The organism is Sphingobacterium sp. UBA865 (assembly GCF_002295765.1).
Taxonomy (GTDB): Bacteria; Bacteroidota; Bacteroidia; order Sphingobacteriales; family Sphingobacteriaceae; genus Sphingobacterium; species Sphingobacterium multivorum.
In genome coordinates this window covers 1-228,881 of sequence record NZ_DBGB01000020.1, presented here as the reverse complement: position 1 = coordinate 228,881, position 228,881 = coordinate 1, and the positions used below count along the sequence as shown (strand labels likewise).

At 39.5% G+C, this 228,881-nt stretch carries 202 protein-coding genes and 1 riboswitch; of the genes, 146 read left to right on the top strand and 56 right to left on the bottom strand.

The window, feature by feature from the left end:
* Nucleotides 1-415 precede the first annotated feature (415 nt).
* Together B2O97_RS11780 and B2O97_RS11775 are read right to left on the bottom strand one after the other, a co-directional pair.
* The gene (locus B2O97_RS11780; RefSeq protein ID WP_286767439.1) at nt 416-1,075 is read right to left on the bottom strand and encodes an HAD family hydrolase; all 660 of its coding nucleotides are present in this window, start codon (nt 1,073-1,075) and stop codon (nt 416-418) included.
* 64 nt (nt 1,076-1,139) lie between these two features.
* On the bottom strand, nt 1,140-2,744 hold the full coding sequence (locus B2O97_RS11775; protein WP_286767438.1) for a DNA/RNA non-specific endonuclease: 1,605 nt from the start codon (nt 2,742-2,744) through the stop codon (nt 1,140-1,142).
* A 491-nt stretch (nt 2,745-3,235) separates the two neighbouring features.
* On the opposite strand from B2O97_RS11775, the gene B2O97_RS11770 reads away from it, so the two are divergent.
* The 13 genes from B2O97_RS11770 to B2O97_RS11710 all read left to right on the top strand — a co-directional run bounded on the left by B2O97_RS11770 (nt 3,236) and on the right by B2O97_RS11710 (nt 18,314).
* A complete protein-coding gene (locus B2O97_RS11770; RefSeq protein ID WP_286767437.1) occupies nt 3,236-3,940 on the top strand; it encodes a hypothetical protein in 705 nt (234 codons plus the stop codon).
* A gap of 90 nt (nt 3,941-4,030) precedes the next feature.
* Entirely contained in the window at nt 4,031-6,001 is a 1,971-nt protein-coding gene (locus tag B2O97_RS11765) for a hypothetical protein (RefSeq protein ID WP_286767436.1), read from the top strand.
* 227 nt (nt 6,002-6,228) lie between these two features.
* Nucleotides 6,229-8,178, top strand: a complete 1,950-nt coding sequence (locus tag B2O97_RS11760; protein WP_286767435.1) for a polysaccharide biosynthesis protein — start codon at nt 6,229-6,231, stop codon at nt 8,176-8,178.
* A 73-nt stretch (nt 8,179-8,251) separates the two neighbouring features.
* Nucleotides 8,252-9,037 carry a polysaccharide biosynthesis/export family protein gene (locus tag B2O97_RS11755; protein WP_286767434.1) on the top strand — a complete coding sequence of 262 codons (786 nt, stop codon included), beginning with the start codon at nt 8,252-8,254 and terminating at the stop codon, nt 9,035-9,037.
* Nucleotides 9,038-9,055: 18 nt separating this feature from the next.
* On the top strand, nt 9,056-11,458 hold the full coding sequence (locus B2O97_RS11750; protein ID WP_286767433.1) for a GumC family protein: 2,403 nt from the start codon (nt 9,056-9,058) through the stop codon (nt 11,456-11,458).
* A 320-nt stretch (nt 11,459-11,778) separates the two neighbouring features.
* Entirely contained in the window at nt 11,779-12,576 is a 798-nt protein-coding gene (locus B2O97_RS11745) for a tyrosine-protein phosphatase (RefSeq protein ID WP_286767432.1), read from the top strand.
* A gap of 163 nt (nt 12,577-12,739) precedes the next feature.
* Nucleotides 12,740-14,323: a DUF3843 family protein gene (locus B2O97_RS11740; protein ID WP_286754717.1), complete on the top strand. Its 1,584-nt coding sequence runs from the start codon at nt 12,740-12,742 to the stop codon at nt 14,321-14,323.
* Between the two features lie 70 nt (nt 14,324-14,393).
* Complete coding sequence (locus tag B2O97_RS11735) at nt 14,394-14,558, top strand: hypothetical protein (RefSeq protein ID WP_286767431.1); 165 nt, start codon at nt 14,394-14,396, stop codon at nt 14,556-14,558.
* A gap of 29 nt (nt 14,559-14,587) precedes the next feature.
* Nucleotides 14,588-14,944 carry a hypothetical protein gene (locus B2O97_RS11730; protein ID WP_286767430.1) on the top strand — a complete coding sequence of 119 codons (357 nt, stop codon included), beginning with the start codon at nt 14,588-14,590 and terminating at the stop codon, nt 14,942-14,944.
* Nucleotides 14,907-15,104, top strand: a complete 198-nt coding sequence (locus B2O97_RS11725) for a hypothetical protein (protein WP_286767429.1) — start codon at nt 14,907-14,909, stop codon at nt 15,102-15,104. The genes B2O97_RS11730 and B2O97_RS11725 overlap by 38 nt, the downstream gene beginning before the upstream one ends.
* A gap of 24 nt (nt 15,105-15,128) precedes the next feature.
* A complete protein-coding gene (locus B2O97_RS11720) occupies nt 15,129-15,293 on the top strand; it encodes a hypothetical protein (protein WP_286767428.1) in 165 nt (54 codons plus the stop codon).
* Between the two features lie 94 nt (nt 15,294-15,387).
* Nucleotides 15,388-15,621 carry a SusD/RagB family nutrient-binding outer membrane lipoprotein gene (locus tag B2O97_RS11715; RefSeq protein ID WP_286767427.1) on the top strand — a complete coding sequence of 78 codons (234 nt, stop codon included), beginning with the start codon at nt 15,388-15,390 and terminating at the stop codon, nt 15,619-15,621.
* 215 nt (nt 15,622-15,836) lie between these two features.
* The gene (locus B2O97_RS11710) at nt 15,837-18,314 is read left to right on the top strand and encodes a phosphocholine-specific phospholipase C (protein ID WP_286767426.1); all 2,478 of its coding nucleotides are present in this window, start codon (nt 15,837-15,839) and stop codon (nt 18,312-18,314) included.
* 274 nt (nt 18,315-18,588) lie between these two features.
* Here B2O97_RS11710 and B2O97_RS11705 read toward each other — a convergent pair whose 3' ends face one another.
* Nucleotides 18,589-20,016: an arylsulfatase gene (locus tag B2O97_RS11705; protein WP_286767425.1), complete on the bottom strand. Its 1,428-nt coding sequence runs from the start codon at nt 20,014-20,016 to the stop codon at nt 18,589-18,591.
* Nucleotides 20,017-20,421: 405 nt separating this feature from the next.
* Between B2O97_RS11705 and B2O97_RS11700 the strand changes: the two genes are divergently transcribed.
* The 23 genes from B2O97_RS11700 (at nt 20,422) to B2O97_RS11590 (ending at nt 59,565) form a co-directional block, all read left to right on the top strand.
* Entirely contained in the window at nt 20,422-21,408 is a 987-nt protein-coding gene (locus tag B2O97_RS11700; protein ID WP_286767424.1) for a LacI family DNA-binding transcriptional regulator, read from the top strand.
* 146 nt (nt 21,409-21,554) lie between these two features.
* Complete coding sequence (locus B2O97_RS11695; protein WP_286767423.1) at nt 21,555-23,903, top strand: GH92 family glycosyl hydrolase; 2,349 nt, start codon at nt 21,555-21,557, stop codon at nt 23,901-23,903.
* Nucleotides 23,904-23,913: 10 nt separating this feature from the next.
* On the top strand, nt 23,914-24,636 hold the full coding sequence (locus B2O97_RS11690; protein WP_286767422.1) for a basic secretory protein-like protein: 723 nt from the start codon (nt 23,914-23,916) through the stop codon (nt 24,634-24,636).
* A gap of 10 nt (nt 24,637-24,646) precedes the next feature.
* A complete protein-coding gene (locus B2O97_RS11685; RefSeq protein ID WP_112374003.1) occupies nt 24,647-26,941 on the top strand; it encodes a GH92 family glycosyl hydrolase in 2,295 nt (764 codons plus the stop codon).
* A gap of 88 nt (nt 26,942-27,029) precedes the next feature.
* The gene (locus tag B2O97_RS11680) at nt 27,030-28,352 is read left to right on the top strand and encodes a sensor histidine kinase (RefSeq protein ID WP_286767421.1); all 1,323 of its coding nucleotides are present in this window, start codon (nt 27,030-27,032) and stop codon (nt 28,350-28,352) included.
* Nucleotides 28,353-29,054, top strand: a complete 702-nt coding sequence (locus B2O97_RS11675) for a response regulator transcription factor (RefSeq protein WP_070561748.1) — start codon at nt 28,353-28,355, stop codon at nt 29,052-29,054.
* Nucleotides 29,055-29,212: 158 nt separating this feature from the next.
* Nucleotides 29,213-32,467 carry a SusC/RagA family TonB-linked outer membrane protein gene (locus B2O97_RS11670; protein ID WP_070561746.1) on the top strand — a complete coding sequence of 1,085 codons (3,255 nt, stop codon included), beginning with the start codon at nt 29,213-29,215 and terminating at the stop codon, nt 32,465-32,467.
* Between the two features lie 19 nt (nt 32,468-32,486).
* Nucleotides 32,487-34,409: a RagB/SusD family nutrient uptake outer membrane protein gene (locus B2O97_RS11665; RefSeq protein WP_286767420.1), complete on the top strand. Its 1,923-nt coding sequence runs from the start codon at nt 32,487-32,489 to the stop codon at nt 34,407-34,409.
* Between the two features lie 165 nt (nt 34,410-34,574).
* A complete protein-coding gene (locus tag B2O97_RS11660) occupies nt 34,575-36,866 on the top strand; it encodes a GH92 family glycosyl hydrolase (protein WP_115046905.1) in 2,292 nt (763 codons plus the stop codon).
* A 6-nt stretch (nt 36,867-36,872) separates the two neighbouring features.
* Nucleotides 36,873-37,805, top strand: coding sequence for an endonuclease/exonuclease/phosphatase family protein (locus B2O97_RS11655; protein WP_201303454.1), 933 nt, complete (start codon nt 36,873-36,875; stop codon nt 37,803-37,805).
* Between the two features lie 145 nt (nt 37,806-37,950).
* The gene (locus tag B2O97_RS11650) at nt 37,951-38,313 is read left to right on the top strand and encodes a hypothetical protein (protein ID WP_070561742.1); all 363 of its coding nucleotides are present in this window, start codon (nt 37,951-37,953) and stop codon (nt 38,311-38,313) included.
* 184 nt (nt 38,314-38,497) lie between these two features.
* A complete protein-coding gene (locus B2O97_RS11645) occupies nt 38,498-39,604 on the top strand; it encodes an efflux RND transporter periplasmic adaptor subunit (RefSeq protein WP_115046907.1) in 1,107 nt (368 codons plus the stop codon).
* A 13-nt stretch (nt 39,605-39,617) separates the two neighbouring features.
* Nucleotides 39,618-44,168 (top strand): efflux RND transporter permease subunit, encoded by a 4,551-nt coding sequence (locus B2O97_RS11640; protein WP_115046909.1) that lies wholly within the window; start codon nt 39,618-39,620, stop codon nt 44,166-44,168.
* Nucleotides 44,169-44,332: 164 nt separating this feature from the next.
* A complete protein-coding gene (locus B2O97_RS11635) occupies nt 44,333-45,961 on the top strand; it encodes a DUF6377 domain-containing protein (protein WP_070561736.1) in 1,629 nt (542 codons plus the stop codon).
* Between the two features lie 256 nt (nt 45,962-46,217).
* The gene (locus B2O97_RS11630) at nt 46,218-49,196 is read left to right on the top strand and encodes a SusC/RagA family TonB-linked outer membrane protein (RefSeq protein WP_286767419.1); all 2,979 of its coding nucleotides are present in this window, start codon (nt 46,218-46,220) and stop codon (nt 49,194-49,196) included.
* Nucleotides 49,197-49,207: 11 nt separating this feature from the next.
* Nucleotides 49,208-50,725, top strand: a complete 1,518-nt coding sequence (locus B2O97_RS11625) for a RagB/SusD family nutrient uptake outer membrane protein (RefSeq protein WP_286754751.1) — start codon at nt 49,208-49,210, stop codon at nt 50,723-50,725.
* Nucleotides 50,726-50,803: 78 nt separating this feature from the next.
* Nucleotides 50,804-52,276 carry a glycoside hydrolase family 30 protein gene (locus tag B2O97_RS11620; protein WP_172462320.1) on the top strand — a complete coding sequence of 491 codons (1,473 nt, stop codon included), beginning with the start codon at nt 50,804-50,806 and terminating at the stop codon, nt 52,274-52,276.
* Between the two features lie 57 nt (nt 52,277-52,333).
* Nucleotides 52,334-53,674, top strand: coding sequence for a DUF5125 domain-containing protein (locus B2O97_RS11615; RefSeq protein WP_286767418.1), 1,341 nt, complete (start codon nt 52,334-52,336; stop codon nt 53,672-53,674).
* Between the two features lie 191 nt (nt 53,675-53,865).
* Complete coding sequence (locus tag B2O97_RS11610; RefSeq protein ID WP_075990767.1) at nt 53,866-54,243, top strand: hypothetical protein; 378 nt, start codon at nt 53,866-53,868, stop codon at nt 54,241-54,243.
* Nucleotides 54,244-54,627: 384 nt separating this feature from the next.
* Nucleotides 54,628-55,533: a hypothetical protein gene (locus B2O97_RS11605; protein WP_286767417.1), complete on the top strand. Its 906-nt coding sequence runs from the start codon at nt 54,628-54,630 to the stop codon at nt 55,531-55,533.
* A 5-nt stretch (nt 55,534-55,538) separates the two neighbouring features.
* Entirely contained in the window at nt 55,539-57,527 is a 1,989-nt protein-coding gene (locus B2O97_RS11600) for a TonB-dependent receptor plug domain-containing protein (protein WP_286767416.1), read from the top strand.
* A 23-nt stretch (nt 57,528-57,550) separates the two neighbouring features.
* A complete protein-coding gene (locus B2O97_RS11595) occupies nt 57,551-58,399 on the top strand; it encodes an MbnP family protein (protein ID WP_070561724.1) in 849 nt (282 codons plus the stop codon).
* Nucleotides 58,400-58,542: 143 nt separating this feature from the next.
* Nucleotides 58,543-59,565: a cytochrome-c peroxidase gene (locus tag B2O97_RS11590; protein ID WP_286767415.1), complete on the top strand. Its 1,023-nt coding sequence runs from the start codon at nt 58,543-58,545 to the stop codon at nt 59,563-59,565.
* Nucleotides 59,566-59,572: 7 nt separating this feature from the next.
* On the opposite strand, the gene folP is transcribed toward B2O97_RS11590, so the two are convergent.
* Genes folP through B2O97_RS11570 form a run of 4 tightly spaced genes read right to left on the bottom strand, consistent with a single transcriptional unit; the run spans nt 59,573 to nt 62,350 of the window.
* Nucleotides 59,573-60,415, bottom strand: a complete 843-nt coding sequence (gene folP / locus B2O97_RS11585; protein ID WP_286767414.1) for a dihydropteroate synthase — start codon at nt 60,413-60,415, stop codon at nt 59,573-59,575.
* A gap of 32 nt (nt 60,416-60,447) precedes the next feature.
* Nucleotides 60,448-60,927 (bottom strand): DUF4920 domain-containing protein, encoded by a 480-nt coding sequence (locus tag B2O97_RS11580; RefSeq protein ID WP_286709470.1) that lies wholly within the window; start codon nt 60,925-60,927, stop codon nt 60,448-60,450.
* 1 nt (nt 60,928) lies between these two features.
* A complete protein-coding gene (locus B2O97_RS11575) occupies nt 60,929-61,507 on the bottom strand; it encodes an L-threonylcarbamoyladenylate synthase (protein WP_070561718.1) in 579 nt (192 codons plus the stop codon).
* Between the two features lie 24 nt (nt 61,508-61,531).
* Nucleotides 61,532-62,350 carry a 2,3,4,5-tetrahydropyridine-2,6-dicarboxylate N-succinyltransferase gene (locus tag B2O97_RS11570; RefSeq protein ID WP_070561716.1) on the bottom strand — a complete coding sequence of 273 codons (819 nt, stop codon included), beginning with the start codon at nt 62,348-62,350 and terminating at the stop codon, nt 61,532-61,534.
* Between the two features lie 177 nt (nt 62,351-62,527).
* Between B2O97_RS11570 and B2O97_RS11565 the strand changes: the two genes are divergently transcribed.
* A complete protein-coding gene (locus tag B2O97_RS11565; RefSeq protein WP_070561714.1) occupies nt 62,528-62,938 on the top strand; it encodes an RNA-binding S4 domain-containing protein in 411 nt (136 codons plus the stop codon).
* On the top strand, nt 62,931-63,980 hold the full coding sequence (locus B2O97_RS11560) for an isoaspartyl peptidase/L-asparaginase family protein (RefSeq protein WP_083295785.1): 1,050 nt from the start codon (nt 62,931-62,933) through the stop codon (nt 63,978-63,980). The genes B2O97_RS11565 and B2O97_RS11560 overlap by 8 nt, the downstream gene beginning before the upstream one ends.
* A 118-nt stretch (nt 63,981-64,098) precedes the next feature.
* Here the strand turns inward: B2O97_RS11560 and ytxJ are convergent, their stop codons facing one another.
* The 5 genes from ytxJ to B2O97_RS11535 all read right to left on the bottom strand — a co-directional run bounded on the left by ytxJ (nt 64,099) and on the right by B2O97_RS11535 (nt 68,719).
* Complete coding sequence (gene ytxJ, locus B2O97_RS11555) at nt 64,099-64,437, bottom strand: bacillithiol system redox-active protein YtxJ (RefSeq protein WP_286767413.1); 339 nt, start codon at nt 64,435-64,437, stop codon at nt 64,099-64,101.
* 1 nt (nt 64,438) lies between these two features.
* Nucleotides 64,439-65,179, bottom strand: coding sequence for a hypothetical protein (locus tag B2O97_RS11550; RefSeq protein ID WP_286767412.1), 741 nt, complete (start codon nt 65,177-65,179; stop codon nt 64,439-64,441).
* Nucleotides 65,180-65,466: 287 nt separating this feature from the next.
* Nucleotides 65,467-65,955, bottom strand: coding sequence for a 6,7-dimethyl-8-ribityllumazine synthase (gene ribH, locus B2O97_RS11545; protein ID WP_070561710.1), 489 nt, complete (start codon nt 65,953-65,955; stop codon nt 65,467-65,469).
* A gap of 88 nt (nt 65,956-66,043) precedes the next feature.
* Nucleotides 66,044-66,715, bottom strand: coding sequence for a tetratricopeptide repeat protein (locus B2O97_RS11540; RefSeq protein ID WP_046674761.1), 672 nt, complete (start codon nt 66,713-66,715; stop codon nt 66,044-66,046).
* 78 nt (nt 66,716-66,793) lie between these two features.
* Nucleotides 66,794-68,719, bottom strand: coding sequence for a polysaccharide biosynthesis protein (locus B2O97_RS11535; RefSeq protein WP_070561708.1), 1,926 nt, complete (start codon nt 68,717-68,719; stop codon nt 66,794-66,796).
* A 134-nt stretch (nt 68,720-68,853) separates the two neighbouring features.
* On the opposite strand from B2O97_RS11535, the gene B2O97_RS11530 reads away from it, so the two are divergent.
* Both B2O97_RS11530 and B2O97_RS11525 read left to right on the top strand, forming a co-directional pair.
* Entirely contained in the window at nt 68,854-70,065 is a 1,212-nt protein-coding gene (locus B2O97_RS11530) for an alanine dehydrogenase (RefSeq protein WP_286767411.1), read from the top strand.
* 112 nt (nt 70,066-70,177) lie between these two features.
* Nucleotides 70,178-71,029 carry an alpha/beta hydrolase gene (locus tag B2O97_RS11525; protein ID WP_070561704.1) on the top strand — a complete coding sequence of 284 codons (852 nt, stop codon included), beginning with the start codon at nt 70,178-70,180 and terminating at the stop codon, nt 71,027-71,029.
* A gap of 9 nt (nt 71,030-71,038) precedes the next feature.
* Here the strand turns inward: B2O97_RS11525 and B2O97_RS11520 are convergent, their stop codons facing one another.
* Genes B2O97_RS11520 through B2O97_RS11510 form a run of 3 tightly spaced genes read right to left on the bottom strand, consistent with a single transcriptional unit; the run spans nt 71,039 to nt 74,086 of the window.
* The gene (locus B2O97_RS11520; protein WP_070561701.1) at nt 71,039-72,085 is read right to left on the bottom strand and encodes an ABC transporter ATP-binding protein; all 1,047 of its coding nucleotides are present in this window, start codon (nt 72,083-72,085) and stop codon (nt 71,039-71,041) included.
* 24 nt (nt 72,086-72,109) lie between these two features.
* Complete coding sequence (gene tsaE / locus B2O97_RS11515) at nt 72,110-72,520, bottom strand: tRNA (adenosine(37)-N6)-threonylcarbamoyltransferase complex ATPase subunit type 1 TsaE (protein WP_070561699.1); 411 nt, start codon at nt 72,518-72,520, stop codon at nt 72,110-72,112.
* 12 nt (nt 72,521-72,532) lie between these two features.
* Nucleotides 72,533-74,086, bottom strand: a complete 1,554-nt coding sequence (locus B2O97_RS11510; RefSeq protein ID WP_286767410.1) for a PglZ domain-containing protein — start codon at nt 74,084-74,086, stop codon at nt 72,533-72,535.
* Between the two features lie 218 nt (nt 74,087-74,304).
* Here B2O97_RS11510 and B2O97_RS11505 point away from each other — a divergent pair, with 218 nt between their 5' ends.
* From B2O97_RS11505 to B2O97_RS11465, 9 genes are all read left to right on the top strand, one after another.
* A complete protein-coding gene (locus B2O97_RS11505; protein ID WP_070561694.1) occupies nt 74,305-75,555 on the top strand; it encodes an HD domain-containing protein in 1,251 nt (416 codons plus the stop codon).
* Nucleotides 75,556-75,588: 33 nt separating this feature from the next.
* Nucleotides 75,589-76,629, top strand: coding sequence for a UDP-3-O-(3-hydroxymyristoyl)glucosamine N-acyltransferase (lpxD, locus tag B2O97_RS11500; protein ID WP_046674769.1), 1,041 nt, complete (start codon nt 75,589-75,591; stop codon nt 76,627-76,629).
* Between the two features lie 138 nt (nt 76,630-76,767).
* Nucleotides 76,768-78,168, top strand: a complete 1,401-nt coding sequence (locus B2O97_RS11495) for a bifunctional UDP-3-O-[3-hydroxymyristoyl] N-acetylglucosamine deacetylase/3-hydroxyacyl-ACP dehydratase (RefSeq protein ID WP_175441947.1) — start codon at nt 76,768-76,770, stop codon at nt 78,166-78,168.
* A 10-nt stretch (nt 78,169-78,178) separates the two neighbouring features.
* Nucleotides 78,179-78,967 carry an acyl-ACP--UDP-N-acetylglucosamine O-acyltransferase gene (gene lpxA / locus B2O97_RS11490; RefSeq protein ID WP_070561692.1) on the top strand — a complete coding sequence of 263 codons (789 nt, stop codon included), beginning with the start codon at nt 78,179-78,181 and terminating at the stop codon, nt 78,965-78,967.
* Nucleotides 78,968-78,984: 17 nt separating this feature from the next.
* Complete coding sequence (locus B2O97_RS11485) at nt 78,985-79,614, top strand: ABC transporter ATP-binding protein (RefSeq protein WP_312194204.1); 630 nt, start codon at nt 78,985-78,987, stop codon at nt 79,612-79,614.
* A gap of 258 nt (nt 79,615-79,872) precedes the next feature.
* Entirely contained in the window at nt 79,873-80,433 is a 561-nt protein-coding gene (efp, locus tag B2O97_RS11480; RefSeq protein ID WP_046674772.1) for an elongation factor P, read from the top strand.
* Nucleotides 80,434-80,690: 257 nt separating this feature from the next.
* Nucleotides 80,691-81,272, top strand: a complete 582-nt coding sequence (locus tag B2O97_RS11475; protein WP_286767409.1) for a 5-formyltetrahydrofolate cyclo-ligase — start codon at nt 80,691-80,693, stop codon at nt 81,270-81,272.
* Between the two features lie 149 nt (nt 81,273-81,421).
* Nucleotides 81,422-83,092, top strand: a complete 1,671-nt coding sequence (locus B2O97_RS11470) for a helix-turn-helix transcriptional regulator (protein ID WP_286767408.1) — start codon at nt 81,422-81,424, stop codon at nt 83,090-83,092.
* Between the two features lie 314 nt (nt 83,093-83,406).
* Nucleotides 83,407-84,144, top strand: coding sequence for a hypothetical protein (locus B2O97_RS11465; protein ID WP_286767407.1), 738 nt, complete (start codon nt 83,407-83,409; stop codon nt 84,142-84,144).
* Between the two features lie 134 nt (nt 84,145-84,278).
* Here B2O97_RS11465 and galE read toward each other — a convergent pair whose 3' ends face one another.
* Nucleotides 84,279-85,310 carry a UDP-glucose 4-epimerase GalE gene (gene galE / locus B2O97_RS11460; protein WP_046674775.1) on the bottom strand — a complete coding sequence of 344 codons (1,032 nt, stop codon included), beginning with the start codon at nt 85,308-85,310 and terminating at the stop codon, nt 84,279-84,281.
* Entirely contained in the window at nt 85,310-86,302 is a 993-nt protein-coding gene (locus B2O97_RS11455; RefSeq protein WP_286767406.1) for a UDP-glucuronic acid decarboxylase family protein, read from the bottom strand. Before B2O97_RS11455 ends, galE begins: the two co-directional genes overlap by 1 nt.
* A 65-nt stretch (nt 86,303-86,367) precedes the next feature.
* Between B2O97_RS11455 and B2O97_RS11450 the strand changes: the two genes are divergently transcribed.
* On the top strand, nt 86,368-87,612 hold the full coding sequence (locus B2O97_RS11450; RefSeq protein ID WP_112373973.1) for a 3-deoxy-D-manno-octulosonic acid transferase: 1,245 nt from the start codon (nt 86,368-86,370) through the stop codon (nt 87,610-87,612).
* A 74-nt stretch (nt 87,613-87,686) separates the two neighbouring features.
* Here the strand turns inward: B2O97_RS11450 and B2O97_RS11445 are convergent, their stop codons facing one another.
* From B2O97_RS11445 to B2O97_RS11435, 3 genes are all read right to left on the bottom strand, one after another.
* Entirely contained in the window at nt 87,687-89,135 is a 1,449-nt protein-coding gene (locus B2O97_RS11445; RefSeq protein ID WP_286767405.1) for a glyceraldehyde-3-phosphate dehydrogenase, read from the bottom strand.
* Between the two features lie 137 nt (nt 89,136-89,272).
* Nucleotides 89,273-90,400 carry a radical SAM family heme chaperone HemW gene (gene hemW / locus B2O97_RS11440; RefSeq protein WP_083295784.1) on the bottom strand — a complete coding sequence of 376 codons (1,128 nt, stop codon included), beginning with the start codon at nt 90,398-90,400 and terminating at the stop codon, nt 89,273-89,275.
* A 118-nt stretch (nt 90,401-90,518) separates the two neighbouring features.
* Nucleotides 90,519-90,734 carry a hypothetical protein gene (locus B2O97_RS11435; protein ID WP_112373971.1) on the bottom strand — a complete coding sequence of 72 codons (216 nt, stop codon included), beginning with the start codon at nt 90,732-90,734 and terminating at the stop codon, nt 90,519-90,521.
* 109 nt (nt 90,735-90,843) lie between these two features.
* On the opposite strand from B2O97_RS11435, the gene B2O97_RS11430 reads away from it, so the two are divergent.
* Nucleotides 90,844-91,983: a glycoside hydrolase family protein gene (locus tag B2O97_RS11430; protein WP_204990924.1), complete on the top strand. Its 1,140-nt coding sequence runs from the start codon at nt 90,844-90,846 to the stop codon at nt 91,981-91,983.
* A gap of 104 nt (nt 91,984-92,087) precedes the next feature.
* On the opposite strand, the gene B2O97_RS11425 is transcribed toward B2O97_RS11430, so the two are convergent.
* Nucleotides 92,088-93,965, bottom strand: coding sequence for a M1 family metallopeptidase (locus B2O97_RS11425; protein WP_112373970.1), 1,878 nt, complete (start codon nt 93,963-93,965; stop codon nt 92,088-92,090).
* Between the two features lie 159 nt (nt 93,966-94,124).
* On the opposite strand from B2O97_RS11425, the gene B2O97_RS11420 reads away from it, so the two are divergent.
* Complete coding sequence (locus B2O97_RS11420) at nt 94,125-94,982, top strand: hypothetical protein (protein ID WP_112373969.1); 858 nt, start codon at nt 94,125-94,127, stop codon at nt 94,980-94,982.
* A gap of 123 nt (nt 94,983-95,105) precedes the next feature.
* Here the strand turns inward: B2O97_RS11420 and B2O97_RS11415 are convergent, their stop codons facing one another.
* The 6 genes from B2O97_RS11415 to B2O97_RS11390 all read right to left on the bottom strand — a co-directional run bounded on the left by B2O97_RS11415 (nt 95,106) and on the right by B2O97_RS11390 (nt 100,305).
* Entirely contained in the window at nt 95,106-96,503 is a 1,398-nt protein-coding gene (locus B2O97_RS11415) for an MBL fold metallo-hydrolase (RefSeq protein ID WP_112373968.1), read from the bottom strand.
* A gap of 11 nt (nt 96,504-96,514) precedes the next feature.
* On the bottom strand, nt 96,515-97,330 hold the full coding sequence (locus B2O97_RS11410) for a sulfite exporter TauE/SafE family protein (protein WP_112373967.1): 816 nt from the start codon (nt 97,328-97,330) through the stop codon (nt 96,515-96,517).
* 83 nt (nt 97,331-97,413) lie between these two features.
* A complete protein-coding gene (locus B2O97_RS11405; protein ID WP_070561666.1) occupies nt 97,414-97,827 on the bottom strand; it encodes a DUF6691 family protein in 414 nt (137 codons plus the stop codon).
* A complete protein-coding gene (locus B2O97_RS11400; RefSeq protein ID WP_197084072.1) occupies nt 97,828-98,388 on the bottom strand; it encodes a YeeE/YedE family protein in 561 nt (186 codons plus the stop codon).
* Between the two features lie 83 nt (nt 98,389-98,471).
* Nucleotides 98,472-98,912 carry a hypothetical protein gene (locus tag B2O97_RS11395; protein WP_053003767.1) on the bottom strand — a complete coding sequence of 147 codons (441 nt, stop codon included), beginning with the start codon at nt 98,910-98,912 and terminating at the stop codon, nt 98,472-98,474.
* The gene (locus tag B2O97_RS11390) at nt 98,902-100,305 is read right to left on the bottom strand and encodes a WG repeat-containing protein (RefSeq protein ID WP_146753010.1); all 1,404 of its coding nucleotides are present in this window, start codon (nt 100,303-100,305) and stop codon (nt 98,902-98,904) included. Before B2O97_RS11390 ends, B2O97_RS11395 begins: the two co-directional genes overlap by 11 nt.
* Before the next feature lie 403 nt (nt 100,306-100,708).
* Here B2O97_RS11390 and B2O97_RS11385 point away from each other — a divergent pair, with 403 nt between their 5' ends.
* The 26 genes from B2O97_RS11385 (at nt 100,709) to groL (ending at nt 125,097) form a co-directional block, all read left to right on the top strand.
* Nucleotides 100,709-101,389, top strand: a complete 681-nt coding sequence (locus tag B2O97_RS11385) for a response regulator transcription factor (protein WP_070561662.1) — start codon at nt 100,709-100,711, stop codon at nt 101,387-101,389.
* On the top strand, nt 101,379-102,761 hold the full coding sequence (locus tag B2O97_RS11380; protein WP_070561660.1) for a sensor histidine kinase: 1,383 nt from the start codon (nt 101,379-101,381) through the stop codon (nt 102,759-102,761). Before B2O97_RS11385 ends, B2O97_RS11380 begins: the two co-directional genes overlap by 11 nt.
* A 157-nt stretch (nt 102,762-102,918) precedes the next feature.
* Nucleotides 102,919-104,109 carry a porin gene (locus tag B2O97_RS11375; protein ID WP_070561658.1) on the top strand — a complete coding sequence of 397 codons (1,191 nt, stop codon included), beginning with the start codon at nt 102,919-102,921 and terminating at the stop codon, nt 104,107-104,109.
* A gap of 37 nt (nt 104,110-104,146) precedes the next feature.
* The gene (gene ureA / locus B2O97_RS11370) at nt 104,147-104,449 is read left to right on the top strand and encodes an urease subunit gamma (protein ID WP_046674789.1); all 303 of its coding nucleotides are present in this window, start codon (nt 104,147-104,149) and stop codon (nt 104,447-104,449) included.
* 15 nt (nt 104,450-104,464) lie between these two features.
* Nucleotides 104,465-104,836, top strand: coding sequence for an urease subunit beta (gene ureB, locus B2O97_RS11365; RefSeq protein WP_070561656.1), 372 nt, complete (start codon nt 104,465-104,467; stop codon nt 104,834-104,836).
* Nucleotides 104,837-104,838: 2 nt separating this feature from the next.
* Nucleotides 104,839-106,689, top strand: coding sequence for an urease subunit alpha (gene ureC / locus B2O97_RS11360; RefSeq protein ID WP_046674791.1), 1,851 nt, complete (start codon nt 104,839-104,841; stop codon nt 106,687-106,689).
* 10 nt (nt 106,690-106,699) lie between these two features.
* Nucleotides 106,700-107,194 (top strand): urease accessory protein UreE, encoded by a 495-nt coding sequence (locus tag B2O97_RS11355; protein ID WP_112373965.1) that lies wholly within the window; start codon nt 106,700-106,702, stop codon nt 107,192-107,194.
* Between the two features lie 23 nt (nt 107,195-107,217).
* Complete coding sequence (locus B2O97_RS11350; protein ID WP_070561653.1) at nt 107,218-107,904, top strand: urease accessory protein UreF; 687 nt, start codon at nt 107,218-107,220, stop codon at nt 107,902-107,904.
* A gap of 16 nt (nt 107,905-107,920) precedes the next feature.
* Nucleotides 107,921-108,541: an urease accessory protein UreG gene (gene ureG / locus B2O97_RS11345; protein ID WP_046674969.1), complete on the top strand. Its 621-nt coding sequence runs from the start codon at nt 107,921-107,923 to the stop codon at nt 108,539-108,541.
* A 12-nt stretch (nt 108,542-108,553) separates the two neighbouring features.
* Nucleotides 108,554-109,495: an urease accessory protein UreD gene (locus B2O97_RS11340; RefSeq protein ID WP_112373964.1), complete on the top strand. Its 942-nt coding sequence runs from the start codon at nt 108,554-108,556 to the stop codon at nt 109,493-109,495.
* Nucleotides 109,488-109,970 carry a hypothetical protein gene (locus tag B2O97_RS11335; protein WP_053003768.1) on the top strand — a complete coding sequence of 161 codons (483 nt, stop codon included), beginning with the start codon at nt 109,488-109,490 and terminating at the stop codon, nt 109,968-109,970. The genes B2O97_RS11340 and B2O97_RS11335 overlap by 8 nt, the downstream gene beginning before the upstream one ends.
* Before the next feature lie 42 nt (nt 109,971-110,012).
* Entirely contained in the window at nt 110,013-111,062 is a 1,050-nt protein-coding gene (gene mutY / locus B2O97_RS11330) for an A/G-specific adenine glycosylase (RefSeq protein ID WP_286767404.1), read from the top strand.
* A gap of 19 nt (nt 111,063-111,081) precedes the next feature.
* Nucleotides 111,082-111,540: a single-stranded DNA-binding protein gene (locus tag B2O97_RS11325; protein WP_046674796.1), complete on the top strand. Its 459-nt coding sequence runs from the start codon at nt 111,082-111,084 to the stop codon at nt 111,538-111,540.
* 236 nt (nt 111,541-111,776) lie between these two features.
* On the top strand, nt 111,777-112,817 hold the full coding sequence (pheS, locus tag B2O97_RS11320; RefSeq protein WP_046674797.1) for a phenylalanine--tRNA ligase subunit alpha: 1,041 nt from the start codon (nt 111,777-111,779) through the stop codon (nt 112,815-112,817).
* Between the two features lie 125 nt (nt 112,818-112,942).
* Nucleotides 112,943-113,518, top strand: coding sequence for a TetR/AcrR family transcriptional regulator (locus tag B2O97_RS11315; protein WP_046674798.1), 576 nt, complete (start codon nt 112,943-112,945; stop codon nt 113,516-113,518).
* Nucleotides 113,519-113,942: 424 nt separating this feature from the next.
* The gene (gene rlmD / locus B2O97_RS11310; RefSeq protein ID WP_070561796.1) at nt 113,943-115,352 is read left to right on the top strand and encodes a 23S rRNA (uracil(1939)-C(5))-methyltransferase RlmD; all 1,410 of its coding nucleotides are present in this window, start codon (nt 113,943-113,945) and stop codon (nt 115,350-115,352) included.
* A gap of 11 nt (nt 115,353-115,363) precedes the next feature.
* The gene (locus B2O97_RS11305; RefSeq protein ID WP_112373963.1) at nt 115,364-115,762 is read left to right on the top strand and encodes a hypothetical protein; all 399 of its coding nucleotides are present in this window, start codon (nt 115,364-115,366) and stop codon (nt 115,760-115,762) included.
* 205 nt (nt 115,763-115,967) lie between these two features.
* Complete coding sequence (locus B2O97_RS11300; RefSeq protein ID WP_070561645.1) at nt 115,968-116,720, top strand: hypothetical protein; 753 nt, start codon at nt 115,968-115,970, stop codon at nt 116,718-116,720.
* Between the two features lie 211 nt (nt 116,721-116,931).
* Nucleotides 116,932-117,621, top strand: coding sequence for an OmpA family protein (locus B2O97_RS11295; protein ID WP_172462318.1), 690 nt, complete (start codon nt 116,932-116,934; stop codon nt 117,619-117,621).
* A gap of 314 nt (nt 117,622-117,935) precedes the next feature.
* Nucleotides 117,936-119,372, top strand: a complete 1,437-nt coding sequence (miaB, locus tag B2O97_RS11290) for a tRNA (N6-isopentenyl adenosine(37)-C2)-methylthiotransferase MiaB (RefSeq protein ID WP_115046985.1) — start codon at nt 117,936-117,938, stop codon at nt 119,370-119,372.
* A 36-nt stretch (nt 119,373-119,408) separates the two neighbouring features.
* Complete coding sequence (locus B2O97_RS11285) at nt 119,409-120,683, top strand: sigma-54 interaction domain-containing protein (protein ID WP_070561639.1); 1,275 nt, start codon at nt 119,409-119,411, stop codon at nt 120,681-120,683.
* 9 nt (nt 120,684-120,692) lie between these two features.
* Nucleotides 120,693-121,208, top strand: a complete 516-nt coding sequence (locus B2O97_RS11280) for an LptE family protein (protein ID WP_070561637.1) — start codon at nt 120,693-120,695, stop codon at nt 121,206-121,208.
* A gap of 13 nt (nt 121,209-121,221) precedes the next feature.
* Complete coding sequence (locus B2O97_RS11275) at nt 121,222-122,292, top strand: hypothetical protein (protein ID WP_070561635.1); 1,071 nt, start codon at nt 121,222-121,224, stop codon at nt 122,290-122,292.
* A gap of 12 nt (nt 122,293-122,304) precedes the next feature.
* A complete protein-coding gene (secG, locus tag B2O97_RS11270; protein ID WP_070561633.1) occupies nt 122,305-122,718 on the top strand; it encodes a preprotein translocase subunit SecG in 414 nt (137 codons plus the stop codon).
* Between the two features lie 302 nt (nt 122,719-123,020).
* On the top strand, nt 123,021-123,296 hold the full coding sequence (locus tag B2O97_RS11265; protein WP_028070710.1) for a co-chaperone GroES: 276 nt from the start codon (nt 123,021-123,023) through the stop codon (nt 123,294-123,296).
* A gap of 163 nt (nt 123,297-123,459) precedes the next feature.
* On the top strand, nt 123,460-125,097 hold the full coding sequence (groL, locus tag B2O97_RS11260; RefSeq protein ID WP_070561631.1) for a chaperonin GroEL: 1,638 nt from the start codon (nt 123,460-123,462) through the stop codon (nt 125,095-125,097).
* A 69-nt stretch (nt 125,098-125,166) separates the two neighbouring features.
* Here groL and ggt read toward each other — a convergent pair whose 3' ends face one another.
* From ggt to B2O97_RS11240, 4 genes are all read right to left on the bottom strand, one after another.
* Nucleotides 125,167-126,867 carry a gamma-glutamyltransferase gene (gene ggt, locus B2O97_RS11255; protein WP_070561629.1) on the bottom strand — a complete coding sequence of 567 codons (1,701 nt, stop codon included), beginning with the start codon at nt 126,865-126,867 and terminating at the stop codon, nt 125,167-125,169.
* Between the two features lie 60 nt (nt 126,868-126,927).
* Nucleotides 126,928-127,254 carry a nucleotide pyrophosphohydrolase gene (locus B2O97_RS11250; protein WP_070561627.1) on the bottom strand — a complete coding sequence of 109 codons (327 nt, stop codon included), beginning with the start codon at nt 127,252-127,254 and terminating at the stop codon, nt 126,928-126,930.
* An 18-nt stretch (nt 127,255-127,272) separates the two neighbouring features.
* Nucleotides 127,273-127,731, bottom strand: a complete 459-nt coding sequence (dtd, locus tag B2O97_RS11245; protein WP_070561625.1) for a D-aminoacyl-tRNA deacylase — start codon at nt 127,729-127,731, stop codon at nt 127,273-127,275.
* 209 nt (nt 127,732-127,940) lie between these two features.
* The gene (locus B2O97_RS11240; RefSeq protein WP_112373960.1) at nt 127,941-130,376 is read right to left on the bottom strand and encodes a TonB-dependent receptor; all 2,436 of its coding nucleotides are present in this window, start codon (nt 130,374-130,376) and stop codon (nt 127,941-127,943) included.
* Between the two features lie 408 nt (nt 130,377-130,784).
* Between B2O97_RS11240 and B2O97_RS11235 the strand changes: the two genes are divergently transcribed.
* The 3 genes from B2O97_RS11235 to B2O97_RS11225 all read left to right on the top strand — a co-directional run bounded on the left by B2O97_RS11235 (nt 130,785) and on the right by B2O97_RS11225 (nt 133,874).
* Complete coding sequence (locus B2O97_RS11235) at nt 130,785-131,960, top strand: amidohydrolase family protein (protein WP_070561620.1); 1,176 nt, start codon at nt 130,785-130,787, stop codon at nt 131,958-131,960.
* A 118-nt stretch (nt 131,961-132,078) separates the two neighbouring features.
* Entirely contained in the window at nt 132,079-132,360 is a 282-nt protein-coding gene (locus B2O97_RS11230; protein WP_112373959.1) for an acylphosphatase, read from the top strand.
* 44 nt (nt 132,361-132,404) lie between these two features.
* Nucleotides 132,405-133,874, top strand: coding sequence for a lipopolysaccharide biosynthesis protein (locus B2O97_RS11225; protein ID WP_286754847.1), 1,470 nt, complete (start codon nt 132,405-132,407; stop codon nt 133,872-133,874).
* Nucleotides 133,875-133,941: 67 nt separating this feature from the next.
* Here B2O97_RS11225 and dusB read toward each other — a convergent pair whose 3' ends face one another.
* The 6 genes from dusB to trmD form a co-directional block, all read right to left on the bottom strand.
* A complete protein-coding gene (gene dusB, locus B2O97_RS11220; protein WP_070561616.1) occupies nt 133,942-134,937 on the bottom strand; it encodes a tRNA dihydrouridine synthase DusB in 996 nt (331 codons plus the stop codon).
* A 185-nt stretch (nt 134,938-135,122) separates the two neighbouring features.
* Nucleotides 135,123-135,905 (bottom strand): indole-3-glycerol phosphate synthase TrpC, encoded by a 783-nt coding sequence (gene trpC / locus B2O97_RS11215; RefSeq protein ID WP_112373958.1) that lies wholly within the window; start codon nt 135,903-135,905, stop codon nt 135,123-135,125.
* Between the two features lie 11 nt (nt 135,906-135,916).
* On the bottom strand, nt 135,917-136,492 hold the full coding sequence (locus B2O97_RS11210) for an anthranilate synthase component II (RefSeq protein ID WP_112373957.1): 576 nt from the start codon (nt 136,490-136,492) through the stop codon (nt 135,917-135,919).
* The gene (locus tag B2O97_RS11205) at nt 136,479-136,772 is read right to left on the bottom strand and encodes a chorismate mutase (RefSeq protein WP_070561610.1); all 294 of its coding nucleotides are present in this window, start codon (nt 136,770-136,772) and stop codon (nt 136,479-136,481) included. Before B2O97_RS11205 ends, B2O97_RS11210 begins: the two co-directional genes overlap by 14 nt.
* A complete protein-coding gene (locus B2O97_RS11200) occupies nt 136,769-138,172 on the bottom strand; it encodes an anthranilate synthase component I family protein (RefSeq protein WP_070561608.1) in 1,404 nt (467 codons plus the stop codon). The genes B2O97_RS11205 and B2O97_RS11200 overlap by 4 nt, the downstream gene beginning before the upstream one ends.
* Nucleotides 138,173-138,430: 258 nt before the next feature.
* Nucleotides 138,431-139,108 carry a tRNA (guanosine(37)-N1)-methyltransferase TrmD gene (gene trmD / locus B2O97_RS11195; protein WP_070561607.1) on the bottom strand — a complete coding sequence of 226 codons (678 nt, stop codon included), beginning with the start codon at nt 139,106-139,108 and terminating at the stop codon, nt 138,431-138,433.
* An 84-nt stretch (nt 139,109-139,192) separates the two neighbouring features.
* Between trmD and B2O97_RS11190 the strand changes: the two genes are divergently transcribed.
* Nucleotides 139,193-140,824: an ABC-F family ATP-binding cassette domain-containing protein gene (locus tag B2O97_RS11190; RefSeq protein ID WP_046674822.1), complete on the top strand. Its 1,632-nt coding sequence runs from the start codon at nt 139,193-139,195 to the stop codon at nt 140,822-140,824.
* 40 nt (nt 140,825-140,864) lie between these two features.
* On the opposite strand, the gene B2O97_RS11185 is transcribed toward B2O97_RS11190, so the two are convergent.
* Nucleotides 140,865-141,044, bottom strand: coding sequence for a hypothetical protein (locus tag B2O97_RS11185; RefSeq protein ID WP_070561606.1), 180 nt, complete (start codon nt 141,042-141,044; stop codon nt 140,865-140,867).
* A 180-nt stretch (nt 141,045-141,224) separates the two neighbouring features.
* Here B2O97_RS11185 and B2O97_RS11180 point away from each other — a divergent pair, with 180 nt between their 5' ends.
* From B2O97_RS11180 to B2O97_RS11140, 9 genes are all read left to right on the top strand, one after another.
* On the top strand, nt 141,225-142,736 hold the full coding sequence (locus B2O97_RS11180) for a gluconokinase (protein WP_286767403.1): 1,512 nt from the start codon (nt 141,225-141,227) through the stop codon (nt 142,734-142,736).
* Nucleotides 142,737-142,752: 16 nt separating this feature from the next.
* Nucleotides 142,753-144,075 carry a gluconate:H+ symporter gene (locus B2O97_RS11175; protein ID WP_286767402.1) on the top strand — a complete coding sequence of 441 codons (1,323 nt, stop codon included), beginning with the start codon at nt 142,753-142,755 and terminating at the stop codon, nt 144,073-144,075.
* A 288-nt stretch (nt 144,076-144,363) separates the two neighbouring features.
* Nucleotides 144,364-145,848, top strand: coding sequence for a TPM domain-containing protein (locus B2O97_RS11170; protein ID WP_286767401.1), 1,485 nt, complete (start codon nt 144,364-144,366; stop codon nt 145,846-145,848).
* 179 nt (nt 145,849-146,027) lie between these two features.
* Nucleotides 146,028-146,612, top strand: a complete 585-nt coding sequence (locus B2O97_RS11165) for a CDP-alcohol phosphatidyltransferase family protein (RefSeq protein WP_286767400.1) — start codon at nt 146,028-146,030, stop codon at nt 146,610-146,612.
* Nucleotides 146,605-147,435 carry a phosphatidate cytidylyltransferase gene (locus B2O97_RS11160; RefSeq protein ID WP_286767399.1) on the top strand — a complete coding sequence of 277 codons (831 nt, stop codon included), beginning with the start codon at nt 146,605-146,607 and terminating at the stop codon, nt 147,433-147,435. The genes B2O97_RS11165 and B2O97_RS11160 overlap by 8 nt, the downstream gene beginning before the upstream one ends.
* Nucleotides 147,436-147,485: 50 nt before the next feature.
* Nucleotides 147,486-148,517: a patatin-like phospholipase family protein gene (locus B2O97_RS11155; RefSeq protein WP_286767398.1), complete on the top strand. Its 1,032-nt coding sequence runs from the start codon at nt 147,486-147,488 to the stop codon at nt 148,515-148,517.
* Nucleotides 148,518-148,521: 4 nt separating this feature from the next.
* On the top strand, nt 148,522-149,277 hold the full coding sequence (locus tag B2O97_RS11150; protein ID WP_115047003.1) for an SDR family NAD(P)-dependent oxidoreductase: 756 nt from the start codon (nt 148,522-148,524) through the stop codon (nt 149,275-149,277).
* Entirely contained in the window at nt 149,259-150,695 is a 1,437-nt protein-coding gene (locus B2O97_RS11145; protein WP_286709456.1) for a phosphatase PAP2 family protein, read from the top strand. Before B2O97_RS11150 ends, B2O97_RS11145 begins: the two co-directional genes overlap by 19 nt.
* Nucleotides 150,696-150,759: 64 nt before the next feature.
* Entirely contained in the window at nt 150,760-152,463 is a 1,704-nt protein-coding gene (locus B2O97_RS11140; protein WP_070561591.1) for a bifunctional alpha/beta hydrolase/class I SAM-dependent methyltransferase, read from the top strand.
* A gap of 104 nt (nt 152,464-152,567) precedes the next feature.
* On the opposite strand, the gene B2O97_RS11135 is transcribed toward B2O97_RS11140, so the two are convergent.
* From B2O97_RS11135 to B2O97_RS11110, 6 genes are all read right to left on the bottom strand, one after another.
* Nucleotides 152,568-157,412, bottom strand: coding sequence for a DNA repair ATPase (locus B2O97_RS11135; protein ID WP_286767397.1), 4,845 nt, complete (start codon nt 157,410-157,412; stop codon nt 152,568-152,570).
* Nucleotides 157,413-157,509: 97 nt separating this feature from the next.
* On the bottom strand, nt 157,510-159,627 hold the full coding sequence (locus tag B2O97_RS11130; RefSeq protein ID WP_286767396.1) for a flotillin family protein: 2,118 nt from the start codon (nt 159,625-159,627) through the stop codon (nt 157,510-157,512).
* Nucleotides 159,628-159,746: 119 nt separating this feature from the next.
* Nucleotides 159,747-160,472 (bottom strand): OB-fold-containig protein, encoded by a 726-nt coding sequence (locus tag B2O97_RS11125; protein WP_046674834.1) that lies wholly within the window; start codon nt 160,470-160,472, stop codon nt 159,747-159,749.
* An 11-nt stretch (nt 160,473-160,483) separates the two neighbouring features.
* The gene (locus tag B2O97_RS11120) at nt 160,484-160,681 is read right to left on the bottom strand and encodes a DUF4177 domain-containing protein (RefSeq protein ID WP_083295781.1); all 198 of its coding nucleotides are present in this window, start codon (nt 160,679-160,681) and stop codon (nt 160,484-160,486) included.
* Nucleotides 160,665-161,372, bottom strand: a complete 708-nt coding sequence (locus tag B2O97_RS11115) for a PspA/IM30 family protein (protein WP_070561586.1) — start codon at nt 161,370-161,372, stop codon at nt 160,665-160,667. The genes B2O97_RS11120 and B2O97_RS11115 overlap by 17 nt, the downstream gene beginning before the upstream one ends.
* Nucleotides 161,373-161,376: 4 nt before the next feature.
* Nucleotides 161,377-161,766, bottom strand: coding sequence for a YbjN domain-containing protein (locus B2O97_RS11110; RefSeq protein WP_046674974.1), 390 nt, complete (start codon nt 161,764-161,766; stop codon nt 161,377-161,379).
* Nucleotides 161,767-161,856: 90 nt separating this feature from the next.
* Here B2O97_RS11110 and B2O97_RS11105 point away from each other — a divergent pair, with 90 nt between their 5' ends.
* The gene (locus tag B2O97_RS11105) at nt 161,857-162,516 is read left to right on the top strand and encodes a helix-turn-helix domain-containing protein (protein WP_286767395.1); all 660 of its coding nucleotides are present in this window, start codon (nt 161,857-161,859) and stop codon (nt 162,514-162,516) included.
* A gap of 432 nt (nt 162,517-162,948) precedes the next feature.
* Entirely contained in the window at nt 162,949-163,356 is a 408-nt protein-coding gene (locus B2O97_RS11100) for a hypothetical protein (protein ID WP_115047011.1), read from the top strand.
* A gap of 52 nt (nt 163,357-163,408) precedes the next feature.
* Here B2O97_RS11100 and B2O97_RS11095 read toward each other — a convergent pair whose 3' ends face one another.
* Complete coding sequence (locus tag B2O97_RS11095) at nt 163,409-163,804, bottom strand: single-stranded DNA-binding protein (protein WP_070561582.1); 396 nt, start codon at nt 163,802-163,804, stop codon at nt 163,409-163,411.
* A 174-nt stretch (nt 163,805-163,978) separates the two neighbouring features.
* Between B2O97_RS11095 and B2O97_RS11090 the strand changes: the two genes are divergently transcribed.
* Nucleotides 163,979-164,344, top strand: coding sequence for a hypothetical protein (locus B2O97_RS11090; RefSeq protein ID WP_286754801.1), 366 nt, complete (start codon nt 163,979-163,981; stop codon nt 164,342-164,344).
* 257 nt (nt 164,345-164,601) lie between these two features.
* On the opposite strand, the gene B2O97_RS11085 is transcribed toward B2O97_RS11090, so the two are convergent.
* A complete protein-coding gene (locus tag B2O97_RS11085; RefSeq protein ID WP_286767394.1) occupies nt 164,602-164,970 on the bottom strand; it encodes a helix-turn-helix domain-containing protein in 369 nt (122 codons plus the stop codon).
* Nucleotides 164,971-165,390: 420 nt separating this feature from the next.
* On the opposite strand from B2O97_RS11085, the gene B2O97_RS11080 reads away from it, so the two are divergent.
* Nucleotides 165,391-165,921 carry a hypothetical protein gene (locus B2O97_RS11080; protein WP_112374064.1) on the top strand — a complete coding sequence of 177 codons (531 nt, stop codon included), beginning with the start codon at nt 165,391-165,393 and terminating at the stop codon, nt 165,919-165,921.
* Between the two features lie 99 nt (nt 165,922-166,020).
* Here the strand turns inward: B2O97_RS11080 and metE are convergent, their stop codons facing one another.
* From metE to B2O97_RS11065, 3 genes are all read right to left on the bottom strand, one after another.
* Nucleotides 166,021-168,333, bottom strand: coding sequence for a 5-methyltetrahydropteroyltriglutamate--homocysteine S-methyltransferase (gene metE / locus B2O97_RS11075; RefSeq protein WP_312440700.1), 2,313 nt, complete (start codon nt 168,331-168,333; stop codon nt 166,021-166,023).
* Nucleotides 168,334-168,411: 78 nt separating this feature from the next.
* A riboswitch (SAM riboswitch) is annotated at nt 168,412-168,515 on the bottom strand.
* Nucleotides 168,516-168,699: 184 nt separating this feature from the next.
* Nucleotides 168,700-169,389 carry a response regulator transcription factor gene (locus B2O97_RS11070; RefSeq protein ID WP_172840643.1) on the bottom strand — a complete coding sequence of 230 codons (690 nt, stop codon included), beginning with the start codon at nt 169,387-169,389 and terminating at the stop codon, nt 168,700-168,702.
* 102 nt (nt 169,390-169,491) lie between these two features.
* A complete protein-coding gene (locus B2O97_RS11065) occupies nt 169,492-171,324 on the bottom strand; it encodes a sensor histidine kinase (protein ID WP_115047017.1) in 1,833 nt (610 codons plus the stop codon).
* A 374-nt stretch (nt 171,325-171,698) separates the two neighbouring features.
* On the opposite strand from B2O97_RS11065, the gene B2O97_RS11060 reads away from it, so the two are divergent.
* Nucleotides 171,699-172,028 carry a hypothetical protein gene (locus tag B2O97_RS11060; protein WP_286767393.1) on the top strand — a complete coding sequence of 110 codons (330 nt, stop codon included), beginning with the start codon at nt 171,699-171,701 and terminating at the stop codon, nt 172,026-172,028.
* A gap of 46 nt (nt 172,029-172,074) precedes the next feature.
* Here the strand turns inward: B2O97_RS11060 and pyk are convergent, their stop codons facing one another.
* Nucleotides 172,075-173,502 (bottom strand): pyruvate kinase, encoded by a 1,428-nt coding sequence (gene pyk, locus B2O97_RS11055; protein WP_070561569.1) that lies wholly within the window; start codon nt 173,500-173,502, stop codon nt 172,075-172,077.
* Nucleotides 173,503-173,636: 134 nt separating this feature from the next.
* Nucleotides 173,637-174,131 (bottom strand): IPExxxVDY family protein, encoded by a 495-nt coding sequence (locus B2O97_RS11050; RefSeq protein ID WP_236560104.1) that lies wholly within the window; start codon nt 174,129-174,131, stop codon nt 173,637-173,639.
* A 287-nt stretch (nt 174,132-174,418) separates the two neighbouring features.
* Between B2O97_RS11050 and B2O97_RS11045 the strand changes: the two genes are divergently transcribed.
* From B2O97_RS11045 to B2O97_RS11010, 8 genes are all read left to right on the top strand, one after another.
* The gene (locus B2O97_RS11045) at nt 174,419-174,655 is read left to right on the top strand and encodes an acyl carrier protein (protein ID WP_028070665.1); all 237 of its coding nucleotides are present in this window, start codon (nt 174,419-174,421) and stop codon (nt 174,653-174,655) included.
* A gap of 27 nt (nt 174,656-174,682) precedes the next feature.
* On the top strand, nt 174,683-175,936 hold the full coding sequence (fabF, locus tag B2O97_RS11040) for a beta-ketoacyl-ACP synthase II (protein WP_046674847.1): 1,254 nt from the start codon (nt 174,683-174,685) through the stop codon (nt 175,934-175,936).
* A gap of 84 nt (nt 175,937-176,020) precedes the next feature.
* Nucleotides 176,021-176,761, top strand: a complete 741-nt coding sequence (rnc, locus tag B2O97_RS11035) for a ribonuclease III (protein ID WP_046674848.1) — start codon at nt 176,021-176,023, stop codon at nt 176,759-176,761.
* A gap of 24 nt (nt 176,762-176,785) precedes the next feature.
* Entirely contained in the window at nt 176,786-178,168 is a 1,383-nt protein-coding gene (gene hisS, locus B2O97_RS11030; RefSeq protein WP_070561565.1) for a histidine--tRNA ligase, read from the top strand.
* Nucleotides 178,169-178,411: 243 nt separating this feature from the next.
* Complete coding sequence (gene pdhA, locus B2O97_RS11025; RefSeq protein WP_046674850.1) at nt 178,412-179,407, top strand: pyruvate dehydrogenase (acetyl-transferring) E1 component subunit alpha; 996 nt, start codon at nt 178,412-178,414, stop codon at nt 179,405-179,407.
* A 29-nt stretch (nt 179,408-179,436) separates the two neighbouring features.
* Complete coding sequence (locus tag B2O97_RS11020) at nt 179,437-181,068, top strand: pyruvate dehydrogenase complex dihydrolipoamide acetyltransferase (RefSeq protein WP_115047021.1); 1,632 nt, start codon at nt 179,437-179,439, stop codon at nt 181,066-181,068.
* Nucleotides 181,069-181,450: 382 nt separating this feature from the next.
* Nucleotides 181,451-182,641: a serine hydrolase domain-containing protein gene (locus B2O97_RS11015; protein WP_070561562.1), complete on the top strand. Its 1,191-nt coding sequence runs from the start codon at nt 181,451-181,453 to the stop codon at nt 182,639-182,641.
* Nucleotides 182,642-182,769: 128 nt separating this feature from the next.
* Nucleotides 182,770-183,129 carry a CoA-binding protein gene (locus B2O97_RS11010; RefSeq protein WP_070561561.1) on the top strand — a complete coding sequence of 120 codons (360 nt, stop codon included), beginning with the start codon at nt 182,770-182,772 and terminating at the stop codon, nt 183,127-183,129.
* Here the strand turns inward: B2O97_RS11010 and B2O97_RS11005 are convergent.
* The 3 genes from B2O97_RS11005 to B2O97_RS10995 all read right to left on the bottom strand — a co-directional run bounded on the left by B2O97_RS11005 (nt 183,126) and on the right by B2O97_RS10995 (nt 189,210).
* The gene (locus tag B2O97_RS11005) at nt 183,126-184,376 is read right to left on the bottom strand and encodes an ROK family transcriptional regulator (protein WP_046674854.1); all 1,251 of its coding nucleotides are present in this window, start codon (nt 184,374-184,376) and stop codon (nt 183,126-183,128) included. The two genes, B2O97_RS11010 and B2O97_RS11005, sit on opposite strands and share 4 nt — an antisense overlap.
* A 151-nt stretch (nt 184,377-184,527) precedes the next feature.
* A complete protein-coding gene (locus B2O97_RS11000; protein ID WP_286767392.1) occupies nt 184,528-187,929 on the bottom strand; it encodes a DUF1080 domain-containing protein in 3,402 nt (1,133 codons plus the stop codon).
* A gap of 12 nt (nt 187,930-187,941) precedes the next feature.
* Entirely contained in the window at nt 187,942-189,210 is a 1,269-nt protein-coding gene (locus B2O97_RS10995; RefSeq protein WP_046674856.1) for a Gfo/Idh/MocA family oxidoreductase, read from the bottom strand.
* Nucleotides 189,211-189,593: 383 nt separating this feature from the next.
* Between B2O97_RS10995 and B2O97_RS10990 the strand changes: the two genes are divergently transcribed.
* Together B2O97_RS10990 and B2O97_RS10985 are read left to right on the top strand one after the other, a co-directional pair.
* Nucleotides 189,594-191,738 carry a glycosyl hydrolase family 95 catalytic domain-containing protein gene (locus B2O97_RS10990; RefSeq protein WP_286767391.1) on the top strand — a complete coding sequence of 715 codons (2,145 nt, stop codon included), beginning with the start codon at nt 189,594-189,596 and terminating at the stop codon, nt 191,736-191,738.
* 151 nt (nt 191,739-191,889) lie between these two features.
* Nucleotides 191,890-193,137 carry a glycoside hydrolase family 88 protein gene (locus B2O97_RS10985; RefSeq protein ID WP_286709450.1) on the top strand — a complete coding sequence of 416 codons (1,248 nt, stop codon included), beginning with the start codon at nt 191,890-191,892 and terminating at the stop codon, nt 193,135-193,137.
* 126 nt (nt 193,138-193,263) lie between these two features.
* Here the strand turns inward: B2O97_RS10985 and B2O97_RS10980 are convergent, their stop codons facing one another.
* Complete coding sequence (locus B2O97_RS10980) at nt 193,264-197,145, bottom strand: hybrid sensor histidine kinase/response regulator transcription factor (protein WP_286767390.1); 3,882 nt, start codon at nt 197,143-197,145, stop codon at nt 193,264-193,266.
* A gap of 137 nt (nt 197,146-197,282) precedes the next feature.
* Between B2O97_RS10980 and B2O97_RS10975 the strand changes: the two genes are divergently transcribed.
* The 6 genes from B2O97_RS10975 (at nt 197,283) to B2O97_RS10950 (ending at nt 207,745) form a co-directional block, all read left to right on the top strand.
* Nucleotides 197,283-200,624 carry a SusC/RagA family TonB-linked outer membrane protein gene (locus B2O97_RS10975; protein ID WP_286767389.1) on the top strand — a complete coding sequence of 1,114 codons (3,342 nt, stop codon included), beginning with the start codon at nt 197,283-197,285 and terminating at the stop codon, nt 200,622-200,624.
* A 109-nt stretch (nt 200,625-200,733) separates the two neighbouring features.
* On the top strand, nt 200,734-202,626 hold the full coding sequence (locus B2O97_RS10970; RefSeq protein ID WP_286767388.1) for a RagB/SusD family nutrient uptake outer membrane protein: 1,893 nt from the start codon (nt 200,734-200,736) through the stop codon (nt 202,624-202,626).
* 186 nt (nt 202,627-202,812) lie between these two features.
* Nucleotides 202,813-204,078 (top strand): DUF2264 domain-containing protein, encoded by a 1,266-nt coding sequence (locus tag B2O97_RS10965; protein ID WP_112373927.1) that lies wholly within the window; start codon nt 202,813-202,815, stop codon nt 204,076-204,078.
* Between the two features lie 41 nt (nt 204,079-204,119).
* Nucleotides 204,120-205,394 carry a glycoside hydrolase family 88 protein gene (locus tag B2O97_RS10960; RefSeq protein ID WP_286767387.1) on the top strand — a complete coding sequence of 425 codons (1,275 nt, stop codon included), beginning with the start codon at nt 204,120-204,122 and terminating at the stop codon, nt 205,392-205,394.
* Nucleotides 205,395-205,985: 591 nt separating this feature from the next.
* Complete coding sequence (locus B2O97_RS10955; RefSeq protein WP_286767386.1) at nt 205,986-206,450, top strand: hypothetical protein; 465 nt, start codon at nt 205,986-205,988, stop codon at nt 206,448-206,450.
* A gap of 341 nt (nt 206,451-206,791) precedes the next feature.
* Nucleotides 206,792-207,745, top strand: coding sequence for a helix-turn-helix transcriptional regulator (locus B2O97_RS10950; RefSeq protein WP_286767385.1), 954 nt, complete (start codon nt 206,792-206,794; stop codon nt 207,743-207,745).
* Nucleotides 207,746-207,894: 149 nt separating this feature from the next.
* Here the strand turns inward: B2O97_RS10950 and B2O97_RS10945 are convergent, their stop codons facing one another.
* A complete protein-coding gene (locus B2O97_RS10945; protein WP_115047041.1) occupies nt 207,895-208,365 on the bottom strand; it encodes a DinB family protein in 471 nt (156 codons plus the stop codon).
* 334 nt (nt 208,366-208,699) lie between these two features.
* Here B2O97_RS10945 and rplC point away from each other — a divergent pair, with 334 nt between their 5' ends.
* From rplC to B2O97_RS10775, 34 genes are all read left to right on the top strand, one after another.
* Nucleotides 208,700-209,317 (top strand): 50S ribosomal protein L3, encoded by a 618-nt coding sequence (gene rplC / locus B2O97_RS10940; RefSeq protein WP_104385215.1) that lies wholly within the window; start codon nt 208,700-208,702, stop codon nt 209,315-209,317.
* Nucleotides 209,318-209,322: 5 nt separating this feature from the next.
* Entirely contained in the window at nt 209,323-209,952 is a 630-nt protein-coding gene (rplD, locus tag B2O97_RS10935) for a 50S ribosomal protein L4 (protein WP_046674865.1), read from the top strand.
* Between the two features lies 1 nt (nt 209,953).
* On the top strand, nt 209,954-210,244 hold the full coding sequence (rplW, locus tag B2O97_RS10930; protein WP_046674866.1) for a 50S ribosomal protein L23: 291 nt from the start codon (nt 209,954-209,956) through the stop codon (nt 210,242-210,244).
* Between the two features lie 6 nt (nt 210,245-210,250).
* Nucleotides 210,251-211,078: a 50S ribosomal protein L2 gene (gene rplB / locus B2O97_RS10925; protein WP_046674867.1), complete on the top strand. Its 828-nt coding sequence runs from the start codon at nt 210,251-210,253 to the stop codon at nt 211,076-211,078.
* The gene (rpsS, locus tag B2O97_RS10920) at nt 211,078-211,344 is read left to right on the top strand and encodes a 30S ribosomal protein S19 (protein WP_002997495.1); all 267 of its coding nucleotides are present in this window, start codon (nt 211,078-211,080) and stop codon (nt 211,342-211,344) included. The genes rplB and rpsS overlap by 1 nt, the downstream gene beginning before the upstream one ends.
* 6 nt (nt 211,345-211,350) lie before the next feature.
* Nucleotides 211,351-211,785, top strand: coding sequence for a 50S ribosomal protein L22 (gene rplV / locus B2O97_RS10915; RefSeq protein ID WP_046674868.1), 435 nt, complete (start codon nt 211,351-211,353; stop codon nt 211,783-211,785).
* 11 nt (nt 211,786-211,796) lie between these two features.
* On the top strand, nt 211,797-212,591 hold the full coding sequence (rpsC, locus tag B2O97_RS10910) for a 30S ribosomal protein S3 (RefSeq protein ID WP_046674869.1): 795 nt from the start codon (nt 211,797-211,799) through the stop codon (nt 212,589-212,591).
* 59 nt (nt 212,592-212,650) lie between these two features.
* A complete protein-coding gene (gene rplP, locus B2O97_RS10905) occupies nt 212,651-213,073 on the top strand; it encodes a 50S ribosomal protein L16 (protein WP_046674870.1) in 423 nt (140 codons plus the stop codon).
* Nucleotides 213,074-213,165: 92 nt separating this feature from the next.
* Entirely contained in the window at nt 213,166-213,384 is a 219-nt protein-coding gene (rpmC, locus tag B2O97_RS10900; RefSeq protein ID WP_046674871.1) for a 50S ribosomal protein L29, read from the top strand.
* Between the two features lie 14 nt (nt 213,385-213,398).
* Nucleotides 213,399-213,653 (top strand): 30S ribosomal protein S17, encoded by a 255-nt coding sequence (gene rpsQ / locus B2O97_RS10895; RefSeq protein ID WP_046674872.1) that lies wholly within the window; start codon nt 213,399-213,401, stop codon nt 213,651-213,653.
* Nucleotide 213,654: 1 nt separating this feature from the next.
* The gene (gene rplN, locus B2O97_RS10890) at nt 213,655-214,023 is read left to right on the top strand and encodes a 50S ribosomal protein L14 (RefSeq protein ID WP_046674873.1); all 369 of its coding nucleotides are present in this window, start codon (nt 213,655-213,657) and stop codon (nt 214,021-214,023) included.
* A gap of 2 nt (nt 214,024-214,025) precedes the next feature.
* A complete protein-coding gene (gene rplX, locus B2O97_RS10885) occupies nt 214,026-214,370 on the top strand; it encodes a 50S ribosomal protein L24 (protein WP_070570406.1) in 345 nt (114 codons plus the stop codon).
* Nucleotides 214,370-214,939, top strand: a complete 570-nt coding sequence (gene rplE, locus B2O97_RS10880) for a 50S ribosomal protein L5 (RefSeq protein WP_046674875.1) — start codon at nt 214,370-214,372, stop codon at nt 214,937-214,939. Before rplX ends, rplE begins: the two co-directional genes overlap by 1 nt.
* On the top strand, nt 214,932-215,201 hold the full coding sequence (gene rpsN / locus B2O97_RS10875; RefSeq protein WP_028071569.1) for a 30S ribosomal protein S14: 270 nt from the start codon (nt 214,932-214,934) through the stop codon (nt 215,199-215,201). Before rplE ends, rpsN begins: the two co-directional genes overlap by 8 nt.
* Nucleotides 215,202-215,337: 136 nt before the next feature.
* A complete protein-coding gene (gene rpsH, locus B2O97_RS10870) occupies nt 215,338-215,739 on the top strand; it encodes a 30S ribosomal protein S8 (protein ID WP_223584601.1) in 402 nt (133 codons plus the stop codon).
* Between the two features lie 21 nt (nt 215,740-215,760).
* A complete protein-coding gene (gene rplF, locus B2O97_RS10865; RefSeq protein WP_088160090.1) occupies nt 215,761-216,315 on the top strand; it encodes a 50S ribosomal protein L6 in 555 nt (184 codons plus the stop codon).
* Complete coding sequence (rplR, locus tag B2O97_RS10860; RefSeq protein WP_172462327.1) at nt 216,312-216,674, top strand: 50S ribosomal protein L18; 363 nt, start codon at nt 216,312-216,314, stop codon at nt 216,672-216,674. The genes rplF and rplR overlap by 4 nt, the downstream gene beginning before the upstream one ends.
* A gap of 12 nt (nt 216,675-216,686) precedes the next feature.
* Nucleotides 216,687-217,205, top strand: coding sequence for a 30S ribosomal protein S5 (rpsE, locus tag B2O97_RS10855; RefSeq protein WP_112373920.1), 519 nt, complete (start codon nt 216,687-216,689; stop codon nt 217,203-217,205).
* Nucleotides 217,206-217,210: 5 nt separating this feature from the next.
* On the top strand, nt 217,211-217,390 hold the full coding sequence (gene rpmD / locus B2O97_RS10850; RefSeq protein ID WP_046674880.1) for a 50S ribosomal protein L30: 180 nt from the start codon (nt 217,211-217,213) through the stop codon (nt 217,388-217,390).
* Between the two features lie 119 nt (nt 217,391-217,509).
* Entirely contained in the window at nt 217,510-217,956 is a 447-nt protein-coding gene (rplO, locus tag B2O97_RS10845; RefSeq protein WP_046674881.1) for a 50S ribosomal protein L15, read from the top strand.
* 3 nt (nt 217,957-217,959) lie between these two features.
* Nucleotides 217,960-219,297: a preprotein translocase subunit SecY gene (gene secY, locus B2O97_RS10840; protein ID WP_046674882.1), complete on the top strand. Its 1,338-nt coding sequence runs from the start codon at nt 217,960-217,962 to the stop codon at nt 219,295-219,297.
* Between the two features lie 9 nt (nt 219,298-219,306).
* The gene (gene map, locus B2O97_RS10835) at nt 219,307-220,089 is read left to right on the top strand and encodes a type I methionyl aminopeptidase (RefSeq protein ID WP_046674883.1); all 783 of its coding nucleotides are present in this window, start codon (nt 219,307-219,309) and stop codon (nt 220,087-220,089) included.
* 74 nt (nt 220,090-220,163) lie between these two features.
* Complete coding sequence (gene infA, locus B2O97_RS10830) at nt 220,164-220,382, top strand: translation initiation factor IF-1 (RefSeq protein ID WP_002997456.1); 219 nt, start codon at nt 220,164-220,166, stop codon at nt 220,380-220,382.
* Between the two features lie 45 nt (nt 220,383-220,427).
* The gene (gene ykgO / locus B2O97_RS10825; RefSeq protein ID WP_013665024.1) at nt 220,428-220,544 is read left to right on the top strand and encodes a type B 50S ribosomal protein L36; all 117 of its coding nucleotides are present in this window, start codon (nt 220,428-220,430) and stop codon (nt 220,542-220,544) included.
* Between the two features lie 30 nt (nt 220,545-220,574).
* Nucleotides 220,575-220,952, top strand: a complete 378-nt coding sequence (rpsM, locus tag B2O97_RS10820; protein WP_286767384.1) for a 30S ribosomal protein S13 — start codon at nt 220,575-220,577, stop codon at nt 220,950-220,952.
* Between the two features lie 10 nt (nt 220,953-220,962).
* Complete coding sequence (gene rpsK / locus B2O97_RS10815) at nt 220,963-221,352, top strand: 30S ribosomal protein S11 (protein ID WP_046674885.1); 390 nt, start codon at nt 220,963-220,965, stop codon at nt 221,350-221,352.
* Nucleotides 221,353-221,412: 60 nt separating this feature from the next.
* Nucleotides 221,413-222,021 carry a 30S ribosomal protein S4 gene (gene rpsD, locus B2O97_RS10810; RefSeq protein ID WP_046674886.1) on the top strand — a complete coding sequence of 203 codons (609 nt, stop codon included), beginning with the start codon at nt 221,413-221,415 and terminating at the stop codon, nt 222,019-222,021.
* A 96-nt stretch (nt 222,022-222,117) separates the two neighbouring features.
* Nucleotides 222,118-223,110 (top strand): DNA-directed RNA polymerase subunit alpha, encoded by a 993-nt coding sequence (locus B2O97_RS10805; RefSeq protein WP_046674887.1) that lies wholly within the window; start codon nt 222,118-222,120, stop codon nt 223,108-223,110.
* Between the two features lie 108 nt (nt 223,111-223,218).
* Complete coding sequence (rplQ, locus tag B2O97_RS10800; RefSeq protein WP_070570394.1) at nt 223,219-223,722, top strand: 50S ribosomal protein L17; 504 nt, start codon at nt 223,219-223,221, stop codon at nt 223,720-223,722.
* Nucleotides 223,723-223,879: 157 nt separating this feature from the next.
* Nucleotides 223,880-225,025 (top strand): aspartate aminotransferase family protein, encoded by a 1,146-nt coding sequence (locus B2O97_RS10795; protein WP_115047043.1) that lies wholly within the window; start codon nt 223,880-223,882, stop codon nt 225,023-225,025.
* Nucleotides 225,026-225,163: 138 nt separating this feature from the next.
* A complete protein-coding gene (locus B2O97_RS10790; protein WP_286767383.1) occupies nt 225,164-226,126 on the top strand; it encodes an acetylornithine carbamoyltransferase in 963 nt (320 codons plus the stop codon).
* A 51-nt stretch (nt 226,127-226,177) separates the two neighbouring features.
* Nucleotides 226,178-226,975 carry an acetylglutamate kinase gene (argB, locus tag B2O97_RS10785; RefSeq protein ID WP_115047047.1) on the top strand — a complete coding sequence of 266 codons (798 nt, stop codon included), beginning with the start codon at nt 226,178-226,180 and terminating at the stop codon, nt 226,973-226,975.
* A 27-nt stretch (nt 226,976-227,002) separates the two neighbouring features.
* The gene (proC, locus tag B2O97_RS10780; protein WP_286754814.1) at nt 227,003-227,809 is read left to right on the top strand and encodes a pyrroline-5-carboxylate reductase; all 807 of its coding nucleotides are present in this window, start codon (nt 227,003-227,005) and stop codon (nt 227,807-227,809) included.
* The gene (locus B2O97_RS10775; RefSeq protein WP_286767382.1) at nt 227,799-228,863 is read left to right on the top strand and encodes a M20 family metallo-hydrolase; all 1,065 of its coding nucleotides are present in this window, start codon (nt 227,799-227,801) and stop codon (nt 228,861-228,863) included. The genes proC and B2O97_RS10775 overlap by 11 nt, the downstream gene beginning before the upstream one ends.
* The last annotated feature ends 18 nt before the right edge of the window (nt 228,864-228,881 follow it).

Genomic DNA, 228,881 nt, shown 5'->3' with positions numbered 1-228,881 from the left:
CAGTCAAGGGCTTCTTTCGTTTGGATACTTCCGTACTTCCCCTGGCCTCATTGTGCCTTAGCAGTGTGAAGCATCTTTATACAAGCTGCAAGATGAGTACTGGATAACCGGATCGTGGCATGATCAGAACATTTGAAAACGCTGCTGTACCTCCTTTACTTCCTCTGATCCCTTAGCACTATCTCTGCTGAAGTGGACATCCTCCTCTATGTATGTATACATACACATGAAGCTTGGTCATCCAAAAGGACAGCGTGAGCAACTAATGGATGCAAAAATGTAGGCTCAGGACACTATAGGAAATTTCCCTGATTTCATCGGATCGCCAATAGCAATGGTACCGAATCAACGACATTAGGATGGATCTAATAAAAACGGCACTTAAATCGCTATCGGTTAAAGTGCCGTTTTTCTGTTATATCAGTGTTGTTGCTGTAATATTGAGGAGCTCGCTTGGGGTATGGATAATGTATTTTGCCCCGTGTTGTCTCAATTCGTCTTCATCGCGAAAGCCCCAGGTAACACCGATTGCTGTTACCCCGGCATTATTGGCCGTATCCATATCGACCGATGAATCACCGACATACAGGCAATTTTGTTTGTTGACACCTAATGTCTCGAGGCTATCTAGGACGATTGCGGGATCGGGTTTGGCTGGATGACCAGCGCGATGGCCGAGGACAAGGTCAAATGGAATATCGGGGAAGTATTGTTGCATCAGTGGGATGACTGCCTCGTGGTATTTATTGGACGCTACGGAGATTAGGTAACCTAAGGACTTCAGTTCTTGAAGCAGCGATACAATTCCCGGGTAAGGACGTGTATGCGATACAGGTTTTTGTTCATAATAGCTTTTAAAAGCTCCAAGTAAGACTGTAATCGTCTCTGCCATTCGTGCTTCTTCGGGCAATGCCCTTTCGATGAGTTTCTGTACGCCATTGCCTACAAATTTCTTATAAGCAACGAGTGGATGCGTTGGATATCCATGCTGTTCAAGAATAGCATTGCAGCTGTCCCCCAGGTCTTGTAATGTATCTAGCAGTGTTCCGTCCAGATCAAATATGATAAGTTTCATTTGATAAATCTAGTAAAAATTGCGCTTGAACCATGGTAGAATAGTGAGATTAAATGGAGTTTAATTATTTCCAAATGGAGGTATTTATATTTCCTTTCTGTGTATCATTTAGATCTGGGAAAAAAGTGAACCCAGTTATTTTTTCCAGTTCGCTTACGGTTAACCTATAATTTTCGAACGTGCTTCCTGAAGGTGGAATGACATTGTCAATCTTAAAACCAATGGTATAATATTCGTTTCCTTTTTTCATTGCCAAGGCTTTAAAATAGTATTTTGGTTTGGCAATATCTTTTCCATCGTTGTCCTGCGCAAAATCGAGGCTGTTTTCGGTGCTGGTCTTAGGTATTGCGCCAGTTACGACATACATCGTGTCACACTGTGCAGTCCAGGTTCTCACTTTCGTTTCCAGGTTTGCCCAAATACCTTGGTTAAGTCGTGAAACCTGTGCTGTCATATTGGTAAAATAAAATGTTGTTTTATTTTGAGCAATATTGAGATTTCTGTCTGCACTTGGCAATTGGTGCCCTCTGTCGTACCCTGTTGGCTGAAATCCCTTAAATAGATTGGGTTGAAATGCTGTTGATACGGCAGGATCGTAACCCCAGGCATCCGTACGATTGCCTGACCCTAGCACACTGTTGTATAAGGGGTATGCAACCCAATATGCCATTTTTAGCTTTTTGTCATATAGCATCGCATAATTTCTGCTGTCGCTTGCGTCGGGCATAAAATGTTGTATAAATACCTCATCACTACTGAGATTGCTCATTTTGGGTATTTCCAGATAAGCTTGTGATTCACCAATCCCGCCGCTCGGTTTTCCATTGTCAATGTTGATATCAAAGCTATATTGGCTTCCGGCTATTAAATTTTTTAAATTCCGATTTTGGGGTATTGTCCAGGTAAAGGTATCGCCATTAGTGGCAATAAACTTAATGGCCTTTCCTGTGATATCTTCGCCAGGAAGTAGCATAAATTCTATATGGGCGGTTTTATTGGTATTTAGTGATACCTTTTTTTGCACATCCTTTTTTTCGGTTGAATTAACAGTCAATTTTCCTGTTGTCAAATCGAATCCTCCCTGGATGCTTATAGCTGGCATTTTTACGATAATCTGATTGGCTTCCAATGCGGCTGTATTGGTTATGGATAGCTTAATGTTGACTTTGCTCAGTTGTCGTACAAAAATAAGTGGTACTGTATTGTTGTTTTTACCGATGTTTTTGGCATTGTTTGCATACATCAGGTCTAAGGCTGCCGGGTTGGACTGGTCACTTATATTGATGGGATATTGAAAGTCTGCCAGTGATTTGTAAGGATAATAGGCGATAAAGTCCACGTTTTCATTCGGTAGGAAAACCGGGCTGTTACTTTGAAAAACCGAACCGTTAAAAGTGAAGGGGTAATTTTTGACCTGGTCGATAAGCGAAATTGCTGCCAAAGGTTGGTCGGCTATGTACATATATACACCGATTTGGTCATTTTTATTCCAGAAACTCTCTGTCGTTTGTGTGTTGATTTGACCGACAATAGTAGGGGTAAATTGCACCGCTGCTCGGTCAATTCTAGTTTCCGTTTTCTGACAGGAGTTAAAAGTAAGCAATGCAATTATAATGTAGGCTATCCGGAATATATTTTGATCCGGTATCGCTTTGGTCTTGTTCGTCATATGAATAGCTAGTGTATATTGATAAAGTGATGGCAAAAATAGTTAAGTTCACTAGAAGTTACAGCGATCTTTTTAGTAATCCCGGTTATAAGGTTTGTATTGGATTGATCTTTAGATAGATATTTTAGGCACCATTTCGGTTTTTATAGTATCTCACTTGTAGTATATTTAAAGATCTCAAACAGTTGTTAAGACAATAATATAGGTAATTGATAAAATATTTAACAGTATGTGTTCCATACTTGTTTAAAAATCATTTGTTTTCGGTTGCTGTTGTGCTATTATGTGTAGTACTAGGGTAACGCTTTTAATTCCTTTTGGAAAAAATTAATACGAAGGTGTTGATTTTCTTCATTTTTCCCTGAAATCAGGTAGTAAAATATATTCTCGTTTCTAATAAATTTGTCAATAGGAAAAAAATAGCACAATGTTTGCTGTTCATGTCAAAACATATATTGATTTGACAAATTATTAATCGTTACGAGGTTGTAATGGAAGAAGTATTTAAAGTAAAAGGAAAATTGAATAGATTTTATGTGATTATCTGTGCTGTTGTCATGGTATTGACGGCATCGAGCTGCTTTGATTTTGTTGAGCAGATCGACTTAAAATCAGACGGTTCCGGACATATTGCCGCCACATTAAATTTGAGTAAAAGTAAAACCAAGGTGTCTTCTTTAATGAAAATGAAAAGTATTAAAGGCATCCGTATACCTTATCAAGCGGACATGGAGAAAGAGATTCGATCTGCTGTTCAGTTACTAAAACAAACTAAAGGAATTTCTACTGTACAGTACAGCACAGATTTTACCAATTATATCGTTAATATCTCCTGTGATTTCAGCCAGATAGAATCCTTGAACGCCTTTTCGGATATATTGGCAAATCGGTTTAAAACGAAGATATCGAATTCAAACCGCTATTATTATAACGCACAAAGCCATGTATTTGAACGCAAATTTGTGGCTTCTGCTGACTGGAAAGCAAAATTTAATCAGCTGGGAAGCGATAATACAACTCAGTTTGCGGACGCATTCTATACGCAGATTGTACGTTTTGAAAAACCGGTTGTATCTCAGGCAAACAGTCTTGCAAAGGTTGCCGGAAATAAGAAAGGGGTTTTGCTAAAACTACCATTTATGGATTTGGTCTATGGTAAATCGAGCTTGGCAAATAAAATCACATTAACAAAATAACCTATAACATTGGTGAAACCGGGACTTCATTTAGTTGCTGAAAGCGCTTCTATAGAGCAGGTTCGGTGTAGCTGAAAAATTATTTATACGATGAAATCAAAATTTATACTGCTAGGATTAGCATGTTTGTCTTTTGGGACAACTGTAAAGGCGCAGGACTTGATCAAACAAATCCCCGAGGATGCAGAAATGATTGCAGCTTTCCATATGAAAGACATTGTGCAGAAAGCAAATGCAAATAAACTGAACGAGTTACTCCAGAAGACTGGTTTTTTTGAGAAATCGGGAATTTCAGCGAACAATGATATTAAAAATTTGGGGGTAGACCTATCCCAGACAGCCTATTTTTATACCAGGAAAACCGATAGTATCAGTTTTACGGAATTTATATTTTCCTTGAATAACAAGGGGCAATTTGAGAAACTGCTCCATGAGGCGGGTGAACCCAAGGCATTTGCAAATGGCTATACGAGCATAGGCCTCAAGGCGGGGAGTATGTTGGTATACAACGATCGGATCGCTCGATTTGTTTCGGCAACGACAAATACCACCTTTTTGGACAATGATTCAATTGCTAGTCGTTATGGAATCAAAAAGGTAGACTACGTCGCGCGTCCAGCTGATGACGAAGATGCTTGGGCAGATACAACTGTAGCCGTAATGGACTCTGCTGCCGTAGTCTGGGATGCGGATGAAAATCTAGCGGTGCCAGTATCCCCGCCGGTTGCTATAGCTGCAGAACCTGATACGATAATAGGTGCTACAGAAGTACTGCCACCTGTTGCTGATATTGCGATGGATGAAGTGGCAGAAATGCATGATCCAAGTTACTACGATTCGCTTTATACGGCTTATGAAGATCAAAATCGGAAAAACGATTGGATTCGTAACGGCTTACGTGATAAATGGTTATTGAACGAGGTTACCCGTTTGGTTTCAGGGAGTTATAAGTCTTTGTCAATTGCAGATCAGGAGAAGGTTTTAAAGAATCTCGGGCTCATTCGATTATATGTTCCTCGTGTAGAGGATCTGTACCGTGGTCTTATGCCTTACACCACCTCTCTTCCTTATTATTATATGGGAATCAAACTGGATAAATTCAAGACGGGTTATCAAGACGGGGTATTGGAGTTAGTACAAGAGGGCAATGTGCTGAAATTAAAGGGATCTGTAGGTTTAGATAAGGACCTTGCTGAGATGACCAAAAGAATGTATGCGCGAAAGCCTAATTCGAAGTTCAGTAAATATTTAACGGATAAAACACTAGGGTTTTTTAATGTGAATATTAATTCGGAGGCTTATCTGAGAGAGATGCCTGCCTATATGGCAAAATATTATAGCGGTTTATTGGGGCCTCAACAGGACCTTGTCGAATGGGGACTGATGGCTCTTGAAATAGCGCTCGATGAAAAGGCCATTGCCCAGGTGATGCCAGGAGACCACTTGGTCGTCGTAAATGGTCTTCGGAAGTTCAAAAAAGATTATATCGATTACACCTATGACGATGATTATAATGCAACCGAAGTGAAAAAGACGAAGGAAGAAACACTTCCGGTGTTTATTTGGATGTTCACATCGAAAGATCAACGGTTGATAAAAAAAGGCTTAGAAATGGCAGTTTCAAAGCAAGTTGGACAGGTTCATGATGGTATTTATGCGTTTTCAAAACAGAAAGCCAAAGATTTTCCAATGTATGTTCTTTTGAAAGAAGATCTGGTCATGGTCAGTAATGATTCCTTGTCATTAAATGATATCCGTCAGAATAAGATGAATGCTCCCGTAAATAAAGATTTTGCAAAACTAATGAAGCAAAATAAGATGTCTGCAGCCATTGATCTACAAAAGCTACCTGCTATGTTAAAGGAAATGGGCGTAACACCGGGAAGACAATGGGAAGCAACGGTGGCGCAGCTCAATCAATATGGTAGTACTGCAGTTACTTCCAAGGGTGTAGTGGGCACCCGTGCTGAGGTTGAAATGTCGTCACGACTGCCGCAGACGAGCGACGGTGCGATCAGCTACTTACTGGATCAAATTATGGATGAATTAAATAAAAAGTAGTGCTACAATAGTGAGTTATTTATTTTGTGATAAAAATGTGTTATGAAAAGATAAGGGATCTATGAAATCTTATAAATAGTCATGAAGTGTATTTTTTAGTATACATCAAATTCTAAATTTGATGTATATTTGTTCGTTTTATGAAAAGTGCTTTCGGTCCCAGAAAAATAATGATAATTTTCTTTTTTGGTTTGTTTTTTGATAATCCTGAAACGTTTTTGTAACCCATGAAATATTTGGTTTTTATGAATTTCTCATATTTAAGAAGAAGGCTTCGCAAAGAAAATCCACGATGGGTTGTATTATTATTTGATTTGGGTATAGTTTTGTTTTGCTATGTCTTTTCAAACTTTATTGTTAATAGCTTTAAAGGAAGTCTAGATGTACTTGATATGGTGTGGAAAGCTCCTATTGTATTGATCATCTATCTGAGCTGTTTTGTGATCATGCAAACATACAAAGGGATTGTAAGGCAAACTGGACTAAGTGATGCAATTAAGATATTTAAAACATCTTGGCTTGCGTTTATGATTCTAGCGATATTAAGTGCGATTGTGCGCTTGTCATCAGGAGAAGATCACAATGTATTGGGGTTTCTTAGGGTATCTTATGGTGTTCTTTTAATGCATACTTTTTTTACAATGGTTTCTTTGGTGGCTTCTAGGGTTTTCTATCGTACAATTTATGAAAGTTTATTTCTGAGGAATAGAAAAATGAAACAAGTGCTGATTTTTGGCGCCTCAAGACCGGGATTGGTTGCTTTCTCTCTATTGAAAGAGGATCAGAGGACAAAATATCAAGTTGTAGCATTTGTCGAAGATAAAGTTTCTCGTGTAGGCAAGCGTATCGGGGGACTTCGTATCATGGATATTTCTGCCATCACTATGGATTTTGTTCGGGCAAATGATATCTCGGATGTTGTTATAGCCGTTGAAAACGACGATCCCGAAAGATTAGCAAAAATAACTGATGCATTTCAACAGTTGAAAATAGAACTGAAAATTATGCCTCCAGCTCATTTGTTGTTAAATTCTGGTATCAAAAGAGAAATTAGGCCACTTAAAGTAGAAGATTTATTAGGTAGGAAAAATATAAAATTGAACAATCCCGAAATAATAGCAGAGACTGAAAATAAAGTAATCCTGATAACTGGTGCTGCAGGATCTATCGGAGGGGAACTTTCTCGTCAAATTGCAAAACAAAAATATAAAAAATTAATTTTATTAGACCAGGCTGAATCCCCACTATATGATTTGCAGCAATCATTAAACCTGAATAATTCTGATAAAGTAAAGTGTGTTGTTGGCGATGTTAGGGATATTGTATTTTTAGATCATTTATTTAATCAGTATAATTTTGATATCGTTTTTCACGCTGCTGCTTACAAACATGTTCCTCTAATGGAAGATAACCCTTATGAAGCTATTTGGACAAATGTTGTTGGCTCTAAGAATCTTGCAGACCTTGCCTTAAAGTATTATGCCAAAAAATTTGTTATGATTTCTACTGATAAGGCGATAAATCCTACAAATGTGATGGGAGCAACGAAGAGAGCTGCTGAGATTTATGTCAGCAGTTGTTATGGTAAGGGTAATACATCGTTTGTTATTACACGGTTTGGAAATGTATTAGGCTCAAATGGTTCAGTTATTCCTTTGTTTGAGAAGCAAATGTCTGAAGGAGGTCCACTTACCCTTACGCATCCTGATATTACACGTTATTTTATGACTATTCCGGAGGCATGTCAATTAGTTCAGGAAGCTGCCGTTATGGGCCAAGGCGGGGAGATTTTTGTTTTTGATATGGGTAGCTCTGTCAAAATTATGGATTTGGCAAAACGGATGATTCGTTTAAAAGGATATCGGTATCCTGATGATATTGATATCAAAATAGTGGGACTTAGACCTGGTGAAAAAATCTTTGAAGAGCTGTTAGCAAATGGTGAAAATACCTTGGAAACTCACCATCCTAAAATTATGATTGCAAAAATTAATCATGAAAACCTAGCATTTAAATGTGAAAAATTGAAAGAACTTGTTACTATGACCTCATTGCAAAAAGTGGACGCAATGTCCTTGGTAAAAGTTTTAAAAGAGATTGTTCCAGAATTTAAATCCCAAAATTCAGATTTTAGTGTATTGGATTTTGATAATGATGGGGTTCAAGTAGCAACCTAATTGTAATCTAGAGATGATTATCTAATAAAAAAATGATATTTTTACCACGAATTATACAAATAATACTTCATTCATGCATACTTATTTTAAGTTTAAACATTATTTTCAAATATTATTGCTAACAAGCATAATTTTAGGGCTAACATCCTGTGGCTCTCGAAAGAGTATAATATACCTGCAATCCGACTCGACAAATATTGTTAATGATTACGAAAAATACATTCCACGCATACAACCTAATGATATTTTATCAATAGCTGTTTCTGCTGCTGATTTGAAAGCTGCTATGCCATTTAATCAAGTTAGCCCCTATCAAATGAATAGTGCTACTAGTACCGATTTGGCAATGAAGCCAACTTACACTGTCGACCAAATGGGGATGATTGATTTCCCTGTAATAGGTAAGATTCGTTTGGAGGGTTTGACAAGAATGGAAGCGATGGATAAATTGCGGGGAGAATTAAAGAAATATATTGTTGATCCAGGTGTTAATATGTCATTCAATAATTTCAAAGTAACGGTGATTGGGGAAGTGGCTCGTCCGGGCTCATTTCCATTACAAAATGAGCGTATAACATTGCTTGAGGCCTTAGGTATGGCGGGAGATATGACAATGAAAGGGGTAAGAAATAACGTCTTGGTCATACGAGAGGTAAATGGACAAAAAACGGTTAATCGGGTGGATCTTTCTAAACAAGATGCTTTAAATTCCCCTTTTTATTATTTAGCACAAAATGATGTTGTGTATGTTGAACCAAATAAATCTCAAATTCGAAATGCTAATTATGGTCAGAATACGAATGTGTTGATCTCAGTAGTTGGTTTGATTATCACTGTTATTTCTGTTATTGTACGTTAAAAATTTACAAATTTTATTATGCCTGATAATTTATCTCAATTGAATTCTGATTCACAAGAAGACCAGCAAATAAATATAAAAGCCCTTTTTGAACAATATTTTTACTATTGGAAATGGTTTGTTTTGTCTATTTCAATCGTATTATTTAGTGCATTTCTTTATCTTAAATTTGCAACGAAGCAATATAAAGTAGATGCTAAAATACTTCTGCCAAATGAAAATGAAGGTAAAGGGGAGTTGGCTGGCCTAGCGGATCTCGCATCTATCACAGGTAGTGCTGGTAATACGGCTAAAGTAATGGATCAGATTGATGTTCTTAAATCTAGAAGATTGGCTGGAAAAGTTGTCGATACGCTAAATTTGAACATTTCTTATTCTGAAGGTAGATTTAAGAAAGAAATGTTAGCACAACAAGAATCCCCAATTCGCCTCTTTTTGGTAAATTCAAATATATCTTACCAAGATACAATAAAAGGACGATTTCGTGTGGATATACTCTCTTCCACAAAAGTAATTCTCGAAGATGAATTGGGAAAGAATACAAAAGAGATTCTTCTTGGAACAAAAGTTAAGTCGAGTTTAGGTGAGATTATTCTTTTGCCTCAAACTCCAATTATTCAGTCTTTTATTAATAAAAGTATAAACATTACAGTTCTTCCTAGGTTGAATGCATTAGAGAATCTAGTGAAAGAGATAAATGTGACTCCCAATCAAGAAAAGCAATCCTATATTATTAATTTTTCAACTACTTCTGCCTCGGTCCTCCAGGCTTCTAAAATTATTAATGAATTAATTAATCAATATAATTTAGATCTTACTCAAGATAAAGATAAACTTACTAAGGCTACGTCTAAATTTATTAACGAGCGACTCGATAAAATTTCCGGGGACTTGTCTCATGTCGATAGTAAAGCTGAAAGTTTTAAAGAAGGGAATCGTCTAATTGATGTTGAATCTGAAGCGAAGCTTTTTCTTGAAAATGCTTCAGAATCAGATAAGAAAGTTGTGGAACAGCGGACTCAGCTTCAGTTGGTTGATTATATGAAGCAATATGTGCAATCCAACAATACCGAACTTTTGCCTACAAATATCGGCCTTCAGGATCTTTCAATTGAAAAGACAATTGTTGAGTATAATAAGATGGTATTAGAAAGAGATGATTTATTGAAGTCTTCTACTATTGATAATCCTGTCATTAAAAATATCAATGATAATATTAGAGTCTTGAATAACAATGTGATAAAGTCATTAAATAATTACCGAAACGTTACACAATTAGCCCTAAATTCTGCCCAAGCTAAGAAATCGGAGTTACAAGGTAAATTGAGTAATCTTCCCAAACAAGAACGTGGATTTAAAGATATTTCAAGAGAGCAGCAGATTGTCGAATCTCTTTATCTTTTTTTATTACAAAAAAGAGAAGAGAATGAGATCAAGGCCGCCGCAACACCGGACAATTTAAAGATTATTGATGAAGCCTTTGGCTCGAATATTCCAGTATCTCCTAAGAAAAGTATTGTGTTGTTAGGAGCTTTAATTGTTGGGGTGATCTTGCCATTTGGTATATTATATTTAAAGTTTTTATTGGATAACAAAATTCAGTCTAGGAAGGATATTGAAGATCTTATAAAAGCTCCTATATTAGGAGAGATTCCTACAAGTGAGCATCCTATCATCCAGGAGAATGATCGTTCTTCATTAGCTGAGGCTTTTCGGATACTCCGTACAAATATGTCCTTCATGTTGGGACCTAATAAAAATGATTCGAAAGTTATTTTTATTACTTCAACAACTTCTGGAGAAGGGAAGTCGTTTGTGTCAACTAATCTAGCGAAAATTCTTGCCATGTCTGCGAAAAAGGTACTTCTGATCGGTGCAGATATCCGAAGTCCTAAAGTTTTGGATTATTTGGGACTTGCACACCTTCAACACACGAATATAGGTATCACGCAGTATATGATTAATCCCGACATGGATCTTGATAATATCGTGATAAAAAAACCTGGGAATTACAATTTTGATATTATTTATTCGGGTTATGTCGCTCCTAATCCAGCGGAACTTTTAATGAACGGTCATTTTGACGACGTTATTGAATACGGACGTAGAAATTATGACTATGTTTTGGTGGATACAGCTCCCGTGAGCTTAGTGACTGATACTGTATTAATTGCCCATAATGCCGACTTAACTATTTATGTGTCACGAGCAAATTATCTCGATAAAAGATTGTTACAAGTGCCTAAAGAGCTTTATCAACAAAGTAAATTGAAAAATATGGCTTTTGTAATTAATGATGTCGATTTTGCCAGAGGCTATGGCTATGGCTATGGCTACGGTTATGGTTATGGTGAGAGAGATGATAAGAGTAGTAGAAGATTCAACTTTCTTCAAAATTTATTTAAATCTGCTAAAAAGTAGCTAGTTACCAATATTATATCAATTATTAAAAGGCATCAATATTTAATGTTGGTGCTTTTTTGTTGGTACTCTTTTTGCTGTATGAATTTTGAGTTTTTTTGAAAAGCAGTTTCAAACCATTTCTGCATAAAATGTAAATAAAAGGTTATAGTGTAATATTTTGAGCTTTTATAAAAATTAGTTACAACTATTAAATTAGTTTTTTCTATAGAAAGGAATTGGTTTTTTAAATAAATTATGTTTAACTGTAGCGTTTTGTTTATGTTTTCCGTTATATTTGTAGTTTCTATTAAACTACTTTAAAATTATTTGATTAGTATATGGGGATATTGTCAAAATTGTTTGCGGGCAATAAAAAGGATTCTAAGATAAAGGTTGTAGGAAAATTGGCCTTTCTAGAGGTCGATATGCATAACCATATTTTACCAGGAATTGATGATGGAAGTCAATCTGTTGATCAGTCGATAGAGTTAATTAAAGGCTTAAACAGAATGGGATTTGATAAATTTATCTGTACGCCGCATATAATAGAAGGTGTTCATCCTAACACTTTGAGTACAATCGAAAAATCAAAGGATTTGTTGGTCAAAGAATTGAAAAAGATACCAAATTCTCCAGAGATATTTCATGCTGCTGAACATATGGTAGATGATGGGATTGAGAAATTAATCGGTTCAAATGAGTTGTGTGTAATGCCGGGCGGTTATGTGCTTATTGAAATGTCATATCTTCAAGAGTCTAGAGCGTTATTTAAAACTATCCTTGATATTCAGAATTTGGGATATAAACCAATTTTAGCTCACCCGGAGCGTTATAACTATTATCATTATAATTTTAATATGTATAAGCAGATTAAGGACGCAGGATGTATGCTACAATTAAATTTATTATCGATAAGTCGTTATTATGGTGTTGAAGTTAAGTCTGCTGCATTAACCATGATCAAATCAGGTATGTATGATTTTGTCGGAACAGATACTCATCACCAACGCCATCTAGCTGCATTGGAAGAAGTCGTTGCAAAATATCCTGTTAGAGATTTACTTAAAACTTGTAATATAATTAACTCGTCGCTTCAAGATCACTTAACACTTGATAGTGTGAACGTTGCTGGTTAGTAGTTTTGAAGTTATTATCCCTAAAATAATTAGTCTAGTTCGTCTTAATATATTTTGTTGTTAAGAAAACTGGCGAATAGGTGAATCCTATTTCTGGTATCTTGTATTTTGCCCGCATGGATATTTCGAAAATTTGGCTACTTTTGGTTTTAGCATTTTTCATATGAGAGGAAACAGAATTTTTATTCAAGATTGGATAGCACACCATACTTATCAAAAAACAAACGAAATAGATAGTTATTACTTACGCGTTGCAAATGAAATCAATGATAGTTTATCGACACTATGGTTTGAGGAGCAAGAGACAAATGATCTCATCCATACCGATGCTTTAAAGACATTGAGTATCTATCTAACGTGTTACTTAGAAGACGTTATTGCGAAAACAGGAATTTTTGCTGCTTTTAGAACGATCCATACAGAACTATACAATCAACTTTTGCCTTTTTATAATGATAATGACCTGACGGATTATTATGCTGAGGATATTAATAGCGAAGATATTGCTGTATTGACCTGGTTGTTTTTCAGTGAACGCAACCCACATTTATTTATTGATCCCCGTGGTCGTTTGATCCAATTGGTTACAGATTTGGCCTATTCGATCTTGGAAGAACATTATGAAGTTGCTCCTGAAAATGAAAAGTTAAAACTAGAATATGTTTTGGACGAAGGAGCGAACTATTTTGAAGTCCGTAATTTTATTGAAAAGCTTGTCGCTACAAATTACCTGACAGCGGGTGAATATAACACCAATCTTAATCATTTGATGCAAGTTGCGGAAATAGGGCGATATCAGCACGATCAAAATCAGTTGCAACAGATGATCTATCGGGTTCGAGACAACCATTTCAATAATTATAGACTACATGTGTTTGCGTTGAAGGCATCTGAGTTTGTAGCTGAGGTGGTTGGCAAAGAACATGCGCTATATGATATTGTCAAGACATTAGGTAATCGCATTAATAGCTTTTTCGAATTCGTTAAAACGGATGAGCTTTATGTACATGTAAAACATATCGGAACAAAAACTGCATTTAAAATCTTTAAGGACTCTATACAGCAATTTGTTGAACCAACAGAACCCCTATCTTTCTATATGGAAATTGTGCCTTGGAAAGATGCCTGGAACCTGTCGGGAATTATGACTGTTGTGAATGCCGATGAAGTGAATTTTGATTTACCTGAGCAATATGAGATGACCTATCGCATTGAAGCCTTAAATGGTAAGGATAAGAGCTTGAAGAAAACGGAAAAGCAGCTGAAAGATATGGGTAAATTGTTCCAGTCGGAGCATAAGGCTGCAGTGGCGTTTATGGAAGGAAAGGAAGTGAAGGAATTTGCAACGGATTTCTTTAAGAAATATCAGCAAAAATACCCGAGTAAAGAAGAGTCTCCACTTCCAGAATCAAATTTGGACCTTACAGAAGATGCTAAAGTCACCGTGTTTTTTAATCCGAAAACGGGTTTAGAAGTTTTTGGCGGTATAGCGGAATTTTTCCCATTAAAGAATAACGACTTCGCGGAGAAAGATGGTGAAATTGAGGTGCCTTATGCACGCTACTTTTTGAATCTTTTGGTCGAAGATTTTTTCCCAAGTGAGTTGCCTAAGTACTATGTTAATCTATTCAAGGCGGAAGTGGACAAACAGTTCTTTTTTCCGGTGAACGATGAGGTCCTTGATTTCTTTCTCCGTTTCTATAAACGAGGAACTTACTTCTTGGGACCATTTCCATTATTAAAATAACTCGTGTATCGACTGTAGAAATACAGAAATACATAAAAGTTCCATTGCCTACCTGCAATGGAACTTTTTTATGCATCTAAGTCAGGCTATCCTTTGCTGTATAAGATGGTGTGGTCCTTTAGATAATATCGAAGATATGAATGTGCTGAAGGGAGCAACCGCAGCGGAATTGTACGGTAGTATGGGGGCTGGTGTGGCCATTATGATTACGACAAAAAAGGGACTTGCGGAATAAGGAACGGAGATCTCAGTCATAGCAATAACATGTTTTTTTCGGGTTATCTAGCTTTGCCCGAAGTACAACATGGATACCCGTTAGGTGAAAGGGGAAAGTTTAATAATGATGACTATGTGGGGGGGGATAAACCGGATATTGGGCGTTCAGCCAAGCAATGGAATCCACTGACAAAACAACTGGAAGAGATGGAATTGCTTTCCCTTGGCAAGGACAGTTTTAAGAATTTTCTTGAGCGGGGATTTATATCCAATAACTCCGTTCGTTTTACCAACCAGGGTGAACATGGAAGTATTAGAACATCGATAAATCATATTTATAAAAAAGGACAGTATCCAAACCAAAAAGATGAATATGACAAACATGTCTGTCGCTGGGCAGACTAAGATTAGCGAAAAAGTTGATATAGAAACACGCCTTGCCTATAATCGTCGTTCAGCAAGAAGTAATTTTGGCGCAGGATATAATGATCAGGGGTATATTTCCAATATTCTCGTGTGGACTGGGCCTGAGTATAATTTACAGGATTACAAAGATTATTGGTAGATTAACGACCAATCTCAAAATTGAATGTATAAAGCCTGGTATGACAATCCGTATTTGACGGCTTATGAGAAGGTTACCCCTGAGCTGATTAATAAGATGAACGCTGCCTTGACCTTGAATTATAAGGTTTCTGATTGGGGGAAACTTAACCATATCGGGGTCGTCAGGCTTTACTTCGCGTTTGATTAATACGCATGAGGAGAAAATGACCAGATGTCATGGAATTACATTGGGTACAGCTGCTATAAAAAAGGAAAATTTCCAATGGGATATTATTTTAAATATGTCGCAAAACTTGGCATTCTTCCACAAGCTTGATCCCGTTTATTCTGCAGATGCATTATACGTTAAAAAGGGTATTCTTGATGAATTAGAAAAAGCAGATCAGCTCTTTGCAAGCGGAGCAAAATTTGCGGGTGATCCCTTGTATGGCGGAGACTTAACAAAATGGAGAAAACTCGTCAACAGGTTACCCAAAATGGAAAATCAACCCCGCATTCAGTTTAAATGCGGATGATCTAACCAAAATACCTGTTCGTTGGCGCTATCCAGCCAGTGAGTACACTTATAACGGACAAAATTTGGATGAAGCGCTCGCCCGCCAATATGGGGGGAAGGATGAGATCAATCGTTTGCGGGGATTTTTGTTAAAAACGTTACATTAAAAACGACAGCGAATGGATATATTCGCTTTAGACCATTGAATTTAGCAGAGAGATAACAAATTTATTTATGGATAGCAGAAGAGATTTTATTAAGAAGGCTTCGTTGTTAGCTGGTGTTTTTGGCTTACAGAGTGCTATGCCAGATGCCATACAGCGCGCATTGGCGATTGAACCTATAACAGGAAGTACCTTTTTAGATGCCGAACATATTGTCTTATTAATGCAAGAGAATCGTTCTTTTGATCATAGTTTTGGAACACTTCGTGGGGTTCGGGGATTCAATGATCCACGGGCGATTAAATTGCCTAGCGGTAATCCCGTATGGTTGCAGTCGTCGGCTGCAGGTAAGACCTATTCGCCGTTTCGACTGGATATCAAAAACTCCAATGCTGCGTGGACCGGAAATTTACCACATTCCTGGGAAAACCAGATGGCAGCCCGTAATGAGGGAAAACACGATAATTGGATCGAAGCAAAACGGCCAGGAGGAAAGGTTCTGAAAGAGATTCCGCTAACAATGGGTTATTATACACGCGAAGATATCCCTTTTTATTATGCATTGGCTGATGCCTTTACGATCTGCGATCAGCACTTCTGTTCGTCTATCACAGGTACAACAACCAATAGGCATTTCTTCTGGACTGGAACCTGTGTGCCACATAAAGGGGCGAAGCCATTGGTGCGGAATTCCGATATCTATTTTAACCGTTGGGCACATTGGAAGACTTTTCCTGAACGCCTGGAAGAAACGGGGATCTCCTGGAAAGTCTACCAAAATGAGGTCAGCATAGAAAGTGGCTTAGAGGGTGAGGATCTGTTGGGAAATTTCACGGACAACAATTTGGAATGGTTTGCGCAATATCATATTGAATTCAAGAAAAGCCATCTTGATTTTATGCGGAAACGTGTCGCGGAATTACCGGCGGAGATTCAAGAACTTGAGAAAGCATTAGCTAATAATAGCTCCGAGAGTGTCCAGAAAACACAGAATAAACTCAAGCAGAAGCAGGAACAGCTGAATCGCTACCAAAAACATTTGGCACGCCTTACGGAGCATGCTTTTCATCAGCTTCCTGAAGAGCAGCGTGCTTTGCATGAACGTGCGTTTCAAACGAATGAGGGGGACTCCTTCTATCGGGAGACAAGCGTTGTGACACATGAGGGTGAAAAAATTACCGTTCCTAAGGGCGATGTACTCCACCAATTTAGACATGATGTGAAGTCAGGGAAACTGCCAGCAGTGTCGTGGCTTGTAGCACCACAAAGCTTTTCAGATCATCCGAGTGCACCTATGTATGGCGCTTGGTATGTATCGGAGCTATTGAATATTTTGACAGAAAATCCGGAAATCTGGAAGAAGACCATTTTTATTCTGAACTATGATGAGAATGATGGTTACTTTGATCATATTCCTCCTTTTGTAGCACCTAACCCCGCAGACAGCCGTTCTGGAAAAACTTCGCCGGAATTAGATTATAGTGGTGAATATGTGAGTTTAGCACAGGAGCTTGCCGATGGTGAAGAAAAAGATAATGCAACGGAAGGTCCAGTGGGGCTTGGTTACCGCGTCCCTTTGATTGTGGCTTCCCCTTGGTCAAAAGGCGGCTGGGTCAATTCGGAGATCTGTGATATCACGTCGACGATTCAATTTATGGAGCATTTTTTCGAGAAAAAGTTGGGTAAGCAGGTAAAAGAGGAAAATATAAGCTCTTGGCGTCGAGCTATTACAGGTGACTTGACATCGATATTTCGGAAAGCTGAGGGATCGAATGCTGTTGATTTGCCTTTCCTTGATCGGAATCAGCAGATCTATGCGATTGATCAGGCCAAATCGAAACCACTACCCAATAATTTTCACGTTTGGTCGAAAGAGGATGCCGCAGCATTACGGTCTAAGGGGCATTCCACTTTACTGGCGAGACAGGAGAAAGGTCAAAAAAATTCTTGCGCGTTAGCCTATGAGCTCTATGCTAAAGAGTCATTTGCTAAAGAAGACAACCGAATTCATTTAACATTAGAAGCGGGCAATAAGGTGTTTGGTGATAAATCGCTCAGTAGCCCTTTTAATGTCTATAGTGGACCAAGTTATAAAGAAGGGGTTAAATTTTGGCCTTTTGCAGTTGTTGCTGGTCAGAATCTGAGCTTTGACTGGAATCTGGCTGACTTTAAAGATGGGCATTACGATCTAACCGTATATGGCCCAAATGGGTTTATGCGGGGATTTAAAGGACATGAGGAACCATTGACTGTTCGTGCAACTTATGAAATCGGGAGGAAAGGGCACTTAACGGGTAATCTTGTTTTGGAGATTCAAAATCATGGTAAAAAATCATTCCGTCTACATGCGGAGGATAATGCTTATAGTACATGGAAGAAATCCATTGTACTTGCTGCCGGGAAATCTACGAAGTGGATTGTGGAATCTCATAAAATCCATGGGTGGTATGATATAAAGGTACATGCTGAGAATACCAAATTTGTGCGCCAGTTTGCAGGACGTGTGGAAACGGGCAATCATTCGAAAACTGATCCACAATTGGGATAATAATCCGTTCCTACATAATTGACCAAAGGGTATATAATTAATATATTACTGACTAGGGTGAGAAATCCCAGTTTTTATTTTGACTGGGATCTTTTTGCATAGGTATGAGCATCCACTTGGGGTAGTCAGTAAACTTAGTGAAAAAAATATGATTTCTTTTTACAGGAAAGATAATCTCTATTTTTTAACGTTCTTCCTATATTCTCAAGGATTTTAATAGCTTTTTGGGGGAATATAATTCAGTTAGCTACCCCCCAAATCGTTGTTTTATTTTTTATGGCTGAGTTATATTTGTCAATGGGAAAATACCACTTTCGACATGCGCTTTTTCAATCAGCTGGCGTAATTCTTTTACTTTCTTTGGATTTTCCTGGGCAACATTGTGTTGTTCTTTGGGATCTCGTTTGAGGTTATATAGTTCGGCTGTAGATTGGCTACTTTTGACTTTTTGTAAGATAAGTTTCCAGTCTCCCTGACGCAAGGCTTGACGTCCCCCATCTTCATGAAATTCCCAGTACAGGTATTGGTGCTGTTTTTGTTGCTTGTTTTTACCTAGTAGCGTTGGCACAAATGAAATACCGTCTGTATAATGCGGTTTGTTTGCTCCGGCAAGCTCAACCATCGTAGGCATAATATCCCAAAAGGCGCCTAGGTAGTTTGAAGTTTTCCCTTCGGCAACTTTACCATGCCAGTACACAATGAAAGGGGTCTTGATGCCACCTTCATAGAGGTCGCGTTTGTTGCCACGCAACCCACCGGAGCTATTGAAAAAATTGGGGTCAGCTCCGCCTTCCTTGTGCGATCCGTTGTCGCTCGTAAAAATGATAATTGTATTGTCCAATAGCTTGTTTTCACGTAGCCGATCAACAATTTGACCGACATAAGCATCCATACGGCTTACCATACTCGCATACATCGCATGTGGTTTTTCAACCGAAGTGTAACCGGGAACAGTTGCTTGTGGTCCATAGTCATTTCCTTTATGCGGTTTTTCATCAAACCGGTCTGCATATAATTGGTAATATTTGTCATCCGGACCTGATAATTCGGCGTGTGGAAGAACGGTAGGTACATACAGGAAAAAAGGTTTCTCCTTATTTTCATCGATAAATTCCAGGGTCTTTTCTTGGATTAATGCTGGTGCATACTGCCTTTTGGCCATTAAACCATTGCCATGGAGTTCTATCCTTTCCTTATTATGCCAGAGGTGAGTGGGGTAGTAACGATGGGATTGACGTTGACAGTTATAGCCATAAAATTCATCGAATCCTTTTTGATCGGGCGCCCCTGTTGTATTGACCATTCCAAGGCCCCATTTTCCAAATGCACCGGTTGTATATCCTGCCTGTTGTAGAAGCATAGCGAAAGTTTGTACAGAGTCGGCTAGCGGTTGTTGTCCTTCGGGTTCAATTTCTTTGTTACCGCGTACATCGGTGTGGCCAGTGTGCTGTCCTGTCATTAAAGATGATCGCGACGGAGCGCACACAGATGTCCCAGCGTAGAAGTTGTCAAATTTCATTCCTTTGGCAGCCAATGAATCAATATGCTTCGTTTCAATTTTTTGCTGACCGTATACACCAAGGTCTCCATAACCAAGATCATCTGCCATAATAAGTACAATATTCGGTCTTTGGTCCTTCTTTTGAGCTATGGCAAGAGAGGCTAGAGCCAAAAGAAGAGACAAGATAAAAGATGTTTTCATTTGCATTCAGTTATTTCTTCAAATTAATTTTTTCTTAGCTAAGACTGCCCACTAGTTTATTTAGTAGTGAAACTTCATCCATTAAAACAGTCAGATGGTCCTAATTTAGTTTTATTGGTTATGCATCGTATGCTTTTTTAGTACTTCTATTTTTGAGAAGTATATTATTCTAATTATTTAAAAAAGAATGAGGGTTAAATTTACTCAAAAATAGCTTTTGATCGTACTAGTTCGCATTGGTTGAGCGATAATAGCGGTAATGAAAGAGCCTTAATTTGATAATATGTTACTTTTTACTGTCTACGCATACGATTGTGTAATAATTTATTGTGTGCTATCAATTGTAATCTCCGATATGTTCATATTTATTTTCTAATTTCACCCTAATTTTATGAAAATGCTCTTATGGCCAAATCAATTAAAGAAATAGCACAAGAACTCAATGTGTCTAAATCAACTGTTTCATTAGTCATTAATCACAAAGCCGAGCGAGCACGCATTAGCAAGGAATTGGAAAACCGTGTACTTGCATACGTTGAAAAAGTAGGCTATAAGCCCAATGCTCTCGCTAAGAGTTTAGCTACGGGGCGGTCAAATACCATCGGTCTAATTGTAGAAAATATTGGAGATTCTTTTTTTGGTCCATTTGCATTGTATGTAGAGGAATTGTTCCGAAAGAAAAATTATCACGTCCTCTACAGTAGTACGCTTGGCGATTCGCAAAATGCACGCGATATCATTGATTCGATGTTGGAAAAGAAAGTAGAGGGTATTATTTTGGCTCCGACCGTAGATTTGGAAGAATACCAACGCAAAATATTGGAGCATAAAGTTCCATTGGTCGTTTTTGATAGGAATACTCCAGCAGTTGAAACCCATTATGTGCATATTGACAATGAAGTTAGTGGGAAGAATGCATGTGACCATTTGAAATCTATAGGTTGCAGAAATTTTGGGCTGGTAACCATCGATTCGGATCAACCACAAATGTTGGCGCGAAAATGTGCCTATTTAGATTTTTGTGACACATACGGAATGGAGCCTCGCATACTGCAATTACCTTATCAGCATCTGAAGCAGAAAGGTTCACGTACGTTGAAAAATTGGGCAGCTAAGCAGGTTGGATTAGACGGTCTCTTTTTTACAACAAATTACCTTTGTATTCTTGGCTTGAAGGCCTTGCGGTCAGCGGATGAAAATAACTATGATTTTCCGATGTTTTCTTTTGATGACCATGAGTTGTTTGATCTTTTAAACCCTAAAATCTCCTGTATACAACAACCATTGGAACCTCTGGCTAAGACTTGTGTGAAAGTTTTGTTAAAGGAAATAGATCAAGGAATATCCACACCAAAAGAATATATTATCTCAACAAAATTGATCCGGCGCTAAAATGGGGCAATAAAAGGATGTGTAGAAATTGATTGTAAAAATAATAAGACCTGCTTCTCAATGCCAGGTGTTTGTTTTGATTTAATATTCTTTTTTATATCTTTACTAATACGTTTTAGTAGAAATGTTTTTATATATCCTAAATAATGAAAAAATCTATAAGTGTTTTTCTGGGTTCGTTATTGTCTTTTGGTTTGTTTTGCGCAAAACCGGTTTTGGCTCAGAAATTTAGAGGACAGCAAATGGAAGCTGTCGATCTTGTTAATCCATTAATGGGTACGGAATCCAAATTTGAATTGTCCAATGGTAATACCTATCCCTCAATAGCGCGACCTTGGGGAATGAATATGTGGACACCACAAACAGGGAAAAATGGCGACGGATGGCAGTATCAATATACCGCTGATAAGATTCGTGGATTAAAACAGACTCACCAGCCATCACCCTGGATGAATGATTACGGTGTTTTTTCTATCATGCCCGTAACGGGAAAGCCTGTATTTGATCAAGATGAGCGTGCGAGTTGGTTTTCGCATAAAGCGGAGATTGTAAAACCGTATTATTATTCGGTTTATCTAGCAGATCACGATGTGACTGCAGAGATGACACCAACAGAACGCGCAGCTATGTTTAGGATCTCGTTTAATAAAACAGATGATGCGTATATTGTTTTGGATGCTTATGAAAAGGGGTCTGAAGTTCAGATTATTCCAGAAAAAAATATGATAATTGGCTATTCTTCGAAATATGCACGTGGCCCACTACCTGCTAATTTCAAGAATTATTTTGTTTTAGTTTTTGATCAACCTTTTGCAAGTGTCGCTACTTGGGAAGGCAAAGAGAAGAAGGATGGGCAACTTCAGATCAAAGGTGATCACACTGGTGCAATCGTAGGGTTTAAGGTAAAAGACAAATCGAAACCAGTACAGGTGAGCGTAGCATCTTCCTTTATTAGTGCCGAACAAGCCTTATTAAACTTAAATGAGTTAAGTAATAAGTCTTTCGATCAAGTAAAAGAAGATGGACGTCAGATCTGGAACTCTACCTTAGGAAAAATTAAAGTAGAAGGCGATGATATCGATCAGTTGCGTACATTTTATTCGACGATGTATCGGACCTTATTTTTCCCAAACAAGTTATATGAAATTGATGCGCAAGGAAAGGCTGTACATTACAGTCCATATAATGGAAAAACACTTCCTGGTTATTTATTTGGAGGAACAGGTTTTTGGGATACTTTCAGAGCGTTGTATCCATTCTTAAACTTTATGTACCCTTCCATTAATAAGGAAATGCAGGAAGGTCTTCTCAATGCCTATTTGGAAGGAGGTTTCCTACCTGAATGGAGCAGTCCTGGATATGCCGATATTATGGTGGGCAATAATTCCGCTTCGGTGGTTTCGGATGCTTATATGAAGGGATTACGCGGTTATGATATCAATAAGTTATACGAAGCTTTACAACACGGTGCTAATAACGAAGGACCAATGAGTGCTGTTGGAAGGAAGGGCGTTGACTATTACAATAGCTTGGGGTACGTGCCATATGATGTTAAAATCAATGAAAATGCAGCACGAACATTAGAATATGCCTATGACGATTTCACGATCTACCAATTGGCAAAAGCGTTGAACCGCCCGAAGGCTGAAATTGATTTGTATGCTAAGCGTGCGCAGAACTATAAGAATTTATTTGATCCATCGACCAATCTTATGCGTGGAAAGAATAAAGATGGGAAATTCCAAACTCCTTTTAATCCATTAAAATGGGGTGACGCATTCACCGAAGGAAATAGCTGGCATTATTCGTGGAGCGTATTTCACGATGTTCAGGGGCTGATCGACCTAATGGGAGGAGAAAAGACATTTGTGAGCATGTTAGATTCGGTGTTTGTCCAGTCTCCAGATTTCGACGATAGCTATTATGGCGGTATTATCCATGAAATACGCGAAATGCAAGTTGCGAATATGGGGCAATATGCACATGGTAATCAGCCAATTCAGCATATGCCATATTTGTACAATTACGCTGGCCAACCTTGGAAAACACAATATTGGGTGCGTCAAGTGATGGATCGCATGTATAAGCCTACACCTGATGGCTATTGTGGTGACGAAGATAATGGTCAAACTTCTGCATGGTATGTTTTTTCTGCGCTGGGATTCTATCCTGTTTGTCCAGCAACGGATGAATATGTACTCGGAGCACCGTTATTTAAAAAAGCGACCTTAACATTTGAAAATGGTAAGACCTTGACCATAGATGCTCCAAAGAATTCTACTGAAAATGTATATGTAAATACATTGCAAATGAACGGTAAGGACTATGGTAAGAACTGGTTAAGTCACAAAGCATTGCATGAAGGTGGGACACTTAATTTTGACATGGCGGCAAAGCCTAATTATACGAGGGGAGCGTCCAAAAATTCAGCGCCTTATTCAATGACAACAGATTTGCAAACAAATATCAAGTTGAAATCGAACAAAAAGAAATAATCATTGGGTTATGATAAACTTAAAAAACTTAAAAATCGTTGTTACTGTATTTGGCTTGGCATACTCTTGTTCCCTTTTTGCGCAGGACAACTGGAAACATACCGAAAATGACCGCAAGGTTGCTGTGAATATTGATAGTATCAGTAAAGGTGGTTATACCCTGATTTGGATTAATAAAGACAAAGATTTTAGTGCTTCTTTAAAAGAAAGGCTGGTAGCGGCATATTTTACCAACTATCCTAAACTAGCCAAGAAATATAATAAAAAGACTATAAAAAAGGTCTCTTTTGTTATTGATCCGGACTATAAAGGTGTGGCAGCGACAGCGGGTGGGATTGTCCGTTATAGTCCAGCCTGGTTTGCCAAAAATCCAGGGGATATTGACGTGGTTACCCATGAGGTAATGCATATTGTTCAAGCATACCCCGATGGGGCGGGCCCGTGGTGGATTACGGAAGGGATAGCTGATTTTGTCCGATTTGATGATGGCATAGATAATGCGGGGGCAAACTGGAAGCTGCCAGAATATAACGAAAAGCAGAAATACAGCGATTCTTATCGTATTACAGCGCGCTTTTTGTACTGGATCAATCTACATGTAAAGAAGGATTTTGTCAAAAAATTGGATGCAGCGATGCGTAGCAAAAGCTATAGTGATGCTTTTTGGAAAGCGGAGACGGGTAAAACTATTGATGAGCTATGGGCCGATTATAGCCAAAATCCCACACTATAATTCATAAGCGATGAATATCAGAAGTTTAGTCTTTTTGGGATTAATTAGTGTCCCATATCTATTAAAGGCACAAGAAACTAAATTAGTTCAGTATGTCAAACCACTCATCGGAACGGCGAAAATGGGACATACTTTTCCGGGGGCGACAGTTCCATTCGGTGCTGTACAATTAAGCCCTGATACGGATACATTATCTTACGCCGTCAATGGACGGTATAACGGCGATGTTTATAAATATTGTGCCGGTTATCAGTATGATGATCCGACGATTGTCGGGTTTAGTCATACGCATTTTAGTGGCACTGGTCACTCCGATCTTGGTGACATACAGATCATGCCGACACAAGGAAAAGTTCAATTGAATCCGGGTACAGCTGATCGACCACAAGATGGTTATCGATCTTCCTATTCGCATGCCAATGAACGAGCTGAGGCCAATTATTACAGTGTTCTACTGGATAAACATCAGATTAAGGCTGAATTAACGACTACAACACGTGTAGGGCTCCACCGTTATACATTCAAAGAGTCTGACGCTTCACATCTTATCGTAGATCTAACTGCTGGGATTTATAATTATGATGGCAAGAATGTTTGGACCGTTGTCAAGGTATTGAACGATTCAACACTGGTAGGCTACCGTCAAACAAACGGTTGGTCGAGAACGCGCACCGTATACTTTGCAATAAAGACCTCAAAAGCTTTTAAGAATTATGGCGCCAAGTATGAAGATGGAAAATCTGTGTATAATGGTTTCTGGCGTAAGTTTGATCAACAAAATAATTTCCCCGACCTTGCAGCGCACAATATTAAGCTACACTTGGATTTTGATACAAAAGCACAAGAATCCATCCTTCTGAAAGTAGCTTTAAGTCCAGTAAGCATGAAGAATGCATTGGCCAATATGGAGGCTGAGGCTCCAGACTGGAATTTTGATGGCTACGTTAAGAAAGGCCAAGAAGCTTGGGAAAAGGAGCTGCATAAGATAGAAGCTGAAATGTTGAACAAGGAAGACCTGGTCAATTTTTATACAGCCATGTACCATGCAAGCTTAATGCCGACAGTCTATATGGATACGAATGGTGAATATAAAGGCTTGGATCAGGAGGTGCACCGCGCCAAAGGTTTTACGAATTATACTTCATTTTCGCTGTGGGATACTTATCGGGCTTTTCATCCGCTGTTGAATTTAATTAACCCTTCTCGTAATGCTGATATTGTAGCATCCATGATGGCTCATTATGACCAGAGTGTATTGAAGATGTTGCCGATTTGGTCGCATTATGCGAATGATAATTGGTGCATGAGCGGCTATCATTCGGTGTCTGTTATTGTTGATGCAATACTTAAGGGCGTTTACAAAGGCGATGCAGGAGCCGCACTAGCGGCTTGCGTACAAACGGCAAATACACGTCAGTATGAGGGAATCGGCGCTTACATTGATAAGGGGTATGTTCCTGCAGATGTATCGGGAACATCTGTTTCTAATACATTGGAATATGCGTATGACGATTGGTGCATAGCGCAATTGGCGAAAAAATTGGGAAAAGAGGATATTTACACGACTTTTTCCAAAAGAGCTGAAAGCTGGAAATCACTCTATGATTCCTCCATTGGATTTATGCGTCCCAAGAATTCTGCGGGTAAATTTCAGGAGAAATTTGATGTTTTGGATACACATGGACAAGGATTTATTGAAGGAAATTCATGGAATTACAGCCTGTATGTACCGCATCAACCTACTGAAATGATGGCATTAATGGGAGGCAAAAAACGTTTAGAGTCTTATTTGGATTCCCTGTTTACCATGGAATTACCGGATAAATATTTTGAACATACGGAGGATATTACCCGCGATGGCATTATCGGAAATTACGTGCATGGAAATGAGCCTTCACATCATGTGGCATACTTGTACAATATAACCAATAGTCCCTGGAAAACCCAGGCCCGCGTCAGACAGATCATACGGAATCAGTATCACAATGGCCATGCGGGTTTAGGGGGAAATGATGACTGTGGACAAATGTCTGCTTGGTATTTATTTACTGCATTGGGTTTTTATCCAGTGGCACCTGGGGAAGATAGTTATTGGATTGGTAGTCCTTTGGTAAAATCGGCAAAGGTTAACCTTGAAAATGGACGCAGTCTTTCCATAGTTGCCCGTAACCAGTCTGAAAAGAATGTTTACGTTAAATCCGTTTCTTTAAATGGGCGGAAATTGGCTGATTTTCTATTACCCTATAGTAGCATTATAAATGGTGGTGAATTAATCTTCGAGATGAGTAATAAACCAAACAAATAAAAGCCTGCTCACAAAGATGAGACGATCAGGTGTGTACAAATGGATAGCTATCTGTTGCTTAGTTTTGTTTCTGATATTACAGTATCTCATGATCGCACGATCATATGAGATTAAAAGAAGCGAACTATTTCAGAAAGAAAAAAAGGCAATTAAGGTTGTTTACGATAAGTATATCTCGAACGATAAGATATTTCCGGGCGGGCAGAAACTTATCGATTCAACCTTAATGCCTCATTTAGTTCGTCTGAAAGCTTATTACCAAGACGATAGTAATGCTTTCAATGATCTGAAAGATAGTATCGCAAAGACCTTGATAATGAGGCTTCGAAATCATCCTGCGATGGATAGCCTATTCCAGGTCATCAGATCCGAAGTCAATTTGGGTGAAGGCTTTGGTTATGCCATTGTGTTGAGAGATATTTCGGTGACTTTTGATGCGAAGACCTTTATACCAATCCTGGACTTTGGCAAAGATCAACATATTCCTATTGGAGGGGAATTTCGGTTTATTGACAAAGACAATATCGTATCGTCGATTGCAATAACCGCAAATAGTAAGATGTCGAACCGTGTGGCTTTTACGTTGTATGTTGGGAATATTGATACAAATTTTTCTGTATTAAAAGCCATTTTACCATTATTATTACTATCGGGCTGCTGTATAATTGGTATTGTTTGGTTGTATTTGATGACATATAGTAGCTGGATAAAGCAAAAAAGAATGGCAGAAATGGCTTCCGACTTTATTAACAATGTCACACATGAGTTCAATACACCATTGACAACCATACGAATTGGTTTAACCAATTTGGCGGTAAAAGTTTCGAAAGATGATAAGTTAAAAATGTCAACAACTTTGGACACCTTGATGCGTCAGATAAACCGTTTGGATCGATTAGTTAACAAAGCGATTGATTTGAGTGTGTTTAATCAAGAAGAGGTGAGTCTAGAGGAACACTTTTTGGTAGAACTTATGGATCAATTAGAACAAGATCTTGCGATTTTAGTATCAGAAAGTGCGACGATTCAAATCTTAGTGGATCAAAACGTTAAAGAGGCTAGGGTGCTTGTCAACCCATTTATGTTTGTTACCGCGGTAAACAATTTGGTCGATAATGGCCTGAAGTATAATAAAGAGCGAATAAAGCATATTCATATTCGTTTGAGTATTGGCGCTAGAGATACGGTGGTGATGACTGTACAAGACAATGGAATAGGTATTTCACATAACCAATTGCCGTATATTTTCACGAAGGGATATCGGGGTAAACAAGAAGCTTCTTCAAATGGGCTGGGCCTGGGGCTTTTTTTCGTAAAGGAAGTCATGCGGATTCATCGATGGAAAATTGACGTTAAATCAGATACCCAACCTGGAACAATATTTTCTATTTCAATACCAATAATAAAATAGATGATACCAAAATATGGACATATATTGCTGATTGAAGATGATCTTGATTTAGCGACAATGCTCATAGATTATCTGTCAAATTTCGGATTTGATGTTAGTCATGCAATGTCTGCTGAAGAGGGAATATCTTATTATAAGATTAATAAATATGATATCCTTGTAGTAGATATACAACTTCCCAACTGGGATGGGTTTCAATTCGTTGAATATATTTCTCAGTTAAATAAAAACCAGTTTGTGCTTTTTCTTACAGCAAGACTGTCTAAACCAGATCGATTAAAGGGCCTCCGTCTAGGGGGCAATGATTACATAACAAAACCGTTTGATGTTGAAGAATTGTCTCTGAAACTTCAAAATTATATGGTTAAGCAGCCTGTTGTTTGTCAATTACAACTCAATATTGGTGACATTAAACTTGACCGTAATTTACTTGCAATAGAATTTAATGATAAATCTCGGCAGGTTGTATCACCACGTGAATTTGAACTTTGGACTTTCTTAGCAAGCAAACCGAATATTGTTTTGAAAAGAGAAGAGATCTTACTTGCTCTTTGGGGAGATAACGATTATTTTTTGGGACGAAGTCTTGATGTTTTTATATGCAAGATTAGAAAAATGCTGAAAAGATCGCGGTATGTTGCTATTAAAACTGTTTATAAGGTGGGATTTATTTTAGAGGTCGATTTCAATAATTGTCATTAACAATCGATTAACAACTTTCTCTTTTCTTTCTTTTTAATTTTACTAAAACGAATTAGTTTATCAGCTTAAGGTTGATTTCTTTGGAGATGTTCATTCCAAAGGAATAACTAATTGATGACCAATTTTTGTATTAGTAAACCAATCATTAATTATTATTTATGAAAAGAAAGGTAATTCCATTATTTTTTACGCTTTCGGTGTGTAGCACGTTCAATTTGTGGACCGAATTGAAAGCTGCGTCTATCCACTTCAGTTTCCAACAAGAGGGTATTATTGTAGAGGGAACAGTTTTAAACAGTTCGACAGGGAAAGTTTTGCAAGGTGTCACCATTGTGGTTAAGGCGAGTGGCAAATCAACGAAAACAGATGCATCAGGTCGATATCGAATAGAAATTCCCTATAAGGATGCGGTATTGACCTTCTCGTATATTGGTTTTCAGCCTCAACAAATTGTGGCGGGCGGAAGGTCAACGTTACAGGTTAGCCTAGTAGAAGATGTAAAAGCACTAGAGGATGTTGTGGTTGTTGGATACACAACACAGAAGAAAAGAAATGTTGTTGGCGCCGTCGCAACGATTACGACTAAGGATCTTGTACAGAGTCCTGCAGCAAATATTAATAACATGCTTGCAGGAAGATTACCAGGACTGGTTGTCAACCAATATGCTGGAGGAGAGCCAGGAGTAGATCGTTCAGAATTGTTTATTCGTGGTAAGTCAACTTATGGTAATCAATCCCCCATTGTAATTGTGGATGGAATTGAACGCGATATGAGCTATTTGGCTCCAGACGAAATTGAGACTGTTTCCATTTTGAAGGATGCAGCAGCTACGGCACCCTACGGAATTCGTGGAGCGAATGGGGTTATCGTTGTTACTACAAAACGAGGACAATCCGCCGATAAAGCAACCGTAGACTTCAAAGCGTCGTATGGCCTAAATACGCCCGCACAATTGCCTATGCTTTTGGGATCTGCAGATTACGCGACTCTCTACAATGAAGCGTTAATGAATGATGCGAAGCGGTCTGGTGGAAATATCGATAACTTGAAATTATTTAGTCAGGATGCTATAGACAATTTTCGAAGGGCAAAGGGTGATAATTCGGACGGGTTAGGTTATAACTGGGACTATTTCGATTATATTTTTAGAACTGCACCTCAGCACGAATATAATCTATCAATAAGGGGTGGTAATGATATTGCGAAATATTTTGTGATGGGCGGTTATATGGGACAAGATAATAATTATGACCATGTTGACTTATCTAAATATAATGTCTCTCCTAAATTTCAGCGCTATAATTTTAGGTCCAATATTGATGTCAACATTACTAAAAACTTGTGGGTAAAACTCAATTTAGGTGCTCGTATTACCAATCGAACTTCACCTGGAACTTCCGCAAGTAGATTGATGACTCTAGCAATGACACAGCCCCCGTATTTACCCATCATTCTCGAACCCAATAGCCAACCTTCTACACAGGGATATCTGCTGAATAATCCCTCGGGCTTGTTGTTTGGTAATCAAATTTACCGATTTAATGTTCTTGGGGAGTTGACTAGGTCAGGATATCATACAGAAAAAAACACCTATTTGGAAGGAAGTTTCGCTGCCGGCTGGAATATGGATTTTATTACCAAGGGACTTTCTGTTGACGGAATATTTTCCTATGATGCTAGAGAGCAACAATGGGTCAGACGCGAGCTGGGTACCTATAGTGAAGGATATAGGGTATATCCCAATTATGCGACTTTTCAGCCTACAGATGGTATCGATCTTTTTATGAATCCGCAATACTATGAGGGTACTTATAAAAATGGGAACAAATATAGGGTAGATCAAACTGTTGGAAATTCATTTACACAAAGTAGTCCTTTTAATAGAACTTTCATTCAAGGAAAAATAAACTATAACCGTCTATTTAAAGATAAACACAATGTTACTGGAATGTTGCTTTTCAATCGCTCGAGCCAGTCTGTCTATGATGCGGCGAATTCAAGAGCCAGTGTTGATATCCGTTATCAAGGTATGACAGGACAGTTTACCTATAATTATCTAGAAAAATATTTGGCGGAATTTAACTTTGGTTACAATGGATCCGAAAATTTTATAGAGGGAAAACGTTATGGATTTTTCCCGGCTGGAGCATTGGGTTGGGTGGTTAGCAAGGAGAAATTTATGTCGAATACCAAAGACTGGCTTAGCTTTTTAAAGCTGAGGGCCTCGATGGGGCTTGTGGGTAATGATAAAATGCCAGGTGACGCTCGATTCGGATATCTCGCATTTTTTCAGGGAGGAGATGGTTATAGTTTTGGGGAACAGAATTTTAACAATGGACTAAGTGGCCTTCGTGAAGGACGCCTGGCAAACGAAAATATAACATGGGAGAAATCTAGAAAAACCAATATCGGTCTTGATATGGGCTTTTTAAAGAATAAGATGAACTTTAGTATTGATGTTTTTGAAGATTATCGTTATGATATTATTACTGAACTGGGGGCGGATGACATTGGTTTTCCTGGCGTAGTTGGTAAAGGCTCTCCGCTGATCAATATTGGAAAGGTCCGCAACCGTGGTATTGATATTGAGATGAGTTATTCAGATATGATTGGGGATAATTTCAGATTTTCTCTAAAACCTAATTTCACCTTTTCTAGAAATAAGTTGATCTACCGACAAGAGGTGCCACGACAATATGAATACAGACAAGCAACGGGGAAACGACTTTATGAAAATTTTGTCTATGTTTTCGATCACTTCGTTAGAGATCAGGCCGAGGCGGACAAATTAAATCAGAGTAATTTTCAACCTTGGGGAACAGTAGGACCTGGCGACGTCGTATATAAGGATTTGAATGGTGATGGTAAAATTACAGATTTAGGGGATCGCACAGTGATGGGAAATCCTAGGAGCCCGGAGATTCAATTTGGTTTACCAATATCGCTGCAATACAAGGGTTTTGATTTTAGTCTTTTGTTTCAAGGAGCGTTAAATTCTTCAATTTTATTGAAAGATGCGGCTGTGTGGGATTTCCCGACTTTTGATCAAGATAAACTCGGCTCCGTTCGACCAATTCATATGGGACGTTGGACACCGGAAACGGCCGAAACTGCTACTTACCCCGCTCTACATATTGGCAATTCCGAGAATAATAAAAATAGTAACAGTAGTTTGTTTTTATATGATGCTAAATATTTAAGGCTCAAAAATATAGAGATTGGTTATAATTTACCGAAAGATCTTATTAAAAAAATTGGTTTGAACCAATTACGCGTTTATGCGCAAGGGATGAACCTATTTACCTGGTCAGGTTTAAAGGATTTAAGTATAGATCCTGAAATGGGAAATACGAGCGGTTATTGGTACCCGATTCTAAAAGTCTACAACTTTGGAATAAATCTTAATTTCTAACCTTATGAATGTATTGAAGATGAAAAAAATACTTTTTTTTATGGCAGGTGTGGTTGCTTTTATGATCGCAAGTTGCAACAAATATTTGGACAAATTACCCGACGATCAGATCCGGGAAGATGAGGTTTTTACTCGTTATGAAAAAGTAAATCAGCTCGTTACGGATGTGTATGCTAAAGCGAAGGGTGTCAATCAGCCTATCTCGTGGTTCTATCATTTTTCGAGTGCCGCGATAACCGATGAGGCTGAAGGCTCTACAGTAGAGGGAAATATTACAAATAGATATAATACAGGTGATTGGAATATCAATGAACTACCCGGAGACAATGGGCAATTCTGGAATAGTATGTTTGACGGGATCCGCAGAACAAACGTTATTTTGGAAGGAATTAAAAAATATAGTACACCAGATGATATCCTAGAACCAGGTTCACTGCCTATGCGCGTGGGTGAGGTCTACTTTTTAAGAGCTTACTTTCATTTAATGGCTGTTCGTATATATGGTGAGATACCTTACATAGATCATGTTGTTACGGCAACAGAGAACATGAATTTCGAGCGTGAGTCAGTTCATAAAGTTATTGACAAAATTGTAGCTGATGCAACAACAGCATATAATGCTGTCCCGGAAAAATGGGAGGGGCAGAATTTTGGACGTATCGATAAAGGGGCATGTCTTGGGCTGATAGCAGAAGCACGGTGGATGGCCGCTACACCACTTTGGAATGGAGCTGCCGCAAAAGGTTATAATGGGACACGTAAGTTTGAGTCCGAATACGCTACATATGATCCTCAGCGTTGGGTGAAAGCTAAAGAGGCTGCTAAGGCAGTTCTTGAAAGTAAGGTTGCAGGTGGAAAACGTTATAGTCTTTACCAGAAATACTCAAATACCGATTTTGGAGATAGTGGTGGTCAAAACACGAGTAACTCAACAGTTTATACACGCTTATGGCAGATGTTTTATGATATGGAGGCGTTCAAAAATGAGTATGTTTTGTTTTTTACGCGCTATAAGGGTGAAGGGTGGTTTGGTGATGTATATCCGCCAAGCCGCGGTGGTGGAGCTCGTCAGATGCCCGTTCAAGAACAAGTAGATGAGTATGAGTACTTGTCGCCAGATGGCTTTGGTTACCCGATTTATAGTACCAAGGCTAAACAGGACGGGTATGATGACGCAAATCCTTATACTTCAGTAAAAAGGGATCCACGTTTTTATCGCGACATTATATTTCATGGTGCAGCATTCCGCGGCGGTAACAATAATCCATCCCAGACAAATATTGCGAGTGGTGCCGATCAGATCGGAGCGAATAATGCAACGCGCACGGGATATTATCTGAGGAAATTTTTGCAGGAAGCCTGGAATAAGAATGGCAGTGTTATCATTAGTGCGCCTCCAGTTTGGCGTTTGCCAGACTTTATTTACATTTATGCTGAGGCGGTTAACGAAGTTGATGGACCAACACAAGAGATCTATGATTTAATTAATCAGGTAAGATCTAGATCCTTTATGGCACCAATGCCTATGACAACGCTTGCTGATAAAAATTTGATGCGTGGGTACATTTACCGTGAAAGAAGGGTCGAATTCTTCTATGAGAATAAGAGAGCTTTTGATAGTCGCCTATATCTAGAGCCCAGTAGCTCGGTGGAGAAAACTAAATACCAGACCTTTACTGCATCAGGTAGTACAAATAATGAACGAAGTATAAACTACTGGAAGAATAATAATACAGCTTATCCGAAACTTCAAAATATGATTAATGGTATGAGAGCTGTTGAAGATGTAAATGGTAAAATCCAAATCGGTGATAAACGTTATAAAATGGAACGTTTCTTTGTTGAAAGTAGAGTTTTTACTGCTCCAACTCATTACTTATTTCCTATTTTAAACTCAGAGATCCAAAAATCGCCCTCATTAGGGCAGAACCCTGGGTGGTAGTATTAGTGTGATATAAAAACCGCAATCATTTGATTGCGGTTTTTTTTGTAACCATCTTGTGAAAAAGACCTGGGTAATCTGCTATATTTAAATTTCTTACCTATATTTACTAATACGTTTTAGCTTTTTTGCTAATAATTTTAAGCTTAACCAAACGCTTCATTTATGTTTAATATTAAAAAACTAACAGGTAGTATTCTTTTTCTATTCGCGACGCATGCTGGAATGGCGCAACAAACCTCACCTGTTGATTTCGTTAACCCGTTGATCGGTACAGAATCGAAGTATGAATTGTCTAATGGCAATACTTATCCTGCGATCGCTCGGCCTTGGGGTATGAATTTTTGGACCCCGCAGACTGGAAATATGGGCGATGGTTGGGTATATACTTACACGGCTGATAAAATTAAAGGATTTAAGCAAACGCACCAGCCAAGCCCTTGGAACAATGATTATGGTCAGTTTTCAATCATGCCAATAACAGGCACACCGCTATTTGATCAGGAAAAGCGGGCAAGCTGGTTTTCACATAAAGCGGAAATTGCAAAACCTTATTATTATAGCGTCTACCTTGCGGATCACGATGTGACAACAGAATTGTCTCCATCACAACGGGCAGCAATCTTTCAGTTCACCTTCCCCAAAACAGACAGTGCTTATGTTATTATTGATGCATTTGATAAGGGGTCTTATATTAAAGTAATTCCGCAGGAAAATAAGATTATCGGGTATTCAACAAAAAATAGCGGTGGTGTTCCGGAGAATTTCAAGAATTACTTCGTCATTACTTTCGATAGACCATTCTCCTACAAAGCTGCTGTTAAAAGCGGAGCGATAAGTAAAGATGAATTGGAAATTCAGGACAATCACGCCGGAGCAGTTGTGGGCTTCTCTTCCTTGAAAAGAGGGGAGAAGGTCACAGCCCGTATTGCTTCTTCCTTTATAAGTTTTGAGCAGGCAGAACTTAATTTAAAAGAAGTGAAGTCCAAAACATTTCAACAGGTTGTTGACGAAGGTAAAGCACAGTGGAACGAAATCCTCGGACGTGTACAGGTTGAAGACCATAATATTGACCGGTTACGTACATTTTATTCCAGCCTCTATCGTTCAACACTTTTTCCAAGGGATTTTTCTGAAATTGATGGAACAGGCAAGCGTATGCATTATAGCCCCTACAATGGGCAGGTCCTGCCTGGCGAAATGTTTACAGATACAGGTTTTTGGGACACATTCAGAAGTTTGTTTCCGCTGTTGAATTTATTATATCCATCCATGAACGATCGCATGCAAGAAGGTTTGGTCAATGCTTATAAGGAGAGTGGTTACCTTCCGGAGTGGGCTTCGCCAGGACATCGTGCATCGATGATTGGAAACAATTCCGCTTCTATTGTCGCAGATGCCTTGATCACTGATCGGAAAGGCTATGATAAAGACCTATTATGGGAAGCGCTCAAGCATGGGGCCAATAGTGCCTATCCGAAACACTCTTCGACGGGACGCTTCGGTTATGAATATTACAATAAATTGGGCTATATACCTGCTGATGTAAAAGTAGACCAAAATGTAGCACGTTCATTGGAATATGCATACAATGACTGGTGTATTTATGAATTTGGCAAAGCATTGGGCAAACCGGAAGCTGAAACAGCTATTTATGCAACACGCGCGATGAACTATAAAAATCTGTTTGACCCAAGTACAAAACTTATGCGTGGGAAAAAAGCAGACGGATCGTTCGTCTCAGATTTTGATCCAAGTGCCTGGTCAAGAGAATATACGGAGGGAAATGCTTGGCATTGGAGTTTTTGTGTGTTCCATGACCCTCAAGGTTTAATTAATTTGATGGGTGGTAATAAATCATTTGTGTCCATGTTGGATACGGTGTTTGTTATTCCGAGTTATGAGGGTATGAAAAGTCGCGGAATGATCCACGAAATGCGTGAAATGCAGGTGATGAATATGGGACAGTATGCGCATGGAAATCAGCCTATCCAACATATGCCTTATCTGTATAATTATGCTGCAGAGCCCTGGAAAGCACAATATTGGGTACGCAAAATAATGGATAAACTTTATTTGCCTACACCAGATGGCTATTGTGGTGATGAAGATAACGGGCAGACTTCAGCCTGGTATGTCTTCTCTTCGCTGGGATTTTATCCAGTTTCTCCTGCCTCGGGCGAATATGTGATTGGTTCACCACAATTCGATAAGGTGACACTAAATTTCGAAAATGGGAAAAAAGTGAATATCCAAGCTAAACAACAGGGAGCAAATCAGGTCTACGTAGATCAACTAACTTGGAATGGAAAGCCTTATAATCATAATTATATCCGTTATAAAGATTTATTGCAGGGTGCCAAACTTGATTTCAAAATGAGCGAAGAACCGAATAAAAATAGAGGTACAAAAAAAGAAGATGCTCCATATTCCTTTAGTAACGAAAAAATAAAATAATATATTATGAAGCAATTACGTATTATATCGCTAAGTCTTATTTTTGTAATCAATTTATTTGTTTTAAATGCCTTTTCACAAAATTCAATAGGTCTTACAATAGGAAGCTACAACATCCGTTATGACAATGACGGAGATCGTAAAAATGGTAACGGTTGGGATCAGCGATTTCCAGTAATCACTTCTTTAATTGATTTTGTGGATTACGATGTTTTTGGAGCACAGGAGGTATTGGTAAATCAATTGGTAGATTTGAAAAAACGTCTTACTGATTATGATTATGTTGGTGTTGGTCGGGATGACGGTAAAGTTGCGGGAGAGTTTGCGCCTATATTTTTCAAAAAGAAGAAATTTAAGAAATTAAAAAGTGGCGTCTTCTGGCTTTCTGAGACGTCAGATCGCCCTTCAAAAGGTTGGGATGCTGCCTTACCTCGTATTTGTACTTGGGTGCAGTTGCAGGAAATTAATTCTGGGAAGAAATTTTGGTACTTTAATTTGCATATGGATCATGTTGGTGTCAAAGCCCGGGAAAAAAGTAGTCGGTTGGTTGTCAAAAAAATGAAAGAGTTTGTAAAAGGGGAACTAGCTATATTGACCGGTGATTTCAATGTCGATCAAAATAATGAAATTTATAACATCCTACAAGAATCCGATTTTATAGAAGATAGTTTTGAGCTTGCTCCGACTAAATTTACATGGAACGGTACATTTAATGCTTTCGATAATAATCTTTGGACAGACAGCCGTATAGATCATGTATTCGTAACTCCTCGGATTAAAGTAAAGCATTATGCTGTTTTAACAGAATCTTATCGTAGTGCTAAAGAAAATAGTGAAGAGGTTAAAAAGGGGGATTTCCCTAAAGAACTTTCTTTTAAACAGTACGAGACAAGATTACCATCGGATCATTTTCCATTAGTGGTGAAAATCAAATTGTAACATTTGAAATTTATCGACTTTAATCTAATAAACTAGAGATATTTAAGGACATGACAGCTAATTTTTTAGGCTGTCATGGTTTTTTTACATGAATAAAATAATCTTAGCTATTTAAAGTCATACCTTTGTGATTCGAAATTTCGATATGTTAGGCAAAATATTTCATTTTTTAACACTCTTTGCATACCTTAATCTGTTGACCTATGAGTCTTTCTCCTCGGCAACTGGACAGGTGTTGCATGCAGGTGAGACCATTGTGGAGTATTTTTTGGATGACGTATTGGATTTGGAACCCATTCATTCTTCCCAAGAAGAAAAAGTACTATTGCAAGATGATTATCGTATATTTTCGCTCAATAGTCAAGTACTACCAATTTTTATTTTTGTTTTTGGAATCGTCTTTACGGCATTATGTTTTGCAAAAGATGATGAACATCCTTTTTACCGATCTAAAACCCTATGCTTACCAGGGTATTATCGCTTCCTATCCCGTTTTAGGCCATTCTAGTTACGCTCCTCTAATTTTCTAGCGGAGGCTGCAACAATTTAGTTTTATTTCTATATATGGTATGGAAGGCTTTGGGCCGCTCTTTACGCTATAGAATTGCTGTAGCTCCCATCTAACACATTCTCCTAACGACTGATTTTAAAATACCGTAGGAGGGTTTAACATTTTACATTTTTTATCGTTTATGAAGAAATTACTTTTACTGTGCCTTTTCGTGGGTATGGTTGGGATGCTGGCTTCATGCCATTCATCCAACGCTAACGCTGATTCGAAAGAAGAACTCAAAAATATACCAGTAGTACCTTTAATGGTAATGGATACGACTGTTTATCAGGAGTATATTGCGGATGTTCAAGCCTTAAAAAACGTCGAAATTCGTTCCAAATTGAATGGCTTTTTGGATAAAATTTATGTAGACGAGGGGGCTTGGGTAAAGAAAGGCCAAATGCTGTTTAAGTATAATAATGAGGAATATCGTTCGGAATTAGCCAAGGCCAAAGCACAGTATGATAATGCCATTGCGGAGGCACAAAAGATCAAGCTGGAAATGGAACGAACTCAAAAATTGGTTGACAAGAATATTGTGAGCTCTTCCGAATATAATTTATTGAAAATTCAATTAAAAGCGGCCAATTCTAAAATCGAAGAAGCCCGAGCTTTGGTAAATCAGGCACAGACAAGATTGGACTATACTGTTATACAGGCTCCTTTTGACGGTCGTATAGACCGTATCTTATTGAGAGAAGGCTCTTTATTGACCGAGGGTAGCTTAATTACGACGATCTCCGATTTAAGTAAAGTGAACGTTTATTTTGATATTTCTGAAAGGGAGTATCTGACACTTATGCGTGATAAGTTGGACGGTAAGGAGACGCAAAAATCGGTCAAGTTAATTTTGGCTAATGGTGAACTGTATCCACACGAGGGAATTGCCCATTTGGTAGAAAGTGAATTTGAAGCCAATACTGGATCCATTGCCCTTCGGGTTCAATTTCCCAATGCCGAGCATATCCTAAAGCATGGTGCAACAGGTAAGATTGCAGTGCCAATGCAGACAGGGCAACATACCTTTGTACACCAAAAATCAGTATTTGAAATTCAGGACAAAACATACGTTTATACTGTACAGGCAGATAGTACCGTAAAAATGACACCTTTTACAGCGGGCCCACGTGTGGGGCATTATTACATTGTGGATGGAGGTTTAGATCCCAACGCCAAGATTGTCTATGAGGGAGTACAGGGACTGCGGAGTGGAATGAAGATTAATCCAAAAATGAGGAAACTGTAGGGGAGGATAAATTATGTTTGAAACATTTATAAAACGACCCATATTGTCGTTGGTTATTTCGGTGTTTATTACACTTTTAGGGTTGTTGGCCTTATTTACATTGCCCATCACGCAATTTCCGGACATTGTACCACCTTCGGTCGTCGTCAATGCCAATTATACAGGTGCCAATGCTGAGGTGAGTACAAATGCTGTCGCTATTCCTTTGGAAAAAGCAATCAACGGTGTAGCTGGGATGACTTACATGAATTCAGTGTCTACCAATAACGGCAGCACGGTTATTCAAATCTTTTTTGAAGTTGGTACAGATCCAGATATTGCGGCTGTAAACGTACAGAATAGGGTAACAACGGTATTGGATGAACTCCCTGAAGAGGTCATCAAAGCAGGGGTAACCACCGAAAAAGAGGTCAACTCCATGCTGATGTATCTGAATGTTTTTACCGATGATGAAACTGCGGATGAAAGATTCATTTACAATTTCGCAGATATCAACATTCTAAAGGAACTGAAACGGATCGAAGGCGTCGGTCTCGCTCAGATTATGGGAATGCGGGATTACGCTATGCGTGTTTGGGTTAAACCTGATCGTATGGCAGCGTATAATATTTCCACCGAAGATGTGGTGGCAGCATTGCGAAAGCAGAATATTGAGGCTGCACCGGGGCAAACAGGGATTAGCTCGGATAAGATGCGCAATATGCAACAATATGTGTTACGTTATCCTGGTAAATTCACCGAAATAGAGGAATATGCTAATATTCCTATTCGGGCGAATTCCAATGGTTCCATTATCCGTATTAAAGACGTTGCAGATGTCGAATTTGGCTCGTTGGACTATGAAATGGTTTCCAAAACCGATGGTCGGCCTTCAGCTTCCATTATGTTGAAGCAATTACCAGGGTCAAATGCACAGGAGGTTATTCAACGTGTGAAAGATCGCATGGCAGAATTGAAACAGACACAATTTCCAAGCGGAATGACCTATACAATGGGCTATGACGTATCACGTTTCTTAGATGCTTCGATTTCTTCCGTTATCAAGACCTTACTGGAAGCCTTTCTTTTGGTTTTTATTGTTGTATTTATCTTTTTACAGGATTTTAGGGCGACTATTATTCCTATTTTGGCTGTCCCGGTCTGTTTAATTGGGGCTTTATTTTTTATGCAGATGCTCGGTTTCTCGATCAACTTACTGACCTTATTTGCACTGGTACTGGCAATAGGTATTGTGGTCGATAATGGTATTGTGGTCGTCGAAGCTGTATACGCAAAGATGGAAGAAGAACATTTGCAGCCTATGGAAGCTACATTGGAAGCAATGAAAGAAGTCGGTGGCGCTGTTGTGGCTATTACACTTGTCATGTCTGCGGTATTTGTTCCGGTTGCCTTTCTATCGGGGCCAGTAGGGATTTTTTATCGTCAATTTTCATTGACGCTCGCGGCTGCCATTGTTATTTCAGGTATCAACGCGTTGACATTGACACCCGCTTTATGTGCGCTTTTCTTGAAATCGCCTCACGATCGCAAACCATCGAATAATTGGCTCGATCGTTTCTTTAAAAAATTCAACGCAGTTTATGATAAGACAGCCTTTGGTTACAAGGGGATTTTGGTAAAAACAAGTGCACGGCGCGGATTGACCTTGCTTTTACTTGGCGTTTTCTTTGTCGCCACCTGGGGAAGTAGCGCGATCTTACCTTCGGGCTTTATTCCAACCGAGGATCAGGGAATGATTTATGTCGCTGTAACCACACCTCCTGGAGCAACGGTGGACCGTACCGAACGTGTTTTGGATAAAATTGACTCTGTATCACGTCAGCTTGATATTGTGGAAACCGTTTCTACATTATCGGGATATAGTATTATTACCGAAGTGTCCGGCGCTTCCTACGGGATGGGGATGATCAATCTGAAGCCCTGGAAAGAGCGAGATCAGACAGTAGATGATGTCATTAAAGATTTACGCGAGAGAACCAAGGACTTTGCCGATGCGGAAATTGATTTCTTTCCTCCACCAACAGTTCCAGGCTTTGGTAACTCATCAGGTTTTGAACTACGTCTATTGGACCGTAGTGGTAATGAAGATCTCAATAAGACGGCCGAAGTGCTGCAGAAGTTTATGGACGATATGGAAAAAAGTGATGTTCTTCAGGATATCAACTCCAGTTTTGATGTGAACTTTCCACAGTATATGCTGAAGGTGGACTACGATATGGCTGCAAAAAAAGGAATATCGGTGGAGAATGCCATGAATACGCTGCAGACCTTAATGGGAAGTCTTTATGCGACAAATTTCATCCGTTACGGACAGATGTATAAGGTCATGGTACAGGCTGGTCCCGAATATCGCCAAAGACCAGAAGATGTATTACGTTTATATGTGAAGAATGAGACGGGTGAGATGGTACCATACAATGCCTTTATTTCGATGGAAAGAATTTATGGTCCTGAACAAATTACCCGTTACAATATGTTTAGTTCGGCCATGATTACAGGACAATCCTCAGCAGGCTTTAGTTCTGGACAAGCGATCGAAGAAGTGGAAAAAATAGCGTCATCTCTTCCTCAAGGTTATAGTATCGAATGGTCTGGTATGACTCGGGAACAGAAAATCTCTGGAAATCAGGCTTTGTATATTTTCGCACTTTGTCTTCTGTTTGTTTATCTGTTGTTATGTGCACAGTACGAAAGCTTCTTATTGCCGTTACCAGTTCTGCTCTGTCTTCCGGCGGGGATCTTTGGTGCTTTCATTTTCTTGAAGGTCTTTGGATTGGAAAACAATATCTACGCGCAGGTCGCATTGGTCATGCTGATTGGTTTGTTAGGTAAAAATGCGATTCTGATTGTGGAATATGCCAATTTGAAATATAAGCAAGGAATGGATATCGTGACAGCTTCGATCGAAGGAGCAGTTGCCCGCTTACGCCCGATATTAATGACTTCCTTTGCTTTTATTGCAGGTTTGATACCCTTGATGATGGCCAGTGGAGCGGGAGCATTGGGTAATCGAAGTATCGGTACTGCTGCTGTGGGTGGAATGCTCATTGGAACCATACTGGGGGTAATTGTCATCCCAGGCTTAGTGATCTTATTTTCAAAAAAAGAGAATAAGAAACAAGTTGTGAAACAAGCCTCTTTGGTTATTGCCGCACTTATTTTATTTGGAAGTTGTTCGGTTCCCAAAAAAGCTCTCCAACCGGAGAAAGTAAACGTACCGAATTCCTTTTCTAAACATCTTTCGCCAGATAGTTTAAATGTGGGAAGCCGGCCTTGGAAGGAAATTTTTAAAGATTCGCAGTTGGTTTCCTTAATTGATTCGGCGTTGCAGAACAATTTGGATATTCGTCAATCCATCCTACGTTTGGAATCTGCGCAAGCTTATTTTAAGCAACGGAAAGCCGCTTTAGGTCCTAGGGTCGAGGCCACAGTAGAAGGAGGAATACGGAAGTATGGCCACTATACTGAGTCAGGGATCGGTAATTACGATTCAAATTTCTCGGAGAATTTGAAAAATGATGAAAAATTACCCGAACCATTTATCCCAGATTATTTTATCGGACTTCGTTCATCTTGGGAGATTGATCTTTGGGGAAAGTTAAAGAGCCAAAAACAAGCTGCTTATTTTAGCTTCCTAGCAGAGCAGGAGGGAAAGCGTCTCTTGGAAACGGAATTAGTCTCTAATATTGCAACAGCTTATTATGAACTAATTGCTTTGGATCAAAAGATAAAAGTATATAATCGGAATATTGAATTGCATAAGAATGCACTGGAAGTTGTTGAAGTAAAAAAAGATGCTGGTTATGCGACTGAGCTTTCTGTACAACAGTTTAAAGCGCTTTTGGCCAATTCTAAAGCTGCTAAAGAACAATTGATCCAAGAGATAGCACTTTGGGAACACCATATAAACGGTTTATTAGGACGTTTTTATCAACCTATTGTACGAAGTACATATGCTGAAAATGCGGATTTATATCATGCAATGCATTTTGGTACACCGGATGATCTTGTCAACCAACGTCCCGATATCAAGGCTGCTTATTTGAAAGTGATTGCCTCTTCGAATAATCAGGAAGCATCACGTTTGGCTTTTCTGCCTTCTGTAGCAATAAGTCCATTTATCGGATTGCAGAGCTTTAGCTTTAACAAGTTATTTAATTTGGATAAATCTATTGCTTATAACTTATTTGGCGGTATTACGCTTCCGATATTTAACCAAAGGCAACTGAAAACGCAGTACGAGATTGCAAAAGCGGACTATGGGATTGCTTTTTTGGATTATGAAAAAATGGTTCTGAATGCTTATAATGAGGTTTCTAATGTGATTATGACGCAAGAGGCAATAGGCAGACGACGTGGTTTTGTCGATGAGCATGTTCAAGCATTAAAGCTCTCTATCGAGGCCGCACAGGAACTATTTATTGCTGGACGGGTGACCTCTTTGGACGTCGTTACAGCCCAGAAGGAGTCGCTGGAAGCCCAAATCGGAAAAGTAGAATTGGAGAAAGAAAACACGTTAAACCAGATTCTACTATACAAAGCCTTGGGAGGAGGTTGGCAATAGGTTGCCATACATTAAAAAGAAAACTATTTTTCATGCGATAAAGAATTAACTTGTTAATTCTTGGACCCTTAACTGGGTCGGGGGAAGAGGCCGTCGGGAGACGTCCTCTTTTTTGTTGTTATTTTTATGTAGTTTAGTCTACACGATGTTGAACCGAGTTTATTATGTTGCAGCGCATTTTTCTTTTTATTCTTTTTGCTCATTTTAGTCTTTACCTATCTGCGCAAGTAGATTCCGATAGTACCCGGGTTTTGCAACGATTGGAATATTTGATGGAAAATCAGAAAATTTACATCAAGAACCGTGAAGATAAATTGGAGAAATTAAAACAGGAGGCCAAAGCATTAGAAAGTAATCCTGTTCAATTTTTGAAGAAGAACTACGAAATCTTTGAAAATTATAAGAAGTTTGATTCTGACGCAGCACTTACTTATATTTTACTGTGTCAAAAGCTCGCTCCACCGAATAATGACTCCTTACAGGCGGTTATTCATCTCGATTTGGCCTGGGTGTATTCCACCATTGGACGGTATATAGAAGCTTCACAATTGTTAAAGCAAGTTGAGCCCGCTCATCTTGGCCGGGATCTCTTGGCGAAATATTACGATACCTACAGCTCCTTTTATAGTCATTACGGTCAGAGCAATAATCGATCGGAATATTACCAGGCAAGTGAAAAGTATCGTGATTCTCTGTTAACTGTACTACCAAAGTCTTCCTTGGAGTATCGTACAACCATTGCTATAAAAACACTTTTTAATGGTAATCGTGAGGATGCTAAAAAGCAATTGTTGGTCCTCTGGAATGAGAACAAAAAGGATATTGAGCAGCGCGCGCTGATAGCCTATTTTATGGGGCTCATTTACAAATATGAAAAGGATACAAAAAGTCAAATTTACTATCTTTCCATATCAGCCAGTGCAGATATTGAAATGGCTAATCGCGACAACGCATCTTTTCATGATCTGGCGCTAACGTATTACGACCAACAGGATTTCGATCGCGCTTTTCAGTTTATTGAAAAAGCCATAGACGATGCGATGTTATGTAAAGTGCGGTATCGCATTATTGAAGGTACCTCTTCTTATCCTATAATCAATGCCGCCTATCAGCAGAAAATCAGTAGCCAAAATCGGCAACTGGTAGGCTTGGTCATTATCGTCAGTATTTTATTGATTGGTGTAATCATTGGACTTGTCATTATTTATAGACAAGTGCAACATTTGAGAAGGATACGATCGGAATTATCGGCTACAAACCAACAACTTCGATCATTGAATGATGAAATAAACCAGACTAACCTTAAATTATCTGAATCCAATCATATTAAAGAAGAATATATTGCGCAATTCTTTGATATGTGTTCGAGTTATATCGATAAAATGGAAGATATCAGAAAAGCACTGTTGAAAAAAGCGACGAATCAGCAGTGGGATGCCTTACGCGAACAGTTAAAGTCAACGCAAATGGAAGAAAGAGAGGTGCAGCAACTCTATGTTAATTTTGACCGTATCTTTTTAAATCTATATCCAACCTTTGTTGATGAATTCAATGCCTTACTTCAGGAGGACGAGAAAATCTATCCCAAAAAAACTGAATTGTTAAATACTGAACTTCGGATTTTCGCATTGATTCGATTAGGGATCGATGATTCTGTGAAGATTGCAAGTTTCCTTCGATATTCTCTTCGGACAGTTTATAATTATAGAACAAAAGTGCGTAATAAGGCTGCGGGAAACCGCGATGCTTTTGAAGCTGCTGTGTGTCAGATTGCGGTGATCGACCGGGCCTAAAATGTAGGGTAATACCCGAAAATTGGCTGTTTTAAAGACGATTGTACGCTCCTGTAGGTACTTTTTAATGCTGTATTTAATTTGTAATAATCTTTATGTTAGCTGTTTGCATTTTTTTTCTGGTACTTTTTCAGTACTAGCTCTTTTTTCTCCGTCTTGGTGATCTTAGTTTTGTTTTGAGCAATGAAGCAGGGGAAACTCATTGCCATTTTGGAATAACCAAAAGATTAAACAATAACCAATTTTTTTATTTCATATGATTTACTTTACACGAAAAGTTGCCTTTTCAATGGGGCTAGCTTTCTTGTTTACTTTGGTGAATTTGGTATTTGCCCAAGACCGAGTTCAAGTCAGTGGACGTATCTTGGATGCTCAAGATCAGAAACCACTCTCTGGAGTAACCATTACACAAAAAGGAAGTAATAATGCAGTCTCCAGTAATGCAGATGGGCGTTTTCAAATTTCTGCTAGCATCGGCAGTATACTCCAATTTACCTTTGTTGGCTACGACAGCAAAGAATTGCCTGCCAACAGTACCATGGTCGTCCAATTGAATTCATCAACCAATATGCTGGAGGATGTCATTGTAATCGGTTATGGTAGCGTCAAAAGAAAAGATGTCACGACTGCAATCTCTTCTGTTTCCACGAAAGACCTTGAAAAGAGGCCCGTCACCAATTTTGGACAAGCCATTCAAGGTAAGGCTGCCGGCGTCACTGTTATTCAGCCGAGTGGCCAGCCAGGTGCAGCACCTCAGATACAAATTCGGGGGATAACGTCTTTTAATAGCAATACGACTCCCTTATATGTTGTTGATGGAGTTCCTGTGGAAGATATTAAGTTCTTGTCTCCCAATGATATCACGGACATTCAAATTCTAAAGGACGCCTCATCGGCAGCGATCTACGGCTCGCGTGGTTCGAACGGTGTCATCTTGGTTACGACAAAATCAGGAAAAGCCGGCGAGGCAATAATTACGCTTGGAACACAGTGGACAGCCAATGTTGTCAATAACACTGTCAACGTTTTAAATACCAGTCAATACAAAGACTTACAGGATGAAATAGGTATGATAAATCTGCCAGAGGGATTGTTGGATCAAACGGATTGGTTCAAAGAAACCTACAAGACAGGTATTCAACAAAATCATCAAATATCCATCTCGGATGGTAATGAGAAGCTTCGTTACTATTTAGGTGGAGGGTACTTGAACGAAAAAGGAACATTACAAGGATCCTTTTTTAGACGATATAATTTTCGTGCTAATATTGATAACCAAGTTCGAAAATGGCTAAAGGTGAATGCGAATATCAATTATTCCGATAACAATGATAATGGAATTACCTCCGGATTGGGTTCTAACCGTGGTGGAGTAGTTACATCTGTAATCACAACACCTACTTACGCCCCTGTATGGGATCCAACAAATCCAGATCGATTCTATAATAATTTTTATGGGATCAACAACATTACAAGTCCATTGGAAAACTTAGCCCGGACAAGGAATAACAATAACCGCGAAAACCGTCTTGTTGCCACAGGAAGTGCATTGATTTCCTTTATGCCTAACTTAACATGGAAAACTTCGTTTTCATTAGATCGAAGATCCGGGGTGATGACCACTTTTTTGGATCCTTGGACGACAGCGTGGGGAAGAAATCAATTCGGGGAAGCTTCAGATATTCGTAATACAAATACCGTGTTAACGTGGGACAATTTCTTGACATACACGAAGAACTTCGGAAAGCATAATTTGGAAGTAATGGGCGGTTCGTCATGGACGGATTCTAAGTACTCCAGAAGCTATATCTATGGTTCAAACTATGCTAATGGAATCATTGAGACACTTAATGCTGCAAATAAGATCTCTTGGGATAGAACAGGATCTACAGCATCCAATTGGGGGATTATGTCCTATTTCGCACGCGCAATGTACAATTATGATGGCAAGTATTTATTGACCGCAAATATGCGTGCCGATGGTTCTTCCAAGCTAAGTCCAGAACGACGTTGGGGCTATTTTCCATCGGTATCGGCTGCTTGGAGAATCTCTGCTGAAGATTTTATGAAAGATGTAACCTGGATAAACGACTTAAAAATCCGGGGGGGATGGGGACAGACAGGTAATCAATACGGATTAGGCGATTATGCTTACCTGCAATTGAGCGGTATCCAACGTCAACAATGGTTTGTTGAGGGAAAAGACAATGCTGTACCAAATATCAATAAACCCACAATCTTAAGAGCGAAAGATTTAACTTGGGAAACGACAAGCACAACCAGTATCGGTTTTGATATCACGATGTTGAATAATCGACTCAGCATCAGCGCAGATTACTACAACAAGGATACCAAGAATCTTTTAATGAATGCGAGCTTGCCTGCAGGACAGCAAGCAACTACAATCCAAAGAAATGGTGGAAGGTTGAATAATCATGGTTTTGAATTTGCGGTAAATTCGAAAAATCTGACCGGAAACTTGACTTGGAATACAGATTTTAATATCTCTTTCAACAGAAATAAGCTTCAGCAGCTCGACTTACAACAGGTGTATTATGATGTCAAAACGAACGATTATGTCAATGATTTTGTGGTGAAAAATGAGCCCGGAAGATCGCTTGCAGGATTCTTCGGTTATATTTCAGATGGCGTAAACCCTGAAACCGGTGAGCTCATGTATCGCGACCTGAACGGAGATGGCAAGATCTCGTCAAGCGACCGTACGTATATCGGCAATCCCCTGCCAAAGTTTGTGTATGGTATGACAAATAGTTTCTCTTGGAAAAATTTCGATCTAAGCATATTCATTCAGGGAACTTATGGAAACGACATCTTCAATGCCAGCCGTATGGAAACAGAGGGGATGTATGATGGTCGAAATCAAACGACAGTTGTATTGGATCGCTGGCGGGTACCGGGACAGATTACACATGTTCCTAAAGCTGGCTTTGACATGAAAAATTCAACCTATTTTGTTGAAGATGGTAGTTATTTGCGGATGAAAAATGTGTCCTTGGGCTATTCCATTTCTCCGGAGAGACTGAAGCGTATTGGTATCCATAAAATTCAGCCTTATCTATCTGTAAGCAATCTGTTTACCTTGACTAAGTATTCAGGTATGGATCCGGAAGTAAACCAATATTCGGGCGGATCCGATTCCAGAATCCAAGGTATAGATTGGGGTACCTATCCACAGAATCGTTCATTTGTTTTAGGTCTTAATATTGAGTTTTAATTGTCTGTATCATGAAAAAATATATAAGTAATGCTCTTTCTTTGCTAACCGGCTCTTTGTTTTTATTTTCTTGCTCTTTGAATCGTGATCCACTTTCAGATTATTCGGATGTGAGTCAAGGGAAGACCGAGACAGGAACGCAGATTGTTTTTAAGAATAGAGCTGAGGTTGAGACCTATTTGGCGGGGATTTATCAGCAAATGAAAGATCGGCAGGAACATTGGTATCTCGATCTGCTCCTAATCGGAGATTCCCATGCCGATAATTCCTATGCGGGAACGACGGGAGCGGAAGTTGTACCTTTCGAAAATAATTCTATTGAAGGGTCTAATTCGGTTGTTGACCGGGATTGGGGAAGATATCTGGAAGATGTTGGACGTGCAAATCGATTGATCATTTACGTTGATAGTGTTGCTGATAAATCGTTGAGCGATACGGATATTAGAACGTATAAGGCACAAGCTAAACTATTCAGAGCATTGGCGATGTTTGATATGGTCCGTATATTCGGATCTATCCCTGTCATTACCACAATTGCACCCGATATTACTGGTGACAATGTCAATGAAGTTTATCCGCAATATTTTCCAAAACAAGCCACAGAAGAAGAAGCCTATAAGCAGATCGAAAAAGACTTGATGGACGGATTGGCTGATGCACCAGCCAACAATAATGGGAATAAGACTTTATTTACCAAATCCGTCGCACGAGCGATGCTGGCAAAGATCTATGCCGAAAAACCAATTCGCGATTACGCTAAAGTTATCCAATATGTTGACGCATTGACTGCGGATGGATTTGATCTGAATACCAATTACTCAGATCTATATGCAATGAATGCAAGCAACACAGATCTTGCACAGCGGAATACGAAAGAATCGATTTTGGAAGCACAGTTTACTTCGGGTGGAGGTAATTGGGCGACTTGGATGTTTGGAAGGGATTTGTCCAATTATGATAATAACTTCACATGGGCCAAATGGATAACCCCATCTCGGGATTTGATTCAAGCGTATACGAATGAAGGGGACCAGGTTCGTTTGGGGCAATCTATTGTTTATTATTCCACTACTTGGAGCAACTATTATCCGTCAAACCATTATCCATTCATGTTTAAATTACGTTCTGCATTTAATAGTATTGTCAAGCTTCGTTACGCAGACCTTTTATTGTTAAAAGCGGAAGCATTAATTCAGCAGGGATCAGATCTATCTGGAGCGGCAGACATTATTGACAAAATTCGCACCCGTGCTAAATTGCCTAAAATATCCGCTGCCGTACGTTCAAATAAGGATGCTTTATTAGACGCTTATTTGAAAGAACGTCGTCTTGAATTGGCCTTCGAAGGACAACGATGGTTTGATCTCGTGCGCTTAGATAAGGTGGAATCTGTCATGAATGCTGTTTATGCTAAAGATGCTGGAAGAAAGGCACAGGTGTATCCCTTCACGAAGAACTCTTACCGTTTACCGATTCCGCAACCAAAAATTGATCAGAATCCTAATCTAGTTCAGAATCCGGGGTATTAACTGATTTAACAACGGAAATCCTCATTTGATGGATGGCGAAAAATTTATTAACAGATGAAACGCAATAATAAAAAAACTATGATATATACATTCTTGTTGTCCTGTCTAGTGACGGCAACATCTTGTAACCGTGACAGCTATACACCTTCACAAGGTGATGAAATTAAAAAAAGTGGTGACGTTACCATTTATACGACGACAGGCAGTCGGTCTTTGGATTTTGGAAAACGCTTTGTTGATTTCAGTTCCAAATTTAACATGTCGCCTAATACAATTACGCTAGATCCAGCTAAGAAATTTCAGACAATGGACGGCTTCGGTGCAGCAGTTACAGGCTCTACCTGCTATAATCTGATGAAGATGAGTAAGGAAGATCGAACAAAATTTCTTACGGAGACTTTCTCAGATAAAGATGGAATGGGAATGAATTACATCCGTATTGCTATTGGATGTTCCGACTTCTCTTTGAGTGAATATACCTGCTGGGATAAGGAAGGAAAGGAAAATTTTGGACTACAGTCGGAAGAAACACAATATATCATTCCAGTGCTGAAAGAAATACTTGCCATCAATCCATCCATAAAAATCATGGGCTCTCCATGGACTCCACCGAAATGGATGAAAGTTAACAACTTAACTGATTTAAAGCCCTTTGATTCGTGGACCAGTGGTCAGTTAAATCCAAAGTATTATCAGGACTATGGTTGGTATTTTGTTCAATGGATCCAAGCAATGAAGAAAGAAGGCATTAATATTTATTCGATTACTGTTCAAAATGAACCGTTGAACAGAAAAAATTCCGCTTCGCTTTATATGTCATGGCAAGAGCAACAAGCTTTTGTCAAACAAGCTTTGGGCCCACAGTTAAAAGCGGCTAACTTATCAACAAAGATCTATGCATTTGATCATAATTATAACTATGATAACATTGCTGATCAGGCTGATTACCCTGTAAAGATCTATAACGATGCCGGAGCGGCTTCATTCTTCGCCGGAGCGGCGTACCATAATTATGGTGGGGATAAGGCTGAACTTATCGATATTCATAATCAACGCCCAGATAAGGAACTGGTATTTACGGAAACATCCATTGGGGAATGGAATGATGGACGCAATCTTGAAAAACGTTTGATGGAGGATATGCGTGAAGTTGCATTGGGCACCGTCAACAATTGGAGCAAGGGCGTCATTGTATGGAACCTGATGCTTGATACCGACAAAGGGCCAAATCGCGAAGGTGGCTGTCAGACATGTTATGGCGCCGTGGATATTAGTAAGGCAAATTATAAGAATATAACGCGCAATTCGCATTACTATATTGTTGGTCATCTTTCCTCGGTGGTCAAATCAGGGGCCACACGGATTGGGGCTTCTGGGTATACAGCGGAAGGGTTGGTTTATACTGCATTTCAAAATACAGACGGAACCTATGCTGTTGTTCTGTTAAACGAATCGGGCGATAGTCGTAAAATTACCTTGGCAGATGGTAAACATCATTTTAGTTATGATGTGCCAGCTAAGTCGGTTGTTTCTTACCGCTGGACCTATTAATTGGAGGATGATAGACCTTAAGCGCTATCACATGGATAGCGCATAAATTATGAACAAATGAAAAGATATCTCATCAATATACTATTTGGAACTGCTGCTATTACGGCAGTTAGTTCCTGTAAAAAGGATGAAAAATATACCTATCAAATAGGGGATCCTAAAATCGAATTGAAATCGCCTATCTCGACTGCAAATTTTGGGGATAGTCTCGAATTTCAGGTGCATGTGTCGGATAGTGAAGTTGCGCTGTCTACTGTTAAAGCACAATTGTATTTTACAGACGACAAGGTAACAGAAACCGTCATTCGTACCAAACAAAATGGAGATTATACTGGAAAAATTTATGTTCCGTTCCTGAAAGATATTCCCGATGGAAAAGCAACCCTTAAGTTTGTCTTACAGAATATTAGCCAAAAAATAACGGAACAATCTTTTGATATTAATCTGAGCAGACCCGACTTTCCATATTTAACTTTAGTCACAGCATCTAAGTCCTATCGCATGGAAAGGGTAGGGCGTAATCAATATGCGGCAAAAGAGAATTTTCCATTTTCGGTAAAGGGCTATATTCAAGCACCAAAAGTGGGCGCACAAGGCAATCTGATGAATTTTGGTTGGGTCAATAATGTTATAAACCTAGGGTCTACGGCTGAAATCCCATTTTCAAATTCAACTTCTGGAACCTATAGCATCGCATTTAATACCTCAACTTATCAAGCTTCACCGTTTATTATTGCTTATGCCATTAATGGAACGGTATTCAGTCGCCTTGATGATGAGCACTTTAAGGCAGAGTTGAATATGGTAAAAGGCGAGAAGGTGGTTATTGACGGAATAGAAGATCTGAAGAATTGGTGGATTGATCCGGACTATTTTACACAAGCTCCTGACGGATCAATCGCTTTCAACGGAATGAACGGTAAGTATCGCGTTACTGCGGACTTTACCTTAAAATATTTTGTGGTTGAAGCGATGACAGGTAATGATTTAGCAAAATTACAAGATGACGGAAGTGGGGCGGTTTGGATTATTGGTGAAGGAATCGGAAAACCTAAGGTATCCAGTAATCAGGTAGGCTGGAACACAGATAAAGCGCTTTGTCTGGTGCCGCTAGGCAACAAGAAATACCAGATAACTGTTAAGGCAGGAGAGTCTATAAATTCTGATAACATCAATTTCAAATTTTTCCATCAAAAGGGATGGGGCGGTGAATTTGGTGGCACAGACCTGACAACGACAAGTGATATCGTTTTTGTGGGGGATGGAAAGAATGGACGCGACTCAGGCAATCTTGGCATCAAAACCGGTAAAGTATTAGAGATCGGTAAAACCTATGTTTTTACATTGGATTTAACTGCAGGTAATAAGAAAGCTGTCTTGACGATTGCGACAAAATAATAAAGATTGATTTTTTCCAAGTCCCAGGTAGTTTGCTATCTGGGACTTTTTCTTTCGAATGGAATTTGTTTATTCCAAGTTTCATTTGTTATATTTGCCCAAACTCACACGGATTATCATGAGTTGGCCAGTTTACAAGATAATGAAGTAATCTTCCTGATGTAAGCTGCTATTGAGAATAAAATATTCGAATGAAAATCAGACTGTTTATATGGATTCTATTACCCTTGATGCTCCTACAGAGCTTCTCAACGGTATGGCTATGGACAGTCTTCGAGTTGAATCGAGATTATATCGCACGTTACGAATGTATCAATCGTTTTAACGATAATGCGCTTGCCTGTCGAGGCCAGTGTATTTTGATGAAGAAAATGCGCGAACATGAGGAAAAGGAACAAAAAAATCTTGAATTACGTATTATTGATGTTGTTTTTATAAATAATACGCAAGATTTTACGTTTAAAAACACGGCTCTTTATGAAGACACTGTGGAGCGCCTGCTTCCAGTATATAAAGAAGATTATTCCTATAATCCCATCTTTACAATATTTCACCCCCCTTTGGTTTAAATCCAGCTAGTAATTTATTTGAATAAGTAATCGATCGCTGATGATGGTTTACAGTGTAAGCTAGGGCTAGTATCGCTTTATAATTGCGTTGTGAAAATGCGTTTAGCGATGTCTTGTCAAAGTAATCAATCCTCCGATTAAACTACTTATTCAGTATTTATTTCAAAGAAACCAATATGGTTATTTGGACTACATTTCGATGTGGCTCTGAATCATTATAATGTTGATCGTGGTTAGTAATCTACTTAAAATCAACAGGATGATTTCATTTCGCTACAAAAATATATCCATTTGTCATATAGGATGCCAGCATGATTTATTTAAACCGGGCTTGCGAGTTCACGAAGTAAATCGGAAAGCTTCCTTATACATGAAATATTATAGATGAGAGATTTATTTATAAAAAAAGCGGGTTTTTATATCGCGATTATAGGTCTTCTTGTAGTCGGCTGTACCAAGGCAAAAACAGACTATGAGGCCGAACGGGGAAATACTGTTGAAGAGAATATGGAGTTTAAAGAGGTTACAAGCCTTATTTCTTCAGGGTACAATATTCATATTGAAGCCCCGGGCGGGGTATTGTACCGCGGTTATAATGATATCCGCGTGAAAATCAATAAGCAGCAAAATAATGAACCTGTAGCCGTTTCCGCAGTCAAATTGCTGCCCATCCAAACCAATATGCAAGGACTGAAAATTGTTTGTCCAAACCAGCCCGTAATGGACCATACGTTAGATGGAAACTACTTTTCGGGTTACAGTGTGTTTACAGATGAAAGTTCTGCAGCAGCAAACTGGAGTTTGGAAATCGATTTTAAAATTGGCGATCAGACTTTCTCTGCTGCACAGCATGTAACTGTAATGCCGCAGACCAATAAAAATCGTAATATAACCACCTTTACCGGGAAAGATGGCGAACACTATTTAATCGCCTTGATTGCTCCTTGGAAACCAAATGTTGCTGAAAATAAACTGGTCGCAGGTATTTATAGATTAGACACTGCGCAATTGTCTTATACAAGAGTCAACGGATACACCTTGCAGTTAGATCCGCGTATGCCAGAACCTTCGATGGGCAACCATTCTTCCCCCAATAATAAGGACTTGGTCCAACAGGCCAACGGATTGTACCAAGGTGTTGTCAATTACACCATGACAGGCAACTGGACGCTGAATTTTATTTTGGTCAACCAAAATGGAAGGGCAATAGCAGGGACTGAGGTGCCGAAGGATTTCACTCCGGGGGTAGAAGGGCGTAAAAGTGAGTTATACATCGACATTCTATTTTAGAGGCTATGAAGAAAATAAGTGTTATGCTCTTTATGTTGTCTTTGGGATGGAATGTACACGGACAAAACAATCCTATTACGCGCGATACCACGAGACGTCTAGCGGAGGTTACAGTCACCGCTGCTACTAAAAGGAGGATCGAAAACGATCTAAAGATGACAGTCTCCGTGGATGAATATTTGGCTTCTGCAAGTAATATCAGCTTCATCAAACGCGGTGCCTACGCTTGGGAACCCCTACTCAATAATATGAGTAGCGAGCGTTCGACAATTACGATCGACGGGATGCATGTCTTTGGTGCATGTACGGATAAAATGGATCCGATAACCTCTTATGTAGAAAGTAATAATCTTGCTGCCATCGATATTAAATCGGGGCAGGAGGGTAATCTGCATGGCGCTACGGTCGCGGGCAGTATAGATCTAAAAAGAAGGAATACCTCGTTTGGGCTGCAGAAAAAAATTGGCGGAGCCTATCAGACAGGTTTTGAATTCAATAATAAGCAGACGTTCAATCTTGGAAATTTATATTACTCAAGCGACAAATTTGTGGCAGATGGAAGTATTGCCTTCCGGAAGGCTGGAAATTATTATGATGGAAATGACGATGAAGTACGGCATTCGCAATATAATAAATTCAATGCGTCTTTGGGCTTGGCCTATAAAACAAGTCCGCTCTCTGCCGTTAGGGTGGATGCTATTTTTGATCGGGCAAAAGATGTGGGATTTCCTGCTTTACCAATGGACCTATCCTTATCCAGAGCGATCATCACTTCCGCTACATACAAACAGTTGTTTGAAGAGGGCTTGGTAAAAGTATGGGACACCAAAGTTTATTTTAATGCTGTTGAGCACTATATGGATGATACAACCCGTCCGGAGAATTTGGTCCATATGGATATGCCAGGCTGGAGTACGACCTACGGTCTTTTGTCTAAAATTAATCTGCAGAAAGATCGTTATTCTTCGGAAATACAGGTAAATGCTTACGATAATCTATCGATAGCTGAGATGCGCATGTACCCGCAGGATCGATCCAAACAGACCATGTTTGCCTATAGCTGGCCATGGGTGACCACACGATTCGCGAGTGTAGCCATTAATAACTCGTTAGATCTTTCTGATATCAGTAGACTTGTCTTTGGGGGGTCATTGGGTTTGAATTATAACTATTCGAAATACGTTGAATTCAACTGGATCTTTCATCCGGGTTCTCCACAGAAGAAAAATAGAATTCTGCCGAGCCTACATGCTAGCTATCAGTTAAATATTGGTCAGTTTGACTTTTCTCTAGGAACAGGGTTTGGGCATCGTGCTCCTTCTGTTTCGGAAGCGTATGGTTACTACATCTATAACAGTTTCGATCGTTATGACTATATCGGAAATCCAGATTTAAAAAATGAAGTTTCTTATGAAGCCAATGCCAGTGCCGGATTTAAGACCGGAAAGCTAAGTATTGGGGCCAAGGCCAATTATTTCTTTATACAAGACTACATTATTGGCCGGATTTTGAGTTTGGGTAGCCCCATGAACTATCAATCGGTAGGCGTGAAAGGCTATACCTCTTTAGATCATGCGACGTTGTTTAATCTGGCACTCAATGCGCAATATCAAATTTTGCCAGGTCTAGATTGGAAAGCTATACTTACCTATGCCAGAGGGCAAGACAATATGGGCGGAAACCTGCCCTTTATACGTCCCTTAAGTTATCAAACATCACTGCATTACAGATACAAAATGATCGGCGTGCAAACTTCAATGAACGGGGACTTTAGTCAAGTCAATTTTAGTCCTGAATACGGAGAGGACCAAACGGCATCCTATAAGATTTGGAATGTATCGGCAGATTATAACTTCAATATTGGGAAATTAAATGCCGCGTTTCAGGTTGGTGCGGAGAACCTTTTCAATGAATACTATAGTACCTATGCGGATTGGGGAAATATACCACGCATGGGTAGGAATATTTTTACATCCTTAAAAATCAATTTTTAAATACCTTAAAACTTAAAAATAAAATGAAAAACAATGCAATTAAACTCCTGATGATCTCTTTGGTTATGGTTTCTTGTAGCAAAAGTGAAGACGTCGCTAACAGTGTTAACTTACATTTCAACAATACATTTAAAAATACAACAATTGTGCTGGGTAGTGCAGATTCCCCAGCTGCCACGACAAATACATCCGCCAGCGGACAACTGTATCAGTTTTCTGAGCTAAAGTATGTAATTAGCAATATCAGACTTATTAAAGCCGACGGGTCTGAGATCCCTTATAATGTAAATGACCTGGATAAAGGGGCTACAGTAATTGATCAGGCGAAAGCAGCAACTTTAAATTATGTACTGAGTAATATACCTGTTGGCGAGTATAAACAGATCAAATTCGGTTTGGGGGTAAAACAGGAAATAAATACGCTGGATCAACTGAGATTCCCAGTTTTCTATGCAACAGCAGGAGCAAATGATACTAAAATGCATTGGGAATGGGGGACAGGTTACCGATTTACGAAATTGGAGGGCTTTTATGGTGTTGATCATAAAGAGTTGTCTATTCACACAGGAAGTACGGTCAACGGTACAAACGGCGATGAATCCACTTATAAACAGGGCGTAGATGCTTACCGGGACATTACGTTGAATTTACCTTCCATAGTTACTGTTGGAAAAAGTATACCACAGATTAACATCAGGGCAGATTTCGATAAACTCCTAAGCGGTAAAACGAATACCATCACATTGGGGGCCAATAATGCTACACCTAGTATTCATTCAGCAGTGGAAATGGTGAAGTTTGTTGATAATCTTGGCGGCAACGGAAGCAGCGATACAGCAGGGATGTTCACTGTTGAAGGTGTTTCTAACTAAATATGATGTAAATGGCTATGATCTGGAATGCGATTGTAGCCATTTATGGAAAACACATTAGGCATAAAAGCGAACGGATGCTTTCTGCATTAGACTCTTGTTTGCATTTTGAATATTCATCAACCCTTGATAAAATTAATAGGATGAAAAAAGTCATCTTAATCCTGACCATTATAGTGATTGCTTTATCCTGTAGTAGGGATGATATTGTTGGTTCTAAGCTGGAAGATAACCCTATAGTCACTTTCAATATTCCTGCGGATTTTCCGAGTCTAAATAATGCGTTTAAGAGCAATAAGCCAACAAAATATGGTGTTGAATTGGGGGAAAAGCTGTTTCATGAGAAAAGATTCAGTGGAAATAATACGATATCATGTGCCAGCTGCCATAACCCCGCATTGGCTTTTTCCGATGGAAAAATGCAGGCGGTAGGGATAGATGATCGTGTTGGATTTCGGAATACGCCGCCTTTGCAGAATTTGGCTTTTATGAAATTTTATAATTGGGATGGCAATATACTCGAACTGGAAAAGCAACCTTTAGTTCCAATTATCACGCATGAAGAGATGAACTCTTCTATCTTGGAGGTTATCGGCAAAATTAAAGGGGATTTTGACTACAAAGTATTGTTCAAGAAGGCTTTTGGCGATGAGAATATTACACCTGAACGAATTTATAAAAGCATTGGACAATATGAGTATACCCTAATTTCAGCCGACAGTAAATATGACAAGGTAAAACGAGGTGAAGGGGAGCAATTCACTATCGAGGAAGAACGGGGGTATCAGCTGTTTAAATTGAAATGTGAAAGCTGCCATGCATCAGAATTATTTACCGATCAGAGTTTTAGAAATGTCGGGTTTCCGTTAAACAAACATCCAGATGAGGCCGGGCGAGCACGTATCACAGGTATTGATACAGACTATATGGCTTTTCGGGTACCTTCTTTAAGAAATGCGGAGTATACAGCGCCTTATGGAAGTTTTGGGCAGTTCCCAACGTTGAAATCTGTGCTGGATTATTTCGACAAGGGTGTTTTGGATGCAGCTAACCTTGATCCGATTTTGAAAGAAAATGGAAAAAGAATTCCTATGACAGAAGAAGAAAAGGAAGCGATCATCGCTTTTATTAAAACATTAAGTGATCCGAAATTTGTAGGCAAATAATGCTGATTTACGAATAGAAGAGATCAACCAATTGCTTCGCTTCCTTTACATCATGTACGCGGAGAATTTGTACACCTCTTTCGAGAAGTAGCGTATTTAAAGCAGTGGTGCCGTTTAAAGCTTCCTGGGCAGTGATTCCGATTTTTTTATAAATCATGGATTTACGGGATATTCCGCCCAAAATTGGTAATTCAAAGTAATGAAGTTCATTGACACGATAGAGTAACTCATAGTTTTGTTCCACTGTCTTTGCAAAACCAAATCCCGGATCAAGAATAATATCTTTCACCCCCATACTTCTTAGCGTCGCAATGCGGTCACCTAAAAAGGTGGCTACGTCAGTTACAATATCATTGTAATCGGTTTTTTCCTGCATATTTTCGGGAATACCGCGCATATGCATGAGAATATACGGAACTTGATATTTTGCTACCGTGGCGAACATGTTATCGTCGAGTGTACCTCCCGAAACATCATTTATGATGTGCACTCCCGCATCGATTGCCGCAGCGGCAACGTCTGCCCTAAAGGTATCTATTGATAAAATTGCGTCAGGAAATGCAGTTTTAATCGCCCGAATAGCAGGAAGAGCTCGATCCATTTCCTCCTGTGATGAAATCAATGGAGCACCTGGACGTGAGGAATAGGCGCCAATATCAAGGATTTGAGCACCTTCAAGCAATAGCTTCTTGGCTTTCTCTACCGCAAGTTCGACGGTTGTATTGTCGCCACCATCATAAAATGAATCTGGAGTCACATTGAGTATCCCCATAATAATGGGCTTTTCGAAGCTCATCAAGGTACCATCGACCAGTATGGAATGACAGGGTGAAGGCTGGAATCTTTTCATCAGAACAATGCTAGGCGTGGTGAAAGAGGGTCTTATTTGACAACTAAAACACCGTCGGCAATAATGCTAATATCTTTTTTAGGTTGAGTAATCTGATCTATTTCAGCCTGTGATTTACCCAGATCCTTTGCCGCATGTTGTAACGACGCTACGGAAACTTCTTTTTTCTTCGCAATACCCTCGACAACAACCGTTTTACCGACAATGTCTGCTGGCATGAAGAAACCATAGTCCTTAAAACGAACGGTAATAGGTTCTTCACCTTCCCGTTGCAACGTCATGAAACAGCCTTTTTTCTTACATACCTCAACGACCTTACCGGCTACCTTTCCGTTGAATGCGTTCTTTTGCGTAAGTTCTTTTTCAAGCTTTGCTACTGAAATCGCATTGGACGCAGAGATTTCTTTCCCATATTTTACACCAGGTTTGGCGGCGGGAATATCCTTTTGCTGTGCCAAAGATATATTGGTAACAGCAAAGGCTAATGCAAAAAATAAAACGATCTTTTTCATGCTATTTTCTAATAAATTCAAATTTACCACTAGGGTCCAGCTTCATGACAGTAGATGATTTCCCATCTGTTGTTACGTTTCTGTCATAGGTAACAATATAGTCTACCCCATCCTTGATGGCATCCGATATTTCGTCAAAATCTTTTGCCGTTGGCTCACCACTGATATTTGCCGAAGTTGAAATGATCGGTTTGCGAAACCGTTGTAAAAGCTGTTCACAAAAAGGGTGTTTGACAATTCGAATGCCAATTGAACCGTCCTCAGCAATTGCATTGGGCGCAAGATTTTTGGCATTCGAATAGACAATTGTCAAGGGTTTTTCTGTATATTCAATAAGTTGATAAGCCACATCCGGGATTTCATTGACATAACTCGCTAATTGATTGTCGTTGTGTAAAAGGACGATCAGACTTTTGGATTTATCTCTTCCTTTTAGTTGGAAAACTTTCTCCACGGCTTCTGGATTGGTGGCATCACAGCCTATCCCCCAAATGGTGTCGGTGGGGTATAGAATTAATCCGCCGTTTTTTAACGTCTCCAAGGCCTTATTTAAATCCTCACGATCTACGAATGCACTCATCTTATCTTTATACTAGTTTTAACTTTATACAGCTACATTATGATCACGTAGTGCGTCATTTAATGAAGTCTTTTTGTCTGTAGACTCTTTACGTTGACCAATGATCAAAGCGCAAGGAACTTGGTATTCCCCCGCTGCAAATTTCTTGGTGTAAGAACCCGGAATAACAACAGAGCGGGCAGGTACATAACCTTTATATTCTACAGGTTCAGGTCCCGTAACGTCGATAATTTTTGTTGAGGCTGTCAATACAACATTGGCACCTAATACAGCCTCTTTTTCTACACGAATGCCTTCTACTACGATCGCTCTTGAACCGATAAAAACATTGTCCTCAATAATAACCGGGGCTGCTTGTACCGGCTCCAATACACCTCCAATTCCGACGCCGCCACTTAAGTGTACATGTTTCCCAATTTGCGCACAAGAGCCAACAGTTGCCCAGGTATCCACCATGGTACCTTCGTCTACATAAGCACCGATATTAACGTAAGAAGGCATCATAATCACTCCTTTAGCCAAATATGCACCTAAACGAGCGGAAGCTCCAGGTACAACACGTACACCTGTGTGCTTGTAGTCTGTTTTTAATTTCATTTTATCATGAAACACAAAAGGACCTGCAGTCATTTCGCGCATATCATTGATTGGAAAATATAAGATGACCGCTTTTTTTATCCAATCATTTACATGCCATCTTGTACCGATCATCTCAGCCACACGGATTTCACCGCTATCCAACTTCATGATAACAGCGCGGATCGCTTCTGTATATTCTTTATACTCCAATAATTGTCTATCTTCCCAAGCTTCCTCAATCAATTTTTTAAGTGGCTCTACCATATTATTTGTTTGCTTATTTGAATTAGTTTATTTTGATGTACAAACTTAGATAAAGTTGCAGTTAAAAGCAACTTTATCCATGGCTCCTTGTGCTTTAAGCATATATTTATAACGGAAATATGTTAATTTACCTGGAAGGGGCCCCGATAGTTTCTGAATATAATTATTTTTGTAAATATGGCTGGAACATCAGAAAAATTGAGAATTGATAAATATTTGTGGTCAATTCGCTTATTTAAGACAAGAACCTTGGCAACAGAGGCCTGTAAGGCTGGACGAGTAAAACTCAAAGGCCAAAATATAAAACCCTCTTATGAAGTTAAGATCGGAGATGTATACCATATCCAAAAGGGAATTGAAAAAAAAGTGGTGCAGGTGACAGGTCTTTTAGACCGTCGTGTTGACGCCAAGACTGCTGTTCAATTCTACGAAGATCAGACGCCTGTAGAAGAAACGGTAGGGTTTAAATCCGTATTTCATGCTCCTGTCCTAAAACGCGATCGCGGTACAGGGCGTCCTACGAAAAAAGACCGTCGTGAGATAGATGATTTACAATCTTCAGAATGGTGGGAGAAAGAAGATGAATAAGCTCAAGATAAGTGCTGTGATAATTGCGGGAGCCCTGTTGGCTATCTCCTGTAAGTCGTATAAAAAATCTGTAAACGTGACAGAGGGCGGATTTGTTTTGGCGATCCATGGTGGAGCGGGGACGATCTTGAAAAAGAATATGACAGATTCGATGGAACAAGCTTATCGGATTGTCTTAGAGCAAGCACTTCGTATAGGCTATCAAAAGTTGCAAGAAGGTAAATCCAGTTTGGATGCCGTCGAATCGGCTATCCATGTGATGGAAGACTCACCTTTGTTTAATGCAGGGAAAGGAGCGGTTTTTACACATGACGGACGAAACGAGCTGGATGCCTCGATCATGGATGGTAAATCCTTGGCTGCGGGCGCAGTTGCAGGAGTGACGACGATCAAAAATCCAATCTCAGCAGCAAAAGCGGTGATGGAACAGTCTGAGCACGTTATGATGGTGGGGAAAGGTGCCGAAGAATTTGCAAGAAAAGTGGGGCTAACCATCGTAGATCCTTCTTATTTTTGGACTAAAGCACGTTGGGATGCTTTGCAGAAAGTGAACAGGGAGGACAGTACGCAAACACAACTAGATCACGATCAAAAACAAAGCTCACGTTTAGGAATCATCAATAAGGATGCTAAATTTGGTACAGTTGGTTGTGTTGCTTTGGATAAAGCAGGTAACCTGGCCGCCGGTACATCTACAGGAGGGATGACAAACAAGAAGTTTGGACGTGTCGGAGATTCGCCAATTATTGGTGCTGGAACGTATGCGAACAATAATACCTGTGCTGTTTCCTGTACTGGATGGGGAGAATATTATATCCGCACCGTGGCTGCATATTCGGTGTCGGCTTTAATGGAATACAAAGGTGAGCATGTTGATAAGGCGAGCCGGCAAGTGATCGATCGGATTGGTGAAATGGGCGGAAATGGCGGCCTGATCGCACTGGATAAAAATGGACATGTTGCTATGCCTTTTAATACTGCCGGGATGTACCGGGGTACCGTGACCAAAGACGGTAAGATAACAGTAGAAATTTATAAATAGCCAATTCAGCTGTTTTCATCATCATAATATATCCCAAGGGATCAATATAACATATTAACCCCTTGGGATAAATTTTGTTAACTATTTTTTATTGAACAGCGATTACGGCCTATACTATTTAAATTGCCGTCAGGTATTGTTCAATCTCACCAAATTGGATATCGCCATGGGAAGCATCATATAGACTTTCTTTTCCTTCAACAATCAGTATCTGAGGGGATTGATGTGTTACATTCCAACGTTGGGCAATCTCATTTGATAATGGACGGTAGCGCAAAAGATCTAAAAGATAGATTGCATAATCATGGTCTGAAGTCGCAGACATACGCTCAAGACTGCGCTTAGCCATATTGCTGATACCACAAGTCGTGCTATGTTTAAAGATGGCTGCAACTTTATCAGATTGATAAAGCTCCTGTAACTGTTCCTCTGTATTTAATTCTATCCAGTTAATCATATTATAGTTCTGTAAATTTTTTCTGTTCTACTTGTACAAAAGACGAAATAGCGGAGAATATACAACTCTTTTGGTCATTGCTTGTCGAATTGAAGAAACTAGGTAAACGTATACCATCGCCAATCTCCTTATATTTGCTCACTTCATAAGTGTTTTTTTCGCCCTTATCTGTGTATTCGTAACGTACAATCTCACCGGTATTTTGATCAATGTAAAGCAAACCATCCATCTTTGAACCAAAGATAGTGCCTGACGAGCTGATAGTTGCTATCGTTAATTTTTGTCCAGCGCTGAAACTTTCCTTCTGACTTTTTAGCTGCACATTCTTCTGTCCGATCAAGGTGGGTAAAAGTAGTAGATTGAGATCCGAAAATAGCTGGTTTTTAATTGACTTTTTTAGCTCTGGCCCATCTCCAGCTATATTCCCTCCAATAAAGAGTTTATCGGCCCCTGGATTCTTAAAATTAAACAGATAGGTCACCTGATCTGTGGCGCTATAGCCGTCAAATCGACATGCTCCGGTGCTGCGATTGAACAAGAATTTTCGCTCTTCTTTTGACAATTGGTCGGAGATGGTATTTCCCTTTGCTGAGAATGCCAAATATTGCAAAGAATCCCATTTTTCCTGGCCACCAATACTTTGCCAAATCTGCTTGTTTAGACTATCGTCTTGCGCCACTAGATCCAGCTGACAGAATAACGTCAGCATAACGACCAAGAGTACATTCGATAATGTTTTCATAATCCTATTTTTTTAAGAAACAATCATCAAGTAAGCCGTATCAAAATTGATCGGGATAAACTTCATCATTGCGTCATTGTCTATAAAACTATCGATTGTTGTACATCTGATTTACAATACAATCAAAACAATTCAATAACAATTTATTCCAGTGAAAAAATAAAAATCGATTAATAAGATAACTGAATATGTTATTAATCGATTTGTATAAAATATAAGTAACTGAGTAATAAGCTGTGCTCAGTAATACTTTTCATCATTGAATGGTAGGCAAAATTAATACCAAACTAGAATTTTTTGGCAATATGAGCCATTTGTATTGCTGTAATAGCAGCTTCTTCACCTTTGTTGCCATGTTTTCCACCAGCACGATCCAATGCTTGCTGAAGGTTATCAGTAGTTAATACACCAAAAATGGCCGGTTTATTGTATTTGAGCCCTACATTGGCAATGCCATTTGCAACTGCATCGCAGATAAAATCAAAGTGTCTCGTCTCACCCTGAATGACGCAGCCTAAACAAATAACAGCATCAAAATTCTGGTTTCTGAACACAAGATCTGCTCCCGAAATTAATTCGAAACTTCCAGGAACCTCGATGACTTGGATATTTTTTTCTTGAGCGCCATGCTTCTCTAAGCCTGTAATTGCACCATTCAATAATGCACCTGTGATTTCTGCATTCCATTGTGCAACAACGATTGCAAATTTGAATGGACTTGCATCCGCAACCTGAATATGCGAAAAGTCGGATAAATTTTTAATGCTACTTGCCATAATAGGAACAAAGATAGTGATTTTAGATGGTCACAAAAAAAGAGGCTATCAAATAGCCTCTTTTTAGTATATTTTTATAATTATTCTATTATAAATGTGCTTGTACACGGCCTAATAAACCATCAATTGTTGAAGCTTCTTGGCTCTCCGGAAAATCTGTTTTAATCTTTTTGTAAGCTGTCTCTGCACTTTTGTAGTCATTTTGGGCTTCATATACAAGTCCTAGTTTTTTCAAAAAGAGTGGAGTTGTATACGAGTTGCTTGATTTTTCAGAAGCCTGCTTATAGTAGTCTGCAGCTTTTTTGTAGTCTTTTAATTCTGAATAAGCATCACCTGTTAAACCAATTACGAGTGGATCTAGAATTTGACTTCCTGTCGGAGCATATTTTTCAAGCGCTTTTGCAGCTTCATCGAATTTACCTTGACGCAAATACAAACCTCCTAAATATGCGTTTGCAATATTTGCGGATTTTGTATTGGAATATTCGTCCGCAATTTGTTTAAATCCAAGAAATGCACCATCGCCCATGATTGCTTTGCTTTGTAACGAATCAATTGTAGCAAGCTGTTCTGCTTTGTACATACGATTCGAAGCTTCTTCTGCTCTTGGATCTAGATAAAGCTTTTGATAACCAAAATAAAGTAAGATCAATACAACGATACCACCTAAAATGAACACGACACTTTTTTGGTTATCTTGAAAAAAAGATCCTTTTGAAGGTTTGAAACCTTGATTTGTATTATTTGTGTTTTTAGACATTACTAATCAGTAAAATATGGATTGCAAAAATACACTTTTCGAGCAAATTTGCAAGTGTTTTGCAAATTTTAACGTGAATTAACTTTGGTTTTCCGACTCATTCGATAGTTCAATTTCCTTATCTAGCTGTTCGTAGATGGAGTTTTTACTTTTGAATTCAGGTACAATAATTTTCATTTGATAGACAACTTCGTTTTTGTTCTGCGTCGCTAAACGCTGTTGCAATTCTCCGATTTTCATACACACCCTATCATAATTATTTTCTCTGACTTTGGCGATCATGATTTTCTCGTGGTGCGTCGGTAAGGTATTCTCTAAATCATTTAGTAATTCCTCATATAGTTTTTCACCAGGCCTTAATCCCGTGAATTTTATTTCAATATCTTCATTCGGTTTAAATCCCGAAAGGCGAATCATTTTTTTAGCTAGCTCTACTATTTTTACAGATTTACCCATATCAAAGACAAAAATTTCGCCACCTTGTCCCATTGTTCCAGCTTCAAGGACTAGTCGGCATGCTTCGGGAATGGTCATAAAATACCGTGTAATTTCTGGATGAGTAACGGTTACAGGGCCACCTTTTTGAATCTGGTCCCTGAATCGGGGGATAACAGATCCATTGGAGCCTAAGACATTGCCAAAGCGTGTTGTTATAAATTTGGTGTGAACACTTGCCCCCAATGTATTTTCCAAATGATTGTTTAACGATTGTACATAGATTTCTGCGATACGTTTTGTCGCCCCCATGATATTCGTGGGATTTACAGCTTTATCGGTAGAGACAAAGACAAATTTTTCAACCTGAAATTCTACGGCTAAATCCGCCAAATTCTTTGTTCCCATAACATTGGTCTGTACCGCTTCCAAAGGATGGTTTTCCATCATTGGCACATGTTTGTATGCTGCCGCATGATAAACATAGTGCGGCTTGAACGTGTCAAAAAGCAATTGCATCCTTTTTGTACTTCGGACGTCTGCTATATAAGTATGATAGACTTGATTTGGGAATTCATCTTGAAGGTCAAGCTGGAGATTATGTAAGGGGGACTCTGCTTGGTCACAAAGAATAATCATCTGGGGCTCGTATCTTCCCAATTGGGTTGCAATTTCACTTCCGATAGAACCGGCTGCTCCAGTAACCAGGATTCTTTTGCCCTTCGTCTGGCTTAAGATGTGGTCGTCGTTAATCTTGATCGGCTCCCTTTCCAACAAATCTTCAATTTTTATTTTCTGAATCTGATTGGGGTTAAGGTCGCCATTCATGATCTTTTTAACGGGCGGAAGTGTTAAAATATTGACGTTTTTTTCGAGCGCGACATCTGTTATTTCATTTTTGCGGTCCGAAGGGATGTTGTGTGACGCGATGATGACCTCTTCAATATTTAGTGTGTTAATGAGGTGGCTAAACTTTTGAGAAGAGTAAATTTTGGTCCCATCAATTACTTTGTTGATTTTTTGATCATTATCATCCAAGAATCCTACAATAGCATTTTTGGAACGTACATCATGGTCTAAGGTTCTTTTTACAGCAATCCCCAAATCACCAGCTCCGTAGATCAGTGTTTTTTTTCTGGAACCGTTGACTTTTTTGGTGTATAGAAAGAAAATCTTAATAATTGTTCTATATACAGTTAAAATAAGGAAGGAGAATAGGGCAAAGAAGATAATGAGTGCCGTTGGAATGTTGCGCTCGATTTCATTTGCTTGGATAACTAGTTTTATAACGAGGAGAACAAACACACTGAATGTTATCGTTGATAATATACGTATGGAATCGATGGCGCTTGTGTAACGCACGATCCCAGTATACATTTTAAAGAGATAGAACGACAAAGAACATACACCGATAAATAAAATGTAACGAATGCTAAAATCAATATCGAGTAAAAAATCGAAATTAAAATCATAATAAATGACATTTGCGAGGAGATAAGCGACGGATACACTAAAGATGTCCAATAAAAAAATGATCCACCGTGGCACTATATTGACTTTACTGAGCATGGTATTATATCTGATTAATTTAAAACAAATGTAGATAAATTTGTTTCATTCCAAAGCTGTGCCAAAACAAATTTATCTTCGTTTGATAAGATTGATTATTTATTGTAATTTTAGCTAACGATCAATTTTACAAGATGAATGAGTTAGGAAAGCTTGCGAGTCAGGCTATGATTTCTCCAAAAGAGATGCTGTTTGAGAAGAAAAAGAATGCAAAAAGTTTATTTATTGGCATTCCAAAAGAAATCTCGCTTCAGGAAAAGCGAATTTGCCTGACACCATTAGCGGTTGCATTATTGGTAGAAAATGGGCACGAAGTAATCATTGAGACGGGAGCAGGAGCAGGAGCCAATTTTTTGGATCACCATTATAGTGAGCAGGGAGCCCGTATTGTATCTTCAAGAGAAGAAGTGTACCAAGCGGATCTGATCATCAAGGTTGGCAGCCCTGTAATTAGTGAAGTCAAGCTGATGAAAGAAAGACAGCTTTTATTATCTTCTCAGCAACCTTCACTTATGAACTTGGATGTCTTAAAGGCATTAATGCATAAAAAAATTACCGCAATTTCTTACGAATATTTAAGAGATGAGGGCGGTTGCCTAGCTGTGGTTCGTGCTATGAGTGAAATCGTAGGGGCGACGGCAACTTTAATTGCTGGAGAGTATCTGAGCAATGCATTTGGAGGCAAGGGACTGATGCTCGGCGGCGTTACCGGGGTAGCCTCGACCGAAGTTGTTATTATCGGCGCAGGGACCGTTGGTGAACAAGCTGCTCGGACGGCTTTGGCGCTAGGAGCAGAGGTAAAAGTATTTGATAATTCGATTTATAAACTTAGACGCCTACAAAATAACCTGGGTAGTCTTGTGTTTACATCTGTTATACAACCTATTATTTTAAACAAAGCCGTGATCAGTTCAGACGTTGTTATCGGTGCTTTACGAGCGCTTAATGGACGTTCCGCTTGCGTGATTTCGGAAGAGACCGTTTCTAAAATGAAACCCAATTCCGTTATTATAGATGTAAGCATTGATCAAGGGGGCAATTTTGAAACTTCGGAGGTGACCTCTCACGATAAACCTATCTTTCGGAAATTTGATGTTATTCACTATTGTGTTCCTAATATAGCGTCTCGGGTAGCGCGAACAGCCACCTATGCCATGAGCAATATCTTCACTTCGATTTTACTCGATTTTGCTGAACTCGGGGGATTGAAAAATGCCATTTGGAAGAACCCTGGTATTCGAAGTTCCATTTATTTGTATCAAGGTAATCTGACGAATATAGATATGGCCTCCAGGTTTAATATGACAGCAAAGGATTTAGATTTATTAGTCGTCTCTTCGTTATAAATTCTAAGCGTATCCAGCTGCTTCTTGATCTACTCCATGCAGATGTTGCATGTAAAATGGAAGGATATTTCTAGTAAATATAATTTTGCGATCTTTTTTAAATGTTATTTAAATGAAAAAAGTTTTTATGATTTTATGTTCCTTGATCTCGCTTGTTAAAGCGCAGGAGGCAATCAACCTTTATGCAGATTCTATTCCAAATGCGACTGATAAAGAGCAGGTAAATTTAGAAAAGAACGTCCCCAAGCTATTTGCCTATACAGCAGATAAAAGTGTCGATAAAAATATCGCCGTACTGGTTATTCCTGGGGGCGGGTATGCTCATATCGCAATGGATCATGAGGGACATGCCGTTGCTAAAGAGTTGGTGAAAAATGGGTATTCGGCATATGTTTTGCAATATCGATTGCCTTCGCCGAATATCATGCGTGACAAATCTATAGGGCCTCTTCAGGACGCGCAGCGGGCAATGCAATTGATCAGAACCCTGCACCCCGGACTTCGAAAGGTGGGGGTTATCGGATTTTCCGCAGGCGGACATTTGGCTTCCACTTTAATAACGAAGTTTAAGAAAGACTATATAGTGAATCCTTCACATGTATCCCTAAGACCTGATTTTGCTGGATTAATTTATCCTGTAATCTCTATGCAAAATGATATCACACACAAAGGTTCGCGTATAAATCTCATCGGAGAAAACCCTTCAGAAGACCAAATCAACCTTTTTTCTTCCAATTTGCAGGTATCTCCTGAAGTTTGTCCGGTTTTCTTTGTACATGCCAAAGACGATACAGCTGTACCGATAGAAAACAGTTATAGAATGATTGCTGCTCTGGACAAGTCAAAAGTACCCAACAAGCTTTATACCTTTGAGCAAGGGGGACACGGTTTTGGATTAATTAACAAAACTTCGGATAAGTTATGGTTTGACGCATTTTTATCTTGGCTTGATACACAGGACTAAGCTATGCAATTAATGGTCAAAAGAGATCCAGTGGGATATTGTTAGGTCAACAGCCTGTTGTTTTTGTGGAATTATTTGCGATGTAATAATCGCATGTAAGTTAATCTCATTATTGCTGACGACGATTTCATAATAAAAACCTCTGAATCGGACATCTTTCACAAAAAAAGTAGACTGCTCAGCAGGACTGATTGAGATCCATTCTTGATGTATCGCGATTGGTTTTTCGCTTGCTATGCCTAAATTTTGAGCTTGCTCAACCTGTAATATATTGCTTTTTGCCAATAATTGGGCAGTATAAGGGTGCGATGGATTGCTGTACAACACATGTGGGTTGTTTTGATCCAGGATTTTGCCAGATTTCATCACAATAAGATTATCTGCCAGGGCAAGTACTTCCGTCGGATCGTGTGAAACTAAAATGACGGTTAGCCCGGTTTCTTTAACAATATCCTTGATGTCCTGTTGTAAGGTATCCCTAAAAGAGGCATCGACCTGATTGAATGGTTCATCCATAAGTAAGACTTCAGGCTCGTTGATTAGTGCACGACAGATTGCGACGCGTTGTTTTTCTCCGCCACTGATGTCGGCTACTCTTTTTTTAGCGAGGTGATCAATCCGTAGACGTTGTAATATTTCCGCAGTTTTGTCTTGTTTGCGTTTGATATCTGTGTTTGGCAATTGGGAAGCAACATTATCCCATACATTGGCATACGTATTCAAATCGTCAAAGCCTTGCGAGACTAATTTCATGGCATCATGTCCGGGGATCAGCTTGTCCTTGCGCGTCGGGACCTGCCAACCTTTATAGCGCACAATGCCACCAGTTGGTTCCAAAAGACCGTATATAAGTCTAAGCAAGGTACTTTTTCCACTACCAGATTCACCAATGATCGCTGTTATTTTTCCTTCGTCGATATCGAAAGAACTATTTTCAACAGCAAACTGCATATTGTTCTCATGAAAGGAAAAGCTCAAGTGTTCGGCATGTATAGCCGCTAATCCGGGCACATGGATATCAGTTGGAATATATTGACAAGAGGATGAATGAGCCATAGTAGGGAGTCGAAAAAAAGGTAGTTAACGAATAGAAATTTGACGTGTTGTTGCATCTAGGATGCTAATATGTATCTCTTTTGCTTCTTCAGGAAGTAAGTTGGGGATTTTCTCCGGCCACTCAACAAAGCAATAAGCACCGGAATAGAAATATTCCTCATAACCAAAATCGAATGCCTCCTGTTCATCTTTAATGCGGTAAAAATCAAAGTGATATACGGGGCCAGCTGGAGACTCATATTCATTAACAATGGAGAATGTTGGACTAGATGTACTATCTTGTACATTCAATTGTTTACACAGGTGTTTTACAAAAGTTGTCTTTCCTGCTCCCATGGAACCATATAATAGAAAAATCCGGTCCTTTGGAAAACTATTTAAAAGTGTCTGAGCCGCTTGAGATAGATCTGCTGTGGTATTTACAATAATTTCCATGTTGCAAAATTACTATTTCGGTAGGTATGTCGCAAAGGGGATAATCATTTCTTCCAGCGATATTCCACCATGTTGGAATGTTCCATTAAAGTAATTGACAAATTGATTGTAGTTGTTAGGGTAAACAAAATACGAATCTTCTTTGGCAAAAACGTATGTTGAACTTACATGAAGTTTAGGCAGCTGTGCCTCGTGGGGATTTTTGATAGCAAAAACATCTTTGTCAATATAGTTCAGGTTTTTCCCTTGCTTATATCTCAAATTTGTATTTGTGTTGCGGTCACCAACTATTTTACTTGGTTTTTTTACCCGGATCGTGCCGTGGTCGGTTGTAATGATCACACGAACTTTCTTTTGAGAGAGCCATTTTATAACCTCTAATAAAGGTGAGTGTTCAAACCATGACAATGTAAGCGAGCGATATGCCGCTTCATCGTTTGCTAATTCACGAATCATAGAGCTGTCTGTACGTGCGTGAGAAAGCATGTCAACAAAGTTATACACCAATACATTCAGTTGATTGTGCATCAAATTACCAAGATTGTCTAACACATCCTTTCCTTGTTCCAGGGTCAAAATTTTCGTGTAGGAGTGTTTTATGGACTTGCGGTAAAGTCGTTTGATCTGATCTTCCAAAAATTTATCCTCATATAAATTCTTGCCGCCTTCATCTTCATCGTTTTGCCATAATTTCGGAAAGCGTTTTTCCATTTCCAGTGGAGTTAAGCCACTAAAGATGGCATTTCTAGCATATTGTGTTGCTGTTGGTAAAATACTGTAATAGGTTATCTCCTCCTCAAGTCTAAAATAATCGGTAATGACCTCATTGATAATTTTCCATTGATCGAAACGCAAATTGTCTATTAGAAAGAAAAATGTCGGAATATGATCTTCTATGGTCGGAAATACCTTCTTCTTAAATAGCTGGTGGGATAGAATGGGCGCGTTTTCGGGACGATTAATCAATTGTATATAGTTGTTTTCAATAAATTTTGAGAATTGCATGTTTGCTTCGGATTTTTGCATCGTCAGAATTTCATGCATATTGTTATCTTCAAGCTTTTCGAGAGACAATTCCCAGTAGACCAATTTTTTGTAGACTTCTGACCATTGATTGAAATCCAAATTGTCATTTAGAATCATCCCTAAATTGCGGAAGTCTTGTTGATAGGCCATGGATGTTTTCTCATTGACAAGACGCTTGTTCTCCGTTAATTTTTTAATTGTCATCAAGATCTGCTTGGGGTTGACCGGCTTGATCAGATAATCATCTATTTTGGAGCCGATGGCATCTTCCATGACATGTTCTTCTTCGTTTTTTGTAACCAGAACAACAGGGACAGTAGGGTTGATCGATTTGAGTATAGCAAGTGTTTCGAGCCCGGTTAGCCCAGGCATATTTTCGTCTAGGAAAACGAGGTGGAAAAAACCATTCTTAAAGGCTTCAACGGCATCATTTCCATTGTTGACCGTGTCAACTTTGTAACCTTTGCTTTCTAAAAATAATATGTGTGGTTTTAGAAAGTCAATCTCATCGTCAGCCCAAAGGATATGTGTTTTTTGCATCTTGTTATTATATGTCTATTAGTAGAGGGGAGGATCGGATTTTCGATCTCATGCTAACATAAGCAAATATCGTGCTTTAGATTTTATTTTTAACATTTCTTAACGGTGAACTAACTATCTTTGTTTTAAGTTTATACTAGTGTTACCCAAGGCTTCGTAATTAAAGCGCTCGGTTTCCTAATTTATAGTGTTGATGATCGTATTAATTTGTCGCCACGTTGAACAAAAATAAAATTATTAATGATCCGGTATATGGATTTGTCGCTATTCCTACAGGATTGGTCTTCGACTTAGTGCAACATCCTTATTTTCAAAGGCTCCGCTATATTAAGCAGGTGAGCATGACGCATCTTGTCTATCCCGGAGCTTTACATACTCGTTTTCAGCACGCTATAGGGGCGATGCATTTGATGTCAATGGCTTTGGAAACTTTGCGGAGTAAAGGTGTCATCATTTCTGCGGATGAAGAGGAGGCTGTTCTTTCGGCAATTTTGCTGCATGATATCGGTCATGGTCCTTTTTCCCATTCTTTGGAGCATAGTTTGATTGAAGGAGTTTCACATGAGTTATTGTCCTCCCTGTTGATGGATCGTATCAACCAGGATTTGGACGGAAGGTTAAGCTTGGCAATTACAATCTTTAACAATAAATATGAACGCAGATTTCTCCATCAATTGGTGTCGAGCCAATTGGACGTTGATCGAATGGATTACCTCAATAGAGATAGTTTTTTTACCGGTGTATCGGAAGGCGTGATCTCATTTGATCGTATCATAAAAATGCTCAATGTCGTGGCGGATGAAATCGTGGTGGAATATAAAGGGCTGTATTCTGTGGAGAAATTCCTGATTGCACGACGGCTCATGTATTGGCAAGTCTATTTACATAAGACCGTTATCGGTGCTGAACAATTATTGATTAAAATTCTGCAGCGGGCAAAATATTTAACGGCTACTGGTCATAAGCTCTTTTCTACCCCGGCTTTTCATTGGTTTTTAAGCCAGCAGGTCAACAAAACTAATTTTTTGGATGATCCGTTACATTTGGATTGGTTTACTCGTTTAGATGATACGGATATTATGTCTGCGATAAAAACATGGGAACATCATGAGGATTCTATTTTAAGTACAATGTGCCAGCGCGTTATGAAACGTAATCTATATCGCTCTGTCATGAGCAATAAACCATTCTCGCCAGCATATGTAGATTTAGTGAAATCGAAAGTACAAGCTGAGCTGGGTGTGGCTCAGGAGGATATTCATTATTATGTATTTATGCAGGAAATTCAAAACCGTGCCTATAATTCTTCCAAGGATCAAATAAAAATATTATTGAAATCCGGTGAGCTCGTGGATATAACAGAGGCTTCTGATCTAGGGAATTTAGAAGCACTATCGAAAAATGTGGCTAAATACGCCTTATGTTATCCAAAAGAGGTGGGATATGTTGCAATTACTTCCATCAAGTAGTTATTTTTTAATAAAAAAACATAGATTTGTACCATGCAATTTACTGCTCAACAAATAGGGACATTATTAGAAGGACGGATTGAAGGAAATCCAGAAGTTACTGTAGGTAACCTTGCCAAAATTGAGGAAGGTAAAAAAGGCGATCTTTCTTTTTTGTCAAATCCAAAATATGAGCATTTTATTTATACTACTGACGCCTCGATTGTAATTGTGAATGAAGATTTACAATTGACCCAAGCAACTAAGCCGACTTTAACGATCATACGGGTGAAGAATGCATATGCTGCTTTCTCTACTATTCTGAATATGTATAATGAGTTCCGTCTTGACAAAAGCGGACGTGAGGAGCCTCATTTTATACATACTGAAGCGGAGATCGGCCAAGGAGGTTATATCGGTGCATTTGTATATATTGGACGCGGAGCTTCCATTGGAGATAACGTGAAAATTTACCCACAGGTCTATATTGGCGATAAAGTAACGATTGGAGATAATACAACACTCTATCCAGGGGTGAAGATTTATCATGATTGTAAGATTGGGAAAAATGTCGTCGTACATTCTGGTGTTGTGATCGGATCGGATGGATTTGGATTTGCACCACAAGAAGACGGAACATATAAAAAAGTACCTCAGATTGGTTATGTGCAAGTGGAGGATAATGTTGAGATCGGCGCCAATACAGTAATCGATAGAGCAACAATGGGTGCTACAATCGTGCGTGATGGTGTTAAGTTGGATAATTTGATTCAAATTGCACATAATGTTGATATTGGAAAGAATACTGTGATCGCAGCGCAAACAGGTATTTCTGGTAGCTCAAAAATTGGAGAACATGTGGTTTTAGGAGGCCAGGTTGGGGTTGTTGGTCATATTGTTGTTGCAAAGGGCTCTCAAATCCAGGCGCAATCAGGAGTGAATAGATCGATTAAAGAAGAAGGTAAAAAGTGGGGCGGTACACCGGTGATGCCTTATCAGCCCCAATTGCGTTCTAATGTGATTTTTGCACGCCTCCCTGAGTTGGAAAAACGAATCCAAGAGTTAGAAAAGTTAGTAGAAAAAAAATTGAAATAATTATTTTTCATTGAAAATAAACTGTTCTTTAATGGTGATGAAATAAGCATTCCAGGCACGGCTATGGCAACATCGATGTAGCTTAAGGGATAAATGTTTTGTCAAAAGAAGTTTTGATTTAAAAATATGTTATTAGAAATGAATGTAAAACAGCGAACCATCAAAAACGAGGTTGAAATTTCGGGGGTAGGTCTTCATACAGGGAAAATTGTATCGATGACGATCAAGCCAGCTCCGGAAAATCACTGGTTTAAGTTCAGACGTGTAGATTTAGCGGGACAACCAGAAATTTTGGTTGATGCGGATAATGTGACGGATACCTCCAGAGGGACGACAATAACGCAGAATGGAGCAAGTGTGAGTACAATTGAACATTTGATGGCATCGTTAATTGGTTTACAAATCGATAATGTGCTGATTGATATTGATGGCCCTGAAATACCCATACTCGATGGTAGCTCAGCTATTTTTGTGAAGTTGCTGGAGGAAGCGGGATTTGAAGAACAAGATGCTGACCGGGATTATTATGAGATATCCAATAATATCCATTATGCAGAGCCAGATCGCAAAGTTGAAATACTGGGTATGCCGATGGACGGGTATCGTTTGACTTGTATGATCGATTTTAACTCGCCGGTGTTGGGAAGCCAACATGCCGCAATAACATCGATTGAGGACTTTAAATCAGAAATAGCCTCTTCACGTACGTTTTGTTTTTTACACGAATTGGAAATGTTGGTTGATCATGGCCTAATTAAAGGTGGTGATTTGAGTAATGCAATCGTTATTGTGGATAAGGAGACTTCTCCCGAGGAATTGCAGAAATTAGCGCATCTTTTTCATAAAGAAACCGTTGCAGTTGCTAAGGAAGGAATATTAAACAATAATCAATTGCGTTACCAAAATGAACCTGCTCGACATAAATTGTTGGACATGGTTGGAGATTTAGCACTTGTCGGAAGACCTTTGAAAGGGCATATTATGGCTGCACGACCAGGTCATGCAGCGAATGTGGCTTTTGCAAAAAAGATAAAGGAGCAGATCAAAAAAGATAAAACACGTAAAAAAATTAAAGTTTACGATCCCAATATGCCTGCATTATACGATACAGTAGAAATCATGAAGATTTTACCGCATCGTCAGCCCATGCTTATGGTCGATAAAATTCTTGAGTTGACGGAAACACATGTGGTGGGTTTGAAAAATGTTACCATGAACGAAGATCTATTTATGGGACATTTTCCTGGTGCGCCATTATTTCCCGGTGTTTTGCAGGTAGAGGCTATGGCACAGACAGGAGGAATTTTAGTGCTGAAGACGGTCCCTGATCCAGAGAATTGGTTGACCTTATTCCTTAAAATTGAAAATGCACGTTTTAAAGCGCAGGTAACTCCAGGGGATTCTGTTATTTTTAGATGCGACTTGATGGAGCCGATCCGAAGAGGTATCGCAAAAATGAAAGGTGTGGCTATGGTAGGAGAGAAAATTGTGTGCGAAGCGGAGCTTATGGCACAGATCGTAAGAGTAAATAACAACTAAAGTAGTATAGATGATACAGCCATTAGCTTATATTCATCCGGATGCAAAAATTGCTAAAAATGTGGTCATCGAGCCATTTGTAACCATTTATAAAGATGTCGTCATTGGCGAAGGCACTTGGATAGGATCAAATGTGACGATCATGGATGGAGCTCGAATTGGAAAAAACTGTAAAATATATCCCGGTGCAGTAATCTCTGGCGAACCTCAAGATTTAAAATTTGATGGTGAGATTACGACAGCCGAAATTGGAGACAATACAACCATTCGTGAGTGTGTAACAATCAATAGAGGAACTAAGGATAGGTATAGAACGGTCATTGGAAAAAATTGTTTGATCCAAGCGTATAGTCATGTTGCACATGATTGTGAAGTAGGTGATAATTGTGTTTTTTCGAACAACAGTACACTTGCTGGACATATTACAGTAGGCGATTATGTTGTACTTGCTGGGATGGTCGCTGTTCACCAATTTGTTAAAATTGGTTCGCATGCATTTGTTACCGGTGGTTCATTGGTACGTAAGGATATTCCACCTTTTGTTAAGGCCGCGCGTGAACCGATTTCTTATGCGGGTATTAATTCTGTTGGATTGAGAAGAAGAGGATTTTCGGAAGAGCAAATTGCCGAGATTCAGAATCTTTATCGCATTCTTTTTGTTCAAAACAGAAATCTGGCTAAAGCAATAGAAATTATAGAAGCTGAATATCAGGCAACGGAAATCCGTGATGAAATTTTGGATTTTATTCGAAACTCAGGCCGGGGTATCATGAAAGGATTCAATAATAGAGCGATGTAGTCGCTTTGTCGATTCTAGTGAATTTGAAAATTACATTAAAAGATATTGGTAGGAGGTATAACAATGAATGGATTTTTAGGCATATAAACTATACCTTCGAGTCCGGCAAGAGTTATGCCATCCTTGGCCATAATGGTTCCGGAAAGTCCACTTTCTTAAAAGTGCTTTCAAGTAGTTTGACACCCTCAGCGGGTGAACTGATCTACACCGATGGAGACCAAGTCCTGGGTGTGGATACGATATATCAGCAGCTGTCTCTCGCAGCTCCTTATGTTGAACTGATCGAGGAATTTACCTTAAACGAGCTGATTGATTTTCATTTTAAATTTAAAAATTATCTTCCTTCTTTTGATAAAGCAACTGTTGTAAAGCTATTGGGATTGGAACATGCGCTTGACAGAGAGATCCGTTTTTTTTCATCAGGTATGCGTCAACGTGTCAAGCTAGCGCTAGCTTGTTGTTCTGCATCTGCCTTGGTTTTGTTGGATGAGCCTACAAGTAATTTGGATAGTGCGGGTGAACAATGGTATCTTCGTTTAATTGAGCGTACAAAATTGGAGTCTAGATTGTTTATCGTCTGTTCGAACCAAAAAAAAGAGTATGAATTCTGCGATGAAAGTATTTCTATAGTCGATTTTAAGCCTTAGGGAGATCAACAATTTGTTGCTATCACATCGAAAATAGGCGAAAAGTTCTTGTCCTGTATTAAAAATAGCTACTTTCAATAAAACCGTCAAGACTGTATCATCATGAGCAGCTACAAAAGTGAACTGAAGGTTCTCTCCGGCCAATAAAAACAAACAGGTTCAGAAAAAAAGTAGCGAATGAAATTTTAATAACACAATTAGTTTTTGTACTTTTGACGACTCAATAATGAGATAACCGTTTAAAGTTCAATTCAAAGAATGGCTAAGGCATCAGAGGTAAAATCAGGAAATATCTTAAGATTTAACGGAGAATTAGTATCCGTAGAAGAATATATACACCGTACACCAGGTAATTTACGCGCGTTTTATCAAGCGAGAATGCGTAATGTTAAAACTGGTAAGTTAGTTGAATACCGTTTTAGAGTTGACGAATCTGTAGAAATAGCGCGTGTAGAAACTAGCGATTATCAGTATTTGTATGAGGATGGAGATTTCTTCGTGGTAATGGATAACAATACCTACGAGCAATTCAATATTCCTAAATTTTTGTTCGGTGATTCAGCTCGTTTCTTGAAAGAGGGAATGACTGTAATTATTGCTTTTGAAAGTGATGAGCCTATCATGGCAGAAGCTCCAAAAAGTGTTGAGTTGGAAATTACATATACTGAACCGGCTGTAAAAGGAGATACTTCTACAAATGCATTGAAAAAAGCAACTGTAGAGACTGGTGTTGAAATTATGGTGCCGTTGTTCATTAATCAAGGTGAGAAAGTAAGAGTTGATACGCAAACAGGTAATTATATCGAGCGCGTAAAATAATACAAAGATTTTAGGTTTAGGTTGATTATTCGGTCTTGTTAGCGCTCGCTACAAGGCCGTTTTTTTTTACAAAAGTTTCAACTGAGTTGAGCATACGGTTTTCGATTCAGAATAAGAATTTCTAATGGCTTTTGAAGATCAAATAAAAATTGAATTGGGAGGAATGCTATTTTTGATTAATCGTGGCATAAGTGGTAGACTTAAATGGGGATTTTGGTGAAGAAGGGAAATAAAATTTAAAAATAACTATTGTACAAATGAAATCGAAACAAGAATTACGGCTTGAGTATAAAACTAAGCGTTGTCAATTGTCTGTAGAGACAGAAACTACGCTCAATGAACGACTACTTTCGCAGTTTACAAAGCTTGATCTGTCGGAGGTCGAATTTTTGCATATTTTCATTCCCATAGGGAAATATCACGAACCCAATACATATTTAATAATCAACTATATTCAAGAATCTTTTCCACAGATAAAGATCGTCGTTTCGCGATCTAATTTTGAGGACTATTCGATGCAACATTTCATATTGGATGAGCATACCCTATTTGAGACGAACAACTGGGGTATTCCTGAGCCAGTATCCGGCATTAAGGTGAATTCATCGCTTATTGATATGATTATAGTTCCTTTGTTAATTTTTGATCTTTTGGGCTACAGAGTAGGTTACGGAAAAGGGTTTTATGACCGTTTTTTTGCGTCCTGCAAAGTTGATGTTCAACGTGTTGGACTATCTTTTTTTCATCCAATTGATGTGATTGCAGATAAAAATGAATACGATGTCCAATTAACGCAGGCCATTACGCCAGATCATATTTATCGTTTTTTTGATAAGTAGTGGGCTGATTTTGCCGCATGGTGATTTAATTAAAATTATTTTTTATTTTTATTGCGAAATTCAATGCCTGCGCCAATATGTTTCGATGTCTTCTATTTTTTCTTTTCCTAACAATCATACCTTGTCATGTGGTCTATGGGATGGATTTAATGGATTCCAATTCCTCGATCGAAGAGAAGACCTTTTACGAGACAATTATAAAAGAATCAGCGCAGTATCAATCCTCTAGTCTGTCGTTGAGCAAGTATCTTGCACCCTATTTTAGTCAGGCGGTACGAAAAAATGATAAAGCACTTTTGGCAATCTATTATTGTTTACTGGCGGATCAGTCGTTTAATGATGAAGGTACAAGAAACAACTTTAGTGATAAATACTATTTGAAAGCGCTGGACCTTGAAGAAGGCTATAGCTACCAAAATGTACGGGTTTGGGTGAAAGTAATGTATGGCTTTTATCTATATCGATGCCTGAAAGCCTCTGAGGCATTACCTTTTATTTTGGAAGGGGAGAAAGGGCTAGAAGATATACCTAAAGAACTTGTTTTAGACCTAACACAGACTTACAAGAAGCTTGGCTATTTTTTTGGAACCTTAGGTGATTATATTTCTGGAATTAAATATCTGGATTTAGGGCAACGACAAGAACAAATTTCGCCGAGATTGAAAGCTGAAATCTTAGACAATTTAGGTGTATTGACGCTGAAAAGTGCTGGTGATACCTTGCAGGCGATGAAAATTTTTGAATTGGCGCAGACGTTGGCACTTTCAGAAAATGACTCATTACGCTACGCGAAGATTTTAGGTAACCAGGCTGCTGTGTTCGAAGGGATGAAGGATTACCATAAAGCCTTATTGCTCCTCGATAAGGATCTTGAGATCTCAAGATCACTTGGTAATGATAGAAATACAATTTTCGCCTTAATGATGCGAATTCGTTTAGATATAGCGAATAAGGAAACGAAAGATGTCCGTCCTATGATTGCGGAAGCTGAATCGCTTTTGTCAGGCTCGGATGATAAGAAGACAATACTTGAACTGGAAATTCACAAGTTGAATTTGGCCATGCAAAGTAACGATATCGGTCGTGAGCTGAATGCACGAAGACGGATAGAACGCCTCCAAGACTCACTGCGCTTTTTAGATGGTGATCCAGTATTGACTCAGTTGAAGTTTATGGCCGATAAGCAAAAGTATGCCGATAAGTTATCGCTGGCGCAAGCTGTTATTAAGAAAAAGCAAGCTGAGAGACGATTATGGGTCATAATAAGTTTGTTGGTACTGGTGGTATTCTTTTTTATTTATAATGCTGTTCGATACCGTGCGAGAAAACGGATACGTGACTATGAATATCAGCTTCTTAATTTAAAGTATACAAAAGCGGAATTGGACAGGGAACTGGTGAGCTCTAAAAGCCAGGTGGAAGAGTACGTCGCTTACCTTAAGCGGAATAATGAACAGATCAATGTGCTTTCTGCTATGCTTGAAGAAAAAGGGAATGTTGTTGAAAAAGATCGTGAGGAACTAAAAATATTGTTGCAGTCACATCTCATCACTGAAGAGAAATGGCAGGAATTTAAATTATTGATTGTAAAAGAATTTCCCAATTTACTGCAGGATATACAATCCAGATTTCGCGATATAACGGAATCCAATTTGAGGGTAATTGTACTTATGAAACTGGGGTTAAATAATAAGGAAGTAGCCAATGTATTGGGGGTCACTCCAGACGCCATAAAAAAATCTATGCAGCGCTTGAAAAAGAAGCTTGGAGATCAAGCTGGGGTGCTTATGGATTACATTTCCGACAAAGAGTTTGTTTAATGTCGATCATCGGTTGGCCGAGGGGCCTTTTGGATGCCAAGTTGAGATCGTATTGTGGTCGACTTCGACCTGTATGCAGGGTGAGTCTACAGTGAGTCCACGTTGAGTCTACCTTTTTAAGTGCTTTCATTGTGCTGGTACGTTTTTTACAAGTTGGGAGCAGGCAGAACATAAGGCGAATTTGGCTATAAGGTATTTGCAAAAAAGACCCTTGAAAATTGCAAGATTGAAAATCCTCGTTTGACTGCTATTTGTAAATCACTAAAAATCAAGCTGATGTTTGGTTTTCAGGCTTTCCCTTAGTAAATTGAAGTATGGGAGTCAATGATAATGGATTTATCAGGGGGCTGGTTGGTCCTCTCGTAAATAGAAAAGTTGGTGACAAAAATTATGTTCAGAGTAGGCCAAAACCTGTCAAACAAAAGGAAGATACAAAAAAAGCAGGGCGGGAGTTTGGAACGGTGAGCCGTGCCGGTGCACTGATTCGAACGTATCTTAGTGAAATCCATCAGCAGCTCCACGATGGGCAGATGGGCAATCGCCTTAATAGGCAGATCTACCGTGCGATAAAGACAAATCTTGATCGCGAAAAACGCAGTCGAACACTGAGTAACTGTGTACTGGATCGCTTGGTAAATTTTCAATTCAATGAAAACTGTCCAACACAGGACTATCTTTTTATCGATCCTGCCATTTCACTGAGCAAAAAGAAAAAACTGAAGGTATCTTTTCCGGAGTTTGATATGAAAAGAGCCATGATCCTTCCTAAAAGATGTAATGCCATTGTATTCAAATTTCAAGCATTCGCATTCAATTTTGATCAACTTAGATCTGTCGTCATTCAAGACACGGAATGGGAATATGATGTGAAGTATAAAGAGAACCTCATACCGGAAAAATCCTTGTCCATAGCATGTGGCGATTTTGTAGGCAGTTCTATTTTTGTTGGCTTTACTATTTTGTATCTGGAGAAGGATCGTCGTCGGCCAAATATACTCAACGAGAAGGATTTTAATCCAGCTTCGATTCTAACTGCTTTTCAGCTTGAATGATGTGGTTGGAAGGATTCGAAAGAAGGGATGTCGAAGGACTCGTACTGCCAAAAATATGACCGTCTTAGTTTTTAAGACGGTCATATAACGTTAAGCTAAGTATTATGCTTTGTTGCCGCACAATAGGCTACTGTTTAATCTAAGGGATTTTCTTTTAGATTTTTTTCCCATGCCCAGGCAGAAGCCATCATTTCATCAATACCAAGTGCTGCTTTCCAATGCAACTGATTAGCTGATTTAGTAACGTCGCCATAAACCTTGATAATATCTCCATCACGACGTGGACCAAATTCGTAATTCAGTTTTTGTCCAGAAGCTTTCTCAAAAGCTTTGATCGCTTCAAGGACAGAATACCCGTTTCCTGTTCCCACATTAAAGACATCGTATTTTCCGTTGGGGTTGCCTTGTTCCAACAATCTGATTGCTGCAACGTGAGCTTTTGCTAAGTCAACAACATGGATGTAGTCGCGGATACAAGATCCATCCGGTGTGTCGTAATCAGAGCCAAATACCGTTAATTTTTCTCTTTTTCCAATGGCAGTTTGTGTGATAAATGGAAGCAGATTCTGAGGAACACCGTTTGGTAATTCACCGATCAAAGCCGACTCATGTGCACCTACTGGGTTGAAATAACGGAGTGCGATAATGTTGTAGTTATCATATGCAGCGGCAGTCTCCTGTAAAATTTCTTCCGCAATTTGTTTTGTGTTACCATAAGGAGAGGTGGCCTTCTTCACGGGAGCACTTTCGTCGACAGGTAAATAGTCTGGTTCACCATATACGGTACAGCTTGAAGAAAAGACAAAATTAATCGGCTTATTTTGATATGCTTCTAATAAGTTGATTAACGAGAAAAAATTGTTGTGGTAATATTTTAAGGGCTTCTGTACAGATTCACCTACAGCTTTAGAGGCCGCAAAATGGATAATGCCCGAGATATCGGTATTGTTTTTTACAAATTCATTCACGCGGTCTGTATCGCAAAGGTCAAACTGGTGAAATTCAGGTCTAACGCCGATGATCTTCTCAACCTGATCCAAAATTTTGATGTTTGAATTGGATAGATCATCCACGATGACAGGCACATATCCTGCTTGATGTAGTTCGACTACTGTGTGCGAACCGATATAACCTGTTCCTCCTGTGACTAGTATTTTTTTGTTCATTATTGTTGATTATAGTAAGTAAAGTCTTTATGTGATAAGGTATTCAAAGGGATCTTTTTGTAAAATGCTATGGTTTTTTTCAATCCTGTTTTTCGATCTATTTGAGGTTCCCAGGCTAATTTAGATTTCGCCAGGTCAATATCAGGTTTCCGTTGTTTTGGATCATCAACCGGCAATGGTTCGTAGACGATTTTACTCGAGCTGTCTGTCAATTCAACAATTTCATGGGCCAATTGCAGTAGGCTGATTTCGTCCGGATTACCAATATTTATAGGTGTTGCACAAGTTGAATGCAACAAGCGAAAAATGCCTTCGATCTGATCGTCAATATAACAGAATGATCGTGTTTGCGAACCATCCCCAAAAATCGTAATGTCTTCCCCCCGAATCGCTTGTGCGATAAAGGTAGGAATAGCGCGGCCATCATTGAGGCGCATTCTAGAACCAAAGGTGTTAAATATCCTGACAATACGGGTATCCAGACCATGTGCATTATGATAGGCCATTGTTATTGCCTCCTGGAAACGCTTCGCTTCATCGTATACACCGCGAGGTCCAACGGGATTTACATTGCCCCAGTAGTCCTCGGATTGTGGCGAAACAAGTGGATCGCCATAAACCTCAGAGGTGGAGGCGACTAATATGCGTGCTTGTTTGGCGCGTGCAAGGCCCAAGAGATTATGTGTTCCCAAAGATCCGACTTTCAATGTTTGTATCGGAATTTTAAGATAATCAACGGGACTGGCTGGCGAAGCGAAATGCAAGATATAATCCAAGTGTCCGGGAACGTGGACAAATTTCGATACATCGTGATGATAGAAGTCGAAATTTTCCAACTTAAATAGATGTGCTATATTCTGTAGATCTCCGGTAATCAGGTTGTCCATTCCAATGACATCGTAATCTTCCGCAATAAAGCGATCGCAAAGGTGAGAACCGAGGAAGCCAGCTGCTCCTGTTATCAAAATCCGTTTGCGATGTTTATTTTCCACTCAATGGTTCCGTTTAATGAAATGGGTTTAATATCTTTGACTAAGATAAACATTATTTTAAAAACATGCGTTTGCTTTATTCAATTGGAATCTTTCTTTATGGACTCTTACTGCGTATTTTGGCTCCTTTTCACGCCAAAGCCAAGCTTATGGTAGAGGGGCGAAAAGACTGGTATTCGAGGATGAAACAAACGGTTGATTCTTCCCAAAAACATATTTGGTTTCACTTTGCATCATTGGGCGAATTTGAGCAGGGAAGACCTGTCCTGGAAGCGGTGAAAAATAATTATTTGGATCATAAAATAATTGTAACATTTTACTCTCCCTCTGGCTACGAAATCAGAAAAAACACCGCTTTGGCCGATTATGTTTTTTATCTCCCCTATGATACTGCTCAGCATGCACGGCTTTTTCTCGACCTGATCAATCCAAGTTTCGCTGTGTTCACGAAATATGAATATTGGTATTATTTTTTTGAAGGCCTACATAAACGGGGCATTCCCTTGTTTCTGATCTCAGCAATATTTAGACCCGATCAGATCTTTTTTCAGGCTTATGGTACTTTTTTTCTGAAAATTTTAAGTTTTGTGACTTACTTCTTTGTGCAAAATGAAGAAAGTGTACGTCTTTTGAAAGAATATGGGATACGGAATGCTGGGTTAGCCGGAGATACACGTTTTGACCGCGTGGTAGACATTCCTAAAAATAGAAAAATGATTTCCGAGATCAGCCAATTTGTTGGTGAAAGTCCGACGCTTGTCGCAGGAAGTACCTGGCCGGAAGATGAACAGGCTCTACAGGAATTGCTTCAGGGTTATTCAGACTATAAGCTGATCTTGGCGCCACATGAAATCAATGAATCACATTTGGCGAGCATTTTTAACCTTTGGCCGAAGGCGCTCCGCTTTTCGGAGATGGCTAGCTACGATGCCGCATTAGTTGCCGATTCAAAGGTGCTGGTTATCGATAACATTGGTATGCTTTCGTCTTTGTATGGCTATGGCCAACTGGCTTATATTGGTGGTGGTTTTGGCGTAGGGATACATAACACACTCGAGGCTGCAACGTATGGCATACCGGTGCTATTTGGTCCAAATTTCAAGAAGTTTCAGGAGGCGAAAGAGCTCGTGCAAAATGGATCCGGTTTCGCCATTGGTAGTGCTAAAGAACTAAAGAAAGTCTTTGCTGTTCTACAAGATCAGGCTGTCCGTCAAGAGGCGGGAAAACTGGCCCGTGCGTATGTGCTGCAGAAGGCCGGAGCAACAGCAATTATAATGAAATACCTCAAAAGCAATTCCGTGAAAATATAAGCGGTAGCTGTACTGCCGCCGCCTATATTCTGCAGGTTACGCGTGGTTTCTTATTCTTGATGCTTGACTGCCTCCTAATAATAGGTATATCTTCTTACACCGGTAATGTGACGCGATAAGCGCATCACCTGATGGGAATATCCGTATTCATTGTCGTACCAGACATATAAAATAACATTCCTGCCATCTCCCGAAACGATCGTCGCTGGAGCATCCACGATTGCGGTGGCAGTGGAACCAATAATATCCGAAGAAACGAGTTCATGATCTTTAGAAAATTTAATCTGTTCGACCAGGTCACCCTGCAGAGATGCCTCTTTTAAAAGTGCATTGATTTCGTCGACCGTAGTTTTGGCTTTAATTTCGAGATTTAAAATTGCCAATGATCCGTTTGGCACGGGAACGCGAATGGCATTGGAGGTCAGTTTGCCCTTTAGCGATGGCAATACTTTTGAAACAGCAGCGCCCGCTCCAGTTTCTGTGATCACCATATTGAGCGCCGCAGCACGACCCCGTCTGGACTTTTTGTGCATATTGTCGACAAGATTCTGGTCGTTGGTATAGGAATGTATGGTTTCGATATGTCCTTTTTCAATGCCTATTTTATTTTCAAGCACCGCCAAAATAGGGGATATTGCATTCGTCGTACAGGAAGCAGCGGAAAAGATCGCATGCTTTTGCAAGTCAATATTATTTTCATTGACTGCATATACGATATTTGGAACACCTTTCCCCGGTGCTGTTAATAAAACTTGGGCGACACCCTTGGATTGCAGGTGACGACTTAGTTCTTGCTCATCTCGAAAAGCGCCCGTATTGTCGACGACCAAAGCATGCTGTATTCCATACTCGGTATAATCGATATCTTCTGGCTGTTTGGCTGAGATAAGGTTGACAGTGATACCATTGATAATAAGTGCCTGATTAGGAATGTCGGCCTGTATGTCGCCCTCGAATGCACCATGTATGGAATCTGTTTTTAATAGTGTCGCTCTTTTCAATATGGACTTGCTGTCATTGGCGTCCCGGGTTACAATGGCACGAAGGCGAAGCTGCTGTCCGGCACCGGCTTTATGCATAAGCTCTCGGGCGAGTAAACGGCCGATACGGCCAAATCCATAAAGAACAACATCGCGTGGTTTTAATTCCGCTTGTTGATTGATGTCCTTTAATTCATTTGTTATAAAACTCGGCAGGTCGTTGTTGTCAATTGCCTGTTTCTTGACCTGTAAGGTAAGTTTTCCGATATCGATACGTGCAGGAGATAGGGTGAGCTTTTCCAATTCCTGTGCCACCTGAAGAGTGTCAAAAATATCGAATGGCTCTTCGGTAAGGAGGACGCTTTCCTTGACCAGATTAAGAATTGAACTCGATTTTACATCAATGAGTTGATTTCGAAAAAATACAAGTTCAATAGCGCGGTTATACCACAGGTTACTGACAATTTGAATTAAGCTTACGGCAGCGTTTTGTTGCTCTCTGTAACTTTTGATCTCTAAGTCAAAAGATGGCTTGTGTGACATAATAATGTTATAATAGATTATGTTGCAAACATAGCACAAAGAGCCAAAAAAAATAACCTATATTTTTATTTTCGTAATATTTAAAACATAAACACGGTTGTTATTATTGTTTTTGTAATTTTTATCTATTTTATTTATTAATCTTCTATAACAAATAGGTCGGACATGATATGATCGGCCATTAATTTACCTGCATCCGTTAAACGTAATTTACTTTCTTCCAAAACAAGATTGCCCTCTTCCAGAAATGGCTCTGCATCCTTTAATACGCGGTTTTTGATAGATTGCCCGAATTTACTTTCCAGCGCAATCAAATCGAGCCCCCACATGGTTCTCAGCGAAGTCATGATACTTTCGTTGATTTGGTCCAATGTTGAAAGCTCCTCAATTTGCAGGGGAAGTTGGTTTGAATTGATTGCGGTCATATATTTCGCGTTGTTGGAAACATTCCAGGCTCTGGAAATTCCATTGAACGAATGTGCCGAAGGGCCTATACCAAGATAATGTTTACCTTTCCAATAATTTGTATTGTGACGCGCATAAAGGCCATTTTTTGCAAAATTGGAAATTTCATATTGTTCATATCCCGCAGCTTTCAATGTATGGATAAGGAGACTCATCTGATCTGCGGCCTGATCCGAATCAATTGCTGGACTTAAGCCTTTTTTAATGAAGTGATCCAATGCTGTCTTATTTTCTACAGTCATGGAATACGAAGAAATATGGGGAATTTCAAAGTCAATCAGCTGTTGCATATTGTGGCGCCATTTCTCGTCAGTCAGTAACGGATAGCCATAAATAAGATCACAGGTAATATTTTCAAAGCCCGCATCTTGCACCCGCATAATTGAAGCCAGTGCTTCTTGTTGATTATGTGCTCTGTTCATCCATTTAAGATCCTCTTCAAAGAAAGACTGTATGCCTATGCTGAATCGATTGATTACTGTATTCCGTAGACTGTTTACTTTGGCGGCATTTAAATCGTCGGGATTAGCTTCCAGTGTAATTTCAGCATGATTTGCGATGTCAAAATGCTTCCCTATCGTATCGATGATCTGGGCGATCTCATCCGCTTCCAGTAAGGAAGGGGTACCGCCACCAAAATAGATCGATTCGACCTTTTTGTCTTCCAAATAGGATGCCCTGAGTTCAATTTCCCGTCGTATGGCATTGATCATCTCACTTTTGTATTGTAGTGAAGTGCTAAAATGGAAGTCACAATAATGACAAGCCTGTTTACAGAAGGGAATATGGACATAAATCATGGGGACAAATATACCAAGACCTGACCAAATCGCTCCTTATTTTTTCTTCTTTCGAGTATGCATACCTGAAATCTTTTCTAGACTTATGCCTAGATGCAAGAGGAATTTATAGGTTTAACTATTTCCGGTAGCCACTAGCCGAATAAATTCCGGGTAAGATAGCTGTTGGACTTTTCCGCAGTTCATTAAAGGATTTAAAAAGAAAGTGCAATAGGATGGAAGAATCATCCACAAGAAGGTTGACAACGAGCTGGTTATTCGTTATCTTGTTGTCGATATTTTTGTAGAAGTACCAATATAACACCTCATGTCTGATGAAGGAAAGTGAATTCAAGAGTTTCTTTCTAAAAAATTGTGGGTATCAGCCTCGTGTAAATTATTTCATGGGAGCCGATCAAATAGATTAGAAAACGAATTATTTTCTTCTAATAAAAGTAAAATGTATGAAAACCTCCCGTCGAGACTTTCTAAAAAACGTTGCCGGTTTTTCCGGCCTCTTCCTGTTTTCAAACCATGGATATGCGTTTGGGGCTATTCCTAAAGACTCTTTTAATAATCAGGACTCTTTTATCGATCGGTTGTTACCGGCACCAAAAGGCGGCGGATTTGCGATGAAAGATTATTGGATTTGGGATCCTTCGGTTATAAAAGGAGAGGATGGACGATATCATATGTTTGCTTCGCGTTGGAGCAAACAATATGGTTTTGGTAATTGGGTCACAAACTCAGAAGTCGTCAGGGCTATTTCAGATACCCCTGAAGGGCCATACGAATTTGTTGAAGTTGTTTTGCCCGCTCGGGGGAAGCAATATTTTGATGGTTGTACAACACACAATCCGCGCATTGTAAAAAGCGGTGACTATTATGTACTTTATTACTTTGGCAATAATTATGATGAGCCAACTCCTGCTTTTACAGAAAATGTATGGGAGTCGGGCCTAGGCCAGAAAGCCTGGATGCATAAACGTATTGGGATGGCCTATTCCAGATCAATTGCAGGGCCATGGAAACGAGTTGATCAACCGATTCTGAATCCGCGGAAAGGAGAATGGGATGCCTCCATTACATCAAACCCTTCGCCAGTTGTCTTACCGAACGGAAAGGTTTATTTAGTGTATAAATCTTCCCCACTAAATTATAATCCGCCACTTCTATTGGGAGCTGCACAAGCAGATTCTTTTCTCGGACCTTATCGCCGTTTGTCGGAAAAACCCATTTTTTCATTCCATACGGACCAAAACCATGAAAATGATGTAGAAGATCCATTTGTGTGGCATAATGGTCAGCAGTTTGAACTTATTATGAAGGACCGTTACGGAAAGATCTGCGGTGAAGAGGGGGGCGGGATACACGCTTATTCCAAAGATGGTATAGATTGGCATCTTTCAAAGTCTGTAAAAGCTTATTCTAAAACAATTCAATGGGATGATGGCACAACGAGTCATCAGGCGAATTTTGAACGACCGTTTTTATTATTTGAAAATGGGAAACCTACGCATTTGTTTGCTGCTACGGGAGATGGTTCGGCGCCCTATCAATTTGAACGCACATGGAATATGGTTATTCCTCTTAAGAGTACTTGATTCAGGTGAGGTGATTAGCAAAAAAAGCTTCCAAACCAGGTATATGTGAAGTGGTTTGGAAGCTTTTTTTACCCCGATCTGTTCAGATAATGGGAATCTACGAGTTATTTGCTAAAACTGTTGTTTGCCGATTCTACATCCGCTAAGCGTAGTGAAGGATCAATAGTTACCGCTTTTGGTGTTTTCGACACATGGATAGTATAGTCGGGTTTGGTCCAAAACCAATCTTCAAGCACGGTCCTTTTAACACCTTTGTATATGTCAAAATGTTCTTCCGGTTTTTCTCCCCGCATTTCACGCAAAGGAATATAAAATAGTTCTTTACTTCCATCTGTGTATTCTACCAGAACATCCAGTGGCATGGCAAAATTTGACTTATTAGCCAATAAAATGTCGGTGTCTGTTACTTTTTCGATGGCGTAATCAATTTGACGTGTTGTATGGATAAACAGATTGAAATACCATTTTAAGTTTATACCGGAAACCTCTTCAGCAACGCGTTTAAAATCATTTGGTGTCGGATGTTTAAATTTCCAGATGTCATAAAATTTCAGGAAGGTTTTTTCCAAATTTTCCTGACCAATAATATAACCCAACTGTTCTGCAAGCACGGCACCTTTGTTGTATGCTTCGTTGCTGTAGCCGTAGTTGGTGTTATAATAATCTGCCAGTAAGCTCATCGGTTCTTCTTTACCTGAAAGAGCCAATTTATAGTAGCCACGGTAGGCGGCAATTTGTGGGTTAGAGGCAATAGCACCTCTTTTTTCAAAGATATGTTGCATGGCCAACTCTTCGACATAGGAGGTGAAACCTTCATCAAACCATTCATCTACGGTTTCATTGATCCCAAACAATTGTTGGTACCAGGAGTGTGCCGATTCATGGAATATGACACCAACAAGACTTTTTAGATTGCGGCCGCCTGTGATCAGAGTAGCTGTGCCATACTCCATACCACCATCGCCACCCTGAATGATGGTATAAGTTGGCCATGGATATTTACCAAACTTCGCACTACAGAAGTCAAAGAATTCGGTAGAAAGGCCTATTGCCGTTTTCCAATTTGAAATAACTTCTTTGTCAGTTGGCAAGAATACGGTATATACTTTTATACCATTTTTACTTGAAGCGGAATCCACAACAAATTTGGGGTCTGCGGCCCAGACAAAATCATGGATATTTTGGGCTCTATAGTGCCAGGTCGCTTTATTGTCGATGGCTTTTACTTTCGCTTTCTGTTGATAACCTTTGACCTCTGATGGGTTTTGAAGAACACCTGAGGCACCAACAACATAATTTTTATTGAGGTGTATGGTGACGTCAAAATTGCCAAAAGGAGCAATAAATTCACGACCTGTATATTCATCCAAATGCCAGCCGAATTCATCGAATTGGGCCATCTTCGGATACCATTGCGCCATAGATAATGCTACACCTTCGGCAGAATTCCGGCCAGTTCTTCTGATTTGTTCCGGAACTTGTGCGGTCCACTCCATATCAAAACGTGCTGTTTCGCCATCTTGGATAGGAGTTGGTAAAGCGACCTCCAAGATCGTTCCGTCAATTTTAAATGATGCGTTAGCCCCATTCATTGTTAAGCTTTTGATTTTTTGATAACCAATTTGATTGGTCTTAAGCTCTCCAATGCGGCTTTGATATACCGGCTTTTCTTTTGTGCCAAGGTTGGTCACCATGCGCTTGTCTGGATCACTGATGTTTTTTAAGCGGTAATCCATCATCGATCCTGGTTGAAAAGCATTGAAATATAAATGGAAATATACTTTTTTAAGTGATTGCCCTGAATTATTGCTGTACTTCAAGGTCATTTTTCCATCGTACTGATATGCTTTTTCATCCACGTTGACATCCATATGGTAGTCAACTTTCTGTTGCCAGAATCCTTTTCTTTGGGCCTTCGCTACTGCCCCCCAAATATTCAATACACATGCAAGTGTAAAAAAGGATATTATTTTGATTTTCATGCCCCAAACTTACAAAATTGTCTCAATAAATGGCACTTAAACGAATGTAACGAAGTTAATGTCATCAAATCTTGACGAAAGTTGACTGTTCTTTAGGAATTGGCTTGGTTTTGGTTAGGGAATTTAACTGTTAAGTTAAAAATCAATTTTACTGTTTTTATGGAAAATCTATATTATAAGCCCTCGGGAAAGGCTCCTGCTTTGGCATTTATCGGATCTCTTGTGCTAGGAACAATCAGTGCTGTTGTATTGGCAATTGTTTACATCGCTTTGCAGTGGTTTATCCCTATTATTTATTTTAATGTATTTATTACATTGGGATTTGGTGCTGGAATATTCTATGTGCTGAATTTCTGTTTCAAAAAATGGAAATTAAGAAATAAGGGCATTGCACTATTGATTACTTTGCTAGTCGCGCTTTTAGCCTTTTATGCGCAATGGGCTCTTTTCGTTTCGCTGATGTACAATGCGGAGGGAACCATGGGCGGAGATACCTGGGTAAAATCATCTTTCAATCTGGAAGGGTTCAAAGCCTTTTTCTTACACCCTTCATTTATTTGGGAAGCGATGCAAGGTTTAAACGAAGTCGGTACCTTTACCTTGAAAAAGAGCCCGGTTTCGGGTGGTATGTTGTGGGCCGTTTGGGCGATTGAGATGGGTATTATTCTGATTACGCCGCTTATTATGGCTTTCCGCGGTATTACTATTTATCCTTTTTCTGAAAAAGACGAAGTATGGATGAATAAGCGGACATTGCCCGGAAGGTTGAAATTCGTGGCGGATAAAGATGCCGTAGTAAGCTCCTTGGGGAATCATGATTTTGCCTATGTGTATGATCATCTTTCAGATGAAGAAGAGCATTTCTCTTTTGCTACGGCCGAATTATATGAATCTGAAACGGACGACCATCAGTATCTGACCATCTATAATCATCAATTTACCGAAAAGAAAGGCAAGATGGAAGAGAAGAAGGATGAGGTTATCGAATTCTTGCGGATCAATAGAAATAGTCTATAAACGAAATATACTGCCGAGTTGAGTTGCTCCTTATCATGCATTGGCAGCTCAAATTCGATGGTATCGTTTGGTTCTCTAAAAAAAGATCCCAGGAATGTTTATTCTGGGATCTTTTTTTTAAGGTTATTGTACCAAAGTTCCGCCCTTTGATTTCCATTCATTGATGGAAGGACTGTAAATTTTGACGTCCTTAATACTGTTTTTTGCTAATATGGATGCTGCTATTGTTGCGCGGTCTCCAGACTGACAGTGCAGGTACGGCTGTTTGTTTTGGTCAATTTTGTGGAGATTGTCTGCAATTGTACCGACAAAGATATGAGTCGCATGGGGTAAATGCCCCTCTGCAAACTCACTAGAATTGCGTACATCAAGTATTTGGATATCGGATCTGCCCAATACACTATTCATCTCTTCGAAACCGATGAGTTGCTGGTGCTCCAATTCAATTCCCAAATGAGGGATCGTATCTGGCGTAATATATCCAGCGACTTGATCCAATCCAATGCGCATAAGCTTGCGGGCAATGTCGTCCAATTGACTTTCCGCTACAATGAGTATAAACGGATCTGTGTAATTAAGGATCCAGCCAGCCCAGGTATTAAATGTTTTGTTGTTCTGAATATTGATGCTATTGGGGAGATACCCTTTGGCAAAGTCAAACTTGTAGCGTGTATCAATGACGGTTGTTCCTTGGTGGTATAAATCCAGAAAAGTTTCGTTTGATAACTTGTTATACTGAGGAACTGCCGTTTGCAATGGCCGCGCTATTTTGTTGAGTTTTTTCATCGTGGCAAAATAGCGTGGCGGTTCGGGCTGTCCTGATAATAGTTCTTCCACGAAGGCTGTTTCGTTGTTTTGGTATTGAAGTGCCCAGTTGCGTATTTTTTCATAACCAACCGTTGAACTCGGAACTGCACCCAGCGCCTTTCCACAAGCGGATCCGGCCCCATGCGCGGGCCATACCTGAATATGATCAGGTAGCGTCAGGAAATGTTGTAACGATCGGTACATTTGGTGGGCCCCAATTTCCTTGGTTCCGACCATTCCCGCTGCATTTTCCAACAGATCTGGGCGTCCGATATCGCCAACAAACACAAAATCACCTGTAAATAGCATGACCGGCTCCATGGTTGCAGGCGTATCAATCAATACAAAACTGATACTCTCGGGCGTATGTCCGGGTGTATGGATAACCTGGAAAATCAGATTTCCAACGTGAAATTGATCGCCATGTTTTAATCCAATATGTGGGAATTCATAGTGCCAATCTTCTCCACCTTCATCGGATAGATAAGGTTGGGCGTCTGTCAATGCGGCTAACTCTAGCGTACCTGAAAGGTAGTCGGCATGGATATGTGTTTCCGCAATATGCGTTATGGTCAGATTATTCTTTTGTGCAATCTCAAGATAGCTGTCTACATCTCTTTTAGGGTCAATGACAATAGCGACACCCTTGGCTTGACAACCAATGATATAACTTGAATGTGCTAAAGATGACTCAAAAATGTGTTGAAAAAACATAGCGTGTGATTTTAATGATTTACAAATTGAATGAATTCGAAAGCAAAGATTAGGATGCCAATACTAATTAAAAAGTACCCAAAAATACCTTTCAATTTTGCTGCATCTAATTTGTCTTTCCATTTGGAACCAATTTGGAGGCCTATTAAAGTGATTAACGTAAAGGTAACCAATATAAACCAATTCATATGTTCCAGGAACTGATAATTCGCGATCAAACCGAATGAAGCGTTTAAACCGATGATAAACAACGAAGTGGCAATGGCCTGTTTAAGTGGGATTCCTAAGAGCAAAACGAGGGCAGGTACAATGATAAAGCCTCCTCCCGCGCCCACCAAGCCAGTCATGATACCGACGAGCAATCCGACGAGGACAACGTTGAAAATCTGACCAATTCCGCTTCTGAATTGATCGTGCTGAACCTGTTTACGTTTTCGCACCATTGCTGTTGCAGAAATCAGAATCACCATCGAGAAAAGTAACATGATGATATGGTTTCTGGAAACCGCTATTTCGCCCAGGTGAAATGACTCTGGTATGGCTACAAGCAGATAACGCTTGGTCAGAAAGACAGAAATTAGCGATGGAAAGAGAAAAATGGCCGTAGTTTTCAGATCAATTTCTCTTTTTTTCAACGGAGAAATTGATCCGACCAAGGCTAATATTCCTATAGAAAACAGCGAATAGTCCAATGCATATTGAGGTTCTATATGAAAAATATAAACAAAGACGGGCAATGTTAGAATACTTCCGCCGCTACCCATCAAGCCCATTGATAGCCCGACCAGAACAGCTAATATAAAACCAGCTATAAATATTAATTCCATGTTCTCTTTCTAAAATTTAAACTCCAGGTACAGGCCTCAGATTTCGGATATATGAGGTAGTTTCATAACAAAGTCTGTTCAACTTAATGCGGCAACTTATTGCGCAACAGCCCATAAAGCCAAGTACCTAACAAAGCAAAAAGAAGGACGATTCCAATAGTCCAATAACCGGCACCGATTAGGGCAAACATGGGGCCCGGACACGCACCTGTCAATGCCCATCCCAAGCCAAAGATTGTTCCTCCGACCAGGTATCGTGTAATACTTTTGTCTTTGTCATAGAATGCTATTTGCATCCCGTTACTATCTTTGATTCGCTTTCTCTTGATGATCTGTACGATTATAATTGCTGTGGTCAGTGCTGTACCGATGATGCCATACATATGAAAGGAACGAAATTGAAACATTTCGTAGATTCTATACCATGACGCGGCCTCCGATTTGTATAAGATGATTCCAAACAATATACCGATGAAAATAAATTTTAGTGCTTTCATTTATGCGAAAATTAGTGGGAATAAAAAATGAACCATGATGATCCCGCCTAGGAAGAAACCTATAACGGCAATCAAAGAAGGAAGCTGAAAATTGCTAAGTCCAGAAATAGCATGGCCTGATGAACATCCACCAGCATAGCGTGTTCCAAATCCAATCAATACACCGCCAATACTTAAAATTAGAAACTGAAACAAAGATCCGTCGAAAACGAATATGGATTCAGGAAGGTAGCCTTGTAGTTGGTCGATAATACCCAGCTCTTTTAGATCGGCAACACTTTTGGGATTAATCTGGCTTGCAGTGCCATCGCTCAGAAAATGATGTGCAATAAAACCGCCAATGGCTGTCCCGAGTACCACCAATAAATTCCATGATTGGGTCTTCCAATCGAATCTGAAAAAAGAGGAAGTTTTTCCGGCACCTAATACAGTACACATGGTACGTAGGTTATTGGACATGCCAAAATCCTTCCCCTGTTTGAGCAGCAGGTACATGACCAGCGCAATTAAAGGTCCTGAAATATACCAGGGCCACGGTTGTTTAATGTATTCCAATAGCATAACAATGTTCTTAAGTGATGTTACAAAGGTACATACTGCCTTTGCAAAAGCCTGTAACAAATGTTACCGAAGGAAGAAAGAATTTATAGGTCGTAATATTCGATGTCTGCGGTCTTTAGGGCTTCGGTTAGCAGAGGAAGATCATCTTCTTTTTGAAATAATTTGTTGCGCCAAGTACGAAAAGCCGGTCCTTTGTTTTGGTTGATAATGATCAGGTTTCCGCCAGAACGTTTAAGATTCCTGATATGAGAAATATTATTCAGAGGGAAAACGATTGTTTTTTTAGCATTGCTTATCTGCAGTGTATTTTCGTCCAAGACCCAAGTCGATGATAAAGTCGAACACTTTATGGCCAAATACAGTGCTAAAGGGATCATTAAAAGAGCAACAATAATCTTGAGAATTTCTTGTATGGGAACTTTAGACATGACCATTCCGATCAAAAAGATTGAAACCAGCAAGATTAACATGTATTTTCCACGATGCAATGTCGACAAGTGGAATGTCTGTGGATTACTCTTCATATTTCTTGATAAACTTCCCTTTTGTGTCAATATAGTAAAAATTCCCTAGATCCTCTGTTACAAGCGCTAGCCCGTTTTCAAAATCTTGGGCATTCTGAAATTTAATTGGGACCACGACTTTTCCTGTGTAATCAATGTATCCGTACTTGTCGTCTTTAAAGGCCAAAAGAAGTTTCTCTCCTGCAAAAGACAGAAATTCATAGTTCGTCTTAAGTTGATTGTGCCCCGTTTTATTAATAAGCTGGTAGGATTGGTTTACTATAATTAACGCGAGATTATCGCGATAATCTGAAATGGTCTCATATTTGGCAGGAAGTAAAACGGTGCCTTTTTGATCAATAATACCCGTGTATTCTCCTTCCGTAAAAAGTCCATATGCTGGGCTAGGTACTGAAATAAAGTCATACTTCGCCTTCAGCAATATTTTACCGTTTGTATCCAGAAGTCCATACTTAAGATCGCTCATATAAACCACAGGACCGCCTTCGGTTTCTAAACTGAGCGATTCATATTGACATGGAATAACTTCTTTGCCATGGAGATCTATCAAGCCAAACATTTGCGCTGCATCGTTTACGATGGCATAGTCTCCTACATAGCTATATATTGCCGTATATTTTGCTGGTGTTAATTTGTTTCCTAAGCTGTCCTGTACACCAAAATATGATGTGCTGGAATCTTGATACCAAGATAGATGGTCGTTTAACGTGGAATCTACAGCTTCATCTGTAGCTTCACCTTCTTCGTAATCTGCTGGGACTTCAAAGAGCGATTGGTCGAATGTTATCTCCTCGACTTTAGTGGCCTGAATTCCTAAACCCGCCGATCCGATATAGAGCGCTGCCCCAGGTACTTTTTCGAGATAATCGTAAGTGCCCCAGTATAACTTTGGTAATTTGGGTGCATACCAAACGGTAATTTCCGTTTGTGGATCTTGACTACCTGTTAGATTGAATGTTGCTTTTTCGCAGGTAATTCCTGCAATTATTTTCTTTTGATTAGGAATTAAGCTGATCTCAAAATCCCCTGAATAGGCATAATTATCGCCTTCGTTTGCGGAAGTCTCAATGAGTTTGCCCGTAGCCAGTTCTGTTGCGGTATAGGTTTTATTTATTTCATCCAGTAGAAAAGAACTGCCTTCGCGGATATTGCTGATCTGTATCGATTTTCCGAATAATAGACTTTCAATTCGCATCTGGTCTTTCGCGATGAAGGCCTGCATTAACGCTTCCTTATTTCCAGCCAATATTTTGATGAATTCTGAAGATGCCGTATCTGTTCCCGTTTCAGGATCAGCAAATTGGTATGAAATTTTATATAGTTTCTCCTGAGCATGTCCTTGTCCTATAAGGAGTAAAAATGCCAGCTGTAAACAAAGGATAAATTGTTTCATTGTGTGATTTTGAGCTACAAAAATATTGAAATTCAATTGATTTTTGAAATAATCTTTCGTTATTTGTGGAAATTCTTTCAAAAATAGATATTATTGTATTCGAATGCTTAAATCCGGTTTTTGGTCTGTGCTAAGTTTCAAGTGTTAAGAATAGTCTGATTCTTTTAAGTAGAGGTTTTGAGTTGCGGTATATCGCTATACCACTTGAAGTAAATTGATGTCATGGCGGTGGTTAAGGGATCTTGAGGGTGTATGTGTTTTTATACTTATTTTATGTGTTATTATCATATAATCGTCAAGAAAAAGCGAAAATAATTTAAGAATGTAGCTTTTTGAGAAAAGGTGACATGTTAATTTTGTATTTTACAAACCTCGAATTTTTTACTGTTTAAAAGAGATACCTGTGGAACTATTACTAATTGAGGACGAACCATCTGTCATATCATTGATCGAAAGAGGCTTAAAAGAAGAAGGCTATCATATTAGTATTGCTATGGACGGTTATACTGGTCTAAAAATGGCGGGATTGAATCATTATGACCTCATCCTGTTGGATGTAATGTTGCCTGGTATGAATGGTTTGGATGTCTGTAAAAACATTCGGATGTCAAACAACGAAGTCCCTATTATTATCTTGACGGCATTAAATCAAACGGAGGACATCGTCGAGGCATTTGACAGGGATGCGGATGATTACTTGACGAAGCCCTTCCGTTTAGAGGAATTAAAGGCTCGAATCAGCCGCTACAGCCGCAAATCCAAAACAGTGACCGAGCAGAAAAATATATTGGTATTTGACGATCTTCAATTGGATAGAGACAGCAAATCGGTTCAACGTGCCAATTCTCCTATTATTCTTACCGCTACTGAATTTCGTCTACTTGAATTTTTAATGCTCAATCGAAATAAGGTATTGAGCCGGATCGATATCCTGGAGGAAGTATGGGGTATGGATGTTGACTTAAGTACCAATGTTGTTGACGTATATGTGAATTACCTTCGGAAAAAGATCGATAAACAATTTTCGCGTAAACTTATCCATACAGTGATTAGTATGGGCTATGTAATCCGTCATGAAAATTAGGACCAAAATAGTTCTTCTATTTTCGATCATCAGTACCCTGCTGCTTGTTGTTTTTGCCATTTATGTGTCTTATTTCACGTACGACAGTCTGCAAACTAAATTTTTTCATCGGCTAGAAGAGAATGCCGTGATTGTTGGAGATCACATCGTCCATCAGAAGGATGAAAATAGAGCGCTCTATATTCAGGTAAAACGTAAATACCTGAAACAGTTATCTGAGGGAACAGACCATCTTATTCGTGTTGTTAAAGGAAGTGATCGTGTTCAAATGCGGCCTGAGTTGCCCATGCCCGAAACATTCTATACCGACGTAATTCGCCATGGAAAGGGAAGATACATGCATGGTAAGACTGCTTTTGTAGCGGTATTCTTTCAAGATCATCTTCACCACGAGAATTTGATTGTTGTATCGGAAGGGATCGATGATTACGGTCATGAGGAACAGTGTCAATTGGATCGGACACTGATCACAGGTGGGATTTTGGCGATTTTTTTAATCGTACTCATGTCTTTTTACTTTGCTGACCGATTATTGAAACCTATTAAAGATATCAACAATGATTTAGATAAAGTTGATATCGCCCATTTAGACCATCGCCTGTTCAGTAAATTCAGTAATAGCAAAGATGAATTGGGTGTTTTGATTGCGAACTTAAATTCAATGCTTAACCGATTGGATATTTCGGTTCAATCGCAACAGAGTTTTATCGGAAATGCCTCACATTCGCTAAAAACCCCACTTACAATTATTGGGGGAGAAGCCGAATTGGCGCAACAGCTCTTGTCGAAAGAGCATGAAGCCTATTATTCCCTGGAGACTATCGCAAAATATGCGGATAAAATGGAGTTGATTATCAATAATCTTTTGCAGCTATCTCGCATGGGTTTCAAGGGGGAAGTGGACAATAAAGAAATTATTCGAATTGACGAGTTACTCTATGAAATTTATAAAGCGGAAAAAAGTATTCATAAGGACCTCAAGCTTTCTTTTGATCTAACGGAAATCCCGGAAGATAGTGATGAACTTACGGTTTTGGCGAATCCGGATCTGTTTTTTATTGCCTTTAGCAATATTATTTCAAATGCATTTAAGTACGGCAATGGACTGCAGGTTGGCGTAGCAATAAGTAGCGATAGCAAAAATATTACGATAAAAGTGTTTGATCAAGGGATCGGTATTCCTAAAAAAGACCAGCCACATATTTTTACCTCTTTTTACCGTGCTTCTAATGTCGGTGATATCTATGGCAATGGTTTGGGGCTTGTTTTAGCCAAAAATATCTTTGACCTCCATGGTGCTGAATTGCTCCTCCATTCAGCGGAAGGTCAAGGCACTTTGGTCGTTGTTACAATCCCAAAAACTCCTTTCTAATTTCATTTTAATCTCATCCTTATTCCATTTTTAGGTGGCTGTGATATACTTGTACCGGAGATAAGTATAAAGCATGGATCTATCTTGTTGTTTTGAATCGAATTCTGTTTTGAAACTGCGGGATGGCTTCTTTACCCTAGAGGAATACACTATAAGGATGAAAAAAACACGTTTACTTTTTACAACACTTGGGATTGGCGTAGCATCATTGCATGCGCAGGAGCAGGTCCAAACGGACTCTGTTCAGGCACAGAGAAGCAGCTTGCTACTGAAAGAACCCGCGAGAGCAAAATCATTTCAATTGGATGTCCTGTTAAGAGCAGGTCTGCAAACGGACAATGGCGAGGGTGCTTCTCAAGCAAAAGCAAACCTTGATGACGCCCGTATTCTGATGAGCGGGGAATACAATGATCGATTATCCTATAAAGTACGTTTTCGCCTCAATAGGTCATTTGCTCCAACGAGTCAGGATAATGGATCGCGTGCCTTGGATATGGCTTATATTAAGTACAAGTTTGGCAAGGATCTCAAATGGTCTGTTACGGCCGGTAAACAAAGTGCAATGGTCGGGAGTTATGAGTTCGAAAATAACCCAATTTACGAATATAAGTTCACAGACTATGTAGACCGTATATTGAATCTCTTCGTCGTCGGAGGAATGTTATCCTATGAAGTCAACCCGAATCATTCGTTGCATGCCCAAGTTTACAACACAACCAATGATAGTTTTATGGAGCTTCATACAAAAAATGGTTTTGCTGTAGGTGATTTGGAACGCTCTACTGTGCCTATGGGAGCCTATTTCACATGGGTGGGTGCATTTATGGACAAACGTTTTAATACGAAATGGTCTTACAACATCGCTCAGTTCGCAAAGGGACATACCAATCATGCCATTTCATTAGCGAATAAATTCAAAACAGCAAAGCAGATGCTATATCTTGATTTACAGTACTCTTATCTTGCTGTCGATCATGCAATGATTGCATCTTCCGCGATCAACGAATTTTATGGTCGAACTGGCGAGAACCGTGTATTGGCCAAAGATGTAAACTACAGCTCTGCCATACTGCGCTATGATCAATTTTTGAGTAAAAAATGGGAGCTGGCGTTGAAAGGTGGCTATGAGATTGCGGGATCGCGGGATGATAAGCAACTCGGCAAGAATTTTCGCCAAAACTGGACCTATTTTGCGGCTTTGCAACATAAGCCGTTTCATAACCAGGATCTTCGGTTCTATCTAGGTTACGTCGGTAACACCGTAAACTATAAGGACTATATGGATATGGCCAAGAGTCAGTACAACCGCTTAGCCTTTGGGGCATATTTTACCATTCCAGTTTTATAATAATTCCTTTAACAAATTAACAAATAACTATTTTTTTATGCGTTTAACACCGAGAGAAACAGAAAAGCTGCTGTTGCATTTGGCCGGCGAATTGGCGGCTAAGCGATTGAAACGCGGGGTAAAATTAAATTATCCAGAGTGTATCGCTTACATCAGTGCCCAGATCATGGAGGAGGCTAGGGACGGGAGGTCTGTGGCGGACTTAATGTCTTATGGTACTACTTTATTGAAAAGGAGCCAAGTCATGGAAGGAGTCCCCGAAATGATCCATGATGTTCAGATCGAAGTAACTTTTCCGGACGGTACTAAATTGGTGACTGTCCATGATCCTATTCGTTAATAAATATTGAATGATATGATTCCAGGAGAATACATTTTAAAAAAAGAGGAAATCAAAGCTAATGTTGGGCACAGAACCACAAGCATCGTTGTGAAAAATGAAGGTGACCGACCTATTCAGGTGGGTTCACACTATCATTTCTTTGAAGCCAACAAGTTGCTTTCCTTCGACAGAGAGAAAGCGTTTGGGATGCGCTTGAATATTCCAGCCAGTACCGCTGTTCGTTTTGAACCAGGGGAACAAAAATCAGTTGTTCTGGTTGAATTTGGCGGAAGTAAGGAAATCCACGGTTTTAATGGATTGACAAATGGTAAGTATACAGATCAATCGGTGAAAAGCAAAGCCATTGATAAAATGAAAAAATTAAAATTCAGACAATCGAAGTAACTATGGGAGGATGGAATAGACGCGAATGGATTAAAGTCGTAGGACTCACCACGTTGGGAACTACTGTTGGTCTACATGCGCTTGGTTTAGATAAACTAGGTTTAGATAAATCATCTGTAAAATATGTTGATGGGGAACTTTATATCCCAAGAGACAAATATGCTGCTCTTTTTGGACCCACCACTGGAGATAAGGTTCGTCTGGCAGATACAGAGCTTTTCATTGAAATTGAAAAAGATTTCAATGTTTACGGAGAAGAGAACAAGTTTGGCGGTGGTAAAACCATTCGTGACGGTATGGGACAATCTGCCCGTGCCTTGCGTGATGAGGGGGTATTGGATTTTTGCATCACTAATGTCATTATCATCGACCACTGGGGTATCGTAAAAGGTGATATCGGAATTAAGGATGGTAAAATTGTCGGTATTGGTAAAGCTGGAAACCCAGATGTACAGGATGGTGTAACCGAGGGCATGATCATCGGTGCGTCTACGGAAGTACATGGGGGAGCAGGCTATATACTAACTGCCGGCGGTATTGATACGCACATTCACTTTATCTCGCCGCAACAGATTGAAACAGCCCTATATTCTGGAGTAACCACGTTCATTGGTGGCGGTGCGGGACCAGCCGACGGAACACTGGCCACGACAGTGACTTCAGGAAAGTGGTATATCGAGCGTATGTTTGAAGCTTTTGAAAACCTTCCTATCAATGTTGGCTTTTTCGGAAAAGGTAACGTATCGACCACTAAACCTATCGAAGAACAAATTGAAGCTGGAGCACTGGGCGTCAAAATCCATGAAGATTGGGGGGCTACTCCGGCAACAATTGATGCGGCATTGAAAGTTGCTGATAAATACGATGTACAAGTCGCAATCCATACCGACACGTTGAATGAAGCCGGTTTCCTGGAAGATACTGTTGCCGCCATAGATGGTCGTGTAATCCATACTTTCCACACGGAAGGAGCTGGCGGTGGACACGCTCCGGATATTATTAAGATCGCCATGTATCCCAATATCCTCCCTGCATCTACCAATCCAACAAAACCTTTTACGGTAAATACTGCTGAAGAACATTTGGACATGTTGATGGTCTGCCATCACTTGGATAAAAATGTGAAAGAAGATGTAGCATTTGCTGATTCACGTATCCGTCCTCAGACCATCGCTGCCGAAGATATTTTGCAAGACATGGGTGTATTCTCCATTATGAGTTCGGATAGCCAAGCGATGGGACGTGTGGGAGAGGTTATTTCCCGTACATTCCAAACGGCCCATAAGATGAAAATCCAACGCGGCCCTTTAGCTGAAGATAAAGGCAAAGAAAATGATAACTTCCGTGTCAAACGTTATGTATCTAAATTTACAATCAACCCTGCTAAAGCACATGGTATTGATCAATATATCGGTTCGATTGAAAAAGGAAAGTATGCCGATTTGATCCTTTGGAAACCGGAATTATTTGGTGTAAAGCCCGAGTTGATCATCAAAGGAGGTATGATTTTGGGTGCTAAAATGGGGGACGCCAATGCGTCGATTCCGACACCACAGCCTATTATTTATAGGCCAATGTTTGGAAATTACGGTAAAGCAGTTTCAAAACTATGCTTCAATTTCGTTTCGAAAATTTCGTTGGAGAACGGAAATATTCAAAAATTGAATTTATCGCGTAAATGTCTGCCTGTGGAGGGATGTCGTACGGTGATGAAAAAAGATATGGTCCATAATCATGCTACACCAAATATCGTCGTTAATCCAGAAACATACGAAGTGACAGTAGATGGTGTGTTGGCAACCTGTGAACCGTTGAAGGAACTTCCAATGGCCCAACGGTACTTCTTATTCTAATTGGTTATTTATGTTGTTAGCAAGAGACATTAAGGGGAATATTTGGACCGATGGCACCGATCAGGACGGCGTTGAACTTGATTTTTTGGAACTCGAATGGTTCGATACGGAAAGACGTATTATCCGGGGCTTCACTGTTGCAGGCCGCGAAATAGGCTTTAAAAATTTAGGAACGGAATCCTTGTTCGACGGTGATATTTTGTTTGAAACAAAGGACCTGCGCATCGCTGTTCGAATATTGCCCTGTCCTTGCCTTGTTGTACGCCCCAAAAACCTCTTGGATATGGCTCGGATATGTCTCGAAATTGGCAATAAACATATCCCTGTTTTCATAAACGCTGCACATGAAATTATTGCAGCGTATGAAAACCCCCTCTGGGAAATCTTAGAAAGGGCCGGTTTTACACCGACGAAAGAGTTACGGGTGATTGAAAGAACCCATACTTTACGCATACATCAGTATGCTGTAGTCCAGCATAAAATTACCTTGGCCAAGGGGCTTTAATACTTAATTAATAACGATTACATATGAATCCATTGTTGACATTAATGCAGATTAACGACTCTGTATTTCCGATTGGAGGCTTCACACATTCCTATGGCTTGGAAACCTATATCAATAAAGAGATTGTACATGATGCTAAAACAGCAAAAGAATATGCACAGACTTTATTGGAGCATAGCTTCTATTACAACGATGCCGCTTTTTTTCATAAGGCCTGGCAATTGTGTGAATCAAGAGCAACCAAGAAAAAGATCGCTGAACTGGATGCATTAATTACTGCTTTCAAAGCCCCCTATGAGATTCGGGATGCCAGTAAAAAATTGGGAATACGGTTTTTGAAATTAACAGAAAAGTTAAAACCGGTCAAGCGTTGTTCGGCTTATCTAAAGGCTATCAATGCGCAAGAACTGCATGGTCACTATGCAATGGCATTTGCCATGTTTGCCCATGCACAGGAAATTAGTTATGCAGACGCACTGAGCGCTTTTTATTATAATTCTTTGAATGGTATTATGACGAATTGTGCCAAACTGGTTCCCATTAGCCAAATGGATGCACAGCAGATTTTGTTTAAACTGCAGCCCTTGATTAATAAATTGGTCGGATTACAGCCCGAACTGGATGAGGATCTAATTGGAAATTGTTGTATCGCTCAGGATATTCGATGCATGCAACATGAAAAATTATACACGAGAATTTACATTTCGTAAAAAAATTGAAATAAAGATGTCTAAGAGAAATTACGTGAAAATTGGTGTTGCTGGTCCTGTGGGCTCTGGCAAGACGGCACTTATTGAACGGTTGACACGTTCGATGTCGGCAGATTATAGTATTTGTGTTGTAACGAATGATATTTATACGCGTGAGGACGCGATGTATCTACAGCAGAATTCGGCACTGCCCGCTGAACGTATTATTGGTGTTGAAACAGGAGGTTGCCCGCATACGGCAATCCGTGAAGATGCTTCGATGAATATTGAAGCTGTAGAAGAATTAGCGCATCGTTTTGAGGATGTGGAACTGATATTTGTTGAAAGTGGGGGTGATAATCTGACAGCCACGTTTAGTCCGGATCTAGCCGATTTGACCATATTCGTTCTTGATGTTGCTGAAGGCGAAAAAATGCCACGTAAAGGCGGGCCAGGTATTACGCGCTCGGATCTGTTGTTGATCAATAAAATAGACCTTGCCCCTTATGTAAATGCGGACTTGGAAGTGATGCGTCAGGACACCATCCGCATGCGCGGTGAACGACCATTTATTTTTACAAACTTAATGACTTTAGAAGGTTTGGAAGATGTAAAATCATGGATCAAAAAGTATGCTTTGTTGGAGCCTGTAGGCTAAATTTTATCGTATATGGATAGCAAAATCGTATTAAATGTTGCCAAAGAGGACGGCAGAAGCAGATTGAAGGAGAGTTATCATAATGCACCTTATAAACTAACGCATTATGGCGCTGCAGGATTGACCAACCATTTGGAAATGATCATCATGAGTGCATCGCCTGGTATTATGGATACGGATTATTTGCATATTGATGTTCGTGTGAAAAAAGATGCACAATTGAAGCTTTTTACACAGTCCTTCAATAAGCTTCACCCCATGAAAACGGGAGCAAAGCAACATACGGATGTGCATGTGGATGCCGGAGGCCTATTTCATTACATTCCACACCCAGTAACGCCGTTTAAGGATTCTATTTTCAAGGCAAGCAATCATATTCACTTGGCTGAAGATGCGGTTTTGATGTGGGGGGATATTATTAGTGTGGGTAGAATCCACATGAAAGAGGCATTTGAGTTCGATAGTCTGCATACGCAAACCAAGATTTTTAGAAATGGTAAACTGTCTTTTATTGACAATCAGGTTTTGCGGCCCAAAAGTCAGCCGATACAGAAGATGTTGTTTTTTGAGGGATACACCCATCAGGCCACTTTTGTGTTCTCGGCTCTTTTTGCGCAAGAATTAAAATATGAATTGGATGAAATCTTAACTGTCGAATACAACGATATTTCTTATGGTTTTACACAGGCTTCAAAAGATGTGGTTATCCTGCGTGCTTTGGGTACTGATGGAGAGTTATTGTACGACTTCTTACACATGTTGGGCCAATTGTGTTGGGATTTTACACAATATAAGCTTTCTGAAAAGAAGGAAGAGACAACAGTTGAAGCGATAGCGGAAGATGAGAAATCGAAGGCCGAGGAAATCAGCGTCATTGAACAGCGCAAACCCCGTCGAAAAAGTAAGCCCGAGTTGATGGAAGCTGTCGTGGTGGAAGGAACTAATTATGCATAAGGAGAGCCTGCACGAGGAGATATGGATTGATGTTATCCCTGATTTTGACCAATTGAAGCTGGGCCGCGATTCAGATATTTTGGATCTTTCCTATTATGAAGTAAATAAGCGCGTTATCCAGCGAAAAACAAGAAAGGGTAATCTGGTGCGCATACAGCGCGATGATAGCAGCGCACTGCGTTCAGGACAGTGTATTTATCATCGCGGTGATTTATTTATCCAGGTCAACATTTTACCTTGTCTTTGTGTATTGTTGGATTGTCAGAATCTATCAGTTGTGGGCGAGTTCTGCTTCGACGTGGGCAATCGGCATCTGCCAGTTTATCTCAAAGCAGATGGGCGATTTGCTGTTTCCTATGACGGACGTCTCTATCAGGCGCTAAAAGAAAAATACAAGGGCTTTATCACGTTGGAAAATACGATTTTGGAACCTGATGAGCAGATTACCTACATTCGTAGGCCTATCCTCGAATGATGAAATGTTGGTTTTAGCGAAAAATTGCGCATTTTTGTCGCTATGAAATTTGGCGAGGAATTGCAAGCATGGTATCGACAGCATAAACGAGATCTGCCGTGGCGAGAAACAAAAGATGCCTACAAAATATGGCTTTCTGAAATTATTCTGCAACAGACTCGTGTCGAACAGGGCTTACCCTATTATGTACGTTTTGTCGAGCGATTTAAGAATGTTGTGGAATTTGCGAATGCAGAAGAAGATGATATTCTCCATCTTTGGCAAGGTCTGGGTTATTATTCTCGAGGACGGAACATGCATAAGGCTGCCCGAATTGTTCGCGATCAGTATCAGGGTGTCTTTCCGGTAGATTATCAAACATTAATAACGCTTCCGGGAATAGGTGAGTATACTGCTGCGGCGATATCTTCTTTTGCGAACGATGAAGCCCAGGCGGTATTGGATGGAAATGTGTTTCGTGTACTAGCGCGATACTATGGCATAGAAACACCTATCAATTCTACAGAAGGAAAGAAGATTTTTACAGCTATCGCTAAAGAAAATCTTGATCGTAAACACCCGGCATTGTATAATCAGGCAATTATGGATTTTGGGGCTACCCATTGTAAGCCCAAGCTGCCTTTATGTGAATTCTGTATGTTTCGTCCTTCCTGTTATGCGCTGAGTCAGGGGCAGGTAGAGCAGTTGCCTGTAAAGCTTAAAGCCAAGGCAAGTAAAGATAGATACTTTAATTATTTTATCTTGAAGGACAACGATCGGATACTGATGTCCAAACGCGGTGCAAGTGACGTTTGGCAGAACCTATATGAGTTTCCGCTTTTGGAGTCTAACTACAGCTTGTCTATCCCGGATGTTCTTAGCGATGAGTGGTTTATTTCCTGTTTCGGCCCCGATGCACAACTTTATGTTTTACAGCAGCAGACAAAACATATCCTGAGTCATCAGAATATCTACGCGACATTTTTTGATGTGCGGTTAAAAGGCGATCTAATTCAAAAAAAATCCAATTGGGATTATGTATTTCTAAAAGATTTAGATAAATTAGCTAAACACAAGTTGATCTTTACCTTTTTGGAAAGGTCAAATTTTTAACCATTTATGCTTTTAAATTATGTCAGGAGTTAACAAAGTCATTTTAGTGGGACATCTTGGAAAAGATCCCGAAATTCGCTATTTAGAAGGTAATGTCTCTGTTGCCAGTTTTCCATTGGCAACATCAGAAACGTATAACAAAGACGGGAAAAGAGTAGAACAAACCGAATGGCACAATATTGTAATGTGGCGAGGTCTGGCTGACGTGGCTGTAAAATATCTAACAAAGGGGAAGTTAGTTTATATTGAAGGTCGACTGCGGACGCGTACTTATGAGGATAAGGAGGGTATTAGACGATATGCTACAGAGGTTGTCGCTGAAACCTTCACGCTTTTAGGTCGTAAATCGGATTTTGAACCGAATGCTGGTGTAAGTGCTGGTAATACAGCAAACACGCAGGCGCAAAAAGTCGAAGATAAGGAAGTGGAGGTCGATTTTACGGAGAATGATCAGGAGGATAATCCATTACCATTTTAAGCTGAAGAATTTGAGATTATGTAAAAACTTTACATGTATAATAACTATTGTAAAATCATCGATAAAACAAAAGAGCAGGCAACTAAGCCTGCTCTTTTGTTTTATCAGCGTTTTAGCCGTATAATCTGATTCCTTTCTCCCAAGCGAGCATGCTGTTTCTGTTGTGATGTTTTTAATGCCCGGTCGAAGTTCAAAATTTCTTTTTGGTGGAAATTTTGGCTATGTTTGCTCTAATTATGTTGCAAGATAGAATTACGCAGTATACTGAAGAGATTAAGGCATTTGCGCCAGCTTCTTCAGCCGATGTAGAAAATTTCAGATTGAAGTTTTTGGTTTCCAAAGGGATTGTGAAAAATCTTTTTGATGAATTCAAAACAGTTACGCCTGAAGAGAAGCGTACTTTGGGAAAAGTGTTGAATGAATTTAAGCAGTTAGCAGAAAATACATTCAAAGAAGCACAAGAAAAGTTCGGGTCTGGTGAGAAGCAAAAATCCCAGGAACTAGCGGGTGATTTAACATTGCCTGGTCAAGGTTTTCAGCTGGGGTCTAGACATCCCATCTCTTTAGTTCGTAAAGAAATTGTTGAAATTTTCAAGAAATTAGGCTTTATTGTATCAGAAGGACCGGAAATTGAAGATGATTGGCATAATTTCTCCGCACTAAATTTTCCGCCGGAACATCCTGCGCGTGATATGCAAGATACTTTCTTTATCAAAAAACAAGAAGGTAATGACATTACATTGAGAACGCACACCTCTTCGGTTCAGGTGCGTTTAATGGAAGCCGGTAAACCGCCATTTCGTGCGATAATGCCTGGACGTGTTTATAGAAATGAAGCTATATCAGCCCGTGCGCACTGTTTCTTTCATCAGGTAGAAGGTTTATATGTAGACGAAAATGTTTCTTTTGCCGATTTGAAACAAACGTTATATCATTTTGTTCAAGAGATGTATGGTGAAGGTACCAAAGTGCGTTTCCGTCCGTCCTATTTTCCTTTCACTGAACCTTCGGCCGAAATGGATATCTCCTGTACAATCTGCAAGGGGGCAGGGTGTAACTTGTGTAAGTACTCTGGCTGGGTAGAAATTTTAGGTTGCGGTATGGTCGATCCTAACGTGCTTGATAACTGTGGTATCGATAGTAAAAAGTATTCTGGTTTTGCTTTTGGTATGGGAATAGAACGTATCACAAACCTTAAATATGTGATTAAAGACTTACGTCTTTTCTCAGAAAATGACACACGTTTCTTGTCTCAATTTGAGACTGAATTAATATAAATTATTCATTGTAAAGATTGTGGCATCACATTATTCTCTACGATAACTAGGCAAGAGAACAATGTGATGCTTTTTGGTCTTTAGGCTTTGTAGATGACTTTCAACATTCGTACGATCTAACGTATATGGAACCAGATTATATTATTGAATCCATAAAAAGAACAGCACGTGAGCTCTTTCGTCAAAATGGCTATCATAAAACCAGTGTGAACACATTGGCAAAAAAAGCTAAGATTGCGAAGGCGACAGTGTACAAGTATTTTGATAGTAAAGAAATGATCCTGCATGCCATTCTCATGGATTATCTTCGTGCGAGTCTGCAGGATATTTTGAAAACAACCAAATATGAAGATGATATGGCTTCGTTTTTGGCGTCTACAATATTGCGGGTAAGCCGACTGACCTATACGGCTTGCAATGAATTGATCGGCTGGGAATTTATCCGGGAATCTGCAAACGCCCAAGAATATTTAAAAACGCTGTCTGAAGATTTGGAGTTTCTGCTCTTAAGTACATTCATTCAGAATGAAAAGATAAATGAAGCGATTAGCGAAGAGAAGCTAACCTTTTTGATCAAGTCCAGTAAAAGTATTGTGTTTTCTTTTGCTTTTACGGCTGTCTCAGATGCCGATGTGCGGAAAAACTTTATTTCGTTTCAGAAAGAAATCCTTCCTTATCTTGTTCAGGCAACAGTTCAGTAAAGTTGTTATAACGCGCGCATCCCTTTCTAATTCGCGACGTTATGTCCATTCCTGAAAAAGGTTTACATCTTATCTTTTTTGCATGCTCACTTTTTTATGATGCTCTGCAACGTTCATGCTGTTGCCGGGTTGTATTCGTATTGTGTTCGTACCACCTTCGGAGATGAACACTCTTGCAACTATTATTGACCTGACTCGGAACAGATAATTCCTGTTCAGAGTCAGGTCAGAATCTGGTCAGTATTGGTACACAATCTGTATCGCATCCGAATAAGGTACGAACAATGTCCGAATCTGATCCCCGTATTTTATTCGCTTGAAACTTATCATACCCGTCAGGTACTCGTTTATGCCAGTGATAATCAATGGCTATAAATCATTTATGCAGATGAAAAATCGGTATAAATTTGTATTTTTGCACCCTATGAGTAGAAGAATTCCGCAAGAGAAAAAGTTCTTGAAAGATATTGCCATCATTGATATTGCCGAAGAGGGTAGAGGTGTTGGAAAAACCGAAGATTTGGTTTTGTTTGTAGAAAAAGCTGTTCCCGGTGATGTTGTTGACGTGGAGCTTATGCGCAAGAAAAAGAATTTTGCGGAAGCTCGGGTAACCAGTTTAAAAGAGGCTTCATCTTATCGCGTAGATCCGTTTTGTGAACATTTCGGTGTGTGTGGTGGATGTAAATGGCAGCATATGACCTATGATGCTCAATTAAAATTCAAGCAACAATCTGTCGATAATGCCCTATCGCGTATTGGGAAAGTGGATACTTCAGCGATGGAAAGTATCTTGGGCTCTGCGCAAACGGAATACTATAGAAATAAATTAGAATATACATTTTCCAACAAAAAATGGTTGACTTCAGTTGATGAAGATGCGTCCCAATTGGAAATGAATGCGCTAGGTTTTCACGTGCCAGGGCGTTTTGATAAGATTTTAGATATTGATCATTGTTTTTTGCAAGAAGATCCGTCAAATGAAGTTCGCAACAGCATTCGTGATTTTGCGCTTAGTCAAGGTATGACGTTCTACGATCTGCGTGAACACACCGGTGTATTGCGCAATTTGATTATCCGTATCTCGTCTACCGGGGAGATGATGGTGATCGTTGTGTTTGCATATCCTGAAGAAGGACAGGTTGAGTTGTTGATGGAATTTGTTAAAGAAAAGTTTCCTCAAGTCGCTTCCCTGTTATATATCGTAAACCAGAAACGCAATGATACAATCTTCGACCAGGATATTCATGTATATGCAGGTCGTGACTTTATCTATGAGGAGATGGAGGGCTTGCGTTACAAAGTGGGGCCTAAGTCGTTCTATCAAACAAACTCTGCACAAGCGTATGAGCTGTATAAAATCACACGTGACTTTGCCAATTTAAAGGGGGATGAGCTGGTGTATGATTTGTATACAGGAGCAGGTACAATTGCAAACTTTGTCGCTAAGAAGGCAAGAGAAGTTGTGGGTGTAGAGTATGTTCCCACTGCCATTGAGGACGCTAAAGTGAATTCGTCGATCAATGATATCACGAATACAAAGTTTTACGCCGGTGATATGAAAGATGTGTTGACCCCTTCCTTTATCGCCGAACACGGTAAACCGGATGTGGTTATTACCGATCCACCACGTGCAGGAATGCACGCTGACGTTGTAGCGCGTTTGTTAGAAATGGAATCGCCGCGTATTGTATATGTCAGTTGTAATGCTGCTACACAGGCCCGCGATTTGGTGTTGTTAGGCGAAAAATATGAGGTGAAGCGGATCAAGCCGGTAGATATGTTTCCGCATACGCAACACGTTGAGAATGTCGTTTTATTGGAGTTAAAGAAGTAATAGGATACCATATGGAAGTAGAAGATTTATTTGCAGGATCTGCAAGAGAAGAAAATGCAGCGTCTACAGCGCAAAGTCCATTGAAGAGTTTGCAGGTAGATCTCGATTTTTATAGTGAATCAATCCGTGAGGTAGCGCAGGAGATTGTTGAAGAAGGTTATTCTGACTATCCTATTTTTGTTGCACATCAGCATGAAGTTTCTGTTGGTGAACTGATATTGGATCGTAAAGAATTGGAAACGAAATGGAGTATAAATGCCTCTACATTGGAAGAGTTTGTAGAAATGGATATTATTCAAGAAGATCGTAAGGCTTCTTTTATTCAGAACTATAAACCTGCGAAAGACTATATGTGCTTATTTGTTGTCGTTGCTGAAGGCGCTAATTTTGTTTTTTATCCATACAAGTGATCAACAAAGAATATTTAAACTTTTTTAACAGTACAAGTGTCAAACTATTACTACTTTTAGCAAAGTAGGTTAGGTGTAACAGGGAATTAATAAATTGAAATAAATTATAAACTGTTCTTGCGGAAATAAATGTTTGACCCAATAAAATTGTTGAGAATCACAATCGCACTGAAACCAATTGGGGTAATTGAAGAGAAATATTAGGATGAAAATAATACAGATACATATATTAGGGCTTTTTTTACTGTTATTCACCTATTTCGGTGCTACTGCGCAACAGTTGCAGAAGGTTTCGGGGATGGTGCTGCAAAAAGGTAACGGTAATCGCATTGGAGATGCTGTGGTGCTTAATATGCGTACACACAGGTCTACGTTGAGTAACTCTTTTGGTGTTTTTACGATTGATGCATCGGTAGGAGATTCCTTGTCTTTTACAAAAGTTGGGTATTCACCGGTTAAAACTGTGCTGACCAACCTGAACGAGTTTTATGTGGAGTTGCAAGAAGGGATCCGATTGGAGACTGTCATCGTTGAACGAAAAACAAAGGAGGCCGAATTAAATGATGCCATGAGTAATTACGCTAAAAAGGGCGTTTATAATGGGGGTAAAAATAAGTTCGGGACCTATCTGGGTAGCCCGGCAACAGCGCTTTATAATCTTTTTGGACGGGAAGCCAAGAACGCCAAACGCTTTGGGCGTTTTATGGATAGGGAGAAGGATGAGTTGCAAGTTGATCGTATTTTTTCTCGGGAGGCTGTTAAAAACCTGACGAAACTGGATAGTACAGAATTAGATGCTTTTATGATACGCTATCGTCCATCGTTTGATCTTGCTGAGCATTGGGGACAGTACGATCTAATGCATTACGTACAGCAGTCTATGGACGACTTTAATGCCAAGGGAAGGCCTAAAGGGGCTCTTTTACCTGATATTGAAGTAAAGACTCAAGAAAAATAAAAACATTTTGCTTTTGTTACTGTTAGCTGATTGTAAGGTCGGAAAAGGTGATTTAAAATTTTGTAGCGTATCAACGTCATTTTCGGAAGTTTTAAGCGCCTTTTGTCGTGTTTTGTAACAAAAAAGTTGATAAAAATATCTTTTGGCACTTTGTTTGATTTTAGTAGAACGGTATTTAATTTGAATATTAAAAGTCTTAGATAGCATACATATGAAAATGAATAGAAAATTGGCTGTATTAGGTTTGACAGTTGCAACCTCAGCTATGTTATTTGGAAGTTGTTCTACCATCCAAAATACAAATAATACAACTAAAGGCGGCGTAATCGGTGGTGTTGCCGGTGGTGCATTGGGTGCATTGATCGGAGGTAAAGCTGGTAATACGGCAATAGGTACTTTGGCTGGTGCTGCCATTGGTGGTGCTGCAGGTGTATTGATCGGTAAAAAAATGGATAAGCAAGCCGCTGAGATTTCTAAAACTGTTGAAGGCGCGGAAGTTACACAATCTGCGGAAGGAATCGTGGTTAAGTTTGATTCAGGTATTTTATTCGATTTCAATAAATCAGATTTAAAAGCGTCAGCTAAAGATAATATCGCAAATTTGGTAACAACCTTGAACAAAGAACAAGGTACTGAAATCCTGGTTATCGGACATACAGATAATGTAGGTACGTTGGCTGCGAATGAAAAAGTGTCTTTGGACCGCGCAAATTCTGTACGTGCATTTGCGGTATCTAAAGGCTTAGCGTCTTCGCGTATTAGAACTGAAGGTAGAAACTTCTCTGAGCCAATTGCAAGTAACGATACGGAAGCAGGACGTGCTCAAAATCGTCGTGTTGAAATCGTGATTGTGGCAGGTGATCAAATGAAGAAAGAAGCAAAACAACAAGCAGGTCAATAAATCTGATTCAGGACTTTGGTCTTTTCGGAGTCTGTTTGACTTGATTGCGAATCATAGAAAAAGCGCTGATAAATTCAGCGCTTTTTTTGTGGAATACAGCCGTCCGAATTTTTATACGGCCCATTTACGCCTAAAATTTGACAAAGTATAAACCATATTTCTGTCTGACAAACTGTCATTATATGGATTTAAATTTCTAACTTTGTAGTCTTTGAAATAACTAAGGGCTTGAAATCAGATCAGCAAAAGATGAGTATTTGCGTTAGTTATTCCATCGAAAATAATAAAAATTATATTCTATTGAATATCGAGCTATGCTAGATTTAACACATACCACTAAGGAACACGACGAATCTCGTCAGGGTGAGGCATTATTATTAGAACAGGATCCGATTTTAAGTAATGGACGCAAACTGTATATTGAAAGTTACGGTTGCCAGATGAATTTTTCGGATAGTGAGATTGTTGCTTCTATTTTGTTGGATAAGGGATTTGAAACAACCAAGAATTATCAGGAAGCTGATGTGGTTTTTATTAATACCTGTTCAATCCGCGAAAATGCAGAACAGCGGGTACGCAATCGTCTAAAGGAATTTGAAGCTGCTAAAGCAAAAAATCCCGGAATGATCGTTGGTGTGCTGGGCTGTATGGCGGAGCGTTTGAAATCGAAATTTTTAGAAGAAGAAAAGTTGGTGGATGTCGTGGTGGGGCCAGATGCTTATCGCGATCTACCAAATTTGATTGATAAAGTTGACGATGGAGCTAAAGCTGTAAACGTTTTATTATCTCGGGAGGAAACGTATGCCGATATTAATCCTGTCCGTTTAAACTCGAACGGTGTGACAGCTTTTATTTCGATTATGCGCGGTTGCGACAATATGTGTTCTTTTTGTGTTGTTCCTTTTACACGTGGACGTGAACGTAGTCGTGATCCACAATCTATCGTGAAGGAAGCCCAAGATCTTTTCAATGCCGGATATAAGGAGGTTACGTTGTTGGGACAAAATGTGGATTCGTATAAATATACTGCTCCAGTAGCTGAAGGGGAGGAACCGGGTGAAACCATAACATTTGCTAGCTTGCTTACAATGGTTGCTGAAATCAGCCCGCTTTTACGTATTCGCTTTTCTACTTCCCATCCAAAAGATATTACAGATGAAGTTTTATATGCAATCGCTTCGCATGAAAACATCTGTAATTATATTCACTTGCCAGTTCAATCAGGGAACTCTAGAGTATTGGAATTAATGAACCGTACCTATGACCGTGAATGGTATATGGAGCGTGTCGATGCCATCCGTCGTATTATTCCGGATTGTGCTATTTCCACAGATGTTATTACAGGTTTCTGTACTGAAACAGAAGAGGAGCATCAAGAAACATTGTCTATGATGGATTATGTCAAATACGATTTCGCCTATATGTTTGCTTATTCAGAAAGACCAGGTACATTGGCGGCAAAAAGATACGCAGATGATATTCCTGAAGATGTTAAAAAACGTCGTTTGACAGAAGTGATCAATAAACAGCGCGATCATAGTTTATACCGTTATCAACATTTTATTGGCAAAGTTTGTAAAGTGCTTGTTGAGGGATTTTCGAAAAGATCTGAGTTTGATTTCTGTGGCCGTAATGATCAAAATGCATTGGTGGTATTTCCAATTGATCCTCGATTTAAACAAGGCGATTATGTGAATGTACTTATCGAGTCATGTACCTCTGCGACATTATTGGGAAAGATTGTTGATTAAGAAAACTTAGATTGTTTTATTTCCAACTGGAAATTTATGGATAACCAAGATATAAAGAATAGATTTGGAATTATTGGTAATTCGCCTTTGTTGAATCGTGCTATTGATATTGCACGACAAGTGGCTCCAACTGATATCTCCGTACTAATACAAGGTGAAAGTGGGAGTGGTAAAGAGGTTTTTTCGCATATTATCCATCAATTAAGCTCACGTAAGCATGGCCCTTTTATTGCGGTCAATTGTGGAGCTATACCAGAGGGGACCATTGACTCTGAGTTATTTGGTCACGAAAAGGGTTCCTTTACAGGTGCCCATGAAGCCAGAAAGGGATATTTTGAGGTCGTTGACGGTGGAACAATCTTTTTGGATGAAGTAGGTGAGTTGCCTTTGGGTACGCAAGCAAGATTATTACGTGTATTGGAGTCAGGTGAGTATATACGGGTAGGGTCATCCAAGGTACAGAAGACAAATGTACGTGTGGTTGCTGCGACAAATGTGAATGTATTTGAAGCTGTACAAAAAGGTAAATTTCGCGAAGATCTTTATTATCGTCTGAATACTGTACCGTTGCGTGTACCGTCATTACGTGAAAGACCTGAAGATATCAACTTATTATTTCGCAAGTTTATTGTAGATTTTTCTGAGAAATACCGTACACCTGGGGTTCAATTGACAGAAGATGCACAAAATATGCTGCGCAACTATAGCTGGCCCGGAAACGTGCGTCAACTGAAAAATGTTGCGGAGCAAATTGCAGTTTTGGAGAAAGAACGCGTTGTCGATGCCTATACACTTCAAAATTATCTGCCCAATGAATCCCGAACGAGTTTGCCAGCGGTAGTTCCTTCAAATAATGGTGGAAAAGAGGATTTCTCCGAAAGAGATTTGCTGTATAAGGTCTTATTTGATATGAAGAAGGATATGGTTGATCTGAAAAAACTGGTGGTTGAATTAATTCAGAAAGGTGTCGATTCGAGCACATTTGATCAAAATTCCCCTTACATTAATCAGTTATACCAGGAGATTGAACCACAATTGAAAGCAGAACCAGAAAATTATAATACAACCCCAACGCTCACCATACATTCTCCAGCAAATACAACAAACGTATTAAAAAGTCCTGTTGCACAGGATGAATACCTGCAGGATGCTCAAGAAGTTGAGGAATCTTTATCGCTTGTTGATAAAGAGTCTGATCTGATTAAAAAAGCGCTGAAAAAGCACCGAGGTAAACGTAAAGCTGCTGCGCAAGAGTTGGGGATTTCTGAAAGAACTTTGTACAGAAAAATTAAAGACTTAAATTTAGATTAAGGTTTACAGATGTTGTCAAGAAAAATTTTATATGCTTTTCTCACCACAATCTTTTTGTTTGTAATGAATAGTTGTGGGGTAAAATATGGATTTACTGGTGGATCCATTCCTGAGGGAATGAAAACAGTTAATATTCAATATTTCGAAAATATAGCTCCTTTGGTTTATCCAACCTTAAGTCAGAATTTTACGGAGGCACTGAAAGAACGTATCCGTAACCAATCTCGATTGAGTCAGGTGAATCAAGACGGTGATGCTACCTTTGAGGGATTTATTACAGAGTATTCGATAAGTCCTGCAGCTGTTGAAGCTGGGACAGATCGTGCAGCGATGAATAGGTTGACGATTACAATCAAGGTTAGTTATCATAATAAAATTAATCCGAAGGATGATTTTGAACAGCCTTTTACGCGATTTAAAGAGTTTGCAGGTAATCTTCAGAGTGCACAAGAAGAGACCTTGGGTAAAGAAATTATTCAAATGCTAACTGAGGATATATACAATAAAGCGTTTGCTAATTGGTAATTCTATTTCCAAGATGAATCTTAATATATCATTATCCAATAACGAGCTTTTTTTTCAAGCAATCAATCATCCCGACACTGTGGCGGAAGATGTTGTTTTAGCATTGATTGAAAAATACCCTTATGCCCAAAGCCTGCGATTTATCTATGAACGCAAAGTTTTTGGCAAGCATAGTTCAGTTCAGAATTTATCGTCTACTTTGCTCTATGCATCTTCTCCGAGTTGGTTGTATGAATTTATGCATTGTAAACCAACGACAGAGCCTGATGTATTCATGCCGTCAGATGAAATTCCAGTGGATGGAGCACTTCGCGACGATGATGGGACTATCGAAATTGAAGCTGAGCGTGAAACGGTAGCTGAACCAGTTTTATCCAAGATTGAGGTTGATGAATTGGATCGTTTGATTCAAGCCGGGGTTGCAAAAGATTATTTTCGGTCAAACGATCAGCAGCAAGAAAATAGTGTCGATTCAGAGGAACCTGCATTAGTAGCACCTGTTGTAGCGGAAGCTGTTGCCAATACAATGGATGATGGTCAGGAGCGTGTTTCGGTCTATGATGATGATACCATGCCCTACAGTTTCTTGTGGTGGTTGCATAAGACGAGATTAGAATATGCTGATACCTATCAGCCCTATGTAAAATCTCCATTACGCCCAATGACGCCCTCGAATGACGATATTGCTAAAATTCATGAGAAGCTGGATAATCAGCTACTCGATCAACAGATCCGGGAAAATATCTTTCATTTACAATCGCCTGAAGCAAAGTTAAGTGATGAGGTTAAAACGACAATCTCTTTTCAAATACCGCGTAAAACAGACGAGGTAATCGAAAAATTTATTCGTGAAGAACCTATGATTCAGCCCCTGCAAGCAGAAAAGTTAGACTTGGAGAATAAAGCTAGAAAAAGTTCGGAAGATCAGCATTCACTTGTTACCGAAACACTTGCAAAGATCTATGTGGAACAGGGCTTATATCCAAAAGCAATAGATGTTTACAAAAAATTAGTTTTGAAATATCCAGAAAAAAATGCTTACTTTGCGGCACGCATAACAGAATTAGAAAAGAAATTAAATTAATAACATAAAGAGATGCAAGGATTATTAATCGGTCTAATCATATTAGCTAGTATTATTTTGGCGTTTTTGGTTTTAATCCAAAATCCAAAAGGAGGAGGTTTGTCATCTGGTTTTTCAGGTGGAACGAATCTTATGGGAGTAAAACGTACAGGTGACTTTTTGGAAAAAGGTACCTGGATCATGGTTATTGCCATTATGGTATTTAGCTTAGGTGTAAATGTTATTGGTACGTCTCCAAGTACATCTAAAGGTGGATTGGGGGGTCAAATCGAAGCGCCTAAACAACAAGGTCCATTGAACTTGGGTACTGGACAACAACCTGTTGGCGCTCCGGCGGGACAAGGGCAAGCTGCTCCGGCTCAATCGCAAGAAAAGGCTCCAGCGGCTACACCGACAACAAAACCAGCAGAAGAAGCTAAGAAATAGTTGTCAGTAAAAAATGATGAGCCCCGTTTGTTTGTACAGACGGGGCTTTTTTATGTTCGATATTTTGTTTAAGACAGGTATGTAGCGATAAATTTATTAGTCTGTCTGTCGAAGGAAGTAAGACTGACAGACTGGGAATGACAGTGTGACAGCAAAATGAATTTTTGTCGATGGAGATATTAACTTTTCTGTGAAAAATTGTCTTATAAGCTGTCTTAATTACAATTGGCATAAAAGATGATGTGTTTATAGCGATTATAACATTAAAATAAATTCAATAACAGATAAAAAGTAAATTAATTATGGCATTAAGTATCAAACCTATCGGAGACAGAGTAGTAGTAGAAGCTGCTCCAGCAGAAGAAAAAACAGCTTCAGGGTTGTATATCCCCGATACAGCAAAAGAAAAACCATCTCAAGGTACAGTAGTTGCTGTAGGTACAGGTAAAGTTGACGAACCGTTAACTGTGAAAGTTGGTGACAAAGTATTATACGGAAAATACGCAGGTACTGAAATTACTTACGAAGGAAAAGAGTACTTAATTATGCGTGAGTCTGATATTTACGCGGTTATCTAATTAATAGGAACAGTTTATTTAAAACGAGCTTACTGGCTCAATTAAAAATTCAATAGGTTATTTTAGTGAAGCTGTAAAATTGGACGTGTAAAAAATAAATCGGTTTACGGTTTAATTTAAACTCGAATTACACTTCTTAGAAATACTAAATACTCATATAAAAATGGCAAAACAAGTAAAATATAACGTTGAGGCTCGCGAGGCCCTTAAAAAAGGTGTAGATACTTTAGCGAATGCAGTTAAAGTAACATTGGGTCCTAAAGGACGTAACGTAATTATTGAGAAAAAATTTGGTGCTCCAGTAATTACTAAAGATGGTGTTTCGGTAGCGAAAGAAATCGAATTGAAAGACGCTTTAGAAAATATGGGTGCACAAATGGTAAAAGAAGTAGCTTCTAAAACAGCAGATCAAGCTGGTGACGGTACGACTACTGCTACTGTATTGGCACAAGCAATCGTTGCTCCAGGTATCAAATCTGTGGCTGCTGGAGCTAATCCAATGGATCTAAAACGTGGTATTGACAAAGCTGTTGCAACTGTTGTTGCTAACTTGAAATCTCAATCTCAAGAAGTTGGTCAAGACAATAATAAAATTAAACAAGTTGCTACTATTTCTGCAAACAACGACGAAGTAATTGGTGCTTTGATTGCTCAAGCAATGGAAAAAGTAGGTAACGACGGTGTTATCACTGTTGAAGAGGCAAAAGGTACTGAAACAGAAGTAAAAACTGTAGAAGGTATGCAATTTGACCGTGGTTATTTGTCTCCATATTTTGTGACCAACTCTGACAAAATGGAAGCGGAATTAGATAATCCATACATTTTGATCTACGACAAGAAAATCAGCAACATGAAAGAATTGTTGCCTATCTTGGAGAAACAAGTTCAAACTGGTAAACCATTATTAATCATTGCTGAAGACTTAGATGGTGAGGCATTGGCAACATTAGTTGTTAATAAAATCCGTGGTTCGTTGAAAGTTGCGGCTGTTAAAGCTCCAGGTTTCGGTGACCGTCGTAAAGCAATGTTAGAAGATATCGCTATCTTAACTGGTGGTACTGTTATCTCTGAAGAAAGAGGTTTCAAATTAGAAAATGCTGAGTTATCTTACTTAGGTCAAGCTGAAAAAGTTCAAGTTGACAAAGATAACACAACGATTATCAATGGTTCTGGTAATGTAGAGGATATTAAAGCACGTGTTGCTCAAATCCGTTCACAAATCGAAACAACAACTTCTGACTACGATCGCGAAAAACTACAAGAACGTTTAGCAAAATTGTCAGGTGGTGTAGCCGTGTTATATGTCGGTGCAACTACTGAGGTTGAAATGAAAGAGAAAAAAGACCGTGTTGATGATGCTTTACACGCAACTCGTGCAGCTGTTGAAGAAGGTATTATCGCTGGTGGTGGTGTTGCCTTCATTCGCTCAACTGAAGCTTTGGTAAACCTTAAAGGTGACAACGAAGATGAGCAAATCGGTATTGACATCATCAAACGCGCTATCGAAGAGCCATTACGTCAGATCTGTAATAACGCTGGTATCGAAGGCGCAGTAATCGTTCAAAAAGTGAAAGAAGGAACTGCAGATTTCGGTTACAATGCACGTACAGACCGTTACGAAAACTTAATCGCTGCTGGTGTAATTGATCCAACTAAAGTATCTCGTGTAGCATTGGAAAATGCAGCTTCAGTTGCTTCAATGTTATTAACTACAGAGTGTGTATTGGCTGACGAAGCTGAAGAAAACCCTGTAGGTGCTGGTGCGCCTCCAATGGGTGGCGGTATGGGTGGAATGATGTAAGATCATCCCATTTCTAAATAAAAAAGAAAGGCTCATTTGGAATTCCAAATGAGCCTTTCTTTTTGTTCTTTAATAGCCTTTTGCCGTATCGTCTCCACGCGGGTCGGCTCCTGTCTGTAATTTACCATTTGGTAATACAAGTATATTCTCCACGCGGCCGATTGTCCCTCTCGGATTTATCGTATAGCCATCTTTTGTCAATCGATCACGTAGATTGACATCGATTGCGTTATTTTCAACGTCAATACGATCAGGAAGCCATTGATGATGAAATCTTGGCAGGCTCACAGCTGATTGGGCATTTTGTCGGAAGTCAATAACATTGAGGATGGTCTGAAAAACAGAGGTAATGATGGTTGATCCTCCAGGGGTTCCTACAACCATAAATAGTTTGCCATCTTTTTCTACAATAGTGGGTGTCATGGAGCTGAGCATCCTTTTGCCGGGCTGAATCTCGTTCGCTTTTTCCCCAGTAAGCCCATACATGTTTGGGATACCGGTCTTTACGGAGAAATCGTCCATTTCATTATTTAGGAGAAAACCTGCGCCCTCCACAAATACTCCTGAGCCATAAGAATCATTAAGTGTTGTTGTAATGGATACTGCATTCCCTTGCTCGTCTACAATATTGAAATGCGTCGTTTGTTCACTTTCATAACCCGGAATGACATCTGCATTGACATCTTTGCTTGATGTCGCTTTATGGAAATTGACTGAATGGAGTTTATGCGCATTTGAGCTTGAGTCAATAAGCTGTTCGACAGGTACCTTAATAAAATCAGGATCTCCTAAATATTTAGCCCGATTGGCATATACATAGCGTTCAGCTTCGACCATAACACGAATGGTTGAATCGGTTTGGAAGCCCCAGCGTTGAAGTGGAAACTGTTCGACTGATTTGAGCAGGGCTAAAAGAGATGTTCCCCCACTCGAAGGTGGTGGCATGGAAATAACTTTGTGGCCCCTATAATTTGTGGAAATTGGGGTACGCCAAAGTGCCTGATAATCCAGTAGATCTTGATGATTAATAATGCCTTTCCCTTTGTCCATTTCGGCAACAATTAAATCGGCCGTTTTACCTTTATAGAAACCGTCTCGGCCTTCGATTGCGATTCTTTCCAGTGTTTTTGCAAGTTCCTCCTGGATAAATAGATCACCTGCTCGCCAAACTGTGGTTTTGATAATTGCAGCACCAGCGGGATTCAGTTTGACAAAACGCTCTTTATGGCTTTCAAACTCATTGGCTTGTCGTTGACTGATTTTAAACCCTGTTCTGGCTAGCTGTATTGCTGGGAGTACGAGATCTTTCCATTGTAATTTGCCGTACTTTCTGTGGGCTTCCCACATACCAGCAACAGATCCAGGGATACCAGAGGCCAATTGACTATAAAGGCTCAACTCCGGAATAACATTGCCTTGGGCATCGAGATACATATCCCGGGATGCTTTTAGGGGAGCCTTCTCACGAAAATCTAAGGCATCTAAATTACCCCGATGATCGCGGTAGAGCATAAAGCCACCGCCGCCAATATTTCCTGCATTGGGATAAACAACTGCAAGAGCAAATTGTACGGCAACTGCAGCATCTATTGCATTCCCACCTTGTTTTAAAATCTTTACCCCGACTTCTGAAGCCAAAGGATGTGCTGTGACAACGGCAGCCTTATTAAAAGTACTGGCCTGCTCAACCTTAGTATTTAGCTGCTGTCTTGTCGCACAAGAGGCAAAGCATATGCTTGCTATGAGCGAATAGGTTATGAATTTATACATCGTACGCGATTTAAAATTAAATATTATCTCAAAGAGGTGTACAAACAATACTACTCTTGGTTATTTAAGTTTTTCGTTGTTTTTATGGCGGTCGGCATCCCGAATTGATTTCTTTTGAAGATTTTGTTCCAAAGCCGCTGTTAGATCAATTCCCGTTTGATTGGCAAGGCACATCAAAACGAATAATACATCGGCCATTTCATCTGCTAAATTAACTTCTTTGTCTGACTTTTTGAAAGATTGTTCTCCGTATTGCCGAGCCATTATTCGGGCAACTTCACCGACTTCTTCCATGAGTATGGCGGTGTTTGTCAACTCGTTGAAATAACGTACTCCGGTACTATTGATCCATTTGTCAATAATCTCTTGTGCTTCTTTAATAGTCATCTTGTGTTCAATTAAAAATTAAAAGTTGTCCTTATCTTTTGTGTCCATGACGATGGTAACTGGACCATCATTCAGTAGGTCGATTTTCATATCGGCTCCGAATATGCCAAGCTGAACCTCTTTTTGGAGCAATTGACTTAGCAGTAAAGCCATCTCTTCATACATTGGTTTGGCTTTGTCCGGTTTTGCTGCTCTGATAAAGGAAGGCCTGTTTCCTTTTTTTGTTTGAGCAAAGAGCGTGAATTGTGAGATGAGTAAGATATTTCCGTCTACATCTTGTATCGACTTATTCATCATACCCTGTTCATCCTCGAAGATGCGTAAGTTGATGAACTTCTGTCCTAACCATTTCAGATCTTCCGTTGTATCTGCTTCTTCAACTCCTAATAAAATCATTAGACCCTTCTGGATCTGGCCTGTTATCTGATTATCTACCGTACAAGAAGCTTTGGTAACTCGTTGTATAACTGCGCGCATAGTGAAAAGTATAAAACCAAAGGTAAAAATTCCGATTGTCAAACACGATGGGAAATTCAGTTTTCTCCAAGGTATATATAGAAACGTCCCTTTCTCCCGAAGGAAAAAGGGACGCTAATTATGCTAAAGGATTTGATCAGAAGCGACCTTCAGTCCGCCTTCCCAGCTACTAATGCGTTTGGAATCAGGAGGCTTTTATAAAGGGTGGTTTAGAATTTGAAATTCAAGCCCAGTAAGAAATTCGTTGGGGCTTGTGGGAAATAGAAATTATAATACTTCCGGGTATCTCCTTCCATCCAGCCAAAGGTGTAGCCATTGGCCTCGTACTTCTCGTTCAGTATATTGTTGACCTGTAAGGTTGCACTGATGTTTTTGATACCTAATGCTGTAAAGTTATAGTTTGCTAACAGATTGTTGACAAAATAAGCGGAAATGCTTCTCTCTTTTGCAGAAGAATTATCCAGGTATTGTCTTCCTACAAATTTGGATAGAAGCGAAAATGTAAGTGATGTTATTGGACTATAAGAGAAATTACTTGACAAAATAGTTCCCGGTGATAAAGCAATGTTTGTTTTCGAATAAAATATCCTTGTATCGCCGATGACCTCTTCAAAGTCCTTAATTTTATTTTGGCTGAAACTAGCTGTTGCTTTCCAATTGAACTGCTTGCTGATGTTCCATGATCCATCGAATTCAAGACCTATTCTATAGCTATCATTGACATTTTGTCGAATTGGAGAGCCTGTATCACTAATTTCACCTGTTGGGATCAACTGATCCTTGTAAAACATGCCATATCCATTTAATCCGATGTTGAATTTTTCATTTGTAAAACGATAGCCCAATTCAATGTCCTGCATTTTCTCTGGGGTAGGATCTGGTAAGGCGCTATTTTTCTCTATAAAATCCTTTCGGACAGGTTCTTTTTGTGCAAAGGCATAAGAAGCGTATACATTTGAATGGTCATTTAGCAGATAAGTTGCACCAGCTTTAGGATTCAGGAAATTAAACTTAGGATGATAATTATAATTTTTTACCTTATCATCATCACCATACATGTGGTAATCTACATTCCGATATTGAATATCGGCCATTAATATCCATTTGTCTAGTTTGTAATCGATTTTTAAGAAATTGCTGAAATCATTTTTTTGTGATTTCCCAAAATAATATTTGTCGTCAAGAAATCCTGTTGATGCATATTGTGCCCAAATCACCTGGCCATAATGTTTTCCTTTATATTGATTATAAGCTCCACCCCAAGTAATTTCAAGCTGATCGTTCGGCCTGTAATTCAGAGCATAAGTCATTCCGTAAAAATAATTATCCAGCCATCTCCTGCGGACAAGATCTGTTTTTTGAATGGTGTCCTTACCAATAATGACGTTAGGCAAACCGTATTTACTTAGTTTATCTCCCGGTCTCATTTCTTCATAGTAACCATAACCTCTTGTATAGTGTAAGGCTGTATTGAGCGTCAATTTGTCGTTCAGTATATTGGTATAATGAAGTTGATGATGTTTCTGCGTATAATTATCTGTTTGATTGTTATACGTGTATAGGTTATAATTACGGCCAGCGTTCATGAAACGATCCTTCTCGGCACCGGAAATTTCGAGTGCATTATCTGCATAATCATCCATGCGCGACCGATCTCCTGTAATCAATGGTTCAGGAACGCCATTCCAGGCTTGATAGGTCTTTTCTTTTCCCCAGAATACAATTCCTTTTAAAATATGTTTCTTGCCATAATACCCTCCGTCCACATAGAAAGATTGTAAGTCTGAACTACCTCTTTCGATGTAACCATCGCTACTTATTCGAGATAATCTGGCATTGAAGGCAAATTTGTCGTCAATTAGTCCGGTACCGACTTTGACCGTATTTTTCCAAGTATTATAAGAGCCAAATGAATTGTTGAGTTCTGCGTAAGGGGTTTCTACTAGAGTATTGGACTGGATATTTAATGAGGCTCCAAATGATCCGGCGCCATTCGTCGAGGTCCCAATACCACGCTGAACTTGGATGCTCTCGGTAGAAGAGGCAAAGTCGGGAAGGTTTACAAAAAAGGAACCCATGCTCTCTGCATCATTTAAGGGGATTCCATTGAGTGTTACGTTGATTCGTTGATTGTCGGATCCCCTGATCGTCATTCCTGTATAACCTATACCCGCACCGGCATCGGAATTTACCTGCACGGACGGGGTCTGATTTAAAAGAAATGGGATATCCTGACCGAGATTGTTACGTGTTATTTCTTCTTTGGAGATGTTTTTAAAGGTTGTAGGAGCATTTCTTTTGGCACGGGTAGATTGAACAAGGACCTCTTCCATTTGAATTGTACTAGGTTCTAATGCTACCGTAAGTTCCAAATTGTCTTTAATATCCACATTTCGGCTCCATGTTTTATATCCAAGAGAAGATACCTGAATCTGATGCTTACCTGTATTGATACGATATAGTTTAATCAGTCCGTTTTTGTCCGATTGGCCAGCGAAGGATGCTTGTCCATCGATGGATATGGAAACGTACTGTAAGGGAGTCTGATTGGTATTGTCTACAGCTTTAATTGTCAGATTTTGTTGCGCAATGGCAATTTGACTTGAAATAGTAGCTAAGGAGCTACAAATCAAAAATTTGATCATGGTAATGTATTTTGTTTGAGTTAAACAAATCATAGCAAGGGGTTACTATGACCGCACTATTTAACTAACCTCTCCCTACGCCAGCATTATCTGGATCAGGTGTACAGAATTTAATCTGTTGGGTATAATCTCAGCCTTTATTTGTGTTCCTGACAAAACAAGGCACCCCTATTCGATGCTGCGAATATATAAATTTAAAATTGAAATGAAGTATAAAGAAGTAATTTATGACAAATACAAAAGAGTGGATTTACGGCTTTATTTCTTTTTGGTTAAAAATTTGTGCAAATTGTTGTTTTTGGTATTTATTGTTCTTTTTAGGTACCTTGGCATGAATTTTTCTACTAGAGGTATGTATTCATACAGGTCAAAAATTTTTAGTTACTAAATTGATAGTGAGGAGATAAAATGTTAAAATATTTAAGCGCTAATTATATTCTGCCGATTACTTCAATGCCAATAAAAGATGGTATTGTTTCGGTAGATGAGGAGGGGGTAATTCAAGGTATCTATGACCCAACTTCATTTACACCTTCAGACAAAACGAAGGTTGAGAGATATGAAGGAGTGATAATTCCAGGTTTTATCAATGCACATTGCCACATTGAATTGTCGCATATGAAAGGTATTGTCCCTAAAGGTACGGGACTTCCGAGTTTTCTTAGTAAGGTGATGACAACGCGGTCGGCGTCGATGAAAAAAATAGACGACGCTATGGCAAAAGCCGATCGAGAGATGTATGAAAATGGTATTGTTGCAGTCGGAGATCATGCCAACACAGATAATTCCTCGAAACTGAAGGAAGATTCTCAGATCTTATATCATACGTTTGTGGAGGTGCTCGGAATTGAACCTGACGAAGCTGACTTTAAGTTAAAAGAGGCTAAATCGTTGACTCAAGAGTTTAGGAATGGGCATGTATCCATTACGCCACACGCGCCATATTCTTGTTCGAAAGTACTTTTCAAAAAATTCAAGAAGATGGTTCCGGAAACAAATATTATCAGTATCCACAATCAAGAAAGTGAAGAGGAGAATAAACTGTTTCGTTATAAAATGGGGGAGTTCCTGGACTTTTATAAAAGTATAGGAAAAAACGCCGATGCGATTAAGGCGCAGGCAAGAAATTCGATTCAGTCCTATCTTCCTTATTTGCCATATCCCAATAAATTATTGTTGGTTCATAATACCTATACTTCTCTTAAAGATCTGGATTTTGTAGAGCGCATGGATCGTGATGTGATGTGGTGTCTTTGTCCAAAAGCCAACCTTTATATTGAAGGAACATTACCAAAGGTTCAGAATTTTATGAATGCCGGACAGCGTTTAGTAATCGGAACGGACAGTTTAGCTTCAAATGATACATTATCCATTTTGGAGGAACTAAAGGTATTGCATGCGCACTTTGAGGATCTCGATTTCTTGCAGACTATTCAATGGGCTACGATTAATGGTGCGATCGCGTTGAACATTGAGGATGAATTTGGCTCACTTGAAGTGGGTAAAAAGCCTGGGATTGTATTGTTGCAAGGTATGGAACACATGCGCCTACATGAAGATGTTAAGGTAAAACGTTTAGCGTAGTATTTAATTCCCCAAAACTTCTGTACTTTTGCTCTTATTGAACCGTCCATGACTATAATAACGGAACTATAGTCATGGTAAGTTCCATCTGACCGATGGAAGAAAAAATAAGTTACAGATGAAACATTTGAATATTTCAATAATAGGTAAAGTACAGGGAGTCTTTTTTAGATTGACAACCAAGGCGGTTGCAGATCAAGTTGGTGTTAGGGGCTTTGTTGTCAATTTAAAAGATGGTTCTGTCTATATTGAGGGCGAGGGCGACGAGTTTGCACTAGATTCACTGTTGGAGTTCTGCCAAGAAGGGCCCGAGGGTGCAATTGTTGAAAGTGTTGAAGTAAAGGAAGGCGAAATGAAGGGCTTTTCCAATTTTGAAGTAGTTAAAAGAGTTCAATCTTAAGTCTTTTCACCTTGTCAGTACTTAAAAAATTCGCTGGACAGACCATGATTTATGGCCTGAGTACGATTATAGCACGTATGCTGTATTTCGTTATGACGCCACTCTATGTCCTCAAATATCCACCTGCGTCCTACGGAATATTTACCAATATGTACGCCTGGGCGTCCATGATCAATGCCGTTTTGGCATTTGGTATGGAAACTACTTTTTTTAGGTTTCTCCAAAAAGTCGAAGAAAAGGATAAGAAGCAGGTTTTCAATAATAGTTTTATCGTCATTGCCACTCTGGCAACATTATTTTTTATAACGGCCATTGTCTTTGCTGGCACTATTGGTGGTTGGTTGAATAAGGGAACTTACAATGCCGATTACGAGAGCTATGTGAAGTATTTTGCCCTCATATTGGCATTGGATGCTTTAGCTATTGTTCCTTTTGCGAAATTGAGATCGGAGGGAAGGCCTATCCGATTTGGTGCTATTAAATTGGCCAATATCGGTATTATGGTTGTTCTTAACCTATTCTTTATTGCTCTGGTTCCCTATTTGATAAAAGATGGAGGTGCATTGGGCTCTTGGTGTTCCGGTTGGTACAGAAATGAATGGATAGGTTATGTATTTATTTCCAATATTGTGGCAAGTGCAGCGACCTTTCTATTTCTTCTGCCTGAAATGAGAGGTTTTTATTTTAAACCCGAAAAGCAGCTAATCTTAAAGATGCTATCCTATAGCTTTCCGATTTTAATAGCCAATATTTCTTATATCATCAACGAAAATTTAGATAAAATTGTATTGCCAATCTACCTGCCTAAGGATATTGGTGATCGCGATTTGGGGATCTATGGAGCCGTTGGAAAATTGGCGATGTTTCTGAGTATTTTTGTTCAGGCTTTTCGATTGGGGGCAGAGCCATTTTTCTTTTCTTATGCAAAAAATGCAAATGCGAAAAAGACCTATGCGTTAATTATGGAATATTTCGTCATTGCCATGATGTTAGTTATGTTGGGGATTACAGCGAATATTGACTGGCTGAAGTATTTTATTAAAGGAAATGTGGAAACACGTGACTTATATTGGTCTGGACTTTTCATTGTTCCTTTGTTGCTGTTCAATTATGTGCTGCTGGGGATTTATATGAATCTTTCGGTATGGTATAAGCTTTCTGATCAAACGCGGTACGCTTTGTATATTTCATTGGTAGGCGCAGGAATAACCATCGTGGCAAATTATTATCTGATTCCGAGATACAGCTATGTGGGAGCATCAATAGTCACATTTTTAGCCTACTTTGCTATGGTTGTGCTATCTTATGTATGGGGGCAAAAACATTACCCTATACCTTATAAATTGGGAAAGATCCTGATGTATATATTTGCGGGAATATGTTTCTCCTACCTTTCTTACTTTGTATTTCATCATAATGTTTTTATTGGTAATGGACTTTTAATCGCTTACCTGGGAGGTGTATTTTTGATGGAACGAAATCAGCTCAAGCGATTTATCAAGAAAGATGCTTAAAAGAAAAAAGGTCGTGCTAATGTTAACTTAGCACGACCTTTTTCTTTATAAATTGTAGACTTCAGTATTATACCATTTCTGCGGAGAAATTGTGTTCAATTTCATAAAGTACCTCAAGAATCTCTGCCTGGCTTTGTAAGCTGACTAATTTCATGCGGTGTTCTTTAAAGTTGGGGATTCCTTTGAAGTAATTCGCATAATGCCTACGCATTTCAAAAATACCCAATTTGTCACCTTTCCATTCGATGGATTTGTTGAGATGTGTTCGGCAAACCTCGACACGTTCAGCAATGGTAGGTCCTTCTAAACGTTCGCCAGTATTGAAAAAATGTTTGATTTCTCTAAAGATCCAAGGGTATCCGATTGCTGCACGGCCAATCATAATGCCATCCACTTCAAACTCCTGGCGCCATGCCGCAGCTTTTTCGACAGAGTCTACATCGCCATTGCCAAAAATTGGGATTTTGATACGCGGATTACGTTTGATATCCCGAATCATGGACCAGTCCGCCTGACCCTTATACAATTGTGCGCGCGTACGTCCATGAATAGCCAGTGCTTTGATCCCCACATCTTGTAGTCTTTCAGCAACTTCGTATACATTTTTTGTGTTGTCATCCCAACCAAGACGTGTTTTCACCGTTACGGGTAAATCCGTAGCCTCAACGACAGCTTTTGTCATTGCAACCATTTTATCGATGTCCTGTAGCAGGGATGAACCAGCTCCTTTACAGACTACTTTTTTAACTGGGCAGCCGTAATTGATGTCGATTAAATTAGGTCCTGCTTTTGTGCAGATTTCAGCAGATTGACGCATACTTTCAATATCTCCACCGAAGATCTGAATGCCAATAGGACGTTCATACTCAAAAATATCCAATTTTTGAATTGACTTTGCAGCATCCCGAATTAACCCTTCCGAAGAAATAAATTCAGTATACATTAAATCAACACCATTCTGTTTGCACACATAGCGAAACGGAGGATCACTTACATCCTCCATCGGAGCTAATAACAAAGGGAATTTACCCAAATCAATATTTTCACCAATCTTGACCGACATCTTCGATAATTTTTTACAAAGGTACAAAATTTGGCATTAGTATAAAGTTAACTCACTGTCACGAGTTTAAAGCCTATTTTTGATCTCTTCAGACCCTGTCGAACGTTGACTGTTCAAATCGCTAAGCCCGCCAAATCGATAATTAAAGGAGAGGATAGCCGTCCTGCTGTCAGGGTTCGATTTCCCTATATTTCTTTTACAAAGTCTTTGATGGCTTGTCCAGGATCGGCTGTCTTCATGAAATTTTCACCAATTAGAAAACCTTGGAATCCAGCTTTTTTTAAGGCTTTAATTGTCGAAGGATCAGCTATGCCGCTCTCAGATACTTTAATATATTCTGTTGGTATTTTGTCTAGGAGATCATAGGAATGCTGAATGTCGACTGAAAAATCTTTCAGATTTCTATTATTAACACCGATTGCGTCAATGTCATCAAAAAGATTATCCAACAGTTCCTGTTCGTTATGCACCTCAAGTAAGACATTTAAACCCAATTGATGTGCATAGGCTGCAAATTCCTGAACTTCCTCCTTTTTCAGACATGCTGCAATTAAAAGAATGATGTCTGCGCCATACGCTTTTGCTTCGGCGATCTGATACTTATCGACGATGAATTCTTTTCTTAAGATAGGAATGCTAATAGCCTTACGTGCTTTCGATAGATCTTCTAAATTGCCTTTGAAAAATTCCCCATCCGTCAGAACAGACACCGCTGAAGCACCTGCCTCCTCGTATGCCTTTACAACATCTTCCACTGCTGAAGTGCTATTGATGTCTCCTTTTGATGGCGATGCTCTTTTGTATTCAGCTATAATTCCTGTTTTTTCAGGATCAAGAATAGATTCTCTCAACGATAGACAAGCCACATTGAAATAGGGATAGTTTAATAATTCCTCCAAAGGAACTAAAGCTTTTGCTTGTTCTACTTCTATTTTTTTTCGTTCAATGATTTTATCAAGTATAGTCATTTTTCTAGATGTTAGATTCCCAACCAGTTTTCAATTATTTTCTTACCATTTGTGGTCAATACCGACTCTGGGTGGAACTGCATTCCCCTTACATCGTATTCAGTATGGGTTAAGGCCATAATGATGCCATTCTCGTCGATCGCCGTTACCTTGAGGCTAGCCGGTAAGGTGTCTTTGTTTACGGCCCAAGAATGATAGCGTCCTATTTTGGAATCTTTTGGGAAGTCGCGAAACAATTTTTCTGACTCATCAACAACGGTAATATTTGTTGCTACGCCATGCAAAGGTTTTTCCATATTGAATAGCGTACCACCAAAAACCTCTGCGATCGCCTGTTGGCCCAAACAAATGCCCAATATACTTTTATGTGGAGCGTAGGTACGGATAACATCAAGCAATAATCCAGCTTCTTCCGGAATGCCTGGTCCGGGCGAAAGAAGTATTTTATCGAAAGCATCAATATCTTCCAGTTTGAATTTATCATTTCTCCATACAACATACTCTTGATCTAATTCCTGTAACAAATGGACCAAGTTGTAAGTGAACGAATCGTAGTTGTCTATAACGACTATTTTATTGTTGCTCATAACCTTTTACTATAAAATCTTGATTAATATAATTTTCAATTTCCTGAAATATAGATTGAATAAATTCGGTTGGCAAATTAAATCTTTTTGCCAGCACTCCATAATTACTGCCCAGGTTCCGAATAATATGCTGCTCTTCGTTTTGCTCATCCTTGAAGGCCTTACCTTTACCGATATAGGTTTTTCGTAATGCCAATAGCTCAACGATGCGGTTGTCAATAGTGTCTACCGAATCATGGATATGTTGCTTGTTGACACAGTATTCCAATGGTCTGATCATAATGTTTCTGCTAATTGTAATGCTTTTCGTAGAGCAGCAATTTTGTTATTTACTTCTTGTAGCTCCATTTCAGGATCTGAATCTAGTACAATACCACCGCCGGCCTGATAGTGTAGGGTGTTTTGTTTACTTAGGAAGGAACGAATCATAATGGCATGATTAAAGTCGCCGTTAAAACCCATGAATCCAATTGCACCAGAATAAAATGAGCGTTGTAATCCTTCGTAACGATCAATCAGTGTCAACGCCATATGTTTTGGAGCACCTGAAAGTGTACCCGCTGGATACGTATCGCCTACGATGTCAAATGGATTGATATTATCTTTTAATGTGCCCGTTACTTTAGAGACCAAGTGGATAATATGGGAGTAATATTGTGGTTCCATGTAGGACTCAACTTTAACTTGGGTACAATGTCTACTTAAGTCATTGCGGGCAAGATCTACGAGCATAACATGTTCTGAAGTCTCTTTTGGATCTTCTTTGAGTTTGGTGGCTATTTTTTGATCTTCTTCCATGTTGCCTGTCCGTTTAAATGTTCCTGCAATAGGGAAAATCGTCGCTTGTTTTCCGTGAATACGCAGTTGAGCCTCAGGCGAAGATCCGAAAAGTTTAAAGTCACCGTAGTCAAAATAGAAAAGATAAGGTGATGGGTTGATGGAGCGGAGTGCACGATAGACATTGAATTCATCACCAGAGAATGGTGTCTTAAAGCCTCTGGATGGAACAATCTGGAATACATCGCCACGTTGGATATGCTCTTTCATCTTCTTGACCAGCTGACGGTGTTCTTCATCGGTACGATTGGAGCTTTCCTCACCAGCTAGTTTGAAGGTATATTCAGGGAAGTTTTTGTTCTGAATAAGGAACTGCATTCTTTCAAGTTCTGATTCTTCGTCGTCCAGCAGATGTTCAAAAATATAGAGTTGATTACGGAAGTGGTCGATGGCAATGACATATTTGTAAACATGATATTGCATAAACGGTATTTTCCGTGCTGGATCTACCGTTGTTGTGAGTTTGATGTCCTCAAAGTGTTCAATACAATCGAAGGTGAAGTAACCAAATAGGCCATTGGAGATCAAGTTAAGTTCAGCAATTGTATGATCTTCGAACGAATTTCTAAAATCGGAAACTTCTTGACGTAATTCGATTTCGTGTGCACTTTTTGCGATACGTTCTCTACCCGGATAAGTGAGCGTCAGCTCTTCCTCATCGAGCTGGATTCCAGCTATTGGTTGACAACAGATATAACTTATGTTGTTGTCGCGACTATGGTAGTCGGAGCTTTCCAGTAACAAGGAGTTTGGAAAGATATCTCTTAGACGAAGATAGATGCTCACGGGGGTAGTTGTATCCGCAAGCAACTTTCTGGTTTGTGTTTTGAATGTATACTTCATTTTTTGTGTCTTATCTTCTTTTTGTAAATTATGTATAAAAAAACCCCGATACTGGTCAGCATCGGGGTTGGAATTTCCATAAATGGTTTTGGTTGATTATGAAATATTATGACAATACCAATTAGTTCCCGATGCTTATTGCTTCAGGCCACCACCAATTTGTATTTGTATATCTTCGTGTCATTATTACACAAATTTATAAAAAAAAATAAATAAGCAAACTTTTTGTGACAAAAAAACAAAAATTCACCTTATTTCTTAATCATTTAATAAATCAGGACGTCTTTCTTGTGTTCTTTTTAACTGTTGTTCATCTTTCCATGCAGCGATTTTTGCCTCATGACCACTAAGGAGAATATCAGGCACTTTGTGGCCTTTCCAGTCTGCAGGGCGTGTATAGATAGGTGCATCAAGTAATCCATCCTGAAAAGAATCTGAAAGCGCGGATGTTTCATCCGACAAAACTCCGGGAATCAGACGGATCACAGCATCTGTAACAATCGCCGCTGGAAGTTCACCTCCAGACAATACATAATCACCTACAGATATCTCCTTTGTTACATAAATATCACGGATACGTTGATCTATTCCCTTGTAATGCCCACAGAGAATCATCATATTTCCTTTTGTCGATAATCCGTTCGCAATATCCTGATTGAATGTTTCACCATCGGGAGTCATGTAAATGATCTCATCGTATTCCCGTTCAGACTGCAATTCCTCAATACACTTGGCAAAGGGTTCTATTTGAAGGACCATGCCCGATCCGCCCCCGTACGGATAATCATCGACACTTTTGTGTTTATTTGTTGAATAGTCTCTTAAATTATGGACATATATTTCAGCCAAGCCTTTGTTCTTTGCTCGTTGCAAAATAGAGTGTGCAAATGGACTTTCCAAGAGGTCAGGTAAGACCGTAATAATATCAAAACGCATGGGGCAAAGATACACAAAAATGCACCATTGTCTATTTATAAGATTGATTCGCTTATCTTTGTGCCAAAATTAAGTGTATATACAGTGATTGACGTAAATAATATTTCTGTTTCCTTTGGGGGAACAACTCTTTTTTCAGATGTATCCTTCTCCATCAATGAGAATGATAAGATCGCATTGATGGGTAAAAATGGCGCCGGTAAATCGACTTTATTGAAAATTATCGCTGGAGTGGGTAAACCTACTACAGGTAATGTTGCTGGTCCGAAAGATGCCATTATAGCCTATTTACCGCAACATTTGCTAACAGAGGATAACGTGACTGTTTTTGAGGAAACGTCAAAGGCTTTCGAAGAAGTCTATGGTATGCGTGATGAGTTGGAAAACCTGAATGAGCAATTAAATATCCGTACAGACTATGAGTCTGATGATTATATGCAATTGATCGAACGTGTATCCGAATTAAGCGAAAAGTTCTATTCAATTGAGGAAGTTAATTATGATGCAGAAGTTGAAAAGGTCTTGAAGGGACTCGGTTTTGAGCGTTCTGATTTTACAAGACAGACTTCTGAGTTTTCGGGTGGTTGGCGGATGCGTATCGAATTAGCTAAAATATTATTGAAGAAGCCGGATTTGATTTTATTGGATGAGCCAACCAACCACATGGATATCGAGAGTATTCAATGGCTGGAAGATTTCTTGGTCAATTCGGCTAAAGCAGTTATCGTTATTTCGCACGATAGGGCATTTGTCGACAATATCACCAATAGGACCATTGAGGTGACGATGGGACGGATTTATGATTATCGTGCCAAGTATAGTCATTACCTGGAATTACGTCAGGAGCGTCGCCAGCATCAGCTAAAAGCATATGAAGAGCAACAACGCTTTATTGCGGACAATCAGGAGTTTATTGATCGTTTCAGAGGAACCTATTCTAAAACATTGCAGGTACAATCACGTGTAAAGATGTTGGAGAAATTGGAAATCATCGAGATTGACGAAGTGGATACTTCCGCATTGCGTCTTAAGTTCCCACCATCTCCGCGTTCGGGTCAATATCCTGTTATTGTTGAGGATCTAACCAAAGCTTATGATGAACATGTTGTGTTTCAAAAAGCAAATATGGTTATCGAACGTGGTGAAAAGGTTGCTTTTGTCGGAAAGAACGGTGAGGGTAAATCTACCATGATCAAAGCAATTATGGGTGAGATCGATTTCGAAGGTACGTTAAAAGTTGGCCACAATGCAAAAATTGGCTATTTCGCACAGAATCAGGCAGCCTTACTTGATGGTGAAATGACTGTTTTTGATACCATTGATCAAATCGCAGTAGGCGATGTACGTGTTAAAATGAAAGATCTTTTGGGGGCTTTCATGTTTAGCGGCGATGATACAACTAAAAAGGTGAAAGTATTATCTGGAGGGGAGAGAACGCGTTTGGCGATGATAAAATTGTTGTTGGAACCGGTCAATGTATTGATTCTTGATGAGCCCACAAACCATTTGGATATGAAGACAAAGGACATTATCAAAGATGCTTTAAAAGATTTCGATGGTACATTGATCCTTGTTTCGCACGACCGTGACTTTTTGGATGGTTTGGCAGAGAAAGTCTTTGAATTCGGAAATAAACGTGTACGGGAGCATTTTGAAGATATTAAAGGTTTCTTGGAATACAAGAAGATGAGTAGCTTGAAAGATATTGAACGTTAGCATCTAGATAAACGTCGTGTAAAACCCGATAGGGGCTCAGTTATAAAAAGCGGCTTTTTGATATAAAAGCCGCTTTTTTGTGTTTTAAAAGAATATTAATCGAGCCTTCAAGCTTTTTTTCCTTAATCCCAAAGTGTGTGAAAGACACCTTCCCGATCAATACCATTACGCCGAGTCCAACTATTCCAAAATCGTAGTTATTCTTTTTGTCTATACTCATCGTTTAATACCATTTTTCTAAGTTGAAATTTACCATTTATGTTGATACTACGAAAGACAATTATCAGTAGATCGGTATGCGGCGATTTTCTCGCTCCAATTACTTTGCTGGTATTGAGCCTTTTGTTGTAAGCTAACAGATATTCCGTATATTGAACTTTCCTAAACATCAATTTTATTTATGATCATTGGATTAGACATTGGGACATCATCTGCGAAAGCTGTTGCATTTGACCACGCAGGTAACATCTTATCCCAGCATAGTATACCTTATCCTATAATAAACCCGTTGGAAGGGTGGTATGAGCAAGATCCGGAGATTGTTTATGGCGCATGTATTGATTCTATTATGCATGTCATGATTAGCTTAAGGCAATCTAGTGGGGAGATACCGAAACCTGTATGTATTTCGGTGAGCAGTGCTATGCACGGACTGATCGCTGTTGACTCGGCAGGACAGCCACTTAGCAATTGCATTATATGGGCAGATCGCAGAAGTGAGCATATTGCGGTTGCCTTGGAGGCAAGTGAGGCGGGCAGGTTGCTTTATCAGCAGACGGGTACACCAATACATCCCATGTCTTTGCTTTGCAAATTAATGTGGATAGGGGCCAATGATCAAAAATTATTTGCTCAATCGTACAAGTTTATCGGTATCAAAGAATTTCTTTTTTACCGGCTCTTTGGCGTGTATGTGGTCGATCATTCCATTGCATCTGCAACAGGGCTTTTCGACATACATCACCTAAGATGGTCTGATCAGGCGTTAAGCTTGGCGGGCATATCGGAAGAACAGCTAGCATCTCCAGTTCCGGTCAATTATATTTTAAATATGCCTAGCCGAGAAATTGCGGCCTTGATGCATATCCCTGAAGATACCCCTTTTGTTATAGGTGGTAGCGATGGTTGTTTGGCTAATCTCGGAGTAGGAGCTATACGTCCTGGAGTGGCTTCGGTAACTGTAGGTACCAGTGGAGCTATTCGCGTAGCAAGCTCGCAGGCAAATCAAGAAAAAAAACAAAGACTATTTACCTACCTACTGAGATCAAATGAATATATAATTGGTGGTGCGGTTAATAATGGCGGTGTATTACGCAACTGGTTTCGAGACAACTTTTTGAACGAATATACCCAAATGGAAGCAGATGGAGATCTTTCGGCGTCGTTAGATGCTTTGATCGGCTCCGTCGTTCCGGGGGCAGAGGGCTTGATATTCTTGCCCTATTTAACTGGTGAACGGGCACCACATTGGAATTCCAATGCTAAAGGTGTTTATTTTGGAATACAGTTGCATCATGGCAGGGCGCACTTTGCACGTGCCATGATGGAAGGGATGTTGTTTGCAATTTACAGTGTAGGAATCGCGTTAGAGGAGAACACCGGTCCCATTCATACGATCTTTGCAAGCGGCGGCTTGGCGCGGTCATCGTTGTTCGTGCAGATGCTTGCAGACATTTTCAATAAACCTGTATTCACCAAAAATACAGTAGAAAGCTCTGCATGGGGAGCAGCATTGATAGGCTTGGAAGCCTTGGGTATTCAGGGATGTGAGCCTACTATAAAAAACAAACAAGCGGAAGGAGCGCAAGAGACCGAGCATTATTATAAACCGAGTGCGGAGAATCACGCTGTATATATGAAAAACTTCCGGAAATTTGAACGCCTGTACCATATATTGGAAGGTGAGTTTTAAGTAAATATAAATTATTATGCCTCTAATCATCGTTATTTTGGGAGTAGCTTTACTACTTCTTTTAGTTACCGTCGTCAGGTTAAACACGATCTTTTCATTACTGATAACCTCTGTTGCGGTCGGTTTTGCTATGAATATGAGTGCCGTCGACATCCTTAAATCTGTTGAAAACGGAGTGAGTACCACTATGGGCCAGTTGGCACTATTGTTGGCTTTCGGGTCTTTACTGGGAAAATTGATGGCGGAGGGTGGTGCTGCAGAAAAGATTACAACGGTACTAACGGCTGTATTTGGCAAAAAGAACTTACCTTGGGCAATGGTTCTCACGGGCTTTTTAGTAGGAATTCCCTTATTTTACAATGTCGGTTTTATCGTCTTAGTACCATTCGTTTTCATGGTATGTGTTTCCAATAAAATGCCTTTGCTTTACATAGCCATTCCGTTGCTGGCAGCGCTGTCCGTGACACATGGTTATTTGCCACCACATCCGGGAGCTACGGCCATAGCGCTTACCTACAAAGCGGATATCGGTTTAACAATGGTCTATGGGATTATTGTGGCAATTCCTGCCATCATTATCGGTGGACCGCTCTTTGGAAGGATGCTTAAGCATATTCCGACCAACCCACCGACCGAGTTTTTTCCTGAACACAATCAAGCGGATAGGAAAGAGCTTCCCGGATTTGCAATTAGCATATTTACGGGGCTTTTTCCAATAATTTTAATTGCTTTTGGTTCATTTTCACATCTAATATTTCCAGAAGGCTCCTCTTGGCTGAAGGCACTACATTTCTTGGGTGACCCGGTTGTGGCTTTAATGATTGCATCGCTAATGGCGATGTACACAATGGGTATCCGCCAAGGTAAAAGTTTGCGGGAGCAATCAGAAAGTGTGGAAGAAGCAATCCGCGGGATAATGATGATCCTTTTTATCATTGCAGCATCAGGCGCCTTTAAGCAAATTTTGGTAGACAGTGGTGTAGCGAACTACATCGCTGACCTAACCGCAGACCTGAGCTTGTCGCCTCTTGTGCTTGCATGGTTAATAGCCGGTGTCATTCGCCTAGTTATCGGTTCGGCTAGTGTTGCTGGGCTCACGGCAGCGGGCATTATGCTTCCCATTGTGCAGGCAGGAAAGGTTACTCCTGAATTAATGGTGCTAGCGACGGGGGCGGGTAGTCTTATGTTCTCACACGTCAACGATCCTGGGTTTTGGATGTTTAAATCTTATTTTGGAGTGAGCATGAAGGATACGTTTCGCTCATGGACGGTGATGGAAACGCTCGTTTCTGTTGTTGGATTGATTGGCGTCTGGATTTTACATTGGCTTGGTCATTGACAGCGAATGGAAAAGTTTCCTATTGTCATACATCTTTAGTTAATACTCTTGGCTTTCTAAGCATTGCTTTTTTATAAACAACATAAACACGATCGTGTACTGTCACGGTAGCTCAACAAAGTGATGATATGAAGTAATCGTAAGGATGTATAGTAATAGCTCAAACGAATATTGAATTATACAGGCCCATAATCGGTTGATTATGGGCTTTTTTTTGACGGAAACCTTTGTTTGATTTTTTTTTCTTAATATCGTGACAATGAACCAAATTTTTGTTGTTCTAAAATTATGTGGAGATTACACCGATTTTATATACTTTGCTCAATCCTGTTGGTAAGCTGCCTATCTGGGTTACCGTCTTTTGGACAATCAATTGCTTATACAGTAGACAATTTGCCCAGTCCAAAAATAAAGGGGCAGGATTATTTTGTGTCCAATCCCGATGGGATTCTATCTTCGGGTACAGTGGCGGAATTAGATGGTTTATCAACGCAGATTGAGGCTACTACAAAAAGTGAATTTGCCATCGTTGTTGTGAACGATTATGTTGGCGACAGTGATTTCGAATTTGCTTTAAAATTATTCAATGCCTGGGGGATCGGTAAGAAGGAAAGTAACAATGGGCTTTTGTTGTTTATTGCTAAAGACCGCCATGAATACCGTTTTATCACTGGGTATGGTATGGAAAGTATTTTGCCCGACGCTTATTTAAAGCGCATTGGCGAAAAATATCTCGTACCTAATTTTAGGAATGAGGATTACGACCGGGGTGTTATGGAGGCTTCAGAATTTATAAAGACCATTCTCACCTCACCGGATAGTAAAGCCGAGCTGGAACGCTTAATGCCAGAGGCAACACCTGTCTGGAGCTTTAAAAGTCCAATCCTGCGAAATTCACTGTTGGTTTTAGGTTTGTTTGCAATCTGTTATATCTGGTTGGGTGAGGTGACCCGAGCGATCAAAGGGAAGTTGACCAAAAAAAGTAAATATTTCCCGCCTTTAGTCAGCGGATGCGGCTGTATGGGGATAGTAATGTTTATCTCGGTGTTTATCTGTGCATTTGCCCTCAATAATTTTGAGGAGGTCTATCAGTGGAAAAATTTACCTTATTTTATTGGTGTTTTTGGTAGTATTACCTTGGCGATGAAGTATAATGCAAGTCGTACGCAGATTGTCAATTCTTATCAGGACGAAGAAAATATACAAAAAGCTTTGCGCAAATTTCGTGTCTGGGGCTTATTTCCGCTATTGCTTAGTCCACTGGCGCTATTTGATCTCATTGGATTAAATAAACGCATTCGGAAGAATCAACTTCGATTGGCTCCTCCAGATCAATCTGGACGTTGGTTGCGCATGAATAAGGATGATGTGTCTACTCGAGAAAGTGCATACCTGGATAAGGGGCAGCTTTTGGAGGAAAAAATCGGTAGCCGTTCGTACGAAATATGGATAGATCAGACGACCAATGAAACAAAGCTGGTTCCCTGGGATGAAAATGTTGGGTTCATTGATTGTCCTGCATGTCATTACAGAACTTTTGAGACCGGGCGTACCAAGACGATACGTGCAGCAACGTATAGTTCGCAGGGATTGGAAGAACGCTTTGACTTATGCAAGAACTGTGGCCATCGGGTATCCCATGGTGAACATTCAACTCCAGTTAAAGTGCGCTCAACATCGAGTAGCTCTGGCGGAGGATCGAGTAGTAGTGGCGGTGGTGGTAGTTTTGGTGGCGGATCTTCTGGTGGCGGTGGCGCAGGCGGAAGATGGTAATCCATAATTTAGGGCAAAAAAAAAGGTTTCCAAACGGGGAGAATGAAAACCTTAAATAACCAATTATAAACCTAAATTATGATGACACAAATATAGTGTATTTATTACACTATGCAAACTTTTTTTAAAAAAAATAAAAAATAAGTTACAGCTAACGCTATATGATTTCTGTTTATAAATTGAAACCAAAATTTCAGCAGTTGCTGATGCCGATCTTGAATTTTTTGCATCACAGGAAGATAACGGCCAATCAAATTACAATTGGATCAATCGTATTCTCGTTGATCATTGCTTTGTTTTTTTGGTATGCTGATCGTTTCCCGATTTTCTTTTTGGTCCTGCCAATCGGATTGTTATTACGCATGGCCTTGAATGCCTTAGATGGTATGATGGCGAGGCTTTTTAATCAGACCAGCAAGACCGGAGAGGTTTTGAACGAAGTCGGAGATATTGTTTCGGATGTCGTGCTATTTTTTCCTTTGTTGAAGTTTCATCCGGAAAGCGTGTATACAATCGTCGCTTTTATTGTCTTGAGTGTTGTGAATGAATTTTGTGGATTGATAGGGAAGGTAATTGCCAATGATCGTCGTTACGATGGGCCGATGGGCAAAAGTGATCGTGCTTTGCTGTTGGGCGTATATGGAATTTTAGCATTATTGCATATTTCTATCGTTGCTTTTTCGGGCTATATTTTTGGCGTTTTGTGCTTACTCTTACTTTTGAGTTCGGTAACTCGATTGAGAAAGGCTTTGGCGCATGGCTGATGCCAATGGCAAATTCGCAGATGTTCCTGTTCGCGTTAGAAGTTGGGGATACATTGTCTTGGTGCTGGCGGTTGCCTTCGTCCCACCAACATTATCACCTTTGTTTGTTGCCTGGATAACCTTTCAAGGGATGTGCGAGTTTGCGCGTATGTTTATCCCTGAATGGAAGGCGAATCCATTCGTATTTCTTTCCATGGCAATGTTGCAAGCGTTGCTCCTTTACTTTTGTTCCTATCAAGAATATTTAGTGTTGGCCAGCTTCATGTGTTTGGGGACTGCTTTATTTTTCAACTATGGTTTAAAGGTTAAGAAGGGAGCCGTATTTGGACTGTTTTTTGGAGCAGTAGCTTGTTTGCTTGCCTTTAGCCATTTAGCTTTTATCCGATCCATAAAAATGGATAACAACGTAATGGTGGGATTAAAATTAATTGGTTACATTGTTGTGCTAACGGAGCTGAATGACGTCTTTCAATACCTGATGGGCAAGTTTTTCGGCAAACGTAAAATCGTTCCGCGTATTAGCCCAAATAAGACAATTGCTGGATGTGTGGGCGGTATCGGCTTAACAATTATACTGAGTAATTTATTGGGGTATTTCCTACTGCCTTTTCAGAATTTTCTATACTTTTCGTTGTTCGGTTTGTTCTTCGGTATTTTGGGATTCTGGGGAGATGTTCTTTTTTCCTATCTGAAAAGAAAGGCAGGAGTGAAAGATACTGGATCATTGATTCCCGGGCATGGTGGCTTATTGGACCGTATCGATAGTCTGATCTTCAATGCACCACTGTTTTATGCTTTGATTATCCTGTTGTTGGGAAACTAATAGGATTGGATGAATGTAGTAGAGAGAAGGTTAATTAAAATTTCAATGTGATGGCTTATCAACGTGCTGTTTTATTTTCAGGGGGTGGAACGCGGTTCAGTCTATATCTGGGCATGTACGCTGCGTTAGATGAGCTGGGCTTAAAACCAGATCTGCTTATAGCGAGCTGCGGAGGTTCAATGGCAGTCGCTGTTATACAGGCCTTTGCTACACATGAAGCCCGCAAGTGCTATCTACAATCTGAAGAACTTTATCGGTTTTTCTTGCATCATCGGCTCACTGAACAGCGTCGTTTGGGGAAGCTGGGCGTGTATGTTTTGAAAAAACAGCTGAACAAAAAACGGGCGCCCTTTATCGAGGATGTCTTTAGTCGCTATCTCGTAGATATGGAACAGGATCTTTCCTTACTATTGCCTACCTTGGATAGACCATTCTCGGCAGCAATACCGGCACTGGTGGTCGGCGCTAAAATGCTGTTCAGCCCGTCTGAAGTAGGGCAGCGGCGTGGAGATCGGAAACTCTATCAAAAAATGCTGATGGGAACTAAGGATGTATTGGCCAATGTGCCTGTTGAGGCAATAGGCATTGCGGATGAGAATTATGTGCACAGTGCAGTGGCTGAAGAAGTTCGTTTGAGCGCTGAATTTTCTGTGCTACAGGCGGCCCGTATTTCAATGTCCGATATGTTTTATATTGAACCTGTATGTTCCAATAATACTCATTACGCTGGTGGAGCAATTGATCTCGTTCCAATGGAGCTAGCAAATGTGCTTGCTGAAAACATTATATGTGAGCGAAAACAACCTTACAAACCACAAGAAGAAGCGTTGGTACGGGCAGTATTGGGCTTTAGTGGAAATAAACGGTTAGCAGATTTGGAACAACATTTTCCGTATGCACATTGGATAGATACACAGGATGCCGCGAAACAATTAGCTGGGAAATACTGTAAAAAAGGAATTGATTGGCGTAAATTTGAAGTTACGCTTTCTTTCCCGAGAGATCTGGAAGAATTTGCTGAAGCGATGGAAGCGCAATGGAGTTATGGTTATCAGGTGACTTTAAATTCGTTTAAGAAGTAATTGGATGAAAGTATTTATTGCCGGTGGTACAAGTGGAATAGGCCTTGCTTTGGCCAAGCGTTATCTTGATCAAGGAGCAGAGGTAGCGGTATGTGGACGTGATCTGCCGAAAATGTCAGCATATTCCTGGACGCATAGCCTTAAAAGTTTTGAAGTAGACGTATGTCAATTAAACAGTCTGCAGGATGCGGTCAGCACATTTTGTGCACATTCATCTTTGGACCTCTTTATCAATTGTACCGGGAGTTACGCAGATGACGTTGCTCAACAGATAAGTTATCAGGAGGCGGTTGCCATGCTACAGGTGAATATGATGGGTACGATAAATTGTTTCGAAGCGGCAAGAATGGTTATGCAGGGTCAGTCGGAAGGACAGATTGCAATCGTCGCATCGGTATCGGGAACGCTTCATTTTCCCAATTCAAGCCTATATAGTAAGACCAAGCGTGCTGCAATCCAAGTGGCTGATGCATATCGGAGGGCACTCCAGCCGTATGGAATTGCGGTTACTGTTATCGCCCCGGGCTATGTTGATACGGATAAACTGAGAGCGCTCAATAAGCAAGATTTGTCTAAAAAGCCATTTTTAATCCCCGTAGGCGATGCGGCACAGCGTATAATGGCAGCTATCGAACAGAAGAAGAAGCAAGTAGTGTTTCCGAAGCGTATGAAGTGGTTAATGGCATCGCTGGGACTACTTCCAAATATCGTATTGAATAAAATTATGTCGAGGAAGGCCAAATGGATGAAAAACGACTGAAAAATGGGGGACTGCAATTTGCTGTTTTCCTTTATTGTGCGCTATTTTTCCAGGTGACTTATTCTGCTGCTGCGGTCCATGCTGCAAATCAGACTACTGTATCTTCGTTTGTGTTTCCTTTTGAACACTTTATGCCGTTCGTTTCTTGGATGATTATCCCCTACATGAGCAGTGGTTTGTTCTTCGCTGTGGTTCCTTTCTGTTGTCGAAGTCGAGAAGAGCTTTGGGTCTATACGAAGCGTTTCAGTTTCATTACCATCTTCTCTATTTGTTGTTTTTTTATTTTTCCCTTGCGATTTTCTTTTGATAGGCCTAGCGTTGAGCATTCAGTTTTTGAATTTTTCTTCGCCTTTTTAGGGAAGTACGATTCCCCATTTAATCAAGCACCTTCGTTGCATGTGGCCTATGCATGTCTGTTTTGGTCGGTGCTCGGTAAGCAGCTAAAAGGCTGGAAACGCTGGGTAGTGGGAATTTGGCTACTACTCATGGGCATTGCTACACTCACCGTTTATCAGCACCATCTGGTGGATGTGCTGACCGCATTGATTTTGGTTCATATGGGATTCGTTCTATTCCCATCTCCATCGGGACTGCTTCATGACAGTGCATTATCTATGTTAAAGGCTGGGAATTTTCCCTTTTTGGCTGGTACCGAAAAGGCAAATTTATACGAAAAGACGAAATTAGACCTCGAAACGGAGATTTGTCGTAGAAACCAAAGAATTGGTAACGTTTACTATGCCATTGGCTGGAGTTTATTGTTACTGGCATTGTGGGGCGGAGCTCATGCTTTTGGATTATATCTTCTGTGTTGGCCATCCCTGGTCTGCATTGCGGTAGGAAGGAATTATGTTATTAATAATCCAAGGTTTTTAAAAAATGAAAAAGGTTGGATACCTAGATTTAAAAAATGGTTTTATTGTCCATATCAATGCATATATTGGTTACTGTGGCGTTTTGTCAGACGCAGCAATAATCCGCCTTTATTTGAAATTTTACCAGGTTGTTATGTGGGGCCGAGGATGACTGCAGGAGATCTCCGTGTGCTTGGTCTGAATAAGCATCTGGTTGTTTTTGATCTGGCTGCTGAATTGGAAGAAATACCTATTCTACATTTAGAGAAAAACTATCATTCGTTTCCATTGTTGGATATAGCAGCAATTAAATTGTCGGATGCCGAAAGGATATTGGCAGCGCTCGTAATCAGTTATCAACAATTGAAGCGAGGTGAAAATATGATTATACATTGTACAATGGGTTACAGCAGGAGTATGATTTTTGCTGTTCTATTGTCACAAAAAATATTATCTTTAGATTTAACGGATGCTATAGATCGGGTTAAATCTCATAATAAGCATTTTGTATTGCATAGACATGCACTTGAGTTGATGGAGGTGCTGGTCGAGAGAAATAGCTAGACGGTCCTTTGCATGATCTTTGTTATGAAATATACTATTTGATATTAGTACGTAAAAATTATACATGAAATCAGGTTACTTCAAGAGTTTTGATCAAGGAGAGTTATTATATCGCGTTTGGAATTATCAGGCCGGACAGCGGGCATTGGTCGTACTGCACCGGGGGCATGAGCATTCGGAACGTCTGCAGGAGATGGCTACGGATCCACAGTTTGCCGATCACTCCATCTTTGCATTTGATTTGCGCGGACATGGTTATACGAAAGAACCAGTTTCACCGATCTTTATGGATTATGTGCGTGATTTGGATAGTTTCTTTCATTATATAGGCCGTGAATATTTGGTTGATTCGAAAGACATCTTCGTTATCGCCAATAGTATTGCGGGGGTTGTTGTCAGTGCGTGGGTACACGATTTTGCGCCTAAAGTCGCAGGTATTGCATTGTTGGCACCTGCATTTGAAATTAAATTATATGTGCCCCTAGCCAATCGGATGATTGCTTTGGGAACAAAGCTAAAAAAAGATCTGATTATCCAGAGTTACGTCAAATCCAAGGTGTTGACTCACGATATCGATCAGCAGAAGGCTTACGATGCTGATCCGTTGATTTCCAAATCTATCAATGGCGCTTTGTTGGTTGATCTATTAAAAGCCGGCGAGCGTATCGTTGAAGACGCAGCGGCGATTGATATCCCAGTAATTGTCCTTTCTGCTGAAAAAGATTATGTGGTCAAAAATTCGGTGCAGAAAAAATTCTTTGTGACAATAGCTTCAAAGTTGAAGACTTTTATCACTTTACGTAATTTCTACCACGGGATTCTATTTGAAACAAATCGGCAGAAAGTTTATCACTATCTGCGAAATTTTATCGACAAAGCCTATGCCCGACAAAGTCCTGAACTGACGCTCGAACCCGATGATTTTTCGGTGAAAGAGTATGAACAATTATACCATAAATTACTTCCTGCAGGTGAAAAATTGAACTATGCTGTCCAGAAATGGGCATTGGGCAAAATAGGTTCCTTAAGTAAAGGAATGAATTTAGGCCTGCAGTTTGGATTTGATTCGGGGATATCGCTGGACTACGTCTATCGCAATGAATCGCAGGGTAAAAATCGGTTCGGTCGTATCCTCGACCGAGGTTATCTGGAGGCGATTGGATGGAAAGGAATTCGCATTCGAAAACAGCACTTATTACAGTTATTGGAAGAGAATATCGCGAAGGTCAAAGCTGCTGGAAAGACCGTGAAGATATTGGATATTGCAGGTGGCACCGGCAATTACTTATTTGATATCAAAGCGAAATATCCCGAAGCCGAAATCGTGATTAATGAATTCCTGTTGTCCAATATTGAGGTGGGAGAGAGGATTATCCGTAGAAATGGATTGCAGGGGATACGATTTACCAATTACGATTGTTTTGATCCAGCTACCTATTCCAAACTGGAATTCGAGCCTAATATTGTTATTATCTCAGGTATTTTTGAACTTTTTGGTGACAATGAAATGGCAAGTAGGGCTGTAAAAGGCGCAATTTCGATTTGCGAATCAAGCAGTCATTTGGTTTATACTGGACAGCCATGGCATCCACAGTTAAAGATGATTGCTTACGTGTTAAACAGTCATCAGAAAAAGGACTGGGTGATGCGTCGTCGTTCGCAGAAAGAATTAGATCGTCTGATGGCGTACAATGGAGTTGTTAAGGAACGTATGCTGATCGATGACTTTGGCATATTTACGGTGTCTTCAGGGACGGTAAATGGGTAGCCATTCCGCTATTCTTAGCAGTGAAAAGTTATGTCTTTGTTTAGGGTAATGATTATTCCAGCTGACGCTTCCAATTACGTCAGCTGGAATAATCAGGACGAATATTAATTCCTATAAGCACGGATAGCTTGTATGATGCCCTCCAGGTTTTCGTTAAAGTCCTGCATTTGTGCAAAGACCTTATCATCTTTGGCAAGTCCACCATGTTTATTGTTCTTGCGGAATATTTCTTTGATGTGTTCCCACCGTTCTTGTTCCACTGTATTGATTAATCCAGCAAGTTCTTTCAATTTTAAAAGATTACTTTCCGTATCGGCAGTAAGGGTTTGTGACTCACTTTCATAATGTGCGAGGAGAACTTGATCGATTTCCTGTTCGTTCATCATCGGCACAACTTGGGCGACGAGCTTACTCATATTCCGATAAGACCCTTGCAGTTTGAACGGCGGTTCTGTTCGGTAATTGTCCTGCATGGCCGCACTTTGAATATAATTTTGATTGACCTTGATGACAACGTTTCTGATCTTTAATACATGTTTTAATACTGTGATAAAATCATCGATATCTTGCTTCAGGTAATTGCCTTCTAAATCGGGAAGTTGATCTACAACCGATTGTGCATAGTTCACTAAAGCATAGAAATCGTTGAAAGATTTGCTTGCTATTTTTTCAAGGTAGCTGTTTTCAATTGCCGCATTTTCAATTAAGCTGAGATTGAAAAGTGCTTCGGTATCACCGATCACATCCCCAAGATTGTATACATCCGCACGGTTGGCCAACATATCTGGAATCTGAAATTTGGACCCACTTTCGGTGTAAGGGTTTCCTGCCATTACGATGCAGAATCTTTTCCCACGCAAATCGTATGTTTTACTCTCACCTTCAAAAATACCGTCGATCTTACGTTGCCCATCAGCCAATGAAATGAATTTCTGAAGGAATTCGGGATTCAAATGTTGGATATCATCGAGGTAAAGCATCACATTATCGGCCATTTCGAAAGCAAGATTGATCTTCTTAAGTTCCTCACGTTCACCAGAGGTTTTCGCTTCCACAGGATCTATTGAAGTAATGGAATGCCCTATTGTAGGTCCGTTGATTTTTACAAAATGTAATCCCATGGTTTTCGCGAGGTATTCCATTAATGTTGTCTTTCCGTAACCTGGCGGAGAAATGAGGAGAAGCATACCCATCCTGGCGGTACGTTTATTGTCGCCAGCTGCCCCCAGCTGTTTGGCCAAATTATTTCCGATCAATGGGAAGTAAACTTCGTTGATCAACTTATTTCGGACAAAAGATGTTAGGACTTTTGGTTCAAATTCTCCGATTTTCAGCTCCTTGGCGTATGTTTTTCCAAGCTGCTCCTTCAAAGAAGCGAATTCTTGAAAACGAGGAACATTCCATTCTGCAAAAGTCTTCAATCTACGCAGAAATTGATGGTATTGAATTTGCTCTTCTCCATTGTTCAAGATCACGTGATTTCCCTTTAATCCCTGGATGAGTGCATTGTCTTTGGCGATGATCAATTGGTATTCATCCTTCGGATAAAGAAGCGTGACTGCAGTTTCCTCCACGTACTTTTGGAAAGCCTGGTAATCGTCGTTCTCGTCGATAAAAGAATTTAGCCAATTTAAGGTCAAATAGAAGCGGTCTACGAGACTAAATTGTGTATGCTGAATATCTGCTTCAAAGAGTTTAAAACTCTTCTTGTTTTCCAATAGCCTGATGAAAGCCTTTTTAAGTTCATCCGATTGCTCACTGACGACAAACTTGCTGTAGCTTGTGAAAGTCTGGAAGAGATAGCTCGCGACGTCCTCCGCATGAAATGTCGAACGATCCAAATGGGTGTCCCAATTGATGAATAATTTTGTGAGTTCGTCCACGACAGATTGGTAGCGTGTGGAATTTGGAAATGCTTTTAATACCGAATGTGTAGATTGAATCAACGCTGTCTGTTTTTCCTGCTCGTCTTGCGCAAGTGAATGCCAAAACAATTGTGCCATAGCACGCAAATGAGCATCGTAACGTAAAAGATCAAGTTTGCTATCTAGCTGCTTGATGGTATCATAGATTACCAAGGCATCAAAGTTATGCACTCCTTTGACATAACCTTCCGAATAACTTTGCTCGACAGTCTGATTGATAAACAGGTTGGCATCAAAATCTAACTGTCCTTTGGAAGCAAGGAATGTTTTATAGGCGAGATATTCAGCCCGGTATACGTCCTTGTTTTCGGAAATCAGTTCCTGATCCCAAATATCGCTAAAGTTTTCGATCTCGGATCCTTTGACTTTTTGATAGAAGCTCGTTCCGGTAAGATGGAAGAATAGTTCGTCATTTTTGCGTACGAGTGTTAAACTGAGTGACTGACTATTGACGGCAAATTTATGCTTGCCAAGCGCAATAATGTTCTCTCCATCTACAAAAAGATCATTCTTGTCACGTAAAATGCGTAATGCATCCTCCTGAGATTTTTTGAGCAGGTTTTCAAGATTTTCGGCTTTTGAAACATCACTGAGCGTTTTCAGCTCTTGCACAAGCTGTCTGATTTTGTCAATCATCAAATCTGAAGCAAAGAAACTTAGGATTTCCTCACGCGTTGCAAATGTCTTTGATTTGTTTTCGATATTCTTTAATACGCGAAGTCCAATTTGCTCGAGTGAAGAGCTACGTTTGTTGATCTGTTCAACGATTTGCTCTCTGCGGGAATTAAATGCTTTGATGATCTCATCGCGTTTATCTGCTATTTTCAGGGCGAAGTCCTCAAATTCTGAAAACTTACTTTCGAGTTCTTCCAGTTGAACAATGACCTTGGTATAATACTCGTCTACTTTTTCAGTTGTCGTAGAGAGTTCAAGATAATTTGTGACAGACTGTTCCAGTAGCGTAAGTTGGGCGGAAAATTCTGCAATGGCTTCCGTACTTTTTAATGAATTGAGTTTACGTGTAAGCTGCGCCCGGACCTCATTCAAGGACGAGAAAATAACGGCTATCTTCTCGATGATTTTGGTGGTTTGGGTGGAGTCGTCAATTTTTAAACTGTTTAGAATATCGATCAACAGCTCCAATTCACTCGATATAGCCGAATTGGCTTCCTCAATCGCTTTGGCGTCATAGACTTTGACAATTGCAGCAACATTGTTTTTCTGCTGCTCCACTTTCTGCTCATAGGGTTGTAAAGCCTCGTCGCGGAGCAAGAAAGCAATTGTCTTTTCGGCAAGTTCGGTGGTGATTGACTGCAGCTTCTCGAGTAAAGCATCGATACGGACTATATCAATATATCTGACATTTTTGAGGTCAATGATTTCGCCCTGTAAACGTCGTGAATCTGCCAGTTGATGAACAAGTTGGTCAAGCTTTTCGACTACAGTACTATTGATGGAAAAGGTAAGCTCTTCCATTTTCTTCTCGGCAGTGCTATTGAGCTCTGTAGCGTATTTACGTTGGGCTTGGACCTTAACAAATTCGTCAATTGCCGTATTAGCGACCTCCTTGATCTGAGCTAATGGCTGACCAAGGTTGGACAAGGCTTCATCCTTTATCCAAAAATAAGAGTCAAGAAGGACAGTCGATTTTTTGAGTATATCCTCGTAAAGGCCTTCATAACTATCTTCTTTGTTGATGAGCTGTATGACTTCTTGTGCTTCGGCCATGGCCTGTACGATCTGTTTATTACCAACCTTATAAAGCGGGTCGTCTTTTTTTAACTCATTTTCTTTGAGCACGGCCATGTAAGGGGTTTCCCAGATCTGAACCTGATGATGCCTTGTTGCTTCGGCCTCTGTATGGAAGTAAATTAAACTACCGTCTTTAAAAAGTGTGAATCCATTGCAGATGATCGGCGTTTCGACATGCTGCTGAATGATGTTATAAGACAGTAAGATGTAGGTATTCGTTTCCTCCTGACAAAAGATATAGAGGAAGTCTTCACCGTTTGGTGATGCGATGCGTCTAAGGAAACTAACCCGGTCAAACTGGACGTCAAAGATTTTATGGGTGCCATTCTGCAGGTAGTATCCGTTAGAAAAAATGATTCCTTGATTATCGGGTAGTAAAATGGCTGATTCATTAAGGGATTTAAGATTCACCACTTCTTTTGTCCGTTGATTAAAGACAAATGCACGGAAATCTTCTTGATACGGTTTGATGCGAACGGCAATCAAATTGTCAAGGTCTGCATAGTAGTAATCCGCATCATCCAATTGTTGGTCGGCGTTTGAAACTTTTTCGGAGAAGATTCCTTTCCCTGTATCGGTGTTATTTTCAATTTTGAAAGTAATATCGCCATTGATCGCTTCTATAAAGATCTTGTCCTTAATGGATATGTGTGGGTGTTTTCCGAGGCGACGGTCTTCCAAGGTTGTTTTTGTCCATTCAAATTCAAATTGGTTGGGTAATTTGACTTCATGGATGCTGCGGTCGTCCTGATATTGGAGCTTTCCGTCTTTAATCAACCACTTGAATGCCTTCAGGTCAGCAGGATTTTTGCTGGTCTGAAAGATCATATAAAGATAGTTTTCCGTACGTCGAAACTTGGAAAAGATCGAGTCGCGATAGTATTTGTATAAATTTTGGTAATCGCCAATGAAATTAGGATCATTGATCAGATCGAGTGATTGTGGGATAAACTGATTGTTTTCGAATGTATATACACTGAAAACATCTTCGAGTTTAATTTCGGTGCGTAACCCAAAATGGACATTATAACCAAATATACATAGCTTGTCCAGGGCTAAAATACCACGAGCAACACAGTTATTTTCTGTGGTGATCCGTTGATTGGCCCTGAGTATAAAACTTGTCGCATTAAATATTTCCTTGCGGGCATTATTTAGTTGTTGGAGTTTGATAGTAAGCTCTTCTTTTTGTGTAAGAAGCCGCTTCCGAATAATCTCGTATGCACCTTGATCAAGGGAGTCGTTCTGATTTATTACGTTTTCTTCTGGCATAAAATGAGCTTTCTCGACTTGGTATATGTGATAAAATCTTTTGTTTATTGCCTGCAATGGTAATTATCATTGCAAGCAATAATGAATTGGGGAGGGACTAGGACAGTTTTTTGTTTGATATGCCCAAGTTTTTCGCCAATCCGAACAAAGAATTAATGAAGCTTGTATCTTCGCCATTTTCAGCATCAGTCGCCGCTTGTTGAAGTTTGATCAATGCTGCTGAAACGGTGAGGTTCTTAATATCGTTTGTGGAAATTCCATATTTATCGGCTAATCCACGCACCTTCTCTGCGAGGTCTCCTTGTCTATCTGGACCTATCAAAGAATTTTTAATAGCTGTGGCATGTTTGGAGTTGTCAATCAAGTGATCAAAACCTTTGGAGTTGGATACTTGACGGACGATATTCTCAAAGAACATGGTTTCACCACCAACAATATCGATTTTTGCTGTTTTAAGTGCTTCCGATAATACGCCGGCTTGTGCTTGAGCAATGTCTTTTTGGATATTGATGTGTGCGAGTTCAATATCACGTTCTTTTTGCAATTGCAATTTGAATTCTTCGTGATCTCTGCCCACGCCGTCTAATTTCTTCATCGCTTCAGCTTTCTCTTCGATACCTTTGGCTTCAGCAAGCGCTTTCTCACGCACAACTTCCGCCTGTGCTAAGCCCTCTTTACGCATCGCTTCTGCTTTCTTCTCAATGACACTAGCTTCTACAGTACCTTGTTTTTCTTCAGCTTCAGCTTTGGCAACCATAACTTCGGCCTCGGATAAGCCAAGCGCAGCTTCTTCTTTGGCTTGTGCCTCGGCAATAATCTTACGACTTTCGGCTTCTTTGAGTGATGCTTCTTTTTTCGCTTCCGCATCGATCAATAGCTCTTGTGCACGCTTTTCGGCGATTTTACGAGCAGCCTCCGCGTCGATTACTTTTTTCTCTGCTTCCTGTTCTGCCGCAATTTTTGCAGCTTCGGCAGCTTTAACAGTTGAAATTAATTTTTCTTCTGCTTCTTGTGATGCCGCAATAACACCCGCTTGTTTTTTACGTTCTACTTCACGGAATACTTCGATGTCTTTGACGCCTTGTTGCTCTTCAACAACACCTTTTTCCAATTGTACACGTTCTTTGATAACGCCTTGGATACTTTTCTTTTCGGTTTCGATCGAGCGTTCTTTGTCGATCTGTGCTAAGGTAACAATGCGCTCGCGTTCTGTTTGTTCTAAGGCGCGATCTTTTTCTACACGTTCGGCCTCCACAGCATCGGTACGTTGTTTATTCTTTTCAGCAATGATAATCTGCCGCAGTTTATTTTCTTCTTGAACAGCGAGTTGCTCTTCGGTAGAAATCCGGACGCTTTCGTACTTGAGACGTTCTTCTTCGCGTACCTTTGCTATTTCTGCTTCTTCGCGTGCTCTGATGTTGTCAATTTCCCGTTTTTGTTTCTCTTCCTTTTCGGCAAGCTGACGGTCTAGTTCTAGAATCGCTTCCCTTGCTTCCACGTTTTGTTTTTTGATTAGTTTCTCCTCATCACGACGAATGAAGTTGGCATTTATATTTTGTTTGGCTGTTAATTCGGTGATCTTTTTGATACCCTCACTGTCTAGGATATTATTTGGATTGAGATGTTCGATGTCGGTCTGTTCAAGGTAATCAATCGCACAGTCGTCCAAAATATAACCATTAAGATCAGTTCCGATGACGTCGAGTATCTCATCACGGAATTCGCGACGGGCTTCGTATAATTCAATGAAATCAAATTTCTTACCTACTGTTTTGAGTGCTTCGGAGAATTTAGATTCAAAAATACTTTTTAATGTTTCTGGTTCACTGGCGCGGTCGCAACCTAAATTTTGGGCTACATTGATCACATCATCTACATTTTTATTGACACGAACAAAGAAAGCAACTTTGATATCTGCACGAATATTGTCCTTACAGATCAAACCTTCACCCTGCATACGGGCAATCTCAATTTTTTTGATTGAGATGTCCATGATCTCCATCTTGTGAAATACAGGTACAACATACATTCCCTTGTTGAATGCTACTTTTGTACCACCAACACCGGTTCGTACAATCGCCTTCCCTTGTGGAATTTTCTTGTAGAATGCACTCAATACAACAAAGAATGCAAAAATTAAAAAGACAGCCAAACCGACAATTAAAAGTATAATTCCGTTTAAGCCACTTAAAAATAAAAGAGGTTGATATAGCATATGATTTGTATTTATTTAGATTTTAATATTTGGGTTTACGATTAGAATTTAAAAGGATAAAGATTCGCTCTTTTAGGACAGTTGTTTAGTGTCGGGGCTTTGCGTTTATTCCTTTTCCATTAAATATTGTCTATCGTGATTTCTTTGGTCACATAATAATATTTCTTGTCCTTGGATTCGTCAACAATAATGACATCGTCTCCATAGCCTATTTTCTCCCCATTATGGCTGACAACATTGAGGCGAATAGGATCCTGTTGGATGATAAATTCGGCAGAACCTATTTTCTTGCCTTCAATACTGGCTCTCATTTTACCCATGCGACCAAGAAAATCGTGACTTTCTTCGCCATTGTAACCTATACTTTTGAACATTTTAGCTAAAGGTTTGGTCAGAAAATGCATTAAAATAAATGTAACAATAAAAACAGGGATCAGGATTAATACGGACTTTATCCCCCATGAAGCAACGTCGATAAAGAGCGAAGAAACAATGGTAATTATCCAGCCTATAAATTTGAACAGTGTTACAATAAGCATGATGGGTACTTTGCCAACATTGATGTAATCCATTGCTTTTGCAAAGAAACCAGGTTCTGTATTAGCGTCCGTATCCGTATGATGATGGTGTGCATGATCGCCGCCCTCAGTTGCGATATCATGTGAGCCATCAACGTCCGTGACATCAGGTGTAGGATGGAGGTCTATATCTGCATCGGCATCAAATAGATGTACTCCATCACCCATCAGAAACATAAATAACCAATACACTACAGACATGCCAGTTAAGACTGTCATAATTCCATTGGACAATGGATTGAATAAGATATTGATTAGTTCTGTCATAGTGTTATTGTTTAAATTTTCTCTCTCTTGAAAGTATAATGAAAAGACCAGGAATTCCCATTGACTTCAAGGTCCTGCATGGTTACCAATTCCCAGCCTTGATTTCCAAGATCATTTAAGATTTCATCAATTTTTTCGGGATCCAACTTTGTTCCCCAAAAACCTTTAGGTTCAATTTTTAGCGTTTTATATTCAAATCTTTTCATCATTATTTAATTTTCTTTTTAGTTCTTCTAATTCGTTGTTGACGGCTTCAGACCCGCCGATGGTCTCGTTGATCTCATCAACTTTACTTTTGTTACCTAGTGCAATCTCGCCATAGGCCTTTGCTAGTGCCTCGTCTTCCTCGACCTTCTCTTTCATACGTTCTAACATGGAAATCGTACTATTGGAATCGATATTAGCGAGCTGACGATTGACCATTTTAGCTGCGTTGGATACCTTTACACGTGCCTTTAAAGTAGAGAGTTCACCTTCCCATTTCGATATATTGAATTTGAGAATGTCTACATTTTTGTGTAGCTCATCCGATGAACTTTGATGAATCACGGCTTGTTTCTCCAATTCACCAGCTTCGATTAATAACTGTTTTTTCAACAACAGCGCTTCCTTTGCAAGACCTTCTGCCTTTTCTGTCGTTAATTCTCCCTTTTGTGCTTTTTGGAGTAATAGAATAGCTTTGTTTTCGAATTCATTGGCTTCTTCTTTTTTCCTTTCACAATTGTTTTGGGTACGTATGGCTAACGCTTTAACTTTAGCATAGGCTTCTAACGATTGTTCCAGGTCCTCTTTCATCTCACGGATACCCTGTTCCGTCATTTTGATAGGGTCTTCCATTTTGTCCACGACTGCGTGGATCTCGGCTTGACCAATTCTGAAAATTCTCTTAAAAATATTCATTATTCTATAATTTTGAAAAACTTATTAACTGATTATAATATTCACTCATCAAAAGACTCAGCGAATTAATGGCTGCATCAAACTCATTCTGATCGAGATTATGTATTTGTAAGGTATACCGAAATATAACTTTGGTACCATCTTCTGTTAATGCAAACCCACCGTGTATAATATCTCTATTTTTTATCAATAGTGATTTGAACATATCCATGGTGTCATTGCTGATTGTAAAAAGATATTGCTCAAAAATCAGGATGGGTTGGGCAATGCCTACAATCAGGTTACGGATTCCGTCGTCTTCATTTTCGATGACAAAGATTCCTTCTTTTGTATCCTTATGGGTGATGGTGTAACCGATATTGGCGATATAATTTTCAATTTTTGAGAAGTACATAATCAAGTTTTTTATATATTGCACATATTCTTTGCATAAAGGTAATAAAAATGCAAAAATATTTTGCAATAAATATTCAATTTTTTTAAAATGAGCAACGTAGGCAACAATATTAAGAAATTAAGAAAAGTGAAAGGAATGAGTCAACAGGCATTTGGGGATATTTTTAATCTTACTAGAGGTAATATTTCGTCTTACGAAGAAATGCGTGCAGAGCCAAAAATTGAGATTGTTCTAAAAATTGCAAATTATTTTGGCATTCCTGTGCAGCATCTTATTGAAAAAAATCTATCTGTCAATGAAATTCTTAATTTCAATGATTATTTTGATCCAAATGTTTCTCTTATTGGACGTAAAAGATTGTTACAAATCCCGCTGCTGGAACGAGATGGTATTTTTGAGGCGGGTAGTTATTTTTCGAAATTAGAAGAGCTTCCAATAATTGAATTTCCTTTGCAAAGTAGGAACCGCCTCATCGCAATCGAATACGCTGACGCTATTCCGGTGCCGAGTGATTTTTTGGCTGGCCCTCAATCCATTTTATTTTTTGAAGAGGTAGATGCTCAGAGCCTACATACGTTGGATAAAGCATTTGGTTTGTATTTTTCCGAAGAAGAGTTCTTTATTGGAAAATACAGTTTGCAGGAAAAGGAGATTAGTTTAGCCTTAAATGCCTGGAAGAAGATTGATCTCACTATGGGGGAGAAAGCATATTTCTGGAAATTGTATGGCAGGTTTGAGCGAATCTAATTGCGTGGAACTTTTTCCTATTGTTTATTCGGTTTTGCCGGTATCGGGCGTATTTCCATGTTGTTATCATATCCGTGGTTAATTATGTAATCGCAGTCCATTTACAAGGTATTAACAAGGGGTTTGCAGGGGTTTACCCTTGTAATACCCCTAATATGTACGGCCTTGGAGTTGATCTGATGTTGACTTGCCTACAAGAAAAGAAGACTCCTAACTCAGGCCTGCAGAATGTGAGTGTCCACAAAAAATATCGTAGAGTCGGGCATTGTAATTAAATTAGTTCGATAATAAAGTAACGTTACAAAAAGGTAGGGTTGTGATTAAGATGATGGTGAACTTGTCGATCCGATAAAACTAGAGTGATTTATTTAGCTTTAGAACAACACGCATAAACGAATAAATGACCAGACTTAAAAAACTAAATTTAAATAAATGAAGAAAGTAGCCTTATCAGCATTAATTGCTGGATTTTTTGTTATTTCCTGCAATAATTCCACGACTAAAAAAGTCGAAGTAAAAGATACAACTGCCGCTATTGACTTAAAAAAAGATACGGCCGAAACGTCGGTAGAAAATAGCGGTGGCGAAGTGCCAATACCGAAATTTAGTTCTGCTGAGACACAAAAATTGGCGGAGGATTATACAAAATATATCAAAGAATTTATCGCTGTTGCTAAAAGCGGCGATGTTGTTAAACTCAAGGAGCTTGCAGCGAAGCGACAGGAATGGGCGGCCAAAGAAACTGAAGCTGTTGCTAAGTTTACGCCAGAAGATGCTAAATTATGGAAGGCTTATGCAGAGAACCTAGGAAGAGCGTTGACTGCAAGCCTGACAAAATAAGTTGGAAACAATCGACGAGGTAGGGGCTTGAAAACCTACCTCGTTGATCATACTAGAAAGGCAGATCGTCTTCATTTTCATCTGGAGGTGTTGGGATGTCATCTTTGGCACCGTTCGAATCAGATAAAATCATAAAATTATCTACTTTAATTTCTGTGACATATTGTTTTACCCCATCTGCGTTCTCATAGTTACGATAGGTGAGTTTGCCTTCAACCATGAGTTTGGTCCCACGTTGGCATTTCTTTTCAATGGTATTGTTTTGCTTACCCCAAACCACGAGTGTATGCCATTGAACTTCTTCAACCCATTCACCGGCTTTGTTCTTGAAAAGATCATTGGTGGCGAGACGTAATATGGAGTAATTGGTGCCAGTGGAAGTTGTTTTGATTAACGGGTCGTTTCCTAAATGCCCAACCAATTGTACTTTGTTGCGTAATGTGCTCATGTGTCTAATTTTTAAAAGTTTTTAATAATTCTTATTTTAGTTGATGGTCATTGGCTATGAACGCCGAATGATCTTAAGCAAAGGTGGGGTGGGGAAATAACTATAGTCGTCTATTTACCATTTGTATTCGACTATAGTCGGTTGTAACCGTTTGTTGTCGTTTAATCTTCCGTTATGAGTTCTGGAGAAAAAGTCTGCCTTGAATGTGGCAAAGTAATATATGGCCGTTCGGACAAGCGATTTTGTGATGATGCTTGCCGGAACGCCTATAACAATAAATTAAATAGCGACCAGACCAATCTGGTGCGCAATGTGAATAATATCCTACGAAAAAACCGCCGTATTTTATTAGATGCATTGAGTGGGGAGGGTATGGTGAAGATACAACGGGAAAAGTTAAAGCGGTTGGGATTTGATTTTAAGTTTCATACACATACTTTTTCCAATAACAAGGGGCAGACCTATAGCTTTATTTACGAAACAGGGTATCTGTTGTTGGAGAATGATTGGGTATTGATTGTTCAAAAGAAACCGCTGTGATATTGATCACAATAGATTCATTTGTATTGGTTTAGTTTGCAGAACTGAGCTTGGCTTTTCTTATTGCAATATAATTAAAATAGTAAACGTTAGAATCAATATGTAATAGCATACTGGGATGAGTAAAAAATAGGCGCTATTAAAGATATTGGTTAAAAAAGACGGTAGTGCAATTTTAAAAAAATCTGCAATAATGATATAGCCTATGAAACTTCCGAGAAAAAATAGTCCAACAGCGTGTATTATAATTATTTTTTTTAGGTGCTTACTGTATAAGGCGTCTTTGTTTTGTTTCGTTTCGTATAACCCATAATTGCTGGGACCAATAGCCCTAATAATGGATTGACCAAAAAGGTGAGCGATGCTAAATATAGCGCTTTAATACTTCCTGTTTGATTGTTGTCGATACTGATTTGATTTACATTTGGCATAATGAGTTGTTCTAATGGTATTTCCAAAATTTGACTGATCTGTTTGAGACTAAATCCACTGATTTCTTCCGTGCCTTTTTCTATGCGTTGCACTGTTCTTAGCGATACCCCCGCTTGATCGGCGAGTTCCTGCTGCGTTAGTCCCTTACGTTTTCTTGCTAGTTTGATTAATTGATTAGCTGATTGACTTTCCATAGTTCAAAGATGGGGAAATAGTCGTTGAATTTTAGTGAAATTGATGCGACAATAATATGCCAATATCGTGCTGAACAATATAACAGATTAATAATCAAAAGTTTTTGGAATTTGGTAAATATTTTGAATCTTTGCAATTCAATAGAGTAATTAATAAAAACGGAAGAATATGTTTGCAATATTAGAAAACCCCGCTTCGTCCACAGAGAAGATTCTCGGGAATATTCTTCGGAATACGGCCCTTTCCTAATCTTCTTCTTAATACGTTAAGTAACCTAGGTTGATATTGGCTAAAACGTGGCGCTCGAAATGGTAGTCCACTTTTCCAATATGCTTAGCTTATTCAGGAGTTTTAAAAATCCAGTTACTTTCAAAGTTATCGTGAAAGCTGGATATGAATGTTATGTTTTAGAAAATTTTATGAATTCAGTAAATAAATATGTCCTTCAGGCGCTGGATAACTATCCGATGTATTTGGAGGAGACCATGGAATCCTTATCCTATGCGCTATCCTATGATGAGTCCAATACAATGGCGCTGTGTTTGATGGGAAGAGTTCATGCCGAACAGCTATTGGACTATGAGCAGGCAAAAAGGTATTTCCAGGAAGCTTTGGTGCATAATGTGCAGGCACTGGAAGTATATCCTTATTTCATTCAGACATTGATTGATATGGGGGAGTATGAAGCTGCAAAAAAGACGATCAAATTTGCTTTGACACTTCCGGCCATGCCCTTGACAGGAATCTGGATCAAGAAAGCACTTCTATTTGAAAAAATGAGAAAATACAAAAAGGCATTGAAGGCGTTAAAAAAGGCTAAACTTGAAAATGTTGACCTCGATTTTTCGTCAAGCCTGAAGGCGATTGAAGATCGGATTAAAGGAAAACAGGAAATTAAGAACGGGAACGAAAAGGAAAACAAGAAAGAACGGAAGAACAGCCGAAAATAATCTCACCTTATTCGGATAACAGTTTTTATTTTGAACGAAGCCCAATAAAGAAGCCCTAGCTGAAATTTCAGCTAGGGCTTTATCAATATAGTTTAAGAATTATTCTGCTCTTAAGATTTTCGCAGCCTCAACCATAGACTCTAAAGCCGCTTTGGTTTCTGGCCAAGCACGAGTTTTCAAACCACAGTCAGGATTAACCCAAAGTTGTTCTGCTGGAACTACTGCTTTTGCTTTGCGCAATAGATCTACCATCTCATCTTTGCTTGGAACACGTGGTGAGTGAATGTCATAAACACCTGGACCAATATCATTTGGATATTTGAAATCACCGGCGAAAGCATTCAATAATTTCATTTGAGAACGTGAAGTCTCAATCGTGATAACATCGGCATCCATTGCAGCGATATCTTCGATCACATTATTGAACTCAGAATAACACATGTGTGTGTGAATCTGTGTATCGTCTTCAACATTTGATGAAGAGACACGGAAAGCACGTACTGCCCAGTTCAAGTAATCTTTTTGATCAGCTTTACGTAACGGTAATCCTTCACGGATAGCTGGTTCATCGATTTGTATGATTTTGATACCTGCTTTTTCCAAGGCTTGTACTTCATCCAAGATCGCCAATGCAATTTGGTAAGTCGTTGTTGAGCGCGGTTGATCGTTACGTACGAAAGACCATTGTAAGATTGTTACAGGACCAGTCAACATACCTTTAACCGGACGATTTGTCAATGATTGTGCATATGAAGACCAACGGACAGTCATATCTTCAGGACGGTATACGTCACCATAGATAATCGGAGGTTTTACACAACGTGAACCGTAAGATTGTACCCAACCATTTTGTGTGAAAGCGTAACCAGCCAATTGTTCACCGAAGTATTCAACCATGTCATTACGTTCGAATTCGCCGTGTACTAATACGTCGATATCCAATTGCTCTTGAAGACGGATGGTGTTTTCTGTTTCTTCTGCGATTGCTTTATCGTATTCTGCCTGCGTAATAGCACCCTTTTTCAGATCTGCTCTCCATTTACGAACATCTTTCGTTTGTGGGAATGAACCGATAGTTGTGGTCGGGAACGCCGGTAAGTTGAATTTCGCTTGTTGCGCTGCTTTACGGTCTGCAAATGCTGAAGTGCGTTTTGCATCGTCATCAGTAATATTGCTTGTACGTGTTTTAACCTCTGGTTTGTGGATCAATGGAGAGGTACGGCGGCTTTCAGCAGCCGCTTTGTTCGCTTCGAAGCGTTTTGCTGTTTCAGCATCAACTTCTCCCTCCGCTAGTACGGCTAAGTCTTTTACTTCAGCTAATTTTTGTTTAGCAAATGCTAACCAGTTTTTTACTTCAGCTGGTAGCGATTGTTCATTGTGTTCATTGTCTAAGTCAAAAGGAACGTGCAACAGTGATGAAGAAGGAGCTACCCATACACGGTCTTTTCCTAATGCATCAACAGCCTGTTTGATTTTAACCAATGATTTTTCGTAATCATTTTTCCAGATGTTACGGCCTTCAACAATACCTAAAGATAATGTTAATGAAGCAGGAACTTTAGCCAATACCGTATCCAATTGATTTTCACCGCGTACCAGATCCAAATGTAAAGCATGGATAGGTAGGTTAACTGCGATATCTTCGTTGTCTTTTAAAGATTCGAAGTAAGTCGTTGCGATTAATTTGATATTTTTTGCTGCTGCAGCTAATTTTTCGAAAGTAGGTTGATATAAAGCTTTTACTTTAGCATCTAAATCCAATGCTAAGAAAGGCTCGTCAATCTGAACATATTGTGTACCAGCATCAGCTAGTTTAGTTAGTATTTGCTCATATACTGGAATAAGTTTATCCAATAAATCGATACGGTCGAAGCCAGCTTCTTTTTCTTTACCGATCAAAAGGTATGTAATAGGACCTAATAGAACTGGTTTAGTATCGATGCCCAATGATTTTGCTTCGTTGTATTCATTTAAGAATTTTTCGGAAGTCAATTTGAATTCTTGATCTTTGGTGAATTCTGGTACCATGTAGTGGTAGTTCGTATCCAACCACTTGGTCATTTCCATTGCAGTCACGTCGATTCCTTCTTGTTGGAAACCGCGCGCCATGGCAAAATATAGATCTAAACTGTAATTGTTGTCTACTTTATTCAATAAAGAATGGTAGCGAGCAGGAATTGCACCAACAGTGAGGGTTAAATCCAATACTTGATCGTAAAAAGAGAAATCATTGGAAGGGATCAAATCTATTCCAGCATCTTTTTGTGTTTTCCAATTGCCTTCACGAATTTTTTTTGCTGTGTCCAATAATTCCTCAACAGAAGATTTTTTAGCCCAATAGGCCTCATTGGCTTTTTTCAATTCGCGGAACGCGCCCACACGAGGGTAACCTAAATTGTTAGTCAATAACATAATGAATGTTTTTAATATTTCTTTTTCAACTATATTTCTTGCTAGAGAGAGAAGGACACACTAGAATTTGGTGACTTCGGCTTATCATTCCCATATCAAGTAGGGTAGAATTTAGCACCTTGTCAAGGGACAGGTTGCTAAGGCTTCATCGGGTCTATTCCCTCTGCCTTTCTCTATAAGCGACGCTAAGTTAGAACATTTCTTTTTGAAATGCAAATTTTTTATAAAAGTGCGTCAATTTTTTATATTCTACTAAGGATGAAATTGTTTTGTTCTTTTATTTTCATCCACGAATTCGAGTAAGTCACGCTTGAATACGTGTGTAGCATAAAAAGGGGAATGACTATATTTTTCATTCCCCTTTTTTTAGCTGACCAAAAGTTTGTAACCTTTTCCGTGCACATTGACAATTTCAACTTTGCTATCTTCTTTTAGATATTTACGAAGTTTACTGAGAAATACATCCATACTTCTACCCGTAAAATAGTTATCATCATGCCATATTTTTAACAACGCTTCTTCCCGGGTCAGCACATCATTTTTCTTTAAGCAAAGCAAGCGGAGTAGTTCAGCTTCTTTCGTGGAGAGTTTTTGCATCTGTCCTTTGTAAGAAATCTGCTGACTTGTATAATCAAAGAAATAATCGCCAATTTCAAATTTATCCGCAACCACTTCTTCTTCTTTGTCTCGAACACTGCGTTTCAGCAAAGCATTGATGCGGAGCAATAATTCTTCCACTCGAAAAGGCTTGGTGATATAATCATCTCCTCCTAGCTCAAAGGCTTCGGTCTTATCTTCCATCATCCCCTTTGCTGTGGCAAAGATAATAGGAACAGTATTGTTTGTTTTTCTGATTTCACGTCCAACTGTAAATCCGTCCTTTTTTGGCATCATGACATCAAAAATACAAAGGTCGTAGTTATTTTTTTTGAATTGAGAAATCGCTTCATCTCCATCCGTGCATAATGTGACGTCAAATTTTCCCTTTAATTCGAGATAGTCTTTTAAAAGATCCCCCAAATTAGGATCATCTTCTGCTAATAATATCTTTTGCATAATGAATATATTAATTTTCACCAATGTCCCTTGATGCTGATAAATCAGCCTTCCTCAACCTTTGAAATTTTTTAAAGAGGAAATATACAAAAAAGGAACGTTTTATTTTTTAATAGGCAAAATTACTTCAAAGGTCGTGCCTTTATCTTTTTCACTTTTAACTGTAATTTTTCCGTTCAGCCTTCTCAGAATGTCCTGTACATAACTTAAGCCAAGGCCAAATCCTTTGACATTATGAACATTCCCAGTTGGAATACGGTAAAACTGGTCGAAAATCTTTTGCAGGTGATCCCGGCTCATCCCAATACCATTGTCGGCTATGGTGACAACAATGGTGTCGCCAACATTTTTTGAATTGATGTTGACATGTAAATCTCCTTTGCTGTACTTGATGGCATTATCCAAAAGATTGTAAAATACATTGGAAAAATGTAACTCATCACCAACGACAACATCCTTGGTCGCTGCAAGATCTATACTGAATTTCCCGCCAATATTTTGCATCCGTAGCTGCATACTGTCCGTTACTGCCGAAACAAGATCATTGATGCATACTTCTACCTGGTCGAGTTTTAGCGTTTCTTTTTCTAGTCTTGCCAAATCGAGCACACGTTCAATATGATTTCCGAGTCTAACATTTTCGTCGTAGATGATATTAGCCAATTTCTGAACGCGCTTGTGGTCGGCATTGATGTCTGGATCTTTAAGTGACTCACTGGCAATCATAATTGTTGCAACAGGTGTTTTAAACTCATGCGTCATGTTGTTGATGAAATCCGTCTTCATTTCCGAAACTTTCTTTTGTCTGAAGATGATAATCAGTGTATAAGCAAAACACCCCACCAACAAGAAAAGCAGTGCCAGCATGGGCAGCAACAGATAGCCCATATTATCGGCAATTATCGCCTTTTTATTGGGGAAATAGATGGTTAATTTTCCTGGCGCAGCACCGATATCACCTTTAAAAAGTGCCGTTGAGTATTTGGTTGTATTTGTTGGGTTATTTAAAGCGGCTTCGTTTAAAATATTATTTAGTAATATATTGTTTGTGCTCCATATTTCAATATTGAAAGGAGCTTTAATGTCGCGTTGAGCCAACTCCTCTTTGATAAGTTCTTGAACGATGATCACATTCAATCGATCCTTTAATGGACGTTTAGCAAGCTCCATTCCAATAGCAATATCTTCGATGTAGTCTGCTTTTTTGCCGCCCAGCATGGCAACGGAATCATATACATTAAAGCCACTCCACGCGTTTTTTCTGTTGAGGATATCCAATCTTTTTTCCAAATCAGAAATTGTTTTCGCAAGTTTCGCATTCTCTCTTGGAGGTAATGTGGCTACCCGGAATTTTGTTTGTTGATTGACCAGTGGGTCCATTAGGGGGATAACAAACCGCGTGCTATCGTCCTTCCCATTGATCTGATCATCTACCTTTGAAGCATTTAACATGATAAAAGCCTGTACCAAATTATCGTCGGTAAGCTCATTTGAAACAGAAAATTTGATAAATTTCTGGTACTCCGGTCTTTTGATGTATGTTTCGTAGAATGAATTTTTGATTTCAATTACATTTGGATACAATGCACGTAATTGGTCTTCTTGCTCTTTAAAGTTTGAGAAAACAACATGTTGTTTGTTTTTTAATTCTTCAATTCTATACTGTATTTCGAGTTGCTCGGCCAAAAGACGTTGTTTGGCCTGTTCCTGCTTGGATTTTTCAATGTTACGCTCCTGTTGAACCTTAGCGAAGTCAACTACCTCCCGTCGTTCAAGCTTACCGGCAACAGCTGTAATCGCAGCATTGACGGACTCATCAAATAATTGAGACTTTTGGCGATAAGAATCTCTCAGAAAATAGAATTGCATGGCCAATACCCCAATTAGAGCGAGAGACATCAGTCCAATGATTAATACAATGCTATTTTTCTTCATTAGTATTGGGTATTAAATAAATGTATTTTGAATATATCAAAAAGTTTATAGCGCTCAGTTTATTTACCATTTGCGTATTCATCCCTTATGCCATGTGAGCGGCCATTTAAGGTGCGATAGCTCATTTTTTCTTAAATTGTTACAAATATAAAGATGCTAATGTGTTTTGTAGCTGTTTTAACAATGTTTAACAGCAATCTGTTTAAATATAGATGCTGTTCTTTGTAAATTAGTGAATAGAAATGGATTATGTGCTGAATTGCGCTGTGGACAAATTTTAATCTACGCGGTTGAGTCTAACTGCTGGAGAAGTGAATAAGCCGAATATGACGCGTTCATTGGTACAATGAGTGCTCTTTAATAACTATATAAAGATGAAAAGCTACGTATTATTATTGGTATTGTCTTCCATAGGGACCATTGCTATAGGACAAGTAAAGGTGAAACCGCAGATTCCTTTAATGGAGGAAAAAGAATCAAAGATGCCTGTCTTTAAATTGGATTCTTCAGATGAAAAGTATCATATGCCGATTAAGAAGCCAAATCGTGTGGACGGTCTAGCCCCAATGCCAGGAACGGAAAAAATGCCCAAAGGTGATGAGAAAGAAAACAATCTTCCTTTTAGGCGCTTGAATGATTCGCTAAAGGTGAAGGACTTTAAATTAAAAATCGACTCCTTGTATCCAAACAAGCAAAAAAAATAGCGTTCTAGATAGAACGCTATTTTTTTGCTTTAATCCTTATTGTCCATTATAGCTGGGAAACACGGATTGTATTTGTTTTACCTTTTTCGATTAACGGTGTCGAAGCTGTATTGATAATGATAGATCCAGGTTTAACGTAGTTATTTTTTACAATAAATTTGTTAACATCATGAATAGATCCATCTGTGCTTTCGAACTTGTCGTAGATAAAAGTTTTTACGCCCCAAAGTAGGCTGAGTTGTTTCAGCAATTTTTGTGTTCCTGTGAAAACTAAGATATCTACATTTGGTCTATAACTTGTAATTTCAAACGCTGTTGCACCAGATGATGTCAATACCGCAATTGCAGATGCATTTGTTTTTTGAGCAAGATAAACCGAAGATGCGCAAATCGCGTCCGGAATAAGTGTTCCGTCGTGGATTTCACTAACTTTCTCATTATAATAAGGATAAGAAGTTTGTTCCACGTGGATAATGATTTTGCTCATTGTTTCGATAACGATTTCAGGGAATTCACCAACTGAAGTCTCGCCACTTAACATCACAGCATCCGCTCCATCCAATACGGAGTTGGCTACGTCATTTACTTCAGCACGTGTAGGACGTGGTGTAGTGATCATACTTTCCAACATCTGTGTCGCAATGATTACCGGTTTTGAAAGATCTCTACATTTCTGTACGATGATCTTTTGAAGTCCTGGTACCTCTTCCATTGGAAGCTCAACGCCCAAGTCACCACGAGCAACCATAACAGCATCTGTAGCTTCGATAATGGCATCAATATTTTCAATCGCTTCCGGTTTTTCAACTTTTGCGATGACACGAGCATGGCTTCCTTTTGCCTCGATGATTTTTTTACATTGAAAAATATCTTCTGCCGAACGTACGAAAGACATCGCGATCCAGTCTGCACCATGATCCAGGGCAAAATTCAAGTTGTCTAAATCTTCTTCCGTCAACGATGGGATAGATACTTTGGTGTTCGGTAAGTTAACGCCTTTACGTGAAGTAAGGACACCTCCGTGTACAACTTCACAGGTAACAGTATCTTTATGATTGGTCTCTAAAACACGAAGTTGAAGTTTTCCGTCATCAAGTAAAATGATTTCGTTGGCTTCAACATCGTTTGGAAAGTTTTCGTATGTAATGTAGATTCTGTTTTCGTCTCCGATGAGTTCTTGTGTTGTAATTTCAACTTTTGAACCATTCACGAGAATAGCTCCACCTTCTTTCATTTTTCCGATCCTAATTTTTGGACCTTGTAAATCGGCTAAGATGGCAACATTGAATCCTGTTTCATTATTTATTGCATTTATAGTTTCGATTACCTTAAGGTGATCTTCCTGGCTGCCATGAGAGAAATTCAACCGGCACACATCAACCCCTTTGGCAATCATGTTGGTCAAAACTTGTTTGTCTGCCGAGGCAGGGCCTAATGTTGCGACAATTTTAGTCCTTTTTTGAACTTTTTCCATCTGTTATTTTGTATTTTAAATGTTCTTCATTAATCACAACAAATAGCCTACTATATTGTTGTGTTTTGTCAAAACTAAATCGAATTAATTTAGATCTAAGTTGGGGTGTATTTGCTACACTAACCTACAGTTTGCTAAAATATGAGATTTTCTTTAGATTTCAATATTTTTGGTGATATTTCTTTTGCAATGACGACTTCGGGTAATTTGTTGATCCTTTTGATAATATGTTCCACGTCATCCTCACAGATGTAGTTTTTAATGATGATAAAAAAATCGAAGTGGGGGTTTTCCGGGATTAAATAAGTGCCTTCGATGCTCTTATTGTTGATCAAGAAATATTCGGTGTCGGCATCGGCGATAAGGTAATGAAAAGCAGTGAAGTGGTAGCTTATTTTTTTCTTTGGATCAAAGACAATGTGATATTCAAGCTCTTCTTCGGTTTTGTTTTTTTGTCGACCATCATGGTCGTACTTGCTTTCTTTTCCTCTGGAAAAATTCAGGTTAGTCTCCTTGTTGATGAAATGGCAGAGTCGGTAATCTTTCAACGAACAGGTGATGGCGAGTAGGGTAAAATCCAACTCTTCATTCATGTCCATATCCAATCTTGCTACTAACTTATTGACCACTTTAATGTTTAAATATATGTCCCTCTGCTAACGAAGGTACTAATAATTTTGAGGTAGGAATATACTTTTTGTGTAAAATTTGAGTTAATTAGCTGAGCGTTTGGAATACAAAATATTTTTTGTTATACTTGAACTAAGTTAATATAGAGTGGGTTAGCTAGTATAAGACGCGAATAAGTTCGGTCGCCTAACATGGTGACTTTCATCTAAATATCAATTTAGGTTTGAATTTTGATGAAATTTATTTTTCTTTGCACAGATTTATTAAACAATTAAACTATAAAATCATGTCAGATATCGCTTCAAGAGTAAAAGCAATTATCGTTGAAAAATTAGGTGTTGACGAAAACGAAGTAACACCAGAAGCTTCATTCACTAATGATTTAGGTGCTGATTCACTTGACACTGTTGAGTTGATCATGGAGTTTGAAAAAGAATTCAACGTTGCTATTCCTGATGATCAAGCAGAGACTATTGGTACTGTTGGTCAAGCAATCGCTTATTTAGAAAAAAACGTTAACTAACTAATTTAATTAGGCTAATCGTAATAAATGGAGCTTAAAAGAGTAGTAGTAACAGGATTAGGCGCCCTTACACCAATTGGTAATACCGTCTCAGCTTACTGGGAGGCGTTAATAAATGGTGTAAGCGGAGCTGCTCCTATTACGCATTTTGATGCGTCAAAATTCAAGACTCAGTTTGCATGTGAGGTAAAGGGGTTTGATCCGCATGAATTTATGGATCGAAAGGAAGCTCGTAAAGTCGATCCTTTTGTCCAGTATGCAATTGCGTCAACAGATGAGGCAATTAAAGATGCTGGCTTAGATTTTGAAAAATTAGATACAAATCGTATCGGAGTAATTTGGGGATCAGGAATTGGAGGTTTAACAACTTTCACTGAAGAAGTTGCAAACTTTGCAAAGGGAGATGGAACACCTCGTTTCAATCCTTTCTTCATTCCTAAGATGCTCGTTGATATTGCTCCAGGACATATTTCAATGCGTCATGGTCTACGTGGCCCTAACTTTTCTGCCGTATCGGCTTGTGCCTCGGCTACCAATGCAATGATAGATGCTTTTAACTATATTCGTATGGGCAAAGCTGATGTGATTGTTACAGGTGGATCAGAAGCTACAGTCAATGAAGCTGGAATTGGTGGGTTCAATGCTATGCATGCGTTGTCAACCCGGAATGATGATCCTAAAACAGCATCACGTCCTTTTGATAAAGACAGAGACGGTTTTGTTTCGGGAGAGGGTTCGGGTGCATTGATCTTAGAAAGTTTGGAGCATGCCTTAGCACGTGGAGCAAAAATCTATGCAGAGATTGCAGGGGGTGGAATGAGTGCAGATGCACATCACATCACAGCCTCGCATCCTGAAGGATTGGGCGCAAAACTGGCTATGACAATGGCTGTAAATGATGCAGAGATGGATTTTTCAGATATTGATTATATCAATGTTCATGGAACATCTACACCGGTCGGTGATATTAGTGAAACGAAGGCTATTGTTGACCTGTTTGGTGAACACGCTTATAAATTGAATATCAGTTCAACTAAATCAATGACAGGGCACCTTTTGGGTGCTGCAGGGGCTATTGAAACTATCGCTTCTATATTGGCTGTTCAAAATGATATTGTCCCTCCGACAATCAATCACTTTACAGACGATCCGGAAATTGATAACAACTTGAATTTTACATTCAACAAAGCGCAAAAACGTATCGTTAATGCCGCTTTGAGCAACACATTCGGTTTCGGTGGGCATAATGCTACCGTTATTGTGAAAAAATATAAAGCTTAATGTTTGATCCTTCAAACATGGTTTGATAATATGAGCTAGCGACAGGTTCTTTAACTAGGACTTGTCGCCTTATTTTTAGAAGAGATGCCTTTTGCAAGGATATATAAATTATATTTTTCGCCAGATCGGGAATACGTTAGAAAACTAAAAAACCTGCTAGGATTTGTTCCCGGAAATGTACATCTGTACAAGATGGCGTTTAGACACAAGTCTGTCGCCGTTACAATTAAAGAGGGCGCAAAAAATAGCAACGAACGTTTAGAATTCTTAGGTGATGCTGTTTTGGGTTCGGTTGTGGCTGAACTGTTATTTAAGAAATATCCTTATAAAGACGAAGGGTTCCTGACTGAAATGCGCTCAAAAATTGTCAGTAGAGCAAATCTAAACCAGCTTTCCAGAAAGTTGGGGTTTAATGAGCTTATCCAGTTTGATGCGCGAATGATCAGTTTTCCAAATAAACAAGGATCTTTATTGGGTGATGCTTTTGAGGCATTGATTGGGGCAGTTTATCTAGATAGGGGCTATGTTTTTACCAAGAGCTTTTTGTTGAATCGAATTATTAAACCGCACGTCGATATTCACCTATTGGAACAGACGGAAACAAACTTTAAAAGTCGGTTGATCGAGTGGTGTCAACATACTGGCAAAGAGATTGTATTTCGGCAAACAGACAACCCGGAAGGGGAATCTTCTAAGATGTTTAGTATTGAAGCGGTCGTGGATGGTATTGTTTGTGGACTTGGCCGTGATTTTAATAAGAAGTCTGCCGAGAAATCTGCCGCCGAAAAAGCCTGTGAATTCCTTAAAATTCTGGAAGTAGAATAAAGGATTTTATTAACTTTGCCAAATATGGCAGTAGTAAAACCTTCTTTGGCAAAAGGAACGCGTGATTTTTCGCCTTCCGAAATGATCAAACGCAACTATATTTTCGATACACTGAAAACGGTATTCAGAAAATATGGCTATAATGAAATACAGACCCCTTCATTTGAAAATTTGACGACCCTCACCGGTAAATACGGCGACGAGGGTGATAAATTGATCTTTAAGATTCTTAATTCGGGTGACTACCTGACAAAAGCGCCCGACAGCCTGCTTCACGATAAAAATTCCAATAAGCTCATTCCGCATATAACCGAGAAAGCACTAAGATATGATCTTACGGTGCCCTTTGCGCGCTATGTTGTGATGCACCAAAATGATATTACTTTACCGTTTAAGCGCTTTCAGGTGCAACCTGTATGGCGTGCAGATCGTCCGCAGCGCGGAAGATACCGCGAGTTTTACCAATGTGATGTCGACGTTGTCGGGTCAGAAAGTCTATTGAATGAAGCGGAGTTTATTTTGATTTATCAAGAAGCCTTCGAACGGTTTGGACTGAAAGATTTTAATATCAAAATCAACAACAGGAAAATTCTTTCGGGTATTGCTGAAATCATCGGCAAACCGGAGCTGATCGTAGACATGACTGTCGCGATCGATAAATTGGATAAAATCGGGTTGGAAGGTGTCAACAAAGAACTGTTGGAAAGGGGTTTTACAGAAGCAGATCTTGCTATTTTGAAACCTATAATTTTATTGGAAGGCTCAAATGATGAGAAACTTGCTTCCTTAAAAGCGATTTTAGCAACTTCTTCTGTCGGCTTAAATGGTATTGCAGAGATTGAGGATGTGTTTGACTATGTGGCCAAATTAGGTGCTGAAGAAAAGTTGCTTCATCAAATTATAGATCTGGATATTACATTGGCCCGAGGTCTCAATTATTATACGGGCTGTATCTTTGAGGTCAAGACGAATGAGGTTGCCATGGGAAGTATCGGTGGAGGTGGCCGCTACGATGATCTTACAGGAATGTTTGGTTTGAAGGGACTGACCGGTGTAGGCGTTTCCTTTGGTGCAGACCGCATTTATGATGTGCTGGAAGAGTTGAACTTATTTCCTGCTGGGAAAGCTGATTCTACCAAGCTCCTGATCATCAATTTTGACAAACAGCTGGAAAGTTATACCCTGAGCTTACTCAACAAGCTTCGCAAGGAAAATATCGCTTCGGAACTCTATGCATCTCCTGTAAAATTGAAAAAACAAATGGGTTATGCGGATGGGAAGGGTATTCCCTACGTGTTATTAGTCGGTGAAGAGGAGGCTGCATCGGGGCAATTGTCCTTAAAGGACATGGAAAGCGGGGAGCAGGTAAAGGTAACTGAAAGTGAGCTGATCCAAAAACTTCGATAGCAAACAGTTTGCATAAAATAGATTAAGCCAAATGATTATTAAGTTCTTTGGCTTTTTTATTTTCATAAGTTTTTGATTTATTTGATTGTGCCGTTCATTTATTTGTAATCAAATGCTATATACTTTAAATCAAATGTCTTAGAAGTGTCTTAAAGTATAAATAAAATTGATTTTTGGGCAAGGAAATTCGTCCAAAATTATTAGATTTGTAGTCTAGAATAGTAAGAAAATCAAAACTTTGAAATGAGTTCAACACCTATAACAAAAGAGACATATTTGGAGTGGTATAAGTCTATGTTACTTATGCGTAAGTTTGAAGAAAAAGCAGGTCAACTTTACGGACAGCAAAAGATTCGTGGTTTCTGTCACTTGTACATAGGACAAGAGGCTGTAGTCGCTGGAACGATGTCAGTAATCAAACCTGAGGATTCTCTAATCACTGCTTATCGTGATCACGCCCACGCTTTGGCTAAAGGCGTTTCTGCAAATGCTTGTATGGCTGAATTATATGGAAAGATCACTGGTTGTTCAAAAGGTAAAGGAGGTTCTATGCACTTCTTCTCCAAAGAGCACAAATTCATGGGTGGCCATGGTATTGTTGGAGGTCAGATTCCTTTAGGTGCTGGTATCGCATTTGCTGAAAAATATCTTGGTACAGATAATGTAAATATCTGTTATATGGGTGATGGAGCTGTGCGTCAAGGTGCATTCAATGAGACATTGAACATGGCGATGTTGTGGAAACTCCCTGTTATCTTCGTATGTGAAAACAACGGTTATGCAATGGGTACTTCTGTACAACGTACAACGAACATGCAGGATATTTACAAAATGGGCTTAGGTTTCGATATGCCTTCTGCTCCGGTTGATGGAATGGATGTTGTTGCTGTACACAATGCGATGGACGAAGCTGTTCAACGTGCTCGTGCAGGTGAAGGTCCAACGTTCTTAGAAATTCGTACATACCGTTACAAAGGACACTCAATGTCTGATCCGGCTAAATATCGTACGAAAGAAGAGCTTGAAGCGTATAAAGACCGTGATCCATTGTTGTCGACTAAACATGCTATTTTAGAAAACAACTATGCGGATGACGCTTGGTTTGCAGAGGTTGAGGCTGATGTGAAAAAGGTCGTTGAAGAGTCTGTAAAATTTGCAGAGGAATCTCCTTATCCAACTGCAGATGAATTGTACAAAGATGTATATGTACAACAAGACTATCCATTTATTTTAGATTAATACTCTTTAACTTGATAATATAATAAAGAATGGCTGAAGTAGTAAGAATGCCGAAAATGAGCGATACAATGACCGAAGGGGTCATCGCGAAATGGCACAAAAAAGTTGGTGATAAAGTAAATTCTGGTGATTTAGTAGCTGAGATTGAAACAGATAAAGCTACAATGGACTTTGAGTCTTACCAAGAAGGAACTCTTTTATATATTGGTCCTAAAGAAGGCGAAGCAGTAGCTATTGATGCTGTTATTGCTGTTTTAGGTGAGCCAGGTGAAGATTTTCAAGCATTGTTGAGCGGTGATGCGCCTGCAGCTGAAAAAGCACCGGAAAAAACAGAAGAAAAAAAAGCAGAAGAAGTTTCTGGTCCAGAATCTTCGGCTAGTACTGTAACTCCTGAGGAATTGGGATGTACGGTAATTACAATGCCTTTGTTAAGTGATACCATGAAAGAGGGTGTCATTGCGCAATGGAACTTCAAAGTTGGTGATACGATTAAATCTGACGATGCTATTGCTGATGTAGAAACTGATAAAGCGACAATGGAAGTTACAGCTTATGCTGATGGTACTTTATTATATGTTGGCCTTGAAGCTGGACAAGCGGCAAAGGTTAACGACATCATCGCGATCGTTGGTCCTGCAGGAACTGATATCACACCTTTGTTAAATCAAAAATCTGCACCTGCAAAGGCAGAAACTGCTGAAGCTCCTAAAGCTGACTCAGCTGCTGCTGTAACTGCCGCACCGGTAGCATCGACTTCAAGCGATGATTCTCGTGTGAAAGCTTCTCCTTTAGCACGTAAAATTGCACAGGAGAAAGGTATCAACTTAAGTGATATCAAAGGTTCCGCAGATGGTGGCCGTATTGTGAAGAAAGACGTAGAATCATTTGTTCCTGTTGCTGCACAACCTGCGGAAACAAAAGCTGCAGCCGCTCCTGCAACAGAAGCAAAAGCAATCACTTTACCTACATTTGTTGGTGAAGAGCGTTATACTGAAAAACCAGTTAACCAAATGCGTAAAACTATTGCGCGTCGTCTAGCAGAGTCATTGTTTACAGCTCCACACTTCTATTTGACTGTATCAATTGACATGGACAATGCAATGGCTGCTCGTGCGCAGATTAATGAGGTTGCTCCAGTAAAAGTTTCTTTCAATGATATCGTTGTAAAAGCTGTTGCTGTTGCCTTGAAAAAACATCCTGCCGTAAACTCTTCATGGCAAGGTGATAAAATCCGTTTCAATGAGCATACCAACATTGGTGTTGCAATGGCTGTTGAAGATGGTTTATTAGTCCCTGTTGTGCGTTTTGCAGATGGTAAATCATTGTCGCATATCTCTGCAGAGGTGAAAGACTTCGCTCAAAAAGCGAAAGCTAAAAAATTACAGCCTGCCGATTGGGAAGGATCTACATTTACAGTGTCCAACTTAGGTATGTTTGGAATTGACGAATTTACATCCATTATCAACTCACCAGATGGAGCAATCCTTTCTGTTGGTGCTATTCAAGCAGTTCCTGTTGTTAAAAACGGTGCTGTAGTTCCTGGTAATGTAATGAAAGTGACATTGGGTTGTGATCACCGCGTGGTCGATGGTGCAACTGGAGCTGCATTTTTGCAAACATTAAAATCTTTGGTTGAAAATCCAGTAAGATTATTAGCATAATCCTTTAGTTGAGGAATTAAAAGCCACTTTAGTAATAAGGTGGCTTTTTTTATGGCCTTAATTGGTTAATCTTATGATAGGGAAAAGTTTTTTTACCTATAGTTTTCCATCGTTATCCATTTGTTAGAAGTAAGCCCAGGTTGTCCGTTGCTAGAGTGAAAGAGACTGCGCACATAAAAAAGGTAACATATCCGATGAATATCAATTATTGTGGTGAAAAATTCGTTTTTTTATACTAAAATCTTCATTTTAGCATTATTATCAGTAGGCTGGTCCTTCTATTACGAGCTTCAATAATTTAATGTTGTTTAGAACAAAGGAAATAGGAGGTATTTATTGATAAACAATACATAAAACACAAAAATCCGGGAGACTTAGTATAGTGAAATTATTTTTTTTAAAGGGAATGGTCGCTCTTTTGATGGTATCTACAGTGGCTTGTAGTTCAAAAGAGAAAAAACAGAAGGAAGCAGCAATAGCGCAGGCAAAAGCAGATAGCACGAGACTCGTCTATAATCCAAATAATGCAGATCAGAAAATCGATGCTTTTATGAAAAACCTTCATTCAAAAGCTGCATTCAATGGGAACGTTCTTGTTGCTAAAGATGGGAAAATCTTATATCAGAATATATTCGGCTGGGCCAATTACTTAAAACGGGATAGTCTAAAAATAGATGACAAATTTGAACTCGCTTCAGTTTCTAAACCGTTAACAGCTGTCGGAATTTTGAAGTTAGTGGAGGCAGGAAAGCTACGTCTCGATCAAACGATCAATGACTTCTATCCGGATTTTCCTTATCCTGGTATTACCATAAAAATGTTATTGACACACCGCTCGGGATTACCTAATTACGTTTATTTTTCGGAGGAACATTGGCCTGATCGCAAGAAAGGAATGACAAATCAAGATGTGATGAAAATGCTGACCGAATTTAAGCCTAATCGCTATGGTGCGCCAGGAGGCCGTTTCTTTTACAATAATTCGAACTTTATGGTCTTAGGGGCCATTATTGAAAAGATATCAAAGCAAGATTATGCGACGTATATGAAAGATAGCGTATTCAATGTTGCCGGAATGACAAATACAGCCGCACTCTCTAAGGCCGTGTATGATAAAATTCCGACCAACGTTATCGGGCATGATAAGGTATGGCGAAGATCGGTGGTGCAAAATTTTCAGGATGGACCGCTTGGTGACAAAGGAATTTATAGTACAGTGCGTGACCTTTATCGTTTTGATCTGGCTTTGAGAGATGGACGATTGTTAAAGCAGTCAACATTGGATTCAGCATACCGAGGATATCCCGATGCCAAAAAAGGAATTTTTAGCTATGGTTATGGTTGGCGTACCTTTGAGCATGGTAATGATCATATCGTATACCATACAGGCTGGTGGCACGGTTTTAGACATATTTATGTAAGAGATTTAAAAAGAAACATTGTTATTGTTTTACTTTCTAATATGACCAATGGAAGCTTGGTCAAATTGGATGAGCTTTATAAAATCATGGGAATGCCGGTATTGCGTAAAAATGCCTATAGCAACCATGGTGATTTTATCATCGATGAGTAATTTTTGAGCGATGCTACTTTGAGAATTTAGATTATCTTCTTTATCCTATTGTAACGAGAAGGCAAAGAAGATAATCTACATGCCCTGAGTATGCATGCAACAGGTAAACACAAAAGATATAAAAAGGGATGAAAAAAACATTGATTTTAGGTGCTAGTACCAATCCTTCACGTTATTCGAATAAAGCCGCAAATATGTTGCATAAACATGGGCATGCTATCGTTAATATTGGCTTGAGTGGAGGAGAAGCCGCCGGAGTTCCTATTGAAAAGAAAGGTGATATCCATACAGATATTGATACGGTGACAATGTATCTTAGTGAGCCTAATCAGAAAGAATATTACGATTATATATTAGCGACGAAGCCAAAACGAATAATATTTAATCCTGGTGCGGAGAATTCAGCATTGGAACAGCTCGCTATGGAGCACGGTATTAAGACAGAAAGAGCCTGTACTCTTGTCTTGTTGAGTACAGGGCAGTTTTAGATTTTGGATTTATGAAGCAATTCAACCGATAGGTACTTCGTGATAAAATAATTTGTCAGACCCACGGTATTGCTGTCGAGATTTAGGCTTGACACTTTTATGTCACAATGTTCCTTCAATATTGCCATGGTATAAGAATTGATGGCTTGCTGTATCGGAATCGTGATCAGTTCATTTGCTTTTGCAATTTTCCCCCCCAATACGATCAATTCGGGGTTGAGGAGCTGTATCAAGGATGCAAATGCTTTCCCTAGATTTGTCCCTAGTTTTGAAATCTGGTTTATTGCAAATTGATCACCTTTGTTTGCAGCTTCAATAATATGCGTTGGTGTTAAATGTTGTAATTCATCGGGTTGCAATTCGTTTAATTTAGTCAGCTCTCCTTTCTGGATTTCCTGTTTCGCATTGTTGACTAAAGCAATTCCGGAAGCTACGGTTTCCAAACAACCTCTTTTCCCACAGTAGCATAGTTCGCCATTATCGATAAAGGGCATATGTCCCACTTCGCCGGAGTAGCCATCACGTCCCAGATAGACTTCGCCATTGGACACGATTCCTAAACCAATCCCCCAATCCATTAGGATAATTAAACTGTTTTTTGTGTTTTTTGCCAATCCAAATTTCAATTCAGCATAAGCAGCGCCTTTGACGTCATTGAGAATGAAGACTGGTTTTTTATATATGCGCTCAAAATAATTTGTTATGGATTGATTGTCGTCATGTAAAAAAGTCTCGTTGGTACCTTCTTCAGCGTTGATTAGCCCAGGCATACCAATGATAATCCCTGTTAGGTTCTCGATATCAACTGATTTATCGATAAGATATTGATCAACGATTTGTGTGATAGCGGCTAGATTTTCTCCATTGCGAGATAATTCATTATCCAGCTCAACAGTTTCAGCAATAATGTTCTGGTTGTTGTCCATTATGCTCATAGTGATAGAGAAACGTTGGAGCTCAATCGAAAGCACCTGAAACAATCCATCACATAGCTTATATAAATTGGGTTTACGTCCGCCAATAGATTCTCCTTTGTCAAATTGACGGATAAAATCATCTTCCAGCAACTCTGCAATGAGGCTATTCACCGTAGGCAGGCTTAAATAGAGGTTTTTTACAATGTCATTTACCGATACAGATCCTAATTCGGCTATTAATTTTATAATGGAGATTTTATTGAACAGATTTTTCTTTTCAGGTTTACTCTCCAATTTTTTGTTAATCAGTAAGTTTACGGCTTTAGTCATAAAACATTATATTTTGAAATAGAATCCTCAGGGCTTTAATTTAGCAAAAGTTTTGGAATCATTTGGTTATTTTTCTCACTTGACAAACAAGTAGGCTAATTAGCAAAAAGGGGATAAGATTCCTTATCCCCTTTCTACGTATAAGTTAAGACTATTTGAGTTTTTTTACTCGAATATCTTTAAAGAATACTTCGGTACCGTGTCCAAGGAACCCGATATGACCAGAGGTTCGTTTAAGTCCAGGATGTTGTTTGCCATCCAAGGTTCCGTTTTTGCTTGCCTCGGCGATATCCGCATCAACAATAACAGCGCCATTTAGTGTAACTTTGATACGATTTCCTTTCACGACTATTTCCTCGGAGTTCCATTCACCTACAGGTTTTAAATGACCTTTTTTGGCAGGAACAACACCATAAATCGAACCGTGATATTGGTATTGCTTCAAGTCTTTATAAACATCTGCGCCATCATCAAGTACCTGGATTTCCATTGCCTCATATGCGGCGTCCCCCTCTAGAGGAGCCCTTATTCCCACACCATTGTTGGCACCAGGGGTCAATTTGAAGTCGAAGCGATAAATGAAGTCTGCGTATTCTTCTTTTGTGTAGAGGTTTCCACCAAATTTTGCATTTGGATACACCCAGATATAACCTTCGTCATTGATGACATAGGCTTGGTTTTCTGTCCACTTGTCGAGGTTTGTTCCATCAAAAAGTACTTCAAAACCTTCTTTTTTCTCTTGATCGCTCAATTTAAAGATTTGCTTTCTTGGGAATTCCTTGATAAAAAGATCTCTATAATAAACAACTGAACCATGCGCTTGTAACTCAATTTGTTCGGTAGGGAAAATGGATTGGTTTCTATCCCAATAGTTTTCAAGAGGAATATTATCAGTTACTAACTGTCCATTTAACCAAACCGTGACTTTATCGTCTACCATTTTGATTTTAAACGTATTCCATTCGCCGGTAGCATTGTCGGCAACCTTCAATGGTTTGCTTTCATTTTTCTGGTTGTTATATAATCCACCAGAGCCAACTTGGGCACCGACTCTTGTATTCGCAATATCCCAAATCTGTACTTGTGGAGTACCTCTCAAGTAAATACCGGCATCACCTTCTATACCACCATAGTTCTCCAATTTCCAATCTACAAGCATTTCAAAATCGCCATATTTTTTTACGGTAGCCAGGTTATCTCCTTTACCACTGAAGGTAATTTCGCCATTGGATGCTGTCCAGCCTTTGCGCATGATGTCATCGGCTTTAGCTTGTTCTGCTGCTAAAGTTTTCTCGTTCATCTTACTACGTTTGATCGGATCCGCTACCAAACCTTTCCAGCCACTTAGGTCTTTACCATTGAACATCGAAACGTAACCCTCTTTGATGGGCATTTCAGCGAGATAGCGAACAACGGCTTCTTTAAGGTATCCACTTTCACTACCCGACAATTTACCGATTACCTGTTCAAGAACCTCTCTGACCTTTTTTCCATAGAACTTGTTGTCCATTGCAATGTTCATTGCTACATTGGCAGCAGTTCCGCCCAGTTGTGCATCGTTCATTAAGTCGGCGGCAAAAACTAAAGACTGGTATGTTCCTGTAGGTTGTAACACCGATAATGCTGCTTTTTTCTGATCTGCTGTTTTGGCAACGCTGAATGCATCTCTTAATAACAACGTTTTCTGTTCAGGCGTATTCGAAGAAGAAGAAATTGATTTAATTAATCCCCGGTATACCGTATTGAACAGATTATCGTCTTTTTCTGTTCGGGAAAGAGATACCAATTCTGGAAGTGCGTTGGAGGAAGACCAGCCAGCCAAAGATTCAATTGCTGCTGACCGTAGACTTGTATTATTATTGTTAAGGTATGCAGTTACAGCTTTCAATGACTGTGCGTCACCAAGCCCAGCAAAAATAGGGAAATATTTAGCGGTATTAGGCGCTGCTGATTTCGCTATATTAGTTGCTAGTTTTTCTGTTAATCCTTTTGAATTTGTGCTTGACTGAATCACATTGACAATGGCACGCTGCAATAGAACGGCAGATTTATTATCTGTCGTATTGTTTAGCCTATTGAATAGTTCTTCTAAATCCGACTCCTGGGCAACATTGGGAAGTGCTTTGTTGATCGCTTCTTCGACAGCAGGATTTGAACTCTTTATTGCTAATACAGCTTTGGATGACGCATTGTTGGAACGTTTACTTAAAATATCCAGTAATTGAATCTTTTTGTCGTCATCTACCGTGGCGAGCGCATTGTTGACATCGGTAACAACATTTGCATCTTTAGATGATAGGATCAACGCCTTTACCGAATTGTTGAACTGTTGATCTGTGTTGAGAGCCTGGATTAAAGTATTGGTTTCTTTTCCCTGTGATAGTGTATTTAGTGCACTTAATCCAGCTAATTTAGTTACTGGAGATTGTGTTTTATTTACTAACGCCTGGATTAGTTTTAAACTGCTTGCCGAACCATTGTGGGCTAAGTAGTTCAATACACTTTCTTGAACTTCAGGCGTACCCTTGCTTGCTAAAGCAAGCAAGCTTTTTGCGTCGCTGCCCTTTCCGTATTTTCCGAGTAATTGTAAAGCAATGTTACGGTAAGCACCATTATCGCTCTTAACTGCTGCTAATAAGTTCTTTTGTTGTTTCGCCGGGTCAAGAGTTGTCAATAATTTAAGCGATGCAATTTGACCGTTGATTGATTTGGCTTTTTGGGATTCTTGGAAAAATTTGTTCAGAAACTTGATTGCATCTTGATCATGCTTATTGTCGATCAATGCTTGGGCATAGTCGATACCAAGACCAACCGCATCAAATTTGTCGTAGCTGTAACCTGCAGCAGTTAGTTTTTCCTGGAACAGCGATTCAGAAGCTGTGCCACCTATTTTGCTTAATGCGATTAATGCTGTCCGTTGAAAACCGTCCGAATTATATTTTTTGGTCAATCCCAAAATAGCATTTTCAGCATTTTTATCCTTTAAATCTCCGAGTGCAGTAACTAAGGCAATAGCAGTTTTCTCTGTCGTTGACGCAGCTAAAGCTTTTTCTAATGCTGCTGTCGACTCAGGGGTACGAATAGATACCAGAGTTCTCGCTGCAGCATCGGCAAGATAATCGTTTTCCAAGCAATTTGCGACAGCGGGTATAGCGGTATTATCTGCACATTGACGTAATAGGCGTAGGGCAAAGACCTGATTTGTTGGTTCACTCAATTGCGAGATGGATTTTGCCAAACCTTCAACAAAAACTCTTTTATGCTGTTCTTTACCTGGTTGATTTACATAGAATGAATAGCTGTTTGCTGCAAATTCTATCGGAGCATTATTGCTTCCCGGTGCTTTAAGTCCCTTGAGGAAAGTGACAACGTCGTCAGACGAAAAACCTTCCAACTCATGCATGGCAAGCAAAAATTTTTCTTTTTCTTCGGCAGGCTGCTGTGCCAATACGTCTGCTATTTTGGTTGCAGTCGTTCTATTTTGTGGTTGCTGAGCGTAAGTTGCACTAGATATAAGAAGCAATACAGTCAGCGAATTGAATATTCTTTTCATTGGGATTTCTTTTTAAATAGACCAAGGGCCTCTCATTGGTTGGTGAATCAATCTATTTGCGGCGTCATCATTAATAAATAGCTCGTTTTGAGAGTCGTATTTTAATGATCTGTTTAGTCGCAATGCTGCTAACCCCATGTTGACCAAAGTACAAGAACGGTGTCCATTGATTTCATTCAGTGCAAACTTTTCTCTTGTGCGCACAGATTCCAGGAAGTCGGTAATCTGTGGTGCTGGTTCAGGATATTGTGCAAGTTTTCTTTCCAAATCTGGTATATCTGATTGAAACCCTCGATATAATTTACCTTTTGGACCTTCAATATAGGCTGCCTTTTCATCTTTCGCTTCACCATCTAGAATGATCTGACAACCATCGGCATAGGTAAATGTAATTCGTCTCCATGTGCCCACGGCATCCGGATGTTGCTGCGGAGCATCAACGTCAACAGTAACGGGACTTTCGTTGTCTTTTCCTAAGAAGTATTGAACAGGATCCATATAGTGTTGTCCCATATCTCCTAGGCCGCCGCCATCATAATCCCAATATCCTCTAAAGGTCGTATGTACACGGTGCTTATTATAAGGTTTGTATGGTGCTGGGCCTAGCCAAAAATCGTAGTCAAGTTCCGCTGGTACTTTCTCTTCCGGTAGGTTTTCCTTTCCTACCCAATAAAATTTCCAGTCAAAGCCCGTATGTTTGCTTATCGTCACTTTCAAAGGCCAACCCAACATCCCTGTATCAACTAATTTTTTGATTTTGCTTACGGGAACATTCATTCCATAAAAATCATCCTTAAAACGAAACCAGGTATTTAAACGAAAGATATTACCATGCTGTGCAATGGCTTCTTTCACTTTTTTACCTTCACCGATAGTGCGTGTCATCGGTTTTTCACACCAGATATCTTTTCCTGCTTTTGCCGCTTCAATGGACATCAGTCCATGCCAATGTGGCGGAGTAGCAATATGTACGATATCTACTTCCGGAGATTTAATCAACTCCCTAAAGTCATGGTATTCCTTCACACCACCGCCTAAGTCTGCTTGTGCTGCCGCCAGATGGGTTTTGTCCACATCACAAATAGCTACTGTTTTAGTTCCGGCGTAGCCAAAGTGTCCACGCCCCATATTGCCGACACCAATTACACCTTTGGTTAGATGGTCGCTCGGAGCAAGATAGCCCTGTCCTCCGAGTACAAAGCGTGGTACAATAGAAAATGCCGCAGCACCGACCACGGATTTTTTTATGAAATCACGCCTTGATGAATTCTGTTCTTTCATTTTGGTTGGATTAGTTGTTTTATAATTGATCCACTATTAGGCTGTTAAAAATAACGGCATTGGATATTTAATCTTAAAAATAGATAAAAAACTGATAAATGTAAACTGATAACTAAAATTTTACGTATTGTTTATTTGTGTTTTATTAAAAAATAACAAAAGAATACTGTTGAATTCATTTCTTTCATATATAGTGTCCAATTTTTGCCTATGCCACGTCATTGTGTCTGCTAAATTGTTACATTTCAGCTTGGTAACCGACCTGTCGGATAGATTCGGAAAGCCCTACCGATCAATTTTTCTCAATCGTTTTCGTAAAAGAGGCTTGATTTCAGTCGAATAATCCAGCATCTTTATGGTCGCTCTGATAGCATTAAATCCTAATGATGAATCTAAGAATACTATTTTTACTCGTTTGCATCCTATGCCGGCCATTTGGAGGATCAGCTCAATTTAGAATTCCCGTGTTGGGTCATACGATCTATGAAGGTGTATTTACCGGAAATGGTCTACTGGGAACGATGACTTACTTAGCCGGCAAGAATTCAATGCGTGTGGATATTGGACGAACTAATGTTTATGATCATCGCGCGAATTCGGCCGATAAATTGTTTGATCAGGCGCGTATGTCGTTAGGTCATTTTGAAATGGAATTTGAAAGCCCTATTGTACAGGCACAAGGAGAAATTTATTTAAAAGATGCTTATGCAGAGGCGAAAGTCAGCACGGATAAGGGCATAATGAGAATTCGGACAACCACCTTATCGAATGACAATATTATCTTGCTGGAGGTATTTAAAAAAGATTTTAACGGGAATTACCAGCTTACATGGAAACCCGACGAAGCCATCAGCCCAAGGATGGGATTCAGCTATACGCAAAAACCGAAAAACTATCCGACAAATCCAAAAGGCAGTTTTGGTACACAAGGCGGAATTAAATATTTTGACCAGCCTCTCTTAGCGGGGGGAGGGTATGTAACGGCTTATTGGAGCAAATCTGATAAAGAAGTGGATACCTATTTAATTTCTGTAGATTATAGCCAGCATGGGACTGCTTATTTCAAAAAGGCGATTCATTATGTTCGGAATTTTAATGCGCAACAGTTAACGAAAGGACTGGCATCCCATCGCAAGTGGTGGACAAACTATTTTAAGGCATCGACGCTAGAATTGCCAGATACGGTTTATCAGCGATTTTATGATATGCAACTGTATAAGCTTGCCAGTGCAACAAGGTCAGATAAACCCGCCATGGATTTACAGGGGCCATGGACGAGTCCAACTCCTTGGCCAGCTTACTGGCTTAATCTTAATATGCAACTTGCTTATTCACCAGTTTTCAAAGCCAACCAGCTCGGTATTGCAAACTCGCTGATCCAGATGATTGATCGAAATAAAGATAATTTAAGACAGAATGTTCCCGAGCCTTATCGCTATAATAGTTTGGCTGTAGGTCGCTCCTCGGGACCAAGTTTATGGAGTCCGGTTCTTCTGGCAAAAAATGTTGCGCTGGAAGGCGCTTCCGATGGAGAAAAAGAATTGGGAAATCTCGTTTGGCTTCTGCATAGTTATTATCAGTATTATCGAGCGACCCTTTCTCAGGAAGTATATGATCGCTTGTTCCCGCTACTGAAGGAAGCTATAAATTATCATTTGCACTTATTGCAAAAGGACCAACAGGGTAAATACCATATCGGGGTGAAAACCTATTCACCGGAATACCCTAAAGGTTATGCTTATGATACAAATTATGATCTTTCCATTTTCAGGTGGGGACTCAAGACACTTATAGAGCTGGATCAAGAAAGAGGCGGCAAGGATAAACTTTATGCGGTCTGGAAAGACGTGTTAGCCAACTTGATTGATTATCCACAAGATGCCGATGGCTTTATGATCGCAAGAGACCTTCCCTATGGTGAGTCGCATCGTCATTATTCGCATCTCATGATGATTTATCCGTTTTACGACATAAACTGGGATCAGGCAAATAACCAAGCGCTTATTGAACGTTCTATTGCACATTGGCAGAGCCAAAAGCAATGGTTACAGGGCTATTCATTTACGGGTGCTGCCTCAATGTATGCCATGATGGGGAGAGGAGATTCGGCTTTGGCTTCGCTGGATGTTTTGTTACAGAAATATATTAAATCCAATACACTATATGCCGAAAGCGGTCCGGTGATAGAAACCCCACTCGCAGCGATGGCGAGTATTCAAGAACTGTGTATGCAGTATTGGAATGGCATATTACGTGTGTTTCCTGCAATTCCTTCTAAATGGAAGGATGTTTCCTTTACCAATTTTTTGACAGATGGTGGAAATCTCGTATCAGCGGAGCGTAAAAATGGAAAAACGGTCGGCATCCAAATCCGAAGTCAATATGGCGGTCGTCTACGTTTAAAATCCGATATCGGAACACCAGAGGTAAAAATACAGGGAAAAGGTACCTTTACTGTAGCGCAAGACGGAATAATTGATCTGCAGCTCGATAAGGGAGCAGTCGCTTTGATCAACGCACATGGATAATCGAGCTTAGAGAAAGGAAGACAGGAAAAGCTGGATAGGCAGATGCTTTGAACCCACGCTCCATATTAAAATGGAGAAAAGAGCTGATTATTTAACTATAGAATTGACGCGCTCATGCGCTGACCAAATAAAAATAAACGAATAAAAAATAATGAAATTAAAACAACTTTCTGTGTTATTATTGGCCGTTTTGGGCACTTCGACTGTCGTTCAGGCCCAAACAGCAAAACCGAATCTATCCAAAGAGTTCATTCAGCAACAGTTAGATGCTGCAGCAAAGCAAATAAAAGTCCTGGTGAATGAAACGCCGGCAGAAAAGTTTCCAAAAACTTTCGAAAATGGGAAAGAGGTATTTTCTTCATCCAGTTGGTGGTGTTCGGGCTTCTATCCGGGGACATTGCTGTATTTATATGAAGGCACCAAAGATGAGGGATTATTAAAGAAAGCAACTGAGAAATTGACGTATCTGGAGAAAGAAAAGAACAACAAGGGTACGCATGACTTAGGATTTATGTTATTCTGTAGTTTTGGAAATGCACTTCGTCTCACGGGAGATACGCAAAAGTATGAGCCGATACTCAGTACTGGTGCGAATTCCCTAGCATCTCGCTATAGTCCCGTTACCAAAACAATTCGTTCTTGGGATCACGGATCATGGCAATATCCTGTAATCATTGATAACATGATGAATTTGGAATTTTTGACACAGGTATCTAAAATGACTGGAGATAAAAAATTCTATGACATTGCGGTAGCTCATGCCGAAACAACCTTGAAAAATCACTTCAGAAAAGATTATAGTTCCTACCATGTGATCGATTATGATAAGAAGACTGGTAAGGCTATTGGAAAAAAAACACATCAGGGTGCATTTGATGAATCGGCATGGTCAAGAGGGCAGGGATGGGCACTCTATGGTTATACGATGATGTATCGCGAAACCAAGAAGAAAGAATTTTTGAAGCAGGCACAGCAAATCGCAAAATATATCTTAAGTAACCCAAATATGCCTGCTGATCTGGTTCCTTACTGGGATTTTGATAAAGATAAAATTGCGCAGTCGGACAAAATGTATCCAAATAAGGACCTTCGGGATGTGTCGGCAGCGGCATTGTATGCATCGGCTTTATTAGAACTTTCGCAATACACAAAGGGAAGTGAGGCCGTGAACTATTTTAACAAAGCAGAAATTATTCTTAAAAACCTGTCGAAGGCGCCTTATCTTGCTCCTTATGGTCAAAATGGCGGTTACATTTTACAACATAGTGTTGGAGCGTTGCCATTGAATTCCGAAATCGATGTGCCTTTGACTTATGCAGATTATTACTATGTTGAAGCCTTGGTGCGTTATCAACGCCTATTGTCAGGAGAGCCAATGATCAAAGAGATCGCTAAATAGGACCATCAAAGAAAGCTTGTCGTTGATAAATTAACTCGTTTTAAGTACACAGGTATAGATAAAAAAAGAGATGTTAGAGACATCTCTTTTTTTATGGGATAGGATCTAGACTACTTTGAAATATCACTAAGTTTCAGTGGTCTGGCTAGAATTTGTTGTTTGCTCTGACGGATTGTATCCGAACTGTTTTTTAAATTCCTTACTGAAGTATTTCCTGTCGGAAAAGCCTACGGCATAAGCGATTTCACTGATATTCATTGCGGATGTTAGTAACTCTTTCGCTTTGTTTAGCCTATACGTTTTTACATAATTGTTGAGTGACAAATTGGATATGGCTTTTAGCTTGCGATAGAGGATTGGTGCGCTCATTCCCATTGTTCGCGCTATAAAATTGACATCAAAGCCATCTGATTGGATATTTTCTTCAATCAACTGATTTAGGGATGAGATAAATTGTGCATCGAGTTCATTGTCGAATATAGCCGTTTTGACTTCAAATTCCTTGCTTCTTTTCTGACTGACCGCTATGAGATTGTGTGCAGAAAGAAAAAGCTGTTTATTGTCGAAAGGTTTTGTCAAATAGATGTTTGCGCCATGCTCTAAGGCCAACGTTTGGGAATCGTTGTCGGTTACCGCAGTCAGCAAGATGAATGGTATATGGCAGGTCGTCATATTTGTTTTAATGGCCTGGCATAGCTGAGCACCGTCCATGTAAGGCATCATCAGATCCGAAATAATCAGATCAGGGATATATTCCAATGCTTTAGAAAGGGCTTCCTCACCATTGACAGCAGTAATAATGCTGAAGTTTTCCTCAAATAGACTGACAACGGCTGCTAATAATTCGCTATTGTCCTCTACAATCAAGATGGTCTGCTTTAAGGAAATATCCAGCGTGCCTAAATTCGTTGTGTTTGCTTCCTCTGTCTCTTTTGTTAATATTTCTAGCGGTATAACTCCGGTTTTTTGGTTTATTTGCTTGGGGAGACTAACAGTAAATACAGTCCATTGGCCTTTTTCATCATTCATCGTTGAGCAGCGAATATCTCCTTCGTGCTGCTGCACAATTTGTTTGGTAAGTGCTAGACCAATACCTGTTCCGATCACGTCATTAGCCTGTTCTTCACGATAGTACTCTTCAAATATTTTAAATTGGTTGTCGGTAGCGATACCGATACCATTATCGATAATACTGATCGCTATTGTGTGATCATTTTCGATAAGATCCAGATAAACTGTGCCATGTTCTGGTGTGTACTTGATCGCATTTGATAAGAGATTAAACATGACTTTATCAAATTGTACAGTATCTATGGATTGTAGCCCCACAGCATCCAGCTGCCGGATATAGTAGTTGAGGTGTTTTGCTTTTGCAAGGTCATTTAATAGGTAGAATGTATCTTCTATATATTCCCGAAAAGAGATGTCTGTTTTCTTCAGTACAAAGTGTTTGTCATCGAATTTTTTAAAATCCAGTAGCTCGTTGATAACACCCAGGAGTTTACTGGCATTCTTTTTTATCCGTTTTACCTTGTTCTGGGTAGAAGTAAGATTGGCTGTTTCGGAAATAATTTCATCCAAAGGAGCCGTTATCAAAGTCAGTGGTGTACGGATTTCGTGGGATATCTGTGTGAAGAACTTTATTTTCTTTTCCTGTTCCCGTTCTGAGTTGATCAACATCTCACGTTCGACAACAAACTTGATAACAAAATGTACACCGAGAGTAAACAAGCCGGCATACAAAAGATAGGCCCACCAGGTCCTCCAAAAGGGAGGTTTAATATCGATATTGATCCGCAGGGGTATGCTGCTCCAGATACCATCGTTGTTACTGGCGAAAATGGTCAAGGTGTGCATACCTGTAGGAATATTGGTATATCGTATAGAGGGGGTATTTGTTTCAACCCAATCCTTGTCGAAACCTTCGAGCTTATAGCGGTATCTGTTCTTCTGCGGTTTGATGAAATTGGAACCTGAGAAATTAATCGTTACAAAGTTTTCATCGTGTCGGAGTTTGAGCTGGTAGCTGTTGGGGTCTGACGTTTTCTGTAAACGTCCGTAGTTCAATGGCGTGTCTTCGAGAAAGATATTTCGAAAGAGTACTTCGGGGATGTTCTGATTAAAGATAATTTTTCGGGTATCTAGAGAAACTACACCATTTAGTGTCGTGACGAATAGTGTTCCTGCTTTGCTGGCAAAGACTTTGGCACCAAGTAGATTTTTGACCGGTAAACCGTCATATTGATTCAGGAGATAACGCTGTTTTGTTTTGGGATTGTAGCATATTAATCCATTTTTACTTGTAAGCCACACTTGATTGTTCACAATGATGGGCCAGCCTAAGGAATTGTTTGGAAAACGTGATACTTTGGTAAGCTTATCGTGCTGATCAAGATGATAAAGATCTTCTTTTGACGTCAGCCAGATGTCACCATTCGGATGCACATAAAATCCACCCAGGGCTAATGTATCAAGCTGTTTTATTGGTCGTATGTTTGATTCATTCGGTTTTTTGCGAAAAAGTGTCCCGCCTCTAAGAAAATAGGTCTGCTGTTTATGATCAGCTTGGATATCATCAATTGTACCTGTTTTTAATGCAGCATGATACGTTGCAGGTTTTCCTGGCTCCACGATATAGAGCCCTTTGTTGGTTCCAAGGTAAATACGGTGTGTCGGATCGACGTAAATGCTGTAGATGTTATTTTTGAGATTTAGGAGTTCTTTTTCGAGGTAAAAATGCTGTGCATTTCCAGATTGTGCATCGATAATGGAATAGCCGCCGCCATATTGTGCCGCGTAGATTTTATTATCGCGAACATAGAGGTCCTTGATCAGGTTTGACTGGGTTAATTTTGATAAAGGTGAAGTTACTCCAGTTATTTTGTCAATTTTGTTGATTCCTTCTTCTTCTGTTCCGATCCAAAACGCATTTTCTGACTCAGCAAAACTGCCGGTGATATCGCTACTGAGGCTGAGAGCAGTGCGCGAACGTGTTGAGTAATGCTGTATGGGGATGAGATCGGGGTAGATGGCATTGATTCCTCCAAAATAAGTTCCTATCCAAGTGATCTGTTGGCGATCTATGAAGATATCATAGATGGAATTTTGACTCAATGAGTTTTTGACGGAGGTATTGTGTTTATAGTTTAGGAAATGTGGCGAGCCGTTAAAGATGGAGAGTCCTTTTAGTGTACCGATCAAGAGATCTCCTTGTTTGGTTGGGACTATTTTTCTGATGTTATTGCTCAGTAGGTTGCTGTTTGATTCTGTTAAGTTATTCCATTTTTTATCAATGAAGTTGTATTGGAATATTCCGTGCAATTTTGTGCCAACCCACAAGATACCTTGATGGAAATATTGGGCACTGAAAATACGTTCTTTTAACGGCAGCGGGGGAAACATCAGATTCTGGATATGGAAGATCTGATTATTTTGCCATGAAAAAGACTCGATGCCCTTATAACTTGCTACTGTATAGGTGTTGGGGCTGGTTTGGATGATCGATTGCACTCGGGGGCGGTCGAGGATTCTCTTGAGATTGTAGGAGCCAGCTGTCGGGATTGCCTGATAAAGCCCATTGTCAGTGCATAGAAATATCTGGTCTGATAAAAAATGGATGTCGGTGATGACAATTTTTTCCTGAAAAGGTTTTCCTTGTTTAAATACAGCTTTACGTTTGTCGATGTCGAAAATGAATAGTTGGGTTGCCGTAGCGATGAAAAGATGATTTTTTTCGTTGATGCCAATCTTATTAATATAATCTACCTTTTTAAAGACGGTATCCTGTACTAAAATATTGGTGATATTCTGGGAGTCATATACAAATAGGTTAGCGCCACCACCGAACCAAAGTTTACCCTGTTTATCCTGCGCAATTGTTAATACTGCCTGTTTATCCAACACATTCTCCTGGCTCAGTGTCTCAAACTTAAGATCCTGAGCATGACAAAGGGAAATGATGGATATCAACAGCAGAAATTGTCGCGATAAAATAGGCAATATGTTCATGGTTATGGGGTATTTGGATCAAATTTAAGATTTTACCCCCAAATATTTATGAATTTCACCCCTCTTAATTTGCGTATAGGCCCATCTTTGACCTAGTTAAACAACCAATTTTTATTATAAAGCTAATTTCCTAAAGTATGGCAAAGTTTTACAAAGTTGGACTGTCTGCTATGATGATGTTTACTGTGGGTGCGACTATGGCACAGCAGAAAATTTCGATTACGGGGCGGATTACAGACAGTCAAGGAGCACCTTTAGCGGGTGTAACGATTCGAGAAAAGGGTGGAAAGATCTCTACTTCTACTAATGAGACGGGTCAGTATACCATCTCTGTCCCAGAAAATACTATCATACTGATTTCATACATTGGTTATCAGGATCAAGAAGTCAATTCTAAAGGGCGTTCGATAATTAATGTTAGTCTAGAGAAAAATACTTCAGCACTTGATGAAGTCGTGGTTGTAGGATATGGCACACAGAAAAAAGTCAATTTGACTGGATCTGTCGCTACTGTTGGTGCAGATAAGCTTACCAATAGACCTATTATGAACCTTGCGGCGGCCTTAGGCGGAACGGCTCCTGGTATTCGTGTTACGCAAGGAAATGGTAATCCTGGAAGCGAGGATGTTTCGATTCGTATTCGTGGTACAGGATCTTTCAATAATAATAACCCTCTGATCCTTGTGGATGGTGCTGTGGCCGATATGGTTCCATTAAATACAGATGATATCGAGAACATTTCCATTTTGAAAGATGCGGCTTCGGCAGCGATTTATGGATCTCGTGCAGCAAATGGTGTAATTCTCGTGACCACTAAAAAAGGGAAGAAAGGTGAAGCGCCTAAAATAGCATTCAATGCATTGTATGCACGTGAACAAGCACAAACTGATTTAAAGTTTATGTCGAGTACAGCGGATTGGATGGAACTGCACAACATCGCTAAAGTGAATGCTAACCCAACTTCCACATCTCCCGATTATACACTGTCAACCATTGAAGATTGGCGAAAAGCGAATGGGGATCCTAATGGTATCTATACTAATCCAATCACTGGGAATAGCATTCCAAATTGGTTAGCTTATCCAAATACGGATTGGGCACAGGTTCTCTTTCAACCACAATATTATCAACGATATGGTGTTTCAGTAACGGGAGGGAGTGATAAATCTTCTTATCTCATGTCCGCTGGATACCAAAATAATCCTGGAACGTTGGCAAATACTGGGATGAAAAGATTTAATATTCGTACCAATTTGGAAACAAAAATTGCGGATAGAATTACTTTTGGTACACAAACCTATGCAACAAAGGAGTATAAGCAACCAGGTAGCACTTCGATGACCTATTTGTTGCAGGCTTTCCCAGGCATGACCCCCATTTATCAGGGGAAATATGGTGCTAGTGAAGATCCTAATACAACAAATAAGGACAATATTCTGCAACAGGTTGCTTCAAATGGAGGGGAAAACAACTACACACGTATCAATAGTACGTGGTATGCTAACGCGGATCTTTGGAAAGGGATTGTCGCCGAAGCGCGGTTTAATTACAGTGAATATATGCGTGAGGATGAAAATTACTCACAAAACTTGCCTAGATATAGTTTTAGAGAAAGCTTTGAGAAACCTAAAGAAGGCATAGGGAATTTGGATCAGGCAACTACTTATCGTTTTTCTTATAAATCATCGAGTTATACAGCGAATGCATTATTACGTTATGCCCATACTTTTGGGAAACATGATGTGGGTGGATTAGCAGGTTATGAACAATATTACTCGAAGACAAGTGGTTTTAATGCTACTCAACGTGGATTACTTGATTGGAGTGTTACTGATATAAACTCGGGAGGTACAATGGAGTCCATTGGCGGTTCTGACCAAAATAGAAAAGATAATGCAAAGGCGGAGAACGCAATGATTTCTTATTTTGGCCGGGTAAATTATGCCTACGATGGTAAATATTTGTTTGAAGGAAACTTTCGTTCGGATGCGTCATCTAAGTTTGCTCCGGGACATCGCACCGGATTTTTTCCTTCTTTCTCGGCAGGTTGGGTGATCAGTAACGAACGTTTTTTTGATCCAGCTAAAACAACAGTTAATTACTTAAAGCTTAGAGGGTCTTATGGAACCTTAGGGAATACAATAAGTGGAAATTACGATTGGCAGACTCTTTATCAGAAAGTGAATAATGTATTTAACGAGTCGGTCGCTAATGGGGTTATTCAGCAAACTATCCAAAATCTTAGTTTATCATGGGAGAAGCTAACGACATACAATCTTGGGTTGGAAGCCAGTTTCTTAAATCGCCGTTTGAGTGTCGAGGCTGATATGTATTCCCGAAAGACTTCTGATATCTTAACTGCAGCTATTATTTATTTGACAATGGGTAATATCAATGCCCCTATGTCCAATACTGCTTCAATGAATAATAAAGGGATAGAACTTAATCTAGGTTGGAACGATAAAATTGGAGAGTTTAGATATGGAGTAAATGGTAATATTTCCTATAACATGAACAGAGTTTCAGGTTTTAAAGGCACATTAAAGTATGAGCAAGATCCATCCACTCTCGATATATGGGGTAATCCAACTTGGCGCTATACGAATTTAGCCGATGTATCTACAGGAGGGAATGAGCGTCGTGTGGAACAACATATGCTTGACGAGTGGTTTTTAAGAAGGCCTTATGCGGGAACTGGAACCTATATGAAATCTGACGGAAGTGTAGATCCAAATGGTGGACCCACAGACGGAATGATCCGTACTAAAGCTGATCTGGAGTGGGTGAAATCTATGATTGCTGCAAATTATTCTTTTAATAATAATACGGTTGGGCCTGGTGCAGCAAATATATGGTATGGACAAATGCTTATGGCGGATGCGAACGGTGATGGTAAATACGGTAATGATGATGACCGTGAATTCACAGGGAAGTCTTCTGTTGCCAAATTTGTGTTTGGCTTAAATCTGACAGCAGCTTACAAGGGTTTTGATCTAAACATGCTTTTGGCGGGACGTGTCGGCTCTTATCATTATATTAATGAGCGTGGATCCAATGGATCAATCTTAGCGAATACAGGAGATCAATTGCCAGCAGATGCCTGGACCAAATACTATTCTTATGATGCAGTAAGAGCAAATAGCGATTATGATAATTATGATCCAGCTACAGATCCAAATGCAAATATAAATGGTAAATACCCACGTTTGCTTTCTTCAAGTTCAATCATGCAGGCTAATACATTCTATTTGTACAATACCTCGTATTTAAAGTTAAAGTCTTTGCAGTTGGGGTATACATTTCCTAAAAAATGGATTAATCAAGCTAAAATTAAAGACTTAAGGGTATTTGTAACAGGAGAAAATCTGTTGACATTTAAACATAAAGACTTTCCAGGAGTGGACCCGGAATTAGGTGGTTCATTGATTGTTTATCCCATCGCGAAGCTATATTCCGCCGGGGTATCGGTAACTTTTTAACTTAATCTCAGAACAGCAGGATAAGTTAATTTGAAGTTTTCAATAGAGTAAGACTTAGACTAGCATCTTAATCTTAAACTCTGTTTAGTCAAATAAAATAGAAATAGAGATGAAAAAAATATTAAAATCTGTCATAGCAATTGGTATAGCAAGTTCTTTATCGTCTTGTACGAAAATATTGGACCTTGCACCTAATGACAAAATATCTTCGGGAACAATGTGGTCAACGGAAACGTTGGTTGATCAAGGGGTAATAGGTGTTTACTATTCATTACAACGTCCAGTAAGAAGTGACGGAATTGTAGGAACATCTGCAAATATTGGGTATTATGCTTATGAGGCATTCGGTATGACTGGTCAAGGTGAATATAACTTAAATAACCTTTTCTCCAGCGCCGTGAATCCAAGTAATTCCTATTTTTCATTCCAATGGAAATGGTTGTATGATGGCGTACATCGCGCTAACGATGCAATTGTTCATATACCCGATGCCATGATAGCTCAGGAAAAAAAGAACAAATTAGTAGCGGAATGTAAAGTATTAAGAGCCTTCTTTTACATGCGACTCAATGAGCTGTATGGTCGGAATGGTTTAGGTGTTCCTATTTACACCGAGCCTATTAGTCCTGCAGAAGGTAACAAAGGACAGAGTTCTGAAGAGGAAGTTTGGGCGCTTATTATTAAGGATTTAACTGATGCAATCAATGAGAGTGCTTTGCCAAACAATCAAATCCAAGGTGAAGGACGTGTAAGTAAAGGTGCTGCTTATGCACTACGTGGCCGTGCTTATCTTATGACAAAAAAATACGATCAGGCAGTTGCTGATTTTGCGAAAGTTGGGGAGAGCGGCTACAAACTTTTCTCAAATTATAAGCAATTATTTAAAGTTGCCAATGAACGTTGTGAAGAGATGATTTTGAGCGTTCAATATATAGAGGAACCTTCAGGATACGGTTCGGCCGTACAGAAGTATACCGCCGCATTTCAACAGGGGGCAAAAGATAGCCGGGGATGTTGGACAGATCTCCAAGTGACCCCAGCTTTGGTTAATTTGTATGAAGAAATAATTGATGGAACTACCGTACGTCCTTTTAGTTGGTCAGACTATATTCCTGAATGGAATACGGTAAATGCTTTAGGAGCTCCCAATAGAAAAGTCTTTTTTATCCGGGATCAAAAAGTTAACGGAAATGATGTCCATTCTACTGTTACCACGGTAATCAATACAGAATTGAATAAATTGAATAGTACTGCGCGGGCGTTTTACCTACCAGAAGGGAATGAAGCACGCCTTAAAGCAGCTTACGCAAATAGGGATCCACGTTTAGCGTATAACGTGGTAACTCCTTATGCATCTTTCCAGGGAGTAAACAGCAATTCCACTACTGCAGGTATGTATACCTATAGATTCCCGGTCACTGGTAAATACTATGTGGACCAATCTGGAGCTGAGCCTAATTTGAATAGTAGTTTACCTAGTACTTATTATACTTCGGGAAGCGCCAATGCACAGGCTGAGTTTAAGTATATCCATCGCAAGTTTGTGGGGGAAGGTTTAGAATACGCTCGTCGTGAGCAAAACCCAGTAGACGAGCCTATTATTCGTTATGCAGATGTTTTGTTGATGTGGGCAGAAGCGTTAGTCGAGATGAATGATTTACCTGGTGCTATGGCAAAAGTAAAACAGGTCAGAGATCGGGTTGGAATTCCAACAATGGCCTCCTCTTTTTCAGATCAAAGCAAAGCACGTAATTATGTACGAGACGAGCGGCGTCGGGAATTAATTGGTGAGGGAGTTAACTTTTTTGATGAAATGCGTTGGAAAACACTGAAAGAGACAAAGTTCAACGAAAAATTTGCACAACATGCTTGGGGTGGTACAGAAAATACGGGCGGTACCACTTATGAATGGATAGGTGACCAATGGTACACCTGGCCAGTCCCAAAATCTGAAATAGAGTTAAATAAAAATTTGAAGCCAACACCAGGCTGGGTATATTAATAAAAAACGTTTCAACTAAATTTAAAATCTCATGATGATTTTGTAAAAAAGCTGTTATCAATCGCTCATGCAATCGTTTGCTAGAGCGATTGATTTATTTAGGTTTGTTTTTTTAGGTTAAATTAAAGATTTTTAATGTTTTGTGCAGCATTATCAAGCTCACATTAATTTATAAACCATTATCGAATGAAGAGAAGATTCCTATTAAAATTGTTAGGCGGAGCTGGAGTTGGCGCATTAACTGCGTCTCTACCAATAAAAGCAGAGGCAAGCAGTTTGGACAATAAGACAAGCGTTAACGAAAACGATCGCGCCTATTGGGTATCTGTCTTACATAAGATGGCTGCTCCAATATTAGGTAATATCAGCAAGCAGCAGTGGCGTAAAAATATGCCGATGGAGGTGAGCCCGACTTTTGATAGTAGGGACCCTGGAGTCGGATACCTAGAAGCGTTTGGACGTTTGCTGGCAGGAATGGCACCCTGGTTGGCATTACCGGATGACGTCACTGAGGAAGGAAAATTGCGAAAAAAATTACGCGATCAAGCATTACTCGGTATACAGTATGGTGTAGATCCTAAATCACCGGATTATTTTACCTGGCGAGGTCCGTCGTCTCAAACACTCGTAGATGCAGCACATCTTGCGCTGGCTTTTCTGAGAGCTCCAAAAGCTTTATGGGAACCATTGGACCCAATTACAAAGAAAAGAGTGGTCGAAGAGTTTAAACTGCTGCGTAAGATTAAGCCGAATGAGAGCAATTGGCTGCTGTTTGCTGCAATGACAGAAACATTTCTTTACAGCATAGGTGAGGAATGTGCGCGAGAAAAGATCGATTATGCCGTCAATAAATTTGATCAGGAATGGTATGTGGGAGATGGCTGGTATAGCGATGGCGCCCATTTTAGTTTTGATCACTACAACGGGTACGTAATCCATTGCATGCAGGTTGAGTCGCTGCGTCATAATATCCCAGCGGGTGGAAAATACAAAGAGATGTATGAGCGGGCATACAAACGGATGCAGCGTTATGCGCATCATTTGGAACGCATGATTTCCCCAGAAGGCCATTATGTTGTCGTTGGCCGTTCATCAACTTATAAGAATGCTGCTTTTCAGCCGCTAGCAACAGTTGCTCTAGAAAATAAGTTGCCCGAAGACATCTCGAAGGGTCAGGTCAGGGCAGCGTTGACGACTATACTTCGACATATTTATATTGACAAAACCTTTGCGCCATCTGGATGGCTACGTATGGGCGTGGTGGGTGATAAACAATCCAATCTCGCAGATTATTATACAAATGCAGGTTCAATGTATGTAGCTTCCTTGTCGTTTTTGCCATTAGGACTACCAGCAAACGACGAGTTCTGGACCTGTGCTCCACAACCATGGACCTCCCAAAAATGCTGGAATGCTGAGCAATTTCCCAAAGACTATTATGTAAGTTATTAAACGAAAAAGAATAAAAAGCAAAAGATTAAGGATTGGATAAAATGAAGATACAACACTATATTACGGGAGCTTTAATGATCGGGCTAGGAATGCAGGGAATTTCCTGTTCCAGTCAGCGAAACCTAGGAGCAGTGAAATTGGGACTTGACAAAGAATTTGTTCGCACAAATTTGGAAGATGCACATAAACAAATCGCCTACCTTGCCGCATCGATCAATGAATCGGATATGCCGACGACGTATAAAGATGGTAAATATGTGAATTGGGGTTCAAGTTGGTGGTGCTCGGGCTTTTATCCCGGTACAGTGTTATACTTATACGAGTATACCAAGGATGAAAAACTTTTGACGGAAGCAAAAAGCAAATTAAAAGAACTCGAGAAGGAAAAGAACAACAAGGGAACACATGATTTGGGCTTTATGTTGTACTGCAGCTTTGGGAATGCGTTACGCTTGACGGGAGATTCGGCTGCATATAAGGAAATTTTAAGTACTGGAGCAGCCTCGTTGGCAACACGCTTTCACGAAGCACCCAAAACTATCCGTTCATGGGACGGTGGAAAAAACTGGGATGGGCAGCCTTGGACCTATCCGGTAATCATCGACAATATGATGAACCTGGAGTTTTTGACGGAAGTTTCCAAGATGACAGGTGATAAGCGCTATCGTGATATCGCTATAACGCATGCAAATACAACAATGGTCAATCACTATCGAAAAGATTATAGTTCCTATCATGTCGTGGATTACAATCCAAAAGATGGACGTTTTATTTCGAGAAAGACTGCCCAAGGTGCTTTTGACGAGTCTGCATGGGCTAGGGGACAGTCTTGGGGACTTTATGGTTATACGATGATGTACCGTGAGACCGGCGACAAGAAATATTTGGAGCAAGCGCGGCATATTGCGCAGTTTTATCTGAATCATCCCAACCTTCCAAAAGATCTAATTCCCTATTGGGATATGGACCAAAACAAGCTTACACCGGACAGTAAATATTATAGCCAAAAAGATCTTCGCGATGTGTCGACAGCTTCAGTAACGGCCTCGGCTTTGCTGGAATTGGCACAATACACAACAGGTAGTGAAAGCCAGCTCTATATTTCAAAGGCCGAGCAGATGTTGCGGTCTTTATCATCTAAACCCTACAAAGCAGATTATAAAGAAGCAGGGGGATATATCTTGAAACATAGCGTCGGTTCTATTCCACATAAAACAGAGGTAGATGTGCCTTTAACCTATGCCGATTACTATTATGTAGAAGCATTGGTGCGGTATAATCGATTGCTTGATGGCGAGAAAGTGATTAAACAATAGGCGATAAGGGACCTTTAAACTGTTCCTAAAATGAGTGTTGTTTTAGGGACAGTTTTAGCCGTTCGTGCACCCGGAAAAATGCCGTTCCAACCAACCCCATATTTTCATTGGATCATCTCCTGTTATAATAGTCGCGATAGACACATCATATTTAGCGAGATCTGTCACTCGAATTGTCAGATCTATACCGCTCCGTTTATAAGTTACCAATAGCATAAATCTAATAAAGAATGAAAAGAACAAAGTAAAGTCAGATTTATTGAAATTGCACTGATTAGTGTTTTTTTTAGAGGTCGGTAAGTTTTTGTATTTCAAACTAGTACACTTTGGTTAAGTAATCATTTGGACGGATTTATAGATAGTAAACCTATTTTTTTACGGAAGATTTTTTAATGCGATGCGCCATGGATTTTTCGACCATAATTATTAACGATGAGGCATCATTCGCTAAGGATTGAGAAACTTTAGTCAATTTATCTAAAAGAAAGGAGGTCACTTATGATTTAGTTAAGGCAGAAGCCAATTGTTGATAAGCTATATCTCAAAAAAAGCTTATTGAAATAGTCAATTATTTATAAACACTTTTGAATTATGTTAAAAAAATCATTTATAATAGCCTTTGCGTTATTTATTGTCACCGGTTTGTTCGTTCAAGCTAGAGATTTGAGTGTACCAGCTATAAAACTATCTAATAAACGAAATGTAATTTCTACAGAAAACGTTGGTGAAAAAAAAAATACCAAAACGAATATTAAAACACTAAGTAGCACATTCGACTTTTATGTGTATAACTTTAGTAATTCCCCTATTTATTTGACCTTTAGTGGGAATTTTCCAGGAGGAACCACACAGCATGTTGTAGTCCCTGCGAATACGCTTTCCTATCCCGTTAATATTCAAAGTGGAAATTATGATATTTATGCAAGTTGCCCTAGTTGGTTAACAATGTGGTATGCGATGAGTTGCGGTCATTCGGGCTCCGGACAATATTACACTTTCGAAAATGTCTATTTGAGCGATACTGGCTGTACATCATTAGATGTCGGAAGCAATTAAGATACACATAATAATTAATGTTGCTGTCTCAATGTCTTCATTGGGGCAGCTATTTTAAGGAAGCAGGGGGCTATATCTTGAAACATAGCGTCGGTTCTATCCCATATAAAACAGAGGTGGAGGTGCCTTTTTGATTAGTACAGATTTTAAATAAATATTATCCGTAGATAAATCGGATATTATACGCTTTCATCCGAATGAGGTCCCTATTAAGTCCGTATAAAGTCCCTATTAACTCCCTGTTATTTAATAAAATCCTATTAATTTATTGTTTTCCTTAACAGGAGTGCTCAAACTTAACTTTTGTAGCGTTAAAGCCTAGATTTTGTATCTTTATCCCTATGACCGATATCCAGAAGAGATTTGACCGTATACTCGCTATTTATATGCATCTGCAAGCTAAACCTGTTGTGACAGCTGCAGCGTTGGCAGAACGATATGAAGTGAGTCAGCGTACCATATATAGAGATATTCGTTCCCTGATGCAGGCAGGGGTACCTATTTATGGTGAAGCGGGAAGCGGTTATTCTTTGGTGGAGGGATATAAGATGCCACCTTTGCAATTTACAAGGGAAGAGGCATTGAGTTTTGTCGCAGCAGAGAAATTAGTTGAAAAATATACAGACCGGAATCTTGCTCATCATTTTACCACGGCATTGCTGAAAATGAAAGCTATATTACGGGGCAACGAAAAAGAACAGGTAGCCTTAGTTGGGGATAACTTTCTGGTGCGCGGTGGGCGTCATCAATTCAATGAGAAGCTAACCCATGGCACCAATATTCTGATCGAAAGCATCGCAGCAAAGAAATGTGTGGAAATCTATTATTCCAAACCTTCCGATAAAACTCCAGAAAGGCGTGAAATCGAAGCTGTGGGTATTTTTGTGGAGAGCAAGTTTTGGTATGTACTTGCTTTTTGTAGATTGCGACAAGATTATAGGCAATTCCGCTTGGATAGGATAAACAATATTAGAATACTTGCTGAAGATTTTGGAAAAGAGCATCCCGAACTATCTTTCTTTCTGAGTAAGCGGCATCAAGTGCCGACAACCAAAGTGGTGGTGCAAGTGGATAAAGAAATGGCTAGGTATATGGAGTGGGATCGTCACTATTTTGGTTTCCAAGAAGAAATTGTAACCGATAACTATGTGGAAATGCATTTTGACTGCATGAATATGGAGAATGGGTTTGCGCGCTGGTATCTGATGTTTGCGGATAAAGGTCGCATAATTGAACCCGAATCGCTAAAAGATGTTGTCAGAGGTTTGCTTTCATCTGCTTTGGAGCAAGTTTAGCTGTAAATGAAGTAATCAGGATTCTTTACTATGGTAAAGGAAAAACTTGTTCGGCGGAAAGGGAGGATGCCGAACAAGTTAAACTGTAAATTGTACTAAAAAGTTTTTGATCCATGTCAGGAGAAAACTTCCGTTGTCTGTATCAGTTATTAACCCCTTTCCCAAAAAAATGGTGGTTGGATACCCAGTAAGCGTAAATAGACAAAAGCTTGACCACGATGGTGGATCTCGTTGTCAATAAAATAAAATATGCTATGGATAATGGGGGATTTGTATTGTCCAAATAAATTGAACTCTTCGGCAAAACGTTCTTCTGGAATTTGATTGAACAGTTCACTGATCTGAGGAGTAGCTTCATCCCAAGCCTGCAGTAATTGTGCTTTGGTCGAATAACTGAGATTCTCGTTGAGTTTGCCACTTTTGTTGTTGACAATTTCCTGGAGACCTGGAACAGCAATACCCAGTAGCTCCTTAATCATATCTGCAAAAGTGCGCATGCCTTCTACCTTGTAATTGAACAATCCTTCTTCTGGAAATTTTTCAATAGTCTGTCTTGTTAGGTTTCTATGGCCTAGCCAATGTTGAAGTAGCTCGTTCTTCGAAATGATTTCTGTTTTCATGATTTTTGTATTTAAAATTTTAGTAAGCGATACATCACCTGACGTGTTGTATGACAGTTCAAAATTAGCGCAACTTATGACAGCTGTATGGCAGTATGGATTTGGGTGCTAATTTTATTTTTTTTGGGGCATTATTCGATGTAAGGAATCTTGAAAGGACAAATCGTAAAAATAGGGGAGTGGTTTTAAAAGAAGTAGAAAATAAAAAAAAATAATTCACTAATTATTTGACAGTTATAAAAATGTTTGTAACTTTGCAGTCCCTTAAAGGGAATAGTATGTCTTGAGCGAAGCCCTACTGCTTCGAAGGACTTTTAATTAATTAATTTACAACATGTCAGGTATTATTGGAAAAAAAGTAGGAATGACGAGCCTGTTTAACGCTGATGGGAAAAATATTCCTTGTACAGTGATTCAGGCCGGGCCGTGCGTGGTTACGCAGATACGTACGGAAGAAAAGGATGGCTACTCGGCAATTCAACTTGGTTTCGACGAAGCTAAGGAGAAAAACACGACAGCTCCTTTGAAAGGGCACTTTGCGAAAGCAAACACAACGCCTAAGCGTAAGTTGGTAGAGTTTAAAACTTTCCCAGATGCAAAACAACTTGGTGACGTAGTTGACGTTACACTTTTCGAGGAAGGCGAATTCGTAGATGTAGTTGGTACTTCAAAAGGTAAAGGTTTCCAAGGTGTAATGAAACGTCATGGATTTGGTGGTGTAGGTGGTGCGACTCACGGTCAGCACAACAGATTACGTGCTCCAGGTTCATTAGGTGCTTCATCATGGCCTTCACGCGTATTCAAAGGTATGCGCATGGCTGGTCGTACAGGTGGTGACAGAGTTAAAGTTCAAAACTTACAGGTGTTGAAAGTTTACGCTGAGCAAAACCTTATCGTTGTTAGTGGTTCCATTCCAGGAGCTAAAGGTTCTTATGTAATCGTAGACAAATAGTAGAGATGGAAGTTAAAGTTTTAAATTTATCAGGTAAAGAAACGGGTGCCAAGGTGCAACTTCCTGAGTCGGTATTTGGGTTAGAGCCTAACGATCATGCGATCTATTTGGATGTGAAACAATACTTAGCGAACCAACGCCAAGGAACTCACAAATCTAAACAACGTAACGAAATCGCGGGTTCTACTCGTAAATTACACAAACAAAAAGGTACTGGTGGTGCTCGTGCGGGTTCTATCAAATCTCCATTGTTTAATGGTGGTGGTCGTGTATTCGGTCCTCAACCTCGTGACTACTCGTTCAAATTGAACAAAAAATTGAAACAAGTAGCACGTAAATCAGCGTTATCTTACAAAGCAAAAGATAATAACATTGTGGTATTGGATGAAGTAAAATTCGATGCTATCAAAACTAAAAACTATGTTGCTTTAATAAATGCGTTGAACGTAGCTGATGAGAAAACATTGTTGGTATTACCAGCTTACGATGAGATTGTTTATAAATCAAGCAGAAACTTGAAAAAAGCAAAAGTTATTGTTGCAGCTGATTTAAATACATATGATGTATTGAACGCAACAAAATTATTGTTGACTACAGATTCTGTTAAAACTTTGGAGGAAGCATTAGCTAAGTAATATGGAAATTATTAAAAAACCTATCTTGACTGAGAAAGCTTCTTTGTTAACGGAAAAATTAAACCGTTACGCTTTCAAAGTAGATCACAGAGCAAACAAAATCCAGATTAAAGCAGCTGTTGAGGCTATGTTTGGTGTTACAGTTCTTGCTGTAAACACTGCAGTAGTAGCTGGTAAAGCAAAAAGCCGTTACACAAAAGCAGGTTTCGTATCTGGTAGAGCTCCTAAGTATAAAAAGGCTGTCATTACGATTAAAGACGGCGAAACTATTGACTTTTACAGTACTATATAATACAAAATGGCAGTTAAAAGATTCAAACCGGTAACCCCTGGTACTCGTTTTAGAGTAGGCGCTGACTACTCTGATGTTACTACAAACGTTCCTGAAAAATCGTTAGTAGTAAAAATCAACAAGAAATCAGGCGGTCGTAATAACTCCGGTAAAATGACTATGCGTTATCTCGGTGGGGGACATAAAAAAGTATACCGATTAATTGATTTCAAACGCGATAAAAAAGATATCCCTGCAAAAGTAGCTACTATCGAGTACGATCCAAATCGTACTGCTCGTATTGCCTTGTTGCATTACGCTGATGGTGAAAAACGTTACATCCTTGCTCCAGCTGGTTTAGTAGTTGGTCAAACTGTAATCGCAGGTGATAAAGTTGCCCCAGAAGTTGGTAATACATTACCATTAGCAAACATTCCATTGGGTTCTATCATCCACAACATTGAATTAAATCCTGGTCAAGGTGGTTCAATTGCTCGTTCGGCTGGTACTTATGCTCAATTGTCTGCTCGTGATGGTAAATATGCCATCATCAAATTGCCTTCGAGCGAAACACGTATGATCTTATTGACTTGTGTTGCTACAATTGGTTCAGTATCGAACCATGAAAGATCTAACCAAGTGTTAGGTAAAGCAGGTCGCAAACGTTGGTTAGGTCGTCGTCCAAGAGTTCGTGGTGTTGCGATGAACCCAGTAGATCACCCTATGGGTGGTGGTGAAGGCCGTACTTCAGGAGGTCACCCACGCTCACGTACAGGTGTATTAGCTAAAGGCTTCAAAACACGTTACAAGAAGAAAACATCGAATCGTTACATCATTGAGAGAAGGAAAAAATAATGGCTCGTTCAATTAAAAAAGGTCCTTATATCGATCACAACTTAGAAAGAAAAGTTCTTTCTATGAATGAAACTAACAAAAAGTCAGTTATCAAAACATGGTCTCGTAGATCAATGATTTCACCTGATTTTGTTGGCCATACCTTCGCAGTGCACAACGGGAATAAATTTATCCCTGTTTATGTAACAGAGAATATGGTAGGTCACAAGCTTGGTGAATTCGCGCCTACGCGTACATTCAGAGGCCACGCAGAAAAGAAAAAATAATAGGTAATGGAAGCAACAAAAAAACTTAAAAAGTCTGTCTTAATTAGACAACGTAAAGAGCAAGAGAAAGCTCAACAAGGAGGAGCTTCGGATGCCAAATTATTGAACTGCCCGACTTCGCCTCGTAAGATGCGTTTGGTGGTAGACTTAATTCGCGGTCAACGTGTTGAAAATGCAATTTACATTTTGAAACACTCAAGTAAAGAAGCTGCTGCTCGTGTAGAAAAATTATTATTATCTGCAATCAAAAACTGGGAAGCCAAAAACGAAGGTAAATCAGTGGAAGAAAGCGAACTATATGTAAAAGAAGTATCAGTAGGTGGTGGTCGTCAATTGAAAAGATTGCGTCCGGCTCCTCAAGGTCGCGGATACAGAGTTCGTAAACGTTCAAATCACGTTACGTTGGTAGTTGATAGCAAATTAAACGTTGAACAAAACTAATTTATTGAGAAATGGGACAAAAAGCAAATCCAATAGGTAGCAGATTAGGAATCATCAAAGGTTGGGATTCTAACTGGTTCGGAGGTAAAAACTATTCCGATAAATTAGTTGAAGACGAAAAAATCAGAAAATATCTTTCTGTTCGTATTGCAAAAGGTGGTGTAGCTAAAGTTGTTATCGAAAGAACTTTAAAACGTATCACTGTTACAATTCACACTGCTCGTCCAGGTATCGTTATCGGTAAAGGTGGTCAAGAAGTTGACAAGATCAAAGAAGAGTTGAAAAAACTGACTAAAAAGGATGTTCAAATCAACATTTTCGAGATCAAACGCCCTGAGTTAGATGCTAAGTTAGTAGCTGAAGGTGTCGCTAAACAATTAGAGGCGCGTATTTCATTCCGTCGTGCAATGAAAACTTCAATCGCTTCTACCATGCGTATGGGTGCAGAAGGTATCAAAATCATGTGTTCTGGTCGTTTAGGTGGTGCTGAAATGGCGCGTACTGAACAATACAAAGAAGGAAGAACTCCTTTACACACATTGCGTGCTGATATCGACTACGCTTTAGCTGAAGCATTGACTACATACGGTAAAATTGGTATCAAAGTTTGGATCTGTAAAGGTGAGGTTTACGGTAAACGTGACTTATCTCCAAACATTGGTCAAGCATCTGGTGTAAAATCACGTGGCAACCACGAAGGTGGTGGCGAACGTCGTGACAACCGTAACAACAAAGGTGGTCGCGGTGGAAACAACCGTGGTGGAAACAACCGTGGTGGAAGCAACCGTGGTCCGAAAAAAGATTAATAGTTATTTAGATTACAACAAAAACCTGCTGAAAAAGCAGATTTAAAAAGTATACGAACATGTTACAGCCAAAAAGAACGAAGTTCAGAAAGATGCAGAAAGGCCGCATGAAAGGTAACGCTTCTCGTGGAGCGGAGTTAGCTTTCGGTTCTTTCGGTATCAAAACAATGGAGCAAGCATGGATCACTAGTCGTCAAATCGAGGCAGCTCGTATTGCGGTTACACGTTATATGAAACGTGAAGGTCAAGTTTGGATTCGTATTTTCCCTGACAAACCTGTTACGAAAAAACCTGCAGAGGTACGTATGGGTAAAGGTAAGGGTGCTCCAGAATACTGGGTTGCAGTAGTACGCCCAGGCCGTATGTTATTTGAAGCAGAAGGTGTGCCTTTGGAAATTGCCAAAGAAGCTTTACGCCTTGCAGCTCAAAAACTTCCGGTTCAAACTAAGTTTGTGATTCGTAGAGACTACGTTGAAGCATAAAAATCTTGGTAATGTCATCATTTAAGCGTTAGGGCCGTTACCCCTAACGCTATATATAAAGCGATGATAACCCAAATAACAACTGAAAAAACATGAAAAATTCAGAAATTTTAGAATTATCTAATGAGGACTTAAAAGCTCGTCTTGTAGAAGAGAAAACAGCCCTTACAAAATTGAAATTTGCACATGCTGTTTCAGCTATTGAGAACCCTAACGTGATCAAAGCAGCACGCAAAACTATCGCTCGTATCAGTACAGAGATCAGTGCACGCAAAGCTGCAGCTAAAAATGAAACAGCCTCTGAGGCGTAAAATTTAAAGTCGAAATGGAAAGAAATTTAAGAAAAACAAGAATCGGCTTAGTAGTTAGCAACAAGATGGACAAGTCTATCGTGGTATCAGTGGAACGTAAAGTGAAACACCCGATCTATGGTAAGTTCGTTAAAAAAACTACTAAATTTAAAGCTCATGACGAAACTAATACCTGCGGTATCGGCGATACGGTATTAATTATGGAAACTCGTCCGCTGAGTAAAACAAAAAACTGGAGATTAGTAGAAATTATAGAAAGAGCTAAATAACATGGTACAACAAGAATCAAGACTTAATGTAGCTGACAATAGCGGTGCTAAACAAGTTTTAGTAATCCGTGTATTGGGCGGTACGCGCAAGCGTTATGCATCAATCGGAGATAAGATTGTTGTATCGGTGAAAAGCGCTATGCCTTCAGGAAACGTGAAAAAAGGTTCCGTTTCTAAAGCAGTAGTGGTTAGAACGAAAAAGGAAATCCGTCGTAAAGATGGTTCATACATCCGTTTCGATGATAACGCCGCTGTATTATTAAATAATAATGATGAACCACGTGGTACACGTATCTTTGGCCCTGTTGCTAGAGAGTTGCGTGAGAAACAGTTCATGAAAATTGTATCATTAGCACCGGAGGTTTTATAATTATGGCACAGAAAACAAAAACAACTACGCACAAAATCAAAATTAAAAAAGGTGATTTAGTGAAAGTTATCGCTGGTAACTCTAAAGGTGTTCAAGGAAAAGTATTAACTGTTTTAGTGGATAAAAATAGAGCTATCGTTGAGGGCGCTAACATCGTAAAAAAACACACTAAACCAAGTGCAGCTAATCCTAATGGTGGTATCATTGAGAAAGAAGCTGGTATTCACATCTCTAATTTAGCTGTTATCGATCCTAAAACAGGTGCAACTACACGTGTAGGTCGTAAGTTAAATGCAGATGGTAAATTAGTTCGTTACGCTAAAAAATCAGGGGAGGAAATTAAATAATGACTTACGTACCAAGATTAAAAGTGAAATATGCGGAGGAAATCCGTAAAGCACTTCAAGAAAAATTTCAGTATAAAAGTATTATGCAGGTTCCTAAACTTGAGAAAATCGTTGTTTCACAAGGCGTAGGAGCTGCAACAGCTGACAAAAAATTAATCGATAACGCTATCGCTGAGTTGACTTTAATCACAGGTCAACAAGCCGTTGCTACAAAATCGAAAAAAGATATTTCAAACTTTAAATTACGTAAAGGTATGCCTGTAGGGGCACGTGTTACTTTACGTGACAACAATATGTTTGAGTTCTTGGACCGTTTGGTAGCAGTATCGCTTCCACGTATTCGTGACTTCCGCGGTATCAACGATAAAGGCTTTGACGGACGTGGTAACTATAACTTAGGTATCACTGAGCAAATCATTTTCCCTGAGATCAACATTGACAAAATCAACAAGATCCAAGGTATGGACATCACTTTCGTGACTTCTGCTCAAAATGATGTTGAGGCTTTAGAATTGTTGAAACAATTCGGTTTACCATTTAAAAATCAAAATACTAATAACAATGGCTAAAGAAGGATTAAAAGCACGCGAAGTAAAACGCGCTAAATTGGTAGCTAAATATGCGGCAAAACGTGCAGAATTAAAAGCTGCTGGCGATTACGTTGCATTAGATAAATTGCCTAAAAATGCTTCTCCAGTACGTTTACACAATCGTTGTAAATTGACTGGTCGTCCTAAAGGATATATGCGTCAATTCGGTATCTCTCGTGTAACATTCCGTGAGATGGCTTTAGATGGCAAAATCCCAGGGGTGAAAAAAGCTTCTTGGTAATTAAAAAAAAATACTTAATTTTGCCCGGGCAATTCAACTGAGGATTGCCGGGGTTTTTGCATTTTAAAATTGTTTAACAGATAGAAGGTCCCATACCAATGGTTGGGAGGGAAACCGCTGTCACAAATTTTCATATATAATGACTACAGATCCAATTGCGGATTACCTTACACGAGTAAGGAATGCCATCAAGGCCAACCACAGGGTTGTTGAAATTCCTGCATCGAACCTAAAAAAAGAGATCACTAAAGTTCTTTTTGACAAAGGTTACATTGCTAATTACAAATTCGATGAGAATGGCGTACAGGGTACGATCAAAATCGCATTGAAATATAATCCAATTAGCAAAATTCCGGCTATTCGTACGTTGACACGTGTGAGTAAACCTGGTTTAAGAAAGTATGCAAGCGTTGATACTATGCCTCGTGTTTTGAACGGTTTAGGTATTGCTATCTTGTCAACATCGAAAGGTGTAATGACAGATAAGGAAGCTAGACTTCAAAATGTTGGTGGTGAAGTTTTATGTTACGTTTATTAATCTAGGTAAAAGCACAAAGAAATGTCAAGAATTGGAAAAGCGCCTATCGCTATCCCTGCTGGGGTAACTGTTACTATTTCGGACAAAAACTTAGTTTCAGTAAAAGGTCCTAAAGGCGAATTAACACAACAAGTTGACCGTGACATCACGATTGCTCAAGAAGAGGGTAATATCGTTGTAACACGTCCAACTGATCAAAAGAAACACAAAGCATTACACGGTCTATACCGTTCCCTGTTGGCTAACATGGTTCACGGTGTGACTGAAGGTTACAAAACTACGCAAGAGTTAGTCGGTGTAGGTTACCGTGCTTCAAGTACTGGTAATGTATTAGAGTTAACTTTAGGTTTCTCTCACCAGATTGTTTTTGTATTGCCAAACGAGGTTAAAGTATCAACTACTGCTGACAAAGGTAAAAACCCTACAATCACTTTAGAGTGTGCTGACAAACAATTGATCGGTCAGGTAGCGGCTAAAATCCGTGGCTTCCGTAAACCAGAACCTTACAAAGGAAAAGGTGTCAAGTTTGCAGGTGAAGTATTGAGAAGAAAAGCAGGTAAATCAGCTAAAAAATAATAATCATGGCAGGACAAAAAGCATCTCGTAGAGAGAGAATCAAAAAAGGAATCAGAAAAAACCTTGCTGGAACGTCTGAACGTCCACGTTTATCGGTTTTTAGAAGTAACAAAGGTATCTATGCGCAAATCATTGATGACAATGCAGGCAAAACATTAGTTGCTGCATCTAGCTTGTCAAAAGAGTTTGTTGCATCTGGTAACAAGGTTGATCAATCTAAAGCTGTAGGTAAATTGGTGGCTGAAAAAGCATTAGCAGCAGGTATTAATAAAGTAGTTTTTGACCGTAATGGGTACTTATACCATGGCCGTATCAAATCTTTGGCTGAAGGTGCTCGCGAAGGCGGTTTAGACTTTTAATCATAGAAAGAAATGGCATTAAGCAATATAAAAAGAGTAAAATCAAGCGAAATTGAATTAAAAGATCGCTTAGTAAGTATCCAACGTGTAGCTAAAGTTACTAAAGGTGGTCGTACTTTCAGCTTCTCTGCAATTGTTGTAGTAGGTGATGAAAACGGTATCGTTGGTTACGGTTTAGGTAAAGCTAAAGAGGTAACTGAAGCAATCACGAAAGGTATCGATGACGCAAAGAAAAATTTGGTAAAAGTTCCTATTATCAAAGGTACTGTTCCGCACGCACAATATGGTAAATATTCTGGTGGTTCAGTTTTGATTAAACCAGCTGTAGGTGGTACAGGAGTTTTAGCAGGTGGTGCAATGCGTGCAGTATTGGAGTCTGCTGGTATCAAAGATGTATTGGCTAAATCATTAGGTTCTTCTAACCCACACAACGTGGTAAAAGCAACTGTAACTGCTTTAGCAGATATGCGTGATGCGTATACAGTAGCACAACACCGCGGTGTCGATTTGAATAAAGTATTTAACGGTTAATTATCATGGCAAAAATCAAAATCACCCAGATAAAGAGCGTTATCGACAGAAGCGAGCGCCAAAAGAAAACTATTGAGGCATTGGGTTTGAAAAGAATCAACCACTCAGTAGAAGTTGAAGCTACTCCATCAATTATTGGAATGGTACGTAAAGTAAACCATTTAGTAGCTATCGAAACTATTTAATATTAGCATATGGAAGAGGTCTTTGGGCTTCTTCCATTACTTGTTATTAATAATCATTATTTTTTAATCGCTAGTACCTGTTTAGTGAGAGCGAAGGGCTAGCACAATTTAGTTTAAAAATGAACTTAAGTAATTTAAAACCTGCAAAAGGTGCAGTAAAAAGTAGCAAACGTATTGGCCGTGGTACTGGTTCTGGTCGTGGTGGTACTTCAACACGTGGTCACAAAGGTGCTGGTTCTCGTTCAGGTCACTCTACGAAAATCGGTTTCGAAGGTGGTCAAATGCCTTTGCAACGTCGTGTGCCTAAATTTGGTTTCAAAAACATCAACCGTGTTGAGTATAATGGTGTAAACTTAGATACTTTACAAGCGTTGATCGAGAAATACAATTTAACAGCTGTAGATTTCGACGCATTGAAAGCTCATGGTTTAGTGTCTAAAAATGACAAAGTTAAAATCTTGGGTCGCGGTGAGTTGAAAGCTAAAGTTGAAGTAACAGCGCACGCGTTTACTGCTTCTGCTCAAAAAGCTATTGAAGCTGCAGGCGGTTCTATCGTTAAAATTTAATAAATGAAGAAACTAATCACAACCTTAACCAATATTTGGAAAATCGATGATTTACGTACGCGTATTCTAAATACCTTACTTTTTCTTTTGATTTACCGTATTGGATGTCACGTGGTATTACCAGGTGTAAATCCTCATGCTTTGGCTTCTGGTCAAAAAGAGGGTTTATTGGGCTTACTGGATATGTTTGCGGGAGGATCATTCTCTCGTTCGGCTATCTTTGCTTTAGGGGTAATGCCATATATCTCGGCATCCATTGTTGTTCAATTGCTGGGCATCGCGGTTCCTTACTTCCAAAAGATGCAGAAGGAAGGGGAAAGTGGTCGTCAAAAAATGAATCAAATTACTCGCTATTTAACTTTAGGGATTACTTTGCTTCAAGCTTTTGCTTATGTACGTACTCAAATCGAGCCAAGTGCTAAGACAATAGCTGACCCATTATTCACTATTCTGACTGCTATAGTTTTGACAGGCGGTACTTTATTTGTGATGTGGTTAGGAGAGAAAATTACGGATAAAGGTATCGGTAATGGTATTTCTTTGATCATCATGACTGGTATTATCGCTCAATTGCCAAGTGGTATCACTGCGGAATGGGTTTCTAGAATGGCGAAAGGTGGTGGTGGTCCAATTCCATTGTTGCTTGAATTTGTAGCTTTGTTCTTTGTTGTGATCTTTACGATCTTGATCGTACAAGGTGTTCGTAAGATCCCTGTACAATACGCGAAGAAAATCGTTGGAAACAAGCAAGTCGGTGGAGTACGTCAGTATATACCGTTAAAGGTAAATGCTGCAGGTGTAATGCCTATCATTTTTGCGCAGGCAATCATGTTTGTGCCAATGAGTTTAGGACAGTTCTTCCCAAATCTTCAGTCGGAATTTTTGACTTCGTTGAGTAACTATACTTCTGTTGCATACAACGTGACATTTGCGGTGTTAATTATCGCATTTACGTTTTTCTATACAGCGATTATGGTGAACCCACAACAGATGTCGGACGACATGAAGAAGAACGGAGGTTTTGTACCAGGTATTAAACCGGGATTGGAAACTAGTAATTTTATAGACCGCGTAATATCAAATATTACATTTCCAGGTGCAATTTTCTTAGCGATCATTGCTATTCTACCTGCTATTGCAAGTTTGTTTGGTATTAACAATCAATTTGCGCACTTCTACGGTGGTACGTCATTATTGATTTTAGTAGGTGTGGTGTTGGATACTTTGCAACAGATCGAATCTCATTTATTGATGCGTCATTACGATGGATTAATGAAAACAGGTCGTATTAAAGGTCGTTCGGCCGCGTCTGTTGAGGGAATGGATCATTCGGCAATTTAATTTCTTTAGATGTCTAAAGTATTTTATAAGTCAGCAGAAGATATAGAGCAATTGCGAAAGTCAGCAGATGTGCTTTCGCAATTGCTTGGTGAAATCGCAAAAGTGATTAAGCCTGGGGTAAAGACTATATCTCTTGATAAATTAGCTTATGAGTATATTCATGATAACGGCGGAACGCCTGCGTTCTTAAATTATCAGGGATTTCCATATTCTTTGTGTATATCTGTCAACGATCAAATTGTACACGGCTTTCCAAGTGATTATGAAATTAAAGATGGAGATCTTGTTTCGGTCGATGGTGGTGTCAATTTGAATGGTTTTATCAGTGATTCAGCATACACCTTTGGTGTAGGTGAAATATCTGAAGAAGCACAGTTGTTACTGGATGTAACAAAGGAATCATTGTACAAAGGTGTTGAACAGGCGGTGGCTGGTAAACGTGTTGGGGATATTTCTTCAGCTGTTCAGGAGTATGTGAGTAAATTCGGATTCGGAATTGTGCGCGAGCTGGTTGGACACGGAGTTGGTTATCACTTACATGAAAAACCTGAGGTTCCTAATTATGGAAAACGAGGTGCTGGTCCTAAATTGGAAGAAGGTTTGGTTATTTGTATCGAACCGATGATCAATGCAGGGCGTGCGGGTGTTCGTTTTTGGGATGATGGTTGGACAGTAAGTACAGTGGATGGGAAATTATCGGCGCACTTTGAACAGATGGTTGCAATCCGAAAAGGAGAACCAGATGTGTTGCTGACATTCGAACATGTAGAGAAAGTTTTGAACAAAAAGTAGTTGGTTTTCAATTATTTTTATTTATCTTTGCACTCCTGTTCGCAGGCTTTTAAATTAAATTTAATCGAGAATATATGGCTAAACAAGCCTCAATAGAACAAGACGGTATAATTAGAGAGGCACTTTCTAATGCTATGTTTAGGGTAGAGTTGGAAAATGGACATGAAATCATTGCCCATATTTCTGGTAAAATGCGCATGCACTATATCAAAATTTTACCTGGTGATAAAGTTAAATTGGAAATGTCTCCGTATGATTTGACTAAAGGAAGGATTACTTATCGCTATAAATAGCCGTAAGCCCTTGTATTAGCGCAAGCTTTTGAAAAAATAAATATCATGAAAGTAAGAGCATCAATAAAAAAACGTAGCGCGGACTGTAAGATCATCCGTCGTAAAGGTAAAGTTTTTGTAATCAACAAAAAGAACCCAAAGTTTAAACAACGTCAGGGTTAATTCATTAAAAAAATAATAGCTTAATATTATATGGCAAGGATAGCAGGTATTGATTTACCTAAAAACAAAAGAGGTGTGATCGGCCTTACCTATATTTTTGGTATCGGTCGTACAAGAGCTGAATATATCTTGGAAAAAGCTGGTATCAGCGAAGATGTGAAGGTACAAGAGTGGAATGATGATCAATTGGCAGCAATTCGTGCCATCATTAACGACGAATTGAAAGTTGAAGGTGCATTGCGTTCTGAAATTCAATTAAACATCAAACGTTTAATGGATATCGGTTGTTACCGTGGATTGCGTCACCGTAAACACTTACCAGTTCGTGGTCAACGTACTAAAAACAACTCACGTACTCGTAAAGGTAAACGTAAGACAGTTGCAAACAAGAAAAAAGCTACTAAATAATAAATAAGAAATGGCTAAAACTAAAAAAGCTGCAAAAAAGCGTATCGTTGTTATCGAACCTGTAGGTCAGGCTCACATTAACGCAACGTTTAACAATATCATTGTAACTTTGACGAATAATCAAGGTCAAACTATTTCTTGGTCTAGTGCTGGTAAAATGGGTTTCCGTGGTTCTAAAAAGAACACGCCATATGCTGCTGGTCAGGCTGCACAAGACTGTGGAAAAGTTGCTCACGATTTGGGTTTACGTAAAGTTGAAGTGTTTGTTAAAGGACCTGGTGCTGGTCGTGAATCGGCAATCAGAACATTGCAAACAGTAGGAATCGATGTGACTACTATCAAAGATATCACTCCACTTCCTCACAACGGTTGTCGTCCTCCAAAACGCAGAAGAGTTTAATTAATTTAAAGATAAGATTCATCGGCTATAGGCTGATAGATACTTTAATTGTAAAAGAAAATGGCTAGATATACAGGACCTAAGTCCAAAATTGCCCGTAAATTTAGAGAGCCGATCTTCGGCCCAGATAAAGCGTTAGAAAAGAAAAATTACCCTCCTGGACAACATGGAGCTTCTAAACGCAGAGGTAAACAATCTGAATATGCTATTCAGTTGTTAGAAAAACAAAAAGCAAAATACACTTACGGTGTATTGGAGCGTCAGTTCTCAAACTTATTTGTTAAAGCTGCCTCTAAACAAGGTATTACAGGTGAGATCTTCTTGAAATTGTTAGAAGCTCGCTTGGATAACGTAGTTTACCGCTTAGGTATCGCTACTTCTCGTGCCGCTGCTCGTCAGTTGGTATCCCACAAACACGTTACTGTTAACGGTGAAGTTGTTAACATTCCATCATATAGCTTGCGTCCAGGTGACGTTGTAGCAGTTCGTGAACGTTCTCAAACACTTGAAGCCATCACAAATTCAGTTGCAGGTCGTACTGTAAATAAATTTTCTTGGTTAGAGTGGAATGCGAAAGAATTGACAGGTACTTTCTTAAGCTATCCAGAAAGAGCTGACATTCCTGAAAACATTAAAGAGAACTTAATCGTTGAGTTATACTCTAAATAATAAATAAAATAGAAGAATGCATAGTCCAATTTTTGGGGTATGCATCTTCTATTGTATTACAATTATTATTACAAATAAAACATTAAAAGAAAATAAATGGCAATTTTAGCATTTCAAAGACCGGATAAAGTTATCATGCAAAAATCTACGGATTTTGATGGTACGTTTGAATTTCGTCCATTGGAGCCTGGTTTTGGTGTAACCATTGGTAATGCTTTGCGCCGTATTCTATTGTCCTCTTTAGAAGGATATGCAATTACGTCGATAAGGTTTTCTGGCGTTTCGCACGAATTTTCAACGATCAAAGGTGTTGTTGAAGACGTAACTGAAATTATCTTGAACTTGAAACAAATTCGTTTCAAAAAAACAGGTGAGATTGGCGACAACGAAAAGGTATTTGTAGTAATCAATGGTCAAGAACAATTCTTAGCTGGTGATATCACAAAATTCTCTAATAACTTTACGGTCTTGAACCCAGACATGGTAATCTGTAACATGGATAATTCAGTGACAATTGAATTGGAATTGAGTATTGCCAAAGGTCGTGGATACGTAAATGCTGATGAGAATAAAGTTGTGGATGCTCCAGTAGGTGTTATCGCAATCGATTCGATCTTTACTCCGATCAAGAATGTTAAATATACCATTGAGAATTACCGTGTAGAGCAAAAAACTGACTACGAGAAATTGTTGTTGGATATCTCTACTGATGGCTCAATTCACCCCGAAGAAGCTTTGAAAGAAGCTGCTAAGATCTTAATTCAACACTTTATTCTATTCTCTGATGAGAATATGCTTCTTGAGTCTCAAACGAAAGAAGAAACTAAAGTTGTTGATGAAGAAATCTTACATATGCGTAAGATTCTGAAAACAGAATTAGTAGATCTTGATCTTTCAGTTCGTGCATTGAACTGTTTGAAGGCTGCAGATATTCGCACATTGGCTGAGTTAGTAACTTATGACGTGGCTGATATGTTGAAATTCAGAAACTTCGGTAAAAAATCGTTAAGTGAAATCCAAGAATTGGTTAAATCAAAAGGTTTATCATTCGGAATGAACTTGGCGAAATACAAATTAGACGAAGAATAATAATTTATTAAGCGACCACTAGTCGTAATTCCTTTTGGCTGTCTGAATAGGTGATTTTCACCTATTTGAACTATACAAAAACGGTACGGTTAGTATAATAAAATCAAAATGAGACACGGAAAAAAAGTAAATCACTTAGGCCGTACGGATAGCCATAGAAAAGCAATGTTGGCTAACATGGCGACATCATTAATCCTACACAAACGTATTACAACTACTTTGGCTAAAGCTAAAGCGTTACGTACGTATGTTGAGCCTTTGATTACTAAATCTAAAAACGACACAACACACTCTCGTCGTACAGTATTCGCTTATTTGAAAGATAAAGACGCAGTTTCTATCTTATTCCGCGAAATTTCTGAAAAAGTAGCTAACCGTCCAGGTGGTTACACGCGTATCATCAAAATGGAAAACCGTTTAGGTGATAACGCAGAAATGGCTTTCATCGAACTAGTTGATTACAACGAAATCTACGGTAAAAAAGCTGCTGCTGCTGAGAAAAAAGCGACTCGTCGTCGTGGTGGTGCTAAAAAAGCTGCTACTGCCGAAACTGAAGCTCCTGCAGAAGTTAAAGCCGAAGTAGAAGGTGAAGAAAAAGTAGACGGAGAATAGTATTCTGCTGATCTAACATAAAAAAGTCCTCTTTTTAAGAGGACTTTTTTTATTTTATGACCATTCCTACCGTTATAACTAATATATTTGTATTGCTAAAATCTGATAGCTTTTTCTATTACAAGCTATTTCGTTTATCAATCTATAATTCATTAAGATGAAACCATTTGATGTTTATCCCATTAATCCCATTAACATAGTAAAAGCTAATGGATCAACGGTGTGGGATGCCGAAGGAAATGCTTACTTGGACTTGTATGGTGGCCACGCTGTGATATCGATCGGACACACGCACCCACATTATGTACAACGTATAACAGAGCAATTGAATCGCATTGCGTTCTATTCTAATTCTGTTGAAATTCCAATTCAGCGTGAACTTGCCCGATTGTTGGGGGAAGTGTCGGGAAAGGTTGATTATGATTTATTTCTTTGTAATTCGGGCGCAGAAGCGAATGAAAATGCATTGAAATTAGCTTCCTTTTATAACAAAAGAAAGAAGGTTATTGCATTTTCAAAAGCATTTCATGGACGCACATCATTAGCTGTTGCTGCAACAGACAATCCGAGTATCGTGGCTCCTGTAAACGAGACGGACAATATTGTTTTTCTTCCTTTTAATGATGAAGAGGCTTTAACCAGCGCTTTCGCATCTTATGGTGAGGAAATTTCATCCGTTATTGTAGAGAGTATTCAGGGAGTTGGCGGTATTCGGGAGGCTTCAGTTTCTTTTCTTCGTTTGATTCGGTCTCTTTGTGATCAATATAATGCAGTTTTCATTGCAGACGAAGTACAATGTGGCTACGGCAGGACGGGCTTATTCTACGCCCAGGATTATTCCGGCGTCGAAGCTGATATTTATACCATGGCAAAAGGTATGGGCAATGGGTTTCCAATCGGAGCAATAAGTATATCGCCTAAATTTAAAGCTACTTACGGCAGTTTGGGTACTACCTTCGGGGGGAATCATCTTGCATGCGCGGCAGCTTTGGCTGTTTTGGAGGTCATCCAACAAGATCAGCTTATGGAAAATGCTGCACAAGTCGGCACCTATCTTATCAATGAATTGAAGCAAATAGAGGAAATTATTGAAGTTAGAGGTAGGGGATTAATGATCGGTATCGAACTTCCAGCATCGTTGGGTCATGTGAAGAAGGATCTCTTGTTAAAGAACCGTATCTTTACGGGAGAGGCTAAGCCATTTGTGATTCGCTTATTACCTGCCCTGAATATGACGAAAGAGCATGCGGATCAGTTTTTATCTGCATTAAAGGAGCATGTAAAGGCCGTAACGGTTGCGTAAACCCCTAAATGCTGTCAAATTGGCCAATGGCTGTTTCAGCTTGTGGAAATTTGATTGCACTGTATTAGTTAAAATATATACTGAGTGTGACGCGCTTATTTATTGCCGTTGAAGATGCACTCGAATAAATAGATATAGATGAAAAAGTTTTTCTCTGTTAAGGATGTTTCCAGTGTAGCGGACGTTGTTCGAGAAGCGTTAAATTTGAAAGCTGCACCATATGACAATCAGGATCTTGGTCAACACAAAACGCTGGGACTTGTATTTTTGAATCCCAGTTTACGTACACGTTTGAGCACACAAAAAGCGGCGATGAATTTGGGCATGAATGTGATGGTTATGAATATGGATAAAGATGGTTGGGCTCTTGAAACACAGGATGGTGTTGTGATGAACGGGACAACTGTTGAACATATTCGTGAAGCCGCTGCTGTTATGGGCGAGTATTGTGATATTTTGGGACTTCGTTCCTTTCCAAAATTGAAAGATCGCGAAGAGGATTATAGTGAAGACTTATTCAACAAATTCATTAAATACTGTGGTGTTCCTGTTGTTTCCTTAGAAAGTGCAACGCGGCATCCGCTACAGAGTTTGACGGATATGATTACCATCACTGAGTATAAAAAGACCGAGAAACCAAAAGTGGTTTTGGCTTGGGCTCCGCATGTAAAGGCATTACCTCAAGCGGTACCTAATTCTTTTGCAGAATGGATGTGTAAAGCGCAAGAAGAGGGATTGGTTGATTTTACGATAGCTCAACCTATGGGCTATGAGTTAAGTGAAGAATTTACAGCCGGTGCAACCATATCTAATGATCTTGAAGAAAGTTTAAAGAATGCTGATTTTGTCTATGTGAAAAACTGGTCTTCTTATCAGGAATATGGCGAGGTATATGGTGTTGATGAAGATTGGATGATGGATAATAAGAAGCTGAAGCTGACAAATGATGCCAAAGTTATGCATTGCTTGCCAGTACGAAGAGATCTCGAATTATCTTCAGAAATTTTGGATGGGCCAAACTCACTCGTGATTAAAGAGGCCAGCAACCGTGTTTGGGCTGCTCAGGTTGTTTTGAAACGTATGTTAGAGGATTTGGTATAGTACAATCCTATTGATTTTTGAAAAACTATTTTTATTGGGAAAAGTTGCGTAATGGCTAATAGTGTATTAAATATTATTAAAATTGGCGGGAATATTATTGATGATGAACGCCAATTGGATTCTTTTTTAGAAAAGTTCTCCGCATTATCAGGGAAAAAGATTCTTGTACATGGTGGAGGTAAAATTGCAACTCGTTTGGCTAGTGAACTGGGCATCGAAGCCCAAATGGTAGAAGGGCGGCGTGTGACAAATGAGGAAATGTTACGCGTTGTAACAATGGTATACGCCGGATTGACAAACAAGACAATCGTTGCGAAGTTGCAAAATTTGAAATGTGATGCTGTCGGATTAACCGGAGCTGATGGGGATGTCATTAAAGCGATAAAGCGTCCTGTAAAAGATATCGATTATGGTTTTGTAGGTGATTTGTTACATGACTCTGTAAATACCTTGGCCATCAAAAAGTTTTTGGAAGCGGGTTTTGTTCCTGTGTTTTCAGCTATTACACATAATGGCCTTGGACAATTGCTCAATACCAACGCGGATACAATAGCTTCTTCATTGGCGGTGTCTTTGGCTTCATTATATGAAACTTCTTTGGTTTATTGTTTCGAGAAGAACGGCGTTTTACGGGATGTAACAGATGAGAATTCGGTAATCCCAACGATTAAGTCAGAAGAGTTTGAACATCTTAAGGAATCCGGCGTAGTGAACGACGGGATGATCCCTAAGTTGCAAAATGCATTCAATGCTATAAATAAAGGTGTTCAAGAGGTCTATATTGGAAATGCTAATAATTTGCATTTGTTTCAACAAGGACAATTTGGCACTTGCTTGACATTAAAATAAAAATCTAACCTAAACCCAACGATCGCTATGAAAAAGGTCACCATTATCGGAAGCGGTAATATCGGTCTTTCTTTGGCAAAAGGACTTGTAAAAAGTGAATTTGCCCATGCTGCCGATATTACCTTGACGAGGAGAAATTTGAATGCACTGGCCGAAGAAGCGCGCCAAGGCTTCTCAATAAGTAATGATAATAAACTCGCTGTAAAGGGGGCTGATATTGTTGTTTTCGCAATCCTACCTCAACAACTAAAAAAGGTATTGGTGGAAGTGGCTCCTGTAATTGAAAAGACCAATCAGATTTTTGTCTCTATTGTGTCGGGAGTTTCTTGTGCCGATTTAAAAGCAGAGTTGGGGGCAGATGCCACAGTGATACGAGCAATGCCTAATACGGCAATTGCAATAGCGCAATCAATGACGTGTATCGCCAGCGACAATGCTTCAGACGACAGTTTGAAGGAGGTTGAGAAAATGTTTGAAACTGTTGGTTCAGTCGTTGTTATTAATGAGGACCTAATGACATCGGCGACGGCATTGTGTGCTTGCGGTATTGCATTTTTCCTACGTGCGATCCGTGCTGCTTCACAAGGTGGAGTTGAAATCGGATTTCATGCGCATGATGCATTAAAGATGGCGGTTCAAACTGCAAAAGGCGCTGCTGATTTGTTATTGCACACCAATGCTCATCCAGAAGGAGAGATTGATAAGGTAACATCACCGAAGGGCTGTACAATAGCGGGATTGAACGAAATGGAACATAATGGTTTTAGTTCTGCTTTTATAAAAGGAATTAAACTATCTGCGGATAAAGCAGGAGGACTATACCATGAAGGATAAGCAGGGCTTATTTGAAGATGCTCTGGCCCTTTTAAAACAATTAATTGGACTATCGTCTTTAAGTAAAGAGGAAGAGTTCACAGCGGATTTAATTGTTCGCTTCTTTCAGGAGCGTGATATCAAAACACATCGAAAAGGCAATAATGTCTGGGTATATAACGCTCATTATGATAGCACCAGACCTACGATATTACTCAACTCCCATCACGATACAGTAAAACCAAATACAGGTTATACAAGAGATCCTTTGGCGGCGACTGTAGAGGAAGGTAAATTGTACGGATTGGGGAGCAACGATGCCGGAGGCTGTTTGGTATCATTGATAGCTACATTTTTGTATTTTTACCAGCAGACGGACTTGAAGTATAACTTCTGTCTTGTCGCTAGTGCCGAAGAAGAGATCTCAGGTAAGAACGGTGTAGAATCTGTTTTGGATGATATCGGTTCAATTGATTTTGCAATTGTGGGTGAACCTACCTTATTGGATTTGGCAATTGCAGAAAAGGGACTGATGGTGTTGGATTGTACAGCATTAGGGACAGCTGGACATGCCGCACGTAATGAGGGCGATAATGCAATCTACAAAGCGATTAGGGATATTGAATGGTTTCAAAATTATACGTTTGAAAGGACTTCGTCAACCTTAGGCCCGATTAAGATGTCGGTGACAGTAATTCAGGCGGGATCACAACATAATGTGGTACCGGCTACTTGTAACTTTGTTGTCGATGTCAGAACCACAGATGCTTATTCGAATGAAGAGACGTTGGATATTATCAAGTTTCATGTCAAATCAGAGGTCACAGCGAGATCAACGCGTCTGAAGTCTTCTTCCATTCCTGAAACCCATCCAATTGTCAAAGCAGGTGTTACACTGGGGCGTGCCGTCTATGGATCGCCGACGATGAGCGATCAGGCTCTTATTCCTGTCCCTTCTCTGAAGTTGGGACCTGGTGATAGCGCAAGGTCGCATATGGCGGATGAGTTTATCTATATCGATGAAATTAGAGCAGGGATCGATCTCTATATCGAAATGTTAGAACAGATAGTATAAAAAAAGAAGCTGTCTCAA

What these genes read in the sequence shown, in the direction of transcription:
- B2O97_RS11780 (WP_286767439.1), bottom strand. Translation starts at nt 1,075, where the DNA reads ATGAAACTTATCATATTTGATCTGGACGGAACACTGCTAGATACATTA.
- B2O97_RS11775 (WP_286767438.1), bottom strand. Translation starts at nt 2,744, where the DNA reads ATGACGAACAAGACCAAAGCGATACCGGATCAAAATATATTCCGGATA.
- B2O97_RS11770 (WP_286767437.1), top strand. Translation starts at nt 3,236, where the DNA reads ATGGAAGAAGTATTTAAAGTAAAAGGAAAATTGAATAGATTTTATGTG.
- B2O97_RS11765 (WP_286767436.1), top strand. Translation starts at nt 4,031, where the DNA reads ATGAAATCAAAATTTATACTGCTAGGATTAGCATGTTTGTCTTTTGGG.
- B2O97_RS11760 (WP_286767435.1), top strand. Translation starts at nt 6,229, where the DNA reads ATGAAATATTTGGTTTTTATGAATTTCTCATATTTAAGAAGAAGGCTT.
- B2O97_RS11755 (WP_286767434.1), top strand. Translation starts at nt 8,252, where the DNA reads ATGCATACTTATTTTAAGTTTAAACATTATTTTCAAATATTATTGCTA.
- B2O97_RS11750 (WP_286767433.1), top strand. Translation starts at nt 9,056, where the DNA reads ATGCCTGATAATTTATCTCAATTGAATTCTGATTCACAAGAAGACCAG.
- B2O97_RS11745 (WP_286767432.1), top strand. Translation starts at nt 11,779, where the DNA reads ATGGGGATATTGTCAAAATTGTTTGCGGGCAATAAAAAGGATTCTAAG.
- B2O97_RS11740 (WP_286754717.1), top strand. Translation starts at nt 12,740, where the DNA reads ATGAGAGGAAACAGAATTTTTATTCAAGATTGGATAGCACACCATACT.
- B2O97_RS11735 (WP_286767431.1), top strand. Translation starts at nt 14,394, where the DNA reads ATGCATCTAAGTCAGGCTATCCTTTGCTGTATAAGATGGTGTGGTCCT.
- B2O97_RS11730 (WP_286767430.1), top strand. Translation starts at nt 14,588, where the DNA reads ATGTTTTTTTCGGGTTATCTAGCTTTGCCCGAAGTACAACATGGATAC.
- B2O97_RS11725 (WP_286767429.1), top strand. Translation starts at nt 14,907, where the DNA reads ATGAATATGACAAACATGTCTGTCGCTGGGCAGACTAAGATTAGCGAA.
- B2O97_RS11720 (WP_286767428.1), top strand. Translation starts at nt 15,129, where the DNA reads ATGTATAAAGCCTGGTATGACAATCCGTATTTGACGGCTTATGAGAAG.
- B2O97_RS11715 (WP_286767427.1), top strand. Translation starts at nt 15,388, where the DNA reads ATGTCGCAAAACTTGGCATTCTTCCACAAGCTTGATCCCGTTTATTCT.
- B2O97_RS11710 (WP_286767426.1), top strand. Translation starts at nt 15,837, where the DNA reads ATGGATAGCAGAAGAGATTTTATTAAGAAGGCTTCGTTGTTAGCTGGT.
- B2O97_RS11705 (WP_286767425.1), bottom strand. Translation starts at nt 20,016, where the DNA reads ATGAAAACATCTTTTATCTTGTCTCTTCTTTTGGCTCTAGCCTCTCTT.
- B2O97_RS11700 (WP_286767424.1), top strand. Translation starts at nt 20,422, where the DNA reads ATGGCCAAATCAATTAAAGAAATAGCACAAGAACTCAATGTGTCTAAA.
- B2O97_RS11695 (WP_286767423.1), top strand. Translation starts at nt 21,555, where the DNA reads ATGAAAAAATCTATAAGTGTTTTTCTGGGTTCGTTATTGTCTTTTGGT.
- B2O97_RS11690 (WP_286767422.1), top strand. Translation starts at nt 23,914, where the DNA reads ATGATAAACTTAAAAAACTTAAAAATCGTTGTTACTGTATTTGGCTTG.
- B2O97_RS11685 (WP_112374003.1), top strand. Translation starts at nt 24,647, where the DNA reads ATGAATATCAGAAGTTTAGTCTTTTTGGGATTAATTAGTGTCCCATAT.
- B2O97_RS11680 (WP_286767421.1), top strand. Translation starts at nt 27,030, where the DNA reads ATGATCGCACGATCATATGAGATTAAAAGAAGCGAACTATTTCAGAAA.
- B2O97_RS11675 (WP_070561748.1), top strand. Translation starts at nt 28,353, where the DNA reads ATGATACCAAAATATGGACATATATTGCTGATTGAAGATGATCTTGAT.
- B2O97_RS11670 (WP_070561746.1), top strand. Translation starts at nt 29,213, where the DNA reads ATGAAAAGAAAGGTAATTCCATTATTTTTTACGCTTTCGGTGTGTAGC.
- B2O97_RS11665 (WP_286767420.1), top strand. Translation starts at nt 32,487, where the DNA reads ATGAAAAAAATACTTTTTTTTATGGCAGGTGTGGTTGCTTTTATGATC.
- B2O97_RS11660 (WP_115046905.1), top strand. Translation starts at nt 34,575, where the DNA reads ATGTTTAATATTAAAAAACTAACAGGTAGTATTCTTTTTCTATTCGCG.
- B2O97_RS11655 (WP_201303454.1), top strand. Translation starts at nt 36,873, where the DNA reads ATGAAGCAATTACGTATTATATCGCTAAGTCTTATTTTTGTAATCAAT.
- B2O97_RS11650 (WP_070561742.1), top strand. Translation starts at nt 37,951, where the DNA reads ATGTTAGGCAAAATATTTCATTTTTTAACACTCTTTGCATACCTTAAT.
- B2O97_RS11645 (WP_115046907.1), top strand. Translation starts at nt 38,498, where the DNA reads ATGAAGAAATTACTTTTACTGTGCCTTTTCGTGGGTATGGTTGGGATG.
- B2O97_RS11640 (WP_115046909.1), top strand. Translation starts at nt 39,618, where the DNA reads ATGTTTGAAACATTTATAAAACGACCCATATTGTCGTTGGTTATTTCG.
- B2O97_RS11635 (WP_070561736.1), top strand. Translation starts at nt 44,333, where the DNA reads ATGTTGCAGCGCATTTTTCTTTTTATTCTTTTTGCTCATTTTAGTCTT.
- B2O97_RS11630 (WP_286767419.1), top strand. Translation starts at nt 46,218, where the DNA reads ATGATTTACTTTACACGAAAAGTTGCCTTTTCAATGGGGCTAGCTTTC.
- B2O97_RS11625 (WP_286754751.1), top strand. Translation starts at nt 49,208, where the DNA reads ATGAAAAAATATATAAGTAATGCTCTTTCTTTGCTAACCGGCTCTTTG.
- B2O97_RS11620 (WP_172462320.1), top strand. Translation starts at nt 50,804, where the DNA reads ATGATATATACATTCTTGTTGTCCTGTCTAGTGACGGCAACATCTTGT.
- B2O97_RS11615 (WP_286767418.1), top strand. Translation starts at nt 52,334, where the DNA reads ATGAAAAGATATCTCATCAATATACTATTTGGAACTGCTGCTATTACG.
- B2O97_RS11610 (WP_075990767.1), top strand. Translation starts at nt 53,866, where the DNA reads ATGAAAATCAGACTGTTTATATGGATTCTATTACCCTTGATGCTCCTA.
- B2O97_RS11605 (WP_286767417.1), top strand. Translation starts at nt 54,628, where the DNA reads ATGAGAGATTTATTTATAAAAAAAGCGGGTTTTTATATCGCGATTATA.
- B2O97_RS11600 (WP_286767416.1), top strand. Translation starts at nt 55,539, where the DNA reads ATGAAGAAAATAAGTGTTATGCTCTTTATGTTGTCTTTGGGATGGAAT.
- B2O97_RS11595 (WP_070561724.1), top strand. Translation starts at nt 57,551, where the DNA reads ATGAAAAACAATGCAATTAAACTCCTGATGATCTCTTTGGTTATGGTT.
- B2O97_RS11590 (WP_286767415.1), top strand. Translation starts at nt 58,543, where the DNA reads ATGAAAAAAGTCATCTTAATCCTGACCATTATAGTGATTGCTTTATCC.
- folP (WP_286767414.1), bottom strand. Translation starts at nt 60,415, where the DNA reads ATGAAAAGATTCCAGCCTTCACCCTGTCATTCCATACTGGTCGATGGT.
- B2O97_RS11580 (WP_286709470.1), bottom strand. Translation starts at nt 60,927, where the DNA reads ATGAAAAAGATCGTTTTATTTTTTGCATTAGCCTTTGCTGTTACCAAT.
- B2O97_RS11575 (WP_070561718.1), bottom strand. Translation starts at nt 61,507, where the DNA reads ATGAGTGCATTCGTAGATCGTGAGGATTTAAATAAGGCCTTGGAGACG.
- B2O97_RS11570 (WP_070561716.1), bottom strand. Translation starts at nt 62,350, where the DNA reads ATGGTAGAGCCACTTAAAAAATTGATTGAGGAAGCTTGGGAAGATAGA.
- B2O97_RS11565 (WP_070561714.1), top strand. Translation starts at nt 62,528, where the DNA reads ATGGCTGGAACATCAGAAAAATTGAGAATTGATAAATATTTGTGGTCA.
- B2O97_RS11560 (WP_083295785.1), top strand. Translation starts at nt 62,931, where the DNA reads ATGAATAAGCTCAAGATAAGTGCTGTGATAATTGCGGGAGCCCTGTTG.
- ytxJ (WP_286767413.1), bottom strand. Translation starts at nt 64,437, where the DNA reads ATGATTAACTGGATAGAATTAAATACAGAGGAACAGTTACAGGAGCTT.
- B2O97_RS11550 (WP_286767412.1), bottom strand. Translation starts at nt 65,179, where the DNA reads ATGAAAACATTATCGAATGTACTCTTGGTCGTTATGCTGACGTTATTC.
- ribH (WP_070561710.1), bottom strand. Translation starts at nt 65,955, where the DNA reads ATGGCAAGTAGCATTAAAAATTTATCCGACTTTTCGCATATTCAGGTT.
- B2O97_RS11540 (WP_046674761.1), bottom strand. Translation starts at nt 66,715, where the DNA reads ATGTCTAAAAACACAAATAATACAAATCAAGGTTTCAAACCTTCAAAA.
- B2O97_RS11535 (WP_070561708.1), bottom strand. Translation starts at nt 68,719, where the DNA reads ATGCTCAGTAAAGTCAATATAGTGCCACGGTGGATCATTTTTTTATTG.
- B2O97_RS11530 (WP_286767411.1), top strand. Translation starts at nt 68,854, where the DNA reads ATGAATGAGTTAGGAAAGCTTGCGAGTCAGGCTATGATTTCTCCAAAA.
- B2O97_RS11525 (WP_070561704.1), top strand. Translation starts at nt 70,178, where the DNA reads ATGAAAAAAGTTTTTATGATTTTATGTTCCTTGATCTCGCTTGTTAAA.
- B2O97_RS11520 (WP_070561701.1), bottom strand. Translation starts at nt 72,085, where the DNA reads ATGGCTCATTCATCCTCTTGTCAATATATTCCAACTGATATCCATGTG.
- tsaE (WP_070561699.1), bottom strand. Translation starts at nt 72,520, where the DNA reads ATGGAAATTATTGTAAATACCACAGCAGATCTATCTCAAGCGGCTCAG.
- B2O97_RS11510 (WP_286767410.1), bottom strand. Translation starts at nt 74,086, where the DNA reads ATGCAAAAAACACATATCCTTTGGGCTGACGATGAGATTGACTTTCTA.
- lpxD (WP_046674769.1), top strand. Translation starts at nt 75,589, where the DNA reads ATGCAATTTACTGCTCAACAAATAGGGACATTATTAGAAGGACGGATT.
- B2O97_RS11495 (WP_175441947.1), top strand. Translation starts at nt 76,768, where the DNA reads ATGAATGTAAAACAGCGAACCATCAAAAACGAGGTTGAAATTTCGGGG.
- lpxA (WP_070561692.1), top strand. Translation starts at nt 78,179, where the DNA reads ATGATACAGCCATTAGCTTATATTCATCCGGATGCAAAAATTGCTAAA.
- efp (WP_046674772.1), top strand. Translation starts at nt 79,873, where the DNA reads ATGGCTAAGGCATCAGAGGTAAAATCAGGAAATATCTTAAGATTTAAC.
- B2O97_RS11475 (WP_286767409.1), top strand. Translation starts at nt 80,691, where the DNA reads ATGAAATCGAAACAAGAATTACGGCTTGAGTATAAAACTAAGCGTTGT.
- B2O97_RS11470 (WP_286767408.1), top strand. Translation starts at nt 81,422, where the DNA reads ATGGATTCCAATTCCTCGATCGAAGAGAAGACCTTTTACGAGACAATT.
- B2O97_RS11465 (WP_286767407.1), top strand. Translation starts at nt 83,407, where the DNA reads ATGGGAGTCAATGATAATGGATTTATCAGGGGGCTGGTTGGTCCTCTC.
- galE (WP_046674775.1), bottom strand. Translation starts at nt 85,310, where the DNA reads ATGAACAAAAAAATACTAGTCACAGGAGGAACAGGTTATATCGGTTCG.
- B2O97_RS11450 (WP_112373973.1), top strand. Translation starts at nt 86,368, where the DNA reads ATGCGTTTGCTTTATTCAATTGGAATCTTTCTTTATGGACTCTTACTG.
- B2O97_RS11445 (WP_286767405.1), bottom strand. Translation starts at nt 89,135, where the DNA reads ATGTCACACAAGCCATCTTTTGACTTAGAGATCAAAAGTTACAGAGAG.
- hemW (WP_083295784.1), bottom strand. Translation starts at nt 90,400, where the DNA reads ATGATTTATGTCCATATTCCCTTCTGTAAACAGGCTTGTCATTATTGT.
- B2O97_RS11430 (WP_204990924.1), top strand. Translation starts at nt 90,844, where the DNA reads ATGAAAACCTCCCGTCGAGACTTTCTAAAAAACGTTGCCGGTTTTTCC.
- B2O97_RS11425 (WP_112373970.1), bottom strand. Translation starts at nt 93,965, where the DNA reads ATGAAAATCAAAATAATATCCTTTTTTACACTTGCATGTGTATTGAAT.
- B2O97_RS11420 (WP_112373969.1), top strand. Translation starts at nt 94,125, where the DNA reads ATGGAAAATCTATATTATAAGCCCTCGGGAAAGGCTCCTGCTTTGGCA.
- B2O97_RS11415 (WP_112373968.1), bottom strand. Translation starts at nt 96,503, where the DNA reads ATGTTTTTTCAACACATTTTTGAGTCATCTTTAGCACATTCAAGTTAT.
- B2O97_RS11410 (WP_112373967.1), bottom strand. Translation starts at nt 97,330, where the DNA reads ATGGAATTAATATTTATAGCTGGTTTTATATTAGCTGTTCTGGTCGGG.
- B2O97_RS11405 (WP_070561666.1), bottom strand. Translation starts at nt 97,827, where the DNA reads ATGAAAGCACTAAAATTTATTTTCATCGGTATATTGTTTGGAATCATC.
- B2O97_RS11400 (WP_197084072.1), bottom strand. Translation starts at nt 98,388, where the DNA reads ATGCTATTGGAATACATTAAACAACCGTGGCCCTGGTATATTTCAGGA.
- B2O97_RS11395 (WP_053003767.1), bottom strand. Translation starts at nt 98,912, where the DNA reads ATGAAGAGTAATCCACAGACATTCCACTTGTCGACATTGCATCGTGGA.
- B2O97_RS11390 (WP_146753010.1), bottom strand. Translation starts at nt 100,305, where the DNA reads ATGAAACAATTTATCCTTTGTTTACAGCTGGCATTTTTACTCCTTATA.
- B2O97_RS11380 (WP_070561660.1), top strand. Translation starts at nt 101,379, where the DNA reads ATGAAAATTAGGACCAAAATAGTTCTTCTATTTTCGATCATCAGTACC.
- B2O97_RS11375 (WP_070561658.1), top strand. Translation starts at nt 102,919, where the DNA reads ATGAAAAAAACACGTTTACTTTTTACAACACTTGGGATTGGCGTAGCA.
- ureA (WP_046674789.1), top strand. Translation starts at nt 104,147, where the DNA reads ATGCGTTTAACACCGAGAGAAACAGAAAAGCTGCTGTTGCATTTGGCC.
- ureB (WP_070561656.1), top strand. Translation starts at nt 104,465, where the DNA reads ATGATTCCAGGAGAATACATTTTAAAAAAAGAGGAAATCAAAGCTAAT.
- ureC (WP_046674791.1), top strand. Translation starts at nt 104,839, where the DNA reads ATGGGAGGATGGAATAGACGCGAATGGATTAAAGTCGTAGGACTCACC.
- B2O97_RS11355 (WP_112373965.1), top strand. Translation starts at nt 106,700, where the DNA reads ATGTTGTTAGCAAGAGACATTAAGGGGAATATTTGGACCGATGGCACC.
- B2O97_RS11350 (WP_070561653.1), top strand. Translation starts at nt 107,218, where the DNA reads ATGAATCCATTGTTGACATTAATGCAGATTAACGACTCTGTATTTCCG.
- ureG (WP_046674969.1), top strand. Translation starts at nt 107,921, where the DNA reads ATGTCTAAGAGAAATTACGTGAAAATTGGTGTTGCTGGTCCTGTGGGC.
- B2O97_RS11340 (WP_112373964.1), top strand. Translation starts at nt 108,554, where the DNA reads ATGGATAGCAAAATCGTATTAAATGTTGCCAAAGAGGACGGCAGAAGC.
- B2O97_RS11335 (WP_053003768.1), top strand. Translation starts at nt 109,488, where the DNA reads ATGCATAAGGAGAGCCTGCACGAGGAGATATGGATTGATGTTATCCCT.
- mutY (WP_286767404.1), top strand. Translation starts at nt 110,013, where the DNA reads ATGAAATTTGGCGAGGAATTGCAAGCATGGTATCGACAGCATAAACGA.
- B2O97_RS11325 (WP_046674796.1), top strand. Translation starts at nt 111,082, where the DNA reads ATGTCAGGAGTTAACAAAGTCATTTTAGTGGGACATCTTGGAAAAGAT.
- pheS (WP_046674797.1), top strand. Translation starts at nt 111,777, where the DNA reads ATGTTGCAAGATAGAATTACGCAGTATACTGAAGAGATTAAGGCATTT.
- B2O97_RS11315 (WP_046674798.1), top strand. Translation starts at nt 112,943, where the DNA reads ATGGAACCAGATTATATTATTGAATCCATAAAAAGAACAGCACGTGAG.
- rlmD (WP_070561796.1), top strand. Translation starts at nt 113,943, where the DNA reads ATGAGTAGAAGAATTCCGCAAGAGAAAAAGTTCTTGAAAGATATTGCC.
- B2O97_RS11305 (WP_112373963.1), top strand. Translation starts at nt 115,364, where the DNA reads ATGGAAGTAGAAGATTTATTTGCAGGATCTGCAAGAGAAGAAAATGCA.
- B2O97_RS11300 (WP_070561645.1), top strand. Translation starts at nt 115,968, where the DNA reads ATGAAAATAATACAGATACATATATTAGGGCTTTTTTTACTGTTATTC.
- B2O97_RS11295 (WP_172462318.1), top strand. Translation starts at nt 116,932, where the DNA reads ATGAAAATGAATAGAAAATTGGCTGTATTAGGTTTGACAGTTGCAACC.
- miaB (WP_115046985.1), top strand. Translation starts at nt 117,936, where the DNA reads ATGCTAGATTTAACACATACCACTAAGGAACACGACGAATCTCGTCAG.
- B2O97_RS11285 (WP_070561639.1), top strand. Translation starts at nt 119,409, where the DNA reads ATGGATAACCAAGATATAAAGAATAGATTTGGAATTATTGGTAATTCG.
- B2O97_RS11280 (WP_070561637.1), top strand. Translation starts at nt 120,693, where the DNA reads ATGTTGTCAAGAAAAATTTTATATGCTTTTCTCACCACAATCTTTTTG.
- B2O97_RS11275 (WP_070561635.1), top strand. Translation starts at nt 121,222, where the DNA reads ATGAATCTTAATATATCATTATCCAATAACGAGCTTTTTTTTCAAGCA.
- secG (WP_070561633.1), top strand. Translation starts at nt 122,305, where the DNA reads ATGCAAGGATTATTAATCGGTCTAATCATATTAGCTAGTATTATTTTG.
- B2O97_RS11265 (WP_028070710.1), top strand. Translation starts at nt 123,021, where the DNA reads ATGGCATTAAGTATCAAACCTATCGGAGACAGAGTAGTAGTAGAAGCT.
- groL (WP_070561631.1), top strand. Translation starts at nt 123,460, where the DNA reads ATGGCAAAACAAGTAAAATATAACGTTGAGGCTCGCGAGGCCCTTAAA.
- ggt (WP_070561629.1), bottom strand. Translation starts at nt 126,867, where the DNA reads ATGTATAAATTCATAACCTATTCGCTCATAGCAAGCATATGCTTTGCC.
- B2O97_RS11250 (WP_070561627.1), bottom strand. Translation starts at nt 127,254, where the DNA reads ATGACTATTAAAGAAGCACAAGAGATTATTGACAAATGGATCAATAGT.
- dtd (WP_070561625.1), bottom strand. Translation starts at nt 127,731, where the DNA reads ATGCGCGCAGTTATACAACGAGTTACCAAAGCTTCTTGTACGGTAGAT.
- B2O97_RS11240 (WP_112373960.1), bottom strand. Translation starts at nt 130,376, where the DNA reads ATGATCAAATTTTTGATTTGTAGCTCCTTAGCTACTATTTCAAGTCAA.
- B2O97_RS11235 (WP_070561620.1), top strand. Translation starts at nt 130,785, where the DNA reads ATGTTAAAATATTTAAGCGCTAATTATATTCTGCCGATTACTTCAATG.
- B2O97_RS11230 (WP_112373959.1), top strand. Translation starts at nt 132,079, where the DNA reads ATGAAACATTTGAATATTTCAATAATAGGTAAAGTACAGGGAGTCTTT.
- B2O97_RS11225 (WP_286754847.1), top strand. Translation starts at nt 132,405, where the DNA reads ATGATTTATGGCCTGAGTACGATTATAGCACGTATGCTGTATTTCGTT.
- dusB (WP_070561616.1), bottom strand. Translation starts at nt 134,937, where the DNA reads ATGTCGGTCAAGATTGGTGAAAATATTGATTTGGGTAAATTCCCTTTG.
- trpC (WP_112373958.1), bottom strand. Translation starts at nt 135,905, where the DNA reads ATGACTATACTTGATAAAATCATTGAACGAAAAAAAATAGAAGTAGAA.
- B2O97_RS11210 (WP_112373957.1), bottom strand. Translation starts at nt 136,492, where the DNA reads ATGAGCAACAATAAAATAGTCGTTATAGACAACTACGATTCGTTCACT.
- B2O97_RS11205 (WP_070561610.1), bottom strand. Translation starts at nt 136,772, where the DNA reads ATGATCAGACCATTGGAATACTGTGTCAACAAGCAACATATCCATGAT.
- B2O97_RS11200 (WP_070561608.1), bottom strand. Translation starts at nt 138,172, where the DNA reads ATGAAGTATACATTCAAAACACAAACCAGAAAGTTGCTTGCGGATACA.
- trmD (WP_070561607.1), bottom strand. Translation starts at nt 139,108, where the DNA reads ATGCGTTTTGATATTATTACGGTCTTACCTGACCTCTTGGAAAGTCCA.
- B2O97_RS11185 (WP_070561606.1), bottom strand. Translation starts at nt 141,044, where the DNA reads ATGAGTATAGACAAAAAGAATAACTACGATTTTGGAATAGTTGGACTC.
- B2O97_RS11180 (WP_286767403.1), top strand. Translation starts at nt 141,225, where the DNA reads ATGATCATTGGATTAGACATTGGGACATCATCTGCGAAAGCTGTTGCA.
- B2O97_RS11175 (WP_286767402.1), top strand. Translation starts at nt 142,753, where the DNA reads ATGCCTCTAATCATCGTTATTTTGGGAGTAGCTTTACTACTTCTTTTA.
- B2O97_RS11170 (WP_286767401.1), top strand. Translation starts at nt 144,364, where the DNA reads ATGTGGAGATTACACCGATTTTATATACTTTGCTCAATCCTGTTGGTA.
- B2O97_RS11160 (WP_286767399.1), top strand. Translation starts at nt 146,605, where the DNA reads ATGGCTGATGCCAATGGCAAATTCGCAGATGTTCCTGTTCGCGTTAGA.
- B2O97_RS11155 (WP_286767398.1), top strand. Translation starts at nt 147,486, where the DNA reads ATGGCTTATCAACGTGCTGTTTTATTTTCAGGGGGTGGAACGCGGTTC.
- B2O97_RS11150 (WP_115047003.1), top strand. Translation starts at nt 148,522, where the DNA reads ATGAAAGTATTTATTGCCGGTGGTACAAGTGGAATAGGCCTTGCTTTG.
- B2O97_RS11145 (WP_286709456.1), top strand. Translation starts at nt 149,259, where the DNA reads ATGGATGAAAAACGACTGAAAAATGGGGGACTGCAATTTGCTGTTTTC.
- B2O97_RS11140 (WP_070561591.1), top strand. Translation starts at nt 150,760, where the DNA reads ATGAAATCAGGTTACTTCAAGAGTTTTGATCAAGGAGAGTTATTATAT.
- B2O97_RS11135 (WP_286767397.1), bottom strand. Translation starts at nt 157,412, where the DNA reads ATGCCAGAAGAAAACGTAATAAATCAGAACGACTCCCTTGATCAAGGT.
- B2O97_RS11130 (WP_286767396.1), bottom strand. Translation starts at nt 159,627, where the DNA reads ATGCTATATCAACCTCTTTTATTTTTAAGTGGCTTAAACGGAATTATA.
- B2O97_RS11125 (WP_046674834.1), bottom strand. Translation starts at nt 160,472, where the DNA reads ATGACAGAACTAATCAATATCTTATTCAATCCATTGTCCAATGGAATT.
- B2O97_RS11120 (WP_083295781.1), bottom strand. Translation starts at nt 160,681, where the DNA reads ATGATGAAAAGATTTGAATATAAAACGCTAAAAATTGAACCTAAAGGT.
- B2O97_RS11115 (WP_070561586.1), bottom strand. Translation starts at nt 161,372, where the DNA reads ATGAATATTTTTAAGAGAATTTTCAGAATTGGTCAAGCCGAGATCCAC.
- B2O97_RS11110 (WP_046674974.1), bottom strand. Translation starts at nt 161,766, where the DNA reads ATGTACTTCTCAAAAATTGAAAATTATATCGCCAATATCGGTTACACC.
- B2O97_RS11105 (WP_286767395.1), top strand. Translation starts at nt 161,857, where the DNA reads ATGAGCAACGTAGGCAACAATATTAAGAAATTAAGAAAAGTGAAAGGA.
- B2O97_RS11100 (WP_115047011.1), top strand. Translation starts at nt 162,949, where the DNA reads ATGAAGAAAGTAGCCTTATCAGCATTAATTGCTGGATTTTTTGTTATT.
- B2O97_RS11095 (WP_070561582.1), bottom strand. Translation starts at nt 163,804, where the DNA reads ATGAGCACATTACGCAACAAAGTACAATTGGTTGGGCATTTAGGAAAC.
- B2O97_RS11090 (WP_286754801.1), top strand. Translation starts at nt 163,979, where the DNA reads ATGAGTTCTGGAGAAAAAGTCTGCCTTGAATGTGGCAAAGTAATATAT.
- B2O97_RS11085 (WP_286767394.1), bottom strand. Translation starts at nt 164,970, where the DNA reads ATGGAAAGTCAATCAGCTAATCAATTAATCAAACTAGCAAGAAAACGT.
- B2O97_RS11080 (WP_112374064.1), top strand. Translation starts at nt 165,391, where the DNA reads ATGAATTCAGTAAATAAATATGTCCTTCAGGCGCTGGATAACTATCCG.
- metE (WP_312440700.1), bottom strand. Translation starts at nt 168,333, where the DNA reads ATGTTATTGACTAACAATTTAGGTTACCCTCGTGTGGGCGCGTTCCGC.
- B2O97_RS11070 (WP_172840643.1), bottom strand. Translation starts at nt 169,389, where the DNA reads ATGCAAAAGATATTATTAGCAGAAGATGATCCTAATTTGGGGGATCTT.
- B2O97_RS11065 (WP_115047017.1), bottom strand. Translation starts at nt 171,324, where the DNA reads ATGAAGAAAAATAGCATTGTATTAATCATTGGACTGATGTCTCTCGCT.
- B2O97_RS11060 (WP_286767393.1), top strand. Translation starts at nt 171,699, where the DNA reads ATGAAAAGCTACGTATTATTATTGGTATTGTCTTCCATAGGGACCATT.
- pyk (WP_070561569.1), bottom strand. Translation starts at nt 173,502, where the DNA reads ATGGAAAAAGTTCAAAAAAGGACTAAAATTGTCGCAACATTAGGCCCT.
- B2O97_RS11045 (WP_028070665.1), top strand. Translation starts at nt 174,419, where the DNA reads ATGTCAGATATCGCTTCAAGAGTAAAAGCAATTATCGTTGAAAAATTA.
- fabF (WP_046674847.1), top strand. Translation starts at nt 174,683, where the DNA reads ATGGAGCTTAAAAGAGTAGTAGTAACAGGATTAGGCGCCCTTACACCA.
- rnc (WP_046674848.1), top strand. Translation starts at nt 176,021, where the DNA reads ATGCCTTTTGCAAGGATATATAAATTATATTTTTCGCCAGATCGGGAA.
- hisS (WP_070561565.1), top strand. Translation starts at nt 176,786, where the DNA reads ATGGCAGTAGTAAAACCTTCTTTGGCAAAAGGAACGCGTGATTTTTCG.
- pdhA (WP_046674850.1), top strand. Translation starts at nt 178,412, where the DNA reads ATGAGTTCAACACCTATAACAAAAGAGACATATTTGGAGTGGTATAAG.
- B2O97_RS11020 (WP_115047021.1), top strand. Translation starts at nt 179,437, where the DNA reads ATGGCTGAAGTAGTAAGAATGCCGAAAATGAGCGATACAATGACCGAA.
- B2O97_RS11010 (WP_070561561.1), top strand. Translation starts at nt 182,770, where the DNA reads ATGAAAAAAACATTGATTTTAGGTGCTAGTACCAATCCTTCACGTTAT.
- B2O97_RS11005 (WP_046674854.1), bottom strand. Translation starts at nt 184,376, where the DNA reads ATGACTAAAGCCGTAAACTTACTGATTAACAAAAAATTGGAGAGTAAA.
- B2O97_RS11000 (WP_286767392.1), bottom strand. Translation starts at nt 187,929, where the DNA reads ATGAAAAGAATATTCAATTCGCTGACTGTATTGCTTCTTATATCTAGT.
- B2O97_RS10995 (WP_046674856.1), bottom strand. Translation starts at nt 189,210, where the DNA reads ATGAAAGAACAGAATTCATCAAGGCGTGATTTCATAAAAAAATCCGTG.
- B2O97_RS10990 (WP_286767391.1), top strand. Translation starts at nt 189,594, where the DNA reads ATGATGAATCTAAGAATACTATTTTTACTCGTTTGCATCCTATGCCGG.
- B2O97_RS10985 (WP_286709450.1), top strand. Translation starts at nt 191,890, where the DNA reads ATGAAATTAAAACAACTTTCTGTGTTATTATTGGCCGTTTTGGGCACT.
- B2O97_RS10980 (WP_286767390.1), bottom strand. Translation starts at nt 197,145, where the DNA reads ATGAACATATTGCCTATTTTATCGCGACAATTTCTGCTGTTGATATCC.
- B2O97_RS10975 (WP_286767389.1), top strand. Translation starts at nt 197,283, where the DNA reads ATGGCAAAGTTTTACAAAGTTGGACTGTCTGCTATGATGATGTTTACT.
- B2O97_RS10970 (WP_286767388.1), top strand. Translation starts at nt 200,734, where the DNA reads ATGAAAAAAATATTAAAATCTGTCATAGCAATTGGTATAGCAAGTTCT.
- B2O97_RS10965 (WP_112373927.1), top strand. Translation starts at nt 202,813, where the DNA reads ATGAAGAGAAGATTCCTATTAAAATTGTTAGGCGGAGCTGGAGTTGGC.
- B2O97_RS10960 (WP_286767387.1), top strand. Translation starts at nt 204,120, where the DNA reads ATGAAGATACAACACTATATTACGGGAGCTTTAATGATCGGGCTAGGA.
- B2O97_RS10955 (WP_286767386.1), top strand. Translation starts at nt 205,986, where the DNA reads ATGTTAAAAAAATCATTTATAATAGCCTTTGCGTTATTTATTGTCACC.
- B2O97_RS10950 (WP_286767385.1), top strand. Translation starts at nt 206,792, where the DNA reads ATGACCGATATCCAGAAGAGATTTGACCGTATACTCGCTATTTATATG.
- B2O97_RS10945 (WP_115047041.1), bottom strand. Translation starts at nt 208,365, where the DNA reads ATGAAAACAGAAATCATTTCGAAGAACGAGCTACTTCAACATTGGCTA.
- rplC (WP_104385215.1), top strand. Translation starts at nt 208,700, where the DNA reads ATGTCAGGTATTATTGGAAAAAAAGTAGGAATGACGAGCCTGTTTAAC.
- rplD (WP_046674865.1), top strand. Translation starts at nt 209,323, where the DNA reads ATGGAAGTTAAAGTTTTAAATTTATCAGGTAAAGAAACGGGTGCCAAG.
- rplW (WP_046674866.1), top strand. Translation starts at nt 209,954, where the DNA reads ATGGAAATTATTAAAAAACCTATCTTGACTGAGAAAGCTTCTTTGTTA.
- rplB (WP_046674867.1), top strand. Translation starts at nt 210,251, where the DNA reads ATGGCAGTTAAAAGATTCAAACCGGTAACCCCTGGTACTCGTTTTAGA.
- rpsS (WP_002997495.1), top strand. Translation starts at nt 211,078, where the DNA reads ATGGCTCGTTCAATTAAAAAAGGTCCTTATATCGATCACAACTTAGAA.
- rplV (WP_046674868.1), top strand. Translation starts at nt 211,351, where the DNA reads ATGGAAGCAACAAAAAAACTTAAAAAGTCTGTCTTAATTAGACAACGT.
- rpsC (WP_046674869.1), top strand. Translation starts at nt 211,797, where the DNA reads ATGGGACAAAAAGCAAATCCAATAGGTAGCAGATTAGGAATCATCAAA.
- rplP (WP_046674870.1), top strand. Translation starts at nt 212,651, where the DNA reads ATGTTACAGCCAAAAAGAACGAAGTTCAGAAAGATGCAGAAAGGCCGC.
- rpmC (WP_046674871.1), top strand. Translation starts at nt 213,166, where the DNA reads ATGAAAAATTCAGAAATTTTAGAATTATCTAATGAGGACTTAAAAGCT.
- rpsQ (WP_046674872.1), top strand. Translation starts at nt 213,399, where the DNA reads ATGGAAAGAAATTTAAGAAAAACAAGAATCGGCTTAGTAGTTAGCAAC.
- rplN (WP_046674873.1), top strand. Translation starts at nt 213,655, where the DNA reads ATGGTACAACAAGAATCAAGACTTAATGTAGCTGACAATAGCGGTGCT.
- rplX (WP_070570406.1), top strand. Translation starts at nt 214,026, where the DNA reads ATGGCACAGAAAACAAAAACAACTACGCACAAAATCAAAATTAAAAAA.
- rplE (WP_046674875.1), top strand. Translation starts at nt 214,370, where the DNA reads ATGACTTACGTACCAAGATTAAAAGTGAAATATGCGGAGGAAATCCGT.
- rpsN (WP_028071569.1), top strand. Translation starts at nt 214,932, where the DNA reads ATGGCTAAAGAAGGATTAAAAGCACGCGAAGTAAAACGCGCTAAATTG.
- rplF (WP_088160090.1), top strand. Translation starts at nt 215,761, where the DNA reads ATGTCAAGAATTGGAAAAGCGCCTATCGCTATCCCTGCTGGGGTAACT.
- rpsE (WP_112373920.1), top strand. Translation starts at nt 216,687, where the DNA reads ATGGCATTAAGCAATATAAAAAGAGTAAAATCAAGCGAAATTGAATTA.
- rpmD (WP_046674880.1), top strand. Translation starts at nt 217,211, where the DNA reads ATGGCAAAAATCAAAATCACCCAGATAAAGAGCGTTATCGACAGAAGC.
- rplO (WP_046674881.1), top strand. Translation starts at nt 217,510, where the DNA reads ATGAACTTAAGTAATTTAAAACCTGCAAAAGGTGCAGTAAAAAGTAGC.
- secY (WP_046674882.1), top strand. Translation starts at nt 217,960, where the DNA reads ATGAAGAAACTAATCACAACCTTAACCAATATTTGGAAAATCGATGAT.
- map (WP_046674883.1), top strand. Translation starts at nt 219,307, where the DNA reads ATGTCTAAAGTATTTTATAAGTCAGCAGAAGATATAGAGCAATTGCGA.
- infA (WP_002997456.1), top strand. Translation starts at nt 220,164, where the DNA reads ATGGCTAAACAAGCCTCAATAGAACAAGACGGTATAATTAGAGAGGCA.
- ykgO (WP_013665024.1), top strand. Translation starts at nt 220,428, where the DNA reads ATGAAAGTAAGAGCATCAATAAAAAAACGTAGCGCGGACTGTAAGATC.
- rpsM (WP_286767384.1), top strand. Translation starts at nt 220,575, where the DNA reads ATGGCAAGGATAGCAGGTATTGATTTACCTAAAAACAAAAGAGGTGTG.
- rpsK (WP_046674885.1), top strand. Translation starts at nt 220,963, where the DNA reads ATGGCTAAAACTAAAAAAGCTGCAAAAAAGCGTATCGTTGTTATCGAA.
- rpsD (WP_046674886.1), top strand. Translation starts at nt 221,413, where the DNA reads ATGGCTAGATATACAGGACCTAAGTCCAAAATTGCCCGTAAATTTAGA.
- B2O97_RS10805 (WP_046674887.1), top strand. Translation starts at nt 222,118, where the DNA reads ATGGCAATTTTAGCATTTCAAAGACCGGATAAAGTTATCATGCAAAAA.
- rplQ (WP_070570394.1), top strand. Translation starts at nt 223,219, where the DNA reads ATGAGACACGGAAAAAAAGTAAATCACTTAGGCCGTACGGATAGCCAT.
- B2O97_RS10795 (WP_115047043.1), top strand. Translation starts at nt 223,880, where the DNA reads ATGAAACCATTTGATGTTTATCCCATTAATCCCATTAACATAGTAAAA.
- B2O97_RS10790 (WP_286767383.1), top strand. Translation starts at nt 225,164, where the DNA reads ATGAAAAAGTTTTTCTCTGTTAAGGATGTTTCCAGTGTAGCGGACGTT.
- argB (WP_115047047.1), top strand. Translation starts at nt 226,178, where the DNA reads ATGGCTAATAGTGTATTAAATATTATTAAAATTGGCGGGAATATTATT.
- proC (WP_286754814.1), top strand. Translation starts at nt 227,003, where the DNA reads ATGAAAAAGGTCACCATTATCGGAAGCGGTAATATCGGTCTTTCTTTG.
- B2O97_RS10775 (WP_286767382.1), top strand. Translation starts at nt 227,799, where the DNA reads ATGAAGGATAAGCAGGGCTTATTTGAAGATGCTCTGGCCCTTTTAAAA.